Origin of the sequence: Caballeronia sp. TF1N1, assembly GCF_022878925.1 — a bacterium.
In the GTDB taxonomy this organism is placed as follows: domain Bacteria; phylum Pseudomonadota; class Gammaproteobacteria; order Burkholderiales; family Burkholderiaceae; genus Caballeronia.
In genome coordinates, this window is the sequence record NZ_CP084629.1 from 57672 (window position 1) to 287232 (window position 229561).

Consider the following 229561-nt stretch of genomic DNA (forward strand, 5'->3'; position numbering starts at 1 on the left):
CTTCGAGACGGCTCATGCGGGTAATGAGGGCGGTATTCTGCTGCGCCATGTCCACGGTGCCCGTCTGCGTGCGAAATGCGTTCAGGCGGCTTTCGGCGGTTTCGAGATCCTGCTTGAGGCCAGGCAGGCGCTTCTTCAGGAAGTCGAGGCTCGTCTGGGCTTGCGCGGCGCGGCGTTCGACATCGCGTTCCTGATACGTCTTGACGATGGCGTTGACCATCGCTTGCGCGTCGAACGGCGACTCGGCCTGATAGCTCAGATGGATCAGCGACGGATCATGCAGCGACGAATCGCGCGGCGGAATCGACGTACGCATGCGCAGCAACACGTTTTCGAGCGTCATCTGCTGCGAGTAACGCGTGATCTCGAAGCTCACGCCGGGACGTGCACGCAAGGTGTCGATACGCACTTCAGCAGGCGCCTGGCCGTCGACGGTCGAGACCTGGAACGGCACGAGTTCGCCGACGCGGCCCTTGGCGAGCTGCTTGTCGTCCTTGTCGAAGAGTGTCCACTGACCGTCCTTGTCGGCGACCACGTGGAATTTGTTGCGATAAGCCGCGCTCGGAATGTTGAAGACGCCGGCCTTCATGCGCTCGCCGCCCCATGCGTAGGAATCGAGACCGAACGGTGCAGGCGCGAGTTCGCGGTCGCCTGCATGACGCGAGGCGTACCAGCGGCCGATCAGCGGAAAGTGACTTTCGGTTTCGACGACGACATCCGCGCCGGTCTGCGTGATGGCGCTGGTGACGACCGAGCGCGAGGTCAGGACATCGCTTTCATCGCTCGCGGAGGCGTCTGCCGCCATCGAGCCGGAGACGTCGTTTAGCGAGCTGATCGACGTGCCCGCCTTGGTGCTCTGCACGCGCAAGAGCGCTTCGGCGCGATATTGCGGCGTGGCGAGCAGGACGTAGAGCACGCCAGCGGCGCAACATACGCCAGTTACCGTACCCAGCAGAGTCTTGTGGCGCACGACACTGCGCCAGAGGTCCACGACGCCATCGCCCCGTTGCGAAGCCGCCGTCATTTCGGGCTGCATATTATATGTAAGCATTTTATATCCCAACCAAGAAAACAAAAGTCGTGACGTCAGTGGCAAGGTCCGCCGTCAAACCTAACGTTGTGTGATTCGATCGAAATCGAACTTCAAGTGGCGCGCTGGTCCATTCGCGCCTTGCTGCCTTACTTCGAAGCGATGGTGATGAACACCGGTCCCCGCGCTTCGGTCAACGACAGCGTGCCACGTTCCCCGTGCGGCACGCCGTATACATCGGTGACGATCGCATCAGCCGGCAGATGCGATACATCGAGGTCCATCACGTTCCCATTCCCGTAACACCACACGACGTACTTCGTTGCGTGCGCGCCATCGAGTTTCAGCACGACGTAGCGCGCTTTCTCATCGATGAAATAGCGAGCGTGCACTTCGCCCGCGGTGAAACCGAACAAATGCTTGACTGCGTCGTACGCGGGCAGCTTTGCATTGTTGGCATCGAGCAAGCCGAAGTTGTGCTCCATTTCCTTCGGGTCCGTCCCATCGTCGCGCATGTCGTAGTAGGACGTCAGTCCGACTTGCGCGATCCAGTTCATCAACAGCAGCCGCACCGCGTAGCGAGCTTGCCGCGCTCTTGCTTCGGGTGCGTGGCCGTCGTTGATCTCAGACACATATTCGTATCCAACGCTTGGGTACGACCATTCGGTTGCCCACACTTGGGGGCGTTTTGTATAACCGTTGAGGTCTTCGCGCAACACTCGATAGTCGTCGAGCACGGTTTCCGGATTCTGCTGTCGATACGGATGCACGCTCACCGCATCGGGACCGAGCGGCTTGCCGGCTTGTCGCGCGGTTGCACTCATGTCGCCCACGGCACGGATGAATGCGCGATCGATCTGTTGCACGCCGCCCGTCGCGACGATCGCACGCGGATTGGCCGACTTCGCCGTCGTCACCGCTGTTTCAAGCAACGTGCGATAGGCACGCGGCGAAGGCGGCGCGAGCCAGTACTTCTCGTCGTCCTCTTCGTTCCATACTTCGAAACGCACCGGCGCGTTACGGTAGCGATACGCCGCCATGTGCACGTAGGTACTGAACGCGCTCAATTGCACGACTGAGGTCGGTGGCTGGTCCGGGCTGAAGGCGTAGTGCTTGTAGCCGAGGATGAACAACGCGCCCAGGCCGCGTGCCGAAAGATTGGAGACGAGACCGTCGAAGCCGCCGAAATGCCAGCCATCCGGCGCCTGCACCGCTTCCCAGAAGAGGTCCGTGCGAACGAAGGAGAAGCCGACGTCCTTCACGGCATCGAGCAGATGCAGATCGGCGATTTGATGAATGGCGACGCCCGTATTCGCGCGCGACGCGGCAAAGCCCGGCAACTCGATGTACGGATGCTCCGTCGATTGCGACGCGCCGTCGAGCACGAGCGTCGGTGCGGCAGACGCCGCGTGCAGCGAACCGCAAAGGGAGATGAGCGCGGCAAGCACGATGCGCCGCGCCAAGCTTACGTTGGTCCGGATCACGACGAATGCCTTCCGAACGTATGACGGCTCGCTTCGAGTGCCGCGACCTGCTGGTTCGCGCGGCTCGCTTGCAACCAATGTTCGTTCGACTGTGGCGCGAACCCGTTAAAGCCATAGCCACGCGAAGGCGCTTGCGGATACCACGGGGCAACCGGTCGGGCCATGAGCGCCGGCTGTCGCAGGTAGCTGATGGCGAGACCCAGAAACAGCAGGCAGCCGATCGATTCGCAGATGTCCGTGCTCGCCGCGCTGAAGACGAGATACAGCAGCACCGACCACGCAGCGCGATCGTTCGACGCCGAATTCAACATGAGCCGCACGAGATACACGACGAGCACCAGCGCGCCGACGAAACCGAAGCACGCAATTGCATAGAGCACGGTGTTATCGGCATACGCAACGTTGAAGCCGAACGGGCTTTCGTAATAGCTCGCGGCCGAGCCGAACGCGCCCGGCCCGAGACCGAACCAGATGCGTTCGTGCTTCATGAGACCTTCGATCAGAAGCGGCCATGTGTTGATCATTCGATCCTGGAACGACGACAGCGTGACGTATCCGCGGCTCGCCAGATTGAATGCGGAGGCGGCGAAGAATGCGACGATCGGCAGGACGATCGGGAAGCCGCTCGCCCACAGACACGCTCGCTTGATGCCGCGCGTGGAAAACAGCATGTGCACGATGACGACGATCGCGAGCGACACCGGCGCGGTCTTGTTGGTCGTGGCGTAGATGGTGGCGCCGGCGAGCGCGAGCAGCACGAACTGCAGCGCCTTCGAGCGGATGTGCATCAAAAGCCACGTGGTCAGAAGGCCGGCCATGAGCGCCACCGATGCGCTGTCGCGACCGAATCCCGACAGCCGCGATGCAACGCCGACGTACGAGGACGTGGCCATCGTCACGTTGTGTCCACCGACCGATACGCTTGCGCCCACCCAAGGCAGCTTCAGCATGCTATTGGCGAGAATACCGATGCCGCAAAGCGCGGCGAGTGTGAGCAGTCCGAGGAACGCCGAGCGTCCGTTCATGAGCGCGAGCGTCTCGCGGGACGCCGTGAGTGCGAAAAGCAGAGGCGTCACGCTCCACAGCCAGAATCCGACTGCGGCAGGCTCGACGCCGTGCGACAGCGAAAGGAAGGTCTGCGTAAGCAGATATAGCGCGATAAGCGCGTGCGTCGCCTTGGGCCGCGTGAGAAGGACGTAGAGCACCCAGCCCAACATCAGCACCTTGGGAAGATACGCGGCGGGCGCCATGCCCATCGTCGACGTGTAGTAGCGGATCACGCCGGAGAGCACGTCGCTCGCCACTGCGACGATGAACGTCGCAACCCATAGCTTGTCTTTTAGTGATGCTTTGTTCATCGAGTGACCGTCGCATGTCCGTCGGAAGGAAAAGTCGGTTGCACGATCAAATCGGCAGCCGCTTCGTGTTCTTTGCACGCTTGGCGCAGAGTCGATTCAAGTCTGGCCGGACTCGTCTCAGGACCGAAAATTACCTTTGTACGACAAGTGACTCTGTGCGCGCACGCACGCACGAATTTGCGGGCGACAGCTAAACGTTTGCGCCGCGGTCCAAACCGCCTCTCAAGCACATCGAGCGTGCGGTAAGCCACTTATCGCAAGGTGCCAGTTGAAGCCCGGCTAAAGCTTTAAAGCGAGCGGTTTGAAGGGGGGAATCAACAGGACTCGTGCGCGGTCTATGCGGGCGATTATCTTCGTGCCTTTCGCAACTGATACCGCAGTTGATCGCAGGCGATTAATGCGCAATAAATTCGGCGCTTATCCGGACCGAAAAAGGCACGCTGTCGCATTCCGCCACAGCCTTGGCCACAATGGCGCGCCGACGCTATCGCGTATGAAGATTACAGAATTTCCCGTTATTGAAAGGTTTGAAAACGATTCAAAAGCCAACATCATTTCGCGTCAAACTTTAGGGTGGAAAACAGATTATTTATTCACGGTTTTGTACTATAAAAGTACGTTTTTCCGTTTGGTCCAACTGGTTACATGCTGTTACGTCTTTTATCGTACTTAACGACGTTTCAACTGTGTAACATTCCTCATGACCCCTCCGGCAATAAACGGATGACGGTCGCGCCTTAATTGTCCAGGCGCATAGGCTGATTCGCCTCTCTCTCCCAAAGCACTGCTTACCGAGGTCCTTCAAGGCACTCGGGGGAGACCCTTTGCGCGGTCAGAATCAATGCACACTGAGCCATTATCCAAAATGAAGAATAATCGTCTGGTCGTAATTTCGTGCTATTTAGGCACCCTAATCTTGTCCGCATGCGGTGGCGGTGGCAGTGACGGAACGCCGTCGAGCGTCGTCAACAGCGCAACCGATCCCCTTGCGGTGGTGGATATCGCCAAGCATCCTGCTTCGGTGAGCGGCACCGTCATTCCCCCGGCCACGTCGATCAGCGACTCGTCGGGCGCGGTGTGGACGGTCAAGAGCGGCGTGGTGTATCGCGCCAATCAGAAAGCCGGCTTCTCGCAGGACGTGATCGCGCTGCTTTGGTACGCAGGCAAGATCTATCAGCAGAACGTGAACAAGCTCTGGTGGGTCTGGCAGAACAACACGTGGGCAGTTTCGGCCGATCCGCGCCCTGCAGCTTCGACGCCCGCCAGCACGCCGGCATCGACGAATGCGGGTTCGACTTCGGGCTCTGCTTCCGGTTCGACCACGACAGCCATGCCGTTCTTCGGCGTCAACGAGCACTATGCCTACGGCGGCGTCTATTCGTCGACGCCGCTCAGCACGCAGGCTTCGACCATGGTCGACCTCGGCCTGACGGGCATTCGGCAGGACGTGCACGGTTACGATCAGATCGACACGCTCGCGAACAAGGTCATTCCCGGATTAGGTTCCAGTGTCACGGTGATGCCGCTGATCGATGCCTATCCGTGGGACGATCCTTCGTTGAACGGCAAGACGCCGACCGAAGACAGCGCCTACGCATATGCGTATTCCATGGCCGCTTATGCCGCGACCAAGCTCAAGGGCGTGCCGGTCGTCGAGTTCGGCAACGAGTACGACCTCGACACGCATAACCGCAAGATTGCAAACGATGGCGTGAACGTTTCCGACTACGACAACACCACGTGGCCAATCTGGCGCGGCGCGCTGCGCGGCTATTACGACGGCTGGCGCTCGGTGGATACGGCCGGACAGACGAAGGTCATTGCCACGGCTTCGGCGGGCTTCCTGTACCTCGGCTGGTACAAGGGCATGTTGACAGGCGTGCAGCCGGATGGCTCGACGGGACATCCGAAGGTGAAGACCGACATCATCCAGTTGCACTGGTACTCGGACGGTCTCGATCCTGAGAACACGTGGGGCAAGGACGGCACCAACTACAACGTGCTCAAGATCATGCACGACACGTACAACCTGCCAATCATGTTCACGGAAATTGGCGTGAATATGGACTTTTCGACGGCTCAGGCGCAGGCCTATATCACGAAGACGGTCCCGGAACTTTACGCGGCACGCAGCACGTATAACGTGATCGGCTTCCAGTGGTACGAGCTCTACGACGATCCTACCGGCGACTACGGCATTCTCACGAATAGCGGCGCGAAGAAGGCGATCTATTCGACGATGAAGGCAGCAGTGGCGGCTTCGAAGTAATCGAGTTTTGCTGTAGTACCAAAACACCCGGCGGAAGGTTCAACATGCCTTCCGCCGGGTGTATCGCATTTCAAGGTCTCACGCATTCGCGACCGAAACGCCCGCGCGCTGAAGAATGTGCTGATTACGCGGTGACAAGTTCGCGAACTGCAAACGCTTCCCTGCCTTTCGATAGCGGTCTTGCAACGTTTCGAACGCCACGATTGCAGAGTGATCCGCGACATGCAGATGCTGACAATCGACGATGACATCGTCCGCATCGTTCTGCGGATCGAAAAGGTCCTGAAAATTCGCCGTCGATGCGAAAAACAGGGTTCCGTGCAATACGTAAGTACGTGTGCCCTTTTCATCGGATTTCGACTCCGCGCGGATCTCGCGGGCATGTTGCCAGGCGAAGTTCAACGCGGCGATCACGATGCCGCATAGCACCGCAATCGCCAGATCGGTGAACACGGTGATAACCGTGACCGCAACGATCACGATTGCGTCATTACGCGGCACTTTACCGAGCACACGGAGCGATCCCCACGCGAAGGTCTGCTGCGCCACGACGAACATCACGCCGACCAGCGCGGCGAGAGGAATTCGTTCGATAAACGGCGACAGGAAAAGGATGAACAGCAAGATCATGATGCCGCTCGTCGCACCCGATAAGCGGCTGCGTCCGCCCGAACTCAGGTTGATCATGGTCTGACCGATCATGGCGCAACCGCCCATGCCGCCGAACAAGCCGGATACGATATTCGACACGCCAAGCGCCACGCATTCGCGATTGGGCTGTCCGCGCGTTTCGGTGATCTCATCGGTCAGATTGAAGGTCAGGAGCGTTTCCAGCAAGCCGACAATCGCCATGAGAAGCGCGTAAGGGAAGACGATCCTGAGCGTATCGAGATCGAGCGGTATCGTCGGCAGATGAAAGCTCGGGAACGCGCCCGCGATGTGCGCCATGTCGCCCAGTGTCCGCGTCGGCAAGTCGAGCAACTGGCTTATCAGGCCGATACTCAGAATGGCGACGAGCGCCGGCGGCACCGCCTTGGTGATGCGCGGCAGCAGATACACGATCAGCATCGTCAATGCGACGAGACCCGACATGACCATCAACGGCGTTCCCTGCAACCAGACTTCGCCTTGCGGTGTGGCGCGTTTGAAATGCTCGAGCTGCGCCATGGCAATGATGATCGCGAGGCCATTTACGAAGCCGATCATCACGGGATGCGGCACCATGCGGATCAGCTTGCCGAGACGCAAAAGTCCGAAGACGGTCATCAGCACGCCGCCAAGAATAACGGTAGCGAGAAGATACTGGGCGCCGTGCTCGACCACGAGAGCGACGATGACGACCGCCATCGATCCCGCCGCGCCGGAAATCATGCCCGGTCTGCCGCCGAAAATGGCGGTCAGCGCGCAGATGATGAAAGCGCCGTAAAGGCCCATCAAGGGATTCACCTGCGCGACGAGCGCGAACGCAATGCACTCGGGAACGAGCGCAAACGATGACGTGAGGCCCGCAAGCACATTCGCGGGAACATGCGTGAGCCATTGCTGCTTCAGAGATTGAATCTGCATCGAATGAGTTCCGCAGTCCGCACATGGCGCACTGCGTTTGAAAGCCGGCGCGAAACGCCGATGGTGTCGAACGGAGTCGCCGGTGTCGAATCGACGAGATGGCAGCACGTCGCCTGAAGCAAGCCAGGCGAACGCACCCGTACACGCGAACCCCCAAGGTGCAAAGCCGTCTGAACGGTCGGAGGTTCTCGGAAAGCTACATGGGTGCGTGAGAAATTCGGTGTGGGCGGGAGATCGCCCGGGAAGGCTCGTAGTTTACCCTAATCCGTAAATTCGAGTGATGCGCTTGCCTCCGGCCAGTCATGCAGCATGCGCTTGAATGCAATCGTCGACATTCCACACTTCACTCCAACTCAAAACGTTTCCACTCAGGCATCGGCGATACTGCAATCACACGCCGCTAGCAACTTCGCGGACTCGATGAACAACTCTTTGAGCGTACACATCATGAGCCGGGAAATCATTCGTGTCGAACCGCTTTCAAGCTGGCTCGAGCGCTGGAATGCGCCGACCTCCGCCGTCACGCGTCATCGCGACACGGTGTACGTATCAGGCTTTCCTCCGTTCGATCCGCAGACCGGCGAGATCATGCAAGCATCGATCGAAGTGCAGACCCAACGCGTGCTGGAGCAACTGAAGCTGTGCGTCGAGACGGCAGGTTCATCGCTGGATCAGGTTCTCAAGTGCAACGTCTATTGCACCTCAGTCGCCGCTTTCCCGGTCGTGAACGATATCTACGGACGATTCTTCGGCCCCAATCCGCCCGCGAGAATCTTCGTCAATGTGCCTGCGTGGCCGGGACATTTCGATATCGAGATCGACTGCATCGCGGCGATATAGCGTGCTGACGTGTGCCCTTAACTTCCCCGCACCGTTCCCGTCCGCCCAAGCCGCGCGGCCAGCACGGACAACGCATCGTAGGCTTCGCGCGATACCTCGTCCCACGCTGCGATAGCCCGCGACTGCGCTTCCACCACCGCGCGGTCGCCTCGCGCGGCGGGGCCTGTCAGCGCATCGCGCGGGCCGAGGGCAAGTACGTTATCGACGGAATTGCGCGCAAGCGTATGCATCATGTCCTGAATCAGCGTGTCCGGAATGCCCGCCGCTTGCCACATCTCGACGGACATCGCCGCGAGCACCGGCAAGAAGTTCGACGCCATGACGGCCGCCGAGTGATACAGCGCCTTGCTGCCCGGCTCGATGTCGAAACACCGCGCACCGATCGCGCCCAGCACCTCGCTCCATGCGCCACGCGCGGCGGCGTCGCCTTCCAGACCGCATGGCGTGCCTTCGAACTGGAACACGGAGGTGCCGGGGTTGGCGAAGCTCAACATGGGATGCGCGCTCGCAACGCTCCAGCCGATGCCGCGCAAAGGCGCGAGCGTGTCGGCATCGAGCGCGCCGCTGCAATGCACCGCCACCGATGCGCCCCGGCCTTCGTGCGCGCGAGCGAACTGCTCGGCCACTTCGGCGATGCGCATGTCGGGCACCGACAAGAGCCAGATATCGGCGGGGCGCATCGTGGCCAAGTCTTCGGCTACGCGGCCCGCGCCGATGAAATCGACCGCTTCGGCGGCGCGTTTGGCGTCGGTATCGAAGACATCGCCGATATCGAGCACGCGGTTCGCGACGATCAGATTGCCAAGCGTCGCGCCCACGCGCCCCGCGCCGATGATGTTGAGTTTCGCCATGTTGCGAAAGCGCGTGCGCCTCAACCGTGCCGAATGGCGATGGTCTTGAGGCTCGTGAAGCCATAGAGCGCTTCGAAGCCTTTCTCGCGCCCGTGGCCGCTCGCCTTCACGCCGCCGAACGGCAGTTCGACGCCGCCGCCCGCGCCATAGTTGTTGATGAAAACCTGCCCTGCCTGAAGCTTGCGCGCGAGGCGCAGACCACGCGAGCCATCGCGCGTCCAGACGCCCGCGACGAGGCCGTATTGCGTGCCGTTGGCGAGTCGCACCGCTTCGGCTTCGTCGTCGAAAGGCATGACGGCAAGCACCGGCCCGAATACTTCTTCCTGCGCGAGCCGGCTGTCCGGCGGCACGTCGCGAAACAGCACGGCTTCCTGGAAGAAGCCATTACGCGACGCCTCCGCCGCGATTCTGCCGCGCGCCGCGACACGGATACCTTCGCCTTCCGCGCGTTCGACGATGCCGCGCACCCGCGCCTGCTGCTTCGCGTTGACGAGCGGCCCCATGTCGAGGTCCATCGACGGCGGACCGGAACGCAGCGTCTCGAAGCGCGCGGCGAGCCGCTCGACGACGCTTTCGTAAATGCCGCGCTGGACCAGCAAACGGCTGCCCGCCGAGCAGGTCTGCCCCGCGTTCTGGATGATCGCGTTGAGAATGACGGGCAGCGCTTCGTCGAGATCGGCATCGTCGAAAACGAGTTGCGGCGACTTGCCGCCGAGTTCGAGCACGCTCGGGCAATGACGTTCCGCCGCCGTGCGTCCGACCAGCGCGCCCGTGACCGTCGAGCCCGTGAACGAGATGTGGCCGATGCCCGCGTTCGCCGACAACGCCGCGCCCGCTTCGCTGCCAAGACCCGTGACGACGTTGATCGCGCCCGCCGGAAAGCCGATGTCCGCGGCGATTTCGGCGAGTCGCAGAATCGACAGACTCGCGTCCTCGGCAGGCTTGACCACGCACGCATTGCCCGCCGCGAGCGATGCGCCGACGCTGCGCCCGTAAATCTGCATCGGGTAATTCCACGGGATGATGTGCCCGGTCACGCCAATCGGCTCGCGCACGGTCAACACGGTGAAGCCCGTCGAATAAGGCAAGGTCTCGCCGTGTAGCTTGTCGACGCAGCCCGCGTAGTACTGAAGATAACGCGCCAGCACGGCAGCGTCGGTGCGCGCGGTCTTGAGCGCCTTGCCGGTGTCGCGCGCTTCGAGTTGCGCGAGTTCGTCGCCATGTTCGAGCACGGCGGCGGCATACGCGAACAGAAGGTTCGAGCGCTCGGCCGGCGAGAGTTTGGCCCACGCTCCATCGAGCGCTTCGCCCATTGCGCCGCGCGCGGCGGCGACCGCAGCATCGATATCGGCTGCGTTGCCGCGCGAGATGTGAGCGAACGGCTCGCCCGTGCTCGGATCGATGACATCGAGCGTCGCGCCGCTATCCGGCGCCTTCCATGCGTTGCCGATGAAGTGTTGATATTCCATGTCTTACTCCGTGATCAGTGCATGTTCCGTGACGGCCTCGGCGATCGCCGTGCCGACTTCGACGGTGTTGGCGTCGCCACCCATGTCCGGCGTGCGCGGACCTTTGTCGAGGACGGTTTCGATCGCCGCGACGATGGTTTTGGCGGCCGCTTCGTAGCGCGCCTCGCCGCGTCCGAGATGCTGAAGCATCAGCGCCGCCGACCAGATCTGCCCGATCGGATTGGCGATGCCGCGCCCGGCGATGTCAGGTGCGGAACCATGCACCGGCTCGAACAGCGACGGAAAGCGCCGCTCCGGATTCAGGTTCGCGGAAGGCGCGATGCCTATGGTGCCCGTGCAAGCCGGCCCGAGGTCGGACAGGATGTCGCCGAACAGATTGGATGCGACGACCACATCGAAACGGTCCGGGTTCTGCACGAAGTGCGCGCACAGAATGTCGATATGGTACTTGCGCGTTTCGATGTCCGGATAGCGCTTCGCGGCTTCGGCCAGACGCTCGTCCCAGTAAGGCATGGTGATGGAGATGCCGTTGGACTTGGTCGCGGCCGTCAGTTGCTTGCGCGGCCGGCTTTGCGCCAGTTCGAACGCGAACTTGAGAATGCGGTCCACGCCCGTGCGCGTGAACACGGCCTGCTGCGTGGCGAATTCGCGCTCGGTGCCTTCGAACATGCGCCCGCCCACCGACGAATACTCGCCTTCGGTATTCTCGCGCACCACCAGAAAGTCGATCTCGCCGGGCTTGCGGTTCGCGAGCGGCGACGGCACGCCGGGCATCAATCGCACGGGGCGCAGGTTCACATACTGGTCGAATTCACGGCGAATCTTGATGATCGATTCCCACACGGCGGTGTGATCCGGCACGACGTCGGGCGTGCCGACCGCGCCGAAGAAAATGGCGTCGTGCTTGCCGATCTGCTGGTCCCAATTCGCGGGCATCATCGTGCCGTGTTGCAGGTAATGCTCCGTGCACCACGAGCCGAATTCGTCGAAATTGAGCGCAATGTCGTAACGCGCGGCCACGGCCTTCAGCACGCGCAGGCCTTCGACCATCACTTCCTTGCCGATGCCGTCGCCGGGAATGACGGCGATGTTATGAGTTGTTGCCATGATCTGCAAAGCCTCCGAAAGTGCGACGCGGGAATGCCCGGCGAGACGGCACAGGAGGCGGGCGCACCCAAGGCGCGCCTCTATGGAAATTGCGTTGTCTCCTGCGTCTCTTTTGCTCGCGAGCGCGGCCGCGCCCGGGCATCGGACTATGTCGAATGCCAATCTAGCGGACGCATTCGAACGACGGAAGTGCGAATCGAGGAACGGTGGCTTCGAAAATCCGCAAGGGCTCAGCGCGCGGGGCGCTCGGTATCGAGTTGCGCCGTGCTCGCGGGTCCGATCTCACTCAGAAAGTCGAACAGCCTGCGCGTGGGCAAGGCCGCCGCGCCTTCGCGCATGCCAACCGACATCATCCGTTCGGCCCAGGAATTGGTCAGGCGAATGAAGCGCAAGCGCATCGGCTGAAGAAACAGCTTCACGGCGCCCTCGGGCAACACGCCGATACCCTGCCCCACGGCGATCAACCGGCACATGGCCTCGAAGCTCTGTACCTGCACGCGAAAGCGGATGGTCTTGCCCGCCAGCGCCGCTTCCTTGACCAGCATGCGCGTGACCTCGGCTTTGTCGTCGAGCGCGACGATATCGTGTTCGAGCAGCGCGGCGAACTCGATCTCGTCGCCCTGCAATACATGATCCTCCGGCACGACCACGCTGATCCGGTCGCTGCAATAAGGCGCGAGGCGAATGCCCTCCATGCCCGTTTGCGACGTCACCACGCCGATATCCGCCCGGCCATCGCGCAACGCCTGCAAGATGTCGGCGCTGCGCAATTCGCTGATATGCAGCTTGATGTCGCGATACTTCTGCGAGAACGCTCGCAGATGCTCGGGCAACTCCTGGCTGATCGCGGAGATGTTGGCGAAGACGCGCACCCGGCCCACCGAGCCTTTCGTGTAGTCGGACAGCTCGCTATATATGGCGTCGGTCTTGAGCAGCAGCTCGGTGCCGTGGCGCGCGAGCGCTTCTCCGGCGGGCGTGGGCTCGACGCCCGCCGAAGTTCGGTTGAGCAGCGCCACCCGGAAATGATGCTCGAGCAGCGCAATGCGCCGGCTGGCCGTCGACAAGGACATATGCGAATGCTGCGCCGCCTTCGACAGACTCCCCGTCTCGACTGCGCGCAGAAAGAGAGCCAGTGAGGTGAGATCGAACAAACCAGACGCTCCGTGAATGGATCATGCCGCGCAGTATGGCACCCTCGCGGCGGCCCTCAGTCTTCGCGCCCTACAGGATTACCCTGAGCGATGCACGCGCGTGGCCGCTCGCATCGGGCGTTCGAACAATTCGAAAGCCCGCTTCAAGGAATTCGCATATCGACGGCGCGCGGCACAGGCTAAATTTCCCATGTCCTGCTGCGTCCGCCGTTTGCCACGAATCCGGCGACACTGACAGGGCTTTAAAAAATCAGTACATATATGACGGAGACAAACGTGGAAATCGATGCGACCAGCATGCCGGGCGGCGCTCTGCCGTCCGCACCCGCGCGCGACGCGGCCGCCGAGGACCGGATTTTCCGGCGCCTCGCGCTACAGATCCTGCCCATTCTCATGTTCGCGTACATCACCTCGTATATCGACCGGGTGAACGTGAGCTTCGCCAAGCTGCAGATGGCCCAGCAACTCGGCTTCTCCGATGCGGTCTTCGGTTTCGGCGCGGGCATCTTCTTTCTCGGCTATGTGGTCTTCGAAGTGCCGAGCAACATGATTTTGCAGCGCGTCGGCGCGCGCCGCTGGATCACGCGGATCATTCTGTCGTGGGGCATCGTATCCGGGCTTACGGCGTTCGTCGCCACGCCGATGCAGTTCTATGCCATGCGCTGTTTGCTGGGCGTCGCCGAAGCGGGCTTCATTCCGGCGATCATCTTCTATATCAGCCAGTCGTTTCCGAGGCACTGGCGCGCTCGCATTCTCAGCATGTTCTACGCGGCGCTCGCGCTGGCGGGACTGATCGGCTCGCCGCTTACCGGCTTCATCATGGAATACTTCAACGGCCTGATGGGCTTGCCGGGCTGGAAGTGGATATTCATCATCGAGGCGCTGCCCGCGTTTCTCGCGGCGGTCTACACGTGGCGAGGTCTGGAAGACGATGTCACGCAAAGCAAACACTGCAGCGAACCCGAACGCGCGTTGTTGTCGCGCGTGCTCGCCGCTGACCGTGCGATCACCGCCGAAGCCAATCACAAGGGCCTTTTGTCGAGCTGGCTCGTGTGGGCGTTTTGCCTCATCTACTTTCTCGACGTGTTCGGCATCTACGGCTATACCTTCTGGGCGCCGACCATGATCAAGTCGATGGGCATCAAGAGCGACTTCGTGATCGGCCTGCTCGCGGCGCTGCCAAACGCGGTTGCGGTCGTCGTCATGGTGCTGTTCGGGCGCAGCGCCGACAAGCGCGGCGAACGGCGCTTGCATGTCGCGGCCTTGCTGTTGATGGGCGCGGCAGGATTGTCGCTCTCGGTGCTCTGGCATGACAACCTGTGGCTCGGCATGCTTGCGTTGTGCATGGCCAACGCGGGATTGCTGTCGTTGCCGCCGCTTTTCTGGAGCATGCCGACGGCGGTGCTGGGCACGAGCGCGGCTATCGGCATTGCATGGATCAGCGCCTTCGGCAATCTCGGCGGCTTCTTCGGTCCTTATGTGGTGGGGTATCTGAAACAGCTTTCCGGCGGCCTCACGCTGCCGATTTTCTCGATGGTCGGTTGCCTTCTGCTCGGCTTCGTACTGGCGGTGATGTTGCCCAAGAGGCTCGTCAACCGTTGATGCGGATGCAACCGGCTTTCCAAACGACAACTCGAAGAGATAGAGCATGAAGCAACGCATCGGCATGATCGGTATCGGTCTCATGGGACACGGTATTGCGCGCAACGTGATGAAGCACGGCTACCCGTTGAGCGTGGTCGAGCATCCCGGCAACCAGCCGCTCGACGAACTGCTGGCGGGGGGAGTCAAGACCTTCACCACGGGCGAGGCGCTCGCGCGCGAGTCCGAGATCGTCATTCTGTGCGTGACCGGATCGCCCGAAGTGGAAGCGGTTCTGGGTGCGCCCGATGGCGTGCTCGCGGGTTTGCAGCCAGGCACCATCGTGATCGATTGCTCGACGGCCGTGCCCGCATCCACGACGCGCGTGGCCGAGCGCGTGACGCAGGCGGGCGGCCTCTTCATCGATGCGCCCATGACGCGCACCGCCAAGGAAGCGCACGAAGGACGTTTGAACTTGCTGGTGGGCGCGGCCCCGGAACTGTTCGCGCGAGTGGAGCCGCTGCTGCGCACGTTCGCGGAGAACATCACGCTGGTCGGCGGCACTGGCGCGGGACACAGCATGAAGTTGCTGCACAACTTCGTGTCGCTCGGCACGATTGCGTTGATCTCCGAGGCGGCTGCCTGCGCGAAGCGTGCGGGCGTGGACCCGCAAACTTTCGTCGATGTGCTCGCGAAGGGTGGCGGAGGCGGCGCGGCGCTGGAGCGGCTGCGGCCATCGCTCATCGACGGCGATCCTTCGAGCATGCCTTTTCATATGTCGAACGCGCTGAAAGACCTCGGCTACTACGTGACGATGGCCGGCGACACCCATGCCGTCGATGCCATTGCCACCGCCGTGCAGTCGACTTACGCGGCGGCGGTCGAGCTTGGGGGAGCGCACAGGACGTTGCTGGAGTTGCCGGGGTTGTTGGGTGATGCGGCTGCGGATTCCGAGCGACGTTGACGGCGTTGCTGGCCGCACATTGCGGCATGAAAAGCAGGCGGCGCGTGAAGCTCGTTTGATCGAACATTTCGCGCCGCCCCGAACCAATTAATCAGCGACGCCTACCCGCAAAAGGCCGCCAGCAGCCCTTCTCGGCGCCCCTAGATCAAAGATCGAAGTTTACAAATTCCCAAACACCCGGCAGAATTGCGCCCGTTCTAATGCGAATAGTTCGCATTTACGGCCAATAACTCGACGACGGGACTAGGGATGAAATCAGCACCACGGGGCAGTACAACCATCGGCAAATGGGCGATGCGCCCGTCCACACTGGCGACGCTCCTGCTCTTCGCCACCAGTCAATCGGCCCTTGCGCAGCAAAGCGACACCGGCTCATCGACATCCGGCAACGCTACCGAAGCCACACTCCCCGCAGTCTCCGTCACCGCTTCATCCGACACCGATCAAGGCCAGCATCTGCGCCGCGACGTTAGCACCGGCGCGCTCGGCACCCGCACGCAACTCGACACGCCCTACTCGACCACTATCGTCACCGGCGAAGAACTCGCGGATCGTCAGGCGAAAAAGCTCGGCGATGTCTTCGCGCAGGACGCATCCGTGTCGGACAACAGCAATCCGTACAACGCGTGGGCGAGCTACATCACCGTGCGCGGCATGCAACTCGACTGGCAGAACGGTTACAGGATCGACGGCCAGCCGTTCAACGCCTACGGCATCACCATGCCCTACGAACAACTCGAAAGCGTCGAACTGCTCAAGGGCTTGTCGGGCTTCATGTACGGCTTCGGCGCGCCCGGCGGCGTGGTCAACTATGTGACGAAGAAGCCACCCGTCACGGATAAGCAGATCGCCAGCGTCGATGTCGGCTATGCGTCGACGGCCGTATGGTCCGAGCATGTCGACCTGGGTGGCCGTATCGGACCGAACAGCATGTTCGGCTACCGCTTCAACGCGACGCACGAGGAAGGCAAGACCTATAACGACGGCAACGTGCGCCGCGATTCGTTCTCCCTTTCCGCCGATGCACGCCTCACGAAAGACCTCACCGCCACCTTCGGCGCGCTGTATCAGGAACGCCATGCGTCGGGCATCACGACGGCCATCTCGACCGCGCAATACACGGGCGCCTCGTTGCCCGCGACGCTCAGTGGCGGCAGCAGCACGCTCGTCACGCCGGACCAGCATCTGAACACGAACTTGCAACTCTATACTGCCGGCTTGCGCTACAACCTGAATCAGGACTGGACGCTTTCGGCCTCATACAGCTTTAGCAAGAGCACGCGGTATCGGAACGAGAGCACGTACAATCTGCTCGATCCAGCGGGCAACTACGACGACTTTCGCTTCGAAGGCAAGGAAGGGCATCAGCTGAATGCGTGGCAGGTCATGGCCGAAGGGCTCGTAAAGACCGGGCCGCTGCAACATCAGCTCGTGTTCGGCGCCGCGTATCAGAAGCAAACCAACGACAACACCGCGAACAGTTTCTACGACCAGATCGGCACGGGCAACATCTATCAGCCGAACGTCAATCGCTACGACAGTTCGGGCTTCTACACCTATCGCAACGCGGACATCACGCAGAAAGCGCTGTTCGCAAGCGATACCATCGCGCTCACCGAACGCTGGTCGGTGCTCGGCGGCGTGCGCTATACGAATTACGAGCAGCACGGCTACGGTATCGACGGCACGACGACTTCGACTTACTCGCAAAACGGCGTGGTGACGCCGAGCGTCGCGCTGATGTTCAAGCTCACGCCGGGCACGACGCTCTATGCGAGCTACGTCGAATCGCTGGAAGCGGGCAATGTCGTCGGCGACTTCTACGCGAATGCCGGAGCGATCCTCAACCCGCTGCGCAGCAAGCAATACGAAGTCGGCGTGAAGAGTCAGAACGAGCGCTGGAGCGCGACGGCTGCGCTGTTCCGCATCGAACGCGGCGCGCAATACGCCAATGGCGATAACGTCTTCGTGGAAGATGGCGAGTCCATCTTCGAAGGCATGGAAGCGGGCGCGGATGTTCGCATCGGTCGGGACTGGACGGTCGGCGGCGATCTGATGTGGATCGCGACGCACTACAAGAAAGGCTCGACATTCGACGGCAATCGCGTCGCGGGTGCGCCCGGCTTCGTCGCGGCGGCGCACGTGAATTATGCGGTGCCCGTGGTTCCGGGCCTGACGCTTGGCGCCAATGCGAAGTTCACGGGCAACACGAACCTGCGTCCGTCCGGCGATCTGAACGTGCCGGGCTTCATGATCTACAGCCTTGGCGCGACTTACACGACACGCATCGCGGGACATAACGTCGGCGTGCGCGCGGCTATCGACAATCTGACGAATCGGCGTTACTGGGAATTCCAATATGCCGACTACATTCAGCCTGGCGAGCCGCGCACGGTTTCAGTCAATGCGCGTCTGGAGTTTTAAGGAGGATCGGGGCGTTGCAACCTGGGCGCCCCTTCTCGCCTTCACGCTCAAGCGACCGGAATGGGATTGTCCGTCACGAACTGATTGAACTGCTCGACGAACGCATGTTCATTCGGTCCGGCGTTATCGCGCAGCGGCTTCGCGGCATCGACCACGACTTCCGTCGTCGCTTCCGGCAGCTTCTGCATGATTTCGGCGATGAACGCTTCCAACTGCATCGCGCGCGGATCGCCGCTCTTGTGGACCAAGTCCGTATCCACCCACGGCGGCGCGATCTCCAGCACGCGCACGCTCGAATCGCGCAGCACGAAGCGTTGCGACATCGAATACGAATGGATTGCCGCCTTGGTCGCCGAATACAGCGCGGTCGCGGCGAGCGGCACGAACGCGAGCACCGAACTGTTGTTGACGATATACGCCTGTTGCTGCGTCTTCAGATGTTCGACGAACGCCGCGCTCACGCGCACCGTGCCGAGCAGATTCGTGTCGATGAGGCGCACCGCGGCTTCATCGTCGAGCGCGCCGCCTGCATCGTCGAACGGCATGATGCCCGCGTTGTTGATGACGACATTCAACGCCGGATACTTTGCGATCAATTGCGCGGCGACGCTGCGAATCTGCGCGGCGTCGGCGATATCGAGTTCAACCGTGTCGATGCCCGGATTCGCGCTTGCGACTTCATCGAGCAGCGCACGGCGCCGTCCCGCGACGATCACCTGATTGCCGCGCTGATGAAACGCTTCCGCCAACGCGCGGCCAATGCCCGAAGTGCCGCCCGTGATGAAGATGGTATTGCCCGTGGTTTTCATGGTCAGTCCAAATGTGGAAAAGAGAACGATGGTTCAGGCCGCGTAGCGCGCGGCGGGTGCGTTGGTCGACAGTTCAGGCGCCATCGCCTGACGCGCGGCTTCGTACGCCTGGTACTTGGCGCCGTCGTGCAGCGAGGGAATCGTCACCAGTTCGCCGCGCTCGAAGCCGATTAGCGAGGCATCGACCATGTCGGCCGCCGACATCACGATTGCGGGGTCCAGATTGTCGATAGGGAGCCCGCCGCTTTCCCAGAAGTCCGTCGCCGTCGCGCCTGGCAACACGGCCTGCACGCGCACGCCTTTCGCCGCGAGTTCGTGATGCAGCGACTGGCTGAAGGCCAGCACGAACGCCTTGGTGCCCCCATAGACGCCGTTGAGCAACTCCGGCGCAATACTCACGATAGACGCGATATTGATCACCGCGCCCTTGCCGCGCGCGACGAAGCCCGGCACCGCCGCATAAGTCAGGCGGGTGAGCGCGGTCACGTTGAGGTCGATCATGCGGGTCATTGCATCGACGTCGCTGTCGAGCAAAGGCGTATGCGTACCGACGCCCGCGTTATTCACCAGCAGCGTGATGCTCGCGTCGTCCTTCAGCTTCGCTTCGACACGCGCGAGCGCCGTGCGGTCGTTGAGATCGGCATCGATGATCTCGACGCCCTTCTGCGTTTCATTACTGATACGTTCGGCTAGCGCGGCAAGCTTCTCGCGGTTGCGCGCCACGAGGATAAGGTCGTAGCCCGAACGCGCAAGACGCTCGGCATAGACCGCGCCGATGCCCGACGATGCGCCCGTGACGAGGGCCGTGCCGCGATGGTTCTGAGACATGATGTCACTCCGGTTCGAATGGTGGTGGTGAATCCGTGAGTAGATTCTGCGCGGAATTGACCGCGACCGAAATGACGTATATGGTCGTGTTTTCGGACAAACGACTTTTTTCGGACATCGAGGACGAGGAAACATGCACAGCATCGGCTATCTGTTGAGCGACGGCTTTCAGGTGATGGCAATCGCGTCGCAGTCGGTGTTCGAATACGCCAACCACGTAGCGGGCGAGCCCTTTTATCGGATGGCCAACTATTCGGCGCACGGCGGCGAGGTGTGTTCGTCGTTAGGCATGAGCGTCGGCACGCGCCGGGTCAGTGCGCGTGCCTCCGTGGACACATGGATCGCGGCGGGCGTGAACACGCCGCTCGACACACCGCCGCCTCGAGAAATACTGGCGTTCCTGCGTCGCACGGGTACGCGGGCGCGGCGCATCGCGGGCATTTGCACGGGCAGCTTCGTGCTCGCGGAAGCCGGGCTGCTGTCGAACCGGCGCGCGACCACGCACTGGTTCTACGCACGCGAGATGCAAAGCCGCTTTCCCGATGTGCGCATCGAGGACGATCGCATTTACATCGTCGATGGTCCTATCTGGACGTCTGCGGGCATGACTGCCGGTCTGGATCTCGCACTCGCGATGGTCGAAAAAGATCTCGGCCCGGACGTTGCGCGCTCTGTCGCGCACAAGCTCGTGATGCCGCAAAGGCGTTCGGGCGGCCAGTCGCAGCATTCGGAGATGCTCGATCTCGCGCCGAAATCAGACCGCATTCAGAACGCGCTCAACTATGCACGCAAGAATCTGGGCCGGCCGCTGACGGTCGAGGAACTCGCGGGCGAGGCGCATCTCAGTCCGCGTCAATTCAGCCGCGTGTTCACGGAGGAGACGGGGCAATCGCCTGCGAAGGCCATCGAAGCGTTGCGGCTGGAAGCAGCGCGCCTGATGATCGAAAAAAGCCGGCATCCGCTGGAGACCATCGCGAAGGAAACGGGGTTTCGGGATCGCCGGCATATGCGCGAGGCGTTCATGCGCGGGTTTGGCTTGCCGCCGCAAGAGGTCAGGCGGCGGGTTTAGCGTTGCATAGGCAGGCTAATCAGCGCGGCGCGGATACGACTTCCAGCGCCACGAGGTTCGAAACATAGCGCCCGGCCTTGCCGTCGTTGGGGATCACGAGGCGCGCAAAACCGGTGGATGTCAGCGGGGCGCCATTCATCGCATAAGCGACGATGTCGGGCTGATTGCCAAAGTCCGGCGACAGTTCGGCAAGAGAAATCACAACGCGATAGCCATCGCTGCCGGTTGCGATCACGTAGAAGCCGAGCAAGTCGTTTTTAGTCGCAGTGTTGGTCTGGATGCCCGCTGCGTTGATCAGGTCCCACAGGCTCGCGCCCGTGTAGCTATTTCCGCCAGCCGTGCGCGTGACGGGAGGCAGCGCCTGCAATGCTGCCGTGTCGAAAGTCGCCGGGTGATTCAGCGCACCGAGAAGCTGGAACTGCGTCGTGAGACCGCCGCCGCCCGCCGTGACCGTGGACATCGCGGAATGGACTTCGAGCTTGACGAGGTTCGAGACGTATCGGCCGCCTTTGACGTCGCCGGGAGCAGTGACGCGCAGTGGACCGTCCGTGCTGTTGAGTGCCGCGCTCGCGCCGTTGAGCGTCTCGGCATAGGCCACCAGATCGCCGCGATTGCCGAAGTCCGGACTCAGTTCGCCCATTGCGAACAGCGCGCGATAGTTGTCGCTGCCGGTCGCCACGACATACTTGCCCAGCACGTCGTTGTGAACCGCCGAATTGACGACGATGCCAGCCTGGTTCAACACGGACCACACCGTCGCGCCGGTGTAGACGTGGCTTTGCTGGCCCGTGCCGCTGCCGAAGGAAACGGTTTGCGTGGTGGCCGGAAGTGCCTGGATCTGCGCGAGTGTGAGATTGCCCGGCGTGGCGACTTCACCGGACACGGACAAGGTCGCTTTCGGTGCGGGTGGCGAGTCGTCGTTGCCGCCGCAGGCCGTGACCGCGAACGGGAGCAACGCGAGCAAAAGCAGCAGCGAGGCAAGACGCTTGAAGTCGTGTGCGAAGCTCATCGGTGAGGTCCTTTATTCCGGGATCGTTATCGTCGATATATCGGCTCGCTATATCTACGCCGATACAACGCATAACGCTTACAGAATCGAAGGGAAATGGCAATGGGTAGTAGCAACTAGGAACAACGATGGGCGTATTGGTCATACAGAGCGGCGCCGCCCGAATTCGAAAAAGTGCCAGCCGCGCGAGCGTTCGCAACGGCGCGTTGAATCACGGCCGGGTTCGGGAACGCAGTAATACTGGTAGCATCCACCCTCAGCCCGCACCCCGCCTTCCGGCAAGACAATGACAGACTCAACCGACCGCACCGTCTCGCTCGGCCCGCTTCCCTATGTCGTGGCCGCGACGTTCTTCATGGAGTATCTCGACACCACGATCATCGCGACCGCGCTGCCGCAGATGGCGCATTCGTTCAGTACGAGCCCCAATGCGCTGAGTCTCGGCATGAGCGCCTACATGATCGCGCTCGCCATCTTCATTCCCGCAAGCGGCTGGGTGGCGGACCGCTTCGGCTCGCGCAGCGTGTTTTTCAGCGCGATCGTGACCTTCACGCTGGCGTCCTTGCTCTGCGGCATCTCGCAGAACGTGGAGCAGTTTACGGCGGCTCGGGTTCTGCAAGGCATCGGCGGCGCGTTGATGGTGCCGGTCGGCCGCTTGACCGTGGTGCGCAGCGTCGACAAGAAGCAGTTGATGCAGGCCATCTCCACCATCACGTGGCCGGGCATCGTCGCGCCGGTGGTCGGGCCGCCCATCGGCGGCTTCATCACCACGTATGCATCATGGCGCTGGATCTTTCTGCTGAATCTTCCGGTGTGCCTCGTCGTATTGCTGGCCGTGCTGAAGTGGGTGCCGAATCTGCGCAGCGGCGAACGCCGGCCGTTCGATGTCACCGGGCTCATCCTGAGCGGTCTGTCGCTCACCGCCATCCTGTATGGCGCCGATATGGCAAGTCAGCCGGATACCAATCCGTGGGTCGGACTGGCCGTGATCGCGGTTGGTCTCGTCATCGGTGTGATCGCTTATCGGCATGCACTCGTCGCGCGGCATCCGCTCATCGACGTGACGACGCTGCGTATCCCCACGTTCTCGGTGACCGTGGTGACAGGCACGTTTACGCGTATCGGCATCGGCGCCGTGCCTTATCTCATGCCGCTTCTGTTTCAGATCGGCTTCGGGCTGTCCGCGTTCAAGTCGGGCTTGTTACTGCTTGCAAGCGCTCTGGGCAATCTCGGCATGAAGGCGCTCACGACCGGCATCCTCAAGCGCCACGGCTTCAGGAACGTGGCGATCATCAACTGTGCGGTATGCGGCGCGTTCACCATTGCATGCGGTCTGCTCACGCCGGCGTCGCCGCTCGTACTCACGCTGCTCGTGATCTTCGTTTACGGCGTGACGCGCTCGATGCAGTTCACGTCGCTCGCCACGCTCGCTTACGCCGATGTACCGACGCAGCAAATGAGCGCCGCCAACACGATGTGGAACGCGGCGATGCAAATGAGCATCGGGCTCGGCATTGCATTCGGCGCGTTGGCGTTGCGCACGGCATCGGCTTATCACGGCAAGGACGGCGCGCACGCGCACACCTTCACACTCGACGACTTCCGCCTTGCGTTTCTCGCCGCGGGCGTGGTGACGCTCGTGTCGATCTACGGCTACGTGAAGCTCTCGCGGGATGCCGGGCACAAACTCAGCGGCGCATCACGATGAAGCCCGCCGCATGAGCAGCGATAAAAAAACGCCCGCGACGGACCTGTCGCGGGCGTGTTCCATGGCGGGTCATTGACGACTCTCTGCCTACAGGAGAAACACCGCGCGTCAGGAACGGGGTGTCTCTGACACGACCCTCGGTGATGTCCCACAGTATGGGTCTAATAAACGCAATGACATAGGTGAATGCCCGCGCTGACGGTCGAGACGGCACCGTTCGCCACGAATTAGATGTCGTCCTCCATTCGCCCCGATGATTGCAACGCCGTGAGAGCCTGAATGATCGCGAGATGCGTCAACCCTTGCGGCAAGTTCCCGAGGTACTCGCCGGTTTGCGGATCCGCCATCTCAGGGTAGATTCCGACGCCATGCGCGAGCGCTTCGATGGCCGCATCGAAGGCCTTGGTCGCGCGGTCTTTCTGTCCCAGCAACGCGCGAGCTTCGATCTGCCAGAACGTGCATGCGAGAAAACACCCTTCTTCTTCCGACGCACGGCTGTATCGATAGTGATATGCGCCTTCGCCCAGTTCGCGTTGAATGGCGTCGAGCGTACGTTCGGCGCGTTCCTTGCCGTCATAGCGAAAGCGTGTGGCGAGCGCCATGGACGCGTCGAGCTTGTCGCTGCCCGGATACATCACATATGCGCCCTTCTCTTCGGACCAGCCATGTTCGTCGATCCATTGCTCGATGCGATCGCGCTCACGCGCCCATCTATCGCGGCATGTGGTCGGCAACTGCCCGCTATCGGCCAGTTCGACCGCACGCGCGAGCGCTTCCCACGCGCTGAGTTTGGACATCGTGTAATGCTGAGCTTCCTCGAGTTCCCAAATGCCCGCGTCCTTCAGACGCCAGCGGTCGGCGCATTGATCCGCGAGACGCGAGAGCGTCTGAGCGCTCTGTGAATCGAGGATATTCCCCGCGCGCACGAAAACCGCGGCCGTTCCAAAAATATCGCCGTAAATGCCGTGCTGATGCTGATTGGTCGCGGCATTGCCTGTGATGACCGGCGCAGAATTCATGTAACCGGGAAGGCCGGTCTCGTGCACATCCGCGACGACGTCGCCCGACAATGAAAACAACACGCGCGCGCCTTGCGTCTCGATTCGCTTCAGTAGCCACGTAAAGGCCGCCTTCGCTTCTTCCTGCGCATTCATGCGCAAAAACGCCTTGATGGTGTAGCCCGCGTCGCGTATCCAGGCGTAGCGATAGTCGAAGTTCTTCTTGCCGCCAATCCGCTCGGGCAACGATGTAGTCGCGGCCGCTGCAATCGCGCCGCTCGGCGAAAAAAGCAAGAGCTTGAGCGCAAGCGCGCTGCGAATCAGAAGCGGCCGATACGGCCCGTCATAGCGCAGCTTCGTGGTCCACTCGCGCCATTCGTTGTCGGACTTGTCGATGCGCCTGTCGATATCCTCGATTGGCGGCACGACGAGCGGCTCGTCTTCTCCCGCGACGATCGCCACGGTCTCGCGCTGTCCCTTACGCACGACCACATGCGCGACGACACCGGCATCCGCGCGTTCGTCGACGACCACACCTTCGCTATGCAGAAAGAGCCCCAACACGCGGCCCGCATGAAACACCGCGCGTTTGCCGATCATCGAACAATACGGATTGATCGTATCGTCCTGACGCCCGAAGACGATGCGCAAGTCGAATCGCATCTCACCCTCGATGCCTTCAATGCGCCGTGCTAACTCGGCCCAGGGGAGTCTGCCCGCGCCGCCGCTGTTGTGCGACTCGACCAGCCTCGCGCGGCCCGACGCGGTGGTGAAGACGGTCTCGAGCACGTTGCTGTCGTCGCGATAACGCCGCTCGACTTCGAAGGCTTCGGCGGGCGTAATGGCAAAAAAACCGCCTGTTTGCGGATTCAGCAACCGGTCGAAAAGCGGCGGCGAGTCGATGCTCGGTACGCACCACCAGTCGATCGATCCATCCGCTCCGCTCAACGCAACGGAGCGGCCATCGCCCAACGCGCCGTAGGCATCGAGCGGCAGAAAGCCATCGGCGTCACGTCGAGTCTTCTCTTTGCGCGAATTCAATTTTTCGGCACCTTGTCGATGCCTTCGGCCGGATTGCTCGTGTTCACGAGTTCCGGCGACTTCACGGCGCGCAGCGTCTGCAATTGCGCGGACGTGTCGATACGCCGTGTGCGCACGAACGGATCGAGCTTGACCGGTCCACCGGTTTCAAGTGCCCTGACGATGCCTTCGATCACGCGCACATCGGCGAAACCTTCTTCCGCGTCGGGCTCCGGATGCGTGTCGTTCAAGATGCACTCCGAGAAGTACTTCATCTCGCCGCCGAAGTGGTCCGTGTTCTTAAACGAATGATTTTCTTCGTCCTGGCCAATGGTCACGGCCTGTTCGAGCGGCTTGCCGTACGTATAGCACGGCCGCATTGCGATGCTTCCCTTCGTGCCGACAGCAAAGAACGACTCCATTGCGTTGGCCGCATACGACACGACGAACTGCGCGAGCCGGTCGCCGGGAAATTTCAGCGTGACGGCGACGGTGTCGTCGAAATCGCCGAGACCGGCTTCCGGATGCCGCACGCCGACAGCCGAAACAACCTCGGTCGGCTCGTCCTCGAACACGTAGCGCGCGGCGTTGAGCGGATACGGTCCCATGTCGAAGATCGGGCCCGCCGTGATGCCGCTCGTCGCGCGATGGTTTGCCGGGTCCACCTTCTGCACGAACGTGGACGTGAAAAGAATGATGTCGCCGAGCTCTCCCGAACGAATGCGTTCGATGGTCGACAACGTGCCGGGTTCGAAATGCAAACGGTAAGCGACCATCAGTTTCGCCGTCGATGCCTTCGCGGCTTCGATGATCGCCTGACATTGCTGCGTGGATACTTCCAGCGGCTTTTCGACGAGCACATGCACGCCCGCTTTCAGCGCCGGAATGACGAACTCCGCATGGCGCCAGTTCGGCGTGGCAAGGTAGATGGCATCGATGTTGCCGGAGGCGAGCATCTCATCGAATTGCTCATAGCCATAGGTGTGCGCTACATCGTATTGCTCGCTCAATTTGCGCGCCTTCTCGGGATCACTCGTAACGAGCGCGGTGATCTCCGAGTTATCCGTGTGACTCACGCCGGGCATCATCGCTTCCTGCGAGATGTCGCCCAAACCTACGATCGCATAGCGGACTTTCTTGCTCGAACCCAAACCTACTGCGGACAAAATACTCATCGTTGCGCCTCTTTTGGAGAGTGACGGTGACGGACAGGCATGCGCCCGAACGCCGGCCGTGAGACTCAGGGAAGGCGCAACTTTTGTTCCAAGGGGTTAATTTCGTGCGACGGTTACGAACGGCCAGTCAATCCGCGGCCGGCTTCATGAGCAACGTCAACACCGACTCGACCGCGAGCATCCGCTGCTTCTTGCGTGTCGACTTTTTGGCGAAGTCGACATCGAACAGTGTGCCGAACGTATGCCGGTTCGACACGCGATAGATGCACAGCGCGCTGATCAGATAGTGCAAATCCACCGCGCCGATGTCGCGTCGGAACGTGCCCGCCGCAATGCCGCGATGGAGAATGTTCGTCAGCGTTTCGAGCACCGGACGATTCGTCGCCTTGATGGTCGGCGACTTCTTCAGGAACGTGGCGTTGTGTATGTTCTCGATGCTGATGATGCGGCTGAACACCTGATTATTCTCGTGAAACTCGAACGTGTTCTCGATATAGCGCGAGAGCAACTGCTCGGCCGGACTTTCTTGATCGAGACGCGTGGCTTCCTCGGCATCGCGGATCAACGAATAAACGTGCTCAAGCACCGCGAGATAGAGCCCGTCCTTGTTCGTGAAGTAGTAATAGATCATCGCTTTCGATACGCGCATGCGCTCGGCAATCGCGTCCACGCGCGCGCCCGTGTAGCCGTGCAGCGCGAACTCTTCCGTGGCGATTTGTAGAATCTCGGCGCGCGTGCGCACAGCGGCCAGATCGCGCTGATTCGTCCGCTTCGGCTCGGGCGCGGGAACGGATTCGTAGGTATCGGATGGCATCGGATCGTTCAAGTAGATGGCTGGCGACTGGGGTTATCCCCAAGTGTCCATGTTTCTCCATCGATTAATCTACCACCACCGATTTAACGAACCTACTAGTTAGTCAGTGAAATCGAGGAACGAACGAGACATCGGAGGCGGCAATGAAAGTCTGCGTGACGGGCGGCAATGGCTTTATCGGTGCGTGGCTGGTCAGACGCCTGCTCGCCGAAGGACAAACGGTGCGTGTGTTCGACCTGAATCCGCCGGGCAAGCTGATTCGTGTGCTGCTGGGTGCATCGCTTGAACGCGTGGAATGGTTGCAAGGCGATATCGGCGATACCCGCGCGGTCGATCAGGCGCTCGCGGCTTGCGATGCCGTCGCGCACTTCGCCGGCGTGCTCACGCCCTTCTGCCAGAACGATCCGGTGCGCGGCGCGACCATCAACGTGATCGGCACGCTGAACGTCTTCGAGGCCGCGAAGAAGCACGGCATCGCGCGCGTGGTCTACACGAGTTCGGCGGGCGTCTACGGACCGAAGCACGCGGCGTATCCCGAACCGACCACGCACTACGGCGCGTTCAAGCTCGCCACGGAAGGCTGCGCGCGTAGCTATTGGTACAACGCCGGTCCGGACGGACGCGCGGTGGCCAGCGTGGGCTTTCGTCCATTCGTGGTCTACGGTCCGGGGCGCGAAGACGGCGCAAGCGCGGGCGTGAGTCTCGCGTGCCAGGCGGCGGCGCGCGGCGAGCTCTACACGATTCCCTTCACCGGCCGCACCGGCATGATCCATGTCGACGATGTCGTCGAAGCCTTCTGGGCCGCGCTCACGCGCGTGGTCGAAGGCGCGCATGTCTTCAATCTATGCGGCGATGTGCAGAGCACCGATGCACTCATCGAAGAGATTGGCAGGCAAGTGCCCGGCGCGCGTCTTTCCGCCAGCGGCGCGCCGTTGCCGATTGTCGCGGACCTTCCGCCCGACGACTTAAACCGCGTGCTTCCCGGCTTGCCCGTGACCTTGCTCGCAGATGGCGTCGCGCGCTCGCTCGCGTTTTTCGCCAAGCATGACACGCTCGAAGACGGCGCTGAAAGCGCCCAGGACATTCAACCCATCAGCCTGAACGCCTGACGCCATGACGCATTTGCTCTCCCTTGCGCACCTGACCCTGATCGAACTCACGCCGCCGGAAATGATCGAGGCCGCCAGCGCGGCGGGCTTTCGTTCGGTGAATCTGCGGCTTGCGCCCGTGGCGCCCGGCGAGCATCAGCATCCGATGATCGGCGCCACGCTCACGCCGATGATGCGCGAGACCCTCGCCCGCATGTGCGATCTGAACGTAGCCGTGCACGATGTCGAAATCGTGCGCCTGCTGCCCGATACCGACATCGACGCGCACGAGCCCTTGCTTGCGGCGGCCGCCGAACTCGGCGCGCGTCACATGCTGGTTGCGGGCGACAGTCCGGACGAAGCGGCCATCGCGGATCGCTATGCGCGACTCTTCGAACTCGGCGCACTTCACGGCATTGGAATGGGGCTCGAATTCATGCCGTGGACAGGCATCAAGAACATGGCGTCCGCGCGTCGCGTGCTGACGCTTGCGGGCACCGGCTCGATCATCGTCGATTCCATGCACGTCGATCGTTCGGGTGGCAGCGCGGAGGAAATCGCAGCATTGCCCGCGAACCAGCTCGCGTATTTTCAGTTATGCGATGCGCCGCGCGAACGCCCGACGACCGACGCCGAACTCATTTTCCAGGCGCGGCAGGCGCGCTTGCCACCGGGCGATGGCGGTATCGATCTGCGCTCGATGGTCCGCGCGCTGCCGCCTGACACCGTGATATCCGTCGAGATTCCGATGCACGGCTTGCCGAATCTCGCGCCGCCCATGGAGCGTGCGCGTGCGTTGCGCCGTGCAAGCGAAGCGCTCATCGCCGAAGCCGCCGCTGCGGGTCCGCTTGCCGGCAGGCGCGCAAATGTGACGAGTTACTGAGGCCACATGTCGACGCAATGGGATCGAGAAGCGGACTTCGTGATCGTCGGTGGCGGCAGCGCGGGTTGCGTTTTGGCGAACCGGTTATCGGCGAGCGGCGCGCATCGCGTGCTTCTCATCGAAGCCGGCCCGCGCGACCGTCATCCGATGATCCACATTCCTGCTGGCTTTCTTTCGCTGATCGAGCATCCGGTTCTGAGCTGGCGTTATCGGTCGGCGCCGCAGCCGCACATGGATTCGCGCGTGATCGCTTATCCGCAGGGGCGCATGCTCGGCGGCACCGGGTCGATGAACGGCATGCTCTATGTGCGTTCGGCCAGAGCGGAACATGCGCGTTGGGTCGATGAAGGTTGCGCGGGCTGGTCCTTCGACGACATCCTGCCCATCTACGAACAGATGGAGAATGCGGGCGGTGCGAGCCCGGCGAACGTCTTGCCGGTGAATGATTTCATGGAGACGCATCCGCTCAGTCAGGCGTTTCTCGATGCGTGCGGCCAGACTGGAATGACGGTCCGCGCAAGTCATAACGGCGTCGAGCGCGAAGGCGCGGCGCCGTTTCAACAGAATCGCGCGGGACGGTTTCGCGCGGGGCCGGCGCAGACGTATCTTCGAGGTATCGGCAAACGGGCGAATTTCGGGTCGATGACCGACACGCTTGCAGAACGCATTCTCTTCGATGGCACGCGTGCGGTTGGCGTGCAGGTGTCGCAAGCGGGACGCACGATCAAGGTTCGCGCGCGTGCCGAGGTGATCGTGGCGTGCGGAGCGATCCGCTCGCCGCATCTATTGCAGTTGTCGGGCATCGGGCCGGGCTCGCTGATGCAGAAGCTCGGCGTGAACGTCGTGCACGAGAACGACAACGTCGGCGAGAATCTGCGCGATCACTATTCCGTGCGCGTCACTCAACGCGTGCGCGGCCAGTCGACCTTCAACGAACGCACGCATGGCGTCGCGCTTTTCAAGGAACTGTCGCGCTATGTGGCGGGAAAGGGCCTGCTCACGTGCGGCGCAAGCACGTGCGCCGCGTTTGCCCGCAGCAGCGCTGAAGCCAACGCGCCCGATCTGCAACTGAGCTTCGCGCCCGCGAGCTTCGAGCCGGGCACGTATGCGCTCGAACGCGAGCCGGGCATGACACTCGCCATCTATCAGTCGTACCCGCATAGCAAGGGCAGCGTGCACGCCACTTCGCCCGATGCTGACGCGGCGCCCGTCATCTCTCCACGCTACCTCACGGATGCGCGCGATCAAGCGGCCGTCGTCGCGGGCCTCAAACTTGGCCGCAAGATTTTTTCGATGACCGCGCTTGCGCGATACATCGAGCACGAGACGCTGCCGGGCGATAACGTCATCGCCGACGATGCGCTCCTCGACTATGCGTTGGCTCGTGGTGTGTCGGGGTATCACTTGGTCGGCACGTGTCGAATGGGCGGCGGCGAAGATTCCGTGGTCGATCCCCGGCTTCGCGTGCGCGGCGTGCAAGGCTTGCGCGTGATCGATGCATCCGTTCTGCCCGGTTGCACGTCCGGCAATTCGAATGCGCCGACGATCATGGTGGCGGAGAAAGGCGCGCGGATGTTGATGGAGGATGTGAGCGAATCGAGATGACGACACTGACTATCGTCAATCTGTGACGTCATCGACGAAATGGGCCACGGGATGCCTGAAGCTGGCTAACGATCGAACATCGATGCATGAGATAGGCGTCGCATGGGGACTGGCTTTGCGGCTTTTCATGCCGAAAATGCTCCTCACTTGATGCCGGCCTGCTCTATGCGAATTGAAAGCCTGCGGCACGCTGTTTGCTGCCTAACAGGCAAGCAGGCGGCATTCGTCTGTTTCCATATTCCAATCCCTTAAAGGAGACGGATCATGAGCAAAGCAATCAGCACTTTAGTCGCGGCCGTCGCCGCACTCACCTTGTCGGCCGGCGCTTTCGCGCAGTCAGCAGGCGGCTCGAACGGTGGCGCAGGGTCCTCCGGGAGCACGGCCAGCCCGGCAAATCAGGTGAACCGCGCAACGGGCGGCTACGGCACGCCGGGCGTGACGAACTCGGACAGCGGCATGGGCGCCCGTGCGCCGAATTCGGGGCTTCCTAGCGGCACGAACGGCACTTCGACGTCGGCCACGAGCGCACCGAAGACCAATAACACGCTGGCTACCCCGAGCGTGGTTTCGCCGGCAGCGGGTCAATAACCTGGCGTGAAGATAGCGGCGAGACAGCATCGTGCGCCGCGTGAAAAGGCCGCTTTCCTCAGGGAATGCGGCCTTTTTCGTTTGATCACGCGAAAAGCGATTCCCACCGATCGGCAAAACATTTCAGCGACCGTGTAACAATTTTAGTGTCGATCATTGGGCTTGCGGCAGGCTTCCACAGCACTCAGGAAATTCGTGTTCCTTGCCGATATACAGGCATGAAACCCAACGACCCATTTCCCACCGGATCATACGAACTGCGCTTGACGGACGCCGACCTGGCGCACTTGCGCATCGTCATTCCGGACGAAGTGCGCGATCGAAACCGCGTGCTGCCGCTTGCATACTGGCGGCGGCGTGTCATGCAGATTCTGGAAACGAGGCATCTGGTGCCCGCGCAACTGGCCGTTGCGTCAGCCTTGCTCGCGCAGATCGATTCAGCTGTCGAGACTGAAACGCCGCTTGCGAAGGCGAGTTGAACGCTCACACGCCTCACACGCTTCACACCGAAACGCTGCCACACAGTGTTGTCGATGGATGACACTATGCTCCGCTCTACTCTCCCCTTTTCCGCTTGAAAGCCAAGCCCGGACTACATCGGCATATCTTATGCATTCGCTCCGGTAATCCTGAACAGACCGCACTGCCTCATAACAACGACCATGGCATCGGAAACCGAACTGGAAGACTGGCGCCGCGCCGCACAAAAGCTGGAACTGGCCGTGGCGAGCGCCGTGGTGGGACAGCGTGAAACCATCCATCTAATCAAGATTGCGCTCTTCGCTCGCGGGCACGTGTTGCTCGAAGGCGGCGTCGGCGTTGGCAAGACGACCTTGCTGCGCGCCTTCGCTCGCGCGACCGGCGGCGACTTCGAACGGATCGAAGGCACCATCGACCTGATGCCGGGCGATCTCATCTATCACACCTTCGTCGATGCCGACGGCAAACCGCGCATCGATCCCGGTCCGCTCTTGCGGCACGGCGAAGGTCTGACCACGTTCTTTTTCAATGAGATCAACCGGTCGCGCCCGCAGGTTCAATCGCTCCTGCTTCGGGCGATGGCCGAGCGTTCCGTCTCCGCCTTCGGCCGCGAATATCGCTTTCCGCATATGACGGTGTTCGCGGACCGCAACAAGGTGGAGAAGGACGAGACCTTCGAACTGGCTTCCGCCGCGCGCGACCGCTTCCTGTTCGAACTGAACATGCCGACGCCTTCGGACACCGATGTGCGTCGCGCGCTCGTCTTCGATCCCGCGTTCCATGACGCCGATGCGCTCATCGAAAGCGTCCCGTCCGCCGTGATCGATTCGACGCGTCTCAACGATATCGGCGCGGCGATCCAGCGTAGCGTGACGCTCAGTCCGAGCATGGAAAGCTACATCCTGAAGATCTGGGAGGCGACGGAAACGCCTCAGCGCTTCGACATTCAACTGGACGGCGTCGACATGGAGCGGCTGATCCTTGCCGGCGCAAGTCCGCGTGGCATGAGCGCGCTGGTGCGCGCCGTGCGCGTGAACGCCTGGCTCGACGGCCGTCTGCACGCCATTCCCGAAGACGTTCATACGGTGCTGCTGCCCGCGCTCGGTCATCGCGTGTTCTTTACGCCCGTCTATGAGATGCGTCGGCAGGAACTCGCCGAGGCATTAACCGCGACGATCATGCGGAAAATCGCGGTGCCGTGATGCCATGAAGAACCCAGTCGAATTCCACTATCGGCTGCCGGGGCGCGCCAGCGGATTCCGGCCTGGCTCGCATCCCGGCACGAGTTTCGGCGCGGGGCAGGAATTCGCGATGCACGCGCGTCTCTTCGATCATCCCGACCCGCGACGCCTCGACTTGCGCGCAAGCCAGCGCTCCGTGCCGCCGCAGTGGCTCGTGCGTCTGCATTTGCAGCGTGTCGCGGTGCCGGTGCAAGTCGTGGTGGACGTATCGGCGTCGATGCTCTTCGGCGCAGAACGTTCGAAGCTCGATCTGGCCGCCGATTTCGTCGAAGCACTCGGCTATAGCGCGTTTCGCGCGGGCGATCAGGTCGGCATGCTCGCGTTCGACGAGCAGGAGCGCGAAGACCTCTTCATGCCTGCGCGACACGGACGCGGCATCGGCGACGACATGGCGGCGCTGCTGCGCGGTTTCGAAGGGGTATCGCACGCCACGCCAAAAAATGCCGGGCTGGAGCGCGCACTCGAACGTCTTGCCGGGCGTCGCGGTCTCGTCTTTCTAGTCTCGGATTTTCATTGGCCGCTCGACCGTATCGATACGGCGCTGGATCGTCTCGTCAGCGCGCAAGTCGTGCCGATGGTCATCTGGGATACGGCCGAAATCGAGCCGCCCGCGCAAGGCCGATTTCTCTCGGTCCGCGATCTGGAGACCGGCAGAAACCGCACGCTTTGGCTGCGTGCTCGCGTGGTTCGGCAATGGCGCGATAACGTCGCCAAGCGGCGCCACGATTTGAAGACGGCCTTCGGCAGACGCGGCGCGTATCCCTTCTTTGTCGAAGGCGCCTTCAATGCCGAAGCCCTCTCGCGCCACTTCCTGGAAACGTCCGCATGATGCGCGGCAACCGGGCGATGATCCTCGCGTTCATGCTGATCGTCTTCGGTCTGATCGGCATAAAACCGGCGCGAGCCGAACAGACGGTCAACGCGACGGTCGAGCAGCCGCGCGCCTTCGGCCACGTTCTCGGCGATGTCTTGACGCAGCGCGTCCTCTTGAGCACCGACGGCCACGATGTCGCCTTGCCATCGGCCGGGCGCGTGGGCGTGTGGTTCGAGCGCCGTGCGTCGCGAATCGTCAAGGACACGCAGGGCCGCTCGTGGCTGGTGCTCGAATATCAGATAACCAACGCGGCTCAGGCTCTCACGAACATCGAACTGCCCGCGCTCGAATTGAGGCCGGCTGCGGGCGCGGTGCTGCGCGTGCCTGCATGGCCGATCAGCGTCGGGCCGTTGACGCCGCGCGCCTCGTTTCGCGCGGGCGATCTGCAAGCGCTCAGGCCCGATCGGCTCGTCATTCCCGTGGATGATCCGGCGGTTCATCGGCGCATGATCGTCATGCTTGCGTTGCTGCTCGTCACGCTCGCAAGCTGGGCCGCGTGGTGGTGGTGGTCGAGCCGCCGCGATGCAAGGCAACGTCCGTTCGCTCGCGCATGGCGGCATATACGCACCGATGCCGATGCGAACGACGATGCCTGGGTTCACGTGCATCGCGCGCTCGACGAAACGGCCGGGCAAGTCGTGCATGTGGCATCGCTACCGACGTTGTTCATGCGCGCGCCGTATCTGCAATCGATGAAGCCGCGACTCGAAGAGTTCTACACGCGCTCGCAGGAACGCTTCTTTGTCCGCGATGCCGCTCCCGCGCCGTTCGACTTGCGTGACTTCGCGCGTGCGCTGTATCGGGCCGAGCGAGGGCAATGACGTCATGCCCGTCGACTTTCTCCGGCCCTGGCTGCTGCTCATACTGCCAATCGCGCTCTTGCCGCTGTTGCCGAGACCGAGCGAGGCGTTCGCTTTCTCGTCGGTGAACTGGCTGCCAGCGGATACTGTCGGCGCGACCGTCGAACACCTGCGGCGTGCGTGCGCGGTGCTCGCGATGCTGGCCATCATCATCGGTCTCGCGGGACCGGGACGTTCACATCTGCACGTCTTGCGCACGAGCACGGCGGCGGACATTCTCATTTTGATGGACCGTAGCGCGAGCATGGACTCGGTGATGTCGAAGACGCCTGTCTCCGAACCGAGCGGCCAGTCCAAGAACGCGGTGGCTCGCCACTCGCTCGAACGCTTCGTCGCCGAGCGACCCGACGACCGTTTTGCGTTTCTCATGTTCGGCATCAGCCCGGTTCTTGCCGTACCGTTCACGTCGAATCACGAGATTATCACGCAAGCGATCTCAGGCACGGGAATAGGCCGCGGCATGCCGGATACGAAGCTCGATCGCGGGCTCATCGCGGCGATCAAACAGTTCGATGGCAGGCAATACGCGGGCCGTCGCGCCATCGTGCTCGTGTCCGATGGCGGCGCGCATCTCGATGCCGCTGCACGCGCGGCGATCAGCCAAGGTCTTGCGCGCAATCAGATCGCGCTTTACTTCGTGTATCTGCGCAGCGGCGTCTACAGTCCCGATCTGACGAAGATGGCGCCCGCCGACGACGCCTCGGCCGAAGCTGAACTGCATCGCTATTTTCAGACGCTGGGCTCGCCGTATCGGCTGTATCAGGCGGAGGACGCGGGCGCAATGGCCGCCGCCATGTCGGAGATCAACAAGCAGCACAACGCGGTTGTATCTTTCGACGAGCGCTTTCCGCGGCAAGACGAAAGCGCGTTGTGCTATGCCGCCGCATTGCTCGGTTGCGCGGCGTTGCTTGCGCTGCGCGCGGTTCAGGTACGGAGCTGGTCATGAAGCGATTGGCCGTTCATCTTGCCTTCGGCGGCGCAACGCTCGTGTTTGCAGCAGTCGCGCTCTTCGACTTGGCGACATTGCAGCATGCGCATGCTGTCGCGCGCGCGGTGTCGACGGTAAGCGCCAGAGGCGCGCAGCCGCAGTCACTGGACGATGCCGCCCAAGTTCGGCTGGCGCATGCGGTCGTATCGTCGAAGGCGGGCGACTATGCGGGCGCGCAGAAGCTTTATGACTCCGTGCTCGTGCAGGACCACGATGCCGCGTTGCAGACGGCCGCGCTATTCGATCTTGCCAACATGTCGTTGCGTCAGGCGGCCGGTCCCGGTGCGGGCGGTCCTGTTCGCTCGCTGCCGTTGCTCGAACAAGCCAAGGAACGCTATCGCTCCGCGCTGCGGCTCACGCCCGACGACTGGGACGCGCGTTATAACCTCGAACGCGCGTTGTGGCTCGCACCCGAGGGCCAGACGAGCGACGAAGAGCGCGACTACAAGCATCAGGCCACGGTGAAGGCGCGTGGCGCGCAAAGCGAGGATCTGCCATGAAGGCAGTCGCGGCGACACTTGCGTTCCTTCGGCGGCGACACTGGGCCACGGTAGCCGCCGTGCCATTGCTGCTTGCCGCCGTCTGGATGCCCGGCGTGATGTTCCAACGCGACGTGTTCAGCTATATCGTCACTTTCGATATCACGCAGAGCATGAGCGTCGAGGACGTGGGCGTCGGCGGCGCGCCGATCAGCAGACTGGACTTCGCGCGGGCCGCGATGCGCGAAAGCATCGAGCATTTGCCGTGCGGCTCGAAGATAGGCTGGAGCATCTTCACAGGCCAGAGCACCTTGCTTCTGGTGCCGCCCGTCGAGGTGTGCGCCAACTTCGATGCGTTGCTTGCCTCGCTTGCCGGTATCGATGGCACGATGCGCTGGACCAACTGGAGCCGAGTGGCCGAAGGCGGTATCTTCGCGGCTGTGCGTACGGCGCGCAGTATCGGGCAAGACGCCAGTGTTCTCATGATCACGGACGGCCAGGAAGCACCGCCCATTCTTCCCGGCGATCAGCGCGTGCGCGACATTCCACGCTCGCAACTCAAGGGTTGGCTTATCGGCATAGGCGGCGATCAGCCCGCGCCCATCCCGCGAACGGATAAAGACGGCAACCGTATCGGCTACTGGCGCGCCGATGAAGTCATTCAAGTGCCGACACAACCTGGCGCGAGCGTTCAAGTCGAGAGTCACGAAGAGTTGTCGGAATTGCGCGGACAATATCTGGCGTCGATTGCGAAAGAAATCGGCTTCGATTATCGACGTTTGCGATTGCCGCAGGACTTGCTGATGGCCATGACGGATGCGCGCTTTGCGCATTCGGAACGCGTGCCGACCAAGCTGAATTGGATTCCGGCAGCGCTTGCCTTGCTGTTGCTCGTGTGGCGGTTTTGGCCGGAGCGTTGGGTGAAAGGCATGCGGCGCGCGCGACGCTGACTGTAGACGCACGCCGCCTGATCGCAACGCCGTCTTCAAACCGCGGAACCCTTCCGCTCCTCTTGCCAGCACCGCAAACCGAACAACGGCACGACGCCATACGCGTGATCGAGCATATCCGAGAGCATTGCCTCGTAGGGCTCCCAGCGTATCTCGTCGAGATAGAGACAGATTTCCAGCGCGACCACCGGCGCCGCTGTCTGGACATGACGAATCACGAGCGGCATGTCGCGCCGCACCGCCGGATGATTGCGAAGATAAGCGCTCAGATAGCGACGATACAACCCAAGGTTCGTGCGACGCTCGCCTTCGAAAGCGCCCACCGGCAAGCGAATGGCGTCGTGCATTTGCGCGAGCATTGCGTCGTCGGGGAAGCGCACGGTATCGACATCGAAATGAATCGCGTGTTTCAAGCGCCGTCCGCCCGACTCGCTCATGCCGCGCCAGTTCTTCACGCTGTTCGTGAGCAAGAGCTGACTTGGCAGCATCACGATGGTGTTGTCGAAGTTGCGTATCTTGATGGTATTCAACGCGATATCGATGACCGTGCCATCCGCGACGAATCCCGGCACTTCGATCCAGTCGCCCACGCGCAGCATGTCGTAGGCTGCCAACTGGATGCTGGCCACGAAGCCGAGCAACGAGTCACGAAAGATGATGATGAGCAACGCCGTCACCGCGCTGAGGCCGGTAAGCAGATAGACCGGCGAACGCTCGATCAAGAGCGAGACCACGGAGATGAGCGCGACGAGATACACCACGATGGTGGCGATCTGCAGAAAGCTCTTGATTGGCCGCTCGCTCGCAGTTGGAAAGTGACTATAGCGTTCGTCGATGCTGTCGCGCAGTGCCAGCGCGGCGCGCAGCAGCGTGTAGACCATGTAGCAAGCGGCGAGAATGCCCAATGGCCGTCCAAGCACCGCGATAAACGGTATCGTGAGACCAGAGAGCGTCGGCGCCGATGCATAGACGATCGCAGCGGGCACGAGCGGCGCAAGCCGGTGAAACACGCGATGACGCTCGGCGGCGATCAACCACTTGCGCCCTTCGTTGCGCGTGAGCCGGCTGACGATCATGAGCATGATCCAGCGCGTGAGGTAGTAGCAGATCGCGCTTGCCAGCAGGATGGCGAGCAGCAAGGCGGCCACGAGCATGACCGCGACCAGCCAGCTATCCGTGTAGACGTGGAACTGCCAGTCTGGTCCCCTTTCGACACGCAGCATATTCTCGAACATGCACTCTCCGGAACAGGCGAACCGATGTTGGGCAAGAGGCCTTTCGCACGGTGGCTATTTTAGTGGCGGCAACAGCACGGACTTAGCGCGCCAGGCCGCATGAGAAGCGCATGCCCCTATCGTCGAAAGAATGTAGAGGCTAAGAAACCGCCGACGCCTGTCGCACGATAACCCGATCTGCGCAAGACCTGCTTTTCTTCGATGCCTTGGAAACCTGCGGAGCAGACATGCGCGACGATAGTCACGCGGTAGCGCACAAGCGCTCAGAGACGCTCGATGCGGGAACATCGCGCCAGGGTTGCTGATTGAAAAATTCGCGTCAATTGCCCGATGAGCGCACGGTGACGGCGAATGCGGCGGGTGTCTCGCCGTTCGTATCGTCAGGCATCGGGTCGAGGCGTTGAACGGCGCGCAATGCCGTTTCGTCCCATTGCGCGTTGCCGCTCGAATGTACGATGGACGCCGACAGCAACGCGCCATTAGGCGCACAGCGCGCGCCGATCACCGTTTCGAGTCCGGCCACGCCATTGGTCCACGCGATATTCGTGCGCACGCGCCGTCCGACGCGCTCGGCGTAGCCAACCGTTGCGACGGGTTCATCCGCCTTTGCCGCAACACGGGCAACCTGCTCGCCAGAAGAAGCCGCAGCGACGCTCGGCTTGTGCGTCGCCGGTTCACTGACCAACCACTGTATCGACACGACGACGCCAACGGCCAGAAGCCACGCCCAGCCGCGCAGCTTCCCGCGCTTGATACTCGCATTCGATTCACCGATCGACGAACGCGAACCGACCTCGCCCCAAGCAGCCGATTCCGGAAGCTGTTGCGCAATCGTCACGTCGTAACCGCGCCGCGATTCGGCATCGCTCAGGACGGCGTAGGCGTCGTTGAGCATCTTCATGATTTTTGTCGCGTCCGGACTCGTGTTCCTGTCGGGGTGATAGCGCTGACTCAACGCCTTGTACGCCGCGCGAATGACTTCGGGCGGCGCGTTGTGCGTCACTTTGAGATTGTCGTAATGCGTGTGCGTCTGAGCCATCGCTGACATGCCGTTTTCCTGAGCCTGTCTGGATAACGGCAAGCGCCTGGGGAAACCTTAGCGATGACGGTGTGCGAAAGCGGCGCGCGCGCCAGGACGACTTAGCGCGACGGCACGACGCTTATGCGCGCCCACGTCGATCTCGATATCGACGCGGGCGGAACGATGTCCGCCCGCGTCCGTTCTGCCTTACAGCCCAGCCGTCCAGCGCAGGACCGGCTCTTCCGTGCCATCCGGAAGCGACCACGTTCCCTTGGAACTGAAGTCCCACGTAGGACCGAAGCTCGCCGGCGTGGCCATTTGCGCGCTCGTCAGACCGCTCGAAGCGGACATGGCCTTGCCGCTGCCGACACCCGCTGTCGCGACAGACGTTTCCTTGTCCCAGAAGACGTCTTTGGCAATCGTGCCGCTATTCGTGCCCGCAATGGCGCCCGGCTTATGCGACCCCGTGCCCGGCGAAAGCGATGCCGTGCTGTACGACTGGCGAATGGTGCCGGTGTTGTTGCCCACCAAGCCGCCGATATATGCGCCGCCATTCACGAAGCTTTGCGAATACGACTGCTCGATGGTGCCGCTGTTCACGCCCGCGAGCCCGCCGATCGTCGCTGTTGCGGCAGCCGTCATGAAGTTGATGGTGTACGACTGGCCGATGTAACCATCGTTTTCGCCGACTAGGCCGCCGATTTCGCCATCGCCATTGACTTGCGCGCCGCTCCACGAACGCTCGACACGTCCGCGGTTGATGCCGACCAGCCCCCCCGCTGCCGTGGCCGTACCCGTGGGTTTGTTGACGATGCCCGTGCTCGCGACATTCACCAGGTAGCCGTAGTTCGTGCCCGCAAGCACACCGACCGGACCGCCCGACGACGACGCCGTGGCGCTATCCACCAGTACGTTGCGCACGATGCCGGTCGGGCCGACCACGCCGAACAAGCCCGTATTCGCTCCGCTCGGAATGTTCAGATCGCTCAGCAGATGCCCCATGCCGTCGAACTGACCGGTGAACGGTTGCACCGCGCTGCCGATGCCCGAGAGGCCCGTTGCGCCATCCAGTTCCAGCGACGAGCCTAGTGCGTAAGTGCCGCCGAGGTTGTTCTTCACGGCGTGCAGATCGGCAATCGAATTGACGAGCTGATAAGCCGTGACCTGCGTGAGCAGACCGCTGAACGGCGCCGCGCTCCAACTCGCGTTGCCATGCACGGTTCCGGGCGTGTAGCTGCCGGTCATGTCGTACAGCGCCGAGACGATACCGGTGCTGTGCGACCAGTCGAGCGTGCCGCGATTGGTCACGCTGCCGCCGTTGTCGATCGCGCTAGCGTCCGCACGCAAGGTGAGACTACCCGCGCCCGTGTTGGCGATGGTCGCGCCCGGCGCGATGGTCACCGAATGCCCGGCGTCGAGCGTCAGCGACGACGACCCGTTCCACCGAATATTCGATGTCACGTTGATGTCGCCCGCGCCCTTGGTGGCATCCGCGCCATTCGCATGGACCGTGATCGACGTTCCGCTGCTCAGGTTCGCGGCCAGCGTGCGGGCGGGCGCTGCGTCGGCGGTAAAGGTCGGGGCCGTGATGTTCCACTGTCCCGCGCCTACTTTCGCCTCGCTCAGCTTGATGGCGTTGCCGGTCATGTCGACGGTGCCGCCGCTGCCATCCGCGTTGCGCGCGGAAATGGTGGCGCCGCGTGCGTCCACCGTACCGCCTTGCGCCACGAGCCACACGTGGCCATCGCGCGTTTCGGTGCCGGTGGCGCGCAGCGCGCCCGACTTGCCCGCAAGCGCGAAGATGTTGCCGTCGGCCGCTTGCAGGCTGATCAGCGCCGCCTGGATCGTGCCCGAGTTGGTCACGTCGCCGCCCGTGCCCGTCGTCTGCACGCCAACTTGCTGGCCGTATGCGCTGTCCGCAAGCACGACTTCGCGCGCCGTCACGAGTTCGGCCGTGCCCTTCGGCGCGTTGATCGATCCGGCATTCATGACGCTCTTCGCCGAAATGAGGAAGACGTCGCCGCCCGACGAACTGATTTTCCCGAGATTGATCACGCTGGCATTCGAACTGCCGCCGAGCGTGAAGTAGTCCGGGCTGTTCATGAACGAGTCGTTATCGGTATCGAGTGTCGATGCAACGAAACGTCCGCCGGTCGCCACCACGCCCGTCGGCCCGATGAGCACGCCATGCGGATTGATGAGGTAGACGCTGCCGGTGCTCTTGAGCGTGCCGTAGATAGCCGACATGTCGTTGCCGGTGACGCGGTTGAGAGTTGCGCCGGTTCCGTTGTTGATGGAAACCGTATTGCCCGCGCCGATGGAAAAACTCGTCCAATTGATAATGCCGTTCGTGCCCGACTGCTTGATATTCAGGGTTCCGCCGCTTTGTGCGATGGTTCCCGAGCCCGCGACATATTTACCGCCTTGAGGAAGAGGCGGTGCAGCTTCGGCGCCCCGCGCGTGAAGGAAACTGCCAGCAGATGCAAGTGCGATAAGAAGTGGAAGAGCCCGAACTGTAAAGCCCGGTGCGCGAAACGTAGAGACGCAGGCCGCATCGCCGAGCGTCGAGACGCCCGCGAGACGGTAAACAAAAAGACGCATACCGCCCCCAACAGAGTGTTTCCCCGATTTAATCGCTAAGTAGACAGCTTTTTTTAGTTGGTAGTGCAGTGTAACAGAGCGTAATGTCCATATCGAAAGACGAAAGATGATCGTTTTCAGGGCTTGCTCAACGGGCTGTAATTATGCTTACGAGTTCTTTAGCGATAAGCGTGAAATGCAAACAACGGGGAGTGGAGATAATCGGTAATTTCAACGTGTTAATGACGTCCTTCAGTGCGGACGCCGGCACCATGATCGCGCGCTGGATGTATTCGTGCCCCGACATCGTGCGGTGTTTAAGGACGATGTCAGGTCCGGCTTCGATCGCGAACGATCACGTCTTGATGAAATCGTTTGATTTTCCCAACGCGTGGACCGCCCGCGTCGAACGAGGCAACACTACCCTCCCCGCGCATTTCGAGCCTGTCGATTTGCTGGGATTATTTTTCGCTTCACCTTTGGCGCGCTTCGGCGGCCCATGCCTCGGCATCGACGCCAGCGGGAATACGCATCGGCGCCGAGGGGTCGGTGGCCGCGCGCCACACCGCTTCGGCAATGTCCTCCGCACGCGTGGTCGGCGACGCGGTGTCCTGGAACTGCTCGAAGACGCGCTTGACGAGATCGGCATAAGCCGCGTGCTCCAGGCCATGCATATGCGCGCGCGCGTTGTCGCCGAATCGCGTGTCCGGCGCGCGGCCCGGCAAAACGAGGCGCGCGCGCACGCCGAACGGTTCGAGTTCAAGCGCCATCGACTCGGTGAAGGCGTTCACCGCCGCCTTGCTCGCGTGATATGCGCCGATCAGCGGCAAGGGCTTGATGGTCACGCTCGACGTCACGTTGACGATGACGCCCGCCCCGCGCTCGCGAAACTGCGGCAGCACGGCTTGCGTCATTGCAATGGTGCCGATGGTGTTGGTCTCGAAGATGTCGCGCACCGTGGCAATGGGCACGAGTTCGGCGGGCGACGCCGCGCCGACGCCCGCGTTGTTGACGAGGACATCGATCGGTCCCGCGGCTTCGATTGCCGCGCGAATGCTCTCGGCGTTCGTGACATCGAGCGGCAAGATGCGCAGGCGTTCGGACGGCGGCAGAACATCGGTGCGCGGCGTGCGCATCGTCGCGATGACTTGCCAGCCGCGACTCAGAAAGTGACGGGCGATTTCGAGCCCAAATCCGGACGAACATCCGGTGATCAACACGGTTTGCATGACGACTCCTTTGAAGTGATTTGCGTGTGCCACCACAATAGATCGCCGCTCTCGTACTCGCTACAATCGATGATCCAGATTTCATTTGCAGGAGTCCGGCAATGATCGATCCGTTGGCCGAAGTCGTGTCGCTGCTTCAACCGGCTGCCAATTTCTCCAAGCTCGTTCATGGTGCAAGTCCGTGGCACATCAGCCGCTCGGACGCAGGCCAGCCGTTTTATTGCGTGATTCTCGAAGGCGGATGCCGTATCTCAATCGACGGCTACGAGCCGATCGAACTGTTGTCCGGCGACTTCATGCTGATTCCCGCCGCTTACGGCGTTGCGGTGTCCAGTCTCGAAGCGCCGCCGCTCGGTTCCGAAACGCAATCGCCCGTTGCGCTCGGCAATGGCGAGTTCAGGATCGGCCCGCCGGATAGCCCGATCGACGCGCGCATGATGGCGGGTCACTGCAGCTTCGGTTCACCCGACGCGGCTCTGCTCGTTTCGCTGTTGCCGCGCTTCGTGCATGTTCGCGGGGAACGGCGGCTTGCCACGCTGGTGCGACTGGTTCGCGAGGAATCGCGCGAACAGCGGCCCGCGCGCGAAGTCGTGCTTTCTCGATTGCTCGAAGTGCTGCTGATCGAGGCGCTGCGCTCGACGGCCGGAACGGATGCGTCGCCGGGTCTCGTGCGTGGGCTGTCGGACCTTCGTCTAGCGGCTGCCTTACGCGGAATGCACGAACGCTCCGCGCACGCGTGGACGGTGGCCGAATTGGCGAAAGAGGCCGCGCTTTCGCGCTCGACTTTTTTCGAGCGCTTCAGCCGCGCGGTGGGCGTGGCGCCGATGGAATATCTGCTTCGATGGCGCATGGCGCTCGCCAAGGATCTGTTGCGGCGAAGTCAAGGGCGTATCGCGGAGATCGCGCAGCGTGTCGGCTATAGCTCCGCCAGCACATTTAGCGTCGCATTCACCCGGCATGTCGGCCGCTCGCCGTCGCAATATGCGCGCGACGGACAAGCGGCGGAAGACTAATTACTTCGATATGCAGATCGATTGCTCATTGCCTGGCTAAATAACGCTCGTTCGACGCTCACGATTCACGCGCAACCTCTTCAATCAACTGACGTTATTTATTTAAGAATTTCCACACATCCAAATTTTTTGCAACGCATGAATCGTTTTGCTTCATTGAGAAGAAGAATCTGAAACTGGCGAGACCACGTGCTAACCTTTCCTCAGAACGTTGTATGCGCTGCACTTCGGAGGCCTAATGCTCACGTGCCACTGTCAGTCTTGCGGGAAATTGTTTTCGTCGCAATTGTCGGAAGAGGCACTTCGTTGTGAAGAATGCGAGTCACCTGATGTAGAAGTGCTCGCGGGCTCCGACACGTTGGACAACGACAACAGGAATGATCTAGGCAATTCCGAACTCATCTGATATCTATGAATATCAATGGAGAAGTTTGGCTATATGCCCCGCACGCAGAGCGCGTAACCTAGCACGCTGGAATTCGTTCCGAGTGCTGCAAGCACTTACAACAGCAATGCGCGACATGCACGTCATTACCGGTTCGCGGTTTAGATCAGGTCAGAATGGCGCCACTGTGTGACGAGGTCTGCTGCAACGCGGCGCCCGCATCGGCAAAGACCCGCAATCAATGATTAGTCGATCAACGCAGGTCAGAGGAGCACATCGTGACAGGGCGCTTACCGTTGGACGACGAGCAGGAGTTCGCGCTGTGGCGACCAGACAGCAAGGTTGTCGTGACAAGCAAAAGGCGAATCGTAATCGGGCATAAGGACAGGCCAATAGGCAAGTCGCTTGCGCTTCTTCTGTCCACGAGAGGATTCGAAGCAATACACGCAAGCGAAATCGGCGACGCCCAGCGTTTCCTGCAGCACTGGAAAGCTCATGCGCTGCTGCTCGATACGAGAATGGACACGCCACCCGACTTTGAGACTGTCCGGCAGTTGCGTCGAACGGAACACACGGCGGGTTTGTTGATCATTGCAATGAGCAACATTCAACCACTCGATTCGCTGCCATCGATGAAAGAAGCCGGCTTCGACGGTCACGTCCGTCGCCCATGTTCGCTCTGGCGACTCAGCGATCTCATCGAAAGTCATTTCGGTACCGTGCCGATGCGCAATCGCCGCTAGCGCGAACGATGGTCACGTTGCTTAGGGACTGCACGGCGAGATGATCGACGACGCAGAAATCAATCGATTGCAACGCAGAAGTGAACCGCTAGACCTTTCGCGCGACGAAATGCAGCCAGTTCTCGCCGCTAACGTCGGCCAGTTCCGATACTTGAGCGCCGCTATTACTTCCGAAAACCGCCTCGGTAAGCAGGCCGGCCTCGGCACATTGTTGGCGCTGCGTCTGGATATCCGTGTATAGGATCAGAATGCCGAACCTGTGAGCGGCGCAGACGCGTAGTGCATAGCCGTCGTATTCCCGGTTGAGAGGCGAATAACGCAGATAATTGAACGCCGCCATTGGAAGGTTATATAAGGCCCGCGCGCAGTTGATGCCGAATTCGACGACATTCTCCGCTTGCGAAACATGCGAAGCTTGCGCAAACGTTTCCCTGTAGCCCGGCCCGGCGAGATTGTGGGTAGAAAACAATGCGAGACCGCCTGGCTTGAGCACGCGTGCAAACTCGCTTAGCACTTTGCGTCTGCCTTCACTGTCGATGGAATCGATGCCATTGAAGCTGAACATAACGAGCGCGAAGCTGTTGTCCTCGAATTCGGCCAGGTTGCGCGCATCCATGACACGCACCTGGACGCTCGGATAATTTCTCTGACATATCGCGACCAGCTCGGGCGTGTAATCGACACCCGTGTAATCCGGGCTCACGCGCGACAGCAGCGGCACCGTGCGTCCGCCGCCTACACCGACATCGAGCAAAGGTTGATCGCGTACTTCCGCGCGCACATAAGCGATAGCCGCGGCCTCGCCAGGATCGGTCCAATCGCTCAGCTTGTCGTACCATCGGAGCGCGCTACGGGTGCGCCATGCAGACCGGTTGACGCGATCTTGCACGGTAAAGCGTTGCTGGGAAAACCCCATACGGCACCCACGCTGAGCGATAACCAGAGAAACCGGAGCGGGGCATTGAGAGTCGGCCGCCACCGCACTTGAATGACAAATGAAGTGTAGCAGTCGTTTAATTTTGCCGCCGGGTTATTCAAAATAGCTCTCGGCATGACAGAGGTGCGCGTCAGCCGTGATCAAAAACGGAACTCAGCGGGCATATAAGCGTCAGACCGTTCCTGAGGCGATGCACGTCACCGCGCAAAGCCTTGGCATCGGGAAGAATTTTCAGTAGGTTTGTCGAATGGCCAGCCAGTTGTCGACGCTTTGCCGGGCGTCGCAACATGACTTTGGTTTGTTCATACGAAGCACATGCCGACCAACCTATCACGATATGCTCAAAGACTTAAAACCCTTTGCGGATAACGCTCACGCGGACCAATGCATATCCGTTGATGGTCTTGACCGAGCACGCCGACATCGACCGAACCCATGTTCCCGCAAGTCATGGCGATGAATTCGCCGGGTAGGCGCTTTTTTTGCTGCCCTATTTAATCGATCGCCAGTACCGGCAAAGGAACTCTCATGGCCACTCCCGTTTTCGAGTCAGTTCGTCTGGATGACGTTCTGCTCAAGCCCGACCCGATCGACCCGGCGTGGATACTCGAGGGCAATCCCGTCGCGCGCAGCGGTCAGTGGTCGCAGAGTCCCGACACGACCACGACTTCCTGGGTCTGGGATTGCACCGCCGGGCGCTTCAACTGGTACTTCAATGCCGATGAGACCATCTACGTCATCGAAGGCGAAGTCATCATCACGGCCGAAGGTCAGGAACCGCGCACTCTGCGCGAAGGCCATGCCGCGCTGTTCTATGCCGGGACCCATTCTGAATGGTACGTTCCGAAATACGTGCGCAAGCATGCCATCTTGCGTCCGCATATCACCAAGCCTGCGCTGCTCGCGCTCAAGGTGAGCCGCAAGTTCAGCCGCAAACTCAACGGCTCCTTTCCCCGCTCGTCGTTCCGATCGTCAGGAGACGAGAGCGCTTAAGCGCTCATAAAGCCGCGCCCGAGTGATTGCCTCGATCTGCGCGAGCGCCTCGTCCATCTCCTGTGGCGTGTCACGCCCGGTACGGCGTTCGAACGCCGCGAAAATCCCCTCCCGCGTGTAATGCCGCACGCAGATAATGAATGGAAAGCCATGCCGCGCGAGATAGTCCGCGTTCATCCGGTCGAGCGCGGCCTCTTGCGCGGGCGTCAGCGCGTCCAGTCCGGCGCCCTTTTGTTCGGCATTCGAATCGCGCGTCATCGTGCCTGCACGAATGTTCGAACCCGACAATAGCGGATGCAAGTTCAGAAAGTCGCATTGGCCTCGCTCGTTCAGCGCGCGGATGACGTCCATCATCGCTCGATGCAGTTCCTGCGCGGAGCCGAACGGCCGCCGTTCCCACGCGCCGCTCGCTGCCTGTGGAAAGTGCTCGAAGACGCTCCCGAAGGCGCGCAGGAAGGTTGCATGATCGAGCGCATTGATCGGCGCGAGATCGATCGACTGAGACATGGAGTGCTCCCGTAAAGCCCGCTTGATCGAGGACAGGCGTGGATGACGATTACGGGCCGAGTATAGGAAGCGCACGCGCGGCGGGCGAGAACCGCGGCCTTATAGACCGCATAGCAGAAGCCGATAACGAGCGTCGGCTACCCTAACGCTTCATGTCGCGCAGTTCGCGCAGCGCTTGCGACGCCGCCGTCAACGTGCCGCGCAGCCACACATGCGATGCCGAGCGGTGCCGCGACGGATGCCACAGCTGATAGAACCGCATGAGCGGAAACTCGATCGGCGGTTCGAGCACGGCAACCGGCAGCGATTGCGCGTGATAGTTGGCGAAGTGGCGGCCCGTGGTCAGGATCAGGTCCGTGCCTGGAATGAGGCTAGGCGCGAGATTGAAGTACGGACAGCTCACGCGATTGTCCCGATGCACGCGCATCGTGCTGAGTCCGGTATCCACGACGCCACGTTGATCGCGCGAATATGGCGTCGGCACGATATGCGCCGCGTCCAGATAAGTCTGCGCGGTGAACTCGCCGGGTCGCGCATGCACGCTGTCCTCGGCCACGACGCACACCACCTCGTCCTCAAGCAGCACGGACAAATGCAGATGCTCCGGTGGATTCGGCCAATTGCCGATAACGATATCCGGCGAGCCTTCCGACAACGCCTGCTCGTAGTTGAAGGTCGCGGACAGCGGCATCGCGACGAGACGCGCCCTTGGCGCCGTGCGGCGGAACTCGCGCACCACATGCGCGAAGAACGGCGGCGCCAGATAGTCGGGCATGCCGACCGTGAAGGTCTGCTCGGTGGTGGCGGGATCGAACCGGTCGTCCGCTACCAGCAGGTTATCCAGCGCGCCGAGCGCGGCTTGCGCGTTCTCGGCGAGTTGTAGCGCCCGCTCGGTCGGGACCATCACGTTCTTCTCGCGCGTGAGAAGCGGGTCGTTGAAGATCGTGCGCAGCCGTTTGAGCGCGCTGCTGATGGCCGGCTGCGACTGATTCATGCGAATGGCCGTGCGAGACACGCTGCGCTCGGCAATCAACGTGCAAAGCACGCGCAACAGGTAGGTATCGAATGGATCGTCTGCGCGATTCATGTTTTGAGGTCCGTGGCCCGTGAACGGCGCAGCGTCGGGGCAGCGCCTGCCTGTTTGACGTTGTAACGTGTAGAAGCATCGAGGGCAACGTGCCGAATTAATTCGATGCGTTCGGCCGATTCCTGCACGAAGGCGGTGCAACGAGGCCTGAACGCGCGCTCCAAGGGTAATCCATAACGGCGAACGCACCTCTGTCGAACCCCGCAAACCCATGCGCCGCAAGGCTTTGCGGCGCATATCGAAGTTGCTATCGGGCTTATTCAAACGCCCGCCGTTCCCAAGCTTTTTTTGATTTTCAATACTGGCTCCATCGAACGCACCGCCGCGGCGGCTTACTTCATCGCGCTTGGAGGACTCATCATGTCGATCATCAAGGAAGTCATGCCGGCGTACGCCGATGGGCCGAACGGCGCAACGGTCAGCGCAACGGCTGACGTCATCGCGAATGCGGAGGCCAGCGCTTATCGCAAAGTCTCGTGGCGCCTGCTGCCGTTTCTGGGCGTGCTGTGGGTGCTGGCATGGCTCGACCGCGTGAACATCGGCTTCGCCAAACTGCAGATGCTGGACTCGCTGCATTTCTCCGAAGCGGTGTACGGGCTCGGCGCCGGTATCTTTTTTCTCGGCTACTTCTTCTTCGAAGTGCCCTCGAACATGCTTTTGCAGAAGATCGGCGCGAAGAAGACCATCATGCGCATCACGATCTGCTGGGGCGTCATCTGCATGCTGCAGACGACCGTCTCCACGCCGACACAGTTCTATCTCCTGCGCTTTCTGCTCGGCGCCTTCGAGGCGGGCTTCTATCCGGGCGTGATCCTCTATCTCACCTACTGGTATCCCACGCAGCGCCGTGCGCGCGCCTTCGGCACGTTCATGTCGGCATCCGCGATTGCGGGCGTGCTCGGCGGTCCCATCGCCGGCTGGATCATGACTTCGATGGGCGGCTTTCACGGCATGCACGGCTGGCAGTGGCTCTTCATCATCGAAGGCATTCCTTCCGTGCTGGCCGGCATCTTCGCGTACTTCTACATGACCGACAAGCCCGATGAAGCGCGCTGGCTCACGGCAGATGAAAAGCGCGTCGTGCTTGATGCCCTGCGGCGCGACAACGCCTCTATGGGCGAGCGCGGACACGACTGGCGCTCGCTCGTGACCAACCGCAAGGTGTGGCTGCTCATTGCGATCTTCTTCTGCCTGCTGTGCGCGAACTCCACGCTGACGTTCTGGATTCCGACCATCATCAAGGACGTGGGCTTTATCTCGCCGATTGCCGTGGGCTGGATTGCGGCGGTGGCCTATCTGTGCGGCGCGGCGGGCATGATCTTCAACGGCGCGCGCTCCGACCGGCGCAACGAGGTGCGCTGGCACTTCAGCGGCCCGGCGATAGCAGGCGGCGTGTCGATGGCCGCGCTCGCGCTGTTCATGGGCGTGCCGGGACTGCCCGCCATCGTCTCGCTCATCGCGATGACTCTGGCGCTTGCCGGCACCATGAGCGCCATTCCCGTGTTCTGGCAGTTGCCGAACCGCTATCTGGCGGGCAGCGCGGCCGCTGTCGGCGTGGCGCTGATCAACTCGGTCTCGAATCTCGCGGGCTTCGGCGCGCCGTATGTAATGGGACTCATCAAGAACGCCACCGGCAAGGTCACGACCGGGCTGTATCTCGTGGCCTTCATCGAAATTCTCGCCGCGGTGCTGGTCATCGCGGGTATCCGCAAGCTTGGCGGCACACGACAAGAGGCATGACATGAGCGACGACACCACCCTTCCCGCCTTCGATGCCCGCCGCCGGCGCTTCGCGCTGCAGTCCATGGCGCTCGGCAGCAGCGTGCTCTTTGCCGGAACCGCGCACGCCGCTGGCATGGAGGCCGCGCCCGCGCCGAATCAGAACACCGGTCCCGTGCAGCAGGACGGCCTGAGTCCGCGCCTGACCATGCATGGACTGGATACCTGGCACGGCACGCCGGCCGCGGGCATGCGCGTGGACCTGTTCAGCATTGAAAATGGCCAGCCGAAACTCATGCAGACGATCACGCTCGCCCCAAGCGGCCGCAGCGAACCGCCGCTTCTGATCGACGAAACCTACCGCGTCGGCACTTACGAACTACTGCTGCACGTCGACGACTACTTCGCCGAGCGCAAGACCGAACTGCCGACGCCGCTGTTCCTCTCGAAGATACCGCTGCGCTTTCGCATCACCGATGCCTCGCAGCGCATCCATCTGCCCGTGCTCTTCGGGCCGTGGAGCTACAACTATTATCGCGGCAGCTAATTCCGTAATTTCGAACAGGAGCATCACGATGGCCGCAGGCATCACCACACACGTCCTCGATGTATCCACCGGCAAGCCCGCTGCCGGCATGCAGATCGAGCTATTCGATACGACCACGCAGCCGCCGACGCTCATCGCGCGGACGCGGACGAATCGCGATGGCCGCACCGACGCGCCGATTTTGCCCGCCGCTCAGGCGCGCGCCGGGAGCTTCGAGTTGCGCTTCTGGGTCGCCGACTACTTTCGCACGCCGGATGTCTTCGCCGATGTCGTTCCCGTGCGCTTCACCGTCTCGGACGCGACACAGCATTACCATGTGCCGCTGCTCTGTTCGCCATGGAGCTTCGGGACTTATCGCGGGAGCTGAACATGGATCGGGGCAAGCACATCCACCTATAATGTCGTTCAGTTCGACCCACCGACGACGCCCCACCTTGAACCAAACTCTGCGAGCATCGTCCCGCGTTGCGCTTCAGCCGATGCCGCTTGAAGCGCTCGTAATTCCAGCGGAAATAGATGGCCGCGACGGCACGAACCGCGAGCTTCGCAAGCACGCGCAAATCGAGGCGGACAGCGACCTCGACGCCATCCGCGCTTGGCTGTCGCGCTTCCACGCAACGAAGACCACGTTCGAGAACTATCGCAAGGAAGCCGAACGCCTTCTGCTCTGGTCTATCGTGACGCTCGGCAAGCCGCTGTCGTCGCTCTCGCACGAGGATTGTCTGCGCTATCAGCACTTTCTCGCCGACCCGCAACCGGCGGCGACATGGGTCGCGGGCGGCGGGCGCAAGCATGCGCGCAGCGACGCGCGCTGGCGGCCGTTTTACGGGCCGCTATCGCCCGCGAGTCAGCGTCAGGCGGTCGTCATTTTGAACGCGCTGTTTTCGTGGCTGGTACAAGCCGGCTATCTCGCGGGCAATCCGCTCGCGCTGTCTCGTCAACGCGCAAAGCATGCCGCGCCGCGCATCACGCGTTATCTGGAACCGGCACTTTGGCAGGAAGTGAAGGACACCATCGCGGCCATGCCGCGCGAAACTGACCGCGCTCGCGCCCATGCGTCGCGCGCGCGTTGGCTCTTCACGCTGCTCTACCTCGGCGGCTTGCGTATAGCGGAAGTCGGCGGCAATCACATGGGGCAGTTTTTCGTGCGACGCGATGCGGACGGCACGATGCGCTGGTGGCTCACCATCCTCGGCAAAGGCGGCAAGGAGCGCCTCGTGCCCGCCACGCGCGAGATGATGACGGAGCTCTCGCGCTATCGTCAGCATCTGGGCTTGAGCGCAATGCCCTCGCCCAGCGAAGACACGCCGCTCGTGCTGCCCGTCGGCGCAACGGCCGCGAACGACGGCACGAAGACTTGCGCGCCGCTCACGCGCGCCGCGCTGCATTCCATCGTGAAAGATATTTTTGCGAGCGCAGCGGCCCGGCTCCGCGAACGCGACGGCGCATCCGCGAACGCGGACTTGCTGGAGAAGGCGTCGGCGCACTGGCTGCGTCACAGCGCCGGTTCGCATATGGCGGATCAAAAAGTCGATCTGCGGCTCGTGCGCGACAACCTTGGGCACGCATCGCTTGCCACGACGAGTCTTTATCTGCATATGGACGACGACCGGCGGCACCGCGAGACGGACGAGAAGCATCGCATCGACTGGTAGCGAACGCGTCCGTCTCGCGCGTCATAAGTCGAAGTTCGTCGGCATCAGGATAACGTCGCGAATGGTCACGCCGCGCGGTCGTGTCAGCATGAAGAGAATGGCGTTTGCGACTTCGCTCGCGTCGAGCAAACTGCCCGACTCCTTCGCTTCCCTGAGCTTCTCTTCCGGCCAATCGGCCAGCAATGCGCTGATCACCGGCCCTGGCGAAACCGAGCCGACGCGAATACCATGCTTGAACACCTGACGCCGCACGGTCTGGACGAAGCAGTTGATGGCCCATTTCGACGACGCATAAACCGGCTCCCACGGTGTCGGAAAATGAGCCGCGAGCGAACTCGTCACGACAATGTCGCCGGTGTTCCTGCCGATCATATGCGGCAGCACGTCGTGCACGTTCTTCATCACGACGTTGACATTGAGATTGAGCATGCGGTCGATGGCGCTCGTGTCGGCATCGACGAGATCGCCGCCCACGTAAGTGCCCGCGTTCGCATGCAGGATGTCGATCTGCCCCGCCATCTCGATGACACGCGGCGCGAGCGTCGCGCAGGCCTTGGGGTCGAGAAGGTCGATGACGAGCGCGAGCGCCGCATCGCCGCGTTCGGCGCAGAGCTTCGTCAGTGCCGCTTCGTCGCGGTCCACCAGCACGACGCGCGCCCCTGCCGCCAGCATTGCATTGGTGCTGGCAAGCCCGATGCCCGAGGCCGCGCCCGTCACCACGGCTACTTTGCCTTCCAGTTCTCTTGCCATATTCGTCGTCCTTGCGTTGACCGTCGTCGCGCGCCGATGAAACGCCGCGCATCAACGAACGATGATTGTGTAGGCCGGGAACACTGTCAAGACTAAAGTCGTTCGCGCCGTACTCAAGCCGCTTCGGCGGGCCACTCGAATGGCTGCAACAAGAGCGTCTTCAAGGCATCGGGCGTGAGCGGACGGCTGTATCGATACCCTTGAATCTCCGAACACGCGTTTTCCTGCAGGAACTTCAACTGTTGCTCGCTCTCCACGCCTTCGGCGATCACGTTCAGATCGAGCTGGCGTCCGAGCGAAATCACGGCCATGACGATGGCGCGATCGTCGTCGCCGCCCGGCAACTCGCGCACGAACGACTGATCGATCTTCAGACGCGCTATCGGAAAATGCTTCAGCGCCGAGAGACTCGAATACCCGGTGCCGAAGTCGTCGATGGAAAGCTTCACGCCCATTTCCTGCAACCGGCACATGGTCGCGATGGCGCCATCGAGATCCTGCATGATGACGCTCTCGGTAATCTCGAGTTCGAGATACTGCGGGTCGAGCCCGCTTTCATCGAGCGCATGCCGCACGCGTTCCACGAGTTCCTTTTGCAGAAACTGCCGCGCCGATACGTTCACCGCCACCGTCACCGGCGGCAGACCTTCGTCCTGCCACGCCTGATTTTGTCGGCAGGCCGCGTGTAGCACCCAGTCGCCAATCGGCAGAATCAAACCCGTTTCTTCCGCAATCGGGATGAAGGTCGCGGGCGAGATCAGGCCTTCGGTCGGATGCTCCCAGCGCAGCAGCGTCTCCACACCGAATACGCGATGCGTCTCCAGATCCACCTGCGGCTGATACACGAGCCGGAACTCGTCGTTGGCAAGCGCGTGACGCAACTGCTCCTGATAGCGCAGGCGTTCATGCACCTTCTGATTCATGTCCGCTGTGTAGGCCTGGTAATTGTTGCGGCCCATTTCCTTCGCGTGATACATCGCGGCGTCGGCGTTCATGAGGAGCGTGTCGGCGTCGCGGCCATCGTTCGGATAGCTCGCAAGCCCCATGCTGCAGCTCACCTGATAATGCTGTCCCTGCAATTCCGCAGGCTGCAAAATGGTCTGACGCAAGCGCTCGACCATGGCCGTGACGCCCGCGCCGCTCTGATCGTCTTCGAGCAACACGATCACGAATTCGTCGCCGCCCAGACGAACGACCGTGTCCGTGCTGCGCACCGATTGCACCATGCGCGAAGCGACCGTGCGCAGGAGATCGTCACCCGCGCGGTGGCCAAGGCTATCGTTGATGAGCTTGAAGTTATCGAGGTCGATAAATATCACCGTCACGCCGCGCCCATAACGCTCCGCCTGCAACAGCACCTGCTTCAGACGGTCGCTTAGAAGCGTGCGGTTGGGCAAACCGGTGAGCGCGTCGTGGTTCGCCATATGGCGAATGCGCTCCTCGGCCTCGCTGCGCTGAATCGCGATACCCGCAATGCGCGTCGACAGCGCAACCGCCTGCGATTCCGGCTCGCTCGGATAATGCTTCTCCTGCATATACAGCGTGATGACGCCGAGCGCGGAACCGTCGTGCGAGAGCACGGGAAAGGCCCAGCACGACATGACGTCGGCGAGGCCGCAGCGCGCGAGTTCGCGGCTCAGGGCCTCGTCGCGCGCCACGTCGATCACGCATACCGTCTGACGCGTATGAATGGCCTTGCCGCTCAACAACGCATCTTCGTCGATACGCGACTGGCCGACCACTTCGCGGTATCGCTCCGACATGCTCGGCGCCGCGCCGACGCGCAGCCAGTTGCTCGTGCCGTCGCGCAGCAGCACCGCGCAGCGCGACCCGGGAATCTGCGTTTCGAGCACGCTCACCACGCGCACGAGCACTTCTTCGAGCGGCACGCTCTTCGCGATCATTTCGAGGATTCGGCTCTGCTCCTGCCTGCGCGCTTCCGACCGCTTGCGCGCGCTCAGATCGCGCACGATGGCAACGACGCCGTCTTCCACCGGCACCACTTGCCGATGCAGCCACAGCGTCTCGCCATCCGCACGCCGATACTGCCATTCGTGCTCGCGCACCTGCAGCGTCTCGGCCACCTCGACGAACTCGTCGAAGACGCCGCCGTCGCGCGCGTCGACGAACGCTTCGTCGAGCGTGCTGCCGATCAACCGTTCGCGCGCCACGCCGAGAATCTCGACGCCGCGCCGGTTGGTGCCGGTCAGAATGAACTTCTCGATCTCGCCTGCCGGACCGCGCTCGTCGCGAAACACGAGGAACGCGTCGATGCTCGATTCGGATGCCGCGTAGTAAGTCTGTTGCGCGCGCCGTTCGCGTCGGCGGCTGACAGCGAGTTGCCAGCTCGAACGACTGAGAATGAACGCGATCGCGATGACGCCGAGACTCAGCACGCTCGTCCAGATGAAGTCGGCGCGCCGGCGGCTGCGAAAATCGGCGAGTTGTTCGTCCTGGTCGAGACCGACGAGCGCAATCAGCGCGTAGCCGTTCAGTTCGCGCACGCTGGTATAGCGGTGTGCGTCGTTGTCCCACTCATGCACGACCGCGTTGCTGACCGGCGTATCGCGCACCGCGCGCAATGCCGCGTCGGGATAGCGTTGGCCCCACGAGACCGTATCGCCGATCTGCTGCGCACGCACGACGCCGTCCGCGCCCAACACCGCGAGCAGACCATGCTTGCCCATGCGCGCCGTGTCGTAGTTGCTCGTCAGATAACCGGGGTCGAGCGAGAGCATGACCGCGCCGCCGAAGTGTCCCGATGCATCGCGCAGACGGCGACTGAAGATGATCTCCGGCATGTCCGCGTGTTCAAAAGGCGCGACGAGACTCATGTACGGCGCGCGCGCGTCGTCCTGGCGCTGACGTTGCGCGATGAACCACGGCTCGTCGGCCACGCTGAGCGGCATGCCCGAGCGGTTCGACGCGGCGAGCTGACCGTTTGCATCGGCGATAGCGACGCGAAACACGATCGCGGACGGCAGAAGCCCCTGATCGTTGAGGCGCTTGAAGCTTGCGGCGCCGTTCGTCTCGTACGCGAACTGAACGGTCTTGAGCGTCTGGTCGATGGTCGCGAGATTGCGCACCAGTTGCGCCTCGTAGGTATCGGCGAGTTCACGGCCGAGTTCGCTCGCGGCGATTTCGGCGGCCATGCGTTGCGTGTGGACGAGTTGCAGCACGATCACCCAGATGATCGCCAGCAGAAAGACCGCGAATACCGGAATCATCACGTGCGCTTCGAGCGCGCGGCGCATGGCCCGGCGCAGCGAAGGCGGCAAGCGCGCTTCCTGGCTGTCGCCTTGCACGTGCGAAGGCCCGCGCGCCGCGTCCGGTTCGATCAGCCGCTTGATCGCGCGCATCTTGTCGATGTTGAAGATCATGAACGGGCGCGCTTCACGGACGCAGGCTGAGGACGACCTTCACGCTCGCGTCCACATCCTTGCGGTCGATGTAGGCGATGGCGGACGGACGCGCTTGCAGATAACGCTTGACCGCGGCTGCGTCGGCCATCTCGCGCGGCGGTTGCGCGCGGCCAGTGAAGATGAGCTTCGACCAATACGCGCGCAATTGCGACGCCGACTTTCCCGTGCAATCGCGATAGAAATCGGCGCGCAAGGGCGAGTCGTCAGGCAAGTCGAGCGGCACGGCTTCGTCGCCCGAGGGGAATGCGCCCACGCGACCGAGGAAGATATCCGCGATCTGACTTTCGTTGAGCGACGTGAGCGGACTTTTTGCCGATACGACGACCACGACATCCGCCATCGCCGATGACGTGCACATACAAAGGGCCGCGAAGAGCGACGCTGTTCCGATGAGTTTGAGGAGTGGCATGTCGGGCTCCTCAGAAGACGAAGTCGAGCGCGGCGCTGAAGACATTGCTTCCGCTTCCCAACTGATAGCCCGGCTGCTGATTGAGGAACGTGCCCGTCGAATTGGACGGCACCCAGACATGATCGAACTGCACCTTGAGGTCGATATTCTTGACGACATCCCAGCGCGCACCGATGGAAACATCGCGCTGGCCGTTGTTGTAGTTGGGAATGGCGGTGGGCCGGTTGAGCCCGTGCGACTGCGCGTAGGTCGCGAAAAACGTGGCCTTCGCGTAGCGCACGCCGCCCGTGACGTAGCCGCTGATATAGCCAGGCGTCACCTGCTCGACCGTCACGCGTGCAAGTTCGGCCTGCACGAACCACGCGCCTGGATCGTAGGCGGCGGCGATGCTGTAGACGTTCACGGGTTGGTCGGCGAGGAATGGGAGCTTGACCGACGCGTGCTGATAACCGACGTGACCCGTGAAGTTGCCGATCTCCACGGTATCGTCGAAGGCGAGAATGTTTTTGCCCTCGGTGCGGAATGCGCCGGGGTTCACGTGAAAGACCGAGTAGCCGTAGACGAAGCGCACCGTGTTGGAGATGCCGCGCGCCGCGATGCGATAAGCAACGTCGGCGCCGTCGCTATTGGTGAGCGGTTGCGTGTTGTACATCTCGACCGGCAAACGCACCCACGGAAACGCGTAACCGACGTTGCGATATTCCGAGTTCAGAAAGGTGGGCAACTCGATACGGCCCACGCGCACGCTGAAGTCGGGCGTGAACGCGTACTTGACGTTCGCCCATTCGAGGCGCGGCTTGAAGGTGTTGTCGTATTCGTGCTGCGAGATCACCTGCACGACGGCCGAGAGCTTGTCCGTGAGGCGTGCGCTCAGTTGCAGGCCGATCTTCGAATCGTTCTCGAAGTCGTACTTGCGTGATGCACCCGCGCCGTTCGGTTCGAGCGGACTGCTCACATAGTCGGCGGTATCGAGAGACGAATGCGTCATGCCGAGCGTGCCGAAGCCGCTGAGCGTGAACATTTTGGGAGCATCGTCGGCGCGCGCGGTCATCGAGGCGAAAACGCCTCCGAGAAGAACCGCGACGCGTGCGATGCGAGCCAGCCGGTGTTCGAAAAAGATCATGTGACGAGCGACGAAGGCTTCTGATGGATGGACTCAGTTAAGCCTCCTTTAACGGCACGGATGGGTGCGGCTTTATCGTTTTCGAGCGTTGATTTCGCTTGGGAATGGGGGATTTTCAGGGATTCGGCGGATGTCGAATTTTCGTTTAGGCTGATTGCGAGTCTGGCGGCCGGAACTGGTACTGTCGTCGTCGAGCAAGTCGTTGCGTGTGAGCTTGACTCGCTAAGGTTTTAACATCGGGCAGATCGGCCAAAGCGGCGCTCGTCATACTGATTCCGACGACTGCCGACAATCAAGCGACGCTGCGTGCCGCCGGAATGCGGACGATTTATCTGAGCAACGAGTGCTGATCAGCAAGCCTGCATCTTAATTGCCTTCGCTATTTTTATAGGCTCGGGCAGTGAACGCTTCGAACAGGTCGTCGACCCTCAAAACAAATAAGTTCGCTCCTGCATCCCAAGAGAAGCTGCCTACTCGCGGAAAGGCAGCTTCTCTTTGTTCGAGCGGAGCTAAAGGGATATGAGGATTGATCGCTGATCCTGTATTTCATCTTGAATAAACGCGTCGCATGCTCACATAGGTCAGTCCCGGTGGTGAAGCATTATCCAGCGGATTGTAATAATCGACATATACATTGACAGGTCATCGTTCGGAACCTTGGTTTCAAGAGCCGATGTGAACACGGCGTCCGGCATTATCATTTTAAAAAGCTTACTAATTTGCGAAAAAATTGAATAATCGCTCGGGTATTGTCGCAAAAGTGCGGTCATCCAAAAGACCTGCTGGGAATGCCGCGATTCATGATAGAGCATGTCAGCAGTTGACTTAAGTTGCCCATTAAGCGCAGTCGAATCATCGGCAACAGCTAAAACCTTGGCAATTTCAGCTTCGTGAATTGCTATAACCCAGTAGTGACTGACAAACGACGCGCTCACATCAGGCCGCATGTTGTACCGATTGATCGCTTCGTCTAGCCTTGGAACCTCAATACGCGGCATGCTGCCACCGCTGCTCAGTGATCCTGAAGGCAACCCAAAAGGGCTGGCTCCTAGCGCTCTTGAGAGTACGAACTGGACAGAGCTTTCAATGATTTTTTTGAGTTCCGTCGATACCGAACCATCCGGCTGCTTAAAGCTTAACCAGTCTATGTTTTTGAGCGCCTCCTTAATCTCCGCCGTGTATGATTTTGCCACAGGGTATTCAACATCCCGCCGGATTGGCATCTCTGAATCTTCTAGCCTCGCGCCGCGTACAAAGTGGTATGAGCGCAGGCCATAATTCATCGGATCGCATGAAGCAAACAACGGTTGCTGTCCTTTTGAAGTAGCTCCTTGTTCCGGAGATTTGGAAGTCTGACCAGCAATCTGTGCGCTTTTAAAATTCGCATTCGGGATCGCACCACCAAAACTCCAATCCTTGTCGCGGAGCATGATGGACGTATTGAAAGCAATAACCTTCTCCGGTTCGCTGCTCGCAAATAGCTCGACTGTCGCCAGCGCGACCTCATTACTAGTGACGAGCGTTGTTTCCCCTAAGGCGTTGCTGACGCCTTCGATAACGCGACCATCATCAACGGTTATTCGGTAGGGCTGGTTTGGCAATGCGAAACCGGTGTCGTGTTCGATCAACACATAGTGAGCGGCGATCCGACCGGGATTTTCAGGCGTTACGGGAAGGCGGACCGATTTAGCCTGCGGCGCGTCGGTTGCATGAGTGCTCGCGTGGACCACGAACTCGCCACCGGTGAAACCTCGGAGCCCCTGCGGACTTATCTCGATGACACTGCCACCCCCGTTCAGCCGAATCCCCTTCGCAGCAGTCAGATTGATCCACCCGTCCGTGCTAACGACCTCGACGTCCTTCTTGCCGATGACCTGCATGCCATCGCCCTGCGCCTCGATCCGCACCTTCCCCGCCGCAGCGCTCAGCGTGATACCGGCCTTCTGCGCGAACACAGCGACCGATTCCAATACGCTTGCAAACATCGAACGCGCCGCCGCGAAGCTGACATTGCGCCCGCTCGTCACCGCAAGGTCTTCACCGCTTGCTACGTGCGTGCTGCCTGCCGTCGTGGTCTGAATGCCAGCCGGACTCGAAAGCGTCAAATGCGGCGCTTCATACTCGGGAAATTCGCCGGTATTGACGTTCGCTTTGCCGATGCCGCGTATCGATTCGTTCGCGGCCTTGATCGACTTCGCTACATCACTCTGATTCCGCGTGGCGTCTTGCGCACCATGTCGCTGTGCAAGACCCGAGAGACTCTCGTGAATGTCACGCGCCTGCGTCAGCCGCGCCACCGTCTCGCTCATGTCGAGTGCATGGCCACTCGCATTCTGGCGAGCCTCGGTCGTCAACAGCAAACCCTTCGCCGCTCGCGCCGCTCCGTGGCCGTCCGTGCGCAACTCGAACCCTGCACCACGCGCTTCGCGTCGGCCTTCGTTTCCGTCGATGCGCGTATTGAACCCCAGACTCAAACTCGACTTCGCGTAATCGCTTGCAAGCTGCGCCTGCATCCTGTCGTGTGTATCGTCCAGCGCGAGATGGTTCGAGGCGAAGCTATCGCCCAAACTCTGGCTGCGGATGCCACTCAGCGCGTTATTGCGCGGCAGCTTCCAGGGCGGCATGTTGTACTTATCGACCACGAACGCGGCGACGTAGGGGCGGTCCGGGTCGCCATGAATGTGCGACACAATGACCATCTGTCCCGCGCGCGCCGGCGTGACCACGCCCATCTCATTGCCTTGCCATTGCGTGGCGAGACGCATCCACACCGATGTCGAGCCGTCATACCGGGCTTCACGATCCCAATCGTACTGAATCAAGACGCGGTTCTTGTCATCGACCCATGACTCGTAGTTCTGGTTCTTGTGGTGTTCCGGCGTGACGATCACGGCGTATTCGTCGTCGACGTGCGGCCTTGGCGTCACCTGCGGCATGCGGTAATACTCGGTGGCCGGCTGAAGTTCGAACGCAGTGTTGACGGTGTACTGACGCCAGGCGCCCGATGACGTCCCAATCTCCGTGATGTCGAGCTCACACGCAAGCACGATGTACTCGCGATTCGCCTTCACCTGCGGATAGCCGGTCAGCGTGAAGGTGCGACCCGGCTGAAGCCCGCGCAAATGGCCCTTGCCGTGCGCGCGCAATCCCGTGCAACGTGCCGCCTGAAGCTTCACACGCGCGAGGTGCTGCCCTTCCTCGTCCATGTCGTTCGCTTCTGGAAAGGCATGGTCCGTCTCGGGTTGCGCAAACTCTGCAGGCGCGTAGATTTCGATGCGTGGGCTCGCGGTGCCCTGAGCATCCTCGAACTCGCGACGCATCGGCATATTGCTCTTTCTCAGGCGCGGTTGCATGTAGTCGTGATCGTTGACCGTCGCCTTGCCCGCCGTGACCGTATGAGTTACGGACAGCTCGCTGATGTGTTCCTCATCGACACGCTCGCCCGTGTGATAACGCAGCGTCTCATAGGCGATGCCGTGTCCCTGAAAGCCGCCGAGCGTGTCGGAGATAACCAGCGTATGGCGATTCTCGTCGTGCTCGAACCAAAAGAACAAGCCCCACTCCTCCATGAGCCGCATTGCCAGCGCCCAATCCGACTCCCATGCCTGTCGAATGAAGTCCCGCGGCGGATAAACCGGCTTGCCGCTCCACGGTCCGGCGATGCGCCAGTCGATCACGCCGTAGCGCCCTAAAAGCTGTTCGAGAACGTCGGTAACGGAACCTTTGAAGATGCGCGAATCTTTGTTGAGCGTTGCTCGCCATGCGGCCGGACGAAGCACGAACTCATAGACCGCCGCGCGATCCTCCGTGCAGATGATTCGGGCCGATGCAATGTGACCGCTGATATAGCGCGTGTCGGCGCCGAGATTGGCCAGCCCTGTATTGCCCTTCTGGCCCGCGCGGTAAGTTCCGATCCCCTCTATCTGGACGGCAACCGTGCCACGTGCTCCGGCAATGCGCTCCAGATCGACCTGCGCGGCATCGGCAGGGTTGCGTAGCAAGTCGGGGTTTTCGACTGCGGCTAGAACGGTGTATTCGAAGAGTTCGCCAACCGCCTCGCGTCCGCGGACACTACGGGCTGTGAGCATCTGGCTGCGATAAGGCTTGCGGTCCACTCCCCGGCTAATGGTCTCTGGTAGCGCGGGCGAGCTGAACGTGATGGTGCGCGTTTGAATATTCCACGACATACGCACCTCACGCAGCGACGAGCGTGGCGCCACACGTGGTCTTGTCGCCGATGAAGGCGACTCTCACGCCGCAGTGCTTGCGCGCATCGGTCGCGTCGATGGGATAAGTGCCGCCGCATTTCGGGCATTCAGTGAGGTGGCCGTCTAGCGCAACATCAATTCCCCTATGTTTAAGGTTAGGGGCGGCTTGAATGACTCGGCCGCCGTGATCCGTCGTATCACCCAAGCGGGCTACTTTGCGTCCTAATCCGTCTCTCATGGCTTTGCGATCCTTTGGAGTTCTTGTTGGTATAAGGAATCGAAAGACTACGATGAACGAATGGGATTCAGTCGCGCCACAACAAAATGTCACTTCTCCCGATGCGCAGGGAATGGGGCGCTTCCATTCGTCGGACCGCTGAACGACCGCCTAGCTTAACGTGCATCCGCACGATGCTAACCTTGCCTCATGCAACTCATCCGCGAAGGGAATGACGATGAACCGCACCGACTACGAACAAGCCCTCGCCCAACTGATTGGCGCCGCCGAACTCGTCGTCTCTGGAATGCCTGAAGACCAGAAGATGAGCGCGTTCCAGTCGCTCGCGTTCTTTCGTTTGCGGCAGCATCGACTGATAGAAACGACTACACCGCTGATCTCGAACGACGAGCTTTTCAAAGACTCCGCGATGGCCGCGCTGACGATGGCAGGCCGCAAGGAATTTCTCGCGGCCGCCGCGCTTCTGGAGCAGGCGCGCTCGTTGATGTCGAATTAGGGCAACGCAGACGCATCGGGCCTGCCGAGCGCGCAACTTCGTACCCGGCCTGACGGCGCTAAAAAAACAAAAAGCGCCGTGCGCGAGGAGAAGCGCACGGCGCGGAAATCGCTCGTCCCGGGGGTGGAAGAGCGTGGCAACAGAATGAATTCTAGCTACGTCCAGGAAATTCGAAGTCCCGATAAACGGACGAATTTCCCCGTAATTCCCGGAATCGGCACGGCAGCGGCATTTTTTGCCTGGTCAGGGGCACGGGCCTTCGCTCTCCTTTCCCGGCATCGGGCGGTTGGCTGCGGGCTGATCGCGGAAATGATCCGGAAACGCCTTGCCGATCAGCGCGTCGTAGTCGGCGGGGTCCGAGGAAACAATGGCATGGAGCATCTTGATGAACGCGTTGCCATCGGCGAGATTTTCGACGATGACACGTGCCGTACGCAGTGAAATGGCTTCCTCAAGTGGCTTTTCGTTGCCGTCTTCCAGCAGAAAGCGGAAGCGGTGGATCTCGGCGGCGGAGCCATGCGGCTCCTCGTGCGAAACAATCGTGGCTTTCATAATCGATGACAGGTAGATCCAGGCATCGAGCACTCAGCAAAAACCGCTCCTTACAAGGCTGGGCGGGCGCGACGAGGCGACCGCCGCCTGTTTGTCGACTCTTCAATGGCAATACAAATCGTTCTGTGCGTTGAACATTTCGAACGCGAGGCGAGTGGCCTGATCCTGCCGCACGGTGGTGAACCAGCGCTCGCGCCGCCACCCGTTCACCGTCCGTTCGATGAACGCCGCGCTCGCGATATCGCCGCCACGCGATGCGATGAACGCCGGCGCGGGCGCAACCGCGCCCGGCAGCGTCCGGTAGTACGACCAGTCGGCTTGCTTGAGGAGCGCGCGCACGACGAGTTCATCGTCCACGAGCGCGGCGCACTCTCCCGCCTGAAACGCGAGCAATGCGTCAAGCGGCCTGTCGAAGCCCTGCAATGCCGCCCGATACCGATGCGCGGCGCGCGCCGCAAACGGACTTTCGCGCGACGCGCAGATCGAGCGGCCTTCGAGATCGCGCCAGTCCTGAATGTTGCCGTGCCGAAGAACGAGCGCAACGCCTCGCCCCGAAGCGTAGTTGCCGGGCGCAAAGGCAACGGACGCATCCGGCGAAAACGCCAGCCCGGCGATGGCGACATCCGCGCGACCGTCTTGCACGGCGTGGCGCGCATCGGCTTGTTCGGCTAACACGAGTTCGACGGGCAGTCCGGCGCGGCGCCCGAGTGCCTCGGCGAGCGCGGCGGAGTATGCCTCGGGTGCGCGCACGGAACGGTCGACGTGGCCGACGGTCAGGATAGGCGCGGGTTGGGACGGCACGGCGACGATCAGCTTGCCGCGTGCATAGGCGGCGGCGAACGGCCGGTCATCGGCGAGTGAATTGCGCCAGCTTGCGCTCAAGGGCGACAACAAGTACGCGGCGAATAACGCGACTGCCGCAAGCGGCATCCACAGCCGCCAGCCGCCTTCATGCGACGCCGCTTGTCCGGCTCTAGCCATTCTGTGCGAGGCCCACACGCCAGCGCAGCAAACGCCGTTCGAGCAGCGAAAGGCTCTTGTTGATCAGAAGGCCGAACAGCGCGAGCAGCACGATGCCCGCATACATGTCGGGAATCTGGAACGTCTCCTGAGAGTTGAGCGTGTAGAAACCGAGACCCGAGCGCGCGCCGATCATCTCTGCCGCGACGAGCGCCGTGATGCTGTAGGCGCCCGCGAGCCGGATACCTGTCAGTATCTCGGGCAACGCGGCGGGCAACACGACCTTGGTAAAGATGAAGCCTTGCCCCGCCCCCATGGAACGCGCGCAATCGATGAACACGCGTTCGACTTGCTTCACACCAGAGATGGTGTTGAGCAGCACGGGCCAGAACGCCGCCCATACGATGATCGCGATCTTCGACGATTCACCGATCCCGAGAAAGAGCATGAACACCGGAAAGAGCGCGAACGCGGAAACTTGCCGCAGCAGTTGATAAAGCGGATCGACGATGCGCTCTGCGCGCCGGAACCAACCAAGCGCGAATCCGCACACCACGCCGCCGACAACGGCCAGCAAGAGCCCGCTAAGCGAGCGCAGCGCGCTTGCGCCGAGGTGCTTCCACACTTCGCCGCTATCGACGAGATGCGCGATGGCAACCGCCACTTGCGATGGCGGACTCAGATACGCCGTGCTCACGACACCGAGCCGCGGCAGCAACTCCCACAGCAGCACGAAGACGATAAGCGCGATGGAACGTTCGAAGGCCATGGAAAGCCGAATGCTCCGCCGCGGCGCGGCCGTGCGAACCCTGGGCGGTTGTGCCGTTTGCGGCGTCTGCGGTGCGATCAGACCCGGCAGCTCGCGGATGGTGTTTTGCTCAGGCACGGAATGCCCCCGTGTTCAGTTCATCGTGCTGCTCGCGCGACGGAACAAGCGCTTCGCCGAGTTCCAGACTCAGGCTTGCCCATGCACGCTGCCGCAACGCCATGAAAGCGGCGGAATGGCGCAAAGAGGCATCGCGCGGACGCGGCAAGTCGATATCGATAATTTCCTTCACGCGGCCCGGCCCGCGTCCCATGATGGCCACGCGATCCGCGAGAAAAATCGCCTCGTCGATGCTGTGCGTGACGAAGACGACCGTCTTTGCACTTTGCTCCCAGATAGCGAGCAACTCCTGCTGCAACGACTCGCGGGTTTGCGCATCGAGCGCGCCGAAGGGTTCGTCCATCAACAATATCTCGGGACCATAAGCCAACACGCGCGCAATGGCCACGCGCTGGCGCATGCCGCCCGATAGCTGATGCGGATAGTGATCGGCGAAGTCGAGCAGCCCGACGAGACGCAAGAAACGTTCGGCTTCGCTGCGTCGTTGCACGGCTTTCACGCCGCGAATCTCGAGCCCTGTCTCAACGTTCTTGCGCACCGTGCGCCAAGGAAAGAGCGCGTAGCCCTGAAACACGACGCCAAGCTTTTGCCGCGCGGCGCTGACAGGTTCGCCATCCACGGTAATCTCGCCCGCTGTCTGCGGCACGAGGCCGGCAAGAATGCTCAGGAACGTCGACTTGCCGCAACCGCTCGGTCCGAGCACGGCGAGAAACTCTCCCTCGCGCACGCTCAGATCGAAGTTATCGAGCACCGTGAGGCTCGAACCTGTCGCCTCGTTTTCATATGTGAGGCCGAGGCCACGCGCGACGATCTTCTCGCTCATGACGGATTGCCCTGCGCATGCGTGCTGGCGCTCGCTTGCGACGACTTGCCAGCGTACGGGTTGTAGTCGTTCGTGTAGACATCCTTGACTGCAACCTTGCCCTTCGGGATCTTGCCAGCCTGTTCGAGAATGTCGATGTAGTACTGGATCGGCGGCTCGGTTACGACGAGATCCTTCACATAGGCATAACGCTCGACCAGCTTCACGTCGATACCCAACCGCTCCGCCGTAAGCTGACGCGCTTCGTCAGGGTGCGCGTTGACCCAGTTCCCCGCCTTCGCAATAGCCGTGACAAAGTCCTTCACCGCTTGCGGATGCGCCCGCGCAAACGCGCCATTCACGCTATACGGCGCCATTCCGCCGAGGCCACCGTCTTCGTCCCAATCGCTCCATAACTTGTGCAATTGCGGATCGGCTTCCGCCGCGCCGGAAAACGGCGGGTGAATGATGGCGATATCCACGTTCTTCGTTACGAGCGCCTGCTGCGACTGATTGTCGGGCACGACGAGCCAATTCACCTTCGAGACATCCACGCCATGCTGCGACAAATACTTCTTCGTCACGAACTCCGCGCATGCGCCGAAGCTGTTGAACGCCACCGTCTTGCCTTCGAAGTCCTTTGGTCCGCGAATACCCGAATCGGCGCGGGAGAAATACTTCATGTGCGGTGCATCGGGCAGCGTCTCGCCGCCAGCCGAGACCACCTTGATGTCCGCGCCGCTTGCAATGGCCGAGATGACGAGCGGCACCATGCGCGTGCCGAAGTCGATCTCGCCCGTGCCGACGAGCGGAATGATCTGCGGTGCGGAGATTTTGCCGACGTACTTGGGCCGCGTGCTCGTGTTCTCGAAGTAGCCGAGCTTGTCGGCGAGATAGACGAGGTCGAACGCGGGGTTGTCGGGATATTTGAAGTAGGTGATTTCCTGCTTCGCCGACTTGTCTACCGATACCGACGAGCTCTGTACTTTCTCGGTGTCCGGCTTGCAGCCGCTTTGCAGAACGAGTACGGCAGCCGCGCAAGCCGCGACGAGAATCTTTCCGGCGCGACGGGGCCGGCGGTGCAAAAGGGACGCCATCATGATTTCCGCTGGGAGAGCACGGTTAGAGGCGGCGCTGGGTTCACACCAGCACCGTACTCCGCGATTCTCACTCAGCAGTCACGACGCGCAAACCAACAAAACATGCTTTGTTTAGATGGCAGCGTTCGAATACTTCAAGACTTTTGGCCGCGCCCCGTCTTCGCTTGCAATTCTTCGATCTTGAGCGAGGCGTCCGCTTTCGTCAGCGACGGGTCGAACTCTTCTTTTGCTTCCTCGGAAAGCGTCTTCAGATAGGAAGCCTGCGCGCCCGTCATCTTTTCGTCCCCCGTGACCCAATCGCTCGGGTCTTTTTCGGCATTCGATGTCGGGTGCGATTTCGGGTCGTCAGACGGGCCGGCTTGTGCATTGGTATCGTCGATGGTTTTATCGTTCATGGCGCAATCCTCTTGGCGTGGTGACATATAGAGGTCTGGCGCAAGGAGCGTGCCGCATCAGGTCACGTTCAGTTCGATCAGGCGCCCCAGCCGCGCCGATTCCTCCACGGCGAGCGTTGCCGCAAGCGTGCGTGCGGCGTCGTGTCCGTCTATGACGGGACGCACCGAACCTTTCACGACATCGACGAAATGTTCGAGTTGGTTTGCATACGTGTTCTCCTCGGGCACGGCAAGTCGCGCATCGTGAATAGGCTGGTCGCGTCCCTTCGCGCCTTGATACGACCACATCGTCAGGTCCGGCATGGTGACCGCGCCGTCTGTGCCCGCGAAAAAATGCGTGGGCACGGGACGATAAGCGAAGAGTTCACGGTCCTCGCCCGCTGCCGTGTCCCAGCCCCAAGGCGTCGCGGTCGTGTCGGAGAGACTGATGTTGGCAAGCGCGCCATTCGCGAGTCGCAGCGTGCAGGCCGCCGAGTCTTCCACGTCGAAACCGCGCACCTTGTTCGACGATACCGCCTGCACCGACACGATCTCGCCGCAGATGAACCGCAGCAAGTCGATCTCGTGAATCAGGTTGATGAGAATAGGACCGCCGCCTGGCTGTCTGCGCCACGGCACGTTGAAGTAGTCATCGGGCTTGTACAACAGGCACATGATGTTCGCCATGACGAGCGTGCCGATCTTTCCGCTTGCCACGGCTTCCTTCGCTGCACGCACCACCGGATTGTGCCGCCGATGATGCCCGACGAGCATGGCAACGCCCGCTTCCTTGGATGCATCCGCGAGCGCGTTTGCAGATTCGAGATCGTCTGCAATGGGCTTTTCCATCAGCACGGGGATTTTTCGCTCGATAAACGCGAGTCCCACTTCGAGATGGGTGTGATTGGGCGTGCACACGATAGCCGCGTCGATACGTTCGTGCTTCAGCAACTCGTGGTAATCGGCATAAAGCGGCACGGACAACGACGCCGCATAACTCGCCGACCCGGGCGATGGATCGGCGATAGCCACGAGCCTGCACGACTCGTTACGCGCGATCTCTTGGACGTGACGCCGGCCAATCACGCCCGCGCCGATAACGGCTATTCCGATCTTCTCCATGTATCCAACCTTTTGATCTATCACGATGAGGTGTGTTGCCGAAGGAACGGCACGAGGTCATGCAAGACTTCCTCGTGCGATTCTTCCGGTTGCAAATGGCCGCCGCCGATGCCGCGTCCGCTGACTTCATCGGCCCATGCGCGCCAGATTTCGATTGGCGTATGAGCCTGCCCTTTACGTTCTTCCAGGCTCCAGAGAACCATGACGGGACACACGAGCTTGCGGCCCGCCGCGCGATCCGCGCTGTCGTGCGCCGAGTCTTCATCGGCTGCCGCGCGATAGTCCTCGCACATTGCATGGCGCACGTCCGGGTTGCGAAAGGCGCGGCGATAGGCATCGAGTGCGTCGCTATCCATGCGTTCGAGGCCGCCTGCCATCTTGCCGAGCGCGCGTTCAATGAAGGCGTCGGGATCGGCGGCGAGCATGCGTTCAGGCAAGTCAGCCGGCTGCGCGAGAAAGAACCAGTGCCAAGCGTTGACGGCGAAGGCTTTATTCACGGATGCGAACGCGTCGATGGTCGGCACCACCGTCAACGAGGCATACGCCGCCACACGCTCGGGATGATCCAGCGCCAGCCGATAACCCGCGCGCGCGCCGCGATCGTGTCCGACGACAGCGAAGCGCTCATGGCCGAGTGCGCTCATGAGTTCGACGAGTGCCTGCGCCACGCGCCGCTTGGTCCAGCGTTGTTCGTGCGCGAGCGTGACACTTGCGCCATAGCCGGGCAAGTCGGGCGCAATCACCGTGTAGAAACGCGCAAGCACAGGCGCGATATAACGCCAGACGAAATGCGTCTGCGGATAGCCGTGCAACAACAACACAGGTGGGCCAGAGCCGCCAATCCTGCCGTTAAAGTGCACATCGCCCGCCGTGACATCCAGCTTCGAAAATCCTTCGAACCATTCATTCGCAGCTTGATTCATGGCTCATCCTTGCAGTGACTTGCCGTTCCAGTCGAACGATGCAGGCAAGCCAAAGAAGGACGCGGAAATGGGCATCGCGTAGTTCATCATGTTGCGTCCGTGATGAACCTTCAGACCGCGCGCCTGAGCCGCCTTCAACAGAGCCGTCATGCGCGGTTCCATGATTACATCGGCGACGACTGCTTGCGGTGCAAGTTCATCCAGCGCGAAGGGCAATGGGTCATGCGCATGCAAGCCAACGGGCGTTGCATTAATGGCGAGATCGATACCGCGCATATCCGGCGTGCCGGCTTCGATGCGCGCATCGCTGACCGAGGCGATGGCATCGGCCAATTCGCGCGCGCGCTCGGTGTCGATGTCGAAGATAGTCAGGCTCGCGATTTTCTCCAGCCCGACCGACCAGCCGATACTGCGCCCCACTCCACCGCAGCCATGCATATAGACGTGCGCGCCTTCCAGACGCACGCCATCCGCCTGCAGGCCCGCGACGAAGCCCGCGCCATCCACGTTGTCGCCTTCCCATCCGCCATCCGCGCAGCGCCGCAGCAGATTGATCGAGCCGATGCGCTCGGCGCGCTCCGTGAGCGTATCGGCATGACGCATGGCGGCCACTTTATGCGGCATGGTGAAGATGACGCCGTCCACGTTCGCAATGGCCTTGGTGCCGGCGAGCGCGGCATCGAAGTGCGCGCTATCGACATCGGCGGGCAGCATCAGCGCGTTGATGCCATAGCGCTTCATCAACGTGCTCCACACGACAGGGGCGCGCACATGCGCAATCGGCGAGCCGAAGATATGGAAGAGGCGCGTGAGCGCGTCGGCGGGTGCATCGAGCCTCAGCCTTTCCTCGGTCAAACCGGATGATGTCGTCGTCATTGCCTTCTCTTGTGTGTCGAACGCCGTCATGCGCCACGCTCCTGTCCGCTTAGCGGCTTCGCCGTATTGGCGCGCTCTTGCGTCGCTTCTTCGCGCAGGCGTTCATATTCGTGTTTGGGGACCGGCACCGCATCGCGCCGGCCAAGATCGTTCATATGGATGCGATACGTCTCGCGCGCCGAGTATGTCGCCAACGCGGACAACACCGTGATGCCGAACGTGATACCGCCAACGATCAGCCAGATGTTTTGCGAGCCGGGCGGCGCGACCGTCGTGAACAGCGCCGGCAGTAGGGCCGAAATGGCGACGCCTACGTTCTGCGAAATGGCCATCGACGTCACGCGCATGCGCGTTGGAAAGAGCTCGGGATAGAAGCTCGGATACACCGCGTTTTGCCCCTGATACACGAGGCCCCACATCAGTATCGACAAAACGATGGCGAGCGTCACGCTATGAATGCTGATGGCATAGAGATACGCAAACGAAAGCAGCCCGGAACCGACCGACCCGACGATGATCGGCAGCCTTCTGCCCACTCTGTCCGACAGACGTCCCCAGTAAGGAATGACGATCATGGCAGCGACATTGCCGAGCACCGGAATCCACAGATAAAGGCTCTTGCTGAAGCCGATGCCATAGGCCTGCTGCACCGCATACGCGCCGCCGAAGATGGTCGTGACCACGGGAATGACGTTCATGATCGACATGCACATCACGCGCAGCATGTCGTCCCAGCAATGCCTGAACGCGAGCTTGACGGGCGCATGCGGCACCGCGCCACGCTCGCCTTCCTGCGCGAACGCGGGCGTCTCGCGCACCTTGCGTCGAATGAAGTAACCGGCGACCAACACGAGCGCGCTCATCAGGAACGGCACGCGCCAGCCCCATGAATTGAAGGCGTCCTCGCGCATGAAGTGACTCAGCGGCAGGAACACGGCGGCCGCGAGCAATTGCCCGGCGGTGACGCCTTGCATGCCGAAGCTGCCGTAATAACCGCGCCGCCCAAACGGTGCGTGTTCGAGAATCATGGAACTCGCGCCCGAGATTTCTCCCGCCACCGCAAAGCCTTGAACGAGCCGCAGCACGACGAGCAACGCGGGCGCCCACAAGCCGACCTGATCGTAAGTGGGCAGGAACGCGACGGCCATCGTCGAGAAGCCCATCAGAAACATGCAGACGAGCAGGACCGACTTACGACCGTGCGTATCGCCCCAATGCCCGAGGACGACCGCGCCGATAGGACGCGCAACGTAGCCGATGCCGTAAGTCGCGAGCGACGCGGCAATCGCCACCTTGGGATCGCCCTTCGGAAAGAAGATCTGCGGAAAGATCAGCGCCGCGGCCTGCGCGTAAATGAAGAAGTCGTAGTACTCGAGCGCCGAACCGATCCAGCCGCTCGCGGCCGCCAGTTTCGACTGATGCCGTCCGTGCGGCTCATGGTCTGCTGCGTTGGACATCGATGTCTCCATTGGTGATGTAAGTGTGTTCTCATCCGTATTTTAGTTCCATCTTAGAAACTCACATCGAAAACTGTCAACGCGTTTTCACGCACAATTCCCGTATGAGAATAAACTAGGGATAGTCCCTACAAAGCCCAGATAACGCTTGACGGCACGGCCCGCGCTCACTCACCATGGAAACCACTTTCCATATGAGAACACGAGGTCACACAATGAACGAGACACTGCTGGAACGGCTGGCGATACGCGAGGCAATCGAGAATTGGGCCGTGTGGCGCGACGCGGGCGACTGGGAACGCTTCGCCACGCTCTGGCATCCCGAGGGCGTGATGATGGCCACGTGGTTTCAAGGCACGGGGCCGGAATTCATCCGCGTGACGCAAGAAGGCTGGGCGCGCGGCGTCAGTATTCTTCACTTCCTCGGCGGCACGGCTATCGATCTCGAAGGCACACGTGCCATTGCGCAGACGAAGATGACCATCTCGCAGCGCGGCGAGGTCGAAGGTCATCGTTGCGATGTCGTCTGCACCGGGCGCTTCTATGACTTCTACGAGAAAGTGGACGGCAAGTGGCTCTTGCGCCTGCGTCAGCCTATCTACGAGAAAGACCGTCTGGACCCCGTCGAAACGGGTGTGCGGCTCGAACTCGATCCCGAGACACTCGGGCTCTTTCCCGAGGGTTACCGGCATCTCGCGTACATTCAGACCAAGATCGGCTACAAGGTCAAGCGCGACATGCCGGGACTAACCGGTCCCGTGGTCGAAGCGCTTTATGCGCGTGGCCGTGCGTGGCTCGATACAGGCACGCTGTGATGAACGCCGTGGCAACAGAGTTCGTTTATAACGCGTTGCCCGCCCGCGTGATCTTCGGTGCGGGCCGGCGCTCGGAGACGGCCGCCGAAGCCGCACGGCTCGACTGTACGCGTCCGCTCATCGTGACGACGCGCGAACAGGCCGCATTGGGCGATGCCATCGCGCAGCAGTTCGATCCGGAATCGACACACCGTTTCGCCGATGCCACCATGCACACGCCCTGGGACGTCACGGCGCGCGCCTTGCAAGCCGTAGACCGCGCGCACGCCGATTGTGTGATCGCCATAGGCGGCGGCTCGGCGGTCGGTCTGTCCAAGGCCATTGCATTGCAGACGGACCTGCCGCAGATCGTGCTGCCGACCACGTATGCGGGCTCCGAAGTCACGCCGATCATCGGTGAGACGCGTGACGGCGAGAAACGCACACAGCGCACGCTCAAGGTGCTGCCCGAAATCGTCATCTACGATGTCGAGCTGACCTTGAGTCTTCCCGTCGCGATGAGCGCGGCAAGCGGGCTCAACGCCGTCGCGCATGCGGTCGAGGCGCTCTATGCTGTGGACGGCAATCCGATCACATCGCTGATGGCGGACGAAGGTATCGCGTCGCTGGCGGCGGCGTTACCCGAAGTGGCGCGCGCGCCCGAATCGATCGACGCAAGACGCGCCGCGCAATATGGCGCGTGGTTGTGCGGCACGTGTCTGGCTTCGGTCGGCATGGGTCTGCATCACAAGATCTGCCATGTGCTTGGCGGCGCATTCGATCTGCCGCACGCGCAGACCCATGCCATCATGATCGCGCATGTCGCCGCTTTCAACGCCGATGCCGCCGCGCCCGCAATGAAGCGCATTGCCCGCGCATTGAACACGGAGCATGCGTGGACCGGTCTCCACAATCTCGCGGCATCGCTTGGCGTGCCGCGTTCGCTCGAAGCGATCGGCATGCCTGAAGCGGGCATCGATCACGCAATCGACCTCGTCACGCGCAACGCCTATGCAAATCCGCGCGCGCCCGAAAGCCGACCGCTTCGCGCCATGCTCGAACGCGCATGGAAAGGCCTGCCGCCCGCGCTGGTCAAATAAGGACACTCGATGCGAAATTTCAACGAAGACAACATCACGCAAGCCGTGCTCGAACGCTTGAGCGGTTGCGAGAACGAACGGACACGGCAAATTAGCGAGGCACTCGTCCGGCATCTGCATGCGTTCGTGAAAGAGATCGAACCGACCGAAGCGGAATGGGCTGGCGCTATCGACTTTCTCACGCGCACGGGCCAAATGTGTTCGGAGACGCGCCAGGAATTCATCCTCCTCTCCGATACGCTTGGCGTGTCCATGCTCGTCGATGCGCTCAATCATCGCTTCACGGGCAACGCCACCGAGACCACCGTGCTCGGGCCGTTCTATGTCGAAGAGGCGCGCGATCTTCCGTTGGGCGCGAGCATTTCGCATGCATCGGACGGGCCGGCGATGATCGTGGAAGGCAGTGTGTCGGATCAACATGGCGAGCCGATTGCGGGCGCGCTCATCGAGACATGGCACGCGGACAATCACGGCTTCTACGACGTACAACGCGAGGCGGGCCTGACCGCGCTCGACATGCGCGCCCGTTTCCACGCCGATGAAAATGGACGTTTCTGGTTCCGTTCGATCGTGCCCGCCTTCTATCCGATTCCGAACGATGGCCCTGTAGGCAAGATGCTCGATGCGCAAGGGCGGCATCCTTACCGGCCGGCACATGTGCATTTCAAGGTCAGCGCGCCGGGCTTCGAAACGATCGTCACGCACGTGTTTCTTGAAGGCGACCGCTATCTGGATTCGGATGTCGTGTTCGGCGTGAAGGATGGCCTGATCGCGCGACTCGACACGATAGAAGGCAGCATGAGCCCGGCCGGACATGAAGTCACGCCGGGCACGGCCCTCCTTGCTTATCCCTTTGTTCTGCCCGCAAAGCGCTAAAGACTCACGAATACGACAATGCATAAACTGTCCTTGCATCACCTCACCATGCTGGATGCGCATCCGCTGCAACTCGTCGATGCCGCGCACGCCGGTGGCTTCGACTATTACGGCTTGCGCGTCGTGGCGCCCACGGCGGCGGATAGCATCGTCGATGTCGCGGGCAATCCGGCGCTCATCCGCGAACTCGCCGCGCGCATGGAGGCGACGGGCGTTCGCCTGCTCGATATCGAAGCCATCTGGCTGCAAGAGAGCACGAACATAGAACTTCTCTTGCCCGCGCTCGAAGCGGGGCATCGGCTTGGCGCGAAGCATGTGCTTACCGTTGGCTTCGATCAGGACCGCGAGCGTCTCATGCGCAATTTTCGGGCGCTGTGCGAAGCGGCTGCACGCTTCGAGATGACGGTTGGCCTGGAGTTGATCACGTATTGCGCCATAGGCACGCTGGACGATGCGCTCGCCACCATCCAGGCAAGCGGTCAGCCGAACGCGCGGCTTTTGATCGATGCCTTGCAGTACTTCCGCTCGGGCGCGAAGGTTGAGGACATCGATAGTATCGACCCCGCGCTTATCGAATACATGCAGATTTGCGATGGACCGCGTGCCTCGCCGGTTGCAGTGGCCGACCGGCGAAACGAAGCACGCACCGCGCGTTTGCTTCCCGGCGATGGCGAACTTCCGTTGCACGATTTGCTGGTCAAGCTGCCCGCTGACCTGACGCTCGCCGTCGAAGCGCCCACGCTCGCATTGCGCGGACAACCATTCGATGAGCAAGCACGCACGATCATGTCGAGCATGAAGCGCTTCCTTGCAAAAGCGCAGTAACTCTATTCCGCGAGATATTGACGCTGGATGCGCACCGCGGATGCCTTGAGTATTGCAATCGACCGCTCGCCGATTTCCGGCGAGTAACGCACGGCTGGTATCGCGAGATTGAGCGAACCGAGCGGGAACCCGGTGGACGACAAAATGGGCACGCCAAGACCCACGATGCCCGGCGTGAATTCTTCGAGCGAATGAGCGAAGCCGTTTGCACGCACGTATTCCAGCTCGTTCAGCAAGGCTTTCTTGGTGCCGATGGTGTTCTTCGTGAAGCGCTCGAACGACACCGAGCGCATGTATTCGGCGCGCATGACATCGGGCAGGAAGGCGAGTATTGCCTTGCCGCCCGATACCGCATACAAGGGCGCGAGATCGCCGAGCCGCATATGCGATTGCAGGCGCTGCTGACTCACGACAGTTGCAACGACTTCGACCTGCTCGCCCTTGAGTTGATTGAGCGCGCACGATTCCGCCGTTTGCTGCGTGATATCGCCGAGGACCGGTTCGGCGCATGCAATCAGACTGCGCAACTGATTCGACTGCTGCGCGAGTTTCAAAATGGCATCGCCCAGCCGATACCCCTTCGTTTCAGGCACGAAACGCAGATAGCCGCGATCCGTCAGATTGCGGATGAGCTTGGTGAGACTGCTCTTGGGAATGTCGAGCGCCTCGGCAATCTCCGCATGCGACATCTCGCGGCCCCAGCGCGCGAGCAACTCGAAGAGATCGAGTGTGCGGTCCGCCGACTTGACCGTGCTGCTGGCTTCGATTTCCTCACGACGCATGCGCTGCTCCTCGTTCATATAGAGGAACAGTTTAACTGCGCCGTGCTTCGTGTCAAGAATCCGCACGGTAAAGTGCAGATTTTTATTCACGAGTGGGAACTTTTTATTTACCCGATACGGAATCGACGAACGCACCAAGATCGTTATCGAATCGCTTCGGCTCCTCGATGAAAGGCGCATGGCCCGACTTCGCATACAGCACGCTCCGCAACTTCGGGTTGATCTGACGCGCCCGCGCGATAGCCGGTTGCGCCTTGACGAGCGCATCGCGCGCGCCGTAGATCAGCAGCACCGGAACCTGCGCCTGACCGAGACCATCGGCGGCCGCTACGCTCATCGACTGAACAGCAGCCTGCATGTCCCACGAAGCCATCGCGGCGTTGGCGAGCAGGCGCTCGAACGTGACCTTGTCCGGTTGCGTGTCGAAGCAAAGGCTCAGGAAGGTGCGCTCGCCGTCGAGATGCGTCTTGAGATCGGCCGATGTCATGTCGCGATAGACATCGGGATGCGCCACGATCTGCTCGGGCGTAAGCTCGATCACACCATCCACATACACGGCGCCCGCGATCTTGCCGTCACCATAGGCCGCGAGATAGTTCGAGATGACCGCGCCGCCGAGCGACCAGCCAACGAGCACCGGCTTCCTTGCATGCGACGTTTCGATGACTGTTGCAAGATCGTCGGCCCAGCGGCGGCCGTCGGTATAGGCATCGGCATTCGTGGGCTTGCCTGAGCGACCGTGGCCGCGCATGTCGTAAGTGATGAGACGGTAGCCCTTCAGTCGCGCGCTTTTCACCTGCGCATCCCAGTTCAGGCGGCTGCCCAGCAGTCCATGAATCAGCACGACGGCGGGGCCGTCCGGGTTGCCGGATTCCTGCACGGCGAGCGCGAAGCCATCCGGTGCATTGACGGTATAACTTTTTTCTTCCGCGAACGCAGCGGACGATACGGCGCTCAACGCGCCCGTCGCGATCAACGTGGAAACAAGGTAACGAACCATGCGAAAAGACACGATGACACTCCTCATTCATTCGAAAGTCCTGAGTGTCGCGCCTCACACTAATGTCAGGGTCAAGCGAAAAAGTGCTAGTCTTTTTGCATGACACGATCCGCTGAACACACGCTACTGACTATAGGCGAGCTATCTCGCGAAACCGGCGCGAGCGTTCGTTCGATTCGCCACTACGACGAGCATGGGCTGCTTACTTCGGTTCGCGCAAGCAACGGCTATCGCGTGTTCCCGCACGCGGCCATCTCTCAGGTGAAGCAGATACAGCGCATGATCGCGACCGGCTTCAGCCTCGCCGATATCCTCGCGTTTCCCGACTGCATGCGCCTAATCGAAGGCGCGGTGACGTGTCCGGAAACCACCGCATTGCAACGCGAACGCCTGGTGTCGATAGAGCGTCAGATCGCCGATCTGGAACGGCGCCGCGCGCGTCTGCTCAAAACCTTGAACGAAGGCGTCGTGCCGCCGCTGGATTGAGCTTTTTTGCCGTGGTCAACTGTCGGCTTGTTCAACCGACCGGCCATCCGGGCAAAGGAGTCGTCATGCAATCGCAGATTTCGCAGTTGTCGCGTTCCACGCTGACCGAACATATCGTCGATGCCAAGGCGCGCAAGGGACTCACGTACGCCGAACTCGCGGAAGGAACGAGCCTCAGCGTGCCCTACGTGACAGCCGCGCTTCTCGGCCAGCACCCGTTGCCGGAGCAAGCCGCAAAGAGCGTCGCGGACAAACTCGAACTCGGCGACGATGCCGCCGCGCTGCTTCAGACCATTCCCCTGCGCGGCAGCATTCCGGGCAACGTGCCGACGGACCCGACCATCTACCGCTTTTATGAAATGGTGCAGGTGTATGGCACGACGTTGAAGGCGCTCGTGCATGAGCAATTCGGCGACGGAATTATCAGTGCGATCAACTTTCGTATCGACATCAAGAAGGTGGAAGATTCCGAAGGCGGATCACGCGCCGTGATCACGCTCGACGGCAAGTTCCTGCCGTACAAGCCGTTCTGATCCTTCACGTCATGGCGCTGGCGCGTTGTGCACACAGCGGCGCGCCTTGCATAACCCTGCGACCATTCTCACCATAAACGCGGTGCCATGAGTCAGACGGCACAAGGCTTTCGCGGCGACATACGCGTTTGCCCCAGCGTTGACCTGCGCTATATCCGTCCGTATATTTTGCGCAGCCGGGCGCCATAACGAATCACAAGATCGCCCGCGCATCCCCCATGTCAAAGGTGACGCCGCATGATGTCCAGGGAAAGCATCGACTCCCATATGATCCGCGTTCTGCATACGCTCCTCACGGAGTCGAGCGTCTCGGGCGCCGCCAAGCTGCTCGGGCAATCGCAGCCGACTGTGAGCATTGCGCTGCGCAGGCTGCGTGAAATGACGGGTGATCCGCTTCTAGTGCGCAGCGGCAGCCGCATGGTGCCGACGAGTCATGCGCTCACGCTGATCGAGCCTGCCGCGCAGGCGCTCAGTCATATCGACGCGATCCTTCATCCCAACACCGAATTCGATCCGGCGTCGAGCAACTGCACGTTTCGAATCGGCTCGCCGGATTATCTCGATGTGTTCTTCGTGCCCGCCGTGATCGACGCGTTCCATCAAGCCGCGCCATCCGCGAAGCTCGAATTCAAACATCTCATGATGGTCGATGGCGGCTACGAAAACGGCCTCGAAACAGGCTTGCTCGATCTCGTGATCGGCAACTGGCGCACGCCGCCCGCGCATCTGCATCTGCAACCGCTGTGTCAGGACGAACTGGTTTGCCTGATGCGCGCGGATCATCCGGTCAAGCCGGGCGAACTCACGAAGGACGCCTTCGAGAAAGCCGAGCATCTCGCTGTCACGACCTACAACACGACCGCGTGGGGCACCATCGATACGGAACTCGCGCGCAACGGTCTTACGCGCACGGTCACGACCACGCTGCCTTACTTCGGCATGGCGCCCTATGTGCTCGTGCGCTCGGACCTTATCTTCACGACGACGCGCGCGCTCGCTTCCCACTACGCGCGCCTCTTGCCTTTGAAGATGGAGCCGATTCCCGGCGCAACGCCCGCACTCACGTATTACCAGTTATGGCATGAGAGAACGCATCGCAGCGCGGCCACGCGATGGCTTCGCCGCCTCGTCACGAACGTTGCGCGCAAGCTCGCGGTCACGCCCGATGCATAGCACCATGAAAAACGACGCCGCAAGCTTTTGGCTGCGGCGTCGAAACGTCTACCGTGCGGCATCGAAGTGACAGGTTCTTCAAGCCACCGGCAAGCGCGACGCTGGTCGGTCAGAGGCAAGCTGCGTCGTTATCGTTGTAGAGCGGACTCGAAACTGCCCGATGTCATCGCCTTGAGAAGCGCGGCCTTGGCTTGCGTGGCCGAACCCAGCAAGGCGAATCCGAGTGGCCGGCCATCGGCGGCATGTTCGCAAAGCGCGTGCAGACCGTCGAGCGATTCGTCGGATACGTTGCTTGCATAGCGCCATGTTCCGGTTTCGTCGGGCAGCACGACTACCGTTGGAGATGCGGGCGCTTTAACCGTCACCGGCATGATCGGAAACGCGACGCGCGTTGCCTCGCCCGCGAGCGTGCGGGCAAGCGCGCGTGCTGCGTGCATGATCGGCAACACATACGGCTGCACTTTTCCTTCGATAGCCGCGCAATCGCCGAGTGCGTAAATATCGGCCGCACTCGTGCGGCAATAGGCGTCCGTACGTATGCCGCCTTCTATCGCGATGCCCGCTTGTTCCGCGAGCTGCGTGCGCGGCGCGAGACCTATCGCCGATAACACGACGTCGGCATCGATTGCCTCGCCATCGGAAAGCGTGAGCGCGTAGCCGCGTTCCGCGCGATTCACCGTTGCCACCGAACGCCCGAGACGCAGCCGCACGCCATGTCGTTCGAGAGCTTGTGCAAACGCATGACCCGCGCGTTCGGGCAGCAGCCGTGACAGCGGCGTGGCCGCGGGATCGATCAGCGTGACCTTGTAATTCGCGAGCGCGAGATCGTTGGCGAACTCGCAGCCGATCAGGCCCGCGCCGAGCAGCGCGACCGACTGCGCGCCTTCGAGCCGCTTTCTGAAGCGCACGTAGTCGTCGAGCGAGTTCACCGACAGCACGTCGCCTGCGCTATCGCCCGCGAGCGGAATGCGCCGCGCATCCGCGCCCAATGCGAGCACGAGCTTGCCGTAACGAAAAGATTGTCCATCGACGATGAGTTCGTGCGTATCCGCGAGAACGCGCTCCACCTTGCTGTGCGACAAAATGCTCGCGTTCAGCTGCGTGCCCATGGCGCGCGCATCGAAAGTGACGAGCGCGTGCGGCGCCTTGTTCATGGCAAGCGCGTTGGAAAGCGTCGGCTTCGAATAGAAGCTGCCGTCGTCCTCGCTGATGAGCGTGATGGGCACTTGCGCGTCGAGCTTGCGCAACTCCCGCGCCACCGTATAACCGGCGAGCCCCGTTCCCACGATAACGACCGGTAGACCCATATCGTGACTCATGCCGACACCTCCTGCATCTCGAAGTCCTGCTTGCCCGTGCCGCAATCGGGACAGAGCCAGTCGTCCGGCACGTCTTCCCAGCGCGTGCCCGCGGCAAGACCCGCTTCCGGCAAGCCCAGCGTTTCGTCATAGCGAAAGCCGCAGATAACGCATTCCCAGATTCTCATGATGCTCTCCGTTTCCGCCATGGCGATCAGCGGACGTAAGCCTGACCGAGACCGATCTCGGCTAGCGCGCGGCGATATGCCCCCGAGGAACGATCCGCGAGAATCGGCGCTTCGGCGGCGCGGTCTATCGGCAGATCTTCGGGACATTGCAATTCGACGATCGCGCGATCTTCCTCGAACACCTGGCGATTGAACTCGTAGACGTCATCGAGCGGCAGATCCTTGTCGAAGTTGCGCGCAATCGGCACGAACAGACGCGTCAGACGCGCGGATACCGGGCTCGCGGCGTTGAGAATCGAGAGCCGGCCGCCTTCGGGAAAGAGCACAGTGAGACGTGCAAAGAACGGCACATCCACTTCGAAGATACGGCGCCACAAGAAGCCTTCGGGCGCGCGATGCTGCATCGACTTCGGAAAGTTGCTGACGGTGCTGACATACTCCGCGCGCATGCCGTTGCCGCGCCGCTCGACCGTGTAGCTCGGCACCACGGGATTGCGCCGGTCCGCGAAGCTGCGGTGATGAATCCACGCGAAATGCGCGACATCGATGAAGCCTTCCGTCTGACGTCCCGCGGATGCCTTGATGTCGATCGAAGGTGGCAAGATCTGCTGGAATCCTTCGCTGTTCCATGCGGGGAAATCGGGCAGCGCTTGCTCTCCACCGCCGAGCGACACCCAGATCAGGCCATAGGCTTCCTGCACCGCGTAAGTGGTCAGGCGCAGACGGTCGGGAATGGTGCCGCCTTCCTGCGACGGAATATGCTTGCACTTGCCGTCCGCACCGTATTCGAGGCCGTGATAAGGACACACGAGATGGCCGTTCTCGACCCAGCCTTGACTCAGCGGCGCGCCGCGATGCGGACACACATCGCGCGCGGCGACGAGTGTATCGTTCGCACGAAACACGACGAGCGGCTCATCGAGCAGCGTGACGCTCAACGGTTTGTCCGCGACCTGCGAAGCAAACGCGACCGGATGCCAGTACTGGCTGAGGATTTGCCAGTCGTGCGGATCGAAAGTGCAATTGCGTGGAAGATTGGGCGCGCGCTGAAACGTCAGCGGCGCGACGGTGGGGGTCGCCATTTTCGTGTCTCCAAGGAACTGGATCGTGTTGAAGCGGCCGGGATGGATTCGACCGCATGAACACTACGATAGCGACGCGCTACATGTCGCCCAATGGTTCGGGCGACATTGACTCTATGTTCGTTGGTCAATGAAACGATGCTTCGGCGGAGGTCACTTGCCAGGAATGAGCACTACTCGGAAACGCGCCTTGCCGCTCATCATGCGGTCGTAGGCTTCGGCCGCGCGCGAGAGCGGGTACTCTTCGGTCATCGGCTTCACGCCCGACAAAGCGCTGAACGCGAGCGTTTCCTGCGAGTCCGCCGCCGTGCCGGACGGCCAGCCTTGCACCGAGTTGCGACCCATGATGAACTGCGCGACGGGCACTTCCACGGGCTCTTGCGAGATGCCGACCATGATCAGCTTGCCGTTGATGCCGAGCCCGCCGATAGCCGCGCTCATCGCCTTGCCGCTCGTGGCGGTGGCGAGAATCACGCGTGCGCCGCCGAGTGCTTGCAGCGCTTCGCCGACGTTTTGCGATTCGCTGTCGATATAGTGATGCGCGCCGAGTTGCTTCGCGAGCGGTTCCTTGTCCTTGCCGCGCGCGATGGCGACCGTGACGAAGCCCATCTTGCGCGCGAACTGCACGCCGAGATGCCCGAGCCCGCCGATGCCGAGGATCGCCGCGACATCGCCCGCGCGGGTGCCGCTATTGCGCAGCGCGTTGAACGTCGTGATGCCGGCGCAGAGAAGCGGCGCGGCGTCGATATCGGAGAGATCGTCGGGCATGCGCGCGAGTGCTTCCTGCGGCGCCACCATGTATTCCGCGTAACCGCCGTCGTAGCTGATACCGGGAACGAGCGCGTTCTTGCAAAGCACGAAGTCGCCGTGACGGCAATTTTCGCAATGCCCGCAATGCCCGCCATGCCAACCGACGCCGACCCGCTGCCCGGCCTGCCATCCCTCGACGTTCGCACCGAGTTTCTCGATGACGCCTGCAATTTCGTGACCGGGTACGCGCGGAAACTCGAGACCCGGCCATTGGCCTTCTTTCGTGAGGGAATCGCTGTGGCAGATGCCACAGGCTTGCACTTTGATGAGCACGTGTCCTTCGGGCGGATCGGGTATTTCGCGCTCCACGAGTTCGAGCGGACCGCCGGCTTTTGCTACTTGCACTGCGTGCATCGTTGGCATCGTTTGCTCCTTGGTGTGGGAGGAACTTCGCGGCGTTGGGCGAGCCGCGCGCTTGCTGTTCGGCACTGCAATGGGGATGCTATACGTAGTTGGGGGAAAGTTCAGGAAAGAGTGTTGCTAAAGCGCGCTTCATGAATTCACATCACCCGCGCCCATCCCCGTCGTTCAAAGTGCGCCGTCTCGAACGCTTCGATCTGCGCCAGCGACTGAAGCGTCAAATCGACCGTATCCATTCCCTCCATCACCATGCGTTTATGACGCGCGCCGATGGAATACGCATATCGCTTACCCGATGCCGACACCACCGTCTGCCCTTCCAGATCGATGGAAATAACAGCACCCGGCGTCTCGGTCACTTCACGCGCAAGCATATCGACGACATCGCGTTCCAGTTGCACGAGCAGCAAGCGGTTATTCATCGCGTTCGAATAGAAAATCTCCGCGAAACTCGGCGCAATCACCGCAGCAAAACCATATTGCTGCAAACCCCACACCGCATGCTCCCGGCTGGAACCACATCCGAAATTCGCGCCGCCAATCAGAATGCGCGCCTTTGCAAACTCCGCCCGATTGAGCACGCAATCCCCACGCGGCGCGCCGTTTTCATCGAAACGCAAGTCGTACAGCAAACCATCCGCTAGACCCGCCTTGTCGATAATGCGCAGAAACTGCTTCGGCATGATCTGGTCGGTATCCAGGTTGTCGATGGACAACGGCGCCGCGCTGCCTGCAATCTTCGTCAGTCGCGTCATGATGCCTCTCCCATGAGCGTTCGAACGTCGGTGATACAGCCGGTCATCGCGGCCGCGGCCGCCATTGCCGGGCTCATCAGATGCGTGCGGCCGCCACGTCCCTGTCGACCTTCGAAGTTGCGGTTGGTGGTCGATGCGCAACGCTCGCCCGCGTCCAGCACATCGTCGTTCATGGCAAGGCACATCGAGCAGCCAGGCTCGCGCCATTCGAAACCCGCATCGATCAGCGTCTTCGCCAGACCTTCACGCTCCGCCGCGCGTCGCACGCTGCCCGAACCCGGCACGATCATCGCGCGCACGCCGGGCGCCACGCGCTTGCCGCGCACGATGTTCGCCACCACGCGCAGGTCTTCGATACGCCCATTCGTGCACGAGCCGATAAACACACGGTCGATCCGCGTTCCCGCCAACGAACGGCTCGCCGTGAGCCCCATGTAATCGAGCGCACGTCGCAACGATGCCGCCGCTTCGGGGGTGGCCTGCGCGGCTTCGTCGGGAATGGGCTCGTCTATCGCGACGGCCTGATCCGGACTCGTGCCCCATGTGACAAAAGGTGCGATGGCATGCGCGTCGAAGCGATATTCGGCATCGAAGGTCGCATCTGCGTCGGAGTAGAGTTCGCGCCAGTCCGCGAGTGCGGCTTGCCAGGCGGCCTCATCGAGTGATTTTGCATGGGCGCGCACATAGTCGAACGTGGTCCGATCCGGCGCGATGAGCGCGGCGCGCGCGCCCGCCTCGACGGTCATGTTGCACAAGGTCATGCGCGCCTCGGCCGACAGCGACGCAATGGTCGATCCACCGAACTCGACAGCATAGCCACGCGCGCCTTGTGCGCCGATCTGGCTGATGATCCAGATCACCACGTCCTTGGACGACGTGCCGTAAGGCAGCGCGCCATCGATATCGATGCGCATGGTTTTCGCCAGCCGATAGACGAGCGTCTGCGTGGCGAGCACATGCTCCACTTCCGATGTGCCAATTCCAAAGCCCAACGCGCCAAGCGCGCCGTATGTCGTGGTGTGACTGTCACCGCACAATACGACCATGCCCGGACGAATGAGCCCGAGTTCCGGCGCCACGATGTGTTCGATACCCTGCAAGGGATCATTGGCCGCGAGAAGCCGGATGCCCGCGCGCTCGCAATTGCGCGCGAGATTTTGCGCCTGCAAATACGACGCTTCATCGCGAATCACGCGCGGCGACTCGGCGTGCGTCGGAATGATGTGGCTCACGACCGCAAGCTGCTGATGCGGGCGTCGCACCGCGCGGCCACGCGCATCGAGCGCGCTGAACGCTTGCGGACTGGTGTACTCGTTCATCAGATGCAGATCGACATAGAGCAGCACGTTCTGTTCGTCGATACGCGAGACGAGGTGAGAATCGACGAGCTTCTGGTACAGGGTTCGGTTCGACATGGCGTTAGTTGGTCAGAAAGGGCAGGACGTGCTCGAGCAAGATCGCCGGCGCTTCCTCGGGAATGTAGTGGCCGCAAGACAGCGCCTCGCCCTCGACTTCCGGCGCGTAAGCACGCCATTCGCGCAGCGGATCGAAGCATTGTTCGATGACACCCTCCTCACCCCACAGCGCCATGAATGGGCATTCAATTCGCTCGTTCGAAGCCAGCGTCGCGCGATCATGTTCGAGGTCGATGCTCACGCTCGCGCGATAGTCCTCGCAAATGCCATGCGCCGTGGCGGGATCGGACAAGCAGCGCAGATACTCGGCGTAAGCCTCTGCCGTGAACGGCGCGAGACCCGCGCTGCGCGCGCCGATGGTCTGCCTGAGATACAGGTCCGGGTCCGCGCGAATGAGCGTTTCCGGAAATGGCGCGGGCCGCACGAGCATGAACCAGTGCCAGTAGGCACGCGCGAAATCGAACGAGGTCTGCTCGTACATGGCGAGCGTCGGCGCCACGTCGAGCGTGACCAGACGCGTCACGACAGCCGGATGATCCAGCGCCATGCGAGCCGCGACACGCCCGCCACGGTCATGTCCGATGACCGCGAACGACGCATGGCCCAATGCGCGCATCAGCCCGACCTGATCGAGCGCCATGCGGCGCTTCGAATAATTCGAGTGATCGGGCGCGCCTGCGGGTTTGTCGCTGTCGCCATAGCCGCGCAAGTCGGCGGCGATAACCGTGAAATGCTCGGCGAGTGCCGGCGCCACTTCGTGCCAAATCGCGTGCGTCTGCGGATGCCCGTGCAGTAGCAGCAACGCGGGGCCTTGGCCGCCCTTGATCGCGTGAATCCTGATGCCATCGACGGAAATCGATAGCTCATCGAAGCCTTCGAACATGGTTGTCTCCCAACGTTGATTCGAGTCTAATTGATGCCTTAAGAGATTGGGTTTCCGCGAAAGCATTTCGGTCGTAACCGGCAGGAACGAATCAGGCAGATTTTGGAGCGATGCGAGATGGATGGCTTTTCTGACCTCAACCTGTTTGCGCTTGTGGCGCGGCATCGCAATCTGGCTGCGGCGGCGCGCGAGTTGGGTGTGACGCCGCCAGCCGTGAGCAAGCGGCTCGCGCAACTGGAGCGGCGTCTGGGCGTGCGCCTGATGAATCGCACGACGCGGCGTCTGAGCCTCACGCCCGAGGGCGAGTTGTACCTGTCGAACGGCTCGCGCATTCTCGATGAGCTCTCGGAACTCGAACAGCTCGTCACGCAAAGTCGCGGCGAACCGACTGGTCTCCTGCGTGTGAACGCGTCGTTCGGATTCGGGCGGGCGCGCATAGCGCCTGCGGTGTCGGAGTTCATTGCGCGCTATCCGGCGATGAAGATCGTCCTGCATCTGACGGACCGTCCGGTGAGTCTTCAGGAAGAAGGTTTCGATGTCGGCATCCGCTTCGGCGAAGTGCCGGACGCGCGCATCAACGCGCGTCTGCTGCTGGCGAATCGGCGCATCTTGTGTGCATCGCCGGCTTACGTCGCGCGCCATGGCCGACCATCGGCGCCGCATGATCTCGCGCGTCACGCGTGCATCGTGTTGCGCGAAAACGAGTCGGCTTACGGCACGTGGCATTTCTCGCGCGGCAAGCGCACGGAGACGGTCAAGGTCGATGGCTCGTTATCGAGCAACGACGGCAGCGCGGTGTTGCAGTGGGCGCTGGACGGTCGCGGCATCGCGACGCGCTCGCAATGGGAGATAGACGAACATCTCGCGCGCGGTGAGCTCGTTTCCTTGCTCGATGAATGGGCTTTGCCGGACGCGAACATTCACGCCATTTATCTCGAACGCAATCAGCTTTCGGTCAAGCTCAGGACGTTCGTGGAATTTTTGGGGGAGTATTTGCGCGGGGCGTGATAGTCGTTTGAGCTTACCGTAGCGGCACATCTTCCGGCCAAATGATTTAGAGCGGCTTGGAATTTGGGTCCCGAATTCGTATCGGCCCGCTGGCCAGGGCCGGTTGCCCCGTCATTCGATCGATGCGAACCTTGGCTTTGTTGACCGCATCTGAACTTGCTCATCGGTGAAGCGGGTTTGATTGAGCGCAATTGGCACACCGCCGTTGTCGATTTCCGCTCCACTAATTCGTCGTCAGTGAACCTCATCAAAAGGATTTGCCATGAAATACCTCGGCCTCGCCTACTTCACCCCCGAAAAGTTCGCCGCAATGACACCAGACGAAATCAAGGCGCTAGTGAGTCAATGCCCGGCATTGGACGAGAAGATGCGTGCCACCGGCAAGGTCGTGGTTTCCGCCTCGCTCGGCGATCTGGAAAACTGGAAGACGCTTCGCCCACTTGGTGGCACGACACGCGTTACCGACGGGCCTTACACCGAAGCGAAGGAAGTGGTGGGCGGCATGTTCATCATCGAGGCAGATAGCCCTGACGAGGCGGTGCGCATCGCGTCCATGCATCCGGCCGCGACATTGGGCGAAGAAGGCGGATGGGCCGTGGAGCTTATTCCCCTGGATTTTTATCTGGCGCCATGAGTTGAACTGCTGCGCGGCGCTATTGCTCCGCAATGCCGTGACCCTTACCGCAGACAAAGACCGGAAAAAACGTTTTCCATATAAGTCGAAGTTTCGTTCATCTTCAGGTTTTCTCGAGGCTGCCGTAAGCGTTGCAATGACTGCTCTTTCGTCACCGCACTCTTGGTCTAAGCGCGCGGAGCCTGCCGTGCTCCCCGACCGATAGCGGACGATCGAGAAGGCGCGGACATGGACATCATGCTCGTACTCGCGCCACGGCGCCTATCCTGAAGACTCCGACTGAATCGCTCAATTCTTTGCTTTGAGAGGACGTATATGACTGCTTCCGTTCTGATCGTTGGCGCCGGTCCAGTCGGCATGACGCTCGCCTCCGAACTCGCCCGCTACGGTGTCCACGCGCGCATCGTAGACAAGGCGCCGCACCGTACCGATAAATCCAAAGCCATGGTGCTTTGGAGCAGAACGCTCGAATTGCTCGACCGGGGCGACGGCGGCGCCGCGCCATTCGTGAACGCTGGCTTCAAGATCGACGGCGTCGTCTTCATGGCGCAGGACGAGGTGGTTGGCCGGGTTGCAATGGACATGATCCCCAGCACGCACAACTACGCGCTGGCACTGCCGCAATCCGAGACCGAGCGATTGCTGGAGGAGCGTCTGGCGAGCCAAGGCGTATCTATCGAGCGCGGTGTCGAAGTAACGATGATCACGCCCGATGCCTCTGGCGCGGATGCGGTGTTGCGCCATCCGGACGGCCGCGAAGAGGCCGTGCGTGTCGACTGGCTGCTTGGTTGCGATGGCGCGCACAGCATCGTAAGACACGCCTTGAACGTGCCTTTCGAGGGCGAAACGCTGCTGAGCGATTGGTTCCTTGCTGACGTTCACATGACGGGGTATCCGCGCCCTGACACGGACGCTTCTGTCCACTGGCATAAGGATGGCGTCTTGCTGATTTTTCCCATCCAGGCTGGCCGTTACCGCGTCATCGGCGACTTGCCGGCGACGGCGGATAAGGTTTCACCGACGCCAACGCTCGCACAGGTGCAGCAGCTCGTAGACCGGCGCGGCCCGGCCGGTACCAAACTCCACGATCCCGTATGGTTGTCCGGCTTTCGCATCAACGGTCGCAAGGTGACGGGCTATCGACACGGCCACACGTTCCTTGCGGGGGACGCAGCGCATATTCACAGTCCCGCTGGCGGTCAAGGCATGAACACCGGCATGCAGGATGCGATCAACCTTGCCTGGAAACTTGCACTCGTGCTGCGCAACGAAGCGGATGAGTCGCTCCTCGACACCTACAGCCCGGAGCGCAGCGCGGTTGGCGACGAGGTACTGAAAGCCGCGGAACGACTGACATCGGTCGCCACGCTTCGCAACCCGATTGCACAGCGTTTGCGTAACCTTGCCGGGCACTTTGCCTTGGGCTTCTCGCATTTCACCCGTGGCGTTGCTCAAACCATGTCGGAAGTGACGGTCCACTATCCGCATAGCCCGCTCAACGGCCCATCCGTGCATGGGATGAAGCCTGGCGAACGCGTTGCGCCGACGTCCGACCACGCACCAGCAGGATCAGGCGTGCGGCCGGTGTTCGCGCTGTTCGCGGCGCCGACTGCGGCAGTGAAGCAGTTGATCAACGCCTATCCGGGCCTGCTCGACGACAACGTCCGACCACCATTGCAAGCCGACACGATCTCGCTCGTGCGGCCCGATGGATATCTCGCCTGCTCGGCTAGTGAAGCAGATACGATTGCCACGTATCTCGATCGTTTGACGGCACGGCATGGCGTTCCTGCCTGATCCATTCGTCGCTTGATCGGGGAGAAGCAGTCTCCAGCATTAACCGGCTTGCCGCGAGTGGTGGCGGCAAGCTGGCTGCATGTTGCTTGACGGCCGTTCGCTGCACGAAAATGCCGGCTTCTCGCAAAGGCTGCGAATCAGTCATTCACAGCCTCATACCGTGTTACTGCTCACCAAGCGCACGCGAATTCAACGCTCGCCCGGCAGCATCGCTAAATGCGTTGGCTAATCGTGGAACGGAACCCAGAGCATTTTTACATCGACGTTAAGCATGCCCGACTGTACTGTCGGATCATCGGTTGCTATTTTTCGGGCATCCGCAAGATCAGCAGCCTTGAAAATCGTCATGCCGCCGTCCGCCAGAACACCGGAGAGACCGCCGGCTTTCTCCATGAACGGACCGCTCATCACGGTCAGCCCTTTGTCCTGCATCTCGGCCATATAAGCCACGTGTTTCATGAAGTCCGGTTGCTCGTTGTACTTCACGCTTTGAATCCACTTCGGACCCGGCGTTTGAAACGCCACGAAATAATGAGGACCATTTTCATCGACCATTTTCTACTCCTGGGAAGGCTATTCGAAAGAGCACTTATCACTAAGACATGATGCGTTGCCGGAGCAAGTCATCGAAAAGTGCCTGAAGGGGAGGAGTTCGGCGAATGACGCCTCGACTCCGACTTCTGCCTGTCGCCGTATATTCTTTGCCGGCGGCTTGAAATCAAAGATAGTCTCGCGCGGACGCTTTCGGTAGAGGGCGTGTTGGCATAGAACGTATTCAGTCTCCGAATAGCGTCGCTTGCGCTATCCACACGAGAGTTATCGAACCTTCAACCGGGGATCGGCGGCGAACAGGTCCGCTAAAAATTCGATGAAAACGCGGGTCCTGCCAGGCAACTGCCTGCTTCCGGGCCACACTGCGTTGATCGGAAAAGGCGCGGGCCGAAATGCCTTGAGAAGCGGTACGAGCCTGCCCTCCTCGACGTCCCGCGAATAAAGCCAGCCCGCGTTATGCCCAATGCCCAAGCCCGCAATTACCGCCGCTCGAACATATTCGGCGTCGTTGCTTCTTACTGGACCTTGCGGCACGTGTTCCATCGCGCCGTCGGGGCCGGCAAACGGCCAGACTCGCGGAGAGTCGCGAGACATCAGAGCAATGCATTCGTGGTTGACGAGATCATCTACCGTCTTTGGCACGCCCATGCGTTCGGTATAAGCCGGCGAAGCGACAGTAAGGTACTCGGTGCTGCCAATTCGACGCGCAATTTGAGTCGAGTCGCTCAGCGGACCAATTCGTATGGCGACGTCGATGCCTTCTTCAATCAGATTGATGTAGCGCTGCGCAACCGTGAACTCGACGCGGACGTCCGGGAACTGAGCGCAAAAGCGCGGCAGGTGCGGAACAATGCACATACGCCCAAAGGCTGGAGACAGGGCAACCCGCACCATGCCGGACGGCGACGCTTCGCCACTGCCGACGCGAGCCTCGACATCGTCCACGCTCTCGACGATCGCAACCGCACCTTCGTAGAAGCTTTGGCCCGCCTCTGTCAGGCCCAGGCCTCGCGAGCTTCGGCGCAACAGTTGCGCGCCGAGCCGTGCTTCGAGACCCGCAATCGTCTTGCTTGCCGTTGGCTGACTGATCCCGGCCGCACGCGCCGCCTTCGAGAAGTTGCCGGTGTCGGCAACACGGATGAAGAGCCGCATGACATCGATTCGATCCACTGGAACTTTCCTCCTACGATATAAACGCGGCGGGACGAACGAGAAACGCAAGGCATCAGCACGGCTTATGGCATGCAGTTTATAGCTGGGTGATTCCTCCGTCCGCGATCAGATCGATGCCTGTGCTGTAGCTGCTTTCGTCCGAGGCGAGGAACAGCGCCGCCGCGGCGATCTCGTCAGCGCGGCCGATTCGGCCCAGTGGCGTGATCTGCTTGAACATTGCTCGTGCGCCGTCCGCCTCTTCCTTCGAACTGAACAGGCCGTCTACGATCGGCGTTTCGATCATTCCCGGACTCAGCGTGTTGACGCGAATGCCGCGGCCTTTGAATTCCGATGCCCAAGTCCGCGTGAACGAGCGGATCGCCGCCTTCGTTGCGGCATATACGCCGAAGTCCGGGAATCCCTTGATGTGCATCCCGGAAGAAACGATGACGATGGAGCCGTTATCGCGCAGCAGCGGCAGCGCCTTTTGCACCGTGAAGAACGTGCCCCGTGCGTTGATGCCGAAGGTCTTGTCGAAGTGTTCGGGTGTCACGGACTCTGTTGGCAACACCTCGACAAACCCCGCACTCGCGACGACGATGTCCAGGCCGCCTTTCGCGCGTCGCACCGTCTCGTAGAGGCGGTCGAGATCTTCAAGACTCGAGATGTCGCCCTGAACAGCCGTTACGTTCGAGCCGATGACAGTCTTCGCCTTGTCGAGTTCAGTTTGACGACGCCCCGTAATGAAGACATACGCGCCTTCCGCGACGAACCGCTTTGCGGTTGCGAGTCCAATCCCGCTACTTCCGCCCGTGATGACCGCAATCTTGCCTTGAAGCTTACCCATGATGATTCTCCGAATGACGTGGATGGTGCTCGACGCGAAGCTAGCTTCGCGACAAGCCGAGGCGAGAGAATGGAGTTGGCGGGCATGGATGAACAGAGGGCGCGGCGGCATAGCATGTATGCCGCGCATGCATGAGGTTCAGGAAGACTCGAAGGACGGCAAGGGCCTATGTTTTGAGTTGGACGAATCTCGACGGTTTCCCCCGCGCATCGGGGCCGATTAAACACGAGCGCGTAGAAAGCAGCCGACCGCCGCTCATAAAGAACCTCCAACGCGCGCCCACCGTGCGAATCGGCAACGACCGTGCGCCTTACGGAAATTGCCGCCTTCAAAAGCCCTAAGCTTCGTTCAACCCAACCGCACGCCGGCGCGCCAGTGCGTCACTCGAAACCATTGGAAACCGTCATGCGGATCGTCCGACTCGCCTTGAAAAGACCGCACACTTACATCGTGCTCGCCGTGCTGCTTATCATTCTCGGCTCGGTCGCGATCGTCCGTACGCCGACGGATATTTTCCCCATCGTCAGCATCGGCTGGTCGGATAACGGCAGTTGATACGGCAAACGCCTGCACCAACCCATCGGCAAGGAAACATGGCTCACGCAACCGAACCCGCGCCCGAGGAAGCAAGGCATCCTCTGCGCTTTCACGCACCCCACGCGCATCTGTCGAGCGTGTTCGGCAACGACTGGTTCGCATTGAAGGCCGAAGCCTTCGCGCGCTTCTTCGGCACGCCCACGTTTCTCATCGCGCAGACGCTGATCGTGGGCGGCTGGATCGTGGCGAACATGCTCGGCATATCGCGCTTCGATCCGTATCCGTTCATTCTCCTGAACCTCGCGTTCAGCTTGCAGGCCGCTTATGCCGCGCCGCTCATCTTGCTTGCGCAAACGCGTCAGGCCGATCGCGACAAGGCGCTCGCTGAAGCCGACGCGCATCATCGCGAAGATATCGCGCTCGCGTGCCAGCAACGTGAAACCGAGCTTGCGCGCGAGACGTCGCAGATGGCCGAACTCCTTCGACGCAACACCGAACTCACCGAGCTTACGCGCCAGTTGGCCGAGCGCATCGAAACCTTGACGCGCGAGCTTCACGAGCATCTGACACCAACCCGACACTTCTGAAGCAATCCGATTCCCGCGCGTTCGTCTGCCTGCTTTTCACACGCTCGTCAATTTTGACAAACCCCTACCGTCATTTTTGATTGTGCATTATGTGTTGTGCATCGCAATAACCGACGACTCGCGAGGATTGAAGATGAACCCCACCGAAGCACCCGCGCGTGCGGCGTCGCCCGACGCGAACCGGCTGCACGTGCGCCAGTTGAGTCACGCATTCCAGACCGCCGACGGCGTGAGCACCACCATCTTCGACCGCCTGGACTTCGCCGTGCGCGAAGGCGAGATCGTGTCCATCGTCGGGCGCAGCGGCGCGGGCAAGAGCACGCTCTTCAACCTGGTTTCGGGCCTGCTGACGCCGCAATCCGGCCACATAGCGATAGGCACGCGCGCCGACGGCTCGCCCGGACGCATCGCTTATATGCTGCAAAAAGACCTGATGATGCCGTGGCGCACCGTGCTGCAAAACGCGCTGCTCGGCGTCGAACTGTATCGCAAGGTGCGGCCCGACGACGTGACTCGCGCTCGCGACATGCTCGCGCGCTACGGTCTTGCAAGCGTCGCCGACGCATATCCGCATTCGCTGTCGGGCGGCATGCGTCAACGCGTGGCGCTCACTCGCACGCTGCTCGTCGAGCCGACGCTCGTATTGCTCGACGAGCCCTTCTCCGCGCTCGACTACGAGACGCGCCTCGCGCTCGAAGACGACATCATCGCGCTGCGCGAGCAAACCGGCACGAGCGTGGTGCTCGTCACGCACGACATCGAGGAAGCCATTGCCATGAGCGACCGCGTGATCCTGCTCGGCGGGCGCCCCGCACGCGTGCAGGACGAAATCGACATCACGCTGAGCACGCACGGCCCGCGCACCGCCGTCTCCGCGCGCGAAGCCCCCGAGTTCCGCGCCTATCACGCGCGCGTCTGGAACGGCTTGCGCAGCGGCGCCATCGTGCAATCCGACTCACGTACACCACAAGGAGCCGCACATGAGTGAAGCCGTGCTGTCCACCACCGTCACGCCCGGAAAGACCACGCGCCGCGCGCCGCGCAAGCTCGGCACGACTGGCGCCGTGATCGGCATCGTCGTGTTGCTGGTGGCGTTGTGGCAATTCGCCGTCGCCTCGGGCTGGATCAACGGCAAGCTGCTCGGCTCACCCGCCGGCATCTACGACGCCGCCGTGTTCGGGCTGTCGCAAGGCACGCTCGCATCCGATACCTGGGTCACGCTCTACGAGACGCTCGCGGGTCTTGCCATAGGCAGTGCGCTTGGGATCGGGCTCGGTTTGCTGCTGTGGTTCCTGCCCGCGATCTCCGGCGTCGCCGAAGGCCTCTCGGTCATCCTCAACAGCATTCCGAAGATCGCGCTCGGGCCGCTCATCGTCATCTGGTTCGGCTCGGACGCGTCGTCGAAAATCTGGCTCGCGGCGATCTCCACTTTCGCCGTCGCGATGATCTCTTCATGCGCCGCCGCGCGCGAAGTCGATCGCGATTTGCTCAACCTCTTCCGCTCGTTCAAGGCGCGGCGCTCGATGATCTTCATGAAGCTCATCGTGCCGAGCGCGTTGCCGTGGATCTTCTCGACACTGCGCGTGAACATCGGCTTCGCGCTGATCGGCGCCGTGGTCGGCGAGTACATCGCGTCGCAGGCGGGGCTCGGGCACGCCGTGTTCGTCGCGGGCTCGCTCTTCGATCTGAACACCGTCTGGCTCGGCATCATCGTGCTGACCTTGATGGCATCGGTTCTTAGCTGGATCGTTCAATTTGCCGAAGCAAAGATCATTTCATGGAAGAGAAAATGAAGAAAAACGTTCTGCTCACGGGTGTCGCGGCTGCCTGCATGGCCGTCTTTGGATTGCAAGGCGCGCAGGCGCAATCGTCCGAACCGGTCGTCGTCTATCAGGCGTTCCAGTCGATTCAATACTTGCCGCTCTATGTCGCCATCGACAAGGGCATCTTCACGAAGAACGGCCTCACCGTGCAGAAAATCACGGCGGGTAGCGGTGCAGCGGGCGTGGCGGCGGTGATCGGCGGTCACGCGGACTTCTCGTTGCAAGACCCGATGACCGCGATGCTCGCGAACCTCAAGGGCGCGTCGCTCATCAACGTGGCCAACGTCGTGGCCGGCGTGCCGGTGTGGGTGATCGCGCCGCAGGATTCGCCGGTCAGGAACCTGAAGGACTTGAACGGCAAGAGCGTCGCCACGGCCTTGCCGCCTTCTACGAGCACGTACCTGCTGCAACGGCTCATCAACGACGAAAAGCTTGCCGACGTGAAGATGAATACCGTGCAGATCGGCACCGAACTCGCGCCTGTCACGGCGGGACGTTCGGAAGCGGCCGCGCTGTACATGCCGCAAGCGGAAACCGGCATCTCGCAAGGCTATCGCATCGTGTATGCGTTTCCGAAGGCTTATCCGGGCGGCTATGCGTTCTCGACCATCGACACGCTTACGTCCACGATCAAGAACAAGCCGAAGATGGTGGAGGCCTTCGTGAAGTCGATAGGCGAAGCCGAAGCGCTGATTCAGCAATCGCACGATACGGCCAAGGCCGTGGCGCGCACGGAGTTCCCGTCGCTCGACCCGAAGATCGTGGATTCGGCGGTACAGCGTCTGATCGATCAGAACATCTACGCACCCACGCCTGAAATATCGGAACAGGCGTTCAAGAACGCGCTTGCGTTGCAGGAATCCATCGGCAACATCAAGCCCGGCGCGATTACCTATGCGAGCGGCGTCGACAACTCGTTCGCGGCTGCTTCGGTGAAGGCCAAGTAAGCGATGACCGATCAGCCTCGCTCATTGCTCGCGACTCTCTTCGCGAATCGCCACGACGAAGCGGCGGTGCGCGCCACCTTGCAAGAGGCGCAGACGCGCGCCGACTTGCTCGATCCGTGGCTGCGCGCCTTCGTGCATCGTCCGGATGTCTACAGCGTGCGCGATGCCGTAACGGCCCCGCTTGCGGGCGTGCCAATCGGCGTGAAGGATCTCGCCGATACGCACGACATGCCCACGTCCTATGGTTCGGCGATTTACAGCGGCCATCGGCCGGTTCATGACGCGCGCATCGTCGCTTCCATTCGCGCGCTCGGCGGCATCGTCTTCGGCAAGACCGCGACGACGGAGTTCGCCTGGCGCGGTCCGGCCGCGACGGTCAATCCGTGGAACCGCGCGCATACGCCGGGCGGTTCGTCGAGCGGCTCGGCGGCGGCGGTGGCAGCGGGCATCGTGCCGCTTGCCATCGGCACGCAGACGGTCGGCTCGGTCATTCGTCCGGCTGCTTATTGCGGCGTGGTCGGCTACAAGCCCACGTATCGCAAGATCGCGACCGAAGGCGTGCATCCGCTTGCGGCTTCGCTCGATCACATCGGCTTCTTCGCGCGCTCGGCGGAAGATGTCGCGGTAGCCCATGCCCTTTTCGTCGATGCCGCGCCCGAGACCATCGCCGATAAAGCCTCCTGGCGCGCCTATTTCGATGGCGGCAACGGAGCGCCCCGGCTTGGCGTCGTACGCACGCCATTCTGGGACCAACTGATCGCGCCGCATCAACGCGCGAGCTTCGAGGCATCGCTGCAACGTCTGCGCGAAGGCGGCGCGCGTATCGTCGAACTGGACTACGGCGCGGACCTGCAACAGATGCGCGAAGCCACGCTGACGATACTCGCGATCGAAGCGTATCGCGCTATTGGCGACGCGGCCGCGCGCAAGCCCGAACTGATCAGCGAGCACATGCGCGCATTGCTTGCCGAGGGTGCCGCCATGTCGCTCACACGCTATCAGGACGCGTTGCTGTTGCAAGCCGGACTGCGCGTGCGTTCGCAGCAATTGCTCGAAGGTTGCGACGCGCTCGTGACCTTGCCATCGAGCGGCGCGGCGCCCGAAGGTCTGGGCGATACGGGCGACGCACGCTTCTGCGCGCCGTGGAGTTTGATGGGTGCGCCCGCCGTCACGGTGCCGTCCGGTTGGACCGACGCTGGCTTGCCGCTCGGCTTGCAACTCGTCGGCGGATATGGCGACGATCTGAAGCTGCTCCGCATCGCTGCATGGGTCGAAGGCATGCTCGGGTTCGAGCGACGCGCGCTGCCCGACTGAACACACAAATCAAGGAGACGACGTTGAGCCAGCCATTTCGCACCATCGCGCAATATGTTCTCGGCACGCTGCGCGCGGAAATCTTGCAGGGTATTTATCCGCCGAACACGCGGCTTCGCCAGGAAGAAGTGGCCAAGCGGCTCAACGTCAGCACGACGCCTGTGCGCGAGGCGTTTCGCGACTTGCGCGCCGAAGGGCTCGTCGCTATCGATCCGAACAAGGGTGTCGTCACGCGTGAACTCACTGCCGCCGATGTCACCGAGATCTACGAACTGCGCATGGTGCTCGAACCGATGCTCGCCGAACGTGCCTGCGCCAACGCAAGCGAAACGAGTCTTACCGCCGCCGAAGCCGTGCATCAGACGATGTGCGCGACGACCTCTTCCGAGACCTGGGCCATTCTCAACGAAGAGTTCCATCAGCATCTGATGGCGAGCGAAACAGGCACGCGCCTCTTCGATCTGGTCGAAGGGTTGTCGCTCGTCGCACGGCCCTATGTGTCGCTGTCGATGTACGTCAAGGGCGATATCATGGACAGCAACAATCACGAGCACGCGGGCTTGCTGCATGCCTACCGCGCGCGCGATGGCCGCGCCGTGCACGAGCAGACACGCGCGCACCTCGAAAACACGCGCAATGCCATAGCCGCGTGCGTCGAACAATCTTTTGCCCAAGCGGCGGCCTGATCGATCATGGATGACACGCTCGCTTCTCTTTCCGCTGTCGATGCACGCAGGCTCATCGCCACTCGCGAAATCTCGCCGGTGGAATTGCTCGATGCGAGCATCGCGCGTATCGAGGCCCTCAACCCTTCGGTCAATGCGATGGCCGCGACATGCTTCGAGCGCGCACGCATCGAGGCACGGCACGCGGAACACGCGCTCATGCGCGGCGAAGCGCCGGGCTTGCTGCATGGTCTGCCCATCGGCGTGAAAGACCTCGAAGAGACTGCGGGCGTGCTCACGACATATGGCTCGGCGATGTATCGCGACCACGTGCCCGAGGCCGACAACGCCATGGTCGCGCGCATTCGCGCGGCAGGCGCCATCGTCACGGCCAAGACCAATACGCCGGAAATGGGCGCGGGCGCGAACACGCGCAACGTCGTGTGGGGCGCAACCGGCAACCCCTTCGCGCCGTTGCTCAACGCGGGAGGATCGTCGGGCGGGTCGGCAGTTGCGCTTGCCACCGGCATGTTGCCGCTGTGCACGGGCTCGGACACCGGCGGCTCGTTGCGCATTCCGGCTGCGTATTGCGGCGTCGTGGGCTTTCGGCCATCGCCGGGACTCGTGCCTGGCGATCGCAAGGACCTGGGCTGGGCGCCCATCACCGTCAGTGGACCAATGGCGCGTACCGTCGCCGACACGCGTCTGTTGCTCGCCGCGCAAGCGGGCTTCGATGCGCGCGATCCGCTTTCCCACGAAGTCGATGCCGATACCTTCACGAAGCATCGTCCAATCGATGCCGCTACGTTGCGCATCGGCTTCACGGAGGACTTCGGCACCTGCGCGCTCGACGACGCCACGCGCGCCACCTTTCGCAAGAAAATGGCAGCCGTCGCGCGGCATGTCGCGGTGTGCGAGCCGGTCGATATCGACATGCGTGACAGCGACCGCTGCTTCGACGTGATCCGCGCGCAGAACTTCGTCGCGCAGTTTCGCGAAGCCTATGAGCGCGATCGGTCGCTGCTCGGCCCGAACACGCGCGCGAACTACGAAATGGGCGTGAAGATGACGCTCGCCGATGTCGTGGGCGCGCACGTCACGCAGACCCGTTTGTACCGGCGCTTTCAGGAACATGTGCAACGGTATGACGTGATCGTGTCGCCGACCACTTCCATTACGCCATTTCCATGGTCGCAATGGCATCTGGAAGCGATCAACGGCCGGCCGCTCGACACGTACTATCGCTGGCTCGGACTCACATACGTCATCTCGATGATGACCAATCCCGCGCTCTCGTTGCCTTGCGGAATGGATCACGCGGGCATGCCCTTCGGTCTGCAACTGGTCGGCGCGCTGCGTGGCGACGCGCGCGTGCTCGATATCGCCGAAGCACTCGAAAGCGCGTTCGCCGGAGACGAATCGCTCGAGCGCCCGACGCCCGACTTGAGCGCCTTGCGCGCGCCGGTGCCGCAAATGAAGTCGATCGTGACGCATCCGCCTGTCATCGTCTGAAGGGAAGGTGTGGGCGATTCGCGAAGCGTCGTCTAGACTGCAGGTTCTTCCCATTCGCGAGGAGATGCACGGTGTCCCGGAATAACGACGCAACGTTTTGGCGCAACGCGAAGCAGCATCTGATCCGCTACGGCGGCACGTTCGAACCCATGATCATCGAACGTGCGAAGGGCAGCTTCGTCTACGACGCGGATGATCGTCCCATTCTCGACTTCACCTCGGGACAGATGAGCGCGGTGCTCGGCCACAGCCATCCCGAGATCGTCGCGGTCATCAGCGAATACGCCGGCAAGCTCGACCATCTCTTCAGCGGGATGCTTTCGCGGCCTGTCGTCGATCTGGCGATGCGCCTCGCCGACATCACGCCCGAAGGCCTCGACCGCGCGCTGTTGCTCAGCACGGGCGCCGAGTCGAACGAAGCAGCCATCCGCATGGCGAAGCTCGTCACCGGCGGTTATGAGGTCGTCGGCTTCGCGCAGTCGTGGCACGGCATGACCGGGCACGCGGCCGCCGCGACCTACAGCGCGGGCCGCAAGGGCGTGGGCCCGGCTGCGGTCGGCTCGTTCGCGATTCCGGCTCCGTTCACTTACCGGCCGCAGTTCGAGCGCAACGGCGCCTACGATTACCTCGCGGAACTGGACTACGCGTTCGCGCTCATCGACCGCCAGTCGAGCGGCAATCTCGCCGCGTTCATCGCGGAGCCGATCCTGAGTTCGGGCGGCATCATCGAATTGCCCGAAGGTTACATGGCAGCGCTCAAGCGCAAGTGCGAGGAGCGCGGCATGCTGCTGATTCTCGACGAAGCGCAAACGGGCATCGGCCGCACGGGCAACATGTTCGCGTGCCAGCGCGACGGCGTCACGCCCGACATTCTCACCTTGTCGAAGACACTCGGCGCGGGGCTGCCGCTCGCGGCCATCGTCACGTCGGCGGCCATCGAGGAGCGCGCGCACGAACTCGGCTATCTCTTCTATACGACGCACGTGTCCGACCCGCTCCCCGCCGCCGTCGGTCTGCGCGTGCTGGACGTCGTCGAGCGCGAAGGACTCGTCGCGCGTGCGAACATCATGGGCGAAAGACTCAGGCGCGGCTTGCAAAATCTGATGGAGCGCTTCGACTGTATCGGCGATGTTCGCGGACGCGGTCTTCTGCTCGGCGTGGAGATTGTCAAGGATCGCCGCACCAAGCAGCCCGATGACGGCCTCGGCGCGAAGATCACGCGCGAGTGCATGAATCTCGGCCTCAGCATGAATATCGTGCAGTTGCCGGGCATGGGCGGCGTGTTCCGCATTGCGCCGCCGCTGACCGTGCGCGAGGAAGAGATCGACCTCGGTCTCGATTTGCTCGGACAAGCCATTCAGCGCTCGCTCTGAGCGGGTCAATCTTCCAACCGGATCAACCCATGAGCCTTTTCGATGAAGACAGGATCGACTGTCATTGCCATATCTTCGATCCTGCGCGCTTTCCGTATCGCGACGACACGCCGTATCGCCCTGAAGGTCAGGAACTCGGCACCGCCGCGCAACTGATTCGCGTAATGGATGCCTACGGCGTGCGTCATGCGCTGCTGGTTGGCCCGACGAGCGGCTACCGGACCGACAACCGTTGTCTCGTCGACGCGTTGCAGACTTACCCGGCGCGGTTTCGCGGCATTGCGGTGGTGGATAACGACATCGGCCGAAGCGAACTGACTGCGCTGCGCAATGCGGGTGTGGTCGGCGTCGCGTTCAACCCGGCGATGGAAGGTGTCGAACTCGTGCTGAATGCAGGCGAGCTTTTCGCGTCGCTCGCGGACCTCGAGATGTTCGCGCAGGTTCAGGTGGTTGGCGATCAGATGGCGACGCTCGAGCCCTGGCTCGCGCGGCAACCGGTGAATGTCTTGATCGATCATGCCGGCCGGCCCGATAGCGCGGATGGCATCGATCAGAAAGGCTTTCAGGCGGTGCTTCGGCTCGCAGAGACCGGGCGCGCGACGGTCAAATTGTCGGGCTGGCAAAAGTATGCGCACGAAGCCTATCCGTATGAGGACGTGTGGCCCTACGCTCACGCGTTGTTGCGCGCATTCGGACCGGAGCATTGCATTTGGGGCTCCGATTGGCCGTTCTTGCGCGCGCCAGAGCGGATGGATTATGGGCCGCTGCTTGCGCTTTTCGAGAAGATCGTCCCGGACGCGCAGGTCCGGCGGCAGATTCAGTGGGAGTCGCCGCGTCGGCTATTTGGCTTTTGAAAGCGTGCGCCCGAACGCATTGAATCGAATCACCGAGGTAACGCAAGCCGCGAAACCACGTGCATGGCCTCCCGCAATTCCGCACGCGAGGCAAGCATCCGATACTGCTCGAACAACGCTTCATAAACATCCGCCGACGCGGCGTCCGGTTCGAAATGCTGGAACGCCCGCGCGCCGAAGCGAGCCGCACCGTCCGTGAAATCCCGCACCACGCCCGCCGCGACGGCGCCATGAATCGCGGCGCCGACCGCCGTTGCGTTGTGCATGTCGGGCACCGAGACCGGCTTGCCGAGCACGTCCGCCATCAACTGAAGCAGGAAGCGATTGTTCTCGCTCAAGCCGCTCGCGAGGATGGTCCGCGTGACCGGCGCGCCCTCGCTCTGCATCAGCTCGATGATCGTGCGTGCGCCGAAGCACAGCGATTCCATCATCGCCCGATAAATCTCCGCGCGTGTCGTGGTCGTGCGCAAGCCAAGCAGCATGCCGCTCACCTGCGGGTCGGAAAGCGGCACGCGGCAGCCGTTCCACCAGTCGAGCGCGAGCAGTCCCGACTCACCCGGCCGCAAACGCGCCGCGCTCGCGTTGTACGCCGAGAAGTTCGCCGGCAAGTCCTCCGCCAGCGGCGCGGTTTTGACGAACCACGCGAGCGCATCGCCGAAACCGGCCTGCCCTGCTTCGTAGCACCATAGACCGGGAAGCGCCGCATCCTTCGCCACGCCTTCGATACCGTCGGGCAAGGGACGCTCGGTGTCATCGAGCAACATGTACACCGCCGATGTCCCCAGCGCGCCGACGAGCGTGCCCGCTTGCGTCGCGCCGATCGCGGGAAGAATCACGTGCGAATCGATAGCCGCGACCGCCACGGCCGGTTCGCCGAGCATGCCTGTGCGCTCGATCCACTCGCGCCGCACCGTTCCCGCCGACGATCCAATACGCTTCGGCGCGCTCGATCGCGTGGCGAGTCCATCGACGCCAAGGGGTGGGTAACCCGCATCCGAATAGTGGGCCTTGTAGCGCGCCATATCGGAGCTTCGCGCCTCCGTTCCGGTGAGCTGCCACACGAGCCAGTCGCCCGCCTCGATGAATCGCTCCGTCTGCGCCCAAAGTGTGGGCGCTTCCGCGGCAAGCTGCGCCGCCTTCGCGGGCAACCATTCGCCGGAAGTCTTGCCTCCCGACTTAGTCAGATGCACGCCGCGTTCACGGCTGATCTCGTCGGCCCAGGGCTGCGCCGATTGATGCTTCCAGAGCTTGACGTAAGCGTGCGGATCGTCGGGGAATCGCGTGGAAAGCGGCGTGCCGTCCGCCGACGCGGGCAATGGCGAACTCGCCGTGAACCCGATGCCGATAGCCTCGATACGCTTCCCACGCCCGAGCGCCGCGAGAATGACCTCGGCGCATTCGAGATAATCCGGCGCGTTTTGCAAAGCCCAGCCCGCCTTCAGCGGCAACCCGCCCGGAAGCGCGTCTATGAGCGTGCCATGCCGATACCGATGCGCATGCGTCGCGCACACCTCGCCGCTTTCGATATCCACCAGCACGCCTCTTGCCGAATCCGTTCCGTAGTCCAGGCCGATCAGGTAGCCACCGCTCATCGTCGCGATCCATGAGTTGAAGAAATTGAAATATAGTGCAGCGAGGGTTCGCGCGTCATCGAAACGACGCGCATGAGGCCGAACCCGTTTCCCTATCTCAACACAACCCGTGGAAAGATTCGCATGAAAGTGGACAAGCAAAGCTTCGCAGGGCGGCACGCGTTCATCACCGGCGGCAGCCGGGGCATTGGCTTTCAGACCGCCATCGCGTTAGGCGAAGCGGGCGCGGCGGTGACCATATCGGACCTGACGGATCATGCGGTGAGCGAAGCCGTCGACAAGCTGCGCGCGGCCGGCGTCGATGCCAGCGGCGTGGTGCTCGACGTCACCGACCCGGATCAATGCGACCGCGTCGCGCTCGAACTGAATGGCGGCGCAGCGGTCGATGTGCTCGTCGCCAACGCAGGCATTGCGTGGCCCGACACGCCCGCCGAGGAGATGAGCAACGAAGCGTGGCTCAAGGTGATCGACACCAATCTCAACGGCACGTTCTGGACGTGCCGCGCGTTCGGGCGTCATATGCTCGCCAAGGGCAAAGGCTCGATCGTGACCGTGGGTTCCATGTCCGGCGTCATCTCCAACAAACCGCAACGGCAGGTGCAATACAACGCGTCGAAAGCGGCGGTGCATCATCTGACGAAGTCGCTCGCGGGCGAATGGGCGGAGCGCAACGTGCGCGTCAATTGCGTCGCGCCGACCTACGTCAACACGGTCATGTCGAACGTGACGGCAAAGGACGAGCGCTTCTTCAAGCCGTGGATGGACAACACGCCGATGCGCCGCATGGTGGAACCGGAGGAAGTGGCATTGGCGATTGCGTTTCTGGCGTCGGACGCGGCGAGCGCAATCACCGGCACCATCCTGCTCACCGATGCGGGCTACACCATCTGGTGACGCGTCACGCCGACAGCTTCGTCATCTCGGCGTAAAGGTCGGCCTTGCCCTCGAAACCGATGCCGGGCAAGTCGGGCATGGTGATATAGCCGTCTTCGACCTTCACGCCATCCGGGAAACCGCCGTAGGGCTGGAACAGATCAGGATACGACTCGTTGCCGCCAAGCCCCAGCCCGGCCGCGATATTCAACGACATCTGGTGCCCGCCGTGCGGAACGCAGCGGCTCGGCGACCAGCCGTGCTGATGCAGCATGTCGAGCGTGCGCAGATATTCGACGAGACCGTAACTCAGCGCGCAATCGAACTGCAGCCAGTCGCGGTCGGCACGCATGCCGCCGTAGCGAATCAGGTTGCGCGCGTCCTGCATCGAAAAGAGGTTTTCGCCGGTGGCCATCGGCTTGTCGTAGTAGTTGCGCAGCGTGGCTTGCAACTCGAAGTCGAGCGGATCGCCCGGCTCTTCGTACCAGAAGAGATCGTATTGCGAGAGCGCCTTGGCGTACTGAATAGCCGTGTCGAGATCGAAGCGGCCGTTGGCGTCCACCGCGAGCTTCTGGCCGTCCTGCAGAATGCTCAGGATCGAATCGATACGGCGCAGGTCTTCATCGAGCGAAGCGCCGCCAATCTTCTTTTTGACGACCGTATAGCCCCGGTCGATGTAGCTGCGCATCTCGTCCTTGAGCTTGCCGTGGTCCTGGCCCGGATAGTAGTAGCCGCCTGCCGCATACACGAACACCTTGCGGTCCGGCTGGCCATTGCCATGACGGTCCGCGAGCAACTGAAAAAGCGGCTTGCCTTCTATCTTCGCGACCGCGTCCCAGATCGCCATGTCGATGGTCCCAATAGCCACCGAACGCTCGCCGTGACCGCCCGGCTTCTCGTTCATGAACATGGTCGCCCACACCTTGTGGGGATCGATGTTGTTGCCGGTATCGTCGAGGAGCGTGCTTGGGTCTGCTTCGAGGATGCGCGGAATGAAGCGCTCGCGCATGAGCTTGCCCTGACCGTAGCGGCCGTTCGAGTTGAAGCCGTAACCGACGACAGGCTTGCCGTCGCGGATCACGTCGGTCACGACCGCGACGAGACTCAGCGTCATCTTGCTGAAGTCGATATATGCATTACGGATGGGCGAACTGATCGGAACGGTCTTTTCGCGGATTTCGACGATCTTCATGAATGTCTCCTGACGGCACTTGCTCATTGAAGACGTTAGGTTAGCCGCGAAATGCCGGGTTAAGATTCAACCACATTCATTTCATTTTTTTCTTAAAGTGAATACTGATTCGGCATCGGACTTCGAGTTCTTCATCTTGCTCGCGAAACTGAAGAGCATGTCCGGCGCGGCGCGCGCACTCGATCTCACGCCGCCCGCAGCGACCAAGCGGCTCGGCATCATGGAAAAGCGGCTGGGCGCGCAGCTCGTCAACCGCACCACGCGCAGCATCAGCCTCACGCCGGAAGGCGAAACCTATCTGCGCTATGCAACGCAGATCGTGGAGCAAGTGCGCGAAATGGAAGAAGCGATCACGGGCGCGCGCACCGATCCGCAAGGGCTGCTGCGCATCAACGCGACGCTCGGCTTCGGCCGCACGACCATTGCGCCGCTCGTGTCCGAGTTTGCAAAGCGCTTTCCTCGGGTCGAGGTTCAGTTCGAAGTGACGGATCGGCCCGTCGATCTGATCGAAGGTGCGTTCGATATGGCGATACGTTTCGGCGAACTGCCCGACAGCCGCTTGAGCGCGAGACGCATCATGAGCAACCGGCGCTTTCTTTGCGCATCGCCGAAATATCTCGAACGCTTCGGCACGCCCGAAAAGATCGAAGACTTGCTGCAGCACCGCTGCATCATCCATCGGCAGAACGACGATGCCTATGGCGTATGGCGATTCATCGACGAAGAGCACACGGAAGCGCTGAAAGTGCGCGGCGCGTTATCCAGCAACGATGGCGATATCGTCCTGCGCTGGGCGCTCGACGGACACGGCATTCTTATCCGCTCGGAATGGGACCTGGCGAAGTATGTACAGAGCGGACGGCTCGAAATCGTGCTGCCGAACGCCGTGCTGCCATCGGCCGATCTCTTCGTCTATTACCCGCGGCAACGCAACCAGACCGCACGCGCCCGTGCGTTTATCGACTTCCTGGTTGAGCGCTTTCAGGCGCCGTTCATTCCCGTCGATGCCGGCAAGCTCGTGCGCGAGCGCAAGAAACGCGGCGCCCGCCGTTGATCCGCTCGTGTACGGGCACGAACGTTCGCATCACGCGCCACGCGACTTGCCTCGTGCGTCGGACGATGCGAGACTCGGCACGCTGAAGTCGCCCGCAAAACGGAGGAGACATGCGGCCAGCCTATAGCCTGAAAACGCATTCACTCGCCGACACCGCGCCACTGCTCCCATGGGCTGCGGCGCTGGCGATTTTGCATATCGCGACCAATGGCGAATACGGCTTTCATCGCGATGAACTGTCCACGTTGGAAGACGCGCGCTCGCTCGCGTGGGGTTACGTCGGCGTCCCGCCGTTCATTCCGTTTCTTGCGCGAGGCGCGTTCGCGCTGTTCGGGCCGTCGCTGACCGGCTTGCGCTTTTTCTCGTCGCTGGCAATGGGCATCGCCTTCGTGCTCACGGGCCTGATTGCGCGCGAGCTCGGAGGAAGCAGACGGGCGCAGATCGTCGCCGCATTGGCCGCTGCTATTAGCAGTGTCGCGTTGAGCGCGGGCGCGCTTTATCAGTACGTCAGTTTCGACTATCTATGGTGGGTCGCGGCCGCATACTGCGCGGTGCGCCTGCTGTCCACGGACGATGCACGATGGTGTCTCGGCGTTGGCGCTGCCATCGGCATCGGCTTGTTGACGAAGTACACCATCGCGTTTCTGGCAGCGGGTATCGCCGCGGGCTTGCTCTTTACACCCGCCCGTCGATACTTCCGCAGCGCGTGGCTATGGCTCGGCGTCGCGCTCGTCGGCGTGATCGTGCTGCCTCACTTGATCTGGCAGTTTCAGCACGACTTCATCACACTGGATTTCCTGCAGAGCATTCACGCTCGCGACGTCCGCATGGGACGCGGCAACGGGTTCCTGCTCGGTCAGTTCTGGATCACGACAAGCCCGTTCACGGTTCCCTTGTGGCTCGCGGGACTCTACTATCTTTTCGCCGTCGGGGAAGGAAAGCGGTTTCGCGTGCTTGGCTGGATGTTCGTCGTGCCGCTCGTGTTGTTCGTCGTGGCGAAGGGCCGCGACTACTATATGGCGCCTGCTTATCCGATGTTGCTCGCGGCGGGCGCGGTGTGGGCGGAGCAACGGATGGCATCGCTCAACATGCGCCACGCAGCGGCGATTCGCTGGTCCGTGTGCGTCGTGCTCGCAATCGGCGCGGTGCTGGGCGCGGCACCCGTACTGCCGATTGCTCCGGTCGGATCGACATGGTGGCGCTTTGCGGATCGCGTCAATGGCGGCAACTTCAACGAAGAGCTCGGGTGGCCCGACATGGCGGAAAGCGTCGCGCGCATTCGCGACACACTTCCGGAGGGGCAACGTGCGAGCGTCGGCATTCTCGTCGCCGATACGGGCCAGGCCGGCGCCATCGATCTATTCGGCGCGCGCTTGAAGCTGCCGAGCCCGATCTCCGGCGCCAACTCACACTGGTTTCGCGGATACGGCGACCCGCCGCCGAAGCCGCTGATCGTCGTGGGTTTTCCGAGCGATATCGTGCAGCGTGAGTTGGCGTCGTGCCGTATGGCCGCGCGTCTCACGAACCGCTTCGGGATTGCAAACAGCACGGTAAGTGGCCGCGATATCTTCGTATGCGAAGCACCGCGCCAACCGTGGCCGCAATTCTGGCGCGGCATACAGGTCTATGGATAGCGCGCATCTTCATTGCGCGTCCGTGCCCGCAGTCGTCTGAATGATGGTCTCGAGTTGCGCGCTCATCGGCAGATTGATGCTCGTGCCCGATGGCAGGCGGCGCAAAAACCAGCGCTTGTATTGCCGGTCCATTTCGCCATCCGCCGCGAGTTCCTGGAACGTGTCCTTCACCACTTGCGCCAACTGCGGATCGTCCTTGCGAAACATGATGCCGTACGGCTCATACGAAAGGTAATCGCCGACCACCCGGTACGACCCGCCCGCGCCCGCGTGCTCGGCAATCAGCCCGTAGAGCAAGACGTCGTCGGTGGCGAATGCGTCGGCATGGCCGTCGGCCACTTGCGCGAAGCCTTGCGCGTGGTCTGGCACGATCTGCAACTGAATGCCGAGCCGGAACTTGCTGTCCAGATCGCGCAGCGCCTTCTCGTTCGTGGTGCCGGCGGTCAACGTGACCTTCTTGCCCGCGAGATCGCGAAACGAGCCGATAGGCGAGCCGCTCTTGACCATCACCTTCGTGCCCGCGACGAAGATGATCGGCGAAAACGCCACGCGTTTCTGGCGTTCGATATTGCTGGTCGTCGAGCCGCATTCGAGATCGACACGGCCGCTCGTCACGGCGTCGATACGATTATCAGGCGTAACCGGCACCCACAGGATGGTCGGCGTCAGGTTGATCGCATCGCCGATGGCCGTCACCAGCGACTTGCATAACTCGATGGAATAACCGATAGGTTCATGGCGCGCGTTCAGATACGAAAACGGCACCGATGCCTCGCGATAACCAATCGCGACGACACCGCTCTTTCGCACCTTCGCGAGCGTTCCCGTGAGCGCGACGGGCGCGAAGCTATCGGGAATAGCGCGTGACGTTTGCGGATCGTCCTGCGCTCGCGCTCCGGCACAGGCGATCAAGGTCCCCGCAAGCGCGAGCATCGAGCAGAATCGCTGCATCTTCATGGCGCGGCTCCGCTTAACCTTCTGCCGGATGGGCGATGGTCGCTTCGAGCTCGGTTTCGATGCGCGCCGCGTTGGCGTCGGCTTCCGCTTCCGTCATCAGTTCGCCCTCCCACTTGGCGACCACCGCGCTCGCAATCGAATTGCCCACCGCGTTCGTGGCGGAACGGCCCATGTCGAGGAACGTGTCCACGCCGAGAATCAACAACAAACCCGCTTCGGGAATGCCGAACTGGTTGAGCGTCGCCGCGATCACGACGAGCGACGCGCGCGGCACGCCGGCCATTCCCTTGGATGTCAGCATGAGCACCAGCAACATGGTCAGTTGCGTGCCGATGGAAAGCGGAATGTTGTAGGCCTGCGCGATAAACAACGTCGCGAAGGTGCAGTACATCATCGAGCCGTCGAGGTTGAACGAATAGCCCATCGGCATCACGAACGCGGAGATCTTGCGCTTCACGCCGAAGCGGTCGAGCGCATCGAGAATCTTCGGATACGCGGCTTCCGAACTCGCGGTCGCGAACGAGAGCATGAACGCTTCTCTTATCAGTCCCAGCAGCTTGAGCACGCGTGGTCCAAGAAACAGGAAACCCGCGAGCGCCAGCAACGCCCACAATATGAACAGGCTCAAGTAGAAGTCGCCCATGAAGACCGCGAACTTGAGCAGAATGGTCAGGCCATTGACGGCGACAGTGGACGCCATTGCGGCCAGCACGGCGAGCGGTGCGAGCTTCATCACGTAGCCGGTGATCTTCAGCATGACGTGCGAGAGCTGGTCGATGGCGGCGACGAGAATCTTGCCCTTGTCGCCCAGCGCGGCGAGCGCCACACCGAAGAACATGGAGAACACGACGATCTGCAGCACTTCGTTATTGGTCATCGCTTCGGCGAACGACCTCGGCACCATGTGACTCACGAAGTCCTTGAGCGTGAACTTGGAAGTCGCCAGATTCGCCGACGCGCCGATATCCGGCAAAGGCAGCCCGAGATTCTCGCCCGGCCTGAGCAGGTTCGACATCATGAGACCGAGCAGCAACGACACGAGCGACGCGGTGACGAACCAGCCGAGCGCCTTGGCAAACACGCGCCCGACCGAGGCTGCATCGCCCATATGCGCAATGCCCACGACGAGCGTGGAGAACACGAGCGGACCGATCACCATTTTGATCAGTCGCAGAAACACGTCCGATATGAGCGAGATGTAGCCCGCGATTTCAGTAGCAGTCTTCTTGTCCGGAAAGCTCGAGTAGATCATGTAGCCGATCCCGATGCCCAACAGCATGGCGACCAGGATCCAGATGGCCGCATTATTTTTTCGGTTCATCTCGAAGCCTCCATTCACTGCTTTGATGGTTTGCGGGATGCAAAGCTCGAAACCGGATGCTGCCGCTTAGTGTGCCTTAACAAAAAGGGAATTGCATTGGCGTAATCCGCCATGCAAGGTGTTTGAATTGCCGGAATCGAAATGCGCGGCGATGACATCGATGCATCGCGTATATATTCGCTACGCGTGCCGCAATGCAGCGACGAGATCGAGTCTCGCGCCTGCCGAACGGCGCCGCGACGCTGGTGCGCTGCGCAACGGCACGTTTGGCGCGTTGCCTAACGCGCGTCCTCGTCGAGCACGAGGAGATTCTCGTGCGAAAAGCCGAGCGCGACCGGCTGGCCGCGTTCGGGCAGCAACCGGTTCGGGTCGTTGAAGACATCGAGCGAGACTACCGCGTCTTTCACGCGCGCGCGGATACGCACCACCGCGCCGAGGAAGCTGATTTCCTCGACGGTTGCCGCCAGCGAATTGCGGCCGCTCGCGGGCGGTTCGAGCACGATCGCTTCGGGACGCAAGGCGAGAAGCCGCTCCCGGCCGGCATCGTCCGATGGCAACTGGCGCGACGTCACGAGTTCCTGACCGTCCACGGCCATGCGTCCGGTCGCGGGATCGATCACGCGGCCCGCAAGAATGTTGAGCGTGCCGACGAAGGAGGCGACAAAGCGCGTGCGCGGAAAGTTATAGATGTTGAGCGGCGGCCCGACCTGTTCGACGCGTCCCTCGTTCATCACGACGATGCGATCCGAAATGGATAGCGCCTCTTCCTGATCGTGCGTGACGAAGATCGACGTGATTCCAAGTTCGCGCTGTAACGCGCGAATGTCTTCGCGCAACGAGACGCGGATCTTCGCATCGAGCGCGGACAGCGGTTCATCGAGCAGCAACACTTGCGGCTTGCTCGCAAGCGCGCGCGCCAGCGCCACGCGCTGTTGCTGGCCACCCGACAGTTGCCACGGATAACGCTCGGCAAGATGCGGCAGCTTGATCAGTTCGAGCATTTGCGCCACGCGCTCGTCCATCTCCTTCTGCGGACGCTTCGCCACTCGCAGCGCGAAGCCTATGTTCTGCGCCACCGTCATGTTCGGAAAGAGCGCATACGATTGAAACACCATGCCGACGGCTCGTTCGCGCGTACGCAGATGCGTGACGTCGCGGCTATCGAGACGAATGGTGCCGCGCGTGGGCGTCTCGAAGCCCGCGATCATGCGCAGCACGGTCGTCTTGCCGCATCCAGAAGGACCGAGGAACGTGATGAACTCGCCGCGCTCGATCTTCATGTCGAACTGATGCAGCGCGATGTTCGGCCCGAACGCCTTGTGAAGATTGTCGATTTCGAGAAATGCCATGCGTCGCGTGCCTCAGGCTCAAGTTTTCTGGCCGGCCAGCGCGCGCGCCGAACCGAATACCTGGATCAGTCCCATCGAGGCCCAGGTGACGACGAACGCGATGATCGCGAGCGCCGACGGCTCGTAGGCACGGTTCGCACCGATCAACTGCAGATACGGGCCGAACGCCGGACGATCCAGCAGGCTCGCGAGCGTGAACTCGCCGATGACGACCGCAAAGGTAAGGAACGCGCCCGACAGAATGCCCGAGCGCACATTCGGGAAGATCACTTTGAAAAGTATGGTCGCGCGGCCCGCGCCCAGACATTCGGCGGCTTCGGTGAGCGAGCGGATATCGACGGCGCGCATGCCGGCGTCGACCGCGCGATACATATACGGCAGCGACAGCGTGACATAGCCGAACACGAGCAACAGGTCGGTCGCGCGTTCGTTGCCGGTGAGCGGCAGGATCGAACTGCTGTTGTAGATGCGCAGATAGCCGAACACGATGACGATGGCCGGAATCACGAGCGGCAGCAACGTGATGAACTCGACCACGGGGCGCAGCTTCGGCAAGCGCAGCTGCACCCAGTAAGCGGTCGGCACCACGAGCAGCACGCCGATCACGATGGTGAGAAAGCCCATCAGCACCGAATAGCCGAACGACGCCTGAAAATGCGGATCGCCGAGTACGACGCGATACGCGTCGAAGCTGTATTCGCCACGACGCATGCGCAGACTGAACTCGAACGTGGCGATGAGCGGAATCAGGAAGTACAGCGAGCCGACGATCATCGCGATGGCGGCGCCCGCGCGCGACTGCGATTTCATCGGCGTCCCCTTTCGGCGCGCGCACGCAACCAGATATAGCCGCCGTTCGAAAGCCCCGTCACCACGATCATGCCGAGCGCGAGCGCGTAACCCAGGTTCTGGTTATGCAGCACGTCGCCGCGAATCTGCGCGTACAGCAGAATGGTCACGATATTGAGCGAGCTGCCGGTCAACGCATAAGCCGTGGCGACCGCGCCGAACGCGTTGGCGAACAAGAGCAGCGCCGCGCCCAGCAAGCTCGGCCACAGCACCGGCAAGCCGACATAACGCCAGTACTGCGCCGATGTCCCGCCGAGGCAATCGCAGGCTTCGCGCCATTCGCGCTTCAGACCGTCGAGCGCGGGCGTGATGATGAGCACCATCAACGGAATCTGGAAATACAGGTATGTGATGGTCAGTCCGGCGAAGCTCAGAATGCTGAAGCCGGTGGAATAGAGATTGAAGCCGAGGTACTTGCGCGCCAGCACGGTGACGAGACCCACGCGCCCCAACGTGCAGATGAAAGCGAACGCGAGCGGCACGCCCGCGAAGTTCGACGCCACGCCGGAGAAGGTCATGAGCGTCGGGCGAATCCATGCGGGTAACTGGCCTTTCACCGCCGCCCACGCGAGCAGCGAGCCGAGTATCGCGCCGCCCGCGGCCGACGCCGCGCTGACTTTCATGCTGATCCAGTAGGCATCGAGCACGCCGGGCTGGAACAACTCGCGGAAATTGACGAGCGTGAAGTGTCCCTGCGGGTCCTGGAACGCGCCCACCATCAAGAAGCCCGTGGGCAGCAGAAGGAATAGCAGCGCGAACACGAAGAACGGCAGCACGCCGATATACGTGAGCCAACTCGCGCCGCCGCTTGCGCGCGCGGCACCGGCCGGCGGCACGGGCGCGGCCGGCGCCAGCAGATCCGGCCCGGCGCCTTGCGGAGGAGAGACGCTCATCGCGGGATCTCGTGCGTCACGCTTACTTCACGTTCGCGCCGACGATCTGATCCCAGCCCTTGGTGACGACGTCCTTGGTGGCGTCCTGCTGCGGCAGCGTCGGGAACACGACGCCTTTATACGCCGATGCGGGCGGCAGCTTGTCGAGCAGCGCCTGCGGCACCTTCTTCTGCGCCACGAGTTCGTTGTAGCGCATTGGGTGGCAATAGCCCGCGAGCCAGCCGAGTTGGCCTTCGTCGGAATAGAGGTATTCCATCCACAGCTTCGCGGCGTTCGGATGCGGCGCAAACGCGCTGATCGCCTGAACATAGACGCCCGCCACGACACCCGTCTTCGGCACGATTACCTGCACCTTCGGGTTGCCCTTGAGCGTGTCGCGGTCGGCGAGCGCGTTGTAGTCCCAGCGCACGATGATCGGCGTCGTGCCTTGCGCCAGCGACGCCGCCTTGCCGATCACCGGCACGAAGTTGCCGCTCTTGTTCAAATCGGCGAAAAATTTGAGTCCAGCCTGATCCGCCTTGCTTGCGTCGCCCTTGGTCTGCGACAAGCCCGCCGCATAGACACCCTGAATGGCCTGATTCGCCGAACGTGGATCGCCCGCGAGCGAAACCGCGTTGCGATAGTCGGCCTTCTGCAAGTCGCTCCAGTCGGCCGGCGGCTTGTCGATCATGTCGGTGTTGACTTCGAATGAAAGCACGCCGTAATAATCGCCGTACCAGTAGCCTTCGGCGTCCTTGGATTCGGCGGGAATCGCGCTCCACGTCGACACCTTGTACGGCTGCAACAGGCCTTCTTTCTTCGCCGTCGGGCCGAACGAAAGACCGACGTCGATCACGTCCGGTGCCTGCGGTCCCTTGTTGCCTTTGTTGGCCTTGATCGCTTCGATCTCGTCGCCCGAGCCTGCGTCGGGGTTGAGTTCGTTGACGCGAATGCCGTACTTCTTCTGGAACCCGGCGATGACCGCGCCGTAACCGCACCAGTCATGCGGCAGTGCGATGGTGGTCAACTGCCCTTCCTGCTTCGCGGCTGCGATGAGCGCATCCGTTGGCGCCGCCACAGCCTGACCGATGCTGCCCGCGGCCAATCCAGCCGTGGCGCAGATGCACAAAACACGGCCTGTCCCGATACGCTTCATCGTCATTCTTGTCCTATACCGGAAGGTATTGCGTTGATGAGTTCCGCCGATTGCCGATGCAGGCTAAAGTCAATCAGCGCGTTTGGCAAGCCGCCAAAAAAGCCGGCTCCATGCGCGGCATCGGCGGCACCCTTCAGTTCCTCGAAGGCTCGCTGGGCGGCGCGCGGCCCGTGCCGAACGTCGTCGCGACCACGATTGGACTCAGCGCCGCGAGGATCGCGCTGAAGCGCATCGTCGAAGCAATGCCGAGATGTTCGACGACCGCGCCGCCACCGAGCGAACCGAGCGCAATCGCGCCCACGCCGCTGCGTTCCGGCTTGACGCCGAGCGCGTGCCCATTCGCGCGGTGTCTCCCACGCGACGGCATCCGAGTCCGAAGGTGCGGCTCTTTATCGATCGACTCGTCGATGCATGGCAGCCCGAACCGCCGAGGGAACGCGAGCTGCGTTGAAGCACAATCCCGCAATGTGGACCACGCGCGAACGCGCTTCGAATGCGCTTTATTGAATCGCGCACGCCTGAGCGATACTGACACTGTCGGAACGCATGAGACGCGACGCTGTTGCTGACGAGCCGTGACAACCCACCGAGGATTCGCACGATGGCCAAGATCTCCGCAGGCGTAGGTCCGAAGTTTCCGCAAGTGGTCGTGCTGTTCGGCGCCACGGGCGATCTCGCACGACGCAAGCTGTTGCCTGGCCTCTTCCATCTGTCGAATGCGGGGTTTATCCCCGGCTGCAAGATCATTGCCGTCGCGCTCGACGACATTCACGTGGACGACTTCCGCGTCACGGCGAAAGGCGCGCTCGACGAGTTTTCGAGTCGTAAGGTGACGCCGCAAGAGTGGGACACGTTCGCCGCCAATCTCGATTACGTGCCCCTGACAGCCGGCGCCGCAACGTTGAAGGCGGCGGTCCTGAACGCCGAGAAAAGCTTCGGCGGCGAATGCCGGCGCCTGCATTATCTGAGCGTTCCGCCCAACGCCGCGCTTTCGGCGGTCGGCATGCTTCACGAAGCGGGACTCGTGGAACGCTCGCGCATCATCATGGAAAAGCCTTTCGGCACCGATCTGGCAAGTTCCGTGTCGCTCAACGCGCACTTGCACGAGGTCTTCGAAGAGGCGCAGATTTTTCGCATCGATCACTTTCTCGGCAAGGAACCGGCGCAGAACATCCTCGCATTCCGCTTCGCCAACGGCTTGTTCGAACCGATATGGAATCGCAATTTCATCGATCACGTGCAGATCGACGTGCCGGAAACGCTCGGCCTCGGCAAGCGCGCGGGCTTCTACGAGCAGACGGGCGCGTTTCGCGACATGGTCGTCACGCACCTGTTCCAGATTCTCGCGTTCATGGCAATGGAGCCGCCCACATCGCTGGAACCTTCGCCTATCAGCGAGGAAAAGAACAAGGTTTTTCGCAGCATGTTGCCGATTCAACCTAACGATGTCGTGCGCGGTCAGTACACGGGTTATCGGACCGAGGAAGGCGTGAGCGCCGAGTCGGAAACAGAGACCTTCATTGCGCTGAAATGCTCGATCGACAACTGGCGCTGGGCGGGTGTGCCCTTCTATCTGCGCACCGGCAAGCGGCTCGCGGAAGGCCAGCGAATCATTTCCATTGCGTTTCGCGAGCCGCCGAAGAGCATGTTTCCGGCCGGTTCGGGCGTGGGTTCGCAGGGACCGGACCATCTGACCTTCGATCTCGCCGATGCCTCGAAGATGTCGCTCTCGTTCTATGGCAAGCGGCCCGGCCCCGGCATGCGTCTCGACAAACTGAGCCTGCAGTTCGCCATGCGCGACACGGGCTTAATCGGCGAAGTGCTGGAAGCCTACGAGCGCCTGATTCTCGACGCCATGCGCGGGGATCGCACGCTGTTCACGACTGCGGAAGGCATCGAGCGGCTGTGGGAAGTATCCACGGCGCTGCTCGAATCGCCGCCGCCCGTGCGGTTTTACGCGCCGGGTTCGTGGGGGCCGAATGCGATTCATCAGCTCGTCGCGCCGCGTGCCTGGCGGCTGCCGTTTGAGCGTGCCTGGCGCGATCCGAACGCGCTCGGAAGCTGATCCTCAGGCGCGTCCGTTGGCTGCCTGAACCGTGTCGGCTTTCGATCTGAACCGGTCGCGATAATCCACCGGATTGATACTGAGCCGCCGAAAGAAGGTTCTGCGAAAGCCGTCGGTATCCTCGAAGCCGCAGCGGCGCGCAATTTCCCGCATCGGCAATTCCGTGGCTTCGAGATAGTGCCGCGCCGCGTCGATGCGCGCATTGGCAAGGAAGGTCATCGGCGTCGTGCCGCAGTCCTTCGCGAAGATGCGCGAGAGATTGCGCGCGCTCATATGCGCGCGGTCCGCAAGCGATGCCACCGTATGCGCGACATGCAGGTTGTCGAGCATGAACTCCTGCAGTGCCATGGTCTGCGATCCGGGCGCGGCCTGCGTTTCAAGGAGCGGGCTGAACTGCGACTGACCGCCCGCGCGCCGCAGATAAACGACCAGATACTTGGCGACATCCAGCGCCATCTGACGGCCGAAGTCGTCTTCGATCATTGCGAGCGACAAGTCGATACCGGCCGTGACGCCCGCCGTCGTGAAGATGTTGCCGTCACGAACGAAGATGTGGTCCGGCTCGATCCGCGCGCGCGGAAACGTCGCGGCGAGCCGCGGCACGTCCATCCAGTGCGTGGTCACGACTTTGTTGTCGAGCAGTCCCGCCGAACCGAGCGCGAAGAGACCATTGCAGATCGCCGATACGCGACGGCATTGCTTGTGCTGCGCGCGCAGCCACTCGCTGAGCGCGGGATCGTCGAAGGCGTCGAAGATACCGAGCCCGCCCGGAACGATGATGGTGTCGAACTCGGGGCAGCGGTCGAAGATGGTGCGATCCGGTACGGTCGTGAGGCCGCTCGACGACTGCACGCTGCCGCGCGTGGTGCCGACCGTCATCATTTCGTACTCGCATTCGCCCTTGCTCAACACGCGGACTTCGGCAAAGGCGTCCTTCGGCCCGGCGATATCGAGCAACTGGAACCCGGGAAAGACGAGCATGCCGACCTTGATGCGTTTCATCGGAGTTTTGGTGTCCGTCTGAAAGCGGGCGGCGGCGGAACACCGTCGCCCTGAACGATTAGTCTAACCGCCCAAAAACACGCGGTCGCGCATGTCATCGATTGCGCACCGCCGGCGCGAAAGCCGGTGCCTTGCGAGGCTGGCGAGCGCCGGCGAGTTCGCTACGCTCGGCGAGCACACCGAACAGCGCGCCAATGGTCGTCCAGACGATCGCCTGCATGCCGATGGACGCCATCCTGAACTTCCACAGCAGCGTGGCGGGAAAGCCGGCCGGCACTTCGTCGATCCCGGGCAGCACGACGATCATCACGGCAAGCATGACGCCGAACGCGAGAATACCGACGAGCGTTCCGTTCCACTGCCCGAGCTTCCTCGCCGCGACACTGCGCACGTTGAGCGACAACAGCATGATCGCAAGCGAGATGGCGATGGTCAGAAAGAACAGCGCCGTGCGATAACCGATGGTTTCCGGGTCCCCGACCGATGGCGGATTCGCCGGATAGACGAGGCTCGGCACCACGACGAGCGATACGAACGCCGCAAGCGCCATCCACGCGGCAAGCGGCCGTGCGCCGAGCTTGCCCACCCTGCCCCACGCATATGCGAAGGCAAGCGCGAAGAGCCCGCCGAAAGCCGCACCATAGGCCACGACACCCGTCAGCAAGCCCATGCCCGCCTGCGTCTCGCGACTGACGAGTTCGGGCTCAAGCGCATCGCCGTGAGCGGCGTGCGCGTGCTCTTCAATTGCAATCGCGCGTTCGACTTGCGGTTCGCCCACCACTCTCGCGAAACCGAACGCAAGCAGTCCCGCGACCACGCCCGCGAGCATGCCGCGCATCAACAGTTTGCCGACCATGATCGTCTCCGCGTCAATGACAGGGAAAGCCGAGCAGATGGCGTCCATCGTGCACGAACTCGTGAACGTACATGCCGGACACGATCGAGGTCGCGCCCTCTTCCGCGCCGACGAAATACAGCGCGAGCAACATCAAGAGACCGCCGAACACGATCCAGGGTAGTAGCTCGCGCAACGGGATTGGCGTGACCGGTTCGGTAGGAAAAGCAATAGCGTCGTTCATTGAAGACCTCGTTTGAATCGATGATGATGATTGGATGGATGCGCAAGACTCAGGCGTCAACGTTGACGCGCCGCGCCGTCACGACCTTCAGGAGTTCATCGCGCGACAACACGCCGCTCGTTTCGACCACGTTCAAAAGCGCTTCGAGAAAGCGTTCGTAGTAGTCCCAGCGCGGCTGGTCGATGCAACCGATAGCTTCCCACTGTGCAATCGATGCAATCAAGCTCTGCCGGAAGTCCTCCCACTCGAAGCAGCCCGCTTTCGATAACGACAGCGCAAGCCCGAACACATCGCGCTCCCAGCGGTTGGTGAAGAACAGCTTGCCGTCGAGACGCGGCGGCGAATCGGGCGCGCCGAGCATCGACGTCGCCGCGTATTCCTCGAATCGAGTGAACATGACGGGCCTCAGGTCGTGGGCGCTTCGATGAGGGCGACACCCATCATCGATTCCGGCGTCACGAGCGCGGCGAGTTCCGCTTCGCTCATGTGCTCCGTGTTGGCGGGACGCTCGGGCACGACGAACCAGCGGATTTGCGCGCTGCTGTCCCACACTTTCACTTCCTTGTCTGCAAGCACGTTCACGCCGAATTCCGCCAGCACGGCACGGGGCTCGCGCACGCCGCGTGCACGAAACACGGGGTCCTTGTACCAGTACGGCGGCAAGCCGAGAACCGGCCACGGATAGCACGAACACAACGTGCAGATGATGAGGTTATGCACGTTCTCGTCGTTGGCGACGGCGGCCATGTGCTCGCCTTCCGCACCCGTCATGCCGAGCGGCAGTGCAAGCTCCGCGATGGCCTTCGGTGTGTCGTCGACGAGGCGCTTCTTGTACTCCGGATCGGTCCATGCGCGCGCCACGATCTTCGCGCCATTGAACGGCCCGGCCATGGTTTCGAAGTGCTTGAGCACGGCATCGACGGAATCGCTCGCGATCACGCCCTTCTCGATCAACAATGCTTCCAGCGCGCGCACCTTTGCCGCGCTCGACGCTTCGCGGTCGTCGGGAAATTCAAAGAGTTGGCTCATGCTGCGGTGGCTCCGAATCAGTTGGCCGCTTGTACGTAGGCTTCGTACAAATCGGCATAAAGGGTGGTGTTCGCTTCGCTCTTGTCGGCGCCCCAGATGTCGGCGGTATCGAACGCAATGCGATACACGGGCATGGGCGCGCCTATACCGTCCGGTCCCGTCGATACGAAATACGAGAACGCGCCCGGATACACGAGATCGACGACGCCGGTCTTGTTGCGCAGATAGCCGGGCAGACGCGTGTGATCGACCGCTTCGGGGTCGGCTATGCGTACCGCGTCGCCCTTCGCAAAACGCGCGGCGCTTTCGAGCGCGTGATAACCGGAGTCGCCGTTCGTCAGATACGCGTCGATCTGCGCGGTGAGCGCGGCGTCGGGTTTCCCAGGCAGCGCGGCATCGGGGTTCGCGCGGTAGTGCGCGGTCTTTTGCGCGAGTTCGTCGGCCGAGATGTAGCCTTGATCGACGAAGAACTGCGAGATGCCGCCGAGCCACTTCTCGTAGTACCGATACTTGAAATACTCGAACGGCTGCATGTCTTCCGCGCCCGTGCGCAGCGACGCCCACGTCCAGTCGTTCTTGAATGTCGTCGGCAGCGTGTCGACAGGATAGCGATGCAGCGCATTGGAGAGATGCGCGCTTTCCGCCATCATCACGGTATGAATACCGAAGATGCGCGTCTCCCACGGTTCCACGAACACGCGCCGTTCGGTGCTGACGGGGCCGAGATTTTCGATGCCGCCAAGATGATGCTGTAGTTTCACGATGTGCTCCGTGCGTAAAGAAACGAGTTCAGCTCAGCCGATGCTCGCGTTTGAACAACAACGCTTCGCCGACCACTTCCGACACGAAGCCGAAGACCGCGCCCGTCACGAGCGCCGCTGCGGCCACGAGTGCAGGATTGCCGATGCCAGCGGTCGTGATCGCCTTGCCTGTCGCCACCGTCGTGCCGACCGTCGATGCAAAGCCCCACACGATGGCCGGCAAGACATCGAGTAATCTGATCTTTGCTGCCTGCACCATCGCCGCGCTGCCGATGCCGACGAACACCGCCGCCGCAAACGCGCCACCGCTCGTCGTCGCAATGCAGAGCAACGTGAGCGATGCGATGACCAGCCCCGTGAGATTCGACGCGACGCTCTTCACGAAGCCCGCGCGACCGCCGCCAAGCACGAAGAACGACGCCCATGCAATGAACGTCACCCAGACGGGTACGGGAAATACGGTCCCGGTAAGCCATGTATCCGCGACGGCCAGTACGCCAATGCTCAATGTGTATGCTTCGGGCTTTTTCATGCGCGTGCTCCTCTATAAGAAATGAATGAATGGGTCAATGCATGCAGGAAAGAAGTCCATCGCGCATGTGCCGTGCGTCGATGTTTCTGCCGATCATCACGAAGCGGTTCTCACGCGCTTCGTCGCGCTTCCATGCGCGGCCGAAGCTCGCATCGAGCAGCATGTGGACGCTATGAAAATGCAGACGCCTTGCTTCCTCGTGCACGTTGAGCACGCCTTTCATGCGCAGCAGTTGTTGCCCCTGCGTCTGCACGAGCTGGTTGATCCACTGATTGAAGCGGCTTGCGTCAATGGCGCCTGGAACGACGATCGCGCAAGAAGCGATGCTGTCGTCGTGTTCGTGATCGTGGCCTTCTTCATCGAGCAAACCGGGTTCGACGGCGAGCAGGTTATCGAGCGAGAAACTCCGCACGCCGAGCAATGCATCGACGTCGACGGCTGAATGGTTCGCGAAGTCGATCTGCGCGGTGGGATTGATTTGCCGGAGTTCTTCGACGAGCGCGGCCACTTTCGCGGGCACGGCCACATCCGTCTTGTTGATGATGATGCGGTCCGCAAACACGATTTGTTCGCGCGCGATGTCATCGTGAAGCTGGGCGGATGCGTGCATTGCATCGACAACGGCTATGACGGCTTCGAGTTCGAGACGTTCGCGTACGTCGGGGTCTGCGAGAAAGGTCTGTAGCACGGGCGCGGGATCGGCGAGCCCGGACGTTTCGATGATCAGCCGTTCGAGCCGGTCGCCGAAGCGCGTGAGCAGATCGCGCACGCTTGCGACGAGATCCGTTCGGACCGTGCAGCACACGCAACCGTTATTGATCTCGATGACGGCTTCTTCGTCGGCGACGATCAACTGACCGTCTATGCCGACTTCGCCGAACTCGTTGACGACGATGCCGATCTGCATCGGCCGCGTTGCATCGAGAATGTGATTGACGAGCGTGGTCTTGCCCGCGCCAAGAAAGCCGGTGACGACGGTAGTGGGAATTCTGCGGATTTGCATGGCGGAGTCATCCTTGGCGCGTGCTTCGCAGCGATGCGCAGTTTGTGAACGGATGACTCTTTAGCGACTTCCACGCCGTGTTTGGCGAGGTGGCTGTGTGCTGTCGATTGTTGGCGGGGTTGGGAAGGGTTTGTGGCCGTTTCGGTCGCTAGCGGCTGAGACGGACACAAGTGGCCGTTTGGTGGCGTGCTCGAGTTAGCGCCGCGTTGCGCGATGGCGGCGCATGGTGGAGCGGGAATGGTGCGGGACGTGCTGCCTGGGTGTGCACTTGAAGAGGTGTGAGGAATGGTTGCGATTGCTTCGTGAGAGCGCCACGATTCCCACCATCCACGCCTGCTGACGCGGATGGCTCGCTCGCTCGCGCTCTCAGAACGTCTGCCAGTCCCCTTCCGCGCTCGCAGTCGCTGCATGCGTCGGCGCAGGTTTCGGCGCTGTCTTCGCGGAGGCACGAGGCTTGGTCGGCGCTGGAGCGCGAGGTTTGAGAGCGACGCGAGACGAGCTCGTTGGCTTCGCCGCCGTGGATACCGGAACCGCGCGCGCAGCCGCTGCATCCACCTTGAATACCGCGACGAGATCACGCAACGAAGCCGACTGCGACGCCATGGACTGCGCGGCCGCCGATGCTTCCTCGACGAGCGCCGCGTTCTGCTGCGTCATTTCATCCATCTGCATGACTGCGGTGTTGACTTGTTCTATGCCATGATGCTGCTCGCCCGATGCCGAGCTGATCTCGCCCATCAGATCGGCCACGCGCTTCACGGCCTGCACGATCTCCGTCATCGTGCGGCCCGCGTTGTCCACGAGCGCCGAACCATTGTTCACGCGTTCCACGGACTCGGTGATCAGATCCTTGATCTCCTTTGCGGCCGTCGCGCTGCGCTGTGCAAGCGTGCGCACTTCGCCCGCCACCACCGCGAAACCGCGACCTTGTTCGCCTGCGCGCGCGGCTTCCACGGCCGCATTCAATGCGAGGATGTTGGTCTGGAACGCGATACCTTCGATGACCGAGATGATCTGCGCGACTTGCTCCGAGCTGCCGGAAATGCCGTGCATCGTATCGACTACGCGGCTGACCAGTTCGCCGCCGCGCGCTGCTGTTTCCGACGCCTGCGCGGCCAGCGCGTTGCCCTGACTCGCATTGTCGGCGTTTTGCTTGACCGTCGTGGTGAGCTCTTCCATGCTCGCGGCCGTTTCTTCAAGCGAAGCGGCCTGCTCTTCCGTGCGCTGACTCAGATCGGTGTTGCCCGATGCGATTTCCGCCGACGCCGTCGCGATGCCTGCGCTACTCGTCAGCACGCGGCTCACGAGATCGACGAGGCGCTCGTTCATGTGGCGCAGCGCGCCGAGCAACTGACTCGTCTCATCGCTGCCTTGCACTTCGATTACTGCGGTGAGATCGCCACGCGCGACCGTTTCCGCTATTTCCACCGAACGGCGGATGGGCCGCGTGATCGACACCGTGATTGCAGACGCGATTCCCGCGCCCAGCACGATTGCCACCGCGATGAGACCGACCGTCCATGCCATCGTGCTTTGATAGGACGCATGCGCCTTTTCCATCTCGGCGGTCGAGCCCTCGTGATTCAGCTTGATGTCGACGTCGATCAACTCCTGCACGTCTGCAAATGCCTTCGCGGAAGGGCCGCCGGCCAAGTTGCGAGCCTCGGCCATGCCTGTGTCGCCGGATTCGGTGAGCGACTGAATCTTCGCATCGAGTTCCAGATACTGCGCCCATGCCGACTTGATGCCGCTCGCAACCCGCTGCTCTTCGGGCGACGAGACGAGTTGCGCATAGCCGTCGAATGCCGCGGCAAATTTGGAAATTAGCTGCGTATGCTGGTTAATCACGGTCTTGCGATCGGACGCGTCGCTCGTGACGAGCGCACGTAAGGACGTGCGTCGCACATCGTCCGCGAAACCGCGCACCTTACCGAGCGCCTCGACGCTCGGCAGCCAGTTCTGGCCCATCTCGCGCGTACCGTCATAGATGCGCGATGCCTGAACGAGACCGATGCCACCGACCGCGCACAGCAGCAACAAAACGACTGCAAAACCAGCGCCCAGGCGCCGGCCGATTTTAATGTTGGAAAGGAATGCCATTGGAGATCGAGAGGGGACGTTGTAAAAGATCACTGCATATCGTCACTGCCCCCGCTCGACTGGAGCTTTGTTTCAAATCTGACTAAACACATACTGATTGCTTTCGATGCCATGTTTTGCTCGCGATGGCATTGAAGTAATCCATGCATATGCTGACAATTTTTCTAAGCGGCCTGTCAATCGCTATCGGCAGGGCCTATAACTTACTTGAGGCAGCATGCACTGCCCGGTTCATTTCTTCTGTTGAAGTTCCTCGATGCAATCACCGAGGCTTTGGCCATCGTCCAAAGTGGAGGTCGTATGCGACTCGTTATCGTGTTGCCGACAGCGGCTGCGGCCGTCTTCTATAGCGCGCTTGCAAACGCCTATTCGCAAGAAGAGGTGAATGTATTTGCGCCGCCTGGTAACGAGGTCGTGGAGAAACCGGGCGTTGGATCGATAAAGGCCGTGAGTGCGGAAATGAAAACGGGTGCGCCAACGGATGGAGCGATGCAAACCCCGCACGCCACGGCACCTGGACCTAACGGAACCAATCAGCCTGCTGCGCCTGAGATAGTGAAGTGACCCGGCTCAAACGCTCAAGCTGGCAACCCCGTCACCGACGCTCGGCCACGTTTTAGCACCGGCGTATCCGCGCGATGCGCGAGCACCCATTGCGCTATCTCGTCCTTTCGCGCGAACCATACGTCGGGTTTGGAGCGTGCATAAGTAAAGAAGCGGTCCAGCATGCGGATGCGATTTGCGTGACCGTTGATGCGGTCGTGGAAACCAACGAGCATCATGCGACGACGGTTCGCGCCTTCCTCGTATAACTGATCGAACTCGTCTTTCAAACCAGACCGAAACTACGCAGCGCGCGTCAATCCAGGATGCGCAGCAAAAGTTTCGATGATGCTTTCCGATACGCCACTCGATGCAGCGACGATGCTTGCCGACTTCAACCCATAAGGCTCGCCGATAGCGTTGGTCGCGCGACCGCCCGCCATTTCGACAAGCAAAGCGCCTGCAACACAGTTGAATGTATCTTCTCCGAATTCCCAGAAGCCATCGAGCCGCCCACACGCGACATAGGCGAGTTGCAGCGATGTGGGTCCGAGATTGCGGACAGCGCCCGATTTGGCAAGCATCGCGCTTAACGACTCGCCTGCGGCTTCGATAACTGCTGGTTTGTTCCCGATGAACGGCGGCTGACTGGTGGCGAGCATTGCGCCTGCGTGGTGTTTGCGGCCATTCACGGCTATGCGGCCGCCGTTCAGAAACGCGCCTTCATCGCGCACGGCGTGGAAACATTCGTTGCGGATGGCATCGTAGGTCATCGCGAAGACCGTGACGCCTTCTTCCACGAGCGCGATGGTGATGCACCATGAGGCGATGGAACGCAAGAACTAGACGGCGCCATCGATCGCGTCGCAGATCCAAAAGGCTTTCTTGTCGCTTGTCTGGGCGTCGGCTTCTACGAGTTCTCCTTCGAGCCACGCGATCTCAGGATAACGAGCGGCGAGCGCTTCGCGGATGGTGTTGGCGGCTTGATCGTCGAGGGACTTGAAAACGCGCATCATCTCGGCGTTTTCGTAGATGGGGTTTTGGGTGTTGAAAGTTTGAAGCAGTGATTGGCCGACGTCTCGCAGAAGGGCTTCTACTTGGGGTACGTCGATTTTTGGGGTCATTGGTGGGGCCTCCGGGGCGTTGTTTGTCGGTTGCCGGGAATGATGCCATTGATGGTTGGGAGGTGCACGGTGAAGGACCTGCGCCGCGACCTCACGGTTCTCAGCCGTGCTGCATTTTGCTCAACCTTTTAGCGCCTTCAGAGCGAGCGCTAGTTTGCGTCGAATTGGTCGACTTTAAACCCGCTATGCACGCTCCATGACGTTCGATTAATGGCGTTCGCCCGGTTTTGAGAAGGTCGAGGTTTGGGGATTGCGGCTTGCGGTTTGCGGTTTGCGGCTTGCGGCTTGCGGCTTGCGGCTTGCGTTCGCATGCTGCGGTGACGGCGTCTTTTCGGCCATAGCCGACCTTCCCCGGTTACGAACCGTGTGGCTGCAGTCCGTCCGTTTGCGGTAATTCGCCGGCTTGCACCGCTGAATCGAACGTCCGCAGGCGCGCATGAGTCTTCACGACCCTCAACGGCCCTTCTCCCCCACGTACCAACGACGACGGCTTTCAACGCTACAACGGCCATTCGACATTCAGCTATCGAGGCCCGAACGAAGACCGCAGCTATACGAACGTCATTCGAGCAATGATGCGATCTACATCTAAGTTTCCAACTCGAAGTCTGCATAAGACGCCCCGCTCTCCGTTTATCTGCTCGACGAGCGCGAAGCCAGGTAACGTTGTGGCGCCTCTCCCGTGACCTGACGAAACATGACGATGAAGGCACTGGCACTGCGATAGCCAAGCTTCTTCGAAACTTGCGTCACAGGCTGTCCCAGCGTAAGGAGCGTGATTGCCTCCGCGACTCGTATCTGCTGACGCCATGCGCCAAAGGTCAATCCAGTCTCGGCATTTAGATAGCGCGCCAATGTTCGCCCACTGGTGTGAAACTGCTCGCCCCAGAAATCGAGCGTCAGTTCGCTCGCCGGGTCGTTCATCATGTGCTCGCAGATCTGCAGCAGCCGTGCATCGCGCGGCAATGGCACGCCGGGCTCGGCGAGCGCGGGCGTCTCTCTCAACACCTTCAGCAACAGCGGCGCGCTGAGCGAGGCATGGCTTCCCTCGGCGTATCGCTCGCCCGCGGCGCCCAGCACGATGGCCAGCTCTCTCATCAACGGCGACACTGCAATCACGGCCGGTTGATGCCACGACCACGGAAACACACGCGGCTCGAAATACACACTGCATAGTTGCGTGTCGCCGACCGCGTGCAGTTCGTGATCGACATCGGATGGCAGCCAAACTGCGCGCGACTGCGGCAGCGTCCAGGTGCGCGAGGGCGTGAGCACGCGCACGACGCCGCGCACGGCGAACACCAGTTGTCCGTGCTTGTGTTGATGCCAGGTTATACGCTCGCCATGACGATAGTCGACGAGGGTCGCCATCACGTCTCGCGACAGCGGGACGCGTTCGATCGGATAGCGTTTGAGCAGGAACTCTTTCATGGTCGCGAAAAAGTGGTACGCAAAAAACTATCGATAAAACACCAATAGTTGTCAGAAATTCGATATTCGGTGTCGGCCTGATTTTTCGACGAAACGCTAAACTCGTCGTCACTCAACACTTAGCGCCGACCCATCGGTTGAAATGTTAATGGTTCGCATTCTCGCATTTTTGTTGCCGCCCAATGCGCTTTGCGGGCAGCCGCCTGCCTTGGCTGCTTTCAACGAGGGTGTGCGCACGTGTCTCTGATAGCCTCGTCGATCCGCAGCGCGCGCGGGTTGTTGCCTGTCGCGCTGGTCGTCAGTCTCGTCAGCGGCGCGGCGAACGCGGCGCTCGTCGCGCTGATCAATCAGGCGCTGCGCGCAACCGGCGACGAACTGCTCACGCTCGGCGTGCGCTTCGCGGCGCTGGGCGTCGTGGTCATTCTCACGCGGGTCGTTTCGCAGATGCTGTTCATGTATCTCGGACAGCACGCCAAGGCGAGGTTGCGCTTGCAGACGATCGGCCGCATCGCGGGCGCGTCGTACCGCGATCTCGAACGATGCGGCGCGTCGCGCGCCATCAACGCGCTCACGCAGGACCTCGACACCATCGTCGTGTTCTTCATCAGTCTGCCGTCGATCGTCATGCAGGGCGCGGTGATCGCGGGTTGTCTCGTCTATCTCGGCATGCTGTCCCTGCCGATTCTGCTGTTCGCGCTCGTCGCGATCGGCGCGGGATCGCTCGGCACGCATCTGATCGGCTCGCGGGCGCTTCTCCATCTGCGCGATTCGCGGCAGCGCGAAGACGGCCTGTTGCAACGCTTTCGCTCGCTCTTCGACGGCGCGAAGGAACTAAAGCTGCATCGCGCGCGTGCCGATGCGTTCGTCGCGCGTGATCTCGCCCCGCATGTCGAAGCGGTGCGCGCGCAGCGCACGCGCGGCTACATGCTGCACGCGTTGGCCGCGAGCTGGGGCAATCTGCTGCTGTTCGGCTTCGTCGGCCTGACCCTCTTCGTGCTCGCGCGTCTCTTCGATGCCGACGCGCACGTGATGTCCGGTTACGCGCTCGTCTTCCTTTACCTCATCATGCCGGTCGAAGGATTGCTGGCGGCCCTGCCCGCCATCGGCAGCGCGCGGATCGCGTTCGAGCGCATCGATCAGCTCGAACAAGCCCTGCCGCCCGAGCCCGCAAGCGCCTCGCTCGACGCCGATGCGTTCGAGAGCATTACGCTCGAAGGCGTCGAACATCGCTACGTGCGCGAAGCCGAGGACGGTTTTTTCACGCTCGGACCTATCGATCTGACGTTCCGGGCGGGCGAACTCGTTTATCTCGTGGGCGGCAACGGTAGCGGCAAGACCACGCTCGCGAAGGTGCTGGTCGGGCTGTATGCGCCGGAGTCGGGACGCATCGTCATCGACGAAACGGTGGTGGACGACGGCAATCGCGCCGCTTACCGCCAGCTTTTCTCCGTCGTCTTCAGCGATTTCCATTTGTTCGATTCGCTGCTCGGCCTGCCCGCGCACAGCGAGGCCACGGCGCGCGCGCTGCTCGTGGCGTTGCAACTGGAGCACAAGGTGCGCATCGACAACGGCCGTTTTTCGACGCTCGATCTGTCGCAAGGCCAGAGGAAGCGTCTTGCCTTGCTGGTGGCGTTTCTGGAAGACCGCCCGTTCTATCTCTTCGACGAATGGGCCGCCGACCAGGACCCCGCGTTCAAGGACGTCTTCTATCGCGTGCTGCTGCCGCAACTGAAGGCGCGCGCCAAGACGGTGCTCGTCATCACCCACGACGACCGTTATTTCGATCTCGCCGATCGTATCGTCAAGCTCGACAGCGGTCAGGTGAGTTCCACGAAAAAGGCGGCGCTCGCATGAACGGCCACGTCTACCAGACGGCGTACGCGACCGCGACGCCGCCCGCCTTCTCGCTCGAAGGCGTGTCGCGCTCGGCGGGCGGGCGCACGCTCTTGCATCCGCTGGATCTGCATATCGAACCGGGCCGCGTGACAGGGCTTGTCGGGCACAACGGCTCCGGCAAATCCACGCTCGTCAAGCTGCTCGCAGGACAGATTGCGCCGGATACGGGCGTCGTCCGATGCGCGGGCCGGCCGCTCGCCGACTGGAGCACGCGCGAGTTCGCGCGTGAAGTCGCCTGGCTTCCGCAGCAGACGCCATCGACCGATGGCATGACGGTGCGCGAACTCGTCGAGCTCGGCCGCTATCCGTGGCACGGCGCGCTCGGGCGCTTCACGGCCGGCGACGCCGCGCACGTCGACCGGGCGATGCAAGCCGCCGATGTTCATTGTTATGCCGACCGCACCGTGGACAGCCTGTCGGGCGGCGAGCGCCAGCGCGCGTGGATCGCGATGCTGGTCGCGCAGAACGGGCGCTGCATGCTGCTCGACGAACCGACGTCGGCGCTCGATGTCGGCCATCAGCTGACCGTGCTCGAACTCATCAGGACGCTGTGCGCCGAGCGCGCGATGACCGCTGTCATCGTCATGCACGACATCAACATGGCGACGCGCTTCTGCGACCGGATCGTCGCGTTGCGCGAGGGGCGTCTGCTGATGCGCGAGGACGCGGCGGTCATCGTCGATCCGGCGCGGCTCGAAGCCATCTACGGCGTGCCGATGTCGGTTACGACCGATGCGTCCACCGGCCGCCGCATGTGTTTTCCGTCATGAAGTCGCCACCGAGACGCACGCTGCTGCAAGGCGCCGCCGCGCTGCTCGCGTTCCCGCGCGCCGCGCGCGTCGTGGCCGGACCGGCGCCGCGACGTATCGTCGTATTGAACTGGGAGCTGACCGAGACGCTGCTCGCGCTCGGGCGCGCGCCGGTCGGCATTCCGCTGCCCGCGTGGTATGCGAACACGATCGCGGTGCCGCCGCTGCCGTCCGATGTCGCGGATATCGGCCTTCTCTATCAACCCAATTTCGATGCGCTGCTCGCGCTCGCGCCGGACCTGCTGATCGTCACGCCCGCGCATGCGGGACTGCTCGCGCCGCTGCGGCGTATCGCCCCGACGCTCACGCTCGGCGCGTATATGACCGACGGGCATCCCTACGCGAGCCTGTGCGCCGAAACCCGCGTGATGGCCGATGCCTTCGACGCCCGCGCCCGGGCCGACGCGCTCTTCGCTTCAACCGAGCGCGTCATGAGCGACGTCGCGGCGCGCGTGCCGCGCGGCCGGCCGGTGATCGTCGCGGACGTGATCGACGAGCGGCATCTGCGCGTGTACGGCGCGGGCAGTCTCTTCAACGATGTGCTCGCAAAGATCGGGCTGTCGAACGCCGCGACTGCGCGCGTGCGCTGGACGACGAACGCGATGGGTTCCACCGTCGTGCCGTTGCCCCGTCTCCTCGAAGCCGCCGACGCCGATATCGCGTTGACTCGGCCGCTCGCGCCCGACATCCGCGCGGCGCTGACGGCGAGCCCGCTCTGGCGCGCGCTGCCAGCGGTCCGCGAGAAACGCGTGGCCGTGTTGCCGGTGATCGCCCCGTACGGCGGCCTGATTTCGATGCAACGCTTCGCGACCGCAATGGCGAATGCACGCACCATCATCGATAACGGCGGAGGTGGGCTTGCGTAGCAGCCGCGTCGCACTCACTCACCCTTCGGCGCCGCCACGCGACTGGCGGCTTGCACTTTTCGCCGGCCTGATGCTGCCCGCCGTGTGCCTCGCCGCGTTGCATTTGCATGGCGCGCTCGACGGCGCATCGTTCTGGAAGGCGCTCGTTTCGCCCGATTTCACCGACATGCGCGACGTGCTGGTGCACGAAAGCGTGCTGCCGCGCATCGCCATGACGCTGCTGTGCGGCGCGGCGCTCGGGCTTGCGGGCGTGCTGGTGCAGCAGGTGTTGCGCAATCCGCTTGCCGAACCGATGACGCTCGGCATCTTCCCCGGCGCGTATCTCGGGCTCGCCGTCGTGAGCGTGTGGCTGCCGGGCTGGCTCGCAGCGGGCCGCGAAACCATCGCGCTCGCGGGTGGCGCGCTGGCAATGATCCTCGTGCTCGGCCTGGCATGGTTGCAACGCATGTCGTCGCTTGCAGTGATTCTCGCGGGCATGGTGGTGAATTTGTACTGCGGCGCGATCAGCCTCGCGATCGGCGTCATGCATTTCGATCTGCTGCAAGGCTTGCAAATCTGGGGCGGCGGCGCGCTCGATCAGACCGGCTGGCAAAGCGCCGCGCGCGTTGCGGCGAGCGTGGGCGGTTGCGCGCTGGCGTCAGCGCTGCTGCATCGACCGCTGCAACTCTTCGATGCCGGCGATGCCACCGCTCGCAATCTCGGCGCCGCGGTCGGCTGGATGCGCGGCGCGGCGCTGCTGGTCGCGGTCGTGCTCACGGCGAGCGTGGTGGCGCAGGTCGGCGTGATCGGGTTCGTCGGATTGGCGGCGCCGCTCTTCGCGCGGCTCACGGGCGCGCGCCGCCTGCGCGACCGCCTCGTGTGGGCGCCGCTTTTGGGCGCCGCCCTGCTTTTCCTCACCGACGAACTCGTGCGCATCGTCTCGCAGGGCGAGCTGTTCTCAGCGCATCTGATTCCCACCGGCACGGTCACGTCGATGATCGGCGTGCCGCTCCTGGTCGTCCTGCTGCCGCGCCTTCGCACCACGCCGGACATCCGCGAAACGCATGACCGCGGCACCCCGCCGCACGCAGTGCGCACGATGCCGCTCGTGTGGGCAGCGCTCTTCGCGATCACGTGCGCGTTGTCGTTCGTCGTCACGCGCGGACCGGACGGTTGGCGGTTCGCGCATCCGGCCGACATCGACGCGCTCCTCTTCTGGCGCGTGCCGCACCTGCTTGCCGCGCTCGCAGCGGGCAGTCTGCTGGGCGCGGCGGGCGCGCTGTTGCAGCGCATGACCGCGAATCCGATGGCAAGCCCAGACCTGCTCGGCGTCGGCTCGGGCGGCATGTTCGGCGTCGTCGCGGTGCTGCTGATCGCGGGCAGCTTCGAACCGGCCGCGCTGTTCGCCGGAAGCGTGGCCGGCGCGTGCACCACGCTTGGCTTGCTGCTCTGGCTCGGGCGGCGCGCGCGGTTCGCGCCAGAGCGGTTGCTGCTCGTTGGATTGTCGATCAGCGCGCTGTTCCAGGCGGTCGTCGGCGCGGTCATGGCGAGCGGCGATCCACGCGCGGGCGTGCTGCTCGATTTGCTGGTCGGGTCGACCTACTACATCGAGCCGGCGATGGCATTGCTCATGGCCGTGCTGGCGATGTCGGTACTCGCCGTGGCGCCGCTGTTCGCGCGCTGGCTGGCGGCGCTCGGCGCCGGTCCGCAGGTGGCGGCGAGCATCGGCGTACCGGTCGGGCGCGCGCGCTTCGGCCTGTTGCTGCTCGCGGCGGTATCGACGGCGGCGGCGACGGTCGTGGTCGGACCGCTGTCCTTCGTCGGGCTGATCGCGCCGCATATCGCGCGGCTCTCGGGCGGGCGGCGTCCGCTGCCGCAGGTCTACCTCGCAGCGATGCTCGGCGCGCTGCTGATGGTCGTCGCGGACTGGCTGGGACGGCAGATTCCTTATCCGGAGCAACTTCCGGCCGGTCTCGTCGCGACACTGCTCGGCGGTCCGTGGCTCGTCATGCTGATCCTGCTGCGCGGTGCGCGGCAAACATGACGGTTGCATCGAAGTCGATAGAACGGGGCCGCGCGTGCCTCGCACCACACAACCAATGTCCCCATCCGATTCAAGCCCGCATGCAGCGGGACGACGCCGTTTGTCTATTCAACGATGGGATGAGAAAACATGAGAAGAGGGAATGACCCGCGCGGCGCGATGCCCGCGCCGACGACGGGATGGCGCGTGCGCGCGCCGCGCATGACGCCACTTGCGCTCGCGCTTTTGACGATGCTCGGCGCGACATCGCCGCCCACACGCGCGCAAAACCCGGCGGGCAGCGATGTGACGTTGCCCGCCGTCGTGGTGACCGACAGCACCGGCACCGATGCGACGACCGAAGACAGCGGCTCGTACGCCGCGAAACGCGCGACCATCGCGGGCAAGAGCGCGCAATCGATCAAGGAGACGCCGTACTCGGTTTCCGTCGTCACGCGCCAGCAAATGGACGACCGCAACGACACGACCATCGAAGAAGCCTTGCGCTACGTGACGGGCGTCAGTTCGGTCAGCTACGGCGACGGCACGGCTTATTTCCGCGCGCGGGGCTCGCAACTCGGCATCGAATTCGATGGCACGCCCATCGTCAGCGGCCTGCAATATCTCACGCAATTCGACCTCGCGATGTACGACCGCGTGGAAGTGTTGCGCGGACCGGCCGGCGTGATCGACGGCGCAGGCGAGCCCGGCGGCGTCGTCAATCTCGTGCGCAAACGGCCGCAAAATCAATTCCATCTGACGACCGACACACAAGTCGATTCCTTCGGCAGCGTGCGGCAGATGATCGACGTCACCGGACCGCTCAACAAGGACGGCAGCCTGCGCGGGCGCGCGGTGATCGTCGGCGAGGCCGGGCATCAATCGATCGACCGGGCGCGCAGCAAGGAGTTCATGGCCTATGGCGCGATCGACTACGACTTCACGCCGCGCACGACGCTCTCGCTCTCGGGCGGCTACGAAGTCCTGCCGATGTACGGCCTCGACTACGGCGCGAGCGGCGTGCTCAATGCGGATCAGACCGCACTCGTCGGCCGCGTGCCGAGTTCGTATGCACAGAACTTCAGCCCGAGCTGGAACACGTCGTACACGTCGATTCAGGAAGCCAACGCGAACCTCGTGCATCGCTTCGAAAGCGGCTGGAAGTCCTCCACGACGCTGTTCTACCGGCACATGCTGACGCGGGCGTACTACGCGTACTCGGGACCGGGCGCGACCACCGATGGCCTCAGCTTCTACGGCGATCAGAATCAGCGCAACACGTACGACTGGTTCGGCGCGGACAGCAACGTGTCCGGTCCCATCCGGCTCTTCGGGCAGACGCACACGTTGACGGTCGGCGCAAATTATTCGGTGATGTCGTCGACGGCGCTCTCGGGCTTCCAGTCCGTCGATGGCCCGTTCAACGGCGGCACCTTCAGCCTGTTCGATCCCAACGCCGTGCCGCAGGTCGATACGCCCTTCAGCTTCGGCACGAACGAGCGCACCGTCCAGTACGGCATCTACGCGCAGGCGCGCATCAAGCTCGCGAATCCGCTGACACTCGTGCTCGGCGCGCGCGAGGCGTTCGTACAGGATCGCACGCAATCGACACTGCCCGACCTCTCGGACTGGGCGACGAACTCGCAGATCAACCATCGTTTTCTGCCGTCGGCGGGACTCGTCTGGGATATCGTGCCGGCGGTCACCGCGTACGCGAATTACGCGCGCTTCCTCGACGCCCAGACGCAGACGACATTCTCCGGCGCGGGCATTCCACCGCGTTCCGGCGAGCAATACGAAGTCGGCGTGAAGAGCAGCGTGCTCGGCGGACGCCTGAATACGAACATGGCGCTGTTCCGTATCAACGACAACAACCGCGCGGTCGACGATCCCGATCATCAGTTCTATTACCTTGCCGCCGGCAAGGCACGCAGTCAGGGCGTCGAACTCGAAGTCACCGGACAGCCGATGCCGGACTGGAACGTCTATGCGGGCTATACGTACCTGAACGAGCACTTCGAGAACGATGCGCCCGGCCTCACCGATGGCACGGACCCCAAGCATCTCTTCAAACTGTGGACGCGGTATCAGTTTACGCAGGGCGTCATGCGCGGGGTATCGGTCGGCGGCGGCATGCTCGCGCAGACACGCATATCGCGCGGCGTCGAACAGGGCGCGTATGCCATCTTCGATGCGCAGGTCGGATATCGCTTCAACAAGCATCTCGAAGCGACACTGCAGTTGAACAATATCTTCGATCGCGGCTATTACATTCGCCCACCCGGCCAGTTCTACAGTGTATTCGGCGACAGGCGTAACGTCATGTTGAGTGTGCGGACCGACTTCTAAGTTTACGATGACGCTTGGGCGACTGCCGGGACGGAAGCACTGACCTTCCACCGTCGGGTTGTCCGCAGACAGGCGATGATCGCCATCGGCTGTCTGCTTCTGAGTAGCATAAAGAATCAGCAAGAAATTTCGTGGGACGAAGTCGCCGCTAACGACATATGACGGAAGTTGGTAAGTCTCGGTCAAAGATTCTCAGTGACACCAAGCAACGCAAGTTGGTGCTCAGCAGCTCCGTCTTGGAAGGCCCCGGTTGAACGACTAAAACTCTGAGCGTTACTGCACACGTGCGGCTGATGTCTCTGATCAATACTAGTCGATTACGGCTGCCAACTTCGATAAGTGAGGGCCTACCCTCATCGAGGCGGATAGATTGACGCTTTAGAAGGTGAACGAAAAGATCTGTCCGTTTCTGCCTCGTTATGCAGCCACATACCGCTGCGCTGTGCCTGCCCGCATACGACATACATATCATCGATTCTCGCTCCTGGAGTATTCGCGGCTGAATACCACCACCCCATCCAACCCAGCAACCTAGAGTAGACTGCAACCTCAACATCAAAACCCCGCACCTCGGTCCTCACTGTTGGGAGCACTTCAAATGAAAGTTCTCGTAGTGGACGATTACACCGATACCACCGACATGCTCGCCGAAATCGCGGGGTCCATGGGTCATGCGGTCACTCGCGCCTACACCGGCACCGAGGCGCTGAAAGCGGCCGCAGGCGAAGGCGCGTTCGAACTCATTCTTCTGGATATCGGGCTTCCCGATATCAATGGCCACGCTCTGTGCATGCGACTCCGCGCATCCGAGAAATATGCCTCCCGGCGCATCTTCTCGCTGACCGCACACGACGACATCCACGAACATTTCGATATGTCGTGCTTCGATGGCCACTTGTCCAAACCGCTATCCGTCGCCGCCATCGAATCGTTGCTGTCGGGAAAGAAAGCCGAAGAGCCGGTTCGCTAATCGAAACTCCGTCGCTTGCACCATCGTGCGCTTCGACGTATCGAAACCACGGTGCAGACGATCAAATCAGGGAGGCCGCAGTGCCAGACATCAATGGATTCGCTGACGACCGTTCCGATCACAAACTCGAATCGTTACGCCCACTCGCCGATTATTTGGAACGCGCGCTCGACAAGGCGACAAGCGTCGTCCTTATTCGGCATACCGCCGACGTTTGCACGGTCTATCTCGGCGACCCATCCGGACCCAAGGAAGAGTTGAAACAAGTAGGCTCGATTCCAAAATCGCTCGCCGATGAAATGCTGGAACTGACCTCGTCAGGTGCAAATCGAATCGAGATCGACGAGCAGTCGTATCGCTTCGTGCGCAGCTTCACGCAGATCGACGACACAGCCGCCATCGTCTTCAAGGCTGACTAATCGCCGCTGCCACTTCAACTGCATCAAGCAACGGAGGCGTCGGTTGAGCAACGCTTTGGATGCAATCCTGGCGCAGACGTGGAGCCACCTGCTTTCAGGCGCCAATCCCGGCCGCGAGCGTTCCGCCTACACGTTGATGCAGTTCGCGACCATCGGGCTCGATGGCGCGCCGAAACTGCGCACGGTCGTAATGCGGCGTGCCATCCAGGACCGCGCGCTTGTGAGCTTTCACACGGACGTGAGATCGGAAAAGCTCGCTGAGATCGAACAGGAGCCGAACGTCTCCGCGCTTGTCGGCGACTGGCGTGCCGGCATCCAGATTCGACTCGAAGGGCGCGCGCAACGAGTCATCGACGACGACGAAAGACGCGCCGTGTGGAACGCGAGCCGCCCCGGATCGCTCACGCTTTATCGTGCGCCGTTGCCTCCGGGAACACTAGTGGACAGTCCGCCCGATGCGCGCCCGGAAGCCGACGACACAACAGCGCACACTCAGACGGATGGCTTCGAACACTTCTGCCTCATCGACGTCATCGTCAGTAAGATCGATTTCCTCGACGTCTCGGGCGAAATGCACCGGCGCGCAAACTTCTGGCTCAAACGCAACGAGTGGCACGGTCATTGGATCGCGCCATGAATGCGGCCAACTCTGACTTCATGCGTGTGAAACGAGCGGCAAGCGAATAATGAAGACGCAACCGTGGCCAGGAATGTCCTTCACTTCCACGGTTCCCCTCAAAGTCTCTACGTTGCGCCTCACAATCGTCAGTCCTAAGCCCAGTCCGCTGCGATCTGCGTTGAATTGCACGAAAGGATCGAACATCGACTCGCCGTTCTTACAAGGAAGTCCTCCGCACTGATCGTGGATTTCAATAAAGACGTCGTGATTCACATAGATTCTCAACGCGACCGCGCTTTTCTCCTTGGTGAACTTGAACGCATTCTGTAAGAGGTTGATTATCGCCTCATACAACAAGTCGCGATCTCCACGAACCTTGATGAGCGCGTCGACCGGAGTAACGGAAAAGCTTTTTCCACGGGCTGTCGCGTCCACTCGCGCCGCTCCCTCGATTTCGAGGATTAAGGGAGCAAGACTGAAGATAACGTCGTCGTAACGTACGGTCGCCGGGTCTGCGGAGTCGCGAAGCATTCGATCAGTCAGCTTGCCGAGTCGCAAAAGACTACGCTCAGCAAGTAGTCCGGTGGCTCCTTTCGCGCTGAGATTTCCTCTTTGTAAAGCGGTGAATGCAAGCAGCGTAGTGTGGATCAGATTGCGCATCTCGTGCGCAAGCATTCTGTTCTCATCGGTCTGCGTCTGAGCGCCGCTATTCGTGCGCGCGTTGTCTCGCGCGGCTGAATAAGCCATTACGGCATTGGCAACCGCCGTGTCGATGCACAGATTGAGTATTCGAAACTCCTGTACCTTGAAAGGCGCATCCCGTTCTACGGCCAGTTCGGTAATCGCCTGGCATAGATCGCCGTAACCTACGACGATGTCTTCGATCTTGAGTCCCGTTCCGAATAACACCCTGCCTGCTTCGCGTGCGGTTCTGCCTATCGGGGTATCCTTCGATTCACCCCGTTCGGGAAGCCCCGTTGTCGAATTCTGAGTTTCGGCGGTGCGGTGCTGGCGCAGAAGTTCGGTAATTTGCGTAAGCAGTTCGGGAAGGACGATCTTTATATCCGCCATCGCCGGAGATTCAGCGTTCCGCTTGAAAGTCATCATGCGGCAACGTTCAAGCAAGACGCTTCGATTATTCTTGAGAAACTCGTGCATCATGGCCCTGCTCCTGATGAAGTCCAAAGCCAGGAAGCGTCCTTCAGGGAGACGATCTCGCCTGCATCGACAAGAATCAATCAGACCTTGATCGCCCGCTTTGAAACTTCGTTGGTCAAACTAATGTCGCGTTGTCGTTCGAACCGTATCGTCTTTCTCTTGTCGTGGGCGACGGTTTCACCGCTGGACTAGCGCAATCGCTATTCCCGTGCCGTGCTCCCGTGCCCATAATTAACAGTTTGGCGACGTCCCGCAGGCAACGACTGATAATCGGCGATTTCGGCTGACGCACGACGAGAAGCGAGCGAATAACGCCCGCTCGCGTTCACACGAACTCGACTCCCTGCGCCGTTTACCGACCGGCATGACACCGCTCGGAACGCCGATTGCTCTTTCGTCGGTCCGTATGTGGTTCCAAAAAGGAGAAGCTAAATGGCAGGCGACAGTTCGTACAAGCCCGGTGAAATCGTCAAAGTATCGGGCATTTACTCAGTGGTCTATGAGGACGGGAAAGATACCTTTGAAGTCACCTGCGTCGAAGGCGAACATTTTCCGCCCACGCGAAACGGAAAAGGCGCGCACTTCGAGTTGAAATACGGAGCGACGCATTCGCACAAGCATGAAGCGTTGAAGGAAACTCAAGCGCAAGCCTGAGCGCATATAAGGTATTGGTCGCGGTACGTCCTACAGACTTGGGACGCACCGCGAACACTGCATCGGCGGATTAAAGCGCTCGTGCCTTGTTTTCGCGCGGCATAAGGAAAGCCAGCACGGCCGCGACAATAAATAGCGCAGGCACATCGCCGAGCAAATGACCGACGTGGCGCGTGCCGTCCATCTCGGCGCCGAACGACTGCACAACCATGATTGCGCCGTGCACGACGCTCGACCATACCGTGAACCAGATCAGGCTCAGATGCTTCATCGGGTTGCGCGATGCCATCAGTAGAAACACGCCGAGCGTCGCGTAGATGCCAACGATCATCAGCGGGTAGTCCGAATGGCTGCTTTGCCAACTCCATCCGGAAGGCCACAGGATCATGAGCGGCCATAACGCGAAGATGGCGATTAAACCCACGAGAATCAGCGCGATGCGCAAGGCGGCGAGTCGTCGGGTGTCGTTCATCGTGCGCTCCCAAAGAAGGCGTGCTTGTCGCACACGATACTCCCGCGCACCGCTCCCTACTCGGCTGCTCCTTCGCATCGGCAACGTAGTCGAGCGTCTGCGCGCCTGACGGACAATTACTCGCAACTCTCCGTCACAGAAAGCCGTCCCCGGAACGATAGGATCATCACAAAACCGGTCGATATTGTTGCGATTCTCCCGTTCAGAACACGAAAACTAGGGCTATCTGTTATTGACGCACCATTTACATGATGCGAAGATCACAACACAACACGCGGCCCGACCGCGAAAACATAAGAATTCGTCTATTTGACGAAGGAGACATCAGGATGAGTCAGCCGGTCGCGGCCGCTTCATCGCCGCCAGTTCCGTTGATCCGTGTGACCGGCGTCACCAAAAGGTTCGGTGGCGTCCAGGCGCTGCGCGGCGTCAATCTCGAAGTTCTGCCGGGTGAAGTGCACGCGCTGCTCGGCGAAAACGGCGCGGGCAAGTCCACGCTCATCAAGATATTGAGCGGCGTCCACGCCTACGACGAAGGATCGATCGAAATCGCGGGCAACCGGGTCGCATTCGAATCGCCCGCAAAGTCGCGCGAGGCAGGCGTTGCCGTCGTGTATCAGGACTTGAGTCTGGTCGAATCGTTGTCCGTCGGCGCCAACCTCATGCTCGGGCGCGAACCGCGCACGCGTCTCGGCTTCGTCCGGCAACGTGAACTCATGGCGCAGGTCAGCACCTTTTTGCGCGAACACAATATTCCGCTCGATCCGCGCGTGCCCGTGGATTCCTTGCCGTTCGCCTATCGCCAGATGACGGAGATTTGCAAGGCGCTGATGGGCGACGTGCGCGTGCTGATTCTCGACGAACCCACGTCCGCGTTGACAGGCGGCGAAGAACGAATTCTCTTCGATGCCATTCGCACCGTGACGGCGCGCGGCGTCGGCGTGATCTACGTGACGCATCGGCTGAACGAGGTCTTTCGCATCTCGCAGCGCGTGACCGTGTTCCGCGATGGTGCAAACGCCGGAAGTTTCGCCACCGCCGAAACCGACATGAAGCAACTCGTCGCGGCTATCGTCGGCCCGCGTCATGCGGCCATGCAGGCGCGTCAGGAAACCTCGGCGGGTGCGGCGGCGCAAACCAAAGTCGCGATGGCCGATCGCGCTGCAGATGCGCCCGTGCTGAAGCTGTCGAAGGTAAGCAACGCGCATCTTTGCGCCGTCGACTTGTCCGTGAGCAAGGGCGAAGTGCATGGCATTGCCGGACTGATCGGCAGCGGCCGCACGGAGATTCTGCAAACCATCTTCGGTCTGCTGCCCGTGGAGTCGGGCAGCATCGATCTCGACGGCGAACCGCTCGGCGCGCGCAATCCCTCCGATGCAATCCGGCGCGGCGTCGCGCTCGTGCCTGAAGACCGTCATGTGCAAGGGCTCGTGCTCGATCATTCGATCGAACGCAATCTGACCTTGCCGCGCCTGCCGCAGTTTTCGAGCGGCGGATGGCTGCGCGCGAAAGCCGCCGCGCAACAAGCACGCGTCGCGATGAAGCAGCTTTCCGTGAAAGCGCCCGATGTATCGACACACGTGAAGTTTCTCTCGGGCGGCAACCAGCAGAAGGTCGTATTCGCGAAGTGGAATCATCCGCGCCCGAAGTTGTTGTTGCTCGATGAACCCACGGTCGGCGTCGATGTCGGCGCGCGCGAGGAAATCTACGGCGTGGTACAGGACGCGGCGCGCGCAGGCACGGGCGTCGTGGTGGTGTCGTCGGATCTGGACGAACTGCTGCGGCTCTGCGACCGCATTTCCATCGTCGCCAATGGCGCGATTACACGCACTGTCGAGCGCGCCGAGATTCGTCACGCGGAAGAACTGCACCATCTCATACAACTGGCCCGCCCTACCGAAGAGCTTGCAACATGAACGAGTCTGTTTCGCCGATGCCCGCCGAGCAACAAAGCGCCCAGCGTCATTCGCGCGCACGGCGCATTGCGCAGCTTCTGCTGCAGGGCGACCGCCCCTACATGCTGTACTTTGCGTTCGCGATTCTGCTGGTGGTGTTCAGCTTCGCGTCGCCGTGGTTTCTCTCCATCGACAACTTCCTCAACATCGGCCGCCAGACGGCGCTCGTGTCGATCATCGCTATCGGCATGACATTCGTGATCATCGCGCGGCAGATCGACTTGTCGGTGGGATCGTCGCTCGCGCTGTCCGGCATGGCCGCCGCGCTCGCGATGTCGCATATCGGCGATAGCTGGGTCATCGGCGCGATCGCGGGCATTGGCACGGGCGCGATCGTCGGCGCGATCAACGGTCTCGTCACGACGCGTTTGAACATTCCCTCGTTTCTCGTGACGCTCGGCAGCTTGAGCGCGGCGCGCGGACTTGCATTGATGGTTACGACGACGCGGCCCGAGATCATCACGAACGATCATTTCATTGCGATCTTCGGCGAAGGCGACATTGCAGGCGTGCCGGTGCCGATCATCTGGACCTTGCTTGCCGTGATCGGCGGCATTCTGCTTCTGCATTACAGCGTGTTCGGCCGGCAAATCTATGCAGCCGGCGGCAATCCCACGGCCGCGCTCTACTCGGGCATCAACATTCGCCGCGTGACGACGCTCGCATTCGTGCTGACGGGCGCGCTTGCCGGCCTCGCCGCGCTCGTCTTGTCCGCGCGTTCGCATGCGGCGCGTCCGGACGTCGTGCAGGGCATGGAACTCGACGTGATTGCCTCCGTCACGCTCGGCGGGTGCAGTCTTTTCGGCGGACGCGGCTTCATTCTAGGCACGCTGCTAGGCAGTCTCATCATCGGCACGCTGAATAACGGGCTCGTGCTGCTCGGCGTGAGTTCGTCGCTGCAACTCGTCATCAAGGGCGTGATCATCGTCGCGGCAGTCGCGTTCACGCGCAAGTAGGTTTGGTTTCCCGCGCAGATCGACATCGCGTGAGAGACCACGAAAGGCAAGTCAAAAAAGCAGGAGACGAAGTACAACGCGACCAATGGAGGAAAGACATGAACTATCGTCGTGGATCAGGTGTAAAGCTGGCGAGTGTCGCGGCGGCGACTGCCATGGCTCTGTGCTGTGCGCAGGCGTTCGCGCAATCGTGCGAGAAGCTGAATGTGGCGTCGATCGGGCCGACGGGCATCGTCGGCCAGGGACCGAATGGCGAGAAGGCGGCAGCCGTCGATGCCGTCAAGCTGACCGATGCCGAAGCCGCCAAGGTCAAGGCCGGCAAGTTCAAGGTAGGCATTTCGATGCAGACGATGAACCTCGACTGGTCGCAACTTCAAGTGCAAGGCATTACGGATACGCTCAAGAAATACGGCGTGGAAGTGATCGGCACGGCATCGGCCGAGTATCAGGTCGACAAGCAGATCGCCGATATCGAGAACACGATACAGCGCCATCCGGACGGCATCATTTCCATTCCCGTGGATGGCACGGCAACGGCCGCGACCTACAAGAAGGTCTCGCAGGCGGGCATCAAGCTCGTGTTCATGGACAACGTGCCAACCGGCCTCAAGCATCCCGAGCAGTACGCGGCCATGGTCTCGGCCGATAGCGAAGGCAACGGCCAGATCGCGGCGAAGGTGCTTGCGTCGTGCGTGCCGAAAGGCGGCACGGTCGGTCTCGTGAACTTCGGCGTCGATTACTTCAGCACGACGGAGCGGACCAAAGCCGTCAACGACTGGCTGAAGAAGAATCGCGCGGACATCAAGATCAAGCAGGTCGCGTTCACCGATCCGTCGAAAGTCGGGCAGATTGCGGGCGACTTTCTGACGGCGAATCCGGACGTCAAGGGCGTGTTCGCCGTGTGGGATCAGCCCGCGCTGGACACGCTTACGTCGATGCGCGCGCAGGGTATCAACACGCCTGTGACGACGGTGGACCTGGGGCTCGAATCGGCAATCGAGATCGCCAAGGGCGGTCCGCTCAAGGCGACGGGCTCGCAACGTCCGTACGATCAGGGCGCAGCCGAAGCCATGGCGATGATGAAGGCGCTGATCGGCCAGACACCGCCCGCGTGGATTGGCGTGCAGTCGCTGCCGGTCGTGCAGTCGAATGTGCTCGAGTCTTACAAGACCGTGTTCAAGAAAGACCCGCCGCCGCAATTGGCCGATGCCTGCAAGAAGGCGGCGCCCGCTTGCGGTTGATCTTCTGACCGACAGCCAGCGCGGTACTGCGAGAGCGAAGCCTTTGCGGGCTTCGCTCTTTTTGCGTGAGGCTCGTCCGATGAAGCACCGCCGTATGCAAAGTACGCGTTTGCACGATCCCGCCTACAATCGAGCGACACCAAGATTCGCATCGATCCTCATCACAGGCACATCTCCATGCAAAAACGAGCACTTATCATCGGCGCGACGGGTATTGTCGGCGGCAATCTCGCGGAACATCTTCTAACGCTCGACGACTGGCACGTAACCGGTCTCTCGCGCGGCCGCTCGGCCCTACGCGAAGGCGTCGAATCCGTGACCGCCGACCTGACTTCAGCGGAGTCGGTCAGCGAAGCACTCAACGGGCAGCACTTCAGCCACGTGTTTTTCACGGCATGGGCGCGGCAAGCCACCGAGAAAGAAAACATCCGCGTGAATGGCGCCATGGTGCGACATGTACTCGATGCGCTTGGACCCACCGGCAAGCTCGAACATGCCGCGCTCGTGACCGGCCTCAAGCACTATCTCGGCCCGTTCGAAGCATATGGTAAAGGCAAGGTGCCGCTCACGCCGTTTCGCGAGGAACAAGGGCGGCAGGACGTCGACAACTTCTATTACGAGCAAGAAGACAAGGTCTTTGAAGCCGCGAAGAAATATGGCTTCGGCTGGAGCGTGCATCGGCCGCATACGATCATCGGCTTTGCGCTCGGCAACGCCATGAACATGGGCGTCACGCTTGCCGTGTACGCGACGCTTTGCAAGGAAACCGGCGCACCGTTCGTGTTCCCCGGTTCACCCGCGCAATGGAACAGTCTCACGGACATGACCGATGCACGCCTTCTGGCGCGTCATCTCGAATGGGCGTCGACTTCGCCCAATGCGCGTAACGAAGACTTCAACGTGGTCAATGGCGATGTCTTCCGCTGGAACTGGATGTGGTCGCAGCTCGCGGAATACTTCGGCATCGAGGCCGCGCCGTTCGATGGCGAAACGCGTCCGCTCGAATCGCGCATGCAGGACGCGCCGCGTTTGTGGGCCGATATCGCGGCGCGCTTCGGTCTTATTGAAGCGAACGTGGAGAAGCTGGCTTCGTGGTGGCATACCGACGCCGACCTTGGCCGGCCAATGGAAGTGCTCACCGATATGACCAAGAGCCGCAAAGCCGGATTTCTCGACTATCAAAGCACGCCTGATTCATTCTTTGAGTTGTTCGAGAAGTTGAAGGCGGCGAAGGTTATTCCTGGTTGAGTTTCGTACTTGGGGCAGGCCATCGAGACGGATGGCCTGCCCTGTGATGTTGCCGTCGCTGGCGACGCTAGCGCTTCCCGCAGACGCGGCAATCGTGCATTCCATGCGTTCGCGAAGAATCACGCCGCAACTGCTCGACCGCTTACGGATGCGCGCTCGCCGCACCGCCTTCAGTCACACGCGATGCACTCACATCTTCGCGTCGAATCGCTCTTGCGAACACCGGAATGAGCGCCAGTCCAAGCACGGACGCCCCGAGAATCACCATGAAACCCGAATCGCTGCGGCCCGTGATGGTCTCGGTCATACCGAACAGATACGGCCCGACGAAACCGCCGATCAGCCCGACGGTGTTGATGAAAGCAAGCCCCGCCGCCGCCTGAATGCCTTGCAGTCGCTTCATTGCGATAGCCCAGTACGAAGGCAACACGCCGCCCGCGAAGAACGCCGTAACCGCGAGCAACACCATGCGCGCCGCGGGAACAGATGTCGCGACGAACACGCATCCGGCCGCGACGAGTCCCGCCGTCAGAATGCCGAGATACACGCAGTCGTTGCCGTAGCGCCGATGAATACGCGGCAAGATCAACACGCCCAGCAGAAAGCCGATACCCACGCTGCTCGACAACAAGCCGACGATAAACGGCGTCTTCACATGCATCTGCTGAATCATTGCAGGCGTGAAGAAGTAAAGCCCGACGAACGCCACCTGATTCAAGAAATAGATGAGGCCGATGAGCACGGTCGTCGGCCGCTTGATCGCGGCGAGCCAGTCTTCCGAAGTGAGTTCGGAATGACCGTGCGTATCGATGACGGCGCGTGCTTCCAGCACTTGCGCTTCATCGGTCGAAAGCCAGCGGGCATCGCGCGGACGCTCCGGCAGCTTGAAGTAGAGCAGCACGCCCGCCAGCACGCTCGGGATGCCTTCGATCATGAACATCCATTGCCAGCCGTGCAGACCGCCCGTGCCGCTTAGTTGCATCAGCGCGCCGCCGAGCGGATTGCCGAGAACGAGTGCAAGCGCGGGCGCCGTGTAGATCCAGCCGACCGCGATGGGCCGGTCGGCGGGCGCGAACCATAACGTCACCATGTACATGAGCGCCGGAAAGAGCCCGGCCTCGGCGATGCCCAAGAGCACGCGCAGCGCATAGAACGACCATTCGCCTTGCACGAACATCATCGCGGTGGAAAGAATGCCCCAGCTCACCGCGATACGCGCGATCCATCGCCGTGGACCCACGCGATGCGCCGCGAGATTGCTCGGCACTTCCAGCAACGCATAGCCGATGAAAAAGATGCCCGAGCCGAGCCCATATGCCGCCGCGCTGATGCCGACATCGGCGGCAAGCTGCGCCTTTGCAAGCGCGACGTTCGTGCGATCGAGAAAGGACATGAAGTAGATCGCGCACATGAGCGGGATCAGCTTCAACATCGCCTTCTTCGTCGCCACGCGATGCAACGCATCGATACTGTCTTTGACCAAGCCGTGGTTCATGTTGTCTCCTGATAAGTCCGCTGCTGTTCTTTTATGTGGCAGCGTTGAGCATGGGATTCAGAGCGTGACTTCGTCGCGTCCCTTGAGACCGAGCATTTGCCGTGCATCGGCAGGTGTCGCGATCTCGAACGAAAGCTCTTCCAGAATGCGGCGAATCTTTCTGACCTGCTGCGCGTTCGATTCGGCCTTCACGCCCTTCGCGATATACACGCTGTCCTCCAGACCCACGCGCACATTGCCACCAAGAATGGCGCTCATGGTGACGAGCGGCATCTGATGACGTCCGGCGCCAAGCACCGAGAAGTGATAGTTGTCGCGTCCGAAGAGACGATCCGCGGTTGTGCGCATGACCGTCATGTTCTCCGGGTCCGCGCCCATGCCGCCGAGAATGCCGAACACGGATTGAATGAAGAACGGCGGCTTGACGAGCCCCTGATCGACGAAATGCGCGAGATTGTAGAGATGCCCGAGGTCGTAGCATTCGAACTCGAAGCGCGTGCCCTTGTCGCCGAGTTGCTGGAGGATTCGCTTGATATCCCTGAAGGTATTGCGAAAGATCATGTCCTCCATGCCTTCGACGTAGTCCTTCTCCCAGTCGTAACGCCACGTCGACATCTTCGCGGCGAGTGGATGAATCGAGAAGTTCATCGAGCCCATGTTGAGCGAGCACATCTCCGGCGCGGCATGCAGCGGATAAGCAAGCCGTTCTTCGAGCGTCATGCGCGTGCTGCCGCCTGTCGTGATGTTGATGACAGCGTCGGTCGCCTCCGCGATGGCGGGCGCGAACTGCCTGAAGATATCGGGGCTTGGCGTGGGCCGTCCGTCTACGGGGTCGCGCGCATGCAGATGGATGATCGCGGCACCCGCCTCAGCTGCTTCGATTGCCTGATCGCGAATGTCCGCAGGCGTGAGCGGAAGATATTCCGACATCGACGGAACGTGAGTCGCGCCCGTGACGGCGCACGAAATGATGACCTTGCGGGCCGGATTGCTCATCTGACTATCCTTGTCTCCATTGAGTTTTCATCGGGTCTCGATGCCGTCCGTATCGACGGACGAACTCTTGTGACACTGATAGTAGTGAGATAGCATCTCGTCGAAAAGGTCATTTTCGGACACACGGAAGTCCCGCGAGGACATTGCGAGGAGAGTCATGGCGACGACCCGCCCGCCGCTCAACGAGCGCATCTACGCGCCCTACAAGATCGCCGCGCTGGTCGAGGTGCTGGCGGAACAAGGCATTGCTGTGGCGGACAGTCTGCGCGGCGTGGGCGTGAGCGCGGAGGAGTTGCAAGACGCTTCCGTGCTGACCTCCATCGGGCAATACGCTACCGTTTGCCGGAATGCAGTGGCGCTATCGTGCGAACCGGCCACGCCGTTCAAGGTCGGCGGCAAGCTGCATCTGTCGGCTTATGGCATGTATGGATACGCGCTGATGTCGTGTCTCTCGTTGCGCGACTACTTCAAGCTGGGTGTGCGCTATCACCGGCTCGCGACACCGACAGTCGCTATCGAATGGACCGAATATCCCGACAGAATGGTCTGGACTTTCCCGGATGCATTTATCTCGAGCCCATCGCGTGAACTGCGCGAGTTCATCATCGAACAGCAATACACGCAGCATGTGACGCATCTTCAGGATGTTGCGGGCAGCGTCTGTCCGCCGGTCAAGGCGTGCTTTTCGTATCCTGCGCCCGCGCATGCGGATATCTATCCGAAATATCTCGGCTGCCCGTGCTATTTCGATCAGCCGCAATGCGAGCTCGTCTACGACAGCGCCATTCTCGACCGCAAGCCGCAACTCGCGCACAAGCTCACGGCAGCGCTGCTTCAGGAGACGTGCGACCGGTTGATCGGTCAGGCGAAGACATCGAGCGGTGTATCGGGCGAGGTGTATCAGGTCCTGATGAGCACACCCGGCGTCTTTCCGGGCATGGAAGCGGTCGCCGAATCGATGCATCTCACCACGCGCACGTTGCGGCGTCGTCTGGATGAGGAAGGGACGTCGTTCGTGGCTATCGTGGACGATGTGAAACGTTCGCTCGCGCTCGAATATCTGAAGACGACGAAGATGAGCACCGACGACGTCGCGATGCTTCTCGGCTTCAGCGATGCGGCGAACTTCCGCCGCGCGCTCAAACGGTGGACGGGCAAAGGGCCTGGCGAGCTGCGACGATAAATACATTGCGGACACGTTCGCACTCTGCCGGTGCACTACTCACTCAAAGCTTTCCCTTTTAGTTCGGTTACCTAAGGTATAATCTGCAATTCCATTCGAGGCCTTGCAACCCGAAGGCCTTCGTCTTCGGACCACGCTTCGGTCCTGAACTCGTGCGCAACCGCGAGGCAAAGATCATGGACGCAGACAATAAACCGGTCGGACATCAAGACCGGCTCGGTCCGGTAATCAGCCTTCTCTACGATGCCGCGCTCGACGACGCTCAATGGGCCGGCGTGGCTTCGGCCATTGCACGAGCGTTCGACGCCACGAGCGGCGTGCTCAAGACATGCGGCGGTCCTCGCGGTCCAAAGCTCGCAAGCGTGACCGACAATCTGCGTGTCGCGCCGAACGAACAGGCCTGGGCGGATTACTGGCATCGGAACGATCTATGGGTCGAACACTCCGCGCGGCTTCATCCGGGCGAAGTATTCACGAGCCAAAGCCTCATGCCCGATACGCAATTCGAGCGCACTGGCTTCTATCAGGACTGGACGCGGCGGCTCGATATTTATCATATGGTTGGGGTGCTGTTTCCCGTTGGCAATGGTGAGACAGGTGTGCTTGGCGTGCATCGGCCGCTTTCCGCAGGGCGTTTCGTAGAGAACGATCGTCAGGAACTGGGCATGTTGTTTCCGCATGTGCGCCGCGCGCTCGGCTTGCGCGAACGGTTGCGCGACACCGCGCTCGCACAACGCGCGGCAGTGGATGCGCTCGATTGCATCGAGACCAGCGTGCTCGTGGTCGATGCATCGTGCATGGTCTTGTATGCGAACCGCGCTGCCGAGAATCTACTGGCTTCGTCATCCGAGATTCGCACGCATGCACGGCGCGTGTGCATGAACAGTCCCGCATTGAACAGCCGGCTTGCAAAGCTGATACGCGACGCCGTGCAAACCTCGAACGGCGCGGCTCACGCCGCTGGCGCGGCGCTCGCCGTGCCACGGCAAGGCAGATTGCCGCTCACCTTGCTCGTGGCGCCGTGGCGTGCCAATTGGGCGTCGGCGGATGTGTCACGCCCAGCGGCAAGCGTTTTCATTCGCGATCCTGAGGTTTCCGGAGATTCCGCCACGCGCACGCTTCGGGACCTGTTCGGACTGACGCGCGCGGAAGCGGCAATAGCGGTCGCTATCGGCGAAGGACAATCGCTCGATCAGATTGCCGCCACGCTCGGCATCGGACTCGGCACCGTGCGCTCGCATCTGAAGAAAGTGCTTGCCAAGACCGGCACCAGCAGACAAGGCGCGCTTGCCGCACTGGTGGCCCGTAGCGTCGCGAGCATTTCGCCTCATCCGTAAGCCCTCACGCATCTCCTATTTGGGAGACGACTGCCCGCCCCGTCCGCCGTAGATTCATAGCGTCTCGCGTTTCGACCGCGTCATTCACGACCGAGCGCGATCACGACATGGCCGCCCTGTTCTGGGTGAGCCGCCCTGCGTTTTCATGCTGGCGCGACGAATCGTATCGCGAGGAGACCATGCATTACGAGCGGCCCGCGCCGGTTGATCGTCGCGTGGTCTTCGTGCTGTACATCCTTCATAAGATCCGGATACCAGGGCAATTCATCAGTCATTTGGGAGAGCGAACATGATTACCGCCCGGAATACGGCGCGCGCTGGCGTCGTAGCAAGTTCGTTGTCGTTGCGCCGCACCGGCGTCGTGCTCGCCGGTTTCTGTTGTGCGGCGCTCGCGCCCGATGCCTTCGCCGAAGGCCTCAATTTCGGCCAGATCATGAACAGTCTGCGTGGCGGCGGAGCGAACCTTCATGTGCAACCGCTCGTCAACGCAGCGAAGGGACAATACGAGAAATACGAAGCAAAGGCGCAGTGCGACGACGTAAAAACGTGGCTCACATCCGGACCGCTTCCCGCTGGCGGCGGTGGCATGAGTGCGGCGCAATCGCCGCAATCGGACCCGGCCGTGACAGCGCTGATTCAGGACGCGCGCTTTGCTCCCGTGTTCGGCAAGACCTACGATCAGATAGACCCGAAGATGCTGACGGAGTACACCAGCAAGATCTTGCCGCACTGTTTCAGCACGACCGGACCGCTCGCATCGATTCCGCCCGATCAGAAGGCCGCCGCCACTCGCGCGATGACTTCTTTCCGCTATAACAGCAATCTGCGCCTGCTCGCGCAGTCGCGCGCCGCGACTGGCGGACTCACGGAACTCGCGACGGAAGCGGAGTCGCTCAAAGCCGATGAAACGGGCCACGCGCGTTTGATCGAGATCGAAGCATCGGCGCAAAAGATTCTGCCGCAAGCACCCCGCGCCGAGCGCGATGAGTTCGCGAAACGCATGACGGTTGTCGAGCAACGCGTGGCGATACCTGTCGAGGACGCGCAGACGGCGCAGGCCATCGACAACGCGCGCGGTTATCCCGGCATGGTGGAACTGGCGAAGTTGTATCGCATGCAAAACCGGCCAGCGTTCTCCACGGCGCTCACGACATCGCGCAACGCCGAGATGGCGAAGATCGGCGTCGCGCTCAATCAGTTGGGCACGGCGCAGGAAGCCGTCGAGCGGCAGAGCATCGATGCGCTCGGCACCGGGTTGGCCGGCCTGCAGCAGGGGCGTACGTGGAGCGCGGACTTCCGCCGGCGCTACGACGGCATGGAGCGTGTGCCGAGCGTTCAGGAAACCTACCAATATTTTCTGAGCCGGCGCGCCCAGGCGCTCGAAAGCTCGCGAGGAGAAATCGAGCAGCAGATCAGGCACGCTCGTTCGGGCGAGGAGATCGCGCAGATCAAGTCGCGTTATCTGATGGATAGCGATGCCAACGCGCCGGCCGGCGTGGCGATTGCCACAGCGATGGTCGCGCAGCAAGAAGACTTGCGCAAACGCAGCGCGCTCGGCGATGCGTACGAGACATCGTCCGGCAACGACTCGGCGCGTCCGGTCGCCGTCGCCGATGCACAGCCGCGCGCCACATCGAAGTCATCCGAGCGGGCATCGCATTCGGGCGGCGAACCCACGGCGGCGGAAATGTACGATGCGGTCAACAATCGGGCGCAGGCCATCGCGCAAGGTATCTCGTCGCAAAACGAGCGTTGCCAGCAGGCCGACCGTTCAAGGCTCACGAGCGGCGATGCCATGCTCTGCCTGACCACCATGTTCATGGGCAGCAAGTCGGTGCGCGGTAACGAACCCATGCGGATCGACTCGTTTCAGAAGCTCGGTTGCGCGCCGGCATCGGGCAAGCCGGGTTACGTCTGCGACTATTCGATGAACATATCGGGCGGACCCGCCGATGCCATGCGTGGCATGTTCACGACGCTTGGCAGCGGTGGCGGCGAGACTTCCGAGGCGCGGTTTCTCAATGCGGGCGGCCACTGGATCATGCAGGTGGATGACAAGAAGGAGTAGCAGACGAGGGCGACGCGTTTCGGCGTTCACCCGTTTTATATCAACACTTAAAACCCAGTCCACCTAAACATACTAGGAAATAACCAACATAAAAAACCGTATTTCCACGGAGATTCCGAGAGAGACCGGTTTTGCCTGTGGCCCACCCCACACGTCGGGGCTTGCGCGGCGCGTATTCTGGGAGCGATGTACTCACGGAAAGGGACGGCCGCCATGACTCAAGCCGATACTGACATTCAGTCGACTTTCCTCGAGACCTTGATCGCCGAGCGAAAAACCGTATGGGTCTTTCTCGTGAGCGGAATCAAGCTGACAGGACTGATCGAATCGTTCGATAAATACGTGCTCGCGGTGCAATCGCCGAACGGCATACAGACCATCTACAAGAACGCGATATCGACCGTTTGCGAACCGCACACGCTCCCGCCCAAACGGACGGACGAACGCGCTTCGATGACGCGCGTCGAGCGCGCGCATCGAACATAGACCGCAGTACCTTTACGCCGGTCTGACGCCGGTGCCTCGCCCGCGACGCTTCGCTGCAACGGCCGGTGTCACCACGGGCGCTGGCGCCGTCTCGATCACACCGAGCGGCGACGCTGGCGCAGCCAACCCCAGCACCGTGCTCACGCGACTGACGAAAGGCACCGCGAGCTTGCCGTATCCGGCTTCGGTCGCGTGAATTTCGTTTTCCCAATCATTGCTGATGCCCGATGCTTGCGCATCGGCGCGCGTGAGGATGCCTCGCGTATCGATCACATGAAAATTTTGCAACGTGAGGCTCATGCTGATCGAAGCGAGTTTGTCGATGAACGCGTCCGCAATTGCGTTCCAGTCGTTCGCAGGGATTTTATAGTCTGTCAGCGCAGGCAAGAGCCACGGTCCAATTCCCAAACCCGCGCCGCTCGCGCGAGGCGTCGCGTAGTCATAGGTGTGCGTGAAGATCGGCGTATTCGTGTTGTGTTTGCTCTTCGAGCGCATGAAGTCCAGCGCCTTGAATTGCTGCTCCAGATGCAGCCTGAAGGTCTCCCAACCTTGCGCCGAGATGTAGCGATTATCGGCGGCGGCGAGCGGCCCACCCCATTCGTCGCTCGTGAGAAGCAGTCTTTCGTGCGGCGCGACAGGCACACCGTTGTCGCCGATCGCCGCGACCTGCACGGCATCGATGAGGTCGTTGCCGCCGCCCGAAAGCAAAATCGCGCTCCACGGTTGTTCCTTTGGACCGGCCAGCAGCGAGTAAAACAAAGGGTCTCGACGAAGGTCGACCATGTGAGTGAGCGTATCGCCGGGGTCGGCGCAATTCACGGCGACCGCAGCCTGCGCGAACTCCAGGTTTTTTAGCAGATTCGACGAACTCCAATGCTCGACCGTATTGGTCGTGAACCACGAGTCCCCTTGCGCCAAGAACTGCCAGTTGAACGTGCCCACGTCCGGCTCGCCGTGCGCGTTCATCTGCTGCGACTGAATCACTGTCAGTTTGTCCGGCATCGTCTCCCCCGCCCTTTTCGTCATGGAAGCTCAAGGCAGCCAGGACGAACCCGGCGCTCTGAAAGCTTAGGCGATAGGCGACGAACCCTCGCGATTTGCATTCGTCTGCGTACGCAAGCGCACACATTCGCCGATGCCGCGCACCGCTCAGATAGCAGGCCGCCGCTCGCCGAGGCCGCCCTTGCGCTCGATGAGCGCGCCGAGCCGCAAGATCGTGGCTTCATCGAGCCACTTCGCGACCAACTGAACGCCGATCGGCAAGTTCTCCGAGCTGAAGCCGAAGGGCACCGAAAGCGCCGGCAAGCCGGTCAGATTAAACGGTGACGTTGCGCTCATCACATGCGTCCACGGCACCGTCACGCCATTGACCACGAGTTCCTGCGCGCCGTGCGGCGTTGCGGTCATCGGATTCACGGGGCAAAGCAGCACATCGTATTGCTCGAAGAATCCGGCGAACGCAGACCTGAGCGCTTCCGCTTTCGCTTCGGCGCCGATGAAGTCGGCGAACGCAGGGTCCGGCGTCTCGACGATGCCCTTGCCTATCGCGTGCAAGTCGTTCTCGCGGCCTTTCACTATGGCCTTGACGGACGGCACGAGTTCGCCGAAGACAAGCGTCATCAGCGCACTGAGCGGCTCGCCGAGAAACGGCAGGCGTACCTCTTCGACATCGCAGCCGAGATCGGCAAGACGCGCGGCGGCAGCCTTGACCGCGGCGGTGATCTCGGGATCGACCGGGCCGAACGCGGCATCCGATACCCATCCTACCCGCACGGGCTGACCTGCAATCCCGGCACGGTCCGCGTCGGCGTTGCGGGCATGCACGGCGTAACCATCGAAGCCATCGGAGCCTTTCAGAATCGAGTAACCGAGCGCGACATCGCCGACCGTGCGAGCCATCGGCCCGACATGCCACCAGCGCGCGATCACGCCCGGATAGTGGCCCGTATAAGGCACGCGGCCATGCGTGGCCTTGAGTGCGGCGATGCCAGTGAACGCCGCCGGCCCGCGCACCGAAATGGCGACATCGCTGCCGATACCGATTGGCGACATGCCAGCCGCGATCGCCGCCGACTCGCCGCCTGATGAACCACCCGGCGTGCGTTCGAGATTCCACGGATTATTGGTTCGGCCGGTAACGAGGTTATCGGTCTCGGTCCACGCCGAGAACTCGGGCAAGTTGGTTTTCATGAGCGGGATGCCGCCTGCAGCCTTGAAGCGCGCGACCGACGTAGCGTCCTGCGCGGGTACGTTGCCGGCAAAGAGCCGCGAGCCGCGCTGCGTGAGCACGCCGGCGGTATCGAGTGCATCCTTGATGGAGAAAGGCACGCCATGCAGCGGCCCGAGCGTGGCGCCGCTCATCACGGCTCGTTGCGCCTGCCTGGCGGCTTCGAGGGCCTGTTCGCCCATTAGCGTCACCACGGCATTCACTTTGGGATTCACGGCCTCGATGCGATGCAAATGAGCCTCGATCACTTCGACACTCGACAATTCGCGAGTGCGAATGAGGCGCGCGAGTTCGGTTGCGCTTGCGTAGTGAATGCGGGTTCGATCGTTGGAATTCATCTGATACTCCTTTGATGGTTTTTCGGTGCGTGCGCTTGAGCGTTGCGACGACGATGCAGCGAACGAAGCCAGAGTACATCCATCCGCCAACTCGATTAACATCGCCAGCGTGGATATGAGAAATCGAGGAAACGCATGAATGGCACAGGCTTGCTGGAAGCCGAAACGTTTCTCTTCGTCGCCGAATACGGTGGGTTCGGCGCTGCGGCGCGCGAACTGGGTGTCACGCAATCCACCATCAGCCGGCGCATTTCGCTTCTGGAGAGCAGAATTGGCGTTCGCCTCATCGAACGCACGACGCGACACGTCGCATTGACCGATGCCGGCAAGTCCTACGCGAGCGAATTACGCGACATCCTCTTGCGTCTTCGACACGCCGAAGCGCAAGCGCAACGCGGCGCGGCCGAACCCGAAGGCCTGTTGCGCATCACGATGCCGACCGCATTCGGCCGCGCCTGCGTCATTCCATGTCTTACGCGGCTTGCAAACCGTCATACGCGGCTGCGTTTCGAGGTCGATCTCTCGGATCGCTATGCCGACCTGCTCGAAGGCAATTTCGATGTCGCCGTGCGCCTTGCATCGACATCGCAATCGGGAATCAGCGAGCGGCACATTACCTCGGCGGATCTTTGCTTGTGCGCGTCGTCGGCGTACGTGGCGATGCATGGGCCGATCACCGAGCCTGCGCAGATCGTCGCGCACGAATGCCTCGCGCTGCAGACCTACGCGCCGCGCACGAGCTGGAACGTCATCTGGCAGGGCAAACGAACCGAGATCAGCTTCACGCCGAAGATGGTCGTGAGCGATCTGTTTGCGCTTGCGGACTTTTGCCGCGCGGGTCTGGGCGTCGCGGTCCTGCCCATGTATGCGATAGGGTCTGCGTTGGCCGATGGCAGTGTCGTCGATGCCGCGCCTGAACTTTCCTTCGTGCCGCTCGAAGTCTTCGCAGCTTACGCGCATGGCCGCGAAAAATTGCCGAAGGTCGCGGCCTTTCTCGAAGCGTTGAACGACATCGGCAGCGTGGGCGCGCCTTTGAAAAAGCGTTGAAGATGCGATTGGTCACGCACGCTTTTGGATGTTAAATTACATCCATTTGGAAGAGAGATAGACACGTCATGCGCAAGTCCCGACAGGAAGCAGCCGAAACGCGCGAACGCATAGTGGAGTCGGCGTCCACGCGCTTTCGTGAGAACGGTATAGATGGCACCGCGCTCGCCGATCTCATGGCGCAAGCCGGCCTCTCGCACGGCGGCTTCTATAAGCATTTCGGATCGAAAGAACAAGTGGTGCTGGAGTCGCTCGAACTGGCGAGCGACACGTTGCGCGAGACCATGTCGTCGGCGCTTACGCGCAAGAGCGGCATCAACGCCGCCGTTGCGGATTACCTTTCGCCGGAGCATCGCGACAACGCGGGCGCGGGTTGTCCGTTCGTCGCGCTGTCGAGCGAACTCGCGCGTTCCAGCGACGAAGTGCGCACCGCCGCGACCGCGGGCATCGAGCGCCTGGTCGAACTGTTCGCCGGTAGTCTCGACGAGCCGCCCGCCGCCGCGAGGAAGCAGGCGCTCGTCATGCTCTCCACCATGATCGGCGCGCTGACACTGGCGCGCATGGTCAACGAGCCAGCGCTATCTGACACCATCCTTCGCGAGGCCAGAAAGGCGCTCGCTCAGTGAGGCATCGTCTGCGGTAGCGGCGGGTTGCGTGCGCCAGCCGCCGCCAAGCGCGCGGAATGCGCCGACCGCCGCACGCGCTGCATCGGCGCGCGTGGCATCGAGATCGTCGCGTGCCACGAGCAACTGACGGTCTGCATCCAGCACGTCCGTGAGCGTGATCGCACCGGCCTTATAAGCGCGCTGCGACAAGTCGCGTGCGCGCGTGAGCGCGGCCACCTCGGCATCGAGTTCAATACCCCGGTTCTGCGTTTCGCTCAACGCGACGAACGCGTTCTCGACATCTTCCGCCGCACGCAACACGCTCTGCCGATAAACCGCCAGCGCCTCCGCATTCGCGCCACGCGCCGCCGCGACTTCCGCATCCACCTTGCCGAAGTCGAAGAGACGCCAGCGCAGTCCCGCCGTAATCGCCGGTTGAAACGCGCGCGCCGTGAACAGCTCATGCGAGCCGCCGCTATCGAAGCCGAGCAGACCAGTTAGCGAAAGCTTCGGATAATAGTCGGCAATCGCAGCGCCAATACGTTCATTCGATGCCGCGAGACGCCGCTCCGCCGCGATCACATCGGGACGATGACGCAAAAGCGCGGTGGCATCGGGCGACGCATCGATGGATGGAATGCCGGGGATATCCGCCGCTGTCGCCAATTCGCTCGCATACGTGCCGGGCTGCACGCCCATCAGCACGTCCAGTCGATTCAACTGCGCGTTGAGTTGCACACGCAGCGTAGGAACCACGGTGCGCGCTTGTTTGAGCAGTGCATCGGCTTGCGCGACTTCGCGTTCGTCGGCAGCGCCCGCGGCCACACGCAGACGCACGATGTCGAGCAGTCTCGCATCCGTCGATATCTGGTCCTGCGCCACCGCAAGACGTGCCTGAAAGCCGCGCACTTGCAGATAGGCATCGGCGGCATCGGCGGCGACTGTCACGCGTGTGCCGGCCTGCTCGGCCTGCGCGGCTTCTTCCTCGCGCGTGGCGGCGGCCGCATCGCGACGCAGACCGCCTGCCAGATCGATTTCCCAGCTTGCCGCCGCGCCTACCGTGTATTCGCGCTGATCGCGGCTATAGCCGGGGAAAGTGCGCGCAAGCGAGCCGAGCGGGCTGACGAGGCTTTGATGCTGAGCGCTCGCCGATGCATCGAGGTCCACCGTCGGCAACAACTGCGCGCCCGCCGATGCCGCCGCCGCCCGCGCCTGCTGTACCCGTGCGAACGACGCCGCGAGATCGAGGTTCTGCGACAACGCGCGCTCGACCACGGTGACGAGCATGGGATCGTCGAAGCCGGTCCACCAGGTATCGAGCGGTGGAGCGGTCTTGCCGGTTTGTGCGGGCACGTGCTGCAGCGGTTGCAGGGCCGTTTGAGGCGTGACGTAGTCGGGGCCGACCGCGCAACCGGCAAGCGCCGCGAATAACGTCGATGACGCAATCCATGTGAGCGATGGCTTCATCATGCACGCCCCTTGCCGAACCGGCGAATGAATACATAGAAGGCTGGCGTGAAGAGCAGACCGAAGCCTGTCACGCCCAGCATGCCGAACAACACGGCGGTGCCGAGCGACTGCCGCATCTCCGCGCCCGCGCCGGTTGCCACGGCCAACGGCGCGACGCCGAGAATGAACGCGAAAGAGGTCATGAGAATGGGCCGCAAACGGGTACGCGCCGCATGCACCGCAGCGGTGACGGCGGACACGCCCTCGTCTTCCTTCTGCTTCGCAAACTCGACGATCAGAATCGCGTTTTTCGCCGCCAACCCGACGAGCACGACGAAGCCGATCTGCGCGAGGATATCTATCGGCATGCCACGCAACGAAAGCCCGGTGACTGACGCGAGAATACACATCGGCACGATCAGCACGATGGCAAGCGGCAACTTCCAGCTCTCGTATTGCGCCACGAGCACGAGGAACACGAAGAGCGCCGCCGCGCCGAACACGACGAGCGTGGGTGTGCCGCGTTGTTGCTGTTGATATGCAAGCTCGGTCCATTCGAAGCCGATGCCCTGCGGCAGCACCTGATGCGCAAGCTCTTCCATGCGATGCAGCGCGGTGCCCGTCGCCACGCCCGGCGCTGCAACGCCCTGCACTTCCGCTGCCGGATAGAGGTTATAGCGCGGCACGCGATACGGAATCGTGCGGTCTTCCAGATGCGCGACGGTTCCTATCGGCACCATATCGCCGGCCTGATTGCGCGCCTTCAGCCGCGTAATGTCCTCACCTGTCCGCCGGAAACGCCCGTCCGCCTGCACGATCACTTCATACGTGCGGCCCAGATAGTTGAAGTCGTTCACGTATTGCGAGCCGAGATAGACCTGCAAGGTGGAGAACACATCCGTGGGCGTCAAGCCGACCTTTTGCGCCTTGACCCGGTCGATGTTCGCGAACACCGATGGCGAGCCCGCATTGAAGAGCGTGAACACGCCCGCGAGATTCGGATCTCGATTGGCCGCCGCGACGAGTGCGTTCGCGGCCTTCACGAGCGCTTCCGGTCCAAGGCCCGCACGATCTTCGAGCATCATCTTGAAGCCGCCTGCATTGCCGATGCCTTGCACCGGCGGCGGCGGAATGGTCAACACGTATGCGTCCTTGATGACCGAGAGGCGCTTGCGCATATCGGCGAGTACGGTGTTGGCCGTCACGCCCGGCAGCGAGTGGCTATAGAGCGAAGGCAAGCCTGAAAACACCGTGCCAGAATTCGATGCCACCGTGAGCGTGGTTGCATCGAGCCCGACGAAGGGCGCTACGTGCTCGATACCATGTGTCGACAAGATGATATCGATGGCCTCACGCACGACCTTCTCCGTGCGTTGCAGCGAGGAACCTGGCGGCAACTGCACGACTGTAATCAGGTAACCTTGATCCTGCTCGGGGATGAAGCCCGTCGGCGTGCGCGCGAATTGCAGCGCGGTCAATCCGATGAGCGCGACATACACTGCAAGCACCACGGTCAACCCGCGCACGAGCCTTCGCGTGACGTTACCGTACCCGAACGAAAGGCGCTCGAAGCCGCGATTGAAGCGCGCAAAGCCGCCGTGCATGATGCGTGAAGCCCAGTTCGAACGCTCGGCATCGTGTTCGCTATGCGGCTTGAAAAGCACGGCGCACAGTGCCGGACTCAGCGTGAGCGAAACGAAACACGAGATCACCGTCGATGCCGCGATGGTCACTGCGAACTGCCGGAAGAAAAGTCCCGAGATGCCGCTCAGAAACGCCGATGGCACGAACACCGCGCACAACGTGAGCGCAATCGAAAGCAGCGCGCCGCCCACTTCGTCCATCGTGCGATGCGCGGCTTCCACAGGCAACATGCCCGCGCGCATGTTCCGCTCGACGTTCTCGACGACAACGATGGCATCGTCCACCACGATCCCCACCGCAAGCACGAGCCCGAACAGCGAGAGATTATTCAGCGATATCCCGAACGCAGCGAGCACGATGAAAGAGCCGAGCAACGACACGGGAATGGCCACCACGGGAATGATCGTCGCGCGCCAGTTCTGCAGGAACACGAAGACCACGGCCACCACGAGCAGGATCGCAACGAAGATGGTCGTCACGACTTCATCGACGGACTTGCCGATGAAGATCGTCGGGTCATAGATGATCTTGTAGTCGAGACCCGCCGGAAAGTCGCGCTTGAGTTCACGCATCTCGCCGAGCACAGCCTTCTCGACCGCAAGCGAATTCGCGCCGGGTTCGGCATAGATGAGCAAGGTCGACGCATCGCTGCGATCCATGAAGGCGGTCGAACCGTAATCCGCCGCGCCCACTTCCACGCGGCCGATATCGCGAATACGCGTGATGCGCCCCTGTCCGTCCGACTTCACGACGATATCGCCGAACTGCTCCGGCGTGGCGAGACGCCCCAGTGCCTCGACGTTGATTTGATACGCCTCGCTGTTGCCCGATGGCGGCTGGTTCAGCACGCCCGCGGAGACCTGCAGGTTCTGCGCACGCAGTGCCGTCAGCACTTCGCTTGCAGTGAGGTTGCTCGCCGCGACACGGTCGGGGTCGATCCAGATGCGCATCGCGTATTCGCGTGCGCCCTGGAACTGCACATCGCCCACGCCCTGAATACGTGCGAGCGCGTCCTTCACATGCAGCGTCGCGTAATTCGAGAGATACAACGTGTCGCGCAGCTTGTCGGGCGAATAGAGATGCACCGCGAGCAGAATGCTCGGCGTGGACTTGCGCACTTGCACGCCGAGTCTTTGCACGTCTTCAGGCAAGCGCGGCAAGGCATCCTGCACGCGGTTCTGCGTGAGCATCTGCGCAACGTTCAGATCGGTGCCGATGCGAAACGTGACCGTTACGGTGAGCCTGCCGTCGCCGGTCGACTGGCTGCCCATGTAGAGCATGTTTTCGACGCCGTTGATCTGCTGTTCGAGCGGCGTCGCTACCGTACGCGCGATCGTCTCCGCCGACGCACCCGGATACGATGTCGTCACCTGCACGGTCGGCGGCACGATCTCGGGATACTGCGCAACCGGCAGCACGTACATCGCGCCGAGTCCGATCAACGTCAGGAAGGCACTGACGACCGTCGCGAATCGTGGACGGTCGATAAAGAAGTGAGCAATACGCATGAGTGTGTCGTTCCGCTATTTCGATTGCGCTGTCTGCGTGGTCCGCGTCGTCTGCGCGTCGTTCGCTTCATAGCGGACGGTACCGTCGCGCGTAGTCACCTTCGAGCCGGGCGCGGCGAATGGCAGACCATCCACGATCACACGGTCATCGCGTGTCAGTCCCGCACGGATCACGCGCAAGCCGCCGCGCATCTCGCCGATCTCCACGCGCTTGGGCGTGACGGTGCCGTCGTTTGCAACGGTCATCACGACATGCTCGGATTGATCCGGCAACACGGATGCATCCGGCACCAGCAAGGTCGCCGCGGGATGCGCCACGGCAAGCCGCACGCGCGAGAACTCGCCGGGCGTGAGCCGCAAGTCGGCGTTCGGCACGGTGGCGCGTGCATGGATGGTGCCGCTCGCGCGGTCGATCACGTTATCGAGGAAGTCGAGCGTGCCCTGACGCGAATAGTCCGCGTCCGTGCCCTCGCCGGAGGCCAGCTCGACCCTGTTCGCAAGCGGCCCTTTCGTATCCGCGCGATAGCGTGAGAACGACTGAAAGTCAGACTCGCTCATGTCGAAGTCGAGATAGATGGGATCGAGCGAAACGAGCGTGGCGAGCAGCGTGGTGGGACTCGTCGCCGCGCGGCTGCCCGCGATCAGATTGCCCGCCGACACCAGGTGCCTGCCAATGCGTCCCGTGAACGGCGCGAAGATCTTGCAGTGATCGAGATCGAAGCGCGCGTCGCGAATCTGCGCGGCGGCATCGTCCAACGCGGCCTCTGCGCCGTGCAGTTCGGAAGTGCGTTGTTCGACGCTTTGCCGCGTGCCGGCATCGCCTCGCTGCAACTCCTGCGCGCGCTCCAGTTCCTGCTTCGCAAGCACGAGACGCGCTTGCGCGGTCTGCTGCTGCGCCTTTGCCTGAGAGAGCCGAATCTCGTACGGCACGGAATCGATAGTGAAGAGCAGATCGCCTTTGCGGACCACATCGCCATCCTTGAAGTGGATGCCCGTGAGCGTTCCGCCCACTTGCGCGCGAAGCTCGACCTGATCCACAGCCGAGAACTGACCGAGAAACCCTAAGCGCGTATCGAGGTCGCGCACCACTGGCTTGCTCACGGTCACGTCATGACGAGGCGGTGCGGCTTGCACACTTGCGGTGCTTCCGGCATTGCGATGGTTGATGTAGAACCATCCGCCGCCTATGGCCAGCATGGCTGCAATGGCGATCCACGTGGCGGTGCGGCGCCGGGCTGGCGGACGATGGCTTTGCCGCGCCTCTGCCTCGTCATCGAGTTTTGCTTTCGTATCCACCTGCGTTCACCTCAAGAGAGTTGGGATCGTCCGCCGAGCGCCGCTCGGGAAGACGTGTCCCGTCCGGCTCGTTTGGATGTCGACCATCGTCTAAAGGCGTTTAGATTACGTATACAATCTTATTGGTCAAGCGTTTTCAATAGTCCCAACCGGAATATGAAAACCGGAACGTGCGCAAGCTTCGGCCGGACAAGGCTCTGCGCGATTGTTCGCGCGCCGTGTCATGTGTGTTCAGACAGAGCGATTTATGCGGCGAATGCCGTGCTGTAGTGTGGCGAGTGATGGCTCTCGTCATGGAGCCGTCAACGGTTGCGGATAGAGGTTGTTTCTCGTCCGCTTTGCAGGCATCGATGGGTGGACTCCTCCAACCCCCGCCCTTTGCTGCCGGAGCGCACGGCATTGCGCCGTGCGCTTTTTTTTGTTCAGTACTGCAGGCCCAGGCTTGCCGACCAACCCCGGATGTTTGGTCCGAACAAATAGCTCACGCCTAGTTTCACGCTGGTTCCACCCTGAGCTTTGGCGCTCAACGGAGTCAGCAAGCCGAGGCCGACTTCGGCAACAGTGGAAAAGCCGAGCGCACTTCGGTTCGCGCCGAAGAAGCCGCCGTAGCCGCTGCGCACGAACCAGTCGAGCCTGCGCTCGAACACGCTGAGCGATGTCGGCCGTGCATATTCCACACGCAGCGAGTACACGCCGGCGGTTTCCCGAAAGCCCTCGAGTCCCGGCGATTCATCGAAGGTCGAGATCCACGACCATGCAATATGTGCCTTGACGCTGAGGCTTTGCTCGTCCTGCTCACGCATCCATTCGATGCCGGCGTTCGGCGTGACGAGCCATGCATTCGTATGCCAGTTGAAGAGCACACCATCGGTGAGTGAACTCAGCGGCTTCGCGGAGCCTTCGTAGCTGGCGCCGTTGATGAGGCGCGCGAGTCCGGCATCGATGGCGGGCGTGAGTGTAAAGCCATAGCCGAGCTTCTGGCGCCACACTACGCCGCCGCCCAGACTGAAAGCGGACCATTTGCTTCCGATACTGCCCGCTCCGGGCGATGGCGAATCCACTGGCAAGGTCGCGCGATTGGAAAGATAGCCCGCGGAAACACGCCAGAAGATATCGCTTCCGGGTGTGATCGTCAGAAGCTTCGACTCATACGGCACGCGAAAGATGTCGATGGTGGGCTTGATGCCCGCATTGGAGAGGTCGAAGTGAGCGGAATTGATATCCGGCGTGGCGGCGAGGTTCAGCAGTTGCGCATAGCCCGAGCCGAGCCGGACGCCCGCGACCTGATCCGCGACCGACTGCGCAAACGCGACCCGTGGCATGGCCACGCTCGCAAGAACGCCAGCAACGATGCAACCGCCAAGAGGCATTCGACGCACGCTCGGGCTCCTTCGGGCTATACGTCGCATCATCGCACAGCGGCGCGCTTGTCACGTGACTATCAGGCGATGCGTTGCATATACGCCGGCAAGTCGGGATCGGGCAAGACCGCCAGCACTTTCAAGCGCTGCAGCGTGCGCTTCTGTCCGGCGCGAAGATGTTGCGTGAGCGCATCGGCGGCAGCCTGCGCATTGCCCTTCAGAAGAAGACGAACGACCTCGCGATGCTCGCTCAACATACCCGCTTCCGGATGCAGATTGAAGGCATCGTAGAAGGCATGATTCACGATGAGCGGCATGTGCGCATGACCGATGGCCGCGCGTAATTTGCGGTTGCGCGAAAAACTCAGCAAGCTGTCGTGCAGCGTGGTTTCGATGCGATAGAGCGCTGCGGCATCGACGGAATCGGGCAACGCAATCGCACGCTCGATCTCAACTAGCGCCGCTTCCAGTTGCGCGCGTGACAACGAAGGCGCGCTTGCCAGCAGCGCAGCAGGTTCGAGCAACACGCGCAACTCGTAGTCTTCCGCCACGGCACGCGCGGTAAGCGGTCCACATAGCCAATGCGAATACGCCGACTTCTCCACTAACCCGCGATCGCGCAAACGGTTGAGCGCTTCACGTACCGTGCCGCGACTCACGCCGAACGCTTCGGCCGCGTCGCTTTCGTCGATCCGAAAATGTCCGAACACGATGCCAAGCGAAATCGCGCCTTCGAGCGCGTCGTAAATGCGCTCGCTATTCGAGGGAATGTCGAGCGGCTCGGGCGGGCGGTCGAAGCCGAGCGCATCTTCGGAAAGCGGCGCACGTAGCGGCTCCGGCACGCCGCCGTCAGGATGCGCCACAAGATAACCGCGTCCGTCGAAGGTATGCAATAAGCCGCCCGCATGCAGCATCTCAAAGGCCTTTCTCACCGGCACGCGGCTCGTGCCGAAGATACGCGCGACGGGACCTTCGAGCAGCACGAGACCCGGCGCGATATTGCCGAGCGCAATCGCGGTCTTGAGATGATCGTGAATCAGCCGGTAACGCAGACGGCTGTCCGGTTCGATAGAGTCGACCGATGCCATCGATGCGTCTGCCGTGTCCTCTGCGTCTGCGAGAGGAGCGGTGGTTCGGGAAGCGCTTGCGCGTCTTGTCATCGTTGAACGAACTTCGCTGTCAGGACCGCATGAATTCGGTCCAGCGGCGTACGAGATAGTTATGCTCGTCCATCACCGAGTCCCACACGGCGACCCGGCTCATGCGCGAGACGTAGTTGCCGCCGTCGCGCATCTGTCCGGCAGGCACGAGATGCTTGCGCGTCGGACCGGGAAGGTCCTTGGGCGCTTCTCTGCCATCGTACCAGTACGCCCATTCCGCGTCGCTCATGTGCTCGCGCGAACGCTCCGGGTTCGAGATATAAAAGCCCTGACGCGCCATAGTCGCGCCTGCCCATCCTTCGAGCCACCAGTTGAGATATTCGTAGGAGGCATCGAGCATGCGTCCATGCGCGAGCCGCGATATACCGATACCGCCGAACCAAGCACGATACCCCTCACGCGGCCGCGCGAGCCGAAAGCGCAAACCGGCGCGTTCGAGTTCGACCGTCGCCGGCGACCAGATGCTTTGAATCACCACCTTGCCCGCGATCATCAATTGCGCGGCTTCGGCGAAGCTCGACCAGAAGCCCGCGAAATGACCGCGCCGTTTGAAGTCGATGAGCGTGGCGATCAACGCATCGATCTCTTCGATACTCAGGTTGCCGATATCCTCGAAGCGTATCAGCCCGCAGGCTTGCACCGCCAGCGCGGCATCGATCGCGCCGATGGCCGCATCCGCCTGCAGCGCGACGCGTCCCGCAAGTTCGGGCGCAAGCAGCCATGCCCAGCTTTCCTCGCCTGCAAGAAGCGAAGGCGGCATGGCATCTTCGAGGTAGACGAAGCTGTCTGCATTGTGCGTGAGCGGCAGCATGCTGATGCGTTTGCTCGGCTTGCGCGCAAGCGATCCGTCCGTCTGCACGAAGAGGCGGTCGGCGGGCACGCAGCCCACGCCATTGCTCAAATTGCGTCCGGTATGTCCGGTGCGCGCAAGTGTGTTGACCTCGTCCCAACGACGAATGCGCGCGACATCGATAGGCTGCAACGCATGCGCGGGCCACAGGCATTCGATGCTATGAAACCATTGATCGTAGAGTTCGTAGCGGTCCGGGTGCATCACGCCTTCACGCTGCACACTCGAACCGTCATCGACGATGAAGCGCAGTTTGATACCCAGGTCCTGCTCCGCGCGCTTGCGCAGATGTTCCTGTAGCGTGACGGATGTGCCGAGCACGCGCAGCTCGACCTTCGACGGATGCACGGCGGGCGCTTGTGGACCGGAGAGATTCGAGCGGACGGGATTCAATCTATGGCTTCTGTCTCGAGGTGCCGGCAAAAGCGCCGGTAGGAAGCAGCCACTGCGTCGCGATCCAGTCCTTCCGCAATGAACACGAGTCGCGAAAGCGGCGCGCCGCCGGGCCAAGCGTCGAGATGCAATACGGGATGCACGAGATGATGCACGGCATGCAGCACGACCGGTTGGGACTCGCCGCGAATGGCGAGCAGTCCCTTGACGCGCAGGATGTTATCACCGTGACGGTTGAGCAGCATGGTGAACCATAACGTGAACACGGGCCAGTCGGGTGCCTCGTCGAAATCGATAGAGAAGGAAGTCAGCGTCGAGAGGTTCTCCCGGTGTTGCGAAAGACGCGCCAATGGACGCTCGCCATCGTCACGTCGTGCGTTCGATGTCATGCCCGTGCGACGCACGAAGTCCGCGAAATCCGGCACATGCGCTGCAAGGCCGAGCACCGCGGATGCATCGTCGGTAACGGTACGGCGCGCCATGCTCGCGGCCGGATTCACGCGTTCGAGTTCGGCTTCGAGTGCCGCGACGTGAGCTTCATCCACGAGGTCCGTCTTGCTGATGAGTAGACGGTCCGCAGCCGCCACTTGCGCGAGCCATTCGGAATGCCGCTCGCGTTGCTGACGCGCGTTGACGGCATCGACCACAGTGACGACCGACGCGATCGAATAATGACTCGATACCACGCGATCGCCGAGCAAGGTCGCCATGATCGGCGCGGGCGTGGCAAGCCCCGTCGTTTCCAGCACCACACGCGAGAACGGCGGCACTTCACCGCGTGCGCGTCGTGAGAACAGGTGCGCAAGCGCGTCCTTCAACTCGCCGCGAATGGCGCAGCAGACGCAACCGTTGTCGAGCAGCACGGTCTCCATTTCCACCTTGCCGATCAACAAATGGTCCAGCCCGACTTCGCCGAATTCGTTGACGAGCACGGCCGTATCGCGCGCGGCATCGCCCTTGAGGACATCTGCAAGCAAGGTCGATTTACCGCTGCCGAGAAAGCCCGTCACGACGATCACCGGAATCACATCGTAGGCAAGGCTCATGGCGCGGTCTCGTCATCGGCGAAAAGTGTCAGCGGATCGAGCGGACGCCCGAGCATGCTTTCCGCGGCCTTCCATATCTGCATGAAGTCTTCGATCATCAATTGCGCGCCGGTCGGCGAAGAGAGTACGAACGATTGGCCGTGAAAGTCGGCAAGACGCAGACGAAACGTTTCGAGCACGCGGTTCGCATGCGCGACCTGCGCATAGCGCTGCGCGCGCGCATTCACGCCCGCGCCCGCCGAAACCGTGTTCGACCAGTGCCGTCCGCCGCCCAGTAATCCGCACATGCCGCACATGAAACCTCCCTCTTAAGGCATGACGTCGCCGGAATTCGGTCCGAGCGTCTGCCCGACGAACAGGTTGCCGCCCGGGTCGGAGGCGAGCAAGACCGCTGTGGGCGCAACTTCTTCCGCGCGGCCGAAGCGGCGCAGCGGCAGTTCTTTCGCCTTCATCTCCTTCCATGATGCGCTGATTCCATCGACGAGCGGTGTCTCTATCGGCCCCGGCGCAATGGCGTTGACGAGCACGTTGTCGGGCGCGGCTTCCAGCGCGAGCGATTTGGTGAAGCCGATCACGCCCGCCTTGGCCGCCGCGTAATGTGTGAGTTCCGCGCCGCCCTTGATGCCGAGCTGCGACGCCACGTTGATGATGCGTCCCCAGCGCTGCGCGGTCATCGAAGGCAATGCGCGACGCGAGCAGAGAAACACGCTGCGTAAGTCCACGCGCATCATGTCGTCCCACATTGACGTGGTGAGGTCCGTGCAGCGTGCCTGCGTGAGCATGCCCGCATTGTTCACGAGAATGTCGATGCCGCCATAAGCCTCGATACAACGATCCACGATACCGTGCGCGCCCGCCTCTTCGCCGACATCGGCGATCACGGTTTGCACTGTGACGCCGAGCGCGCGGCATGCGTCCGCTTGTGTGGCCAGACGCGTTTCGTTGAGATCCGCGAGCACGAGACGCGCGCCCGCTTCCGCATAAGCGAGCGCAATTGCCGCGCCGATACCGCTTGCCGCACCGGTCACGACCGCGCGACGGTCTTCGAGTGAAAAGGATGCCATGTGCTGTTGTTCCTGTGCGTGAGAATCAGCCGGGCCAGCGCACGGTGAGTCCGCCATCCGCGATGATCGACTGGCCGGTGATGTAGGAGGCGTCGTCGCTCGTCAGATAGCGAATCAGCGCGGCAATTTCTTGCGGCCTGCCGACGCGTCCGAGCGGAATGCCCTTCGCGGCTTCGCGCAAGCCATCGGGGCCGAGCGAATTGACAGCATCGAGCGATTGGGGCGTTTCGATCAGACCCGGAATGACCGCGTTACAACGGATGTTGCGCGGCGCGAGTTCCATCGCCACTGCGCGGCACAGTCCCGGCACGCCCGACTTCGCCGCGGAATAATGCGTGTGGTTCTCCCATCCATAGACGCCACCCGCTATGGACGATATCGCGACCATCGCGCCGCCATCGGTCATATGCCGCGCTGCCGCACGGAAGGTGCGCATGACACCGGACAGATCGACATCGAGCATCTGATGCCATTGTTCGTCGCTCATCTCCGTGAGCGGCGATGCGCGCAGCAAGCCCGCATTCGCCACCGCATAGTCGATGCGTCCGAAGCGCGTGATCGCTTCGTTCGCGAAGGCTTCGACTTCCTCGGCGGAAGTCACGTCCACTGCGTGCATCACGCACTGACCGCCCGCCTTCTCGACTTCGGCTGCCGTGACTTGCGGGTCATGCGGATCGCCAGGAAAGTATCCGCCGACCACGGCCACGCCGATCTGCGCATATGCCACGGCCAGCGCTTGCCCAATGCCGCTCGCCGCGCCCGTTACCAATGCTGCTTTCACGAAAGACCTCCAGTGGAGTTACTTGATTTCGGTGGGATCGACATGACGCGCGAACAGAATCAGCACGCCGGAAAGGAAACACGGCAATGCGCCGAACCAGAGCGCCGCGTGCAGCCAGTCGCTACCGTGATTGAGCATCGAGGTGACGCCGACGCCCGCGAGGATCGCGCCGATGGGACCCATTGCATGGACGATCGAGCTGCCCGTGCCGCGAATGGCCGTCGGATAACTTTCGCCGATGAAGAACAGCGCCGCCGAATACGGTCCGATCAGGAAGAAGAGACCGAGGCTATAGAGCGCGACGACCACGCCCTGGCTGCTCGGACCATAAAGCATGCCCGCGAACGACAGACCGCCGAGCATCCAGCCGATGGCGAGCGTGTTGCGCCGGCCGATCTTGTCGCCGATCCATCCGTGACTCAGATAACCGCAATAGCCGATCACGTTCGACAACACGAGAATCAGCAGCGAGCTTTCGAACGACACGTTATGCACGCGAGTGAGCACCGTCGTGCCGAGCACGCTGAACACCTGAATCGCGGACCAGTTCAGCAAAATGCCGCCGCCGAGCACGAGCGTCGCACGCAATGCGCTGCCGCGAAACGCTTCGGAAAGACCTGCGCGGCTGTGCTCCTCGTAGTCCACCGAATGCGTGCCCGCGAGACTGCGCGCTTCGCCGTCGTGACCGGCTTCGCGCAACTGTTTGATGCGCTTGTGCAGCAGGAATTGCGGGCTTTCCTTCAGACGCCGCGTCATGAAGAAGATGACGATGGCCGGGAACGTCGCGAAGATGAAGCAGCCTTGCCAACCGATTCGCGGCAACAAGAGCGCCGTGAGACCAGACGCGATCAGCGCGCCAATAGGCCAGCCGCCTTGCACGAGGCTATAAATGAAGCCCTTGTTGCGATTGAGCTTCGGATCGTTGGCGGCCGAATACAGTTCGTTGAGGTAAGTCGCGTTGACGGTTTCCTCGGCATAACCGAGACCCGAGAGTGCGCGGATGAACACGAGCGGCCACTGACCCATTGCGCCGCCCACGACCGTCAGTCCCGAGCACAACGCCGCGCCAGCCACCGTCCACAAGAGCCCTGCCTTGCGGCCGAGACGATCCAGTAATGGCCCGATGGCGAAGGCGATCACCGCCGTGCCTATCGCCACCAGCGTGGCGATCTCGGCTTGCGAGGCGGCGTCCCAGTTGTAGTGCTTGCCGATCTCGGGCAAGAGCGTGCCGAACAGGATGAAGTCGTACACGGCAAACACCCACGCGAAAAAAGCGACCACGGTTGCGCGTTTTACGTCGCCGGGCGTTATCTGTTCGAGTTTGAAACTTGATGCCGACAGCGGGTTCGCTTTCGCCGGCGCGCTCTTGCTGAGCTCGGAAGGAGTCATGGGATGGGCTCGTATCGGTAGGGTCAGGACTTGCGTGGCTGGCGGCGCAGGAAGTCGTCGGCGATTTCATCGCAGGTGCAAAAGCGCACGCCTTCGTGCTTGCGGAAATGCGCGATCAGACGTTCGAGCATGAGCAATACTTGCGCGCGGCCGGATACATCGGGATGGATGGTGATGGGAAACACCGCGTAGTCGTGCTCGCGGTACACCCAGTCGAATTGATCGCGCCACATTTCCTCGATATCGCGCGGATTGACGAAGCCGTGACTGTTGGGCGCCTTCTTGATGAACATCATCGGCGGGAGATCGTCGAGATACCAGTTCGCGGGAATCTCCACGAGATCCGTTTCCTGTCCGCGCGAAAGCGGCTTCATCCACGTATCCGGATGCTTGCTGTAGTCGATCTTCGTCCAGCTGTCGCCGACGCGCACGTAGTACGGGTGGTAGTCGTTGTGCATCAGGCTGTGGTCGTACTTGATGCCCTTCTTCACCAGTAACTCGTTCGTCACGTTACTGAACTCCCACCACGGCGCGACGTAGCCCGTCGGCCGCTTGCCCGCGAGTTTCGTCACCAGGTCGATGCTGCGATCCAGCACGGCTTCTTCCTGCTCCGGCGTCATCGCGATGGGGTTTTCGTGGCTATAGCCGTGGATGCCGATCTCGTGGCCCGCGTCCGCAACCGCCTGCATCTGCGTGGGAAACGTCTCGATCGAATGGCCGGGAATGAACCATGTGGTCTTGATCTTCTCGCGCTCGAAGAGCTTGAGAAGGCGCATGGAGCCGACTTCGCCCGCAAAGAGGCCGCGCGAGATGTCGTCGGGCGAGTCTTCGCCGCCGTATGAGCCGAGCCATCCGGCGACCGCATCGACGTCGATGCCGAATGCTACGAGTATTTCCTTGGCCATCTGCTTTTCTCCTTTGAGCGCTGCGTTCTCGGTTCGAAGCGTTGCTTCGCTTTCACCGGGCACTTAAATGTACATCGTTGACAACATACGTTTACGATGCCGGGTTCAAAAATAATCGGCAAATGAGGGATTACCCTTAGCAACGATTTCAAAGATGAAAAGGAACGGACGTGCGGAGGCGCGGCCCGTGTATTGAGTGCGGGCCGGATTGAACGGAGGCGACGGCGAGGGTTTAAATTTGCGCGTGCAGCGTTAGTAAGGCATCGGCGAATGCCTTGGGTTTTTCTTGCGGCAGGTTGTGTCCCGCGCCTTCGACGACGCGATATTCAAAAGGTCCGCTGAAATGCACCGAGTGATGCGCGGTGCCGCCGGTGGACATGACACCGTCGTCCGCGGCGTCGAACGAGATCGTGGGAACGGAGATGGGCGGCGCCTTCGCGAGTTGCTGTTCGAGCGCGTCGAAACGCGGATCGCCATTCACGAGCCCATAGCGATGCCGATACGAATGGATCACGACATCGATGAAGTCTTCGTTGTCGAACGATGCGGCCGTCGCGGCGTAAGTGTCGTCGTCGAAGCGCCAGCTCGGTGACCATAACGTCCACAGCAAGCGGCAGAGTTCTCGGCGGTTCGCGGTCAGGCCGGCACGGCCGCGCTCGCCATGAAAGTAATACTGATACCAGTAGCGAAGCTCGTTTTCCGGCGACGACGGCTTGCCCGATGCCGCGATGTCCTGAATGTTGTAGCCGTTGAGCGTGACGAGCGCCCTGACGCGTTCGGGATGCAACGCCGCGACGATGCACGCGGCGCGTCCACCCCAGTCGTAGCCGCCGAGCATTGCGCGCCCGATGTCGAGCGCATCGAGCAATGCGAGCAGGTCAGCGCCCAACGCCGCTTGCTGACCGGAACGCGGGGTATCGGCGGAAAGGAAGCGCGTTGGACCGTAACCACGCAGATAAGGAACGATGACGCGTGCGCCTTGTGCCACGAGGAGCGGCGCGACTTCATCGAATGAATGAATGTCGTAGGGAAAGCCATGCAGCAACACAACGGGCCAGCCGTCTGTCGGCCCGGACTCTTCATAAGCGATATCAAGCAAGTCGGTCTTGATGCAGTTGATCATGCGCTTATCCTCGACGTAGACGTTCGATGACAGCTAGCGTATACGATCCGCATGATTCGCGTGGCGCTTACTGGATCTCGAACACGCTCGAAAGCGGAGGTCATTCGCGATAGAGACTAAGCAATCCGCAAATGCTCGCTGATGTAGTCGATGAACACGCGCAGCTTCGGCGATGCATAACGCGTCGCCGGCCAGAGAATCCAGAATGTCACCGTCTGATCGATGTAATCGTCCAGCACGATTTGCAGCGCGCCGCTCGCAAGCGCATCGCGCACGAGAAAGGTTGGCACGAAGATAAGCCCTTTATCTTGCAGCGCCAGGAACGCCAGCACTTCGATAGTGTTGCTCACGAACGTCTGCGGCAACTCGGGCTCCGCTTCCGCCGTGCCGAGCTGAAACGGCCAGCGTTCGAGCTTGCCGGTGGCGGGAAACTTATGCAGCAGGCACGCGTGATTCACGAGTTCCGCCGGATGACGCGGCACGCCATGCTGCTTCAGATATCCGGGTGACGCGACGACCACTTGCCCGCATGAACCAAGACGCCGCGAAACGAGCCGCGAATCGTGCTGCGCGCCCGTGCGGATCACGGTGTCGAAACCTTCCTCGATGATATCGACCATACGGTCTGACAAATCGACATCGATTTCGATATCCGGATACTTCGCCATGAACCCGTCCAGCGCGGGCATGATGAGCGCGGACAATTGCGGCGTGCTGATTCGCAAACGCCCGCGCGGGCTGCCCGCTGCATTGGACAGTTCGGCTTCGGCGGCTTCGACTTCGCCGAGGATGCGCCTGCAACGTTCGAGAAAGAGCGCGCCCTCGGCGGTCAGCGTAATGCTGCGCGTGCTGCGATGAAAAAGCCGCACGCCGAGACGCTCTTCCATGCGTGCAATGCCCTTGCCCACCGCCGACGACGACACGCCCAATTGCCGTCCGGTCTCCGTGAAGCTGCGCGTTTCAGCGACCTGCACGAACATCGAAATGCCGCCTAGGCTGTCCATGAGTATCCCGAAGAACTGGCCGACTCGCGCGACGCGATCCGCCGATTAAGGAAGTTCTTGTCCGATATATTCGGAACCTTAGCCCATTTTTCTTCTGTCGTCCGGTTCATACACTCTCTTCAAGCCTTAACACCTGCCGTCGAAGAATTCGACGGTCATCCGCATTCCGGAGAGAGAACATGTCCAAACTTCATTCAGCCGTTAGAGTCGGTCCCTACGAGTTTTCGCATCGCGTCGTGCTGGCGCCGCTCACACGCATGCGTGCCGAGGAAGGCGCCATCCCCGGCCCGTTGATGGCCGAGTACTATGCGCAACGCACGTCGAAAGGCGGCTTCCTGATCACCGAAGCGACCATTGCCGCGCCGAACGGCAACGGCTACCTCGGCGCGCCCGGCCTTTACGACGACAGCCAGATCGAAGGCTGGAAGCAAGTCACGGAAGCCGTGCATGAAAGAGGCGGCCGCATCTTCCTTCAGCTTTATCACGCGGGCCGCCAGTCCAATAGCCAGTTGCAGCCGGATGGCGGCGCGCCGGTGGCACCGTCGGCGGTATTGCATGGCGGCGTCGCTTATACGGAAGCTGGCTGGATTCCCAACACCCCGGCCCGCGCGCTCACCATTCCGGAAATCGCGCAACTCGTCGAGCGCTTCCGCACGGCAGCGGAGCGTGGCAAGAAAGCCGGTTTCGATGGCGTCGAACTGCACGCCGCGAACGGCTATCTCTTCGATCAGTTCCTTCAAGACGGCAGCAACAAGCGCACCGACATCTACGGCGGCTCGTTCGAAAACCGCGCGCGCTTTCTGCTGGAGGTCACGCGCGCCGTCATATCCGTGTGGGGCAGCCAGCGCGTCGCGGTGCGCCTCGGGCCGAGCGGCACGTGGGGCGATATGTCGGACAGCAATCCCGAAGCGCTCTTCTCCTACGTGGCGCGTGAATTGTCGAAGCTCGATCTGGCGTATCTGCACTTGATCGAACCGCGCGTGCTCGGCAATGTCGATGACGACAGCAAAGACCCCGCACCCGTGGCCGCGCAACTGATCCGCAAGCATTACGACGGTGTCATCATCGCGGCGGGCGGCTTCAAGGGGCCGACGGCCGAAGCCATCCTGCAAGCAGGCGATGCCGATCTAGTGGCGTTCGGACGCGACTTCATCGCCAATCCGGATTTGCCCGAACGCCTTCGCAATCGGTGGCCGCTCAATGCGTATGACCGTCCCACGTTCTTTGGCGGAACCGAAGCTGGCTATACCGACTATCCGTTCCATCGCGCCGAAGCACGGGCCGCGTAAGCCGGACGCCGCCATGAACGCTACTTCCCCGCCGGTGTCTCTCTGACGCCACTCTGCTGGCTCGCGCTCGGCATGTTGCGGGGTTGCGCGGTGCGCCTGTCGCGTTATCGCTCAATGCATGGTTCATGTGTCTCGGCTTCTCACTCGGCGCCGCGCTCGGGTCGATCACGCTGAATGTTGCGTCGTGACCGATCTTGGCTTGACCGCGTCGGTCTGCAAGATCGCGGCGTTCACGCTGACCTTGTGCGAAGCGGCGCCCGCCGCGGCATGACTAACGAAAGCGCCTGAAGAACGTGCGCATTTCGACGGCAAGAAGTTCGGGCTCTTCCATCGCGGCGAAGTGGCCGCCGCGCGGCATCTCGGTCCATTGCGCGACATCGAAGACACGTTCGAGCCATTCGCGCGGCGGCCGGCTCAATTCTTTGGGAAAGCGCGCGTAACCCACTGGCGGCAACACGCGCTGACCCGCAGCGAAACGCATGGGTTGCAGGCGGTTTTCGTAGTACATCTGCACCGCCGTGCCAATGCTCTGCGTGTGCCAGTAGAGCGAGAGATTCGTCAGCAACTCGTCCTTCGAGAAACTGCGCTCCACATCGCCGTCGCAATCGCTCCATGCGCGGAATTTCTCGCAGATCCATGCGGCGAGTCCCACGGGGGAATCGTTGAGCGATGCAGCAAGCGTCTGCGGCTTCGTGCTGTGCATGTGCGCGTAGGCGCCTTCTAGTGCGACCCACTCGCTTCGCGCGCGCACGAAGTCTTGTTCGGCAGCATTCGTCGGCGCCTTTGCCGGATCCACCGATGGTTCGTAAGAGCCTGGCAGAAAGTTTAGATGAATACCATCGACATGCCGTCGATGCCGTAACGCCAGCGCAACCGACACCGCCGAACCCAGGTCGCCGCCTTGCGCACCGAAGCGCTCGTAGCCTAGACCTTGCATCAGCGCGGCCCAGATATCGGCGACTTGAAACGCGGACGTGCCGGGCTGCGCGGGCGCGGCGGAAAACGCGAAGCCCGGCAGCGACGGCACGATGACATCGAAGGAATCGGCCGGGTCCGCTCCGAACGATGCGGGATCGCACAGCATCTCCGTCAGCGCATGAAACTCGAAGAACGATCCCGGCCAGCCGTGCGTGATGATGACCGGATACGGCTTTGGACCCACGCCCCGCCGATGCACGAAGTGCACGCGCTGGCCGTTCACATCCGCAATGAATTGCGGTTGCCGGTTGAGCTCGCGTTCGGCGGCGCGCCAGTCGAACGTTTCGGTCCAGTACTGCACGAGTTCGCGCAGCCACGCGATATCGATACCTTGCCTCCAAGACTCGGATGGCGTCATGGGTGGCCAGCGGGTATCGCGTAGCCGGCGGCGCAGGTCGTCGATCGCTGCGTCGGGAACGGCAATCTTGAATGGCTCGATGTGCATGGCGGGTCGCTACTCCAGCAAGGTCGGAGGTTCAGTGTAACTCGACCTTTTGCCCCGCTCCCGTCTTCTCGTGATTCAGGCAAAGCGCCGCCGCGAGGCTGATCGCCGCGTTGATCGCGAGCCACACGCCGACCATCGCGCTGCTATGAAACGTGTGCGTGAGCCATGTGAGGATGGCGGGCGTGAAGCCGCCCAGCACGGCCGCTGCGATAGCCTGCGCGAACGCATAGCCGGATGTGCGCGCATTGGGCGGCACGAGTTCGACCATGGCCGCGACCTGAACGGCGCTGTAGGCTGCATAGATGAACGAGAACCACAGTTCGACCACCGCGAACCTCAGCACGGTTGCATGCGTGGCGAGCCATGACATCAGCGGATACGCGGTGACGGCGGCCAGCAACGTGACGACGATCAGCACCGTGCGACGGTTGAAGCGATCGGCCACGAGCGCCATGATCGGCAGCCAGACGAGCACCGACAAACCGCCGAAGAAGAGAATGATGAAGCCCGCGGATGCGCCCAGATTCAGGCTCTTGATGAAGGTCGGCGCGTAAGTGGTGATGGTCTGCGAAGTCACAGTCGCCATCGACACCATGCCCATGCACAGCACGATGGTGCGCCAGTCCGAGACCAGGCTCGTGCAGATCTCGGACATCTTCGGCGCGCGCTTTCTGGCCGCGAACACCGACGTTTCCTGAAGACTCGAGCGCAGCCAGAACATGACGGGAATGACCATGCAGCCGAGCAGAAGCGGCACGCGCCATCCCCATGCGTGCAGTTCGTCTTGCGTCAGCCAGTAAAGCAGAACGAGTCCGACGAGCGACGCCACCATCACGGAGATTTGCTGGCTGCCGGCTTGCCAGCACGTATAAAACGCGCGGCGTCTGGCCGGCGCGATCTCCGCGAGATAGACCACTACGCCGCCGAGTTCGGCGCCTGCGGAGAACCCTTGCATCAGCCGTCCAAGCAAGACGATGATCGGCGCCGCGATACCGATACTCGCGTAGGAAGGCGTGCATGCCACGGAGATGATGCCGAGCGACATCAACGACAACGCGAGAATCAGACCCTTGCGGCGCCCATGACGGTCCGTATAAGCGCCGAGCACGATAGCGCCCACGGGCCGCGCGAGAAAGCCGAACGCGAAGGTCATGAGCGACATCATCAGCGAGATGTATTCGTTGTCGCTCGGAAAGTACGTCTGCGCAATGTATCTCGCGTAATAGCCGTAAATCATGAAGTCGTAGATTTCCAGCGCATTGCCGGCGACGACCTGAATGATCGGCTTGATCGCGACTCTCGATCTGTCGACGTCCGGCGCACTCACTGACGCGAGGCCTGGGCTTGCAACCGCGGAATCCTTCATCGCTACTCCTGTCGAAAAGCGTTCTTTCTGGCCGATGGAAACGTCAGGCGCGTGCGCCGATCTCCACTTCCTGCGCGGTCCAGCCCGCAACGCGGTCGCTGAGCGTGAGACCGAGACCGGGACGCGTCGGCACGAGCATGCGGCCATCGCGCGTTTCGAGCCGTTCGTTGAAGAGCGGTTCGAGCCATTCGAAATGTTCGACCCACGGCTCGCGTGCATAGCTTGCCGCGAGATGCACATGCAGTTCCATGGCGAAATGCGGCGCGAGCATGAGACCCGCGTGATCCGCGAGCGTCGCGACTTTAAGAAACGGCGTGATGCCGCCGACGCGCGGTGCATCCGGCATCAGATAATCCGCCCCGCGCAACCGGATGAACTCCCAGTGTTCCGACACGCTCGTCAGCATCTCGCCTGTGGCGATCGGTGTATCGAATTGCGTGGCGAGCGCTGCATGGCCTTCGGCGTCGTAGCAATCGAGCGGCTCCTCGATCCAGACGAGATTGAACTGTTCGAACGTTCGGCACATGCGTTGTGCGGTCGGACGGTCCCATTGCTGGTTGGCGTCGACCATGAGCGGGAAGGCATCGCCCAGATGCTTGCGCACGGTTTGCACGCGATGAATGTCGAGCGCCGAGTCCGGCTGGCCCACTTTGAGCTTGATGCCACCGATGCCTTTTTCGCGCGATATGTCGGTGTTGGTCATCAACTGATCGAGCGGCGTATGCAGGAAACCGCCCGACGTGTTGTAGCAGCGCACCGACTCGCGTTGCGCGCCCAGCAGCTTGGCAAGCGAAAGGTTCGCGCGCTTTGCCTTCAGGTCCCACAGCGCGACATCGAACGCGCCGATGGCTTGCGCCGCCATGCCGCTGCGCCCCACCGACGCCCCCGCCCACGCGAGCTTGTCCCACAGCCGCGCGATGTCGCTCGGGTCCTCGCCGATCAGCACGGGCGCGATCTCCTTCGCATGCGCGAACTGGCCCGGACCGCCCGCGCGTTTTGAATAGCTGAAGCCGAGTCCGCGATGACCATCGGCCGTTTCGATCTCCACGAAAAGAATGGCGATCTCGGTCATCGGCTTCTGCCGGCCGGTCAGCACCTTGGCGTCGCTGATGGGATTGGCGAGCGGCAAGAACGTGGAGGCGACGCGAATCCACCTTATTGAATCGTTCGATGTTCCTGCGAGAAGCGAAGACGTTGCGTTCATGTGCCGATTCCTTGAATGACGAGTTCGAAGCCTTTAGCGATGAGTCGATCATACAATGATTGCGCAATCATTCAAGCTTTATTGATTGCGCAATCATCATGGTTTACGCTTAATGCATGGGTGCGAACGTCTTTGATCGGTGGGCCTTCATGGTCTAATCCGATGCGTGGCGCTTTGAAGAAAACGAAGTCGGGGAAATATGGCGAAGAAAGACGAAGGTATTCAGGCGACGGCGGAAAGCGTGACGCTTATCGATGTCGCGCGCGTGGCGGGCGTCGCGCCGATGACCGTGTCGCGCGCACTGAACCGGCCGGAACTCGTGCGCAGCGACACGCAGAAGAAGGTGCTCGACGCCGTTCGCGCGACGGGTTACGTGCCCAACCTGCTCGCTGGCGGACTGGCGAGCAGCAAGAGCCGTCTCGTGGCCATTCTGTTGCCGACCATTGCCAACTCCATCTTCGCCGACACCGTGCAGGCGCTGGTGGACCGTCTGACGGCATCGGGATATCAAACGTTGCTGGGCGTGACCGCTTATTCAACCTCGCGCGAGGAAGCGCTAGTCGAAGCCATTCTCGGACGCCGCCCGGATGGCATCGTGCTCGCTGGCACCAGTCACAGCAAGGCCACCGTCGCGCGGCTGGTGAAGGCCAACATACCCGTTGTCGAGATATGGGATCTCACGAGCAAACCTATCGATACGGTCATCGGTTTCTCGCACGAACAGGTGGGTAAAGAGGTCGCGCAACATCTCATCGCGAAGGGCTATCGTGACTTCGGCGTGTTGTCCGTGGATGATCCACGTGGTTTGCGGCGCTGCAAGAGTCTGATCGCGCAACTCGCGGCACAGGGAATCAGGAACACCGCGTTCGAGATAATGCCCGCGCCGGCAACGTTGCAGGCAGGACGAGAAGGCACGGCAAAGCTGTTGCAGGCACGGCCGCCGCGCATCGTCGTATGCAGTTCGGACACGCTCGCGCAGGGCGTGCTCGCGGAAGCCGCCAGCCGCAAGTTGAACGTACCGGACGATATCGCCGTGATGGGCTTCGGCGACTTGAGCACCGCCGCGCACGTGTACCCTGCACTCTCGACAGTGCGTGTGGATGGCGCGACCATCGGCATGAAAGCGGCCGATACCTTGCTCGCGCGTTTTTTGCAGGGCCGCACGGGCGCCGTTTCCTCGCGCGTGAAGATCGACACGGGCTTTACGATCATCGACCGCGAAAGCACATGACACGCCCGCAAGCAGCGGGGTATACGATAGTGACATCGTCCAATTCGTCGTCCATATTTACTTGGCTATCCTTACAGGATGGTCAAATAAATAACGGAGACATCCATGAGCGAACGTCTGTTCTTCCGCGCGGCTGGCCGCGCGATGGCGCTGCTATGCGCAGCGTATTTCGTTCTCGCCGCGCCGAACGTCTCGGCATCGCGAGGAGACGGCCGCGACGATGGATGGATCTCCACATGGACAGCAAGTGCCGATCGCAATAACAACCTGACCACGCCGCAGAGCTTCAATGCGTCGACGACGATTCGCCAGGTCGTGCACTTGAGCGTTGGCGGCGACCGCGTTCGCGTGCGTCTCACCAACGAGTTCGGCACGACACCAGTAACGGTGGGACCGGTACATATTGCGTTATCCGTCGGCGGCGCGAAGATCGCGCCAAACTCCGATCGCACGCTTACCTTCGGCGGAAAGACCACGGTGACGCTTTATGCGGGTGCGCCGATTCTCAGCGATCCGGTAGATATCAAGCTGCCGCCGTTCGCGGACATTGCCGTGAGCTTCTTCCTGCCTGACGCCACGCAAGCACAAACCGTGCATCAACTGGCCGTGCAGAACGCGTATGTATCGAGTGGCGACAACACCGCCACGGCCGATCAACCTTCTCCGCAAAAATACACGAACCGCTTTTTCCTGTCCGGCGTGCTGATCGATACCGACCGCGACACGCCCGCCGTCGTGACCTTCGGCGATTCGATCACGGATGGCTACGCCTCCACCGTCGATGCGAACCGCCGCTGGCCCGACGATCTCTCGCAACGGCTGAATGGCGGCTCGGCGCGGCGCAGCTATGCCGTGCTGAATCAGGGGATCAGCGGCAATCGCGTGATCAAGGATGGCTCGGGCATCAGTGCGCTCGCGCGCTATGACCGCGATGTCCTCAGCCAGTCGAACGTCAAGCTGGTGATCTTCCTCGAAGGCATCAACGATATCGGCTGGCCTCAGACCGTGCTCGACCCGACGGCGGGACTCGTTCCGGCGCAGGACATCATCGACGGATACAAGCAGATCATCGCGCGGACTCATCTGCGCGGCATCAAGATCGTGGGCGGCACACTGACACCGTTCCACAACGCGCTGCAAGGCACGCCGAACCAAGGCTACTGGACGCAGCAAAAGGAAGCGATCCGTCAGACCGTCAATGCCTGGATACGTACGAGCCGCGCGTTCGATGCAGTCGTGGATTTCGATGCGGTGCTGCGCGATCCGGCGCATCCAATCGACATTCGCGCAGTGTATGACAGCGGCGATCATCTGCATCCCAACGATGCGGGCTATGCGGCCATGGCCAATGCTGTCGATCTCTCGCTGCTCTACAGGGCCGACGACGACCGCGATCACGATCACGACCATCATTGATTGAGGAGCATGCGGACGCGCATCGCGCGCGTTCGCATTCGCGTCTTCCCGCGCACTACCCACCTGTCCGCGCTATCCTGCTGATTCGCCCATTCTTTGCATGGACCCTGCACCCGCACGGCCTGTCGACTCTCATGCTATTAGCGCAAATCAGCGATCTCCATATCAAGCGGCCCGGCAAGCTCGCCTATGGACGTGTCGATACCGCCGCCTATCTCAGCCGATGCATCGAGCACCTCAACGCACTCGATCCGCGACCCGACGCCGTGCTGATCACGGGCGATCTCGTGGATTTCGGCGATACCGAGGAATACGCCTATCTACGTACGCTACTGAATCCGCTTGCCATTCCGTATTACCTTTGCATCGGTAATCACGATGGACGAGAAGCGCTGCGCGAGGTATTCGGCGATCATGCGTATCTGCGAGACCAAGCGCGTTTTGTTCAGTATGCGTTCGAGCTAGGCGGCGTACGCATTGTCGTCGCGGACTCGCAAGACCCGCCACACGGAGGCGGCCGGCTGTGCGATGAACGGCTCGACTGGATTGCAGAGACGCTGGCAAGAAGCGCTGCGCAGCCGACCTTGCTTGCCATGCATCATCCGCCGTTCGACTGCGGTATCGAGCATATGGACGAGCAAAAGCTCGATGCCGCCGATGCAGCGAAGCTCGCGGCTATCGTCGCGCGTCATCCGCAGATCGAGCGTCTACTGTGCGGGCACGTGCATCGCGCCATTCAAATGCGCTTTGCCGGCACGATCGCGAGCGTGTGTCCGTCGACCGCGCATCAAGTCGCGCTCGACTTGCGCAAACGCGGCCCGTCCCGCTTCGTGATGGAACCGCCTGCATTCCAGTTGCATCGCTATGTCGCGGGCGAAGGGCTCGTCACGCATACGGCATTCATCGGCGATTACGGCGGTGCTTATCCGTTCTATGACGAGAACGACGCGCTCATCGACTAAGCGGTGCTTTTAGCGTCGCGCCATGCCGAGATCATCGGCTGCGTCCGACGCACTCGCCGCGCGCTTGCCTTTGTTCCCTTCTTCGAGCGCGTTCAGTTGTTCGAGGCTCAGATTGCGCGTTTCCGGCGCGAGCCACACGGAGATCAGCAAGCCCGCGAGCGCGATGCCGAAGAAGAACCACAGCGCCGCACTCGCGCCCCACCACGCTACGAAATTGGGGAACACGAGTACGCCGAGAATCGAGCCGATGCGGCTTACGGAAGTCGCGAGACCCGATGCGCCCGCGCGCACGTTCGTCGGAAAGAGCTCGGTCGGATAGACGAAGTTGAGAATGCCGCCGCCCGAATTGGCGAACAGAACCGCGCAACTGAACAGCACGACGAGAAAGCCGAAGGTCGGCTTCGAGTTGAGCGCGAGCACGAGAAGCGCGGCGGAAAGCCCGGCAAACGACGTGATCAGCAGCGGCCTGCGTCCCCAGCGATCCACCAGATTCATGCCGATGATCGCGCCGATCATCCCGAGAATGGCGATGAGACCCGACCCGATGATGGTCAGCACGCGCGAGCCATGCGAGAACGGCGAGATGATGGTCGGCGCGTACATCGAGATGCCGTAATAGGCAGTTGCATAACAAAACCAGAAACCAAGCACGAATATCGTACGGCGTAGCATGGGCCTGGAAAAGAGCGAGGCGAGACTGCCCTTCGACTCGACCTCGCGCGCAAGCACGACACGCTCGCCCGTTACCGCGAGCATGACGGCTTCGGCTTCCTCGTGACGGCCTTTGGATTGCAGCCAGCGCGGCGATTCCGGCAGCGTCATGCGAAAGAAGAACACGATCAACGCGAAGATGGCGCCCACGCCCAGCATGTAACGCCATGCGTTATCGCCAAGCGGCAGGCACGCAAGCCCCACGACATACGCGGCCACCGCGCCGACAAACCACATCGCCGCAAGAAAGGTGCCGTGCTGTCCGCGCTTGTGCCGCGAACTGAATTCGGCGACGAGCGTGGCGGAGATAGGATAGTCCGCGCCGATGCCCACGCCCAGCAAGAAGCGAAACAGGATGAGTTGCCACGCGCTCTGTGAGACGGCCGTCAAGAGCGCGAACAGCACGAACGCCAGCAGATCGACGACATACATGGCCTTGCGGCCGAAGCGATCCGTCAGCCGCCCCAGCCAGGCCGCGCCGATGAAGGCCCCGATGATCGCCGACGACACCACGAGACTCTGCACGCCCGCGCCGAGATGCCACTGCTTGATCACCGAAGGCAGCGCGACGGCGACGATCGTCAAGTCGAAGCCATCGAGGAAAGTGCCTCCGGCGGACAGCAGCGTGACCTTGCGTTGAAAGCGCCGGACCTGCTGTGAGTCCAGATGATCGAAGCTCATTGCGTGACTCCCATACGTAAGCGATTCGTCAGCGTGACGACTTGAGACGGACGAAAATTCGTGTGGCGCGAGTGTGACGGAGGTCTGTGACAGGCCGATGATGTCGATAACGTGTACCGCGCGTGAATCAGCGTATTCCCTCACCTTCGAGCCATGAGCAGAACAGGACGACGAGTTCGTCGTCGGACTTCGCATCCGGCACGTAGGTGCAATAGCTCCGCGACGGCAGGCGCGGCTCGGCAAACGGCGTGACGAGACGGCCAGCGGCCAGATCGTCGGCAACGAGCGCGGTCGGTCCCATCGCAATGCCGAGTCCGTCGATGGCCGCCTGCAAGGTGAGATAAAAGTGATCGAAGGTCAGGATCGCGGCAGGCCGCAGCGCGGGAATCTCCGCACGCGCGAGCCAGTCCGGCCATAAACGCGGGAGGCTCGACGTATGCAACAACGTATGCTGCCGCAAATCTTCCGGCGTGCGCAGCGCGACGCGTTGCATTAACGCGGGGCTGCATACAGGCACTCTTTCCTCGACGAGGAACGGCCGCATAGAGTAGCCATAGAACGTGTCGGGACCGCCGCGAATCACGATGTCGTGAATATCTTTAACGCTCTCGACCGATGCGTTCGATGTCTCCACCTTGACGTCTACATCGAGATGCTCGGCGTGGAACTTCGCGAGCCTTGGAACCAGCCAACGCAACGTGAAAGTGGCGGGCGCATTCACGGACAGCGTGCGCGAAACCGTTCCAGGGTAACCGTATCGCGCAGTGGCTTGCGACAATTGCTCGAAGAGCGGACCGATTTCATCCAGGTAGGCCTTTGCCTTGGGAGTCAACACCACGCGCCGGTTATGCCGCTCGAACAGCGGTTCGCCGAGCCACTCTTCGAGCAGGCGCACTTGCTGACTGATTGCGCCATGCGTCACATGCAATTCGGCTGCGGCTTCCTTGAAGCTGGCAAGACGCCCTGCGGCTTCGAACGCGCGCAGTGCATTGAGCGGAGGCAGGACTCGTTTCATTCGAAAGAGTTTATCTAACGCGAGCGGCCAATTTAACTGGTTTGCCGCACGCTCACAAGATAGATAACCTGCTTACATCCCTCTTTCGCGTCCTTAGCCTGGAATCCGCATGCTCAGTTATACCGGCGGTCTCGTCCTTATCGCCGCCGTGCTTCACGCCAGTTGGAACGCGATGTTGCATGGCAATCGCGACCGCTTCCTCTCCATGACGTGGATGAGCATTGCCATCGCGGTGGTCTCGACCATCGTGATCGTTTTTTTGCCGATGCCCGCTTCCGCCGCGTGGCCATGCATCGTTGCATCGGGGCTCGTGCATATCGTCTATAACGTGAGCCTCGTGCGGTCGTATCGGCGAGGCGATCTCGCGCAGGCTTACCCGATTGCGCGTGGTTCGTCGCCGCTGCTCGTCACGCTCGGCGCAGCGCTCTTCGCGCACGAGGCCATCGGGCCGCTGCATGCGTTCGGCATCGTGATGATCTCGGGCGGAATCATCTCGCTGGCGCTGCAAGGTAGCCACGTATCGCGCGCAGGTGCGTTGGCGGCATTTCTGACTGGCGTGACCATCGCGGTCTATACCGTGATCGACGGTATCGGCGTGCGCTTGTCGGAGGGCAACGCGCTTGCCTATACCGCGTGGATGTTCATGTTCTACTGGCTGATGCCGCTGCTCTTCATGGCGACGCGCGGGCTCTCTGCACTATGGACGCCGATACGCACCGCCCCGATGTCGATCGGCTCATCGCTTGCGGGCGGGTTGGTATCGATCGGCGCATATGGCATCGTCATTTGGGCGATGCAGTCGGGTGCGATGGGCGCGGTATCGGCATTGCGCGAGACGAGCGTGGTGTTCGCGGTGCTGATCGGTAGAGTGTTTCTGCGTGAAGCGGTCAGCGTGAAGCGCTGGCTCGCATGCATGGTCGTCGCGGCGGGCGCGATATGTCTCGGGCTTTGACCGCTCGCTTCCAGTGTCGCTTCTTTCGTCGCTTCAGTCGAAGTCGATATGACCGCTTCGTCTCAGCTCATCCAGCCTGAAAATTTGCTGCGGCAGCACGCGCCCAAGCGATAGTGCGGGAAGATCGTCGAGACTGAAGAATCCGACGGCACTCGTTTCCGCACCGATGACCTCGCCCGCCTCCACGATCTCGCCGAGAAAAATCAGCTTCCAGATGTGAAAGACCGATGGTGGATGCGGATGTCGGTCTGCATCCCATACCGCGAGCAAGCGCTGAATCTTAACCGTATAGCCACTTTCTTCCCGCACTTCCTTCGCCGCGTTCTCGGCGGGCGAAACGCCTATGTCGGCCCAGCCGCCTGGAAGCGACCACATGCCGTCCGCCATTTCGCGCACGAGCAGAATCTGCCCCGTTTCATTGAATACCGCGGTACGCACATCGAGCTTTGGATTGGCATAGCCTGTTTCCAACGCGAAAAGTTCGGCTATCTTGGTCGAATCAGTCGATGAGAGCGCGGCGAGTTCAGCGTGCGCGATCTGCGCGATCTCATCGTAACGTTCGGTATCGAAGACGCTCGTTGCGTAGTGCAATCCGGTTTGCGCCAGTGCAAGCAGGCGGCGAGCGCGTTCCAAAGATGCCATGTAGTCGGTTCCGATGCGGCCTCAGTTCACGTCAAATGGCCTCTCACGAATTGCAAGGAGCGGCGTGCGCGCTCGTCCATTTGTTCGTCTGTCGCGCCGCTCGACATGTCGCGCCAGACTCCTACTGCGCGGCTCACGTTTCCGCCCTTGCGCATGAAAGGCTCCATGACGATTGTCCCGTCATATTCGATCTCTTTCAACGCGCCAAAAATCTCGTCCCACGGCAGACGCCCTTCGCCTGGCGGCAAGCGGTTCGCTTCGCCCAGATGGAAGTGTCCGAGCTTTCCCTTGCAGGCGAGGATTGCATCGCGAAAAGAGTGCTCTTCAATATTCATGTGGAACGTGTCGAGCTGCACCTTGCAGTAAGGGTTGTCGACCGCATCGCAGAACGCGAGCGCTTCGCGCGCATCGTTGGCAAGCCATTGCTCGAAGCGGTTGACCACTTCCAGCGCGTAGATGATCCCATAGCCTTCCGCTACCTTGATGACGCGACGCACGCTGTCCACGGCACGCTCCACGTAGGGACGCTTGTCCGTCATGCCGGGTGGCGGCGATTGCGGCCACGCGCAGAAAGTGAGTCCCGCAAAAACGGGCGCACCGAGCATATGGCAATCGTCGAGCAAGCGCTTGACGTACTCCGTGCCTGCATCTCTCACGCTTTGCTCGGGAGAAGCGAAATCGTACTCGGGCTTGAGACCGATACAGCACATCACGGTGAGGCCGAGATCGTCGGCGACGGTCTTCAGTTCGCGCTTCTTCGCATCGGGAAGATTGTTGAATTCGCCGAGCGAAATTTCCATCATGTCGAAGCCCAAGCCGGATATGCGCTTCGCCACGGCCGGAAAATCGACCAGCCATTCGGTCGACCAATACGTGTAGAACATGCCGACTTTATTCAAGGCACGACTCCTTTGATGTTTGCCTGACTTGCTAGGCCACGAAGCCTTTTGGCTTGACCTCGGGATGTGCCGGGTCAGCATGTTCGAGCGCGGCCAGCGACATGATGCGTTCCTCGGAGGCGTCGTCGAAGCCGACTTCACCCGCAAGCTGACCGCCGCGCATGACAAGGATGCGGTCGGAGATGGTCAGTATCTCCGGGAGGTCGCTGGAGATGACGAGAATGGCGAGACCTTCTCGGGCAAGTTCGCGCATGAGCGCGTAAATCTCGGCTTTAGTGCCGACGTCCACGCCGCGCGTGGGTTCATCGACGATCAGGACACGCGGCTTCGACGCGAGCCATTTCGCCAGCACCACCTTCTGCTGATTGCCGCCGCTCAAGAGACCCACGAGTTGTTCGACGGTCGGCGTCTTGATGTTGAAGCGCCCGACGTAACTGTCGATCATGCGCGCTTCCTGCAACGGGCGAATGACCGTGCCCCTCGAAAGACGCCCAAGCCCCAGCGCAGCGAGCGACAGGTTGCTGCCCACCGACATGCCGAGCACGAGCCCCTGATCCTTGCGGTCCTCGGGCACGAGCCCGATTCCGAGCTTCATTGCATCGCGAGGCTTCGCGATCCTGACCGGCTTGCCTTCGATGGTGACGTTGCCATGCTTCGGCGGCGGCGCACCGAAGATACCCATCGCCACTTCTGAACGTCCTGCGCCGATCAGTCCGGCAAGTCCCACGATCTCGCCGCGTCGCAACGAAAACGATACGTCGCGATAACGCTCGTCGTCGCCCAGACTATCCACTTGCAGCACGATTGGCTGATGCGCGTTATCGGGCTTGATACGCCGTACTTCGGCGAGATCGCGGCCCACCATCAGGCGCACGACTTCATCGGGTGAGGTATCGACAAGACGCGCGGTACGCACGTGCTTGCCGTCGCGAAGAACGGTCACCGCGTCGCAGTTGTCGAACACTTCGCGCATGCGATGCGAGATATAGAGAATGGTCACGCCGCTCGCGCGCAGTTCGTGAACCACTTTGAAGAGCGTCAGGGAGTCGGCTTCGGAAAGACTCGAAGTCGGTTCATCGAGAATCAAAAGGCGCGGCTCGTGAATCAACGCCTTGCATATCTCGATCAACTGCTGCTGCGCGATGGTGAGATCGCCGAGACGCGTATCGGGATCGAGTGCGATGCCGAGCCGTTTCATCGCGGCCTTCGCTCTCGTCAACAGCACGCCGCGATCGACCAGCACGCGCGCCATGCGCGGCTCCGCGCCGAGAAAGATGTTCTCGGCAATCGTCATGTTCGGCGCGAGCATCAACTCCTGAAAGACGATGGAGATGCCCTTGGCGGCGGCATCGCGCGTACTCGAAAACTCGACCTCCTGACCGTCGAACATCATGCGTCCCGAGGTCGGCGCATGTGCCCCTGCGATCACTTGCATCAAGGTCGACTTGCCCGCGCCGTTCTCGCCCATGACCGCATGCACGGTGCCGGCCTCGACATTGAAGGACACTTCCTGCAGCGCTTTCACGCCGGGATAGGTCTTCGTTATCTGCTCAACGCTCAACAGCACGGTCATGGCAGCACTCTTTCTCACGAATGACGCGGGGCGCAGCGCGTGGCCAGCCCCGCGCGCGGTTCATTTACCGCCGACGAATTTATCGACGTTCGACGAGTTGACGATATCCACGCCCGTATCCGTGACCGGTGGCACCTTGCCACCCTTGGTCAGCGCATCGAGTTGCTTGACGGATTCGGTGCCCATCGTGAGCGGCCGCTGACCGATCAGCGTCGTCGCATAACCTTCCTTCAGCAGCTTGATCTGCGATGGCAAGGTATCGAACGAAACGATCACGAACTTGCCCGCCTTGATATCGGCAGCCTTGTTGCGAACCGCGCGAATATAGGCCTCGGGCGCGAACATGGGCCAGCCGCCAGCGAAGAAGATGCCGTCGAGTTTCGGGTTCTTCGCGAGCATGTCCTGAATGAGCTGCACGCCCGTGCTCGAATCGTCGTTGCAGGCGAAAGGCGAGCCCGACACTTCCTTGAAGTCGCCATTGAGCTTCGACTTGAAGCCCTTGATGCGCTCGTTGAGATTCGCCGCCGACAAGCCGCCTGTCAGAACCGCATACGTGCCGCCCTTGGGCAGCGCCTTAGCAAACGCTTCGCCCGCCGCTTCGCCGCCCGCTTCGTTGTTCGTGCCGATGAAAGCAATGCGTTTGGACTTCGGCGCGTCCGAGTCGAAGGTCACGACCGGTATGTTCTTCGCCAATGCCGCGCTGATGACGCCGCTGATCGAATCCGCATTGTTCGGCGCGATGGCGATACCCGCGACCTTCTTGGTGATCAGATCGCGCACGATGCGGCCTTGTTCTGCGTCGTCGAGCTGGGCCGGGCCGGTGAACAGACATTCGGCGCCGATCTTCGCGGCTTCTTCCTTGCAGCCTTTTTCCGCGTCGGCATAGAACGCGACGCCGAGCGCTTTCGGTACGACGGCGAACACCTTCTTGTCCGCCGCCTGCGACTGGGCAATGCCTATCCCGAGCAGGAGCGTAGCGGCTACGGCACTGAGCATGGTGCGTGTCATGGTCTTCTCCAGAGTCGTTGTAATACAGCTTTCATCGACGTCGCCAGACGCCTTTTCTAAGTTGATCGATAAACACGGCAAGAACGATCACCGAACCGACGAACACCCCTTGCCAGTAAGCGTCCGTGCCGAGCAGAACGAGACCGTTGCGCAGCACTTCGAGAATGACGGTGCCGACGAATACGCCGATCACGGTACCTTCGCCGCCGGACAACGCCGTTCCGCCGATGACAGCCGCCGCGATCACGCTCAGCTCCTTGCCCAATCCTTGATTGGAGATTGCCGACGAGAGATAGCTCACTTCGATGATGCCCGCGAGACCCGCGAGCACCGACGACATCACGTAGACGCTCATCTTGAGGCGGTCGACGTTGAGGCCGGTGAGCATGGCCGCGCGTTCGTTGCCGCCTACCGCGTATAACTGGCGGCCATAGACGGTACGCTTCAGAACGATGGCGGACACGATGGCGAGCGCCACGAAAATCAGAAACGGTACGGGCAGATCGAGAAAGTCGCCGCCGCCGAGGGCAAAAAACGAATCGCCGTCGGGACGAAAGCCATCGATAGCCTTGCCGCGCGTAATGACGAGCGCCAACGCCCGCGCAATGCTCATGGTGGCAAGCGTAGGCACGAAGGGCAGCATGCGCAGTTTGGTGACGCAGAAGCCGTTGAAGAGGCCGACGCACGCGGCTATGAGCAGCGTCAGCACGCAAGCGGGAAACACAGGCATGCCGGCCTGCATCATCGCGGCTGACGCGACGGCGGCCAGTCCCCATACGCTGCCGACCGAGAGATCGATGCCGCCGGTGATCATCACCGCCGCCTGCCCCAGCACCACGATGCCGATGAAGGACAGGTTGCGTGCGTCGTTGAGGAGGTTGCCCTTGCTCGCGAAGTCGGGCGCGAAGATCGACAGAAGCACGACCATGATCAGCAGGGCGCCGACGATACCGGTTTCGCGCGAGTGCAGCAATTGAGCGGCGAACCCGCGACGGGGTCTCGCCCGCTCGCTGGCTGCCAGCGTTGGCTTGCTCATGGTGTCGCCTCCAGTGCCTCTGTGCGCCCGTCGCGTGTCATGGACAAGCTGTTTTTGTGCTGAAAGAGTTTAGTTTCGGGTCGAAACCCAGTCAAAGCGGGTTTTCCCTGCCGGGCTTGAGGCGCGATCCGGTTCACCTATGAACCTGCTTTCAAATATTGGATTCCTTAGTTTTCATTCGATCACTTTGCCTACGTATGCATGCGGCAGGCCTCCGCATAAACACGGATTACGTCGCGGACCTTGCTGTAAATAAGGCTCATGGGCGATGCATCGATCGACCCCCGCCTCACCTGCCAGTATTGCTCCGGCAGATAGCGGCTGATGAGGTTTTCCCGTATGCCGATGTTCGCGAGGTTCGCCACCAGCTTGCGCGTCGACTCATCGATATCATGGTCGGACCAGTAGTAGCGCACGCGGTCGCTATAGCTATAGGTTCGCAGCAACCGCTTCTCCGCGTCGCTGCCGCGATAGTACTTCTCCCAGTTGTTGGGTTTCTCGCGCATCACGCGTTCGACTATCTCACGCAGATTCGACCGGACATTCGGCGCGAGGAGTTCGCACTCGATGTCCGCCAATGCATAAAGCGCTTCACGCAAAGCGAAGGTTACGCCCGGTCCCACCTTGAGAATGGCGAAGCCATCATCGACCAGCGCCGAGAGCGCTTCGGGCTTTTGATAATCGGTGGAATGCGCTTCGAACACGATACCCGGTAGCCTTTCGAGCACCTTGGAAAGTCCGCTTGCAAGCGCGGGGGCGTAGTCGACGACCCTCGTATGATCGAACTCCACGCCGGGTTGAACGACGAGTCCCACCACACGCTCCCACGCCGCGCCGAGTCCGCGTGCATGCCAAGCCTTGCGATGCACGGCGACGGTATCGAGCGCAGCGCTCGCGTGCGTAACCTCCACGGTGGCGAGTTCTTCCGATGCACCGCCCGGAACGGGCACTTCAGTGCCGATGATATACACCGGACCTTCGGCGAGCCCCACGCGCGCGGCAGCCGCTTCGGCGACGGCGCACATACGCGCGGCACGTTCGGCCACGACCTCGTCGGATAGACGCGCGGGGTCATCGGCGCAGGGCATGCTTGCATCGAGATGGAGCTTTCTGAAACCTGCGGCGGCATAAGCATCGATCAAGGCATCGGCGCGTTGCATGGCATCTTCGGCAGGCAGATTACGCCATGCGTTAGGGCCTAGATGATCGCCACCGAGAAGCAATCTATGGCAATCAAATCCCATGCGATCGGCAAGCCCATGCACGAAGCGAACGAAATCCGCAGGCTTCATGCCGGTGTAACCACCATACTGATCCACCTGATTCGATGTCGATTCCAGGAGCAAGGGCGTGTCGTCATCGAGCGCCTGCTTCATCGCGGCTTCGATCACCCAGTGATGCGCCGAACAAATCGAATAGATGCCTTTCAGGCGCTCGGCGGCGCGCTCGTCGCCGGTCAAGCGCGTGACGATGTCAGTCATGCTTTGCCTCCGATGTCGCGGCGATGAACGCATCGAGTTCGGCAAGTGTCGCCGTGCCTTCCATCGGACCACGGAACGTCACGGCCCGCGCGCCCGCCGCGCTTGCATACTCGAGCGCGCGCTCCACGGAAAAGCCCTGCGCGCGGCACGCAATGTATGTCCCGCCGAAGCAATCGCCCGCGCCGGTAGGATCGACCTCCGTAACCGACAACGCCGCGAAATGGCTCGCGTGATTGCCGTCGTAATGACTACAGCCGTCCTTGCCGCGCTTGATGACGACCTCGCGCACGCCGCGCGCAAGCAGTTCGTCGATTGCGCCTTGCTCCGTTCGCGCATTCGCAAGCAGCATTACTTCGTGGCCGCTCGGAAGAAACACATCGGTGTAATCGAGAATGAAGTCGAGCGCCTCGCGCATCTCCGGAATGCGCAGCATTTCCTTGCGAATGTTTGGATCGAAGCTAACCGTACCGCCGTTTGCCTTCACGGTCTCGATCACCTTCTTCATCGCCTCGATGATGCGAAACGAGAACAGCGATGAGCCCATCACATGAAAGTGACCGCACTCTTTCAGCAAGTGCTCGCGGATCTCGCCGACTGATAAATGCCCCGATGCGCTATTCGCAATGTTGTAGATGAAGTCGCGGTCGCCGTCTTCGCGATACGTCACGAAGGCACTACCTGTCGTCGCGGATTTGATCACGGAGATGCCCGACACATCGACGCCGTCGTCACGCAACCGTTCGACGTTGAGCACGCCGAAGTCGTCGTCGCCGACGCAGCCGATGATCGCGCAACGACTGCCCGACTTCGCCACCTGATCGATGAAGATGGCAGGCGCGCCGCTCGCATACGGTCCCATCAACGTGCCTGGCCGGCGAAACGACTGCCCGATTTGAGTCGCCAGGATTTCGACGAGGATCTCGCCCATCGTTACGATGTAGCCGGTGCGGCCGGCCTCTTGCGCTTGAGCTTGAGCTTCGTCCATGGCGTTCTTTGGTCAGGATGCCAACAAGGCAGATTGACGTTCAGGGCGTACCGCGCTTTCAACTTAATTCTGCCTAAACTCCAGAATGCCGCTATCCCTTCGCTGCAATTGCAGACCGTTGCGCGACACGGTGTCGAGCGTCGGCGAATCGATACCGTCATCCATTATCAACGTGTCGATCTCTGCCACGCTTGCGAAGACTTCGCCGTTGCGCTCGTCGAGCAGCGGCTGATAAGCGACGACGACCGTCCGCTTGGCCGTACGTCTTGCCGCTTGCGCAACGCGTGCCTGCGCAGGGTCGGCAGCCAGCAGATTGCCGTCGCGATCGAGTCCCGACGCCTGAAGAATGCACAGATCGAGCGAATGACGCGCCACCGAAGCCTCGGCGTCGGGTCCAGTCATGGCAGTTGCGCCATGCTCCAGTTGGCCGCCGGTCAGAAGCAACTCGCAATGCAGAAAGCGCTGCGCCATGCCGGCGACCGCGACGTCCTGCACGAGAAGCGACAGGTTGGCGCGGTCCGACAAAAACGGAATGATCTTGTGAATGATCTCTCCCGCCCCCAGCAAGAGTGCTTCGTGATCGCCCACGGCTTCAGCGGCAATGCGCGCGATCATGGTCTCGGACGCCTTGCGCGTGGCGCCATCCGACGCCGGCACGAGAATGTCGTCGCCCGTTTTCTGCACGAGATAGCGCGCCTTGCCAAACGAGCGCAGCAAATAACGCTGCTGCTCGAGATACGTCAGATCACTTCGAATGGTGACGCTCGAAACGTCGAACGCCTGACTGAGTTCCTCGACAGACACTTCGCCGCGCTTGCGCACAAGCTCGACGATCTGTAGCCGCCGCTTAAGCGAACTCTTGTTGGTGAGCATCGAATCGTCGAGTCGAAATGTCTTTTGTTCCGTAAGAGTCTAGTTTCGATTGGAAAGAAGGTCAAAGGCATTTCCTTTCGTGATCCGTAGGTGTTTTCCCGCTTGGTACTTAGCGGTTTTTTGCTAATGCGCCGCGCAATGTCATTACCGTGCTCGCGACGCTCGCCATGATTTTGCCGTCTTCGCGCTGAATGTCGCATCGGTAATGACTGATAGTCCTGCCGCGATGCTCGGCCCATGCGCGCGCCGAAAGCCTCGACTTCCACACGGGGCGCAAAAAGGTCGCCCTCAGGTCGATGCTCGTGAAGCTCTCCTCGATGTCCATCACAGTGGAATGCGCCGTGCCGATAGCCGCATCGGCGAGTTCGCACAAAAGACCGCCGTGCACGGTGCCTTGTTGATTGCCGTGAATGGCGCAATTGGCATCGAGCTCGATAACGGCCAGCGCTTCGCCTATTTCGACGATGCGAAACCTGAGCAGCGCCGATATCGCGGTGGGATAACGCATGTGCGTGACGGTATCGGCAGTGAGGCTGCCGTCTAGTTGACGCTTCAGGAACTCGAGGACGGGAACGTGGCGGTGTGCGCTATCGGTCATGTCGGCTCCAACTCGGTGTTTTGCCGAAGATAATCGCTTAAAGTAGGACAATCAAATAATTGTCCTACATACACATGAGCGCAACGACACAGGTCAGGAAAGTTGCAGCCACGCTTGAAGCCGATATACGCAATGGCAAACTGCACCCGGGAGCGCTATTGCCCACGCATCGGCAGCTTGCCACGCGTTACGGCATTGCCATCGCGTCGGCGACCAAGGTCTATGCGGAGCTGAAGTCGTTGGGTCTAGTTGTCGGCGAAACCGGTCGTGGCACCTTCGTGCGCGACCGACCGCAAAAACGCGAGTGGGATATCGGCGATGAAGCGCGGCTTTCAGGCAGCACCGCCGATCTGTCGTTCAATCATCCAACGTGGCCGGGTCAGGCCGACCTATTGCGCTCGATGCTGCGCGAACTCGCATCTTCAGGCGACCTTGCCGCGCTCATGCATCAGCAGCCGCCTGGTGGCCGGCTTCATGAGCGCGCCATTGTCGCCAAGTTTCTGGCCAAGGCGCGTGGAATTCGCGTGGAAGCCGAGCAAATCTTCTTAGTGCTTGGTGCGCAGCAAGGTCTCGACATCACGACGCGCGCACTGCTCGAGCCGCACGATTCCGTTGCGGCTGACGCGCTGACTTATCCGGGATTCAAGATGCTCGCGCATGCGCAAGGCCGCGATGTGCATGCGATCCCCGCCCTGGATGACGGTCCCGATCTCGACGCGCTCGACAAGCTATGCCGCCGTCACCGCATACGCGCGATCTACACCATGCCGACCGTGCACAATCCGCTCGGCTGGGTGCTGTCGGCTAAACAGCGTCATCGTCTGGTCGAGAGCGCACGGCGTCACGACTGTATGTTGATCGAAGACGCCGCCTACGCGTATCTCGTGAACGACACACCGCCGCCGCTCGTGGCGCTGGCGCCTGAGCGAACGGTGTATGTATCGAGTTTGGCCAAGAGTCTCGCAAGCGGCCTGCGCTTTGGCTTTATTGTCGCGCCAGAAGACTGCACGAGCCGCATCAAGGCCACGATCCGCGCAAGTTACTGGAGCATGCCGAGCATAGTCACTGCGATAGCCACGCGCTGGATGGCCGACGGCACCGTCGCGCGGCACGAAGTCATGCTGCGCCGCGAAGCGCGCCGCAGACAAGCGATCGCGCGAGACGTGTTCGCGAACATGGAGATGCTCGCGCACCCGTCCTCGCTGTTCCTCTGGCTACGCTTGCCCGAAGACTTACGCGCGGATCGCGTAGCGACGGCGCTGGCTTCGCAGGGCATCGCCGTATCGAAAGCAGAGTCTTATGCGACGACGCGGCATGCACCGCGAGCCTTACGTATAGGCTTGAGTTCAGTGTCCATGGAAACGCTCGAACACGTACTGAAGCAGGTACGCGACACCATCGAGCGCTTTCCAATCTGAGCGCTTTGGCCTTTAGACAAGCGCCTCGGCTTGACGCGTGCGCGGCAGCATGCGTTCGAACTCACGCTTGACGATGCCGTAGCATTCGCACGCACGCTCTTCCAGACCGGCGCGGTCGAGCACCTTGATACAGCCACGGCTGTGGTGGATCAGACCCGCGTCGTGCAGCTTGCCTGCGGCTTCCGTCACGCCTTCGCGACGCACGCCGAGCATGTCCGCGATCATTTGCTGCGTCACCCGCAGTTGATCCGACGGGGTGCGGTCCGTTTGAATCAGGAGCCAGCGGCACAGTTGCTTCGAGAGCGAATGGTGACGATTGCAAGCGGCCGTTTGCGCGACTTGCGTCAGCAGGGCTTGCATATACAGCAGCATCACACGACGCAGAAAGTCCGACTTGCCGAAGTGTTCACGCAAGGCGCCCGCGCTCATGCGATACGCAAAACCCGCGCACTGCACTTGAACGCGCGTCGGCATGGTGTCGCCGCCCGTGAGCACCGGAACACCCGTCATGCCTTCACGGCCCACTGCCGCGACTTCCACCGAGCCGCCGTCTTCCATCGTATGCAGAAGCGAGACGATAGCCGTGGTCGGGAAGTACACGTGGTGAATGCGTTGTCCGGAATCGCAAAGCAACTGCTCCGTGCGCAACTGGACGAGTTCGAGATGAGGAGCGATTGCTTGCCATTCTTGCGCCGGAAGCGCGCCCAACAAATGGTTGCCGTGCAGGTCTGATTGAAGGCTCAACATGATTTTGACTTTTTGGTCTGTGCGCATTGCGCTGTGCTTTTTTCTGGCCACTTGAGGTTTCGTGATCGCATCTGACGGCGATCATCGAAACCTCAGGGCCAGCCCCGTAGCACCGTTAGCCGCTTGTTCGATTCCCGTTCGCGACTATTTACCGTGCTTTGTCATACATAAGCGAGAGGCGTGCCAGGAGCCCTCAATCCTCATACCAGCAAGGGGTCAGCCGGAATGTGCCGGGCCATACGAAGTGCGGGCGATGAAAAATGATTCAGTTTCGAACACGTTAAATCGCCGCTTAATGATCCTGCTTACATTTCAAGCGTCTTTCAGTGTTTCTCGAATACCGGTTTTAGCGTTTGCGCGCCTTTATCGGCCAGTGGTGCTTTTTTAATGGCAATGTTTTTGAGCCCGTTAAAGACTTGCTTCAAAATTGTTGCAGTGCTGCACGATAGATGCGCGCTGAAACCAAGATAGGGAAGAACTAGACTGCAGAACGCCCCGCCGAGGCAGGCGGTGCAAGCAGTTGCGGCATCTCGGCGGCCCGAGCGCCTTGAGGAGAAGGGATGACAAAACCCGGCCAAAATTGTTGCATTGCAGATACCCGCTCTCGTTTTCGCCTGCCGACAACCTTTTGTGAAGAACCGCCGAATCACATCTGGATTCAAGTTTTGCGGAAACAATTCCGCCTCACGGGTGGTAACTCTGTCGTTTTTATACATCAGGCGAAAGAAATTTTTACGGAACATTTTGCCGAAAGTGACTTTTTCAACGATCAAAGGCCTGAGCAGCTTTTTCTTTAACCAGCGGAAATATTTACGATTGATCAGACTAGAAGCGTCACTGGTGGACCTATATTCCGTCCATGCGAGAAGATTCTTTCGCCGGATAGGACGCCAATAAAGTATTTATCTTCTCTCCATAAACGTTTGCCTACTCAAAATAGTCCGATCGCAAAGGTTTGCCTCTGTAACATTGTGTTGCATGGCAAATAGAATCGCCTCACAATCGGTTCCGTGCTATGAAACAACTGATGTTTCCGACACTCCCCGTCACAGTCAACTTCGGTCCAACACCATGACGCACGACAGCCAAACCCTCGATTCGATTCGTGAATTGAACCTGTCTTATCTGCTGCTTGCGCAGCGTGTGCTGACCGACGACCGGGACGCGGCGCAGGCTCATCTCGGCCTGTCCGCCGAAATGGCTCAAACGCTGACGCAGTTGTCGCCCGATCAGACAGTGCGGCTGGCTTCGTCGTCGCAACTGCTGTGCTTCTTCCGCCTTGGCGGCGATGCGCTGCTCACAGGCCTCGCCAGTCTCACGGAACGCGCGCAAAGCGCTTCTGCCGCATCCAACGCATCGCTTCTGGTGGCCTGAACATGAGCACGACTGCATCGACGAAGAGTCTCGCCGACGACGCCAGCCAGGTGCTGCGCGCGGTTACGCTGATCAAACTCGGCGCACGCATGCAAGTGCTCGAGTCGGAGTTTCCGAAGCTCTCGCGCGACCGTCTCATTCGCCTCTATCGCGAAGTGAAGGGTGCTTCACCGCCCAAGGGCATGCTGCCCTTCTCCGCCGACTGGTATCTGACATGGGGGCCGAACATCCATGCATCCATGTTCGCCAATGTCTATGCGTTTCTCGAAGCCAACAGCCGCGAACTCGACCGCGTCGATCTCTTGAGCCGCGCCTATGGTCTTTATGCCGAGCATTTCACGATGCAAGGCGAGCCGCTGCAAATGGACCTGACGCGCGCATGGACGCTGGTGCGCTTCAAGGAAGCCGGCATGCTGCGCCTCGCGGGCTGCAAGCGCTGCCACGGCAAGTTCGTGGCGCACTCGCAGGACATCACGACCGGCATGGTCTGCGGAATCTGCCAGCCGCCGTCGCGTGCAGGCAAGACCAAGGCCGCGAAGGCCGCGCGCGAAGAAAGCGCCGCGTTGCAGGCGCGTGCCGCATAACACCAAGCCTTCTTCCAAGGTCATTCGCATCGCAGTTCCTCGGGCAAAGTGAGAGACTTCTTCGTGTCTCTCACCGCTCACATGGCCGTCTCACGCCAGACCAACACATGGAACTGCGCCATCTTCGTTACTTCATTGCCGTTGCCGAATTGCGCAGCGTGCGCGCCGCGTCCGAGCATCTGCATGTCACGCAGCCCGCCATTTCCCGGCAGATTCAAGATCTCGAACAGACCATCGGCGCGACGCTTTTCGAACGCACGCCGCGCGGCCTGAAGCTGACCGCTGCCGGCATTGCCTATCTCTCCGAAGCACGCGCGATCCTCGCCCATGTCGATGCCGCGAATCGGCTCGCGCATCGCATTGCATCGGGCGAACAAGGACGTTTGCGTGTGGGCTTCGTCGAGAACGCGTCGTGGAGCGGTCTCGTGCTGTCCGCGCTCAACGCGTTTCAGCAGAACGCTCGCGACATAGCGCTCGAATTGCAGCCGATGAACACGCCCGAGCAACTCGATGCCATCGCCGCCGAACGGCTCGAAGGCGGCTTTTGTTACCGCTTCGGCGCGCTGCCCGATGGCTTCGCCAGCATCCGGCTGCTCGAACAGAACGTGGTGCTTGCGGTGCCCGAGCAATGTCCGCTCGCCGCGCAAGCCAGGGTGCGTGCAAGCGAGCTTGCTGCGCTGCCGTTCATCGCGTTTCCGCGACACGTCTATGCGGCCTACTATGACCGCCTCATCTCCGCGTGCGCCGAGCGCGGTCTCACGCTGAATATTCGCCAGGAAGCCTCCACCGAAACCGCGATTCTCTCGCTCGTGGCGGCAGGCGTCGGCGCGGCGCTCGTAAATGCGGCCAATCGCGAACGTCCGCCCGCACGCGTGCGCTTCGTCGAAGTGGAGGACCTGTCGGTGCCGTTGCCGCTCGAATTCTGCTTTCTTGCGCAGCACGGCAGCGCGGCATTGCAACGCTTCATCGAACTGCTCGAAGCGCAAAAGCACCCTGAAGCGTGATGCCCTGAAGGCATCGCCCGCTGCAGAAAACGGCATTGGCCAGCGGATATTTCGTCGGCAATAGTGGATACGAACCTACTCGATTCGAGATCCGCTCATGTCCACTACAGCCTCGCTCATTGCAACCGATATCGACTACGAACGCCACGGTTTTCAGACCGGCACACTGCGTCTACCGTGGTCGCATGACCGTTCCGCATACGGTCATATTCCCATTCCGCTCGCCGTCCTGAACGCGGGCGACGGCCCCACGGTGCTTCTTACCGGCGGCAATCACGGCGACGAATACGAAGGCCCCGTCGCGCTGATGAAGCTCATGCAGCGCATGCCATCGCTTTCGATTCGAGGTCGTCTCATCGTCATACCGGGGCTGAATTTTCCGGCGTTCGTGAATGGCTCGCGCACATCGCCTATCGACGGCGGCAATCTCAACCGGCTCTTCCCCGGCTCACGTCACGGCAAGCAGACCGAGATGATTGCGCATTATGTCGAGACAGAACTGCTGCCGCGCGCCGATGTCGTCATCGACCTGCACGCGGGCGGCGCGAGCTTCGAACATGCGCCGACACTGCTTGCATCGCCGCCATCGGGCGATGCCGCACGTCGCGCGCGCTATCTCGATCTAGTGCGCGCGTTTGGCGCGCCCTACACCATGATCATGGATCTGCTCGGCGAGGATCGCACCTTCGCAGCCGCGGCCGAACGCCACGACACGCTCTTCCTATGCGGCGAATTCGGCGGCCATGCCGGCTGCGACGCGGCGAATCTCGCTATCGTCGAAAGCGGTTTGCAGCGCGTGCTGCATCGCCTCGATGTATTGCACGATGCCGCGCACGATGCGCCGCCCAGGACGCGTTATTTACGCGTGGAAGGCACGCAGCATTACGTGTATGCGCCGCATGCGGGCGTATTCGAACCCGCCTTCGCCTTGAACGACGAAGTGCGCTCGGGTCAGCTCGCGGGCCGTCTCTTCGATCCACAAGAACCGTGGCGCGCGCCGCGCGAAATCGCATTTCGTGGCGATGGTCGCGTGATGTGTGCGCGCACCTTTGCCCGCGTCGAAGCTGGCGATTGCATTGCGCTTCTTGCCGCCGAAGCATCCCTCGACTGATTTCAAGGAGCATTCGCATGAGCGCTCATCCGCTTGCGTCGGCTTCTAACGCCGATGCCCCGCTCGACGTCCGTCATCCGCTGTACGTCGTGCTGTTGTTCTTCACGTGCTTCGCGTTTTCGTATCTGGACCGTCAGATCGTCAGCATTCTCGTGCAGCCGATCAAGCTCACGCTCGGCATCACCGATACTCAAATCGGACTGCTGCAAGGCTTCTCGTTCACCATGTGCTATGCGACTGCGGGTGTGTTCGTCGCGCGTCTCGTGGATCGCGCTAATCGCGTCAGGCTGATCGCCCTATGCGTCGCGATCTGGGCCATTTCCACGGCTCTTTGCGGCTTCGCGACGAGCTTCACGGAACTGCTGTTCGCGCGCGCGGGAACAGCCATCGCGGAAGCGGCGCTGAGTCCTGCGGCGCTCTCCATCTTCAGCGATATCTTCGCGCCGCGTAAGGTCGCGCGAGCGAGCAGCGTCTTCATGCTGGGACCGTATATCGGCGGCGGGCTTGCACTCTTCGGCGGCGGCATGCTGCTATCCGCCGCTGGCGGCGACGTGAGTACATGGCTCGCCGCGCATGGCTTTCAGCCGTGGCAAGCGGTTTTCGTGCTCGTCGGATCACCAGGACTCGTGCTGGCAGCACTCGTTGCCTTGACGATCCGCGAGCCGGCAAGACGCGAAGCCACGACTGCCAGCATCGCCAATACAGATTTTGATGAAGCCCTGCCCTCGCTACGCGAAGTGCTCGCCGAACTGTTCGTGCGCAATCGCTTCTGCGCACCGTACTTTGCCGCTTATGTCGCGCTCATCACGCTGTTCTATTCGCATGCCGCGTGGTTTCCCACCTTGCTCATGCGGCACTTTCATCTTGCGCCCGCCATGGTCGGAAAGATGGCCGCGCCTGCATACATGACCGGCGGCATGATGGGCGTGGCGCTTGCTGGCATGCTCGCCGCGCGCGTCACCGACGAACGCACGCTACACAAAGTCCTCATGCTGTCGACATGCGCCGTGACCGCGCTGGTGCCCGCCGCCATCGCCATGCCGCTCGTGACCAACAGCACGCTCGCGATCTTGCTCTACGGCGCATGCGCGCTCGCCGCGAGCATTGCGATGGCGCTCGCCCCTGTGCCGCTGCAAATCGCCGTGCCTAATCGCATGCGCGGCCGTTCGATCGCGCTGCTCGTCTTCATGACCAATGCGATAAGCGGCGGCGTCGGTCCGCTCGCGGTAGGCTACCTCAACGAGCATCTCGCGGGTGCGCATGCCGGCTTAGGCACGGCGCTCGCCATCGTCGGCGGTGTATCCGCGCTTGCGAGCGCCCTGCTTTACGCATTGGCGACGACGCGCATTGCATCGACTACGAGGAAGAACGCATGAACACAGCGCTCGACTGGCGTCTTAATGAAATGCGGGTCACGCGTATCGACGAAACGGAATTTTCGTTAAAGGCCGACGTGCTGTTTCCCAACGAGAATTTGGCGAGCATCGGTTCGGACAATCAGCAAGTGACGCTACGCACACATCTATGGGTCGTCGAGATCGACGGGCTGACGCTCGTGGTGGATACGGGCATCGGCAACGGAAAGCCAAGACCCTTCAGTGCGCTATTCGACCGGCTCGACAACCCTGTGCTGCAGCGTTTCGAAGCGGCGGGCTTCGACCGGCATCGCGTGGACTATGTGCTGCTCACGCATTTGCATGTCGATCACGTCGGTTGGAATACGCATTGGGAGAACGGGCGCTGGACGCCTGTGTTTCCCAACGCGACTCATGTATTCGGCGAACGTGAGCGCGCGTTCTTCGACACGCCCGCGGGCGCACCGCGACGCATGGTGTTCGATGACAGCGTTGCGCCTTTGATCGATGCGGGCATCGCGCTTACCGTGCCGGACGAAGGCGCAATCCTTCGCGAAGGCATCCGGTTTTGGCCAACCTTCGGGCATAGCGCGGGACACATGGCGATAGAGATAACGTCCGGCAACGAGCGTGCGCTCTTCTCGGGCGATGTCATGCATAGCCCGTTGCAAGTTTCAAGACCGCAGTTCGGTTCGACCTTCTGCCTTCGACCTGATCTCGCACGCGCTTCGCGCGAATGGCTCTTGAACCATGCAGCCGAGACGAATGCAACGGTCTTTCCCGCGCATTTCCCGATGACCTCAGCAGGCAAGGTGCAGCGCATCGGCGATGAATTCGCCTGGCGCTATCTTGCGTACAACGCGAGCCATTGAGCTTGCGCTAAAGCGTCGTCATGCCCATGCCTTGCGGATACGCTTCGTATCACAGCGTATCCGCATCCTGAAGCGACACACGCCGATTCATAACCACCACAAGCGAGATACACCGCCGCGATCCAATACGACCTGCAATCGACTCCAAAGGAGTAAATCATGTTCAGTCGTTTCAGGATCGCCGCTGTTGCAGCGGGCATCGCGGGCAGCGCGGCGTTCGCGGTCTTCGCATCCGCTCATGTCTCGTTGCCCGCTACCGCAACCGTAGCGAACGGTGCAAACGCGCCGGACTTCAAGGGTATCGACAACTGGTTCAACAGCGCGCCGCTCGATCTTAAGCAACTGCGCGGCAAGGTGGTGCTCGTCGAGTTCTGGACTTTCGACTGCATCAATTGCGCTCACACGCTGCCCTACGTGAAAGACTTGCATGCGCGCTATCGCGACAAAGGGCTCGTCGTGGTGGGCGTGCATTCGCCCGAGTATGGCTTCGAACGCGATACGGGCAATCTCAGGAAAGCCATCGTTCGCAATGGCATTGAATACCCCGTTGCGCAAGACAACGAGTTCGCGACGTGGCGAGCCTATGGGAATCGATACTGGCCAGCTTTCTATCTCATCGATCAGAACGGCAAACTCGTCTATAGCCACTTCGGCGAAGGTCAATACGCGCAGACCGAGCAAAAGATTCGCGCACTGCTCGCACGTGACGACAAAGCGAAGTAACCAACCCTCAGTCAGCAAGCACGTTCATGCCGAAAATTCTCGGGAATAGATTCGCCGCAACGGTTGTTTGTCTACATGCAAGCCCATTAAACACGCTCAAGGAGCCGAACATGAACCTCGTCAAACTCGCCGCTGTATCCGCCGCACTCGTCCTCTCCTCAGGCGCTTTCGCGCAGAGCCTCACACGCGCCGAAGTCCGCGCACAACTCGTTCAGGCGGAGCAAAACGGCTCGCGACTCGTGGTCGATGCCTCGTATCCCGACGTCAGCCCGATCTATCAGAACCAGGTTGCGCATGCAAAGTCGGCAGATACGACCTCATACGGCGGCGCCGCGTCCACGAGAGACTCGGGCAACGCACGCATGAACATGAGCGCCTCGCAATGCGTGGGGCCCTACAGCTTCTGCCATATCTACGCCGGTTCCTGATGGCCGCAAGCTCGCCCGCCGCTGCATTCAAAAATATTTCGCGTCTTGCGGAATAAACGCGGCGTGGCGCTGTTTGCGTCATTGACCCGATCTTCGAACAGGCCCGCAATCGTGAATCCGCCCTCTGAAATGCGTCTATCCGAAGCCGATGTTCAGGCTTTCGCGGACGGCGTGCTCGCGTCGGAAAGGACGGAGCGCTTGCACGCCTATCTGGCGCGGCGGCCGGACGAAGCACGCAGAGTCGTGTTTTACGATCGACTGAACGTGCAACTGCGTTCGATGTACGACGTCAGCCACGCTCAACCAGCATCGCGCCGTCCCACGATCGACCTGCGCTTCCGGTTACTCGCGGCGATCCTGGCGTGTTTCGCGCTCATGATCTCGGCGATCTGGGTCACCGTGCGCGTCCCTGATGAGGCGCTCGAACGCGCAGCCGTCGAAGCACTATCGATAGATGCACCGACAGCGACAACGCCCGTTCCCGCCGCTGCCGCGCCCGATCTTTCGTCGCTTGGATTTCGCGCTACCTGCATACGCAACGTGACGCTCGGCGCTTTCTCGACCGTCAGCGTCATCACGTATCGCAACGCTTTAAATGAACCGCTCGTCCTGCTCTCGATGCGCGCACCCGCGGCATCCATGCGAACGCCGTGGCAGGCGCATAGAATCGATGCGGCGCGCCTTCTCGAATGGACCTCGACCGCTGGCGTGCGCACAGTGGTGGGCGCTAGAGCGGGTACGCAAGGACTGATGCGCGCGGCCGACTTGCTGGCGAAGCAACAGAACATGCAAGGGAATGCCTCGTGAACGCCCGCGTCACCAATCGAACCGCCCGCTGCAAGGAGCCGCAATGAGCGTGCGAGACCAATTGATGGACCACGTACCGCGTTTGCGGCGCTATTCGCGTGCGCTCATCCGCAATCAGGAACTCGCCGACGATCTCGTTCAGGACACGCTCGAACGCGCCCTGCGCAACACCGAAAAATTCGAGTCCGGCACCGACCTGCGCGCGTGGCTTTTCACGATCATGCACAACGTGTTCGCCAACCAAACGCGCCGTGCGGATGCGCGAGCCGTGCATGTGTCCGTCGATGAAGAAGCTATCGACGAAAGCGAGTTCGCGGTGGCTAGCCGCGACACGCAATCGCTGGAAATGCGCGATCTCGACTACGCGCTACAGCGTCTGCCCATCGAACAGCGGCAAGTGGTGCTGCTTGTCGGGCTCGAAGAGATGAGCTATGCGGAAGTGGCGCTCGCCCTCGAAATACCGCTCGGCACGGTAATGTCGCGGCTTTCGCGCGGACGCGAGCGGCTTCGCGCGCTAATGGCAGGCAAGCAGGACAGCGCTCAATTGAAGGTGGTGCGATGAACAGACAATCGACTCCCGTCAGCGAGGACGAAATCCAGGCCTACGTGGATGGCGTGATCGCCGAACACCGGCGCGAGGAAATCGATCGGCTGCTCGAAACCGACGACGCGCTCGCGGGCCGCGTGAGCGACTACTTTTCGCTCAACAGCATGCTGCATGATCGTTACGATCGCGTATTGCAAGAGCCGCTGCCGCAACGTCTCGTGCTGCCGCTCGAATCGGCATCCAGCACTGTCACGAAGGTCGATGCGGGTCGACGTGAAGCCGCGAATTGGCCGCGCTTTGCGGGACTTGCTGCGGCACTTGTGCTGGGTATCGGCATCGGCGTGGGCGGCATGTTCAGCGAAACAGCGCGCGACATGCTCATGCCGAATGGCGAGAACGCGTCGCTTCGTCACGTCAGCCTCTCCCGCGACGAATCGTTCGCGCGGCAATCGGCTATCGCCTATGTCACGTATGCGCCGATGGTCACGCGTCCTGTCGAAGTCGGCGCGGATCAGGAAGAAGAACTCGTGAAGTGGCTATCGAGCCGCCTCGGCACCGACGTGCACGCGCCCGTGCTCACGCGCGTGGGCTTCAATCTGATGGGCGGCCGTCTCTTGCCCGGCGATGAAGGTCCTATCGCGCAGTTCATGTATCACGATGCCAATGGCGAACGCATCACGCTCAACGTGTCTCATCGCAAAGTGAGCCGCGACGTCACCGCGTTCAAGCTGTATCAGGACGGCTCGGTCAACGTGTTCTATTGGGTCGATGGCGACTTCGGCTATGCGGTATCGGGCGCGATTGCACGGCCGCAATTGCTCGCGGTGTCGCACGACGTGTACGAGCAACTCACCGCGAGAAACGGACAGAAATCAACGCAGTGAGCGCGGCTTATGGGGCGTCCGCGGCAAGTTCGACGCGCATCTCGCCGATGGATATCGCCGTTCCCTTAACCGCATTCACACCGCTCACGCGCACGAACGACACGACCACTTCATTCGGGTTCGCCACGCCCGCGCGCGCGAGCAATTCAGTCACGGGAAACTCGATCGAGCTGCCGCCGTGATGCGTCGCTGTCGATACCTCGAACGCGCCGAGCGTGCCGACGAAGTGAGCATCGCGTTGAGCATCCGGGTCGCCGGTTGCGGGCAAATTTACATAGACGTTGTAGAAGAATCCGCCGGCACGTGCCGCCGCCGGCATGGACACGCCGTCCAGCACGAGATTCACATGACGAAATCCCGAAGCGGCGGGCCTGGCCGCTTGCGACTGCGCTTGCGATTCGACCGCGCTGCTGTCGTCCGCTTCCGGAGCCACGGCAAGCGTATCGCGCAGCAACGTAGCATTGGCGGCTTGAAGCGGAATGCGCGCGCTGATGGAGTTGTCGGCAAGGGCCACGCCCTTCACGCCGCCAAGCGAACGCCGCGTGGATGACACCGTGCGCCCCGCGCTTGCGGTAAAGGTGCCGATCTGAGGACGTCCGCTTATGGGTGACATTTGCGCCTGAACCCGAATGATTCCGCCGCGTTCTGCTTGCGGCGGCAAAATGACTGGAACGGTATCGTTGGCGTAATCGTATCCCAGCCCCGTGGTCGTCCGCGTCTTGGCCTTCGTCATCGTGAGGTTGGTCGCATACGTGAAGCTGCCGGACCAGTACTTGTTGTTGGCTGCAGGAACCTTGCTCGTCGAGCGCAACGACCACGCATTCCACAGGCGGTCGAGATTCGCATGATGCAGATAGAAAATGGGATCGAGCGGCGCGGTCATGATATCCGCCATGTATCCGCCGATGATGTCATGCACCGGATTGTGCGGTGCATTCTCCAGTTTAGTCTCGAACGCGTTGCTCGTGCCGCGCTGAAAATTGGCGACGCTGCGCGCGAACGGGCTCAAATCGAGCGCCTGATAGACGTTCGTGTTCACACGCGATGTGTATAAGGGATTGCCGCTCGCCGTATCGGTGAATTCGGAGGGCATCACGGGATACGTGTAGTAATCCCAGTACGGAAGCGTCAGCGTGTTATCGCCTGACACAGTGCGCAGTTGTTGCTCGAAGTAATAGATATAACCGCGATGCCACGTCAGGAAATACGCCACGCCATGCGGGCAATAATTCGAATGCACGTTGCTCCAGTACTGCCATGATGCCGGTTTGCTGCTGTCGGCCGTGGCTCGCATGGTGCGGATGGCATTGAGAAACGACGCGTAGTGAGGCGTTGTCTTGAAGACTTGCCATTCGAGCCGTATGACATTGGGCGTCGCGGCGAAACCGAGTTCGGGTATGGACGCGAGCGCAAGCGCCGACGCCGTCCCCGTGACGAACGAGCGCCGGGTAATCGTGGAAGCCATGTTTGTCCCCTCGTGCCCGCGGATTGCCCGCGAACGCTCCGCGTCCGACTCTTCTTATGAGTCAGCCGACGTGGCGGTAGTGATCGGAAAATGCCAAGGAAGTATGGTTCACTTCGCGCAGGGTTCAACGAATATTTAGAATACCCAACGAAAGTGAACGTGTACTAGCGCACATTGCCGGAACTCAAACGTCCGTTCGTGCTGCGTTGCTCCAGACGATCACAGTCTGCTCCGACTCTGCCCCATAGCCTATTTCTTGACTGTCATAGGGAATCGAGCGCGAGAGGTGTCGCGTCAAGATCGGCGATTGATCGAAGACATGCGCGCAGACGGGGTAGATATAAACCACCGTGAGTTTGCGGATAGTTGCATCTGCAACCGCTTTCTCCAGATTGTTCAGAAGCGTCGCCATGAGCGCGGCGCCGAAGGGATTGAACAGGAAGACAACGAGATCGCCCTTCGGAAATGCGAGTTCGAGCGCATTCTCGACGAAGGCCTGCATGCGTATCCTCTGCGGAAACCGGCGCGCAACGATCTCGGCATTGCGGTTCGCTATCTCGATGAGCGGCTCGGCCAGGTCATAACCGAGCACGGCGTCGAAGGGAAACTCGGTGGCCACGATCATCGGCCGCCCTTTTCCGCAGCCGATATCGATGAACGTGCTGCCACGCACGTCTCCGAGTTGCTGCAGCGCATGCCGCACAATGCTTGGCTGCGATCCCATATACGGTAGATTGCCCGCATCGGCGCCGGGGCCGCTGTCGGATTCGGGCGGATAGACGCCGCCTGTATCGGTGCCGAGCATGCGGTCGATAGGATGCGTTCTATAACAGCCGTTATAAAGCACGCGCAAGACAGGCACGCGTTCGCCGAAGCGCCTGATCCACGAGACGAAGAGCAGCGTCTGAACCCAGTCCGGCAACGCGGCGACCACGGCGATCAGCCGCCATTTGATCGTGCGTTTCATTCGGGTTTTGAAGCTCATGCTCATCGTCGTGTTCATGGAAACTCCGTTGGGGGCGGGCTGCGAATGTACGCAAGTACGACGAATGACGCGCAACGTCTCGATGGTCGCGACCAGTCTTTATAGACTCGCGCCTGGCGATTGAATGTGACGTGACGCACATAGCGTCGCGGGACATGAGTGGCGTTTTCCCGAACGCGAGGCCAGTTCGTGATCCCAGTGTGCCATGCCTCGCAGGCATGGCACACTGCCTCGAAAGTCTTTTTCTTGAGCAAGCACGCACCCTACATTTGATTCCACCGACGGGTCTGCAACACAACCCCGTCTCTCTCAGACCTCATGGAGTCACGAAATGGACAAGCCAGTCATTCTCATCACGGGCGCGCTCACCGGCATTGGCCGCGCAACGGCGTTTGCTTTTGCCGACAGCGGCGCGCGCATCGTCGTATCGGGCCGGCGTGAAGCCGAAGGACGCGCGCTCGAAGCCGAACTGCGCGAACGCGGTGCAGAAGCGTTCTTCGTTGCCGCCGACGTACGCCACGAAGACAGCGTGCGCGATCTCGTCGATGCAGCCGTCGCGCACCTCGGCCGTATCGATGCCGCCGTGAACAACGCGGGCACCGAAGGCCAGCCCGGTGCGATCGTCGATCAGAGCGCCGCAAGCTATGCATCGACTTTCGATACCAACGTGCTCGGCACGCTCCTTAGCATGAAGCACGAACTGCGCGTCATGCAGGCGCAGAAGCACGGCAGCATCGTGAACGTGTCGTCGACTTACGGGCATGAAGGCGCGGCGTTCGCGTCGGTCTATGCGGGCAGCAAGCATGCGGTCGAAGGCATGACGAAGTCCGCCGCCCTCGAAGTCGCGGCGCTCGGCGTGCGCGTCAACGCAGTGGCGCCCGGCCCCACGGATACCGGCATGCTCGACCGCTTCACCGGAACAGCCGAACGCAAGGCCGCGCTTGCATCGAAGGTGCCGCTTGGACGTGTTGGCACGCCCGTCGATATCGCGCGCGCAATAGTCTTTCTTGCTTCGGATACGGCCTCGTTCGTTACGGGTCAGATCGTCACCGTCGATGGTGGCAAGACCGCGGGCTGACGCGTTCTCTTACTGATTCAAAGGAGCAACGACATGAACGATCTTTCAGGCAAAACCGCGCTCGTCACGGGCGCATCGCGCGGTATCGGTCGCGCAACGGCTATCGCGCTGTCGCGTGCGGGGGCAAGCGTGCTGGTTCACTACAGCAGCGGCGAACAGGAAGCCGAAGCCGTCGTCGCGCAGATTCGCGCCGCAGGCGGCACCGCGCAGAAAGTGCAGGCGAATTTGCGCGATGCAGACGGACCGCATCAACTCGCACGGCGTGTACGTGAAGTGGTCGGCGACAGGCTCGACATCCTGGTTGCCAACGCGGGCATCTCGAAGGCCGCGAGCATTGAGAATACGACCGTCGATGACTTCGACGCGCTCTACGCCGTGAACGTGCGCGCGCCCTACTTCCTCGTGCAGCAACTGCTTCCCGCGATGTGCAAGGGCAGCAGCGTGGTGTTGCTGTCGTCGCTCGTCGCGCGCGCATCCGTGAACTCGCTGTCCGCTTACGCCGCGACCAAAGGCGCGGTCGATACGCTCGTCAAGCACTTCGCGGCGACGCTCGGCGAACGCGGCATTCGCGTGAATGCGGTGGCGCCGGGCGTCGTGGAAACCGATATGTCGAACTTCACGAAGACCGACGATGGCCGCGCATTCACGCTCGGCATGCAGGCGCTCAAACGCATTGCGCAGCCGGACGACATCGGCGACGCCGTGGCCTTTCTTGCTTCGAATGCCGCACGCTGGGTCACGGGCGAGACGCTACACGTGGACGGCGGCTCGAAGCTTTGACCGTTGAACGCGCATGACGACTCGTGCAGTTGGACGATTGCCCGGATAATCTCCGGGTGATACGTTCAACGACTCGCACGGGAAGCCCATGGAACTGCGGCATCTGCGGTACTTCATTGCAGTGGCGGAAACCGGCAGTCTGACCGAAGCGGCGGAACAGCGGCTGTTCACGTCGCAGCCTTCGCTCAGCAGACAGATCCGCGATCTGGAAGATCAGGTCGGCACGCGCCTCTTCGAGCGTAGCGCGCGCGGCGTGGATCTGACGCCCGCTGGCAAGGCCTTCATGGAGCACGCGAAAATCGCCTTGAATCAGGTCGATGCCGCCGTCGAAGCCGCGCGCCGTGCCGCGACGCCAAGCAAACAACGTTTCGCGCTCGGCTTTCTCACGGGCCAAGAGATGAACTGGCTTCCGGGCGCCATGCATATTCTTCGCGACGAATTGCTCAACGTCGATGTCACGGTATCGAGCGATTATTCGACCGAACTCGCGGAAGGTGTCGCGCGCGGCAAGCTCGACCTCGCCTTCATGCGCGCGGAGCCGGACTTCGATCTGGCGTATTACATCGTCGATAAAGAACCGCTCGTCGTGTTGATGCCGAGCGATCACGCGTTGACCGAACGCGCCGAGATTGCGCCGCAAGACCTCGTGGGCGAACCGTTCATTGCCATGGCGGGCAAGGCGAAGGTGCTGCGTTCCGTCGTCGACGATTATCTCGAACGCTCGGGCGTGCATATCGTGCCATCGCAGAGCGTCGATAACCCGGCGATGGTCATGTCGCTCGTGGCATCGACACGCGGTCTCGTGCTGATTCCATCGTACGTTCAGAACCTGATGCCGTGGTCCGTTGTCAGCCGTCCCTTGGCGGGCGATGCACCGACCATCGACCTGGCTGTCGGCTATAGCAAGTCGAATCAGTCGCCGACCTTGCGCCTCTTCCTATCGCGGCTCGACGAGCTCATCGCGCGTCACGCCGCCGAGCGTCGAATGAACGTAAACAACACTTAACGGCCGGAGCGAATCGTCGCGACCGCGACGCCTCCCGCTGCGAACGCGCATAGCGCGGACAGCAACGCGACGGCGCGCAATGCGCCGGCGACCGCGCTGGCATCGCTGACAGATGCTGCCTTGGAAGCCATCGCGGCGTCGTGCGACCACACGAACACAATGCCGAGCAGCGCAATCGCAAGCAGGCTCGCCACGCGCGCAACCGCATTGTTGATCCCCGATGCCACGCCCACGCGTTCGCTTTCGACCGACGCCATGACTACCGACGTGAGCGGCGCGACCGTGATCGTGAGGCCGATGCCGAGCACGACGAGCGCGGGAAGAAAGCTCGTCCAGTAGCTGCCGCTCACGAAAGGCAGCGCGAGCATGCCGAAGCCGAAGCCCGCGACGCACGGCCCCACGGTCAACAATGTGCGCGCGCCGAAGCGCCCCGTCACGCCGCCTGTCACGCGCGACAGCAGTCCGATGATGAGCGGCATCGGCAAGAGCGCTGCGCCCGCTTGCGTCGCCGTATAGCCATAGGCGCGAATCAGCGTGAACGGCAGGAAGAACAACACGCCGCCCAAGCCGAAGTACAGCAGCAACGTGACGACGTTCGCGCCGCTGAAGTCGCGCGAGCGGAAGACATCGAGCGGCATCATCGGCGCCGCGCTTTTCGCTTCTATCGCGACGAACACGGCAAGCACGAGCACGCCGACGCCCAGCGCGCACAGCACGAGCGGATTCCCGAAACCGCGTGCCGATGCTTCCGTGAGTCCATAGGTCAGCGCCGCGAGTCCCGCCGCCGCGCAGGCCGCGCCGGGCCAGTCGAGGCGCTGTGTCGCGTCGGGCTTGTGGCTGTCGGGAACGGCCAGCATGGCGAGCGCGATGGTCGCGGCGGCCAGCGGCACATTGAGGAAGAAGATCGCGCGCCATGAGTAGGCATCGACGAGCCAGCCGCCCGCCGCCGGACCGAGCGCCGACGTAATTGCGCCAACGCCCGCCCATGTGCCGATGGCGCGTCCGCGCGCTTCGCCCTCGAACACGGCGCCGATGATCGCGAGACTGCTCGGCACGAGGAGCGCCGCGCCGATGCCCTGCACCGCCCGCGCGCCGATGAGCCACGCGGTATCGGGCGCGAAGCCGCATACCGCCGAAGCCAGCATGAAGATGGCGATGCCCGCGATGAACACGGTGCGACGGCCGAGCTTGTCGCCCATCGACCCGCCGACCAGCACGAGCGAGCCGAGCGAAAGCAGATACGCGTTCACGACCCACTGCATGGCCGCGACGCTCGCGCCAAGCTGGCTTTGAATGGACGAGAGCGCGACGTTGACGACCGAGCCGTCGATGAAGGCCATGCTGGAACCGAGGATCGTCGCCGCCAGCGCGAGCCGTTTGCGCCGGCAGGGTCGATCGGTCGCTTCAGGCTGCGTGCGAATGATCAGTTCATCGCACGGACCTTGCGGCGCGGCGTGCCGCACCACGGGAGGCGACACCGCGCGCTCTTTCAAGTCCTGACTCGTCACATTCGCTCCTCGATGGCGTGAACCATCAAGGATACGTCCGCGCGCGGCTAGCCGCCGAAGAGCTTCGTGATGGCCGGCACGCTCAGGACCGCCGTGTAGTAGCCCATGAACTGCACGCCGGTGTTGAAGCCGAATAAGCGCGACAATAGTCCGCCGATCAGCCCCACGGTCAGGATCACGAGCAGCCCGAGCAGTTGCCCTTCCCACACGCTGATCACCACGATCAAGCCGACGAAGGTCGCGATGATCGCCTCGTGACTCAGCTTGCGTGCGACGAACGACGCCGCGCGATGCGCGTAGTTCATCGACAGCGGATAGGCCACGAGCGCCGCCAGCACCACCGCAAGCAAGCCGAAGCCGAGAAACTGCCAGGTCGTCATCATCGTGTGAAGATTGTTGATGTGACCCGTCGCGGTATCCACGGTAAAGCGCGGCGGCGCGTTGAAGAGCGGCGCGGCCGGTCCCGCCGCCACCGGACTCAGCGGCAGACCGAAAGCAATGAGCGGAATCAGCGCCTCGGCGATATACGTGGCCTCGGTCACACCGTTACGCGCCGAAATCACGGTCGTGAGCCGGTGATACGCATGCTTCACGCGCGAGCCGACGAGTTCGCCGAGCACGACCGTCATCGCGACCGGGCTGAACACGAAGGTCGCGCTGGAGATGGCGGCGGTCGCGACGACCCAGCCGCGTTGCTGGCCATCGAGCACCTTCAGCGGATTCGGGAAGTAACCGCTCCAGCCCTTTACATCGGGCGCGAGCGAAAACGTGCGCGGACGATCGCGCCGCATATGCGTGCGGCCCACGGGCGAGAGTATCGAAAAGAGATCGGCGATAAGCGGCCCGATGGCGATGCCGAGAAAGTAGCTAACCGAGAGCTTGACGCCGTATTTGCCCGTGAGCGCCTGCAAGCCGATGATCAAAAGCACGAACGGCACGAGCAGCAGCACCGAAGCCCAGCGTCCCGACGAAAAGTATGCAATGGCAATGGCCGCCGCCAGAAACACCCACGGCGCGGCCTTCGTGATGACCGGCCCGAACGGTGCGAGCAGCACGGCGAACAGCACCGCGAGCGGGACCGCGACGAATGCCGCGATGATCGCGCCCGAGATCATCTTGCGCAGCGCAATGTGCGGCACGCCGAGATTGCGCAGCATCGTCGCTTGTTGCAGAAGCGGCGTGGCGAGCGTGTCGCCGGGAATGCCGAGCAGCGCGGTGGGTATCGCGTGTGTCATGTGCTTGGAGACCGCGCCCGCCATGAAGAACGAGAACACGCCGACGGGCGGCACACCCAGCAACACGACGAGCAGCGTAAGCGGCGCGAGCGTGGTGGTTTCGTCCGTGCCCGAGATGAGGCCGATGCCCGCAAAGACGACCGCGCCGATGAGACCCATCGACAGCGCGACGAGCAGTTGTTGAACGAGCGGTTCCATCAGCGCGCTCCTTCGCGCACATCGGCGCGCTTTTCGTAATCGGCAAAGAGCTCGTAGAGGCCGAGTTCCTTCATTTCCGCCGCCACCGCGGGCGGCAGATCCGCGACGCGTCCGAGCCCACCCGCTTCGCTCGCAAGTTGCGCGAGCACTTCCTCGCGGCCCGCCGCGCCATGCGCTTCCTCGATCACTTCGCGCTTCGGGCGGAACAGCTTCGCGCAGACCGCGCCCGCAATCAGGCATCCCGCGAGACCGACGAGCATCGCGTAGGCGCGCGCCATCGCCGGGTCGGGTACATAGGCCGCGAGCACGCGATTGGCCGCCGCGAACGCGCCATAGCTGATCGCGATGCCGAGCACGACCGACCAAGCGAGATGCCGCGTATCGACGGTATCGCCCCAGATTTCGACGAGCTTGTAGTCGGCCTCGGCCGCGTTCGTCGTTGCCCGATGACCGCGCTGAGGCGCGGCGAGTTGTTGTTCCATGTCTCCTCCTTATACGGAGTTCGTATCGTATTGATGTCGTGCGTCAAACCTTGCGCGCAGCGCTTTCCCGCTGGCGTTTGCCCTCCAGTGCACGCGCCACGCGCGACGATGTTCCGCGTCCGAGCGCTGCCGAAATGAACGCGCCCGCATCCGCAAGTTTGTCGAGGTCGATGCCCGTCGTCATGCCCATGCCTTCGCACAGGTAGACGATGTCCTCGGTCGCGACATTGCCCGTCGCGCCCGGCGAATAAGGGCATCCGCCAATACCGGATACCGAGCTGTCGAAGGTCGTCACGCCGCGTTGCAGCGCGGCCAGCACGTTGGCGGCACCCATGCCCCACGTGTCGTGGAAGTGGCCGGCGAGCGCATGCAGCGGAACCTGCGCGGCGCACGCGTCGAGCATGGCTTGCGTCTTGAGCGGCGTGCCCGCACCGATGGTGTCGCCCAGGCTGATCTCGTAGCAGCCGAGATCGTAAAGCCGTTTGGCGACGCGCGCGACCGCCTCCGGCGCGATCTCGCCTTCGAACGGGCAGCCGAGCACGCACGACACGTAGCCGCGCACGCGCACGCCCGCCTCGCGCGCGGCGCCGATCACCGGCTCGAAGCGCGCGATGCTTTCGTCGATCGAGCAGTTGATGTTCTTCTGCGAGAACGACTCGGACGCCGCCGCGAACACCGCGACTTCATCCGCGTGTGCGGCGAGCGCGGCTTCGAGTCCCTTGAGATTCGGCACGAGCGCGGCGAGCGTCGTACCCGTGCGGCGCGCGGACGGCAACACGCGCTCGAGCACTTGCGCGCCATCGGCCATTTGCGGCACCCATTTCGGCGAGACGAACGACGCGGCTTCGACATAGCGCACGCCAGCATCGATCAGACGCTCGATCAGTTCGGCCTTCACCGTTGCCGAGACGGGCGACGGCTCGTTTTGCAAGCCATCGCGCGGACCGACTTCGACAATCCGCACGCGCTTCGGAAGCTCATGCATCGCGCGGCCCCTGCAGCAGGCTCATGCCGTAGTCGACGCTCACGTTGCGCGCGGCGACCATCTTCTTCACGACCCAGTCGATATCCGCGCCGCTCGCGCCCGCCGCCAGCGCAATATTGCGCGCGTGCAGCGCCATGTGGCCGCGCTGGATGCCTTCCGTGGAAAGCGCGCGCAACGCGCCCATGTTCTGTGCGAGGCCGACGGCCACGGCGATTTCGCCGAGATCCTGCGCCGATTCGACTTGCATGATCTTCAACGCGAGCCGCGCGAGCGGATGCGTCTTGGTCGCGCCGCCGACGAGCCCCACGGGCATCGGCATTTCAATGGTGCCGACGAGGTCGCCGTTGTTCGCCACCTCCCACGTGGTCAGCGACGTATAGCGGCCGCCGCGGCTCGCATAGGCATGCGCGCCCGCTTCGACCGCGCGCCAGTCGTTGCCGGTCGCGACGATCACCGGATCGATACCGTTCATGATGCCCTTGTTATGCGTCGCCGCGCGATACGGATCGATGGCGGCGAAGAGATAGGCATCGACCACACCGGCGATCACGTCTTCGCCCGAATACTCCTTCGTTTGCAGCGTGGCGGCGCTGTAGCGCACGGAGGCGCGCGCAAGCCGCAAGTCCGCGAGATTCGAGAGGATGCGCAACCGCACCTTGCCGCCCGTGATTTCCTCGATACGCCCGGCTACGGTTTCGGCCATCGTGTTGACGGTGTTGGCGCCCATGGCGTCGCGAACATCGACGATCAGATGCGCGACGACCATCGCGCCGCGCGGCGTATCCGGAAACACGTGTACTTCGATATCGCGGCAACCGCCGCCAAGACCGATCAGCACCTTGTCGCGTGCGTTCGCCATCTCGATCAACTCGTCGCGATGCTTGAGGATAGCGAGACGCGCGCCGTACGGGTCCGACACGCCGACCACCTGCACCTGCGCGCGCATCAGCGGACCGGTGCTCGACGTGCGAAAGCCGCCTTCCACGCGCGCGAGCTTCGCCATATAAGAGGCTGCGGCGACGATAGACGGCTCTTCCACCGCCATCGGCACCAGCACGTCGCGACCGTTGATCTGAAAGTAGCCTGCGACGGCCATCGGCAATTCGAAGGTGCCGATCACGTTTTCGATCATGCCGTCCGCCGTTTCGAGCGGCAGCGCGCCGGGCGTCTTCAGTAGCGCGTGCTCGGCGTCGTCCATGCCCGTCGCCTGGGCAATATGGCTCAGGCGCTGCGCGGGTGACATCGCGCGAAAGTTGGGCAATTGCGAATCTGTCATGTGTCTTCCTCTTATCTCTTTCGATGGATGTCCGATCCGTCGCCCGCGAAGCTTGCGGGCGTGCGGCGGTTGGGCGAATAATAGGCTTGCTGTACCCAATGGAAAGGTACAATTCGAGAAGACAGCGCGCGTACTGTACCCATGACAGACGCGAACATGCGACGAGAGGAAGATGCTATGCGCCATGAGAAGCCCAGCCTGTCAGGAACACTGGCGGACAATCTGGCCAGACAGATCGAGGACGGGCTCCTGCGCGCCGGCGACAAACTGCCTTCCATCAGGGAATACGCTGAGGCGAACGGTTGCTCGAAGAACACCGTCATCAGCGCGTTCGACGCGTTGACCGCGCGCGGTCTGATCGAACCGAGACGCGGCGCGGGCTTTTTCGTCGCGAGCGTCGCCGGGCAGCAACCAGCGGATGAAGACGCGCCCACACTCGATCGCGCGATGGATTCCGTCTGGCTCATGCGCGAACAGTTGCAGAGCAAGCCCGACTTTCTCAACGTGGGCGAAGGCTTTCCGCCCGTCGCGTGGCTCGAAGAGACGCGGCTCGATCACTTTCATCAGCGCGTGGTGCGCACGGGCGTCGCGTCGCTCTTTCGGTACGGCAGCCGCTTCGGTTATCTGCCGTTGCGCCAACATTTGCAGCAAAAGCTGGCCGGATACGAGATCGAGGCCGCGCCGCCGCAGATCGTCCTCACGCATGGCGCGAATCAGGCCATGGACATGGTCGTGCGTTACTTCGTGCGCGCGGGCGACACGGTTCTCGTCGATGACCCCGGTTACTACGCGCTCTTCGGCAAGCTCAAGCTCTCGGGCGCGAATATCGTCGGCGTGCCGCGCGGTGTGGACGGGCCCGATATCGTGGCGCTCGAAGAGCAGCTCAAGACGCATCGTCCGAAGCTCTTCTTCACGCAATCGGTCGGCCATAATCCGACCGCGACCGATATCAGCGCGGCCAAGGCCCATCGCATCTTGCGGCTTGCCGAAGCGCACGATCTGATCGTCGTCGAAAACGATGCCCTCGCCGATCTCAAGCCGCGCTCGGCCACGCGCATCTGCGCGCTCGATCAATTGCGGCGCACGATCTATGTCGGCAGCTTTTCGAAGTCGGTATCGGCAGCACTGCGGGTCGGCTTTCTGGCGTGCGGCGCGGATCTGGCAAGCGATCTGGCCGACGTGAAAATGCTCACACACGTCAGCAGCTCGGAATACTGCGAACGCACGCTAGACGCCATCGTCAGCGACGGTCATTTCCTGCGGCATACCAATCGCCTGCAAGACCGGCTACGGCGCGCGACGGCCAATGGCGTCGAAGTGCTCACGCGTTGCGGCGCGACGCTTTACAAGGTGAGCGATCAGAGTCTGTACCTGTGGGCCAGGCTGCCCGGTTGCGACGACTCCATCGCCTTCGCACGCGAGATGCTCGACAAGCACGTGATTCTCGCGCCCGGCACCATTTTCTCGGCGCACGCGAATAGCGTCTCGCCGTGGTTCCGCTTCAACGTCGGCTATCTCGGCGATCCGCGCTTCGAAAAGGCAATGGAACGGTTTGCGGGCCGCGCGAAGTAACGGCACGTTCCGCGTCGCACGTTACGTGGCATTCGCGTTTGTCCGTGCAGCATTTGGCCATGCCCGCGTCCGTCATCCTTCCCTGGTCCACCAAGCTTATCGACCCGTTGCTTGCGCCATAAGCGTCGCGTTGAGCGGATACCGCTTTCTTTCATCCTGTCGAAACCCGCACGGCAAGGCAGCCGATGACTGGAACGGTTAGTGCTGAGTAGTCAGTACTCGCACCGCTCGTCGGGAAGATCAACAAACCCGAGCGGCGCGATGCTCAAACCGTTGCCCCGGTGTCCGGCTGCTTCCCGGCGAGCCCTCGTACGCTACCGATGAAGATCATGACTGGACGAAGACCGAAGCTCGTGCTTTCCCCCTCCCGCTATACCGGTCCCGCGCCTGGCGTCAGCGCCGGCGACTTCGAAATTTATGCGTCTTACCGCGGCTCGCCCACCTCCGGGTTTTTCGGCACGCTCAAAGTCGTCAGAAAGACCGACGGCCGTCTGCTCTTTCCGTTCGATGGCGCCGAAACCATTGGTCCATATAGCAAGAAGGACGAAGCCGTCAACGCCGCATCGGCGCGCGGCAGCGAAATCGTCCAGGCGGATATCCGCATTCCGGAGATGTAATCCGCGTCTGCCGCTCAGGCACACGGTGTGCGATTGCATCGCTTCGAAAACGACATGGCGCGCCGGATGATCGGCAGCCAGCGTCGAATCGCGCTCGATGCGCCCGTTCTGCCCACGACTACTTGCTCCACATGCTCAAACCTAAAACCAAGGTGCCTGATTCCGAAAGCCGTCAGGACATCCTGAAGCTCAAGCGCAACGCCAAGATGGCGCGCTCGACGCACGCCTATGTGCGCGGTAACACGATCAAGTTTTACGACTGGCTCGAAGAAGCCGAGATTCGCAGTTTGCCGCACGGTCCGGCCATCTGGATTTGCGGCGATTGTCATACCGGCAATCTCGGCCCGATCGCGGACGCGAAAGGGAAGATCGAAATCCAGATACGCGATCTGGACCAGACGGTTATCGGCAATCCCGCGCACGATTTGATCCGGCTTGGCTTGTCGCTCGCGACGGCCGCGCGCGGATCGGCGCTGCCCGGCGTTACGACCATCAACATGATCGAAGCGCTATTCGCGGGTTACGCCGAAGCCTTCGACAAGGATAGCGACGCCAATTCCGTGCGCAGGCCCGAAGTCGTGCGCGTGGTGATGCGCGAAGCGGTACGCCGTTCGTGGAAGCATCTTGCCCGCGAGCGGCTCGACGACGTGCAGCCCACCATTCCATTCGGCAACCGTTTCTGGCCGATCAGCAAGAAAGAGCGCGCCGAAATCGTATCGCTCTTCGAAAAGGCCAGCGTGACGCAACTCGCGACGAGCCTGCGCGGACGCCCGGATACCGGCGAAGTCACGGTGCTCGACGCCGCCTACTGGGTCAAAGGTTGTAGCTCGCTCGGACGTCTGCGCTACGCCGTGCTGCTGGATGTCGACGGCGGCGTGATCGAAGGCGACGACCTGTGCATCATGGACATCAAGGAAGGCGTCAAGGCCGCCGCGCCGCGCTATCCCGGCACGTCGATGCCGCGCGATCACGCCGAACGCGTCGTGGAAGGCGCGCGCCATCTCTCGCCTCATCTCGGCGAACGCATGCGCGCCGCGAGTCTGCAGGGACGGCCGGTAATCCTGCGCGAATTGTTGCCGCAGGATTTGAAGCTGGAGATCGAGCAGATCGGACAAACGGAGGCGATGGAAGTCGCGCGTTATCTCGCGCTCGTCGTCGGTCAGGCGCACGCGCGCCAAATGGACAAGAACACGCGCCGTAGCTGGCTCTCGGAGCTACGGCGCACGAAGACCAAATCGATCGACGCGCCGTTGTGGCTTTGGAGCAGCATCGTCGAACTCGTGGGCAGTCACGAAACCGGCTATCTCGAACATTGCCGGCGCTACGCGCTTGCGGCAGCCTGAGCATGGGTTACGGGCGGGTTCGGAGCCGGGTTTTTGGACCTCCGGTCCGCCTTTTATTCACGGTGACAAATATATACTTGACTAAAATATGTGGAATTGTGATAATCCTTTCTGAAGTTCAAGAAGTTGATTGCTGCTCATCAATAGTGCGTTTTCCGCGGTATTCGTTGTCCATTCCCTCCTTGCAGCTTCGCTGTTTCAAAGCAATTTACATCCAAATTTTTTCCAAGGAATATCATGGATACCGGTACCGTCAAGTGGTTTAACGACACCAAGGGCTTCGGCTTTATCAGCCCGGATAACGGCGGCGACGACCTCTTCGCCCATTTCTCCGAAATCCGTTCGGAAGGCTTCAAGACCCTGGTCGAAGCACAGAAGGTAAGCTTCGAAACGAAGCGCGGCCCGAAGGGCATGCAAGCTTCGAACATCACGCCGCTGTAAGCTCCAAGTAGCTTCGTAGCGTGAGGACCCGGGAAACCGGGTCCTTTTTTATATCAGTTGGGTTTTAGTTGAGCCTCGCAGTCCAAATCTCGCAGTCCAGATTTTCTCCCGCGCAGTTCATCAAACAGGCTAATTCGCCTGACATCCTTCAGTTTTCGTTTTTGCGGCATTAGTCCGCTGACTTTCCGTGTTTATTGCCGGAAGGCCTCTTCATTAAAATTAAAATGGCACATTCTCAAAACTACCGCGGTTATGCGGTATATCCGTCCGCGCATCGTTTGCGCGATCAAAGCTTCTCGGCGAATCTCCTCCTCGAGCGTTCCGACGAAGATCCCATCGACACGCAGTATCGTTTTTATTCGCTCGGCTATTTTTCGAAAGAAGCCGACGCCGTGAATTACTCACGCATCTGGGCACGCGACTGGATCGACGCGCGCGGCTGATCCAGCCTGCGACATGGATCCACGCAGCATTTCTTATAGCGGGAATTTTTCACGCTAGCGGCGTGTAAAGACAGTTAGCCGGATGGCATAATCGGCTGACTTTCATCTGCCTCCCCGCCTGGGCCTCCATGCGCAGCCGCACTCATCAACGAACGGGTTCTCTGCTGGCATTGCTTGCAATGCTGCTGATCACATTCGCGCCGATGGTCTCGCAGCTGATCGCAGCCAATACGCATGACGGCGTTCCGCTCGCCGAATTGTGTTCCGCACATGCGGCATCGAGCGATGCTGCTTCCGGTCATCACTCGCCCGACGCGCTCTCGCAATTCGACGGCAAAGCGTGTGGCTATTGTCACTTCTTCGCGCATACACCCGTCGTACCGGGCGCAAGCGCGAGCTTCGCGCTCGATGTTCCCGCAGCACGCGGTATCGCGGTCGCACGGACCGAGATCGAGCGTCCCGCACAGCCGTTCACCACCGCGCAACCGCGCGCGCCTCCCGTTCTGATCTGACTTCGTTTTGCCAACGCAATGCCGCATTGCCGTGAGGTGTTGCGCGGTCTCGCACGTTCGTCTGTTCGTGCGAGTCCCGATCAATCGAACTCGGAGATGAACCATGTTCACCACACTCGAACGTGGCGGCGCTTTGCCGTCCACGCGTCATACGCACGTCCCCGCCGGGACGTCTTCCGCGTCTTCCGCACGGGAGACGCAATCATGAGACGACTTGCCAGAAAGGGCGCGCTGATGACAGGCATGACGGCGCTCTTCGCAACGCGCGCCATTGCGCAGACGCCGCAAGACGACGCGACCGCCACGCTTCCCGCAGTCATCGTCCAGGGCCAGTCCGCGAACTCGCTGACATCGCAAACTGTGGTCAAGCAAAAGCAGACGCTCGATCAGACCGTCGGCTCCGTGGGCTTCGTGGATAGCGCCGATTACCGCGACACCTACGCGTTCACGTTGCGCGACGTGCTCAAGAACGTGCCCGGCGTGTTCGTGCAGACGCGCTACGGACAAGAGTTGCGCTTGTCGATTCGCGGCTCGGGCATCGCACGCGGCTATCACACGCGCGGCCTCGAAATTCTTCAGGACGGCATTCCCACCAATCTCGCCGATGGCAGCGGCGACTACTACCAGATCGACCCGCTCGCGCTGCAATCCGCCGAGGTCTATAAAGGCGGCAACGGTCTCGCGTATGGCTCGTCGACGCTCGGCGGCGCCATCGATTTCCTCACGCCCACCGCCTACACGGCGGATGCGCCCAACATCGTGCGGCTGGAAGGCGGCAGTTACGGCACCATCCGGGGCAGCGCGCAGTTCTCGCGCGTGGTCGGGCCGCTGGACTTCATCGGCACTTTCTCGGTAAATCATGCGGACGGTTATCGCGATCACGATCGCGGCCAGTACGAGCAGTTCAACGCGAATATCGGTTATAAATTTTCGCCCGATGTCGAAACGCGCTTCTATCTCGGCGCGTACATCATCGATCAGCAACTGCCCGGCACGCTGTCGCTAAGCGATGCCCTGAACAATCCCACGAAGGCTTCCGCGAGCGCGCTTGCCGGCGATCAGGCGCGCGACACGCGCACCGAGCGCATTGCCAATCGCACGACGGTCAAGCTCGATGTCGGACAGCTCGATTTCGTCACGTGGGCCATTCACAAGAGCCTTTATCACCCGATCTTCCAGGTGATCGATCAGGATGGCTGGACCTACGGCTTCGCGCCGCGTTATACGGCGACCATCGACGTGGGCGGCATGCGCAACGATGTGATCGCGGGCGCGCGCTTCTTCGGCGGCAACACCCAGGCGCGGCAGTACGTGAACGTGTCGGGCGAGCGCGGCACGCAAACGCTCGACTCGACGCAAAGCGCCTATAACTACGAAGCGTATGTCGAAGACCGGCTCTTCTTTCTGCCGACCTTCGCCGTGATGGCCGGCTTCAAGGCGCTGCGCGACGTGCGCAAATATGTCGATCATGGCGGTCTCGCCGCCGATCCGAACTACAAGTCGGCGAGCGAAAATTTCAGCGGCGTGAATCCGAAGCTCGGCCTGCTGTGGCAACCGAACAAGGACATTCAGGCATTCGTGGATGTCACGCGCAGCCAGGATGTTCCGGACTTCACCGACCTCACGCAGACCTTCTCGAACACCACGCGCTTCACGCCGCTGGCATCGCAACATGCATGGACGCTCGAGATCGGCACGCGCGGCACGCGCGATCGCGTGAGTTGGGACCTGACCGCATATCGCTCGCTCGTGCGCGATCAGCTGCTTCAATACACGACCGATCCCGACATTCCCGCCTCCACGTTCAACGCCAACAAGACCGTGCTGCAAGGCATCGAGGCGGGCGTATCGGTGGATGTGCTGCGCGACATCACGCATGCCGGCGCGGGCGACAAGATCACGTTGTCCGGGCTCTGGAATCTGAGCGATTTCCGTTTCAAGGACGATCCGCAATACGGTTCCAACCGCATCGCAGGCGTGCCGGTGAACGTGATCCGCGCGGCGCTCGGCTATTCGCGGCCCAACGGGTTTCATATATCGGCATCGGTGGACTGGGTTCCGGCGGGCGCATGGGCGGACGACGCCAACACCTTGCGCGTGCCCGGTTACACGCTCCTCGGCGTGCAGGCGGGAATGGATTTTCGCAATGGTCTCTCGGTTTTCGTCGATGCGCGCAACTTGACGAACAAGCGTTACGTGAGCGACATCAGCACGGTCGCCGATGCTCGCACGACCTCGAACGCAATCTTCTATCCGGGCGAAGGACGTAGCATTTTCGCGGGCATGCGCTACGCTTTCTAAGGCATCTTCATTGACCCACCGCGACATGCAGAGCCGTTTCTTTCGGACATGGTGCAGCTTGCTGGGATTGCTTGCGATCCTCATGGCAACGCTCGCGCCTACGGTTTCGCAACTCGTCGTCGCCGCGCGCATGCCGGCCATGACGATGGACGCGGACTGCCCGATGGAACGAATGCAATCGATGAGCGACGACGCAGACCACGCGTCTCACTCGCACACCACGATGCCGGATGGACAAGCATGCGGTTATTGCGGCCTGCTTGCGCATGTGCCCTTCATTCCGGGCTTGCCGGTGAGCTTTGCGGTCACCGCTCGCACCATCGCGCAACTCGTCGCCACGCGTTTTGTCAGCACGTTACGCATCGAGCCGCGCACCTCGCGCCATGCGCGCGCCCCGCCCGCTTTCTCCTGAAGCCGATATCCGCTTGATCGATGCCGAACGCCGCGCAGGCATGCGCGCGCACTCGCATCGTGATGTCCCGATCCCACGGTACGCCACCGAAAGTGGCATGGAGAAACACAATGCACGCGAAGACCAGCAGCGCCGCCTTAAGTGCGGCCCAGGCGGCCAGCGCATTCCAGGGCAGTTATCGAACGCTATGGCGCTGGCACTTTTACGCGGGGCTCTTCGTGATGCCCTTTCTGATCGTCCTCGCCATCACGGGAACGATCTATTGTTTTCAGCCGCAAATCGAGCCGTTGTTATACAGACAACAAATGGTGGTTGCACCGCGAACCACGCCACGTTTGCCTCCCGATCAACTGATGCACGATGCACGCGCGGCGGTGCCGCATGGCGCGGTCATATCGACGGTGCATGTTCTCGACGATCCTTCTCGCAGCGCCGAATTCGTCTTCAAGCTGCCGAGCGGCGAAAAGGAAAGTGTCTACCTCAATCCGTACACCGGCGCGGTGCTCGGCACGCTAAGCGTCGAGAACCGGTTCATCCAGCTCGATCGCATGGTGCATCGCAAACTGTTGCTCGGCAAGGCTGGCGAGCTGTTGATGGAACTCGCCGCATGCTGGACGCTCGTGATGATCGGCACCGGGGTTGCGTTATGGTGGCCACGCACGAAGACCACCGCGCGCGATGCGCTGCTGCCGCGGCTCTCGCTTACAGGCCGGCCCTTGTGGAAGAACGTGCATGCGGTGATGGGCATTTGGCTTGCGCTCGGCGCGCTGTTCTTCGTGGTCACGGGTTTGCCGTGGTCGGGCTCGTGGGGCAAAAACTTCAATGCGCTTGCGACGAGCGCGAATATCGGTACGCCGGCGGGCGCTTGGGGCGGCTTGCCCCTGCAATCATCCGTGCCGGGCAAGGCCAGCGTCGCGACCGCTTCGAACAATGCCGGCGAACATCGTCACGACGCCGGCAACGGCGATTCCATGCCCGGCATGGTGATGAGCGATCTACCCGTGACGCAAACACCGTGGGCCGTCACGAACGCCGCTGTTCCCGAGTCGCACGCAGCGGAAGGCACACGCCTGCCGTTGCAGCGCGTGATGGATATCGCGGCATCGCTTGGCGTGGGAAGCGGCTATGAAATCGTGGTGCCATCGACGGCAACGGGCGTCTACACCGTCTCCTGGTTCCCCGCTGATCCGAAACTCGAACGCACCCTCTACGTGGATCAATACAGCGGCGCGGTGCTCAAGGACATCCGCTATCGAGACTATGGCGCAGTTGCGCAGGCGGTTTCGTACGGCACGTCGCTGCACATGGGCCGATACTTCGGCTTCTGGAATCAACTTGCATGCGCGTCGATTTCGCTCGGCCTCGCGGCAATGGCCGTCACCGGCTTCGTCATGTGGTGGAAGCGTCGTCCGCAACGCACGCTCGGCGCACCGGCGCGTGAGCGACTGGCGCCGCCCATGCGCGCATGGAAGACCGGACTCGCGCTGCTTGGCATCGTATTCCCGTTGATGGGGCTCACCATGCTCGCCGTCTGGCTGATGGACCGGCTGATGTTCGATCGCGCGTTTCGCCGCATCGCATCATAAGGACATGACGCGCGTCACTTCGCCGACGCTGCACGGCTCGCGTTGAGTGACGTCTGATCGATGAACGCGGTGACGTCGTCGAGCACCGGTGCGACCTTGATGAGCGGCGACAGCGCGCGCACCGGTCGCCCCACGCTCCCGACGATCATCGCGTGATTGATGCCCGCGTACTGCTTCACCTCGACGCTGTCGCCTGCTTCGTTGGCACGCGCCGCGAACCGAAACGTGTTGCCGGGATCGACCGTTACATCCGACAAACCGACGCCCAGAAAGAGCGGCGGCTCGTGGCCGCTTACATGGTTGATCGGCTGGCTCGCCGCTCTGAGACTCGCGGGAAAGATGCTCCTGAGCGCATCGTCCTTCAAGGGCAGGAAGTCATATGGACCGGACAATCCTATCGCGCCAGCAAGCGAACTCGTCTCCACGCCATCGGCGGCCAGATAGTGCTTGTCCGTGACGAGCAGCATGACGATATGCGCGCCCGCCGAGTGTCCCATCAGGAAGATGCGCTCAGGGTCTGCGCCGTAGTCTTTCGCATGCGCCTTCGCCCATGCAACGGCGGCAGCCGCGTCCTCGACGAAACCTGGAAAAAGGGTGGACGGATATAAGCGGTAATCGGGAATGACCGTGACGATGCCGCGCGACGCCAGCGCCTCGCCCACGAAGAGGTAGTCACGACGGCTTCCCGATTGCCAGCTTCCGCCATAGAAGAACACGACCATCGGCCGGCCGCGTGGGTTATCCGTGGATGCGCGCGGCACATAGATATCGGCTTCGTGCCTGTCGCCTTCTGCATAAGGAACGGCGCGTTGTACATCGAAATCATTGCTTGGCACGAGTGCATTCAGGAGCCTGACGGGACTGCATGCGGTCAGCGCCGACAACACGGCAAAGCAGGAAACGAGCTTGAGCGATAAGCGGCGAGACTGTAGATACGGCATGTCGGATGAAGAAGTTGAAGAGAGCGATTGATGCCACTTACGCTATACGCGAGTGCGTGTCTTGCGGATGCAGAAACATCTTTATTCGAGCACCGTCATGTTTCCCGATGCTCGTCCCGCATCGAGTAAAGAACTCGTCAATCACCGAATAGATGCAAGCATGTGTTACAGCGCGAATCTCTTCGCACGATCTTCAACGTATTCGTCGACGTGGCTGCCAGACATATCGGTCGAGTCTGCTCACCATCGAAACAGTCCGTTGGAGAAGCGCGGCGCATGCCCCTTCGTCCATGCGGAAAACATGTACGCCCATCTACCTGAGATAAAGGAGACTGACATGCTCGAAGATATTGCGGTGACATCGGTGCTCGACCGTCGAGTGGAACGACGTGAAAAGCGGCGCCAGTTCTTTCGGAGTGCTGGTGGCCTGGGACTAGG

At 61.7% G+C, this 229561-nt stretch carries 215 protein-coding genes (2 of these 215 only partly in view); 100 read left to right on the forward strand and 115 right to left on the reverse strand.

The features are described from left to right. The 3 genes from LDZ28_RS26425 to LDZ28_RS26435 all read right to left on the reverse strand — a co-directional run. Window positions 1-1051, reverse strand: the 5' portion of a protein-coding gene (locus LDZ28_RS26425) for a polysaccharide biosynthesis tyrosine autokinase (RefSeq protein ID WP_244831469.1). It extends 1343 nt beyond the left edge of the window; 1051 of the gene's 2394 nt are visible here — the first part of the coding sequence; the start codon lies at window positions 1049-1051; the stop codon falls past the left edge of the window. A gap of 128 nt (window positions 1052-1179) precedes the next feature. After that, entirely contained in the window at window positions 1180-2514 is a 1335-nt protein-coding gene (locus LDZ28_RS26430; protein ID WP_244831471.1) for a glycosyl hydrolase family 5, read from the reverse strand. After that, entirely contained in the window at window positions 2511-3872 is a 1362-nt protein-coding gene (locus LDZ28_RS26435) for a hypothetical protein (RefSeq protein ID WP_244831472.1), read from the reverse strand. Before LDZ28_RS26435 ends, LDZ28_RS26430 begins: the two co-directional genes overlap by 4 nt. A 916-nt stretch (window positions 3873-4788) precedes the next feature. Here LDZ28_RS26435 and LDZ28_RS26440 point away from each other — a divergent pair. Further along, complete coding sequence (locus LDZ28_RS26440; RefSeq protein WP_244831480.1) at window positions 4789-6141, forward strand: glycosyl hydrolase; 1353 nt, start codon at window positions 4789-4791, stop codon at window positions 6139-6141. A 78-nt stretch (window positions 6142-6219) separates the two neighbouring features. Here LDZ28_RS26440 and LDZ28_RS26445 read toward each other — a convergent pair whose 3' ends face one another. Then, window positions 6220-7707, reverse strand: coding sequence for a SulP family inorganic anion transporter (locus tag LDZ28_RS26445; RefSeq protein WP_244831482.1), 1488 nt, complete (start codon window positions 7705-7707; stop codon window positions 6220-6222). Between the two features lie 447 nt (window positions 7708-8154). Between LDZ28_RS26445 and LDZ28_RS26450 the strand changes: the two genes are divergently transcribed. Then, window positions 8155-8547, forward strand: coding sequence for a RidA family protein (locus LDZ28_RS26450; RefSeq protein ID WP_244831489.1), 393 nt, complete (start codon window positions 8155-8157; stop codon window positions 8545-8547). 17 nt (window positions 8548-8564) lie between these two features. Here the strand turns inward: LDZ28_RS26450 and LDZ28_RS26455 are convergent, their stop codons facing one another. The 4 genes from LDZ28_RS26455 to LDZ28_RS26470 form a co-directional block, all read right to left on the reverse strand. Then, complete coding sequence (locus tag LDZ28_RS26455) at window positions 8565-9398, reverse strand: Rossmann-like and DUF2520 domain-containing protein (RefSeq protein WP_244831491.1); 834 nt, start codon at window positions 9396-9398, stop codon at window positions 8565-8567. Between the two features lie 20 nt (window positions 9399-9418). Continuing rightward, window positions 9419-10867 (reverse strand): aldehyde dehydrogenase family protein, encoded by a 1449-nt coding sequence (locus tag LDZ28_RS26460; protein WP_244831493.1) that lies wholly within the window; start codon window positions 10865-10867, stop codon window positions 9419-9421. 3 nt (window positions 10868-10870) lie between these two features. Continuing rightward, window positions 10871-11974: a tartrate dehydrogenase gene (locus tag LDZ28_RS26465; protein WP_244831495.1), complete on the reverse strand. Its 1104-nt coding sequence runs from the start codon at window positions 11972-11974 to the stop codon at window positions 10871-10873. Between the two features lie 230 nt (window positions 11975-12204). Continuing rightward, the gene (locus LDZ28_RS26470) at window positions 12205-13125 is read right to left on the reverse strand and encodes a LysR family transcriptional regulator (RefSeq protein WP_244831497.1); all 921 of its coding nucleotides are present in this window, start codon (window positions 13123-13125) and stop codon (window positions 12205-12207) included. Between the two features lie 276 nt (window positions 13126-13401). Here LDZ28_RS26470 and LDZ28_RS26475 point away from each other — a divergent pair, with 276 nt between their 5' ends. From LDZ28_RS26475 to LDZ28_RS26485, 3 genes are all read left to right on the forward strand, one after another. Further along, window positions 13402-14727 (forward strand): MFS transporter, encoded by a 1326-nt coding sequence (locus LDZ28_RS26475; RefSeq protein ID WP_370652283.1) that lies wholly within the window; start codon window positions 13402-13404, stop codon window positions 14725-14727. Between the two features lie 46 nt (window positions 14728-14773). Beyond that, entirely contained in the window at window positions 14774-15670 is an 897-nt protein-coding gene (locus tag LDZ28_RS26480; protein ID WP_244831499.1) for an NAD(P)-dependent oxidoreductase, read from the forward strand. 294 nt (window positions 15671-15964) lie between these two features. Further along, a complete protein-coding gene (locus LDZ28_RS26485; RefSeq protein WP_370652295.1) occupies window positions 15965-18094 on the forward strand; it encodes a TonB-dependent siderophore receptor in 2130 nt (709 codons plus the stop codon). Window positions 18095-18141: 47 nt separating this feature from the next. Here LDZ28_RS26485 and LDZ28_RS26490 read toward each other — a convergent pair whose 3' ends face one another. Both LDZ28_RS26490 and LDZ28_RS26495 read right to left on the reverse strand, forming a co-directional pair. After that, entirely contained in the window at window positions 18142-18903 is a 762-nt protein-coding gene (locus tag LDZ28_RS26490) for an SDR family oxidoreductase (protein WP_244831502.1), read from the reverse strand. A 33-nt stretch (window positions 18904-18936) separates the two neighbouring features. Then, window positions 18937-19731 carry an SDR family oxidoreductase gene (locus LDZ28_RS26495; protein ID WP_244831504.1) on the reverse strand — a complete coding sequence of 265 codons (795 nt, stop codon included), beginning with the start codon at window positions 19729-19731 and terminating at the stop codon, window positions 18937-18939. Window positions 19732-19864: 133 nt separating this feature from the next. Here LDZ28_RS26495 and LDZ28_RS26500 point away from each other — a divergent pair, with 133 nt between their 5' ends. Beyond that, window positions 19865-20800 (forward strand): GlxA family transcriptional regulator, encoded by a 936-nt coding sequence (locus tag LDZ28_RS26500; protein WP_244831506.1) that lies wholly within the window; start codon window positions 19865-19867, stop codon window positions 20798-20800. A 19-nt stretch (window positions 20801-20819) separates the two neighbouring features. On the opposite strand, the gene LDZ28_RS26505 is transcribed toward LDZ28_RS26500, so the two are convergent. Further along, window positions 20820-21809, reverse strand: a complete 990-nt coding sequence (locus tag LDZ28_RS26505) for a molybdopterin-dependent oxidoreductase (RefSeq protein WP_244831508.1) — start codon at window positions 21807-21809, stop codon at window positions 20820-20822. 286 nt (window positions 21810-22095) lie between these two features. Here LDZ28_RS26505 and LDZ28_RS26510 point away from each other — a divergent pair, with 286 nt between their 5' ends. Beyond that, entirely contained in the window at window positions 22096-23517 is a 1422-nt protein-coding gene (locus LDZ28_RS26510; protein WP_244831515.1) for a DHA2 family efflux MFS transporter permease subunit, read from the forward strand. A gap of 227 nt (window positions 23518-23744) precedes the next feature. Here the strand turns inward: LDZ28_RS26510 and LDZ28_RS26515 are convergent, their stop codons facing one another. The 3 genes from LDZ28_RS26515 to LDZ28_RS26525 all read right to left on the reverse strand — a co-directional run bounded on the left by LDZ28_RS26515 (window position 23745) and on the right by LDZ28_RS26525 (window position 27524). Continuing rightward, entirely contained in the window at window positions 23745-25556 is a 1812-nt protein-coding gene (locus LDZ28_RS26515; protein ID WP_244831517.1) for a glycoside hydrolase family 15 protein, read from the reverse strand. After that, window positions 25553-26710 (reverse strand): Gfo/Idh/MocA family protein, encoded by a 1158-nt coding sequence (locus tag LDZ28_RS26520; RefSeq protein ID WP_244831519.1) that lies wholly within the window; start codon window positions 26708-26710, stop codon window positions 25553-25555. The genes LDZ28_RS26515 and LDZ28_RS26520 overlap by 4 nt, the downstream gene beginning before the upstream one ends. A gap of 127 nt (window positions 26711-26837) precedes the next feature. Then, window positions 26838-27524 carry a TetR/AcrR family transcriptional regulator gene (locus LDZ28_RS26525; RefSeq protein ID WP_244831520.1) on the reverse strand — a complete coding sequence of 229 codons (687 nt, stop codon included), beginning with the start codon at window positions 27522-27524 and terminating at the stop codon, window positions 26838-26840. Window positions 27525-27667: 143 nt separating this feature from the next. Between LDZ28_RS26525 and LDZ28_RS26530 the strand changes: the two genes are divergently transcribed. From LDZ28_RS26530 to LDZ28_RS26580, 11 genes are all read left to right on the forward strand, one after another. Next, window positions 27668-28633, forward strand: coding sequence for an NAD(P)-dependent oxidoreductase (locus tag LDZ28_RS26530; protein WP_244831522.1), 966 nt, complete (start codon window positions 27668-27670; stop codon window positions 28631-28633). Window positions 28634-28637: 4 nt separating this feature from the next. After that, window positions 28638-29495: a sugar phosphate isomerase/epimerase gene (locus tag LDZ28_RS26535; protein ID WP_244831530.1), complete on the forward strand. Its 858-nt coding sequence runs from the start codon at window positions 28638-28640 to the stop codon at window positions 29493-29495. A gap of 6 nt (window positions 29496-29501) precedes the next feature. Continuing rightward, entirely contained in the window at window positions 29502-31100 is a 1599-nt protein-coding gene (locus tag LDZ28_RS26540) for a GMC family oxidoreductase (RefSeq protein WP_244831531.1), read from the forward strand. 264 nt (window positions 31101-31364) lie between these two features. Next, window positions 31365-31688, forward strand: a complete 324-nt coding sequence (locus LDZ28_RS26545; protein ID WP_244831533.1) for a hypothetical protein — start codon at window positions 31365-31367, stop codon at window positions 31686-31688. Window positions 31689-31906: 218 nt separating this feature from the next. Next, window positions 31907-32167 (forward strand): hypothetical protein, encoded by a 261-nt coding sequence (locus tag LDZ28_RS26550; RefSeq protein WP_244831535.1) that lies wholly within the window; start codon window positions 31907-31909, stop codon window positions 32165-32167. Between the two features lie 183 nt (window positions 32168-32350). Then, window positions 32351-33370, forward strand: coding sequence for a MoxR family ATPase (locus tag LDZ28_RS26555; RefSeq protein WP_244831537.1), 1020 nt, complete (start codon window positions 32351-32353; stop codon window positions 33368-33370). A gap of 4 nt (window positions 33371-33374) precedes the next feature. Further along, the gene (locus LDZ28_RS26560; protein ID WP_244831538.1) at window positions 33375-34238 is read left to right on the forward strand and encodes a DUF58 domain-containing protein; all 864 of its coding nucleotides are present in this window, start codon (window positions 33375-33377) and stop codon (window positions 34236-34238) included. Continuing rightward, entirely contained in the window at window positions 34235-35104 is an 870-nt protein-coding gene (locus tag LDZ28_RS26565; RefSeq protein WP_244831541.1) for a hypothetical protein, read from the forward strand. The genes LDZ28_RS26560 and LDZ28_RS26565 overlap by 4 nt, the downstream gene beginning before the upstream one ends. 4 nt (window positions 35105-35108) lie before the next feature. After that, the gene (locus LDZ28_RS26570) at window positions 35109-36089 is read left to right on the forward strand and encodes a VWA domain-containing protein (protein ID WP_244831542.1); all 981 of its coding nucleotides are present in this window, start codon (window positions 35109-35111) and stop codon (window positions 36087-36089) included. After that, window positions 36086-36631: an MxaL protein gene (locus LDZ28_RS26575; RefSeq protein ID WP_244831544.1), complete on the forward strand. Its 546-nt coding sequence runs from the start codon at window positions 36086-36088 to the stop codon at window positions 36629-36631. The genes LDZ28_RS26570 and LDZ28_RS26575 overlap by 4 nt, the downstream gene beginning before the upstream one ends. Then, a complete protein-coding gene (locus LDZ28_RS26580) occupies window positions 36628-37560 on the forward strand; it encodes a vWA domain-containing protein (protein ID WP_244831546.1) in 933 nt (310 codons plus the stop codon). Before LDZ28_RS26575 ends, LDZ28_RS26580 begins: the two co-directional genes overlap by 4 nt. A 35-nt stretch (window positions 37561-37595) precedes the next feature. Here the strand turns inward: LDZ28_RS26580 and LDZ28_RS26585 are convergent, their stop codons facing one another. From LDZ28_RS26585 to LDZ28_RS26600, 4 genes are all read right to left on the reverse strand, one after another. Continuing rightward, window positions 37596-38795, reverse strand: coding sequence for a mechanosensitive ion channel family protein (locus LDZ28_RS26585; protein WP_244831548.1), 1200 nt, complete (start codon window positions 38793-38795; stop codon window positions 37596-37598). Between the two features lie 319 nt (window positions 38796-39114). Next, window positions 39115-39843: a TonB family protein gene (locus LDZ28_RS26590; RefSeq protein WP_244831549.1), complete on the reverse strand. Its 729-nt coding sequence runs from the start codon at window positions 39841-39843 to the stop codon at window positions 39115-39117. Window positions 39844-40023: 180 nt separating this feature from the next. After that, window positions 40024-42417 carry a filamentous hemagglutinin N-terminal domain-containing protein gene (locus LDZ28_RS26595; RefSeq protein ID WP_244831551.1) on the reverse strand — a complete coding sequence of 798 codons (2394 nt, stop codon included), beginning with the start codon at window positions 42415-42417 and terminating at the stop codon, window positions 40024-40026. A gap of 452 nt (window positions 42418-42869) precedes the next feature. Next, complete coding sequence (locus LDZ28_RS26600; protein WP_244831553.1) at window positions 42870-43625, reverse strand: SDR family oxidoreductase; 756 nt, start codon at window positions 43623-43625, stop codon at window positions 42870-42872. A 101-nt stretch (window positions 43626-43726) separates the two neighbouring features. Here LDZ28_RS26600 and LDZ28_RS26605 point away from each other — a divergent pair, with 101 nt between their 5' ends. Both LDZ28_RS26605 and LDZ28_RS26610 read left to right on the forward strand, forming a co-directional pair. Continuing rightward, window positions 43727-44638 carry an AraC family transcriptional regulator gene (locus tag LDZ28_RS26605; RefSeq protein WP_244831555.1) on the forward strand — a complete coding sequence of 304 codons (912 nt, stop codon included), beginning with the start codon at window positions 43727-43729 and terminating at the stop codon, window positions 44636-44638. Window positions 44639-45319: 681 nt separating this feature from the next. Then, window positions 45320-45766, forward strand: coding sequence for a histidine kinase (locus tag LDZ28_RS26610; protein ID WP_244831558.1), 447 nt, complete (start codon window positions 45320-45322; stop codon window positions 45764-45766). An 88-nt stretch (window positions 45767-45854) separates the two neighbouring features. Here the strand turns inward: LDZ28_RS26610 and LDZ28_RS26615 are convergent, their stop codons facing one another. Next, on the reverse strand, window positions 45855-46682 hold the full coding sequence (locus LDZ28_RS26615; RefSeq protein ID WP_244831559.1) for a class I SAM-dependent methyltransferase: 828 nt from the start codon (window positions 46680-46682) through the stop codon (window positions 45855-45857). 549 nt (window positions 46683-47231) lie between these two features. Here LDZ28_RS26615 and LDZ28_RS26620 point away from each other — a divergent pair. Beyond that, a complete protein-coding gene (locus LDZ28_RS26620) occupies window positions 47232-47696 on the forward strand; it encodes a cupin domain-containing protein (protein WP_244831561.1) in 465 nt (154 codons plus the stop codon). On the opposite strand, the gene uraD is transcribed toward LDZ28_RS26620, so the two are convergent. Together uraD and LDZ28_RS26630 are read right to left on the reverse strand one after the other, a co-directional pair. Continuing rightward, on the reverse strand, window positions 47676-48203 hold the full coding sequence (gene uraD / locus LDZ28_RS26625; RefSeq protein ID WP_244831563.1) for a 2-oxo-4-hydroxy-4-carboxy-5-ureidoimidazoline decarboxylase: 528 nt from the start codon (window positions 48201-48203) through the stop codon (window positions 47676-47678). The genes LDZ28_RS26620 and uraD overlap by 21 nt on opposite strands. Window positions 48204-48345: 142 nt before the next feature. Then, window positions 48346-49290 carry a LysR family transcriptional regulator gene (locus LDZ28_RS26630; RefSeq protein WP_244831564.1) on the reverse strand — a complete coding sequence of 315 codons (945 nt, stop codon included), beginning with the start codon at window positions 49288-49290 and terminating at the stop codon, window positions 48346-48348. 360 nt (window positions 49291-49650) lie between these two features. Between LDZ28_RS26630 and LDZ28_RS26635 the strand changes: the two genes are divergently transcribed. The 4 genes from LDZ28_RS26635 (at window position 49651) to LDZ28_RS26650 (ending at window position 53211) form a co-directional block, all read left to right on the forward strand. Then, a complete protein-coding gene (locus LDZ28_RS26635) occupies window positions 49651-51030 on the forward strand; it encodes an MFS transporter (RefSeq protein ID WP_244831953.1) in 1380 nt (459 codons plus the stop codon). Between the two features lies 1 nt (window position 51031). Beyond that, complete coding sequence (locus LDZ28_RS26640) at window positions 51032-51556, forward strand: hydroxyisourate hydrolase (protein WP_244831566.1); 525 nt, start codon at window positions 51032-51034, stop codon at window positions 51554-51556. Window positions 51557-51584: 28 nt separating this feature from the next. Further along, window positions 51585-51923 carry a hydroxyisourate hydrolase gene (gene uraH / locus LDZ28_RS26645; RefSeq protein WP_244831569.1) on the forward strand — a complete coding sequence of 113 codons (339 nt, stop codon included), beginning with the start codon at window positions 51585-51587 and terminating at the stop codon, window positions 51921-51923. A gap of 112 nt (window positions 51924-52035) precedes the next feature. Continuing rightward, the gene (locus tag LDZ28_RS26650; protein ID WP_244831954.1) at window positions 52036-53211 is read left to right on the forward strand and encodes a tyrosine-type recombinase/integrase; all 1176 of its coding nucleotides are present in this window, start codon (window positions 52036-52038) and stop codon (window positions 53209-53211) included. A 21-nt stretch (window positions 53212-53232) separates the two neighbouring features. Here LDZ28_RS26650 and LDZ28_RS26655 read toward each other — a convergent pair whose 3' ends face one another. The 6 genes from LDZ28_RS26655 to LDZ28_RS26680 all read right to left on the reverse strand — a co-directional run bounded on the left by LDZ28_RS26655 (window position 53233) and on the right by LDZ28_RS26680 (window position 63361). After that, window positions 53233-53961 carry an SDR family oxidoreductase gene (locus tag LDZ28_RS26655; protein ID WP_244831571.1) on the reverse strand — a complete coding sequence of 243 codons (729 nt, stop codon included), beginning with the start codon at window positions 53959-53961 and terminating at the stop codon, window positions 53233-53235. Between the two features lie 113 nt (window positions 53962-54074). Then, window positions 54075-57341, reverse strand: coding sequence for an EAL domain-containing protein (locus LDZ28_RS26660; RefSeq protein ID WP_244831573.1), 3267 nt, complete (start codon window positions 57339-57341; stop codon window positions 54075-54077). A 13-nt stretch (window positions 57342-57354) separates the two neighbouring features. Then, on the reverse strand, window positions 57355-57792 hold the full coding sequence (locus LDZ28_RS26665; RefSeq protein ID WP_244831575.1) for a phosphate ABC transporter substrate-binding protein: 438 nt from the start codon (window positions 57790-57792) through the stop codon (window positions 57355-57357). Between the two features lie 10 nt (window positions 57793-57802). Continuing rightward, window positions 57803-58813: a hypothetical protein gene (locus tag LDZ28_RS26670; protein WP_244831576.1), complete on the reverse strand. Its 1011-nt coding sequence runs from the start codon at window positions 58811-58813 to the stop codon at window positions 57803-57805. 683 nt (window positions 58814-59496) lie between these two features. Continuing rightward, window positions 59497-63102: a type VI secretion system Vgr family protein gene (locus tag LDZ28_RS26675; protein WP_244831578.1), complete on the reverse strand. Its 3606-nt coding sequence runs from the start codon at window positions 63100-63102 to the stop codon at window positions 59497-59499. Window positions 63103-63109: 7 nt separating this feature from the next. Next, window positions 63110-63361 (reverse strand): PAAR domain-containing protein, encoded by a 252-nt coding sequence (locus LDZ28_RS26680; RefSeq protein WP_244831580.1) that lies wholly within the window; start codon window positions 63359-63361, stop codon window positions 63110-63112. A 217-nt stretch (window positions 63362-63578) separates the two neighbouring features. Between LDZ28_RS26680 and LDZ28_RS26685 the strand changes: the two genes are divergently transcribed. Continuing rightward, complete coding sequence (locus LDZ28_RS26685; RefSeq protein WP_244831587.1) at window positions 63579-63857, forward strand: hypothetical protein; 279 nt, start codon at window positions 63579-63581, stop codon at window positions 63855-63857. A gap of 243 nt (window positions 63858-64100) precedes the next feature. Here LDZ28_RS26685 and LDZ28_RS26690 read toward each other — a convergent pair whose 3' ends face one another. From LDZ28_RS26690 to LDZ28_RS26735, 10 genes are all read right to left on the reverse strand, one after another. After that, window positions 64101-64442 (reverse strand): hypothetical protein, encoded by a 342-nt coding sequence (locus LDZ28_RS26690; RefSeq protein WP_244831589.1) that lies wholly within the window; start codon window positions 64440-64442, stop codon window positions 64101-64103. A 69-nt stretch (window positions 64443-64511) separates the two neighbouring features. Continuing rightward, a complete protein-coding gene (locus LDZ28_RS26695; protein ID WP_244831591.1) occupies window positions 64512-65390 on the reverse strand; it encodes a transporter substrate-binding domain-containing protein in 879 nt (292 codons plus the stop codon). After that, the gene (locus LDZ28_RS26700) at window positions 65383-66138 is read right to left on the reverse strand and encodes an ABC transporter permease (RefSeq protein WP_244831955.1); all 756 of its coding nucleotides are present in this window, start codon (window positions 66136-66138) and stop codon (window positions 65383-65385) included. Before LDZ28_RS26700 ends, LDZ28_RS26695 begins: the two co-directional genes overlap by 8 nt. 109 nt (window positions 66139-66247) lie before the next feature. Beyond that, the gene (locus tag LDZ28_RS26705; RefSeq protein WP_244831593.1) at window positions 66248-67078 is read right to left on the reverse strand and encodes an ABC transporter ATP-binding protein; all 831 of its coding nucleotides are present in this window, start codon (window positions 67076-67078) and stop codon (window positions 66248-66250) included. After that, on the reverse strand, window positions 67075-68157 hold the full coding sequence (locus LDZ28_RS26710; RefSeq protein WP_370652284.1) for an ABC transporter substrate-binding protein: 1083 nt from the start codon (window positions 68155-68157) through the stop codon (window positions 67075-67077). The genes LDZ28_RS26705 and LDZ28_RS26710 overlap by 4 nt, the downstream gene beginning before the upstream one ends. A gap of 134 nt (window positions 68158-68291) precedes the next feature. Next, complete coding sequence (locus LDZ28_RS26715; RefSeq protein WP_244831600.1) at window positions 68292-68552, reverse strand: DUF3072 domain-containing protein; 261 nt, start codon at window positions 68550-68552, stop codon at window positions 68292-68294. Between the two features lie 57 nt (window positions 68553-68609). After that, window positions 68610-69653, reverse strand: a complete 1044-nt coding sequence (locus tag LDZ28_RS26720) for a Gfo/Idh/MocA family protein (RefSeq protein WP_244831602.1) — start codon at window positions 69651-69653, stop codon at window positions 68610-68612. 20 nt (window positions 69654-69673) lie between these two features. Further along, on the reverse strand, window positions 69674-70576 hold the full coding sequence (locus LDZ28_RS26725) for an alpha/beta fold hydrolase (protein ID WP_244831603.1): 903 nt from the start codon (window positions 70574-70576) through the stop codon (window positions 69674-69676). 3 nt (window positions 70577-70579) lie between these two features. Next, the gene (locus tag LDZ28_RS26730; protein ID WP_244831610.1) at window positions 70580-71482 is read right to left on the reverse strand and encodes a shikimate dehydrogenase; all 903 of its coding nucleotides are present in this window, start codon (window positions 71480-71482) and stop codon (window positions 70580-70582) included. Beyond that, entirely contained in the window at window positions 71479-72909 is a 1431-nt protein-coding gene (locus LDZ28_RS26735) for an MFS transporter (protein WP_244831618.1), read from the reverse strand. Before LDZ28_RS26735 ends, LDZ28_RS26730 begins: the two co-directional genes overlap by 4 nt. Window positions 72910-73124: 215 nt before the next feature. Here LDZ28_RS26735 and LDZ28_RS26740 point away from each other — a divergent pair, with 215 nt between their 5' ends. Genes LDZ28_RS26740 through LDZ28_RS26755 form a run of 4 tightly spaced genes read left to right on the forward strand, consistent with a single transcriptional unit; the run spans window position 73125 to window position 76504 of the window. After that, complete coding sequence (locus LDZ28_RS26740) at window positions 73125-73724, forward strand: nuclear transport factor 2 family protein (protein ID WP_244831620.1); 600 nt, start codon at window positions 73125-73127, stop codon at window positions 73722-73724. Continuing rightward, window positions 73724-74803 carry a maleylacetate reductase gene (locus LDZ28_RS26745; protein ID WP_244831622.1) on the forward strand — a complete coding sequence of 360 codons (1080 nt, stop codon included), beginning with the start codon at window positions 73724-73726 and terminating at the stop codon, window positions 74801-74803. The genes LDZ28_RS26740 and LDZ28_RS26745 overlap by 1 nt, the downstream gene beginning before the upstream one ends. A gap of 9 nt (window positions 74804-74812) precedes the next feature. Next, window positions 74813-75679: an intradiol ring-cleavage dioxygenase gene (locus LDZ28_RS26750; protein ID WP_244831624.1), complete on the forward strand. Its 867-nt coding sequence runs from the start codon at window positions 74813-74815 to the stop codon at window positions 75677-75679. Window positions 75680-75697: 18 nt separating this feature from the next. Next, window positions 75698-76504: a sugar phosphate isomerase/epimerase gene (locus LDZ28_RS26755; RefSeq protein ID WP_244831626.1), complete on the forward strand. Its 807-nt coding sequence runs from the start codon at window positions 75698-75700 to the stop codon at window positions 76502-76504. Window positions 76505-76506: 2 nt separating this feature from the next. On the opposite strand, the gene LDZ28_RS26760 is transcribed toward LDZ28_RS26755, so the two are convergent. Next, complete coding sequence (locus tag LDZ28_RS26760) at window positions 76507-77286, reverse strand: IclR family transcriptional regulator (protein ID WP_244831628.1); 780 nt, start codon at window positions 77284-77286, stop codon at window positions 76507-76509. 103 nt (window positions 77287-77389) lie between these two features. Beyond that, complete coding sequence (locus LDZ28_RS26765; RefSeq protein ID WP_370652285.1) at window positions 77390-78298, reverse strand: alpha/beta fold hydrolase; 909 nt, start codon at window positions 78296-78298, stop codon at window positions 77390-77392. An 87-nt stretch (window positions 78299-78385) separates the two neighbouring features. On the opposite strand from LDZ28_RS26765, the gene LDZ28_RS26770 reads away from it, so the two are divergent. From LDZ28_RS26770 to LDZ28_RS26780, 3 genes are all read left to right on the forward strand, one after another. Next, complete coding sequence (locus tag LDZ28_RS26770; protein WP_244831630.1) at window positions 78386-78772, forward strand: MerR family transcriptional regulator; 387 nt, start codon at window positions 78386-78388, stop codon at window positions 78770-78772. Window positions 78773-78837: 65 nt separating this feature from the next. Then, window positions 78838-79305 (forward strand): cyanase, encoded by a 468-nt coding sequence (gene cynS / locus LDZ28_RS26775; protein ID WP_244831632.1) that lies wholly within the window; start codon window positions 78838-78840, stop codon window positions 79303-79305. A 237-nt stretch (window positions 79306-79542) separates the two neighbouring features. Next, entirely contained in the window at window positions 79543-80478 is a 936-nt protein-coding gene (locus LDZ28_RS26780; protein WP_244831633.1) for a LysR family transcriptional regulator, read from the forward strand. A 128-nt stretch (window positions 80479-80606) separates the two neighbouring features. On the opposite strand, the gene LDZ28_RS26785 is transcribed toward LDZ28_RS26780, so the two are convergent. From LDZ28_RS26785 to LDZ28_RS26815, 7 genes are all read right to left on the reverse strand, one after another. Then, window positions 80607-81797, reverse strand: a complete 1191-nt coding sequence (locus LDZ28_RS26785; protein ID WP_244831635.1) for an NAD(P)/FAD-dependent oxidoreductase — start codon at window positions 81795-81797, stop codon at window positions 80607-80609. Continuing rightward, the gene (locus tag LDZ28_RS26790) at window positions 81794-81964 is read right to left on the reverse strand and encodes a rubredoxin (protein WP_244831637.1); all 171 of its coding nucleotides are present in this window, start codon (window positions 81962-81964) and stop codon (window positions 81794-81796) included. The genes LDZ28_RS26785 and LDZ28_RS26790 overlap by 4 nt, the downstream gene beginning before the upstream one ends. 26 nt (window positions 81965-81990) lie before the next feature. Then, window positions 81991-83046 carry an aromatic ring-hydroxylating dioxygenase subunit alpha gene (locus LDZ28_RS26795; protein WP_244831639.1) on the reverse strand — a complete coding sequence of 352 codons (1056 nt, stop codon included), beginning with the start codon at window positions 83044-83046 and terminating at the stop codon, window positions 81991-81993. 153 nt (window positions 83047-83199) lie between these two features. Then, window positions 83200-84219, reverse strand: a complete 1020-nt coding sequence (locus LDZ28_RS26800; RefSeq protein WP_244831641.1) for an alcohol dehydrogenase — start codon at window positions 84217-84219, stop codon at window positions 83200-83202. 137 nt (window positions 84220-84356) lie between these two features. After that, window positions 84357-84971: a 3-isopropylmalate dehydratase small subunit gene (gene leuD, locus LDZ28_RS26805; RefSeq protein WP_244831643.1), complete on the reverse strand. Its 615-nt coding sequence runs from the start codon at window positions 84969-84971 to the stop codon at window positions 84357-84359. Continuing rightward, complete coding sequence (gene leuC / locus LDZ28_RS26810) at window positions 84968-86386, reverse strand: 3-isopropylmalate dehydratase large subunit (RefSeq protein ID WP_244831645.1); 1419 nt, start codon at window positions 86384-86386, stop codon at window positions 84968-84970. Before leuC ends, leuD begins: the two co-directional genes overlap by 4 nt. A 4-nt stretch (window positions 86387-86390) precedes the next feature. Next, window positions 86391-87269 (reverse strand): alpha/beta fold hydrolase, encoded by an 879-nt coding sequence (locus LDZ28_RS26815; protein ID WP_244831647.1) that lies wholly within the window; start codon window positions 87267-87269, stop codon window positions 86391-86393. Window positions 87270-87386: 117 nt separating this feature from the next. On the opposite strand from LDZ28_RS26815, the gene LDZ28_RS26820 reads away from it, so the two are divergent. From LDZ28_RS26820 to LDZ28_RS26830, 3 genes are all read left to right on the forward strand, one after another. Continuing rightward, complete coding sequence (locus tag LDZ28_RS26820; RefSeq protein ID WP_244831649.1) at window positions 87387-88277, forward strand: LysR family transcriptional regulator; 891 nt, start codon at window positions 87387-87389, stop codon at window positions 88275-88277. 262 nt (window positions 88278-88539) lie between these two features. Beyond that, window positions 88540-88911, forward strand: a complete 372-nt coding sequence (locus LDZ28_RS26825) for a YciI family protein (protein ID WP_244831651.1) — start codon at window positions 88540-88542, stop codon at window positions 88909-88911. 315 nt (window positions 88912-89226) lie between these two features. Continuing rightward, window positions 89227-90708 carry an FAD-dependent monooxygenase gene (locus LDZ28_RS26830; RefSeq protein WP_244831653.1) on the forward strand — a complete coding sequence of 494 codons (1482 nt, stop codon included), beginning with the start codon at window positions 89227-89229 and terminating at the stop codon, window positions 90706-90708. A 225-nt stretch (window positions 90709-90933) separates the two neighbouring features. Here LDZ28_RS26830 and LDZ28_RS26835 read toward each other — a convergent pair whose 3' ends face one another. The 3 genes from LDZ28_RS26835 to LDZ28_RS26845 all read right to left on the reverse strand — a co-directional run bounded on the left by LDZ28_RS26835 (window position 90934) and on the right by LDZ28_RS26845 (window position 93259). Next, window positions 90934-91263 carry a YciI family protein gene (locus LDZ28_RS26835; protein ID WP_244831655.1) on the reverse strand — a complete coding sequence of 110 codons (330 nt, stop codon included), beginning with the start codon at window positions 91261-91263 and terminating at the stop codon, window positions 90934-90936. Window positions 91264-91524: 261 nt separating this feature from the next. Beyond that, complete coding sequence (locus LDZ28_RS26840; RefSeq protein WP_244831657.1) at window positions 91525-92430, reverse strand: LysR family transcriptional regulator; 906 nt, start codon at window positions 92428-92430, stop codon at window positions 91525-91527. Between the two features lie 79 nt (window positions 92431-92509). Beyond that, on the reverse strand, window positions 92510-93259 hold the full coding sequence (locus tag LDZ28_RS26845) for an SDR family NAD(P)-dependent oxidoreductase (protein ID WP_244831659.1): 750 nt from the start codon (window positions 93257-93259) through the stop codon (window positions 92510-92512). Between the two features lie 303 nt (window positions 93260-93562). Here LDZ28_RS26845 and LDZ28_RS26850 point away from each other — a divergent pair, with 303 nt between their 5' ends. From LDZ28_RS26850 to LDZ28_RS26895, 10 genes are all read left to right on the forward strand, one after another. Continuing rightward, complete coding sequence (locus tag LDZ28_RS26850; protein WP_244831660.1) at window positions 93563-93814, forward strand: efflux RND transporter permease subunit; 252 nt, start codon at window positions 93563-93565, stop codon at window positions 93812-93814. Window positions 93815-93852: 38 nt separating this feature from the next. Continuing rightward, a complete protein-coding gene (locus tag LDZ28_RS26855; protein ID WP_244831662.1) occupies window positions 93853-94383 on the forward strand; it encodes a DUF1003 domain-containing protein in 531 nt (176 codons plus the stop codon). Window positions 94384-94516: 133 nt separating this feature from the next. After that, window positions 94517-95371 (forward strand): ABC transporter ATP-binding protein, encoded by an 855-nt coding sequence (locus LDZ28_RS26860; protein ID WP_244831664.1) that lies wholly within the window; start codon window positions 94517-94519, stop codon window positions 95369-95371. After that, the gene (locus LDZ28_RS26865; RefSeq protein ID WP_244831665.1) at window positions 95364-96176 is read left to right on the forward strand and encodes an ABC transporter permease; all 813 of its coding nucleotides are present in this window, start codon (window positions 95364-95366) and stop codon (window positions 96174-96176) included. Before LDZ28_RS26860 ends, LDZ28_RS26865 begins: the two co-directional genes overlap by 8 nt. Continuing rightward, entirely contained in the window at window positions 96173-97153 is a 981-nt protein-coding gene (locus LDZ28_RS26870) for an ABC transporter substrate-binding protein (RefSeq protein ID WP_244831667.1), read from the forward strand. Before LDZ28_RS26865 ends, LDZ28_RS26870 begins: the two co-directional genes overlap by 4 nt. A 3-nt stretch (window positions 97154-97156) precedes the next feature. Next, window positions 97157-98467: an amidase gene (locus LDZ28_RS26875; RefSeq protein WP_244831669.1), complete on the forward strand. Its 1311-nt coding sequence runs from the start codon at window positions 97157-97159 to the stop codon at window positions 98465-98467. Between the two features lie 23 nt (window positions 98468-98490). Then, entirely contained in the window at window positions 98491-99153 is a 663-nt protein-coding gene (locus LDZ28_RS26880; RefSeq protein ID WP_244831671.1) for a GntR family transcriptional regulator, read from the forward strand. 6 nt (window positions 99154-99159) lie between these two features. Then, a complete protein-coding gene (locus tag LDZ28_RS26885) occupies window positions 99160-100644 on the forward strand; it encodes an amidase (RefSeq protein WP_244831673.1) in 1485 nt (494 codons plus the stop codon). Window positions 100645-100715: 71 nt separating this feature from the next. Beyond that, window positions 100716-102017, forward strand: coding sequence for an aspartate aminotransferase family protein (locus LDZ28_RS26890; protein ID WP_244831675.1), 1302 nt, complete (start codon window positions 100716-100718; stop codon window positions 102015-102017). 29 nt (window positions 102018-102046) lie between these two features. Beyond that, entirely contained in the window at window positions 102047-102871 is an 825-nt protein-coding gene (locus LDZ28_RS26895; protein WP_244831676.1) for an amidohydrolase, read from the forward strand. A gap of 29 nt (window positions 102872-102900) precedes the next feature. Here LDZ28_RS26895 and LDZ28_RS26900 read toward each other — a convergent pair whose 3' ends face one another. Then, window positions 102901-104463, reverse strand: a complete 1563-nt coding sequence (locus LDZ28_RS26900; RefSeq protein ID WP_244831678.1) for an FGGY-family carbohydrate kinase — start codon at window positions 104461-104463, stop codon at window positions 102901-102903. 123 nt (window positions 104464-104586) lie between these two features. On the opposite strand from LDZ28_RS26900, the gene LDZ28_RS26905 reads away from it, so the two are divergent. Then, entirely contained in the window at window positions 104587-105357 is a 771-nt protein-coding gene (locus tag LDZ28_RS26905; protein WP_244831681.1) for an SDR family NAD(P)-dependent oxidoreductase, read from the forward strand. Between the two features lie 4 nt (window positions 105358-105361). On the opposite strand, the gene LDZ28_RS26910 is transcribed toward LDZ28_RS26905, so the two are convergent. Beyond that, the gene (locus tag LDZ28_RS26910) at window positions 105362-106528 is read right to left on the reverse strand and encodes a mandelate racemase/muconate lactonizing enzyme family protein (RefSeq protein ID WP_244831682.1); all 1167 of its coding nucleotides are present in this window, start codon (window positions 106526-106528) and stop codon (window positions 105362-105364) included. Window positions 106529-106685: 157 nt separating this feature from the next. On the opposite strand from LDZ28_RS26910, the gene LDZ28_RS26915 reads away from it, so the two are divergent. Together LDZ28_RS26915 and LDZ28_RS26920 are read left to right on the forward strand one after the other, a co-directional pair. Next, window positions 106686-107582: a LysR substrate-binding domain-containing protein gene (locus LDZ28_RS26915; RefSeq protein ID WP_244831958.1), complete on the forward strand. Its 897-nt coding sequence runs from the start codon at window positions 106686-106688 to the stop codon at window positions 107580-107582. Between the two features lie 110 nt (window positions 107583-107692). Next, window positions 107693-109216 (forward strand): glycosyltransferase family 39 protein, encoded by a 1524-nt coding sequence (locus LDZ28_RS26920; RefSeq protein ID WP_244831683.1) that lies wholly within the window; start codon window positions 107693-107695, stop codon window positions 109214-109216. A gap of 9 nt (window positions 109217-109225) precedes the next feature. On the opposite strand, the gene LDZ28_RS26925 is transcribed toward LDZ28_RS26920, so the two are convergent. The 7 genes from LDZ28_RS26925 to LDZ28_RS26955 form a co-directional block, all read right to left on the reverse strand. Then, window positions 109226-110173, reverse strand: a complete 948-nt coding sequence (locus tag LDZ28_RS26925) for an amino acid ABC transporter substrate-binding protein (RefSeq protein ID WP_244831684.1) — start codon at window positions 110171-110173, stop codon at window positions 109226-109228. 13 nt (window positions 110174-110186) lie between these two features. Further along, window positions 110187-111494, reverse strand: a complete 1308-nt coding sequence (locus LDZ28_RS26930; protein ID WP_244831685.1) for a dicarboxylate/amino acid:cation symporter — start codon at window positions 111492-111494, stop codon at window positions 110187-110189. Window positions 111495-111772: 278 nt separating this feature from the next. Beyond that, the gene (locus LDZ28_RS26935) at window positions 111773-112843 is read right to left on the reverse strand and encodes an ABC transporter ATP-binding protein (RefSeq protein WP_244831686.1); all 1071 of its coding nucleotides are present in this window, start codon (window positions 112841-112843) and stop codon (window positions 111773-111775) included. An 18-nt stretch (window positions 112844-112861) separates the two neighbouring features. Next, window positions 112862-113653 (reverse strand): ABC transporter permease, encoded by a 792-nt coding sequence (locus LDZ28_RS26940; RefSeq protein ID WP_244831687.1) that lies wholly within the window; start codon window positions 113651-113653, stop codon window positions 112862-112864. Next, window positions 113650-114585, reverse strand: coding sequence for an ABC transporter permease subunit (locus tag LDZ28_RS26945; RefSeq protein ID WP_244831688.1), 936 nt, complete (start codon window positions 114583-114585; stop codon window positions 113650-113652). Before LDZ28_RS26945 ends, LDZ28_RS26940 begins: the two co-directional genes overlap by 4 nt. Before the next feature lie 22 nt (window positions 114586-114607). Further along, window positions 114608-115726 carry an ABC transporter substrate-binding protein gene (locus tag LDZ28_RS26950; protein WP_244831689.1) on the reverse strand — a complete coding sequence of 373 codons (1119 nt, stop codon included), beginning with the start codon at window positions 115724-115726 and terminating at the stop codon, window positions 114608-114610. A gap of 127 nt (window positions 115727-115853) precedes the next feature. After that, a complete protein-coding gene (locus tag LDZ28_RS26955; RefSeq protein ID WP_244831690.1) occupies window positions 115854-116087 on the reverse strand; it encodes a hypothetical protein in 234 nt (77 codons plus the stop codon). 234 nt (window positions 116088-116321) lie between these two features. On the opposite strand from LDZ28_RS26955, the gene zwf reads away from it, so the two are divergent. Beyond that, entirely contained in the window at window positions 116322-117785 is a 1464-nt protein-coding gene (gene zwf / locus LDZ28_RS26960; protein WP_244831691.1) for a glucose-6-phosphate dehydrogenase, read from the forward strand. Between the two features lie 3 nt (window positions 117786-117788). On the opposite strand, the gene LDZ28_RS26965 is transcribed toward zwf, so the two are convergent. The 13 genes from LDZ28_RS26965 to LDZ28_RS27025 form a co-directional block, all read right to left on the reverse strand. Next, window positions 117789-118787: a GlxA family transcriptional regulator gene (locus tag LDZ28_RS26965; protein WP_244831692.1), complete on the reverse strand. Its 999-nt coding sequence runs from the start codon at window positions 118785-118787 to the stop codon at window positions 117789-117791. Between the two features lie 94 nt (window positions 118788-118881). Continuing rightward, on the reverse strand, window positions 118882-119643 hold the full coding sequence (locus tag LDZ28_RS26970; protein ID WP_244831693.1) for a CbtA family protein: 762 nt from the start codon (window positions 119641-119643) through the stop codon (window positions 118882-118884). Window positions 119644-119656: 13 nt separating this feature from the next. Then, window positions 119657-119866 carry a CbtB domain-containing protein gene (locus LDZ28_RS26975; RefSeq protein ID WP_244831694.1) on the reverse strand — a complete coding sequence of 70 codons (210 nt, stop codon included), beginning with the start codon at window positions 119864-119866 and terminating at the stop codon, window positions 119657-119659. 49 nt (window positions 119867-119915) lie between these two features. Further along, complete coding sequence (locus LDZ28_RS26980) at window positions 119916-120263, reverse strand: nitrile hydratase accessory protein (protein ID WP_244831695.1); 348 nt, start codon at window positions 120261-120263, stop codon at window positions 119916-119918. Window positions 120264-120271: 8 nt separating this feature from the next. Further along, a complete protein-coding gene (gene nthA, locus LDZ28_RS26985) occupies window positions 120272-120895 on the reverse strand; it encodes a nitrile hydratase subunit alpha (protein ID WP_244831696.1) in 624 nt (207 codons plus the stop codon). A 17-nt stretch (window positions 120896-120912) separates the two neighbouring features. After that, window positions 120913-121656 carry a nitrile hydratase subunit beta gene (gene nthB / locus LDZ28_RS26990; protein ID WP_244831697.1) on the reverse strand — a complete coding sequence of 248 codons (744 nt, stop codon included), beginning with the start codon at window positions 121654-121656 and terminating at the stop codon, window positions 120913-120915. 28 nt (window positions 121657-121684) lie between these two features. After that, on the reverse strand, window positions 121685-122188 hold the full coding sequence (locus LDZ28_RS26995) for a DUF1097 domain-containing protein (protein WP_244831698.1): 504 nt from the start codon (window positions 122186-122188) through the stop codon (window positions 121685-121687). Between the two features lie 34 nt (window positions 122189-122222). Continuing rightward, entirely contained in the window at window positions 122223-123191 is a 969-nt protein-coding gene (locus LDZ28_RS27000; protein ID WP_244831699.1) for a GTP-binding protein, read from the reverse strand. Window positions 123192-123557: 366 nt separating this feature from the next. Next, on the reverse strand, window positions 123558-125291 hold the full coding sequence (locus LDZ28_RS27005) for a methyl-accepting chemotaxis protein (RefSeq protein WP_244831700.1): 1734 nt from the start codon (window positions 125289-125291) through the stop codon (window positions 123558-123560). Between the two features lie 578 nt (window positions 125292-125869). Continuing rightward, window positions 125870-126073 carry a hypothetical protein gene (locus LDZ28_RS27010; RefSeq protein WP_244831701.1) on the reverse strand — a complete coding sequence of 68 codons (204 nt, stop codon included), beginning with the start codon at window positions 126071-126073 and terminating at the stop codon, window positions 125870-125872. Between the two features lie 63 nt (window positions 126074-126136). Then, window positions 126137-126673 (reverse strand): inositol monophosphatase family protein, encoded by a 537-nt coding sequence (locus tag LDZ28_RS27015; protein ID WP_244831702.1) that lies wholly within the window; start codon window positions 126671-126673, stop codon window positions 126137-126139. 3 nt (window positions 126674-126676) lie between these two features. Beyond that, window positions 126677-126958, reverse strand: coding sequence for an inositol monophosphatase family protein (locus LDZ28_RS27020; protein ID WP_244831703.1), 282 nt, complete (start codon window positions 126956-126958; stop codon window positions 126677-126679). A gap of 633 nt (window positions 126959-127591) precedes the next feature. After that, a complete protein-coding gene (locus tag LDZ28_RS27025) occupies window positions 127592-128389 on the reverse strand; it encodes a helix-turn-helix domain-containing protein (protein ID WP_244831704.1) in 798 nt (265 codons plus the stop codon). A gap of 237 nt (window positions 128390-128626) precedes the next feature. On the opposite strand from LDZ28_RS27025, the gene LDZ28_RS27030 reads away from it, so the two are divergent. From LDZ28_RS27030 to LDZ28_RS27065, 8 genes are all read left to right on the forward strand, one after another. After that, a complete protein-coding gene (locus LDZ28_RS27030) occupies window positions 128627-130243 on the forward strand; it encodes a cyclic peptide export ABC transporter (RefSeq protein ID WP_244831705.1) in 1617 nt (538 codons plus the stop codon). Then, the gene (locus LDZ28_RS27035) at window positions 130240-131055 is read left to right on the forward strand and encodes an ABC transporter ATP-binding protein (protein ID WP_244831706.1); all 816 of its coding nucleotides are present in this window, start codon (window positions 130240-130242) and stop codon (window positions 131053-131055) included. The genes LDZ28_RS27030 and LDZ28_RS27035 overlap by 4 nt, the downstream gene beginning before the upstream one ends. Then, a complete protein-coding gene (locus LDZ28_RS27040; RefSeq protein ID WP_244831707.1) occupies window positions 131052-131960 on the forward strand; it encodes an ABC transporter substrate-binding protein in 909 nt (302 codons plus the stop codon). The genes LDZ28_RS27035 and LDZ28_RS27040 overlap by 4 nt, the downstream gene beginning before the upstream one ends. Then, complete coding sequence (gene fhuB, locus LDZ28_RS27045; RefSeq protein ID WP_370652296.1) at window positions 131947-133983, forward strand: Fe(3+)-hydroxamate ABC transporter permease FhuB; 2037 nt, start codon at window positions 131947-131949, stop codon at window positions 133981-133983. Before LDZ28_RS27040 ends, fhuB begins: the two co-directional genes overlap by 14 nt. A gap of 129 nt (window positions 133984-134112) precedes the next feature. Then, the gene (locus LDZ28_RS27050; protein ID WP_244831709.1) at window positions 134113-136311 is read left to right on the forward strand and encodes a TonB-dependent siderophore receptor; all 2199 of its coding nucleotides are present in this window, start codon (window positions 134113-134115) and stop codon (window positions 136309-136311) included. Window positions 136312-136909: 598 nt separating this feature from the next. Further along, a complete protein-coding gene (locus tag LDZ28_RS27055; protein ID WP_244831710.1) occupies window positions 136910-137281 on the forward strand; it encodes a response regulator in 372 nt (123 codons plus the stop codon). Window positions 137282-137361: 80 nt separating this feature from the next. Next, window positions 137362-137700 (forward strand): hypothetical protein, encoded by a 339-nt coding sequence (locus LDZ28_RS27060; RefSeq protein WP_244831711.1) that lies wholly within the window; start codon window positions 137362-137364, stop codon window positions 137698-137700. A 43-nt stretch (window positions 137701-137743) separates the two neighbouring features. Beyond that, a complete protein-coding gene (locus LDZ28_RS27065; protein ID WP_244831712.1) occupies window positions 137744-138337 on the forward strand; it encodes a pyridoxamine 5'-phosphate oxidase family protein in 594 nt (197 codons plus the stop codon). Window positions 138338-138355: 18 nt separating this feature from the next. Here the strand turns inward: LDZ28_RS27065 and LDZ28_RS27070 are convergent, their stop codons facing one another. Continuing rightward, window positions 138356-139480, reverse strand: a complete 1125-nt coding sequence (locus LDZ28_RS27070) for a sensor histidine kinase KdpD (RefSeq protein WP_244831713.1) — start codon at window positions 139478-139480, stop codon at window positions 138356-138358. 429 nt (window positions 139481-139909) lie between these two features. On the opposite strand from LDZ28_RS27070, the gene LDZ28_RS27075 reads away from it, so the two are divergent. Beyond that, the gene (locus LDZ28_RS27075) at window positions 139910-140131 is read left to right on the forward strand and encodes a YjzC family protein (RefSeq protein ID WP_244831714.1); all 222 of its coding nucleotides are present in this window, start codon (window positions 139910-139912) and stop codon (window positions 140129-140131) included. Window positions 140132-140201: 70 nt separating this feature from the next. Here LDZ28_RS27075 and LDZ28_RS27080 read toward each other — a convergent pair whose 3' ends face one another. Continuing rightward, complete coding sequence (locus LDZ28_RS27080) at window positions 140202-140603, reverse strand: DUF6632 domain-containing protein (protein WP_244831715.1); 402 nt, start codon at window positions 140601-140603, stop codon at window positions 140202-140204. A gap of 329 nt (window positions 140604-140932) precedes the next feature. Here LDZ28_RS27080 and LDZ28_RS27085 point away from each other — a divergent pair, with 329 nt between their 5' ends. The 4 genes from LDZ28_RS27085 to LDZ28_RS27100 all read left to right on the forward strand — a co-directional run bounded on the left by LDZ28_RS27085 (window position 140933) and on the right by LDZ28_RS27100 (window position 146003). Next, the gene (locus tag LDZ28_RS27085) at window positions 140933-142519 is read left to right on the forward strand and encodes a sugar ABC transporter ATP-binding protein (protein ID WP_244831716.1); all 1587 of its coding nucleotides are present in this window, start codon (window positions 140933-140935) and stop codon (window positions 142517-142519) included. Then, window positions 142516-143514, forward strand: coding sequence for an ABC transporter permease (locus LDZ28_RS27090; protein WP_244831717.1), 999 nt, complete (start codon window positions 142516-142518; stop codon window positions 143512-143514). The genes LDZ28_RS27085 and LDZ28_RS27090 overlap by 4 nt, the downstream gene beginning before the upstream one ends. Before the next feature lie 98 nt (window positions 143515-143612). After that, window positions 143613-144755 (forward strand): substrate-binding domain-containing protein, encoded by a 1143-nt coding sequence (locus LDZ28_RS27095; protein ID WP_244831718.1) that lies wholly within the window; start codon window positions 143613-143615, stop codon window positions 144753-144755. 177 nt (window positions 144756-144932) lie between these two features. Continuing rightward, complete coding sequence (locus LDZ28_RS27100; protein WP_244831719.1) at window positions 144933-146003, forward strand: SDR family oxidoreductase; 1071 nt, start codon at window positions 144933-144935, stop codon at window positions 146001-146003. Between the two features lie 142 nt (window positions 146004-146145). On the opposite strand, the gene LDZ28_RS27105 is transcribed toward LDZ28_RS27100, so the two are convergent. Next, window positions 146146-147498, reverse strand: a complete 1353-nt coding sequence (locus tag LDZ28_RS27105; protein WP_244831720.1) for an MFS transporter — start codon at window positions 147496-147498, stop codon at window positions 146146-146148. A 57-nt stretch (window positions 147499-147555) separates the two neighbouring features. Then, window positions 147556-148494, reverse strand: coding sequence for a 3-keto-5-aminohexanoate cleavage protein (locus LDZ28_RS27110; RefSeq protein ID WP_244831721.1), 939 nt, complete (start codon window positions 148492-148494; stop codon window positions 147556-147558). 157 nt (window positions 148495-148651) lie between these two features. Here LDZ28_RS27110 and LDZ28_RS27115 point away from each other — a divergent pair, with 157 nt between their 5' ends. From LDZ28_RS27115 to hfq, 5 genes are all read left to right on the forward strand, one after another. Further along, window positions 148652-149677 (forward strand): AraC family transcriptional regulator ligand-binding domain-containing protein, encoded by a 1026-nt coding sequence (locus LDZ28_RS27115; protein ID WP_244831722.1) that lies wholly within the window; start codon window positions 148652-148654, stop codon window positions 149675-149677. Between the two features lie 176 nt (window positions 149678-149853). Then, on the forward strand, window positions 149854-151014 hold the full coding sequence (locus LDZ28_RS27120) for a helix-turn-helix transcriptional regulator (RefSeq protein ID WP_244831723.1): 1161 nt from the start codon (window positions 149854-149856) through the stop codon (window positions 151012-151014). A 107-nt stretch (window positions 151015-151121) separates the two neighbouring features. Further along, window positions 151122-151307: a hypothetical protein gene (locus LDZ28_RS27125; RefSeq protein ID WP_244831724.1), complete on the forward strand. Its 186-nt coding sequence runs from the start codon at window positions 151122-151124 to the stop codon at window positions 151305-151307. Next, window positions 151304-153082, forward strand: a complete 1779-nt coding sequence (locus LDZ28_RS27130; protein ID WP_244831725.1) for a hypothetical protein — start codon at window positions 151304-151306, stop codon at window positions 153080-153082. Before LDZ28_RS27125 ends, LDZ28_RS27130 begins: the two co-directional genes overlap by 4 nt. 213 nt (window positions 153083-153295) lie before the next feature. After that, on the forward strand, window positions 153296-153568 hold the full coding sequence (gene hfq, locus LDZ28_RS27135) for an RNA chaperone Hfq (protein ID WP_244831726.1): 273 nt from the start codon (window positions 153296-153298) through the stop codon (window positions 153566-153568). 12 nt (window positions 153569-153580) lie between these two features. Here the strand turns inward: hfq and LDZ28_RS27140 are convergent, their stop codons facing one another. Together LDZ28_RS27140 and LDZ28_RS27145 are read right to left on the reverse strand one after the other, a co-directional pair. Beyond that, entirely contained in the window at window positions 153581-154594 is a 1014-nt protein-coding gene (locus LDZ28_RS27140; RefSeq protein ID WP_244831727.1) for a hypothetical protein, read from the reverse strand. Between the two features lie 123 nt (window positions 154595-154717). Continuing rightward, entirely contained in the window at window positions 154718-156133 is a 1416-nt protein-coding gene (locus tag LDZ28_RS27145; RefSeq protein ID WP_244831728.1) for an amidase, read from the reverse strand. 135 nt (window positions 156134-156268) lie between these two features. On the opposite strand from LDZ28_RS27145, the gene LDZ28_RS27150 reads away from it, so the two are divergent. Further along, complete coding sequence (locus LDZ28_RS27150; RefSeq protein WP_244831729.1) at window positions 156269-157180, forward strand: LysR family transcriptional regulator; 912 nt, start codon at window positions 156269-156271, stop codon at window positions 157178-157180. Window positions 157181-157248: 68 nt separating this feature from the next. Next, the gene (locus tag LDZ28_RS27155) at window positions 157249-157806 is read left to right on the forward strand and encodes a TetR/AcrR family transcriptional regulator (protein WP_244831730.1); all 558 of its coding nucleotides are present in this window, start codon (window positions 157249-157251) and stop codon (window positions 157804-157806) included. Here LDZ28_RS27155 and LDZ28_RS27160 read toward each other — a convergent pair. The 14 genes from LDZ28_RS27160 to LDZ28_RS27225 all read right to left on the reverse strand — a co-directional run bounded on the left by LDZ28_RS27160 (window position 157759) and on the right by LDZ28_RS27225 (window position 174758). Next, window positions 157759-159255 (reverse strand): efflux transporter outer membrane subunit, encoded by a 1497-nt coding sequence (locus LDZ28_RS27160; protein WP_244831731.1) that lies wholly within the window; start codon window positions 159253-159255, stop codon window positions 157759-157761. The genes LDZ28_RS27155 and LDZ28_RS27160 overlap by 48 nt on opposite strands. Then, window positions 159252-162386, reverse strand: coding sequence for an efflux RND transporter permease subunit (locus LDZ28_RS27165; protein ID WP_244831732.1), 3135 nt, complete (start codon window positions 162384-162386; stop codon window positions 159252-159254). Before LDZ28_RS27165 ends, LDZ28_RS27160 begins: the two co-directional genes overlap by 4 nt. Window positions 162387-162401: 15 nt before the next feature. Continuing rightward, window positions 162402-163682, reverse strand: coding sequence for an efflux RND transporter periplasmic adaptor subunit (locus LDZ28_RS27170; RefSeq protein ID WP_244831733.1), 1281 nt, complete (start codon window positions 163680-163682; stop codon window positions 162402-162404). A gap of 422 nt (window positions 163683-164104) precedes the next feature. After that, the gene (locus LDZ28_RS27175; protein WP_244831734.1) at window positions 164105-165061 is read right to left on the reverse strand and encodes a hypothetical protein; all 957 of its coding nucleotides are present in this window, start codon (window positions 165059-165061) and stop codon (window positions 164105-164107) included. A 62-nt stretch (window positions 165062-165123) separates the two neighbouring features. After that, complete coding sequence (locus tag LDZ28_RS27180) at window positions 165124-166131, reverse strand: GntR family transcriptional regulator (protein ID WP_244831735.1); 1008 nt, start codon at window positions 166129-166131, stop codon at window positions 165124-165126. 91 nt (window positions 166132-166222) lie between these two features. Then, entirely contained in the window at window positions 166223-167401 is a 1179-nt protein-coding gene (locus LDZ28_RS27185) for a PotD/PotF family extracellular solute-binding protein (protein ID WP_370652297.1), read from the reverse strand. A gap of 41 nt (window positions 167402-167442) precedes the next feature. Continuing rightward, a complete protein-coding gene (locus LDZ28_RS27190) occupies window positions 167443-168492 on the reverse strand; it encodes a GTP-binding protein (RefSeq protein ID WP_244831736.1) in 1050 nt (349 codons plus the stop codon). Further along, window positions 168489-168788 (reverse strand): hypothetical protein, encoded by a 300-nt coding sequence (locus LDZ28_RS27195; RefSeq protein ID WP_244831737.1) that lies wholly within the window; start codon window positions 168786-168788, stop codon window positions 168489-168491. The genes LDZ28_RS27190 and LDZ28_RS27195 overlap by 4 nt, the downstream gene beginning before the upstream one ends. Before the next feature lie 12 nt (window positions 168789-168800). Next, window positions 168801-169556: an SDR family NAD(P)-dependent oxidoreductase gene (locus tag LDZ28_RS27200; RefSeq protein WP_244831738.1), complete on the reverse strand. Its 756-nt coding sequence runs from the start codon at window positions 169554-169556 to the stop codon at window positions 168801-168803. A gap of 25 nt (window positions 169557-169581) precedes the next feature. Then, entirely contained in the window at window positions 169582-170337 is a 756-nt protein-coding gene (locus LDZ28_RS27205) for an SDR family NAD(P)-dependent oxidoreductase (RefSeq protein ID WP_244831739.1), read from the reverse strand. A gap of 18 nt (window positions 170338-170355) precedes the next feature. Further along, entirely contained in the window at window positions 170356-171726 is a 1371-nt protein-coding gene (locus LDZ28_RS27210; protein ID WP_244831740.1) for an MFS transporter, read from the reverse strand. 23 nt (window positions 171727-171749) lie between these two features. After that, a complete protein-coding gene (locus LDZ28_RS27215; protein WP_244831741.1) occupies window positions 171750-172631 on the reverse strand; it encodes a polysaccharide deacetylase in 882 nt (293 codons plus the stop codon). 232 nt (window positions 172632-172863) lie between these two features. Then, entirely contained in the window at window positions 172864-173754 is an 891-nt protein-coding gene (locus LDZ28_RS27220; RefSeq protein ID WP_244831742.1) for an alpha/beta fold hydrolase, read from the reverse strand. Window positions 173755-173870: 116 nt separating this feature from the next. Then, window positions 173871-174758 (reverse strand): LysR substrate-binding domain-containing protein, encoded by an 888-nt coding sequence (locus tag LDZ28_RS27225; RefSeq protein ID WP_244831743.1) that lies wholly within the window; start codon window positions 174756-174758, stop codon window positions 173871-173873. A gap of 179 nt (window positions 174759-174937) precedes the next feature. Between LDZ28_RS27225 and LDZ28_RS27230 the strand changes: the two genes are divergently transcribed. After that, on the forward strand, window positions 174938-176047 hold the full coding sequence (locus LDZ28_RS27230; protein WP_244831744.1) for an alkene reductase: 1110 nt from the start codon (window positions 174938-174940) through the stop codon (window positions 176045-176047). Window positions 176048-176318: 271 nt separating this feature from the next. On the opposite strand, the gene LDZ28_RS27235 is transcribed toward LDZ28_RS27230, so the two are convergent. From LDZ28_RS27235 to LDZ28_RS27245, 3 genes are read right to left on the reverse strand one after another with little or no spacing between them, the layout of a single operon-like run. After that, on the reverse strand, window positions 176319-177470 hold the full coding sequence (locus LDZ28_RS27235; protein WP_244831745.1) for an epoxide hydrolase family protein: 1152 nt from the start codon (window positions 177468-177470) through the stop codon (window positions 176319-176321). A gap of 31 nt (window positions 177471-177501) precedes the next feature. Further along, entirely contained in the window at window positions 177502-178836 is a 1335-nt protein-coding gene (gene tcuC, locus LDZ28_RS27240; protein WP_244831746.1) for a tricarballylate/proton symporter TcuC, read from the reverse strand. A gap of 43 nt (window positions 178837-178879) precedes the next feature. Next, entirely contained in the window at window positions 178880-180040 is a 1161-nt protein-coding gene (locus tag LDZ28_RS27245) for a mandelate racemase/muconate lactonizing enzyme family protein (RefSeq protein ID WP_244831747.1), read from the reverse strand. Between the two features lie 199 nt (window positions 180041-180239). Here LDZ28_RS27245 and LDZ28_RS27250 point away from each other — a divergent pair, with 199 nt between their 5' ends. From LDZ28_RS27250 to LDZ28_RS27260, 3 genes are all read left to right on the forward strand, one after another. Then, complete coding sequence (locus LDZ28_RS27250) at window positions 180240-181271, forward strand: LacI family DNA-binding transcriptional regulator (RefSeq protein ID WP_244831748.1); 1032 nt, start codon at window positions 180240-180242, stop codon at window positions 181269-181271. A gap of 105 nt (window positions 181272-181376) precedes the next feature. After that, the gene (locus tag LDZ28_RS27255; protein WP_244831749.1) at window positions 181377-182687 is read left to right on the forward strand and encodes an SGNH/GDSL hydrolase family protein; all 1311 of its coding nucleotides are present in this window, start codon (window positions 181377-181379) and stop codon (window positions 182685-182687) included. Between the two features lie 134 nt (window positions 182688-182821). Continuing rightward, window positions 182822-183649, forward strand: a complete 828-nt coding sequence (locus tag LDZ28_RS27260; RefSeq protein WP_244831750.1) for a phosphodiesterase — start codon at window positions 182822-182824, stop codon at window positions 183647-183649. Window positions 183650-183658: 9 nt separating this feature from the next. On the opposite strand, the gene LDZ28_RS27265 is transcribed toward LDZ28_RS27260, so the two are convergent. Then, window positions 183659-185041 carry an MFS transporter gene (locus LDZ28_RS27265; RefSeq protein WP_244831751.1) on the reverse strand — a complete coding sequence of 461 codons (1383 nt, stop codon included), beginning with the start codon at window positions 185039-185041 and terminating at the stop codon, window positions 183659-183661. A 127-nt stretch (window positions 185042-185168) separates the two neighbouring features. Then, window positions 185169-186056 (reverse strand): transcriptional regulator GcvA, encoded by an 888-nt coding sequence (gene gcvA / locus LDZ28_RS27270; protein ID WP_244831752.1) that lies wholly within the window; start codon window positions 186054-186056, stop codon window positions 185169-185171. A gap of 109 nt (window positions 186057-186165) precedes the next feature. Between gcvA and LDZ28_RS27275 the strand changes: the two genes are divergently transcribed. Further along, window positions 186166-187008, forward strand: a complete 843-nt coding sequence (locus LDZ28_RS27275) for a DMT family transporter (protein ID WP_244831753.1) — start codon at window positions 186166-186168, stop codon at window positions 187006-187008. 33 nt (window positions 187009-187041) lie between these two features. Here the strand turns inward: LDZ28_RS27275 and LDZ28_RS27280 are convergent, their stop codons facing one another. The 9 genes from LDZ28_RS27280 to LDZ28_RS27320 form a co-directional block, all read right to left on the reverse strand. Next, complete coding sequence (locus tag LDZ28_RS27280; RefSeq protein WP_244831754.1) at window positions 187042-187650, reverse strand: NUDIX hydrolase; 609 nt, start codon at window positions 187648-187650, stop codon at window positions 187042-187044. Window positions 187651-187676: 26 nt separating this feature from the next. Then, window positions 187677-188549, reverse strand: coding sequence for a sugar phosphate isomerase/epimerase (locus tag LDZ28_RS27285; RefSeq protein ID WP_244831755.1), 873 nt, complete (start codon window positions 188547-188549; stop codon window positions 187677-187679). Between the two features lie 31 nt (window positions 188550-188580). Next, window positions 188581-190122 carry a sugar ABC transporter ATP-binding protein gene (locus tag LDZ28_RS27290; RefSeq protein ID WP_244831756.1) on the reverse strand — a complete coding sequence of 514 codons (1542 nt, stop codon included), beginning with the start codon at window positions 190120-190122 and terminating at the stop codon, window positions 188581-188583. Window positions 190123-190182: 60 nt separating this feature from the next. After that, window positions 190183-191130 (reverse strand): sugar-binding protein, encoded by a 948-nt coding sequence (locus tag LDZ28_RS27295; RefSeq protein WP_244831757.1) that lies wholly within the window; start codon window positions 191128-191130, stop codon window positions 190183-190185. Between the two features lie 31 nt (window positions 191131-191161). Further along, a complete protein-coding gene (locus LDZ28_RS27300; protein WP_244831758.1) occupies window positions 191162-192166 on the reverse strand; it encodes an ABC transporter permease in 1005 nt (334 codons plus the stop codon). Between the two features lie 191 nt (window positions 192167-192357). Next, a complete protein-coding gene (locus LDZ28_RS27305) occupies window positions 192358-193647 on the reverse strand; it encodes a D-tagatose-bisphosphate aldolase, class II, non-catalytic subunit (protein ID WP_244831759.1) in 1290 nt (429 codons plus the stop codon). Next, complete coding sequence (locus LDZ28_RS27310; protein ID WP_244831760.1) at window positions 193640-194632, reverse strand: sugar kinase; 993 nt, start codon at window positions 194630-194632, stop codon at window positions 193640-193642. Before LDZ28_RS27310 ends, LDZ28_RS27305 begins: the two co-directional genes overlap by 8 nt. Before the next feature lie 63 nt (window positions 194633-194695). Further along, window positions 194696-195505, reverse strand: coding sequence for a DeoR/GlpR family DNA-binding transcription regulator (locus LDZ28_RS27315; RefSeq protein WP_244831761.1), 810 nt, complete (start codon window positions 195503-195505; stop codon window positions 194696-194698). Between the two features lie 109 nt (window positions 195506-195614). Next, window positions 195615-196103, reverse strand: coding sequence for a PaaI family thioesterase (locus tag LDZ28_RS27320; protein ID WP_244831762.1), 489 nt, complete (start codon window positions 196101-196103; stop codon window positions 195615-195617). Window positions 196104-196177: 74 nt separating this feature from the next. On the opposite strand from LDZ28_RS27320, the gene LDZ28_RS27325 reads away from it, so the two are divergent. Continuing rightward, window positions 196178-197521, forward strand: coding sequence for a PLP-dependent aminotransferase family protein (locus LDZ28_RS27325; protein ID WP_244831763.1), 1344 nt, complete (start codon window positions 196178-196180; stop codon window positions 197519-197521). Between the two features lie 12 nt (window positions 197522-197533). Here LDZ28_RS27325 and LDZ28_RS27330 read toward each other — a convergent pair whose 3' ends face one another. Together LDZ28_RS27330 and LDZ28_RS27335 are read right to left on the reverse strand one after the other, a co-directional pair. Beyond that, on the reverse strand, window positions 197534-198268 hold the full coding sequence (locus LDZ28_RS27330; RefSeq protein ID WP_244831764.1) for a Crp/Fnr family transcriptional regulator: 735 nt from the start codon (window positions 198266-198268) through the stop codon (window positions 197534-197536). A 323-nt stretch (window positions 198269-198591) separates the two neighbouring features. Further along, the gene (locus tag LDZ28_RS27335; RefSeq protein WP_244831765.1) at window positions 198592-199041 is read right to left on the reverse strand and encodes a hypothetical protein; all 450 of its coding nucleotides are present in this window, start codon (window positions 199039-199041) and stop codon (window positions 198592-198594) included. A 298-nt stretch (window positions 199042-199339) separates the two neighbouring features. On the opposite strand from LDZ28_RS27335, the gene LDZ28_RS27340 reads away from it, so the two are divergent. The 11 genes from LDZ28_RS27340 to LDZ28_RS27390 all read left to right on the forward strand — a co-directional run bounded on the left by LDZ28_RS27340 (window position 199340) and on the right by LDZ28_RS27390 (window position 207957). Beyond that, window positions 199340-199642 (forward strand): flagellar transcriptional regulator FlhD, encoded by a 303-nt coding sequence (locus LDZ28_RS27340; RefSeq protein WP_244831766.1) that lies wholly within the window; start codon window positions 199340-199342, stop codon window positions 199640-199642. A gap of 2 nt (window positions 199643-199644) precedes the next feature. After that, window positions 199645-200226 carry a flagellar transcriptional regulator FlhC gene (gene flhC, locus LDZ28_RS27345; RefSeq protein WP_244831767.1) on the forward strand — a complete coding sequence of 194 codons (582 nt, stop codon included), beginning with the start codon at window positions 199645-199647 and terminating at the stop codon, window positions 200224-200226. 107 nt (window positions 200227-200333) lie between these two features. After that, window positions 200334-201230: a LysR family transcriptional regulator gene (locus LDZ28_RS27350; protein WP_244831768.1), complete on the forward strand. Its 897-nt coding sequence runs from the start codon at window positions 200334-200336 to the stop codon at window positions 201228-201230. Window positions 201231-201327: 97 nt separating this feature from the next. Continuing rightward, entirely contained in the window at window positions 201328-202341 is a 1014-nt protein-coding gene (locus LDZ28_RS27355) for a succinylglutamate desuccinylase/aspartoacylase family protein (protein WP_244831769.1), read from the forward strand. Between the two features lie 17 nt (window positions 202342-202358). Next, window positions 202359-203717, forward strand: coding sequence for an MFS transporter (locus LDZ28_RS27360; RefSeq protein WP_244831770.1), 1359 nt, complete (start codon window positions 202359-202361; stop codon window positions 203715-203717). After that, window positions 203714-204568, forward strand: a complete 855-nt coding sequence (locus LDZ28_RS27365) for an MBL fold metallo-hydrolase (RefSeq protein WP_244831771.1) — start codon at window positions 203714-203716, stop codon at window positions 204566-204568. The genes LDZ28_RS27360 and LDZ28_RS27365 overlap by 4 nt, the downstream gene beginning before the upstream one ends. Before the next feature lie 159 nt (window positions 204569-204727). Further along, window positions 204728-205291, forward strand: coding sequence for a thioredoxin family protein (locus LDZ28_RS27370; protein WP_244831772.1), 564 nt, complete (start codon window positions 204728-204730; stop codon window positions 205289-205291). Between the two features lie 110 nt (window positions 205292-205401). Beyond that, a complete protein-coding gene (locus LDZ28_RS27375; RefSeq protein WP_244831773.1) occupies window positions 205402-205719 on the forward strand; it encodes a DUF4148 domain-containing protein in 318 nt (105 codons plus the stop codon). Between the two features lie 111 nt (window positions 205720-205830). Next, window positions 205831-206526 (forward strand): anti-sigma factor, encoded by a 696-nt coding sequence (locus LDZ28_RS27380; protein WP_244831774.1) that lies wholly within the window; start codon window positions 205831-205833, stop codon window positions 206524-206526. A gap of 43 nt (window positions 206527-206569) precedes the next feature. Then, a complete protein-coding gene (locus LDZ28_RS27385; protein WP_244831775.1) occupies window positions 206570-207088 on the forward strand; it encodes an RNA polymerase sigma factor in 519 nt (172 codons plus the stop codon). Further along, the gene (locus LDZ28_RS27390; protein WP_244831776.1) at window positions 207085-207957 is read left to right on the forward strand and encodes an anti-sigma factor; all 873 of its coding nucleotides are present in this window, start codon (window positions 207085-207087) and stop codon (window positions 207955-207957) included. Before LDZ28_RS27385 ends, LDZ28_RS27390 begins: the two co-directional genes overlap by 4 nt. Before the next feature lie 7 nt (window positions 207958-207964). Here the strand turns inward: LDZ28_RS27390 and LDZ28_RS27395 are convergent, their stop codons facing one another. Both LDZ28_RS27395 and LDZ28_RS27400 read right to left on the reverse strand, forming a co-directional pair. Continuing rightward, on the reverse strand, window positions 207965-209422 hold the full coding sequence (locus tag LDZ28_RS27395; protein ID WP_244831777.1) for a tyrosinase family protein: 1458 nt from the start codon (window positions 209420-209422) through the stop codon (window positions 207965-207967). A gap of 184 nt (window positions 209423-209606) precedes the next feature. Beyond that, window positions 209607-210425: a class I SAM-dependent methyltransferase gene (locus LDZ28_RS27400; protein ID WP_244831778.1), complete on the reverse strand. Its 819-nt coding sequence runs from the start codon at window positions 210423-210425 to the stop codon at window positions 209607-209609. Between the two features lie 313 nt (window positions 210426-210738). On the opposite strand from LDZ28_RS27400, the gene LDZ28_RS27405 reads away from it, so the two are divergent. The 3 genes from LDZ28_RS27405 (at window position 210739) to LDZ28_RS27415 (ending at window position 213271) form a co-directional block, all read left to right on the forward strand. Further along, window positions 210739-211485, forward strand: coding sequence for an SDR family NAD(P)-dependent oxidoreductase (locus tag LDZ28_RS27405; protein ID WP_244831779.1), 747 nt, complete (start codon window positions 210739-210741; stop codon window positions 211483-211485). A gap of 33 nt (window positions 211486-211518) precedes the next feature. After that, window positions 211519-212265, forward strand: a complete 747-nt coding sequence (locus tag LDZ28_RS27410; RefSeq protein WP_244831780.1) for an SDR family NAD(P)-dependent oxidoreductase — start codon at window positions 211519-211521, stop codon at window positions 212263-212265. 88 nt (window positions 212266-212353) lie between these two features. After that, the gene (locus LDZ28_RS27415) at window positions 212354-213271 is read left to right on the forward strand and encodes a LysR family transcriptional regulator (RefSeq protein WP_244831781.1); all 918 of its coding nucleotides are present in this window, start codon (window positions 212354-212356) and stop codon (window positions 213269-213271) included. Here LDZ28_RS27415 and LDZ28_RS27420 read toward each other — a convergent pair. The 5 genes from LDZ28_RS27420 to LDZ28_RS27440 are packed head-to-tail and all read right to left on the reverse strand — an operon-like array spanning window position 213268 to window position 218955. Next, window positions 213268-214779 carry an MFS transporter gene (locus LDZ28_RS27420; RefSeq protein WP_370652286.1) on the reverse strand — a complete coding sequence of 504 codons (1512 nt, stop codon included), beginning with the start codon at window positions 214777-214779 and terminating at the stop codon, window positions 213268-213270. The genes LDZ28_RS27415 and LDZ28_RS27420 overlap by 4 nt on opposite strands. A gap of 47 nt (window positions 214780-214826) precedes the next feature. Further along, window positions 214827-216212 carry a tripartite tricarboxylate transporter permease gene (locus LDZ28_RS27425; protein WP_244831782.1) on the reverse strand — a complete coding sequence of 462 codons (1386 nt, stop codon included), beginning with the start codon at window positions 216210-216212 and terminating at the stop codon, window positions 214827-214829. After that, complete coding sequence (locus LDZ28_RS27430) at window positions 216212-216694, reverse strand: hypothetical protein (RefSeq protein WP_244831783.1); 483 nt, start codon at window positions 216692-216694, stop codon at window positions 216212-216214. The genes LDZ28_RS27425 and LDZ28_RS27430 overlap by 1 nt, the downstream gene beginning before the upstream one ends. Before the next feature lie 43 nt (window positions 216695-216737). Then, a complete protein-coding gene (locus LDZ28_RS27435; protein WP_244831784.1) occupies window positions 216738-217679 on the reverse strand; it encodes a hydroxymethylglutaryl-CoA lyase in 942 nt (313 codons plus the stop codon). Continuing rightward, a complete protein-coding gene (locus LDZ28_RS27440; RefSeq protein ID WP_244831785.1) occupies window positions 217672-218955 on the reverse strand; it encodes a hydroxymethylglutaryl-CoA reductase, degradative in 1284 nt (427 codons plus the stop codon). The genes LDZ28_RS27435 and LDZ28_RS27440 overlap by 8 nt, the downstream gene beginning before the upstream one ends. A 177-nt stretch (window positions 218956-219132) precedes the next feature. On the opposite strand from LDZ28_RS27440, the gene LDZ28_RS27445 reads away from it, so the two are divergent. From LDZ28_RS27445 to LDZ28_RS27485, 9 genes are all read left to right on the forward strand, one after another. Next, the gene (locus tag LDZ28_RS27445) at window positions 219133-220527 is read left to right on the forward strand and encodes a PLP-dependent aminotransferase family protein (RefSeq protein ID WP_244831786.1); all 1395 of its coding nucleotides are present in this window, start codon (window positions 219133-219135) and stop codon (window positions 220525-220527) included. 329 nt (window positions 220528-220856) lie between these two features. Next, window positions 220857-221144, forward strand: coding sequence for a DUF6723 family protein (locus LDZ28_RS27450; protein WP_244831787.1), 288 nt, complete (start codon window positions 220857-220859; stop codon window positions 221142-221144). 131 nt (window positions 221145-221275) lie between these two features. After that, entirely contained in the window at window positions 221276-222487 is a 1212-nt protein-coding gene (locus LDZ28_RS27455; RefSeq protein ID WP_244831788.1) for a DUF2252 domain-containing protein, read from the forward strand. A 237-nt stretch (window positions 222488-222724) separates the two neighbouring features. Then, complete coding sequence (locus LDZ28_RS27460) at window positions 222725-222928, forward strand: cold-shock protein (RefSeq protein ID WP_244831789.1); 204 nt, start codon at window positions 222725-222727, stop codon at window positions 222926-222928. A gap of 224 nt (window positions 222929-223152) precedes the next feature. Further along, window positions 223153-223371: a hypothetical protein gene (locus tag LDZ28_RS27465; protein ID WP_244831790.1), complete on the forward strand. Its 219-nt coding sequence runs from the start codon at window positions 223153-223155 to the stop codon at window positions 223369-223371. Between the two features lie 179 nt (window positions 223372-223550). Next, window positions 223551-223883 carry a DUF2946 domain-containing protein gene (locus tag LDZ28_RS27470; RefSeq protein WP_244831791.1) on the forward strand — a complete coding sequence of 111 codons (333 nt, stop codon included), beginning with the start codon at window positions 223551-223553 and terminating at the stop codon, window positions 223881-223883. Between the two features lie 204 nt (window positions 223884-224087). Beyond that, window positions 224088-226184, forward strand: coding sequence for a TonB-dependent receptor domain-containing protein (locus LDZ28_RS27475; RefSeq protein WP_244831792.1), 2097 nt, complete (start codon window positions 224088-224090; stop codon window positions 226182-226184). A 10-nt stretch (window positions 226185-226194) separates the two neighbouring features. Beyond that, a complete protein-coding gene (locus tag LDZ28_RS27480) occupies window positions 226195-226596 on the forward strand; it encodes a DUF2946 domain-containing protein (protein ID WP_244831793.1) in 402 nt (133 codons plus the stop codon). 110 nt (window positions 226597-226706) lie between these two features. Further along, window positions 226707-228182: a PepSY domain-containing protein gene (locus LDZ28_RS27485; protein WP_244831794.1), complete on the forward strand. Its 1476-nt coding sequence runs from the start codon at window positions 226707-226709 to the stop codon at window positions 228180-228182. A gap of 14 nt (window positions 228183-228196) precedes the next feature. Here LDZ28_RS27485 and LDZ28_RS27490 read toward each other — a convergent pair whose 3' ends face one another. After that, on the reverse strand, window positions 228197-229018 hold the full coding sequence (locus tag LDZ28_RS27490) for an alpha/beta hydrolase (protein WP_244831795.1): 822 nt from the start codon (window positions 229016-229018) through the stop codon (window positions 228197-228199). A 442-nt stretch (window positions 229019-229460) separates the two neighbouring features. On the opposite strand from LDZ28_RS27490, the gene LDZ28_RS27495 reads away from it, so the two are divergent. Continuing rightward, window positions 229461-229561, forward strand: partial view of a ferritin-like domain-containing protein gene (locus LDZ28_RS27495; protein ID WP_244831796.1) — the 5' end (the start) only. The gene runs 874 nt beyond the window's last position; 101 of the gene's 975 nt are visible here — the first part of the coding sequence; the start codon lies at window positions 229461-229463; its stop codon lies off the right edge, out of view.

Bases quoted from the DNA above. Each gene is read 5' to 3' on its own strand.
- LDZ28_RS26950 (WP_244831689.1), bottom strand. From the start codon at position 115,726: ATGACGATGAAGCGTATCGGGACAGGCCGTGTTTTGTGCATCTGCGCC.
- LDZ28_RS27000 (WP_244831699.1), bottom strand. From the start codon at position 123,191: ATGCAAATCCGCAGAATTCCCACTACCGTCGTCACCGGCTTTCTTGGC.
- LDZ28_RS26735 (WP_244831618.1), bottom strand. From the start codon at position 72,909: ATGTCCAACGCAGCAGACCATGAGCCGCACGGACGGCATCAGTCGAAA.
- LDZ28_RS26975 (WP_244831694.1), bottom strand. From the start codon at position 119,866: ATGAACGACGCTATTGCTTTTCCTACCGAACCGGTCACGCCAATCCCG.
- LDZ28_RS26910 (WP_244831682.1), bottom strand. From the start codon at position 106,528: ATGAAGATCGTCGAAATCCGCGAAAAGACCGTTCCGATCAGTTCGCCC.
- LDZ28_RS26710 (WP_370652284.1), bottom strand. From the start codon at position 68,157: ATGATGGCGTCCCTTTTGCACCGCCGGCCCCGTCGCGCCGGAAAGATT.
- LDZ28_RS26590 (WP_244831549.1), bottom strand. From the start codon at position 39,843: ATGTCAGCGATGGCTCAGACGCACACGCATTACGACAATCTCAAAGTG.
- LDZ28_RS26670 (WP_244831576.1), bottom strand. From the start codon at position 58,813: ATGTTCACGCTCAGCGGCTTCGGCACGCTCGGCATGACGCATTCGTCT.
- LDZ28_RS26700 (WP_244831955.1), bottom strand. From the start codon at position 66,138: ATGGCCTTCGAACGTTCCATCGCGCTTATCGTCTTCGTGCTGCTGTGG.
- LDZ28_RS26555 (WP_244831537.1), top strand. From the start codon at position 32,351: ATGGCATCGGAAACCGAACTGGAAGACTGGCGCCGCGCCGCACAAAAG.
- LDZ28_RS27145 (WP_244831728.1), bottom strand. From the start codon at position 156,133: ATGAATTCCAACGATCGAACCCGCATTCACTACGCAAGCGCAACCGAA.
- LDZ28_RS27215 (WP_244831741.1), bottom strand. From the start codon at position 172,631: ATGGCCAAGGAAATACTCGTAGCATTCGGCATCGACGTCGATGCGGTC.
- tcuC (WP_244831746.1), bottom strand. From the start codon at position 178,836: ATGAAGGATTCCGCGGTTGCAAGCCCAGGCCTCGCGTCAGTGAGTGCG.
- LDZ28_RS27415 (WP_244831781.1), top strand. From the start codon at position 212,354: ATGGAACTGCGGCATCTGCGGTACTTCATTGCAGTGGCGGAAACCGGC.
- LDZ28_RS27410 (WP_244831780.1), top strand. From the start codon at position 211,519: ATGAACGATCTTTCAGGCAAAACCGCGCTCGTCACGGGCGCATCGCGC.
- LDZ28_RS26465 (WP_244831495.1), bottom strand. From the start codon at position 11,974: ATGGCAACAACTCATAACATCGCCGTCATTCCCGGCGACGGCATCGGC.
- LDZ28_RS27055 (WP_244831710.1), top strand. From the start codon at position 136,910: ATGAAAGTTCTCGTAGTGGACGATTACACCGATACCACCGACATGCTC.
- LDZ28_RS26825 (WP_244831651.1), top strand. From the start codon at position 88,540: ATGAAATACCTCGGCCTCGCCTACTTCACCCCCGAAAAGTTCGCCGCA.
- LDZ28_RS26585 (WP_244831548.1), bottom strand. From the start codon at position 38,795: ATGTTCGAGAATATGCTGCGTGTCGAAAGGGGACCAGACTGGCAGTTC.
- LDZ28_RS27365 (WP_244831771.1), top strand. From the start codon at position 203,714: ATGAACACAGCGCTCGACTGGCGTCTTAATGAAATGCGGGTCACGCGT.
- LDZ28_RS27375 (WP_244831773.1), top strand. From the start codon at position 205,402: ATGAACCTCGTCAAACTCGCCGCTGTATCCGCCGCACTCGTCCTCTCC.
- LDZ28_RS27195 (WP_244831737.1), bottom strand. From the start codon at position 168,788: ATGTGCGGCATGTGCGGATTACTGGGCGGCGGACGGCACTGGTCGAAC.
- leuD (WP_244831643.1), bottom strand. From the start codon at position 84,971: ATGACGCGACTGACGAAGATTGCAGGCAGCGCGGCGCCGTTGTCCATC.
- LDZ28_RS26860 (WP_244831664.1), top strand. From the start codon at position 94,517: ATGAACCCCACCGAAGCACCCGCGCGTGCGGCGTCGCCCGACGCGAAC.
- LDZ28_RS27005 (WP_244831700.1), bottom strand. From the start codon at position 125,291: ATGGCATTCCTTTCCAACATTAAAATCGGCCGGCGCCTGGGCGCTGGT.
- LDZ28_RS26745 (WP_244831622.1), top strand. From the start codon at position 73,724: ATGAACGCCGTGGCAACAGAGTTCGTTTATAACGCGTTGCCCGCCCGC.
- LDZ28_RS26565 (WP_244831541.1), top strand. From the start codon at position 34,235: ATGATGCGCGGCAACCGGGCGATGATCCTCGCGTTCATGCTGATCGTC.
- nthA (WP_244831696.1), bottom strand. From the start codon at position 120,895: ATGAGCCAACTCTTTGAATTTCCCGACGACCGCGAAGCGTCGAGCGCG.
- LDZ28_RS27020 (WP_244831703.1), bottom strand. From the start codon at position 126,958: ATGACCCCAAAAATCGACGTACCCCAAGTAGAAGCCCTTCTGCGAGAC.
- LDZ28_RS26505 (WP_244831508.1), bottom strand. From the start codon at position 21,809: ATGAGCTTCGCACACGACTTCAAGCGTCTTGCCTCGCTGCTGCTTTTG.
- LDZ28_RS27355 (WP_244831769.1), top strand. From the start codon at position 201,328: ATGTCCACTACAGCCTCGCTCATTGCAACCGATATCGACTACGAACGC.
- gcvA (WP_244831752.1), bottom strand. From the start codon at position 186,056: ATGAAACGAGTCCTGCCTCCGCTCAATGCACTGCGCGCGTTCGAAGCC.
- LDZ28_RS27080 (WP_244831715.1), bottom strand. From the start codon at position 140,603: ATGAACGACACCCGACGACTCGCCGCCTTGCGCATCGCGCTGATTCTC.
- LDZ28_RS26615 (WP_244831559.1), bottom strand. From the start codon at position 46,682: ATGGGGTTTTCCCAGCAACGCTTTACCGTGCAAGATCGCGTCAACCGG.
- LDZ28_RS26605 (WP_244831555.1), top strand. From the start codon at position 43,727: ATGATCGATCCGTTGGCCGAAGTCGTGTCGCTGCTTCAACCGGCTGCC.
- LDZ28_RS27150 (WP_244831729.1), top strand. From the start codon at position 156,269: ATGAATGGCACAGGCTTGCTGGAAGCCGAAACGTTTCTCTTCGTCGCC.
- LDZ28_RS27035 (WP_244831706.1), top strand. From the start codon at position 130,240: ATGAACGGCCACGTCTACCAGACGGCGTACGCGACCGCGACGCCGCCC.
- LDZ28_RS26580 (WP_244831546.1), top strand. From the start codon at position 36,628: ATGAAGGCAGTCGCGGCGACACTTGCGTTCCTTCGGCGGCGACACTGG.
- LDZ28_RS27050 (WP_244831709.1), top strand. From the start codon at position 134,113: ATGAGAAGAGGGAATGACCCGCGCGGCGCGATGCCCGCGCCGACGACG.
- LDZ28_RS26635 (WP_244831953.1), top strand. From the start codon at position 49,651: ATGTCGATCATCAAGGAAGTCATGCCGGCGTACGCCGATGGGCCGAAC.
- LDZ28_RS27075 (WP_244831714.1), top strand. From the start codon at position 139,910: ATGGCAGGCGACAGTTCGTACAAGCCCGGTGAAATCGTCAAAGTATCG.
- LDZ28_RS26620 (WP_244831561.1), top strand. From the start codon at position 47,232: ATGGCCACTCCCGTTTTCGAGTCAGTTCGTCTGGATGACGTTCTGCTC.
- LDZ28_RS27470 (WP_244831791.1), top strand. From the start codon at position 223,551: ATGCTGCTGATCACATTCGCGCCGATGGTCTCGCAGCTGATCGCAGCC.
- LDZ28_RS27450 (WP_244831787.1), top strand. From the start codon at position 220,857: ATGACTGGACGAAGACCGAAGCTCGTGCTTTCCCCCTCCCGCTATACC.
- LDZ28_RS26525 (WP_244831520.1), bottom strand. From the start codon at position 27,524: ATGCCATCCGATACCTACGAATCCGTTCCCGCGCCCGAGCCGAAGCGG.
- LDZ28_RS26925 (WP_244831684.1), bottom strand. From the start codon at position 110,173: ATGAAGATGCAGCGATTCTGCTCGATGCTCGCGCTTGCGGGGACCTTG.
- LDZ28_RS27095 (WP_244831718.1), top strand. From the start codon at position 143,613: ATGAACTATCGTCGTGGATCAGGTGTAAAGCTGGCGAGTGTCGCGGCG.
- LDZ28_RS26780 (WP_244831633.1), top strand. From the start codon at position 79,543: ATGATGTCCAGGGAAAGCATCGACTCCCATATGATCCGCGTTCTGCAT.
- LDZ28_RS27325 (WP_244831763.1), top strand. From the start codon at position 196,178: ATGAGCGCAACGACACAGGTCAGGAAAGTTGCAGCCACGCTTGAAGCC.
- LDZ28_RS26575 (WP_244831544.1), top strand. From the start codon at position 36,086: ATGAAGCGATTGGCCGTTCATCTTGCCTTCGGCGGCGCAACGCTCGTG.
- LDZ28_RS27010 (WP_244831701.1), bottom strand. From the start codon at position 126,073: ATGATGCTCGTTGGTTTCCACGACCGCATCAACGGTCACGCAAATCGC.
- LDZ28_RS26820 (WP_244831649.1), top strand. From the start codon at position 87,387: ATGGATGGCTTTTCTGACCTCAACCTGTTTGCGCTTGTGGCGCGGCAT.
- LDZ28_RS27260 (WP_244831750.1), top strand. From the start codon at position 182,822: ATGCTATTAGCGCAAATCAGCGATCTCCATATCAAGCGGCCCGGCAAG.
- LDZ28_RS27460 (WP_244831789.1), top strand. From the start codon at position 222,725: ATGGATACCGGTACCGTCAAGTGGTTTAACGACACCAAGGGCTTCGGC.
- LDZ28_RS26965 (WP_244831692.1), bottom strand. From the start codon at position 118,787: ATGAAACGCATCAAGGTCGGCATGCTCGTCTTTCCCGGGTTCCAGTTG.
- LDZ28_RS27395 (WP_244831777.1), bottom strand. From the start codon at position 209,422: ATGGCTTCCACGATTACCCGGCGCTCGTTCGTCACGGGGACGGCGTCG.
- LDZ28_RS27220 (WP_244831742.1), bottom strand. From the start codon at position 173,754: ATGATCAACTGCATCAAGACCGACTTGCTTGATATCGCTTATGAAGAG.
- LDZ28_RS26480 (WP_244831499.1), top strand. From the start codon at position 14,774: ATGAAGCAACGCATCGGCATGATCGGTATCGGTCTCATGGGACACGGT.
- LDZ28_RS27295 (WP_244831757.1), bottom strand. From the start codon at position 191,130: ATGACACGCACCATGCTCAGTGCCGTAGCCGCTACGCTCCTGCTCGGG.
- LDZ28_RS27430 (WP_244831783.1), bottom strand. From the start codon at position 216,694: ATGGAACAACAACTCGCCGCGCCTCAGCGCGGTCATCGGGCAACGACG.
- LDZ28_RS26955 (WP_244831690.1), bottom strand. From the start codon at position 116,087: ATGCCGTCGCGTGGGAGACACCGCGCGAATGGGCACGCGCTCGGCGTC.
- LDZ28_RS27140 (WP_244831727.1), bottom strand. From the start codon at position 154,594: ATGACGAAAAGGGCGGGGGAGACGATGCCGGACAAACTGACAGTGATT.
- LDZ28_RS27250 (WP_244831748.1), top strand. From the start codon at position 180,240: ATGGCGAAGAAAGACGAAGGTATTCAGGCGACGGCGGAAAGCGTGACG.
- LDZ28_RS27155 (WP_244831730.1), top strand. From the start codon at position 157,249: ATGCGCAAGTCCCGACAGGAAGCAGCCGAAACGCGCGAACGCATAGTG.
- LDZ28_RS26695 (WP_244831591.1), bottom strand. From the start codon at position 65,390: ATGGCTAGAGCCGGACAAGCGGCGTCGCATGAAGGCGGCTGGCGGCTG.
- LDZ28_RS26650 (WP_244831954.1), top strand. From the start codon at position 52,036: ATGCCGCTTGAAGCGCTCGTAATTCCAGCGGAAATAGATGGCCGCGAC.
- LDZ28_RS27235 (WP_244831745.1), bottom strand. From the start codon at position 177,470: ATGCACATCGAGCCATTCAAGATTGCCGTTCCCGACGCAGCGATCGAC.
- LDZ28_RS26815 (WP_244831647.1), bottom strand. From the start codon at position 87,269: ATGTTCGAAGGCTTCGATGAGCTATCGATTTCCGTCGATGGCATCAGG.
- LDZ28_RS26935 (WP_244831686.1), bottom strand. From the start codon at position 112,843: ATGGCATTTCTCGAAATCGACAATCTTCACAAGGCGTTCGGGCCGAAC.
- LDZ28_RS27110 (WP_244831721.1), bottom strand. From the start codon at position 148,494: ATGAGCAATCCGGCCCGCAAGGTCATCATTTCGTGCGCCGTCACGGGC.
- LDZ28_RS26750 (WP_244831624.1), top strand. From the start codon at position 74,813: ATGCGAAATTTCAACGAAGACAACATCACGCAAGCCGTGCTCGAACGC.
- LDZ28_RS26545 (WP_244831533.1), top strand. From the start codon at position 31,365: ATGAGCAAAGCAATCAGCACTTTAGTCGCGGCCGTCGCCGCACTCACC.
- LDZ28_RS26870 (WP_244831667.1), top strand. From the start codon at position 96,173: ATGAAGAAAAACGTTCTGCTCACGGGTGTCGCGGCTGCCTGCATGGCC.
- LDZ28_RS26930 (WP_244831685.1), bottom strand. From the start codon at position 111,494: ATGAACCGAAAAAATAATGCGGCCATCTGGATCCTGGTCGCCATGCTG.
- LDZ28_RS27105 (WP_244831720.1), bottom strand. From the start codon at position 147,498: ATGAACCACGGCTTGGTCAAAGACAGTATCGATGCGTTGCATCGCGTG.
- LDZ28_RS26865 (WP_244831665.1), top strand. From the start codon at position 95,364: ATGAGTGAAGCCGTGCTGTCCACCACCGTCACGCCCGGAAAGACCACG.
- LDZ28_RS26835 (WP_244831655.1), bottom strand. From the start codon at position 91,263: ATGGTCGATGAAAATGGTCCTCATTATTTCGTGGCGTTTCAAACGCCG.
- LDZ28_RS27165 (WP_244831732.1), bottom strand. From the start codon at position 162,386: ATGCGTATTGCTCACTTCTTTATCGACCGTCCACGATTCGCGACGGTC.
- LDZ28_RS27160 (WP_244831731.1), bottom strand. From the start codon at position 159,255: ATGATGAAGCCATCGCTCACATGGATTGCGTCATCGACGTTATTCGCG.
- LDZ28_RS27130 (WP_244831725.1), top strand. From the start codon at position 151,304: ATGATTACCGCCCGGAATACGGCGCGCGCTGGCGTCGTAGCAAGTTCG.
- LDZ28_RS27125 (WP_244831724.1), top strand. From the start codon at position 151,122: ATGGCCGCCCTGTTCTGGGTGAGCCGCCCTGCGTTTTCATGCTGGCGC.
- LDZ28_RS27475 (WP_244831792.1), top strand. From the start codon at position 224,088: ATGAGACGACTTGCCAGAAAGGGCGCGCTGATGACAGGCATGACGGCG.
- LDZ28_RS27440 (WP_244831785.1), bottom strand. From the start codon at position 218,955: ATGACAGATTCGCAATTGCCCAACTTTCGCGCGATGTCACCCGCGCAG.
- LDZ28_RS26550 (WP_244831535.1), top strand. From the start codon at position 31,907: ATGAAACCCAACGACCCATTTCCCACCGGATCATACGAACTGCGCTTG.
- zwf (WP_244831691.1), top strand. From the start codon at position 116,322: ATGGCCAAGATCTCCGCAGGCGTAGGTCCGAAGTTTCCGCAAGTGGTC.
- LDZ28_RS26920 (WP_244831683.1), top strand. From the start codon at position 107,693: ATGCGGCCAGCCTATAGCCTGAAAACGCATTCACTCGCCGACACCGCG.
- LDZ28_RS26655 (WP_244831571.1), bottom strand. From the start codon at position 53,961: ATGGCAAGAGAACTGGAAGGCAAAGTAGCCGTGGTGACGGGCGCGGCC.
- LDZ28_RS27320 (WP_244831762.1), bottom strand. From the start codon at position 196,103: ATGACCGATAGCGCACACCGCCACGTTCCCGTCCTCGAGTTCCTGAAG.
- LDZ28_RS27405 (WP_244831779.1), top strand. From the start codon at position 210,739: ATGGACAAGCCAGTCATTCTCATCACGGGCGCGCTCACCGGCATTGGC.
- LDZ28_RS27245 (WP_244831747.1), bottom strand. From the start codon at position 180,040: ATGAACGCAACGTCTTCGCTTCTCGCAGGAACATCGAACGATTCAATA.
- hfq (WP_244831726.1), top strand. From the start codon at position 153,296: ATGACTCAAGCCGATACTGACATTCAGTCGACTTTCCTCGAGACCTTG.
- LDZ28_RS26855 (WP_244831662.1), top strand. From the start codon at position 93,853: ATGGCTCACGCAACCGAACCCGCGCCCGAGGAAGCAAGGCATCCTCTG.
- LDZ28_RS27360 (WP_244831770.1), top strand. From the start codon at position 202,359: ATGAGCGCTCATCCGCTTGCGTCGGCTTCTAACGCCGATGCCCCGCTC.
- LDZ28_RS27210 (WP_244831740.1), bottom strand. From the start codon at position 171,726: ATGACTCCTTCCGAGCTCAGCAAGAGCGCGCCGGCGAAAGCGAACCCG.
- LDZ28_RS27370 (WP_244831772.1), top strand. From the start codon at position 204,728: ATGTTCAGTCGTTTCAGGATCGCCGCTGTTGCAGCGGGCATCGCGGGC.
- LDZ28_RS26725 (WP_244831603.1), bottom strand. From the start codon at position 70,576: ATGAATCAAGCTGCGAATGAATGGTTCGAAGGATTTTCGAAGCTGGAT.
- LDZ28_RS27255 (WP_244831749.1), top strand. From the start codon at position 181,377: ATGAGCGAACGTCTGTTCTTCCGCGCGGCTGGCCGCGCGATGGCGCTG.
- LDZ28_RS26705 (WP_244831593.1), bottom strand. From the start codon at position 67,078: ATGAGCGAGAAGATCGTCGCGCGTGGCCTCGGCCTCACATATGAAAAC.
- LDZ28_RS26685 (WP_244831587.1), top strand. From the start codon at position 63,579: ATGAACCGCACCGACTACGAACAAGCCCTCGCCCAACTGATTGGCGCC.
- LDZ28_RS26520 (WP_244831519.1), bottom strand. From the start codon at position 26,710: ATGAGTATTTTGTCCGCAGTAGGTTTGGGTTCGAGCAAGAAAGTCCGC.
- LDZ28_RS26485 (WP_370652295.1), top strand. From the start codon at position 15,965: ATGCGCCCGTCCACACTGGCGACGCTCCTGCTCTTCGCCACCAGTCAA.
- LDZ28_RS27300 (WP_244831758.1), bottom strand. From the start codon at position 192,166: ATGAGCAAGCCAACGCTGGCAGCCAGCGAGCGGGCGAGACCCCGTCGC.
- LDZ28_RS27340 (WP_244831766.1), top strand. From the start codon at position 199,340: ATGACGCACGACAGCCAAACCCTCGATTCGATTCGTGAATTGAACCTG.
- LDZ28_RS27190 (WP_244831736.1), bottom strand. From the start codon at position 168,492: ATGAGCCTTGCCTACGATGTGATTCCGGTGATCGTCGTGACGGGCTTT.
- LDZ28_RS27390 (WP_244831776.1), top strand. From the start codon at position 207,085: ATGAACAGACAATCGACTCCCGTCAGCGAGGACGAAATCCAGGCCTAC.
- LDZ28_RS26885 (WP_244831673.1), top strand. From the start codon at position 99,160: ATGGATGACACGCTCGCTTCTCTTTCCGCTGTCGATGCACGCAGGCTC.
- LDZ28_RS26895 (WP_244831676.1), top strand. From the start codon at position 102,047: ATGAGCCTTTTCGATGAAGACAGGATCGACTGTCATTGCCATATCTTC.
- LDZ28_RS26600 (WP_244831553.1), bottom strand. From the start codon at position 43,625: ATGCAAACCGTGTTGATCACCGGATGTTCGTCCGGATTTGGGCTCGAA.
- LDZ28_RS26640 (WP_244831566.1), top strand. From the start codon at position 51,032: ATGAGCGACGACACCACCCTTCCCGCCTTCGATGCCCGCCGCCGGCGC.
- LDZ28_RS26755 (WP_244831626.1), top strand. From the start codon at position 75,698: ATGCATAAACTGTCCTTGCATCACCTCACCATGCTGGATGCGCATCCG.
- LDZ28_RS27400 (WP_244831778.1), bottom strand. From the start codon at position 210,425: ATGAACACGACGATGAGCATGAGCTTCAAAACCCGAATGAAACGCACG.
- LDZ28_RS27275 (WP_244831753.1), top strand. From the start codon at position 186,166: ATGCTCAGTTATACCGGCGGTCTCGTCCTTATCGCCGCCGTGCTTCAC.
- LDZ28_RS27070 (WP_244831713.1), bottom strand. From the start codon at position 139,480: ATGATGCACGAGTTTCTCAAGAATAATCGAAGCGTCTTGCTTGAACGT.
- cynS (WP_244831632.1), top strand. From the start codon at position 78,838: ATGCAATCGCAGATTTCGCAGTTGTCGCGTTCCACGCTGACCGAACAT.
- LDZ28_RS27435 (WP_244831784.1), bottom strand. From the start codon at position 217,679: ATGCATGAGCTTCCGAAGCGCGTGCGGATTGTCGAAGTCGGTCCGCGC.
- LDZ28_RS26845 (WP_244831659.1), bottom strand. From the start codon at position 93,259: ATGGGTAAGCTTCAAGGCAAGATTGCGGTCATCACGGGCGGAAGTAGC.
- leuC (WP_244831645.1), bottom strand. From the start codon at position 86,386: ATGTCGAACCGAACCCTGTACCAGAAGCTCGTCGATTCTCACCTCGTC.
- LDZ28_RS26570 (WP_244831542.1), top strand. From the start codon at position 35,109: ATGCCCGTCGACTTTCTCCGGCCCTGGCTGCTGCTCATACTGCCAATC.
- LDZ28_RS26680 (WP_244831580.1), bottom strand. From the start codon at position 63,361: ATGAGAGACGGATTAGGACGCAAAGTAGCCCGCTTGGGTGATACGACG.
- LDZ28_RS27455 (WP_244831788.1), top strand. From the start codon at position 221,276: ATGCTCAAACCTAAAACCAAGGTGCCTGATTCCGAAAGCCGTCAGGAC.
- LDZ28_RS27085 (WP_244831716.1), top strand. From the start codon at position 140,933: ATGAGTCAGCCGGTCGCGGCCGCTTCATCGCCGCCAGTTCCGTTGATC.
- LDZ28_RS27200 (WP_244831738.1), bottom strand. From the start codon at position 169,556: ATGGCATCCTTTTCACTCGAAGACCGTCGCGCGGTCGTGACCGGTGCG.
- LDZ28_RS26785 (WP_244831635.1), bottom strand. From the start codon at position 81,797: ATGAGTCACGATATGGGTCTACCGGTCGTTATCGTGGGAACGGGGCTC.
- uraH (WP_244831569.1), top strand. From the start codon at position 51,585: ATGGCCGCAGGCATCACCACACACGTCCTCGATGTATCCACCGGCAAG.
- LDZ28_RS27120 (WP_244831723.1), top strand. From the start codon at position 149,854: ATGGACGCAGACAATAAACCGGTCGGACATCAAGACCGGCTCGGTCCG.
- LDZ28_RS27230 (WP_244831744.1), top strand. From the start codon at position 174,938: ATGTCCAAACTTCATTCAGCCGTTAGAGTCGGTCCCTACGAGTTTTCG.
- LDZ28_RS26500 (WP_244831506.1), top strand. From the start codon at position 19,865: ATGCACAGCATCGGCTATCTGTTGAGCGACGGCTTTCAGGTGATGGCA.
- LDZ28_RS27280 (WP_244831754.1), bottom strand. From the start codon at position 187,650: ATGGCATCTTTGGAACGCGCTCGCCGCCTGCTTGCACTGGCGCAAACC.
- LDZ28_RS26665 (WP_244831575.1), bottom strand. From the start codon at position 57,792: ATGCCACTCCTCAAACTCATCGGAACAGCGTCGCTCTTCGCGGCCCTT.
- LDZ28_RS27485 (WP_244831794.1), top strand. From the start codon at position 226,707: ATGCACGCGAAGACCAGCAGCGCCGCCTTAAGTGCGGCCCAGGCGGCC.
- LDZ28_RS26510 (WP_244831515.1), top strand. From the start codon at position 22,096: ATGACAGACTCAACCGACCGCACCGTCTCGCTCGGCCCGCTTCCCTAT.
- LDZ28_RS27180 (WP_244831735.1), bottom strand. From the start codon at position 166,131: ATGGCATCGGTCGACTCTATCGAACCGGACAGCCGTCTGCGTTACCGG.
- LDZ28_RS27330 (WP_244831764.1), bottom strand. From the start codon at position 198,268: ATGTTGAGCCTTCAATCAGACCTGCACGGCAACCATTTGTTGGGCGCG.
- LDZ28_RS26915 (WP_244831958.1), top strand. From the start codon at position 106,686: ATGTCCGGCGCGGCGCGCGCACTCGATCTCACGCCGCCCGCAGCGACC.
- LDZ28_RS26905 (WP_244831681.1), top strand. From the start codon at position 104,587: ATGAAAGTGGACAAGCAAAGCTTCGCAGGGCGGCACGCGTTCATCACC.
- LDZ28_RS27445 (WP_244831786.1), top strand. From the start codon at position 219,133: ATGCGCCATGAGAAGCCCAGCCTGTCAGGAACACTGGCGGACAATCTG.
- LDZ28_RS27310 (WP_244831760.1), bottom strand. From the start codon at position 194,632: ATGGACGAAGCTCAAGCTCAAGCGCAAGAGGCCGGCCGCACCGGCTAC.
- LDZ28_RS26450 (WP_244831489.1), top strand. From the start codon at position 8,155: ATGAGCCGGGAAATCATTCGTGTCGAACCGCTTTCAAGCTGGCTCGAG.
- uraD (WP_244831563.1), bottom strand. From the start codon at position 48,203: ATGTCTCAGTCGATCGATCTCGCGCCGATCAATGCGCTCGATCATGCA.
- LDZ28_RS27425 (WP_244831782.1), bottom strand. From the start codon at position 216,212: ATGGAACCGCTCGTTCAACAACTGCTCGTCGCGCTGTCGATGGGTCTC.
- LDZ28_RS26445 (WP_244831482.1), bottom strand. From the start codon at position 7,707: ATGCAGATTCAATCTCTGAAGCAGCAATGGCTCACGCATGTTCCCGCG.
- LDZ28_RS26945 (WP_244831688.1), bottom strand. From the start codon at position 114,585: ATGAGCGTCTCTCCTCCGCAAGGCGCCGGGCCGGATCTGCTGGCGCCG.
- LDZ28_RS27465 (WP_244831790.1), top strand. From the start codon at position 223,153: ATGGCACATTCTCAAAACTACCGCGGTTATGCGGTATATCCGTCCGCG.
- LDZ28_RS26560 (WP_244831538.1), top strand. From the start codon at position 33,375: ATGAAGAACCCAGTCGAATTCCACTATCGGCTGCCGGGGCGCGCCAGC.
- LDZ28_RS26730 (WP_244831610.1), bottom strand. From the start codon at position 71,482: ATGACGGCGTTCGACACACAAGAGAAGGCAATGACGACGACATCATCC.
- flhC (WP_244831767.1), top strand. From the start codon at position 199,645: ATGAGCACGACTGCATCGACGAAGAGTCTCGCCGACGACGCCAGCCAG.
- LDZ28_RS26535 (WP_244831530.1), top strand. From the start codon at position 28,638: ATGACGCATTTGCTCTCCCTTGCGCACCTGACCCTGATCGAACTCACG.
- LDZ28_RS26995 (WP_244831698.1), bottom strand. From the start codon at position 122,188: ATGAAAAAGCCCGAAGCATACACATTGAGCATTGGCGTACTGGCCGTC.
- LDZ28_RS26900 (WP_244831678.1), bottom strand. From the start codon at position 104,463: ATGAGCGGTGGCTACCTGATCGGCCTGGACTACGGAACGGATTCGGCA.
- LDZ28_RS26875 (WP_244831669.1), top strand. From the start codon at position 97,157: ATGACCGATCAGCCTCGCTCATTGCTCGCGACTCTCTTCGCGAATCGC.
- LDZ28_RS26435 (WP_244831472.1), bottom strand. From the start codon at position 3,872: ATGAACAAAGCATCACTAAAAGACAAGCTATGGGTTGCGACGTTCATC.
- LDZ28_RS26595 (WP_244831551.1), bottom strand. From the start codon at position 42,417: ATGCGTCTTTTTGTTTACCGTCTCGCGGGCGTCTCGACGCTCGGCGAT.
- LDZ28_RS27115 (WP_244831722.1), top strand. From the start codon at position 148,652: ATGGCGACGACCCGCCCGCCGCTCAACGAGCGCATCTACGCGCCCTAC.
- LDZ28_RS26495 (WP_244831504.1), bottom strand. From the start codon at position 19,731: ATGTCTCAGAACCATCGCGGCACGGCCCTCGTCACGGGCGCATCGTCG.
- LDZ28_RS26660 (WP_244831573.1), bottom strand. From the start codon at position 57,341: ATGATCTTCAACATCGACAAGATGCGCGCGATCAAGCGGCTGATCGAA.
- LDZ28_RS26970 (WP_244831693.1), bottom strand. From the start codon at position 119,643: ATGGTCGGCAAACTGTTGATGCGCGGCATGCTCGCGGGCGTGGTCGCG.
- LDZ28_RS26790 (WP_244831637.1), bottom strand. From the start codon at position 81,964: ATGAGAATCTGGGAATGCGTTATCTGCGGCTTTCGCTATGACGAAACG.
- LDZ28_RS26630 (WP_244831564.1), bottom strand. From the start codon at position 49,290: ATGAATCGCGCAGACGATCCATTCGATACCTACCTGTTGCGCGTGCTT.
- LDZ28_RS27385 (WP_244831775.1), top strand. From the start codon at position 206,570: ATGAGCGTGCGAGACCAATTGATGGACCACGTACCGCGTTTGCGGCGC.
- LDZ28_RS26530 (WP_244831522.1), top strand. From the start codon at position 27,668: ATGAAAGTCTGCGTGACGGGCGGCAATGGCTTTATCGGTGCGTGGCTG.
- LDZ28_RS26760 (WP_244831628.1), bottom strand. From the start codon at position 77,286: ATGCGTCGTGAGGAAATCGAAGCCAGCAGCACGGTCAAGTCGGCGGAC.
- LDZ28_RS26455 (WP_244831491.1), bottom strand. From the start codon at position 9,398: ATGGCGAAACTCAACATCATCGGCGCGGGGCGCGTGGGCGCGACGCTT.
- LDZ28_RS27040 (WP_244831707.1), top strand. From the start codon at position 131,052: ATGAAGTCGCCACCGAGACGCACGCTGCTGCAAGGCGCCGCCGCGCTG.
- LDZ28_RS26770 (WP_244831630.1), top strand. From the start codon at position 78,386: ATGACACGATCCGCTGAACACACGCTACTGACTATAGGCGAGCTATCT.
- LDZ28_RS27350 (WP_244831768.1), top strand. From the start codon at position 200,334: ATGGAACTGCGCCATCTTCGTTACTTCATTGCCGTTGCCGAATTGCGC.
- LDZ28_RS26460 (WP_244831493.1), bottom strand. From the start codon at position 10,867: ATGGAATATCAACACTTCATCGGCAACGCATGGAAGGCGCCGGATAGC.
- LDZ28_RS26800 (WP_244831641.1), bottom strand. From the start codon at position 84,219: ATGCCAACGATGCACGCAGTGCAAGTAGCAAAAGCCGGCGGTCCGCTC.
- LDZ28_RS27025 (WP_244831704.1), bottom strand. From the start codon at position 128,389: ATGAAAGAGTTCCTGCTCAAACGCTATCCGATCGAACGCGTCCCGCTG.
- LDZ28_RS26715 (WP_244831600.1), bottom strand. From the start codon at position 68,552: ATGAACGATAAAACCATCGACGATACCAATGCACAAGCCGGCCCGTCT.
- LDZ28_RS27305 (WP_244831759.1), bottom strand. From the start codon at position 193,647: ATGACTGACATCGTCACGCGCTTGACCGGCGACGAGCGCGCCGCCGAG.
- LDZ28_RS26795 (WP_244831639.1), bottom strand. From the start codon at position 83,046: ATGGCGACCCCCACCGTCGCGCCGCTGACGTTTCAGCGCGCGCCCAAT.
- LDZ28_RS27315 (WP_244831761.1), bottom strand. From the start codon at position 195,505: ATGCTCACCAACAAGAGTTCGCTTAAGCGGCGGCTACAGATCGTCGAG.
- LDZ28_RS26540 (WP_244831531.1), top strand. From the start codon at position 29,502: ATGTCGACGCAATGGGATCGAGAAGCGGACTTCGTGATCGTCGGTGGC.
- LDZ28_RS27100 (WP_244831719.1), top strand. From the start codon at position 144,933: ATGCAAAAACGAGCACTTATCATCGGCGCGACGGGTATTGTCGGCGGC.
- LDZ28_RS26980 (WP_244831695.1), bottom strand. From the start codon at position 120,263: ATGTTCACTCGATTCGAGGAATACGCGGCGACGTCGATGCTCGGCGCG.
- LDZ28_RS27225 (WP_244831743.1), bottom strand. From the start codon at position 174,758: ATGGACAGCCTAGGCGGCATTTCGATGTTCGTGCAGGTCGCTGAAACG.
- LDZ28_RS27265 (WP_244831751.1), bottom strand. From the start codon at position 185,041: ATGAGCTTCGATCATCTGGACTCACAGCAGGTCCGGCGCTTTCAACGC.
- LDZ28_RS26675 (WP_244831578.1), bottom strand. From the start codon at position 63,102: ATGTCGTGGAATATTCAAACGCGCACCATCACGTTCAGCTCGCCCGCG.
- LDZ28_RS26720 (WP_244831602.1), bottom strand. From the start codon at position 69,653: ATGGAGAAGATCGGAATAGCCGTTATCGGCGCGGGCGTGATTGGCCGG.
- LDZ28_RS26740 (WP_244831620.1), top strand. From the start codon at position 73,125: ATGAACGAGACACTGCTGGAACGGCTGGCGATACGCGAGGCAATCGAG.
- LDZ28_RS26830 (WP_244831653.1), top strand. From the start codon at position 89,227: ATGACTGCTTCCGTTCTGATCGTTGGCGCCGGTCCAGTCGGCATGACG.
- LDZ28_RS26940 (WP_244831687.1), bottom strand. From the start codon at position 113,653: ATGAAATCGCAGTCGCGCGCGGGCGCCGCCATCGCGATGATCGTCGGC.
- LDZ28_RS27090 (WP_244831717.1), top strand. From the start codon at position 142,516: ATGAACGAGTCTGTTTCGCCGATGCCCGCCGAGCAACAAAGCGCCCAG.
- LDZ28_RS26490 (WP_244831502.1), bottom strand. From the start codon at position 18,903: ATGAAAACCACGGGCAATACCATCTTCATCACGGGCGGCACTTCGGGC.
- LDZ28_RS27290 (WP_244831756.1), bottom strand. From the start codon at position 190,122: ATGACCGTGCTGTTGAGCGTTGAGCAGATAACGAAGACCTATCCCGGC.